The sequence below is a fragment of the Bacillus sp. FSL M7-0791 genome (genome assembly GCF_038627085.1).
GTDB classification, from domain to species: domain Bacteria; phylum Bacillota; class Bacilli; order Bacillales; family Bacillaceae; genus Bacillus; species Bacillus safensis.
In genome coordinates, this window is record NZ_CP152022.1 from 978,538 (window position 1) to 1,209,223 (window position 230,686).

The following is a 230,686-nucleotide window of genomic DNA, read 5'->3' on the forward strand; positions in this document are numbered from 1 at the left end:
GCGTACATAGGAAACGCCACGCCTAACACAAAGTAAACCGGTGAGATGACACAAAACGGGCTGAGAAGTGAAAAAAGCATCACTTTCTTAGGCACGCGCTGCCAGCAATTTCGTTTCATCAATAGCGTCATTTTTTTCTTATTTTTCATCACTGGGATCAAGTGAACCACACGGTGGACAAGCAATGTCACAAGTAAGAGCACGGCAAAAAGCGGTGCGTTATGGCTGCTTAGCCTCGTTTCAGGATGAGTCAGTTGAAAACATAAAAATGCCATAATGAAAAAAAGGATAGCAAGACTTATGGCAGAAATCATCATTCTCGTATAACCATAATCCTTTTCAAGATTAATGGTCTTCCAACAATTCATTTTTCATCCTTCCAATCTAAAAATCGAATTGAATATCTCAAGATAATTTACTCTTCCTGAGGATAAAAATCAATGGTTTTGATGAAAAAAAATAAAATGGTGCCTTCATATGGAATAAAGAGAGGAAACTTTGGATTTTTCAAGAAAAAAGAACTGAAGGGGGAGGTTCGTCTCTTTCGTCAATGAGTAATTTCGGCTAAAATAGAAGGACTAAGAGAAAGAGGGAACGTACATGAGTATTGAGGAACGAATGAGCCAGCTTGAATATTATATGGAACTTTTATTGACGGCAACCGATATGAGCCGTTATCCATATTATGCGTTATTGATCAGGCAGCGTGTATCGAAAGAAGAGGCAGAGGAAATTGAGCGTATTTGTGCTGAGCTTTCAGAGGAAATGGATAAGCAAAAAGCACAAGGCTACGTCATGTTTGACGATCTCCTTGCGCTCTTTGCGGGACAGTTAATTGAAAAGCTGGATGTTCATGAGACGATATTTGCTTTGCATGATCAAGGGCTCTTTCAGCCGCTAATGAATGAATTTATAAAGATCATTAAACAATTTGATTTGTTTTAGACGCTTTTTCTGCTGCCTCAGCTGAGTTTTCGAGTTCCTCAGTCTTTTTTGTGACTTTTCCTTGCTCATTCAAAAAGTCCTTCTCAATGTTTGAAAACGATTTCTCAAAAATCTCCATGAAATCCTCACCATAAATGTTTCGGATGATACACATCATTTCTAAAATCTCAGGGAACTTTCCGTAAATGTCATGAAGCGGCTGTGCGCCTTTGACAATACCAGTTCGGGCCGGGTCATAATCTTCGAGTAGTTTATGGAATGTCTCTTCGCCTTTTGGCGTTAGCTCAATATACGTATTGCGCTTATCGTTTAACTTTTTAGAAAATTTTAAAAATCCTCGTTCCTCCAGTTTCTTGGAGAAGTTAAACGCCGTTGATACATGCATGACGCCAAACTTTGCAATTTCTGATATTGAAGCTCCTTTTAATTGATACGCAATCCACAAAATATGATGTTCATTGATATTTAGGTTATACGGTTTGATCCACTGCTGCCAGTCCTTTTCAATGGATTTCCAAAGAGCTTTGCTCAATTGGGCCATTCTTTGACTGAATAAAAGTGCTTCTTTTACATCGAAAGGCTGTTCCGAATGATTCATCCATTTCACCTACTTCTCTTTTTCTTGTAATTCTATTATGCCAATAAAATAAAGATTAATAAAGCTGAAAATTCAAGAATTTTTAAAAGTCATGAAAAACATTGTCAAAATAACCTTTTTTCAACAAAAAAAGTGCGGGATACGCACCCCGCACACTTTTGTAAACGAATATTTTTTTGTGAGTATATTAGTTTTGTAAGGTTTTCTCCAGTTGTTTGAGCTTTTCCTCAATTTCCTGAATTTCCTTTTGTAAGTCCTGCTGATGAGGTTTGATTTCTTCGCGCCATTGCTGAATCGATGTTTGCAATTCAGACCCGACTTCTTTAATCACCTCTGCGCTTTCTTTTGCTGTTTCCACAATTTGCTCTTTTAAAGCTTGTCCATCTCTTTTTAATTTTGTCAGCGTATCTTCGAATTTGTCATAGCCGTCTTTCACTTTTCCGCGCACATCTCTGCCAGAAGAGGGAGTCGTCAGGAGCACTGCCGCACCTCCGAGGAGACCGCCTACAAATAATCCTGTTAATAAAGAACGTCCACTAGCCATTCAAATCACCTCTAGTCAAATTTTACACATTCGCATGTTCTCTCTGAGCTGACGATCAGCTTCATTGAACTTCCATACATAGCTTGCTTTATTTTAGCATACTTTTGAAGAAAAGGGAGGGGAGAAGGTTGTCTGTCTTTCTGTTCGTTTTTATGTGTATCGTCATCGTTTTTACAGGTGGTTCTATTCATTATGCAAGACAGCTTGGGTATGCAGGGTCTTATCCGCCAAAACATGTTTTAAAGCAAAAAGCACTTGTGTGTGCGGCTGGTGCAGGAATTTCGCTCCTCATTTTGCTGCTGACCCTTTTTCTTTTATAAAAGCATGAAAAAAACCTCTTCATCTATCATGAAGAGGTTCGGTTATTCGTTAAGCAACTTCTATCATTCTTGCACGTCTCAGAATGGACTGAGCAATTGGGAAGACAAATACCATAGCAATGGTATTAATCACGGCTGCTGGCAGGACAACACCCACAAGAAGTGCCGGTAATGCAGCTGGCAGTCCAGTGATCAATAAAGCGGCAGATAAGAAAATCACGCCGGATACGATGGTTCCAATCGCAGTTAACACAGCGGTCAGCACCACTTTGTTCTTTATCTTCAAGCAAGATAAGAAAAGGGCTAAGAAGATAAAGGCTGTCACTGGCTTATCAATCATATTCGGAATTTGTCCGCCTGGGAATCCCGTTGTTAATGCAGAAATCACGCCAGTCACTAGCGCAATTACGACAACATGCTGTACCTTTGGGAAAAGGATGATGCTTAAAAACATCATGACCAGCATCATGTCAGGTTTCATTCCAAAAAAGATGGGCGGGAAAATCGTATGCAAGACAGCTCCCATTGCTGCAAGCAATGACATAATCACTAATTCTTTTGTTTTCATTTCTATGCTCTCCTCTGCTAAGCTCTTATAGGACTCTCCAATAATATGGCTCATCATTTATTGCAAGAGTCATGACTTTATATTTCTCGTTATTATAACAAATTTATTTCCCTATAGAAAAGCCTTTTTACTCATTTTCTTGCTGGAACTTTTTCATAAAGTCCGCAAGCTTTTGGCAGTCTTCAATTGAGACCGCATTGTAAATAGATGCTCTGCATCCACCGACAGAACGGTGGCCGGCAAGTCCAACCATTTGCTCTTGCTTTGCTTTTTCCACAAAGGAAGAAGTAAGTGCATCATCGCGAAGAGTAAAGGTGACATTCATATGCGAACGGCTGTCAGCGCGCGCATGTCCTTGATAAAAACCGCCGCTTTGATCAATGGTATCATAGAGAATACCTGCTTTTTGTTCATTGCGTTTTTCCGCTGCTTCTACACCGCCAGCTTGTTTGACATGCTCAAGGACAAGTGACAGCATATAAATCGCAAAAGTCGGTGGTGTATGATAAAGAGAATTGGCTTTTGCGTGTGTTGAATATTTTAATATTTTCGGCGTGCTGCTTTTCTCTTTCTCTAATAAACGTTTGCGCGCAATCACAATCGTGATACCTGAAGGTCCTAGGTTTTTTTGTGCCCCAGCATAGATGAGATCAAATGAAGAAACGTCTATTTTTTTGCTGAGAATATCACTGGACATATCCGCAATGAGCGGGAGTGACGTGTTCGGGAACGTTTTCCACTGGGTACCGAAGATCGTATTGTTCGATGTGATGTGTAAGTAAGCACCATCTGTTAAACCGGAAGCATCTACTTCTGGAATATACGAGTAGTTGTCATCTTCACTTGAAGCAAGCACAGATGTCTGACCAAACCCTTTTGCTTCTGACAATGCTTTTTCTGACCAAGCGCCTGTTTGAATGAAATGAGCTGTTTCGCCTTTATGTAAGAAGTTCATAGGAATCATCGCAAATTGAAGACTAGCTCCGCCTTGTAAAAAGAGGACTTCATAATCTTCTGGAATGTCCATCAACTCCATCAAAAGCGCTTTTGCTTTATTGTGGACTTCTTCATATTCACCGCTGCGATGAGAAAGCTCCATCACAGACATCCCAGTTTGTTTAAAATCAACAAGTTCTTCCTGTGCTTTTTGAAGCACTTCTAGCGGCAATGCCGCCGGACCAGCATTAAAATTCGTTGTTCGCTTCATCACAATCTCTCCCTATTTCTCGCGTTAATGGATCAAAAGATAAAACCATCCTATCACAAATTTGAAGCATTTGGACAAAAAATTTGAATCGTTCAAAATATCTTACTATTAAGAGAAGGAAGCGATGAAAAGGGGTAAAAATAAGAAAAACCTCATCTGTTAAGATGAGGTAAGCCGCGTGTGGATGGCAGAGGAAATGTCTTTTAAATCCTCTGACGTGTATTGATCTTGATGTGATTTCCATACGGCACCAAAGCCATCGCCTTTTCCGTAGCGCGGAATGATGTGCATATGGTAATGGAACACCGATTGACCGGCTTTTTCACCGTTGTTGTTCAGGAGGTTTAACCCGATTGGTTCAAATTCCTGTTTGATCGCCCTTGCAATTTTCGGAATCGCTTGGAAGTAGTGGTTAGACACTTCTGGTGTCATCTCATAGATGTTTTCTTTATGTATTTTCGGAATTACAAGGGTATGTCCTTTTGTTACTTGGCTGATATCAAGAAAAGCCAATACATGCTCGTCTTCATATACTTTTGCACATGGAATGTCTCCATCAATGATCTTGCAAAAAATGCAGTCGCTCACGCCATGTCACTCCTCATTATTTTTCCTTTATCGTATCACAAAAAGAAGCAAAAAAGAAAACAGGACAAGCGAACTCCTTTGGTCGCTCATCCTGCTCCTGCAGAAGAAATGCTGATGCTTTCATTCGAATGCCTTTTGAATTCTCTATTTATTGAAATAAAGAATTCACGTGCCTGCTATTTCTGCCGTAAACACCTCATTTGACGTTTTGGTTTGTCGTATACATATTGTATAGGACACAAAAATCAAGAATCAGTGAAGCAAAACAGAAGCTAAGGTTTTTAGATGAAAAACCAACTTGTCATGCGGTTCTTTGCCTTTAACAAACACCTCATTTACTTATTGGTCATCAAGTTCATTTCTTCTACATACATTATGATGACCAAGGCGCCTATTTTTTATTCATGACTCGTCTATAGGTAAACATTTCAAATTATCATTCGTTTTTGTTACTATAAAGGAAAAAAGAAAGAAAGGAACGAATTCATGTCCCTTCTCACTGTAAAAGATGTAACGGGCGGATATACGAAGAATCCCGTTCTAAAAAATATTTCATTTGAATTAGAAAGAAATCAAATCGTCGGTCTCATTGGCTTAAACGGGGCGGGGAAAAGTACAACCATCCGACATATTATCGGGCTCATGAAACCGCATAAAGGTGTCATTGAATTAAATGGACGAACCCTTCAAGACGACCAAGAGGCGTATCGTTCACAATTTACGTTTATTCCTGAAACACCTGTTTTATATGAAGAATTAACGTTAAAAGAGCATTTAGAGCTGACAGCGATGGCTTACGGTCTATCAAAGGAACAATTAGACGAACGCCTGCCATCGTTGCTGAAAGAATTTCGAATGGAGAAAAGGCTGAAATGGTTCCCTGCTCATTTTTCAAAAGGAATGAAGCAGAAAGTCATGATTATGTGTGCATTCCTTGTGGAACCAGAGCTGTATATCATCGATGAACCGTTTTTAGGGCTTGATCCTCTTGCAATCAATGCACTGCTTGAACGGATGAATGCTGCGAAGAAAAGCGGCGCTAGTGTCCTGATGTCAACGCATATTTTAGCGACAGCTGAGCGCTATTGTGATTCCTTCATTATTTTGCACGAAGGGGAAATCAGAGCGAAAGGAACACTGGCAGAGCTGAGAGAACAGTTCGATATGAGAGATGCGACACTCGATGATCTTTATTTGGAATTAACAAAGGAAGAAAGCTATGAGTAAAACAACGCTTACTATCTGGAAATCAAGATTAGAGGAACACATACAAGAAACAAGAAAATACTTAAAATACATGTTCAACGATCATCTTGTCATTGTGCTCATTTTTTTCCTTGCAGGCGGAGCAAGCTGGTACAGCAACTGGCTCAAACATATTCCGGCTCACTTCCCATCCTACTGGGTGATGGCAGTTGTTTTCTCATTGGTACTTACAAGCTCATACGTACGTACGTTGATTAAAGAAGCCGATCTCGTGTTTTTGCTTCCTTTGGAAGGGAAGATGGAGCCTTACTTAAAACAGGCGTTTAACTTTAGCTTCATTTCTCAGCTGTTTCCTCTCATTGCTGTATCCATTGTCGCACTTCCGCTTTATTCGGCGGTGTCTTCAGGAGGCATCACGGAGTATGTGCTGATATTGGCGCAAATGATCTTAATAAAGGGCCTGAATACAGCCATTCAATGGAGAATGACTTATTTTCAAGGAAAACACGTGAGATGGCTCGATGCAGCCCTTCGTTTTCTATTAAATATGATGTTGATTTACACCGTTTTACAGGCAGCCTATGCGATTGCAATCGTTTTTTATCTTATCTATGGTGTCTATCTCGTCTACTTAACAAATGCAGTGAAAAAACAGCCCTTTCAATGGGAAATGCATATTTCTGATGAATTAAAACGGAAGCAGCGCTTTTATCGTTTGGCAAACTTATTTACAGATGTGCCTCACTTAAAGAAACAGGTGAAAAGAAGAGCATACATGGACTGGATTTTGAAGTTTGTTCCTTACGATCAGCGTAAAACTTTTTCTTATATGTATGTGAGGGCGTTTGTACGCTCAAATGACTATTTTGGTCTCGTGTTTAGATTAACGGCTGTGTTTGTCCTGATTATTTTGTATACAGGTGCAGCAGGCTGGGTGGGTGCGTTACTAGTCTTGTTCACAGTATTTATCACAGGTGTACAGCTTGTGCCGTTAACGAAGCACTTTGCTCATCTTTCATTACAGGCACTCTATCCAGTTTCTCAAAAAGAAAAGGATCGAAGCTTTTTTGTTCTCGTCCGTAATGTGCTCATCATCCAATCGATATTGCTGAGCTGTGCGCTACTTCCAGCAGGAGGCTGGCAGGGAAGCGGACTTGCCTTTCTCATTTCTTTAGCATTTGTGCTTGTCCTCTTTAAGCCTTACGTGCAAAGCAGGTTAAAAAAGATGAGATAAGTGGAGATTACAGCGAGCGTATGATGACATCAAGGAGGGGACCGGATGAATGCAGCTGAACGGGAGTTGTATGAAGAAGCCATTCTTTTTCAAACACGTTTTTTAAGAAAACCTTCAAAGATCGAACGGTTTTCAAAAGGAGTTCAGCAGCAGGTGAACCGCCGAATTCCTGCCAGGTTTCATCAAGTCATCACAAGTGCAGTCAAAACAATGGTTGAATCCACCGTATCAGGATCACACTTTACTTCATTTTCAGTGATTGATGAACAATTATCTATTGTAGAACGAAATGAACTGGCAAAGGATAAAGTGAAGTATTACCAAAAGGCGGCTGCTATCGAAGGGGTTGGAACAGGTGCAGGCGGTTTATTCCTCGGAATGGCAGACTTTCCGCTGCTGCTGAGCATAAAGATGAAATGCCTTTATGAGCTGGCGTGTATTTATGGCTTTGATTTATCTCAAAAGGAGGAAAGACTCTTTTTGCTCTGCATATTTCAACTCGCCTTTTCCAGCAGTGCCCATCGTCAAAAAATGATGAAGATCATAGATGATTGGGAAACGAGCCGCAAGGAAATGGATTGGTACAGCTTTCAGCAGGAGTATCGAGATTACATTGATCTTGTAAAGCTGTTTCAATTAATGCCGATCGTCGGAGCCGCTGTTGGCGGGGTGGCAAATCATCAGCTGACAGGACAGCTCGGAGAGGTTGCACGCCATGTGTTTCACTTGCGAATATTGAAAGAAATGAAATAGAAAAGCCGCTGATGACAGCCTTATTTTTTCCTTAAAGTTTCCATTCCCCCATTTTATAATAGAGAAAAGCATACTGAAGGAAGGTGTTTTTTCTCATGTTTCACACTAGAAATTCTTCTCAGCACGAAGCCGAATTTGTATTGCTAGATCAACTGGTCGAAGAGGATCATCTGCTTCGTAAAATTGATCGGTACATTGATTTTTCATTTATCGTAGATAAAGTAAAACCGTATTATAGCGAGAATAAAGGTCGTCCTTCTCTTGATCCACTTATTTTGTTCAAAATGATGTTTATCGGATACCTGTATGGTATCCGTTCTGAAAGACAACTTGAAAAAGAAATTTACTATAACATGGCGTATAGATGGTTTTTAGGTTTGAACATCAATGATCCCGTTCCTCATCACTCGACCATTAGCTGGAATCGTCGGACTCGATTCAAAGATACAACGATTTTTCAAGATATCTTTGATGAAATTGTGCTTCAAGCCATCAATCATGATATGGTAGGAGGTCGCGTTCTTTTTACTGATTCAACTCATCTTAAAGCCAATGCCAATAAACATAAATATACGAGAAAAACGATTGAACAAGATACCCAGAACTATATAAATGATTTAGAAGAAGCGATCCAAGAAGATCGGGTGGCACACGGAAAAAAGCCCTTAAAGGTAAAAGAGGAGGTGAAAACGGAAAAAGACATACGCCAAAGTACGACTGATCCTGAAAGTGGCTATCTTTATCGTGAAAACAAACCGGAAGGCTTTTTCTACCTAGACCACCGTACAACGGATATGAAGTACAATATCATCACGGATGCTCATGTCACGCCAGGCAATATCCATGATTCTGTTCCGTATCTCGATCGATTGGATCACCAAATCGCCCGATTTGGTTTTCAAGTAGAAGCTGTTGCCCTTGATTCTGGTTATTTGACTACTCCTATCTGTAAAGGTTTATCGGATCGCCGTATCTTTGGTGTTATCTCTCATAGACGCTTTCATCCAACAAGAGGATTATTTGAGAAGTGGAAATTTCATTATGATTCTGAACATGATCATTACATATGCCCAAATGGTGAGAAGCTATTATATACAACAACTGATCGAAAAGGTTATAGATTCTACAAATCAGACCCTAAAAAATGCGTATCGTGTCCTTTCCTTGAGAACTGTACAAGATCGAAAAAACATCAAAAAGTGATCTCAAGACATGTATGGGAGGAACACAAAGAAAAGATCAGAGAAAATCGTCTGTCTGCTTCTGGAAAAGAGCTATATAAAAAAAGAAAAGAAAAAATAGAGCGAAGCTTTGCAGATTCAAAACAACTGCACGGGCTTCGCTACTGCCGGTTGAGGGGAAAACAAAACGTGAGTGAGCAAGTTCTTCTTACAGCTGCCTGTCAGAACATGAAGAAGATTGCCACACACCTAGCGAAGCTAGGCTAGGTGTGTGGGAGGCTTTTTTCTATTAAATTATTTCATCATATTTACACCTAAAATAAAAAAGATTGTAGAAAAACATAAGTTTCTCTACAATCTGAGCCGCTGATGACAGCGGCTTTTTTTTTATTCATTGTAGGAAAGAACGGCGTTAGCGAGTACCTTTGCTGCGATAGGCATTGCTTTTTCGTTGATATCAAACTTTGGATGATGATGTGGATACACGTCTTGGCTGTTTTCGGGCATGGCGCCTGTGTAGAAGAAGGTACCAGGGACATGCTGAAGGTAGTAAGCAAAGTCTTCTCCGCCCATTTGGGTTTCCGCTTCTTTTACTTCTGTGACACCTTCTGTCTGGTTTGCGATGCCAGCAATATATTCAGTCGGCTTTGGATGGTTTTTGACAGCAGGGTATCCTCTGACGTATTCATATGTGTAGGCAGCATCATGCATCTGGCATACCCCTTTTACCACCTGTTCAATTTCTCGTTCGATGATATGCCGTGCATTTTCTTCAAAGGATCGTGCAGTACCAGTTAAAACAGCTGAGTCTGCAATAACGTTAAAGGCATTCTCCGCTACAAAACCTCCAACAGAAACAACAGCAGAATCAATTGGATTGACTTTACGTGCAACGACTTGCTGCAGGTTTGCGACGATTTGTGAACCGATGAGTACGGCATCTTTTGTTAAATGAGGCTGGGCGCCGTGTCCGCCTTTCCCTTGGACTTGAATGGAGAAACGATCCGCCGCTGCCATAAAGTTCCCGCTTTTATAAAGAATCGTGCCACAAGGCTCTGAAGACCAAAGGTGCGTACCGAATATCACATCGACACCGTCTAAACAGCCGTCTTCAATCATTGGTTTTGCACCGCCGGGAGCATATTCCTCGGCATGCTGATGAATGAGGACGATCTTCCCTTTTAATTGATCACGATGCGTATGCAAAATTTTAGCTAATACAAGAAGTGTCGCAGTATGCCCATCGTGACCGCACGCATGCATCACACCAGGCTTTGTTGATTTGTAAGGTACATCTTTTTCATCGTGGATGGGAAGTGCATCAAAATCAGCTCTGAGGGCAATGGTTGGTCCCGGAGAAGCTCCTTCAATAAAAGCGAGTACGCCATGACCGCCCACCTTGGTGCGCGTAGGTATTTGTAATGTATCATAGTAGCTGGCGATGAAAGCGGCTGTTTCTTCTTCCTGAAAAGAAAGTTCAGGATTCATATGGAGATGGCGTCTAATTTCAACCATTTCCTCATAATGTTCATCAAGACGTTCATTGATGCTTTTTTGTAAAGTGGATATTGTCATTGAATCGAAAACCTCCTTCATGCTCTTTTACTGATTGTATGGTAATTGTTAGAATCTTTCAACAGAAGAGGATTTCGTGGTCAGTATCAAAAGGTCATTTTACATAAAAGTCGAAGTGGATATGAAGCAGGGAAAGGGAGGAGTAGCGTTGGGAAGCTGTCCAAATTGTTCAAAAACATTTTCTTTCGTCGAAAAATTTCATTTATCACATACGAAAATGATGATGTGTCCAAGCTGCCGGCATCAAATCAAAGAAACATTTGTCTCAAAAATGAGTTTTTTCATGATCTGCTTGATTCCACTATTGGTGCTGCTGATTCAATTGAAAGGTGCTTCACCTATGTTGAAGTGGCCGATCTTATTAGGTTGGATATTGCTAAATTTCTATGTGCTTCAGCCGATCATTCATAGGTACGAGCTGAAATCAAGCTCATAAAATGAAGAGCCCAGCGACTGGGCTTTTTTTGATGAAAAAAAGAAGTGCTAGAGCAGCACTTCCTTAATTGTCTGTGACGGCATGGTAGGATGTGAGGTAAGCTGGACGAGAGAAAATGGAGCCTGTATCCTCGTGTGGCTGAAAGAATGCTTCTGATTCTTGAAAGTCTTGAAATAAGTCCTCTGATTCCCAAAGTGTCAAAATCAAATAAACTTCTTCATCTTTTTTAGGTCTTAACACGCGAATAGCCTGGAAGCCGCGCTGATGTTCTGAGATGTTCGTCTTTTTCTGAAAGGTGGATTCAAACAGTGCTCTGCTTTCAAGCTTAACAGGGATATGATTCAAGGTGACGAAACCAGATTGGACAAGCTCGCCTTTCGCATAAATCACATCATAGGCATGAGGGGCTTTAAATACAGTCTCACCCTCCGTTTCATGAAAAAGAGCTGCTTGTTCTTTTCCGACCATATAAAGCAGATTTTCCAGATGGTGTTTTTTTGCGATTTTATGCAAAAAATCTGCTGTTCCATATGTAATATAGAAATTCATCTAAACCGCCTCCTGCTTGATAGTATAACAAAAGAATGATATATAATTCTTTGGCAGTCAATCCATAAAACATATTATGAAGCAATACATCCCATACTATCCGTATAAAGGAATGAGGTGACCTAATTTGAAGAAAAAGAAGATAATCATTCCATTAGTCATTGCAGGAAGTACAATTGTACTCTCATTTATTGGCTATCTGACGATTTTATTTTTAGGACATTATGTCATAGATGAAAAGAAGCTTGTTTTTCATGCTTCCTCCAAAATCATTGATCAGAATGGAAAAGAACTCACAAGCATGTATTCAGAAAATCGGGACCCTGTTTCATTAAAAGAGGTGCCCGATAAAGTAGCAAAAGCTTTTGTGGCTGTCGAGGACAAGCGTTTTTATGAGCATCACGGAATTGATGCACAGTCTATTTCAAGGGCGGTTTATCGAGATATATTAGCAGGAGGGAAGGTAGAGGGCGGCAGTACAATTACCCAGCAGCTCGCAAAAAATATTTTTCTCACAAATGACAAAACCTTTCTTCGAAAAACGAAAGAAGTCATTATTGCCATTAATTTAGAGAGAGATTATTCAAAGGATAAGCTGCTAGAGATGTATTTGAATCAGCTTTACTTTGGCCATGGTGTTTATGGTATTCAGGCAGCAGCCAATTATTATTTTAGTAAGGATGTCAAAGATTTAACGGTCAGCGAAGGTGCCACACTCGCTGCGATGCCAAAGGCACCATCTTCTTACTCGCCTGTTTTACACCCTGATAAAAATAAACAGAGGCGGGACACCATCCTGAATTTAATGAACGAACAAGGATATTTGTCTTCAACAGAAACAGTAGAAGCAAAAGGGAGAACACTAGGCATTCATTTGAAAAAGAAATCAGAAACGCCTTGGGTGGACAGTTATGTTGATCTCATCATTAAAGAAGCAGAGTCAGAGTATGCCATTTCACATGAACAATTGCTTCAAGGCGGCTATACCATTACGGTTCCGATTGATATGAATCTGCAAAAAACCGCTTATGATGCGATGAAGAACAACCGTTATTTCCCGGGAAAAAGCGGTTCTCCGGAAGGCAGCGCCGTATTCATTGATAACGAGTCTGGTGGAGTGAAAGCAGCCATCGGTGGACGAGAATATCAGGCAAGAGGTTACAACAGGGTGACAGCTGTTAGGCAACCGGGATCTGTTTTTAAGCCGATCGCAGTCTACGGTCCGGCAATGCAGGAGAAAAAATTCAGACCTTATTCACTGCTTGAAGACAAAGAAAAAAGCTATGACGGCTATTCACCTAAGAATTACGATGGGCAGTATGAAGGCAGGGTCACAATGGTGGAAGCCCTCATGAAAAGTAAAAATACCGCTGCTGTGTGGACATTAAGCCAGCTGGGCATTGATATGTCGAAATCATATCTCGAGAAAATGGGGATAGATATCTCGGATAAAGGCTTAGCTATTGCGCTTGGCGGTTTAGAAAAAGGAGTTTCTCCATTACAGATCGCTGGAGCCTTTCATACATTTGCAAATGAAGGCGTATATAAAAAGCCTTTCTTCATTCAGAAAATCACCAATGATGAAGGAGAAACTGTAGAAAAGAATCGTAATCAGCAAGAACGAGTATTTAGTGTGCAGAATGCTTGGAATATGACAAGAATGCTCCAGCAAGTCGTCAAGGGCGGAACAGCCCAGAGCGGTTCATACGCTGGAGATTTAGCAGGTAAGACAGGTACGACCACATATTCAGGTGTGAAAGGTGCAACAAAGGATGCTTGGTTTGCCGGCTATACGCCTAGTACAACGGGTGCAATTTGGATGGGGTATGACAAAACCGATAACAGCCACTATTTAACTGGAGGCAGTCAATACCCTGTGCAGCTGTTTAAAGATATTTTAACAGCAGCTCAAATCACCAATGAAACGTTTGAAAAACCAGAGGGGATTAAAGAGCTCGAGTCGCCCATCCATTTAGAGGGATTATCAGGATTTGAAGCCCGCTATGCGTTTAAAATCAAAGGCTTGTTTACATTAGAGCTGTCTTGGGACAATCAGGAGGATAAACGCATTGAATACCGCATCTATGAAAAGAGAAATGGAAGCGAGACGCTGATCGACACAGTGACAGGCGTGGACAGCTATACAATGCCGTATGCCAATGTATTTTCAAATGCAGAGTATAAGGTTGTTCCATATAATACCCAAACGCAAGAAGAAGGAGAAGGCAGTCCATATGTCAAGCCAGAGGCTTTTGGACGTTAATATTCGGCGATTTTTTGAACATTGAGCCGCTTTAGTATACCGTGCCTTGAAAAAACGGTATAGTAAAAGCAGGTTTGAGCCTTGTACAAAAAGAGAGTATAAGGCGAAAGGTGGAATGAAAGGTAATGGGAAAAACGAAGGTTTTTAATGACACGTTCTTAAAGGCGTGTAAAGGGGAAAAAACAGACCATGTACCAGTTTGGTATATGAGACAGGCAGGACGCTCACAGCCTGAATATCGTGCCCTTAAAGAAAAATACGGGCTATTTGAAATTACGCATCAGCCAGAGTTATGTGCTTATGTAACAAGACTTCCTGTAGAACAATATGGTGTAGATGCCGCTATTTTATATAAAGATATTATGACCCCGCTTCCGGCTATTGGAGTGGACGTAGAAATTAAAAATGGAATTGGACCTGTGATTGATGCACCGATTCGATCTAAAGCAGATATTGAACGTCTTGGGGAACTTCATCCTGAAGAAGACCTGCCATATGTGCTTGATACCATTCAGCTTTTAACGAAGGAGCAGCTGAATGTTCCGCTTATCGGTTTTGCTGGCGCACCATTTACGATGGCAAGCTATATGATTGAAGGCGGTCCATCTAAAAATTATCATAAAACAAAGGCGCTGATGTACAGTGATCCTGAGGCGTGGATGCTGCTCATGAACAAGTTAGCTGATATGACGATCACGTACATACGTGCGCAGGTAAAGGCCGGGATCAGTGCATTTCAAATTTTCGACTCATGGGTTGGCGCTTTAAATGCAGCAGATTACCGGACATTCATTAAGCCTGTCATGCAGCGAATTTTCACAGAGCTGAAGTCTGAAAACGTCCCAATGATCATGTATGGAGTTGGTGCAAGCCATTTAGCGAAAGATTGGCATGACCTGCCGCTTGATGTGGTTGGACTGGATTGGCGTATGAGTGTAGACGAAGCAAGAAAAGAAGGGCTCACAAAAACGTTACAGGGGAACCTCGATCCAACCATCTTACTTGCTCCTTGGGAAGTCATTGAAAAGAGAGCAAAAGATATTTTAGATCAAGGAATGAAATCAGATCACTTTATCTTTAACTTAGGTCATGGGGTATTTCCTGATGTTTCACCAGATACGTTAAAGAAGCTGACAGATTTTATTCACGATTATTCAGCGAAACATAAAGAATCATCCATCTAAACTATTTCAAATGATCTGAAGGAGTGTTGGTTGTGGAGAAAAAGAAAATGGGACTTCTTGTCATGGCATATGGCACCCCATATAAAGAAGAAGATATTGAGCGTTATTATACACATATCCGCAGAGGCAGAAAGCCGGAGCCAGAGATGCTGCAAGATTTGAAGGATCGCTACAAGGCAATCGGCGGTATTTCTCCTTTATCAAAAATTACCGAACAGCAGGCAAATGGTTTGTGTGATCATTTGAACGACATCCAAGACGACATTGAATTTCATGTCTACATTGGCTTAAAGCATATTGAGCCGTTCATTGAGGATGCAGTTGCAGAGATGCACAAGGACGGCATCACAGAAGCAGTGAGTATTGTTCTTGCGCCGCATTTTTCAACCTTTAGCGTGAAATCGTATAACAAGCGTGCACAAGATGAGGCAGACAAGCTTGGTAATCTGAAGATTACGTCTGTGGAAAGCTGGTACGATGAGCCGAAGTTTGTGGACTATTGGGTGAAACAAGTGAAGGATACGTATGCATCGATGAGTGAAGAGGAAAGAGAATCAGCCGTACTCATTGTGTCTGCACACAGCCTTCCTGAAAAAATTATTGCAGCAGGAGATCCATATCCTGATCAGCTCGCACAATCTGCCAAAATGATTGCAGAAGGTGCAGGAATTGAACATTATGAAATTGGCTGGCAAAGCGAAGGCAACACGCCTGATCCATGGCTTGGACCAGACGTTCAAGACTTAACACGGGATCTATTCGAACAAAAAGGCTATAAAACGTTCGTATATGTGCCTGTGGGGTTTGTCGCTGACCATCTTGAAGTGTTATACGACAACGATTATGAATGTAAAGTCGTGACAGATGAAATCGGTGCAGCCTACTATCGTCCAGAAATGCCAAATGCGAAACCAGCATTTATTGATGCTCTCGCAACTGTCGTATTAAAGAAGCTTGACGAAAGCAAGTAATTATATAAAAGAAGGCGATCCTATGCATGACAATCAAAAACACCTTGTCATCATTGGCGGTGGCATCACTGGTTTAGCCGCCGCCTTCTATTTGGAAAAGGAAGTCGAAGAAAAAGGTCTTCCCATTCAAATATCTCTTATTGAAGCGAGCCCTAGGCTAGGTGGAAAAATCCAAACATTATATAAAGACGGCTACATCATTGAACGTGGACCTGATTCATTTTTAGAAAGAAAGGTCAGTGGACCGCAGCTGGCGAAGGATGTGGGGCTCGCAGATCAGCTCGTCAATAATGAAACAGGGCAGGCATATGTACTAGTTAATGAAACCCTTCACCCGATGCCAAAAGGCGCTGTCATGGGTATTCCAACTCAAATCAGCCCATTCATCACAACCGGTCTTTTTTCAGTTGCAGGAAAAGCGAGAGCCGCAATGGATTTCGTCTTGCCAAAAAGCAAACAAACAGAAGATCAGTCGCTCGGTGAATTTTTTAGAAGACGTGTCGGTGATGAAGTAGTTGAGAATTTAATCGAACCTCTTCTATCAGGCATTTATGCAGGTGACATTGACCGTCTCAGCTTAATGTCCACCTTCCCGCAGTTTTATCAAACAGAACAAAAGCATCGCAGTTTGATTCTTGGGATGAAAAAATCACAGCAGCATGCGAAAGCGCAGCAAGTGACAGCGAAAAAACAAGGGCAGTTCCAAACGATCAATCAAGGACTGCAAGCGCTTGTTGAAGCAGTAGAAGGCAAGCTCAAGCTGACAACGATTTATAAAGGGACAAAAGTGAAGCAGATTGAAAAAACAGATGGGGGCTACGGTGTGCAGTTAGACAGCGGTCAAACGCTTTTTGCTGATTCAGCCATTGTGACAACTCCGCATCAATCGATCTATTCCATGTTTCCAAAAGAAGCGGGGCTTGAGTACTTGCATGATATGACATCTACTTCTGTTGCAACGGTTGCACTCGGTTTTAAAGAAGAGGATGTTCATAATGAATATGACGGCACTGGTTTTGTCATCTCAAGAAACAGTGATTTCTCTATTACAGCCTGTACGTGGACGAACAAAAAATGGCCGCATACAGCTCCTAAAGGAAAAACGCTATTGCGTGCTTATGTAGGGAAGGCTGGCGACGAATCAATTGTCGAACAGTCAGACCATCAAATCGTCAGCATTGTGCTGGAGGACTTGAAGAAAATTATGGATATTAAAGCAGATCCAGAACTGACGACAGTGACTCGCTGGAAGACGAGCATGCCGCAATATCACGTCGGTCATCAAAAGGCCATTTCGAACATGCGAGAAACGTTTAAGCAATCATATCCTGGTGTTTATATCACAGGTGCTGCTTTTGAAGGTGTCGGAATCCCTGATTGTATTGATCAAGGAAAAGCTGCCATTTCAGAGGCTGTATCTTATCTATTTTCATAAAACAAACTCCCTTTTCTATTAAGGAAAGGGAGTTTTTCATGTTCGAATCATTCAAAAAGAGTTGTGAATCATAAAAGTGAACAAAGTTGTTGCATCCGGAGAAAAGGATGTGGTATATTACTTTCTGTACTTAATGACCAAAACGTTCAAATAGTCATTTTGGGAGTGAGATCATGAGTGTTGATAGGAGACAAATGATTTTAGACGGGGCTACGAAGGCATTTACTCAATTCGGGTATAAAGCCACCACAATGGACCTTGTGGCGAAGCTTGCCAACGTCGGAAAAGGAACCATTTATACCTTTTTCAAAAACAAAGAAGAGCTGTTTGATGAAATTTTCACATCCCTTTTAATGGAGATGAGGAAAATTGCGGATGAAGCAATGGATGAGGAGAAAAGTTTCTCTGAAAATCTTCACTTAGCACTCTTTGCAATATTGGAATTTCGAAAAAACCACCAGCTCACAATCAAAATCTTTCAGGAAAGTGCGGAGCTTGGCACGTCAGCGGTCAAGGAAATGATTGAGAAGATGGAGCAAATGATCATTCGCTATATTAAAACGAAAGTAAAAGAAGCGATTGATAAAGGCGATATTAAGCCTTGTGATCCTGAATTGACTGCATTTGTGATGGTGAAACTATATATTGCACTTATTTTTGATTGGGAAAAGCGATACGAGCCTTTAACAAAAGAAGAGGTGGCCGAGTCGCTGGAGCTTTATGTACTCAAAGGACTTTTAGCAGCAACATAATTTTTTTTAAGTTCAAATGACCAAATTCTAAATTTAGTCATTCATCTATGGGAGGAAAACAGCAATGAATTTAATTCGGAATCAATGGAAAGACATTGTGACGAGCAAAAAACTACTGATCCCGATTTTCGCTGTCTTATTTATTCCGCTGATTTACAGCGGCGTATTTTTAAAAGCGTACTGGGATCCATATGGTACAGTTGATCAATTGCCTGTAGCGGTGGTCAACTTGGACGAAGGCAGTCATTATGACGGAAAAACACTGCATGTCGGCGATGATTTAGTGAAGGAATTAAAGAAAAATGATAATTTCAAATGGAACTTTGTCGATAGTGAAGAAAAAGCCTTGAAGGGATTAAATAACGAGGATTATTATCTCGTCGTGGAAATACCAAAGAATTTCTCGAAAAATGCAAGTACAGTCCTTGATAAACATCCGAAAAAATCGAATCTGAAATATTATACGAATCCAGGTGCCAACTATGCGGCGTCACAAATTGCGAATAATGCCATTATCAAATTAAAAGATTCGGTTTCAAAGGAAGTCACAAAAAATTACGCAGAGGTCATTTTTGATAACTTCAAAACGATTGCAAAAGGCTTAGATCAAGCAAGCGATGGTGCGAAGAAAATTGATGACGGAACAAAAAGTGCAAAAGATGGCAGTAACAAGTTAAAGGATAATTTAGCAAAATTGGCTGAAGGAACATTAACCTATAGCGAAGGTGTTCATCAGTTTGCTGGTAAAATGGGTGAATTGAACACAGGGATACAATCTCTTGACAGCGGTCTTGGCCAGCTCTTAACAGGTTATCAAACCATCGATCAGAAATTTGGGGAGCTTGGTACAGGGATTGATACATTGACTGAAGGGCTAAACACAAGCCGCGAAGGTCATCAGCAGCTCGCTTCTAAAATGCCGCAATTTACAGCGGGTATTGAGCAGCTAAACAACAAAGCACAATCTTTTTCAGAAAAAATTGAAGCAGTAGAAAAAGTCTTGTCGTCACCAGAATTAGCGAATCTTGAAAAGATGGCGCCTAAACTTGATCAGGTGAAAAAAGACGCAAAAACGTTTAGTACAAAACTGGCTTCATTAAAAGAAGCGTTATCGAATCGAGATGCTAAAGTAAAAAGCATCATCCAAAACAGCTCAATGACAGATGAAGAGAAAAAGGCGGCAATGGATCAGCTTGACAGTCTGCCTAAAATCGAACTGCCTGATCTGTCTGGACTTGAACAAAGCTTAGCGGCCTTGCAGGAACTGCCTGATGCTAGTGAGGTTCAATCTGCGGTTGCTTCTGCAAAAGCTCAGCTGCAGCAAGTCAAACAGCTGCCAAAGAAAACGGAACAGCTGTACACGTCTACAGTCGCGATACAAAATGCGATTGATCAAATGACATCTGGTACGAATAAATTGTATCAAGGTGCACTGAAGCTCCAAACAGGTCAAGGCCAATTACAAGATGGTCTGCAAACAGCAAATGGAAAGCTTGATACAGCGAAAAGCGGTGCGGATAAGCTTGCCAATGGTTCAAGCCAGCTGAGTGCAGCGTTAAATAAGCTGGAAAGTGGTTCAACGAATATCCAAAGCAACACATCTAAGCTTGCTGAAGGCTCAAAATCACTCGATAAAGGATTGGGAGATTTAAAGAGCGGTACAGGTAAGCTGTCCGATAAATTAAAAAGCGCCGCTGATGAAACAGGAGAAATTGATGCGGGTCAAGACAATTACAATATGATTGCGAGTCCCGTGAAAACAGAAAATGATACAGCGAAAAAGATCGATAATTATGGTACAGGGCTCACACCTTATATTTTATCGATGGGACTCTTTGTAGGGGCTCTCATGCTCACAGTTGTATTCCCAATGAAAGACCCTGCTGGACGCCCTAGAAATGCGTTTGAATGGTTTTTCAGCAAATATAGTGTGCTCCTCTTTGTCGGTATCCTGCAAGCAGTCATTGCAAGCTCCATGCTCATCTTTGGGCTTGGTCTTGAGGTGGAAAGCCTCTGGCGCTTCTATCTCTTTGCGATTATCGTCAGTCTGACATTCTTAGCGATCATTCAGCTGCTGGCGACAACGATGGGGAACCCAGGACGCTTCATTGCCGTTATTATCTTGGTTCTTCAGCTCGCAGCAAGTGCTGGTACATTCCCGCTTGAGCTTGTGCCGAAATTCTTCCAAGTCATTCATAGTCTGCTTCCAATGACGTATACCATCAACGGATTTAGAACGATCATTGCAAGCGGTGATGACAGCTATTTATGGCACCAAGCAGCAATCCTTGGAACAGTTGCGATCATCATGATGGCGGCAACAACAGCATACTTTGCTTGGAACGTAAGAAAAATGAAACAGGACGAAGCTTAATCTATGAATCCTTTCTCTTTATAGAGGAAGGATTTTTCATTTGAAATTAGACATCTCGAACCTGAAGCGATATATTTTAAGAAGAGATGCTGAAAAAGGCATACATGGAAGGAATTGCTTTCAGACAAAGGAGGAAATGCCGAATGACAACTGAAGTAAACGAAACCGTTCAGCTGATTCAAAAGCTCGTATCAATCCCAAGTCCCTCAGGCAATACAGAAAAAGTGATCGGCTTTGTTGAACGTTTTTTACAAGATTTGAATATTGAGACAAAACGAAATCGAAAAGGCGGATTAATTGCCACCATCAAAGGGACAAATGACAAAGAACACCGCATGCTGACAGCGCATGTTGATACGCTCGGTGCGATGGTTAAGGAAATTAAATCAAATGGACGGCTTCGTCTTGCACTCATTGGAGGCTTTCAATATAACTCAATTGAAGGCGAATATTGTGAAATTGAAACAGCATCAGGCCATACATACACAGGGACCATCCTTATGCATCAAACTTCTGTTCATGTTTATGCGGATGCTGGAAAAGCGAAACGAGACCAAGAAAATATGGAGATTCGTCTCGATGAAAAGGTGAAAAATGCAGACGATATCAAAGCACTTGGCATTCAAGTAGGGGACTTTATTTCATTTGATCCGAGAGTGGAAGTGACGTCTTCAGGGTTTATTAAATCAAGACATCTTGATGATAAGGCAAGTGTTGCGCTGCTTTTGAGGCTCATCCACCGGATTCAAAAGGAAAAGATCACATTGCCGCATACGACGCATTTCTTAATTTCCAATAATGAAGAGATTGGCTACGGTGGCAACTCGAATATTCCAGAAGAAACAGTGGAATACCTAGCTGTAGATATGGGTGCGATCGGTGACGGTCAATCAACAGATGAATACAGTGTATCGATTTGTGTAAAGGATTCGAGCGGCCCTTATCACTATGGATTACGCAAGCATTTAGCTGCATTAGCAGAAGAGAACAACATTGATTACCGCCTTGATATTTACCCTTATTATGGCTCTGATGCATCAGCAGCCATTAGAGCAGGGCATGATATCATTCATGGACTGATTGGTCCTGGTATAGACTCCTCGCATGCTTTTGAAAGAACACATGAAGATTCACTTATCCATACAGCGGATCTCCTTTACTACTATGTTCAATCACCATTAATCACAGCATAAAAAAAGAACCCCGAAAGTTGGGGTTCTTTTTCATTAACTTGAAAGCTGTGTTGGCTCAGGTGCCTCTTGTCCAGTCATCACACGATGTCCTTTTTCAGGGTCATACTGCCCTTCCCATTTAGACATGACAACAGCTGCAAGTGCATTTCCTGTTAAGTTTACAACTGTCCGCGCCATATCCATGATACGGTCCACACCTGCAATAAATGCAAGACCTTCAGCAGGTACACCGATCGTTCCTAATGTCGCGAGTAATACAACAAATGAAGTACCAGGAACGGCAGCCATTCCTTTAGATGTAACCATCAGCACAAGAACTAGTGTAAGCTGCTGGACAATCGTAAGGTCAATGCCATATACCTGTGCAAGGAAAAGCGCAGCAATGGCTTGATACAAGACGGAACCGTCCAGATTAAACGTATAACCGATTGGGATAACGAACGAAACAATTCCTTTTGGACATCCGATGCGCTCCATTTTATCCATGACTCTTGGTAAAACTGTTTCAGAGCTGGATGTACTAAAGGCAAGAAGCATTTCGTCTTTCATGTAAGCAAGAAATCTGAAAATATTGACGCCAATCATCTTTCCGATAATTCCGAATACAACGATAAGGAAGAGAGCGAGCGCAAAATAAACAAGACCTACAAGCTTACCTAATGAAATAAGAGATTCAAGACCAAATTTTGATACGGTCACACCAATGAGTGCAAATACACCAAATGGTGCAGCTTTCATCACAACATTGACGACATGGAACATGGCATGTGATACACCCTCGAAGAAGGCGAGCACTGGTTTACCGCGTTCCCCAATCGCTGAAACGCCAAGTGCAAATAGCACAGTGAAGAAAATAATCGCAAGCAAATCACCTTCCGCCAATGATTGGAAGAAGTTCGTTGGAACGATATGAAGGAACGTATCAGCAACTGATTTGCTGCTTTGCTCTTTTTCCGTTTCAACATACTGGCTAATATCTTGTTTTTCTGCATGTCCAAAGTCAACGCCTGCACCAGGTTGTACAAAGTTTGCAAGGACAAGACCAAGGACAATCGCAAATGTTGTGATAATTTCAAAATAAAGAATGGTTCTAAAACCTAGTTTCCCTACTTTTTTACCATCACCCGCACCTGCAACACCTAAAATTAAGCTGGATACGACAATTGGTATGACAATCATCTTGATGAGTCTTAAGAAGAAGTCTCCAATTGGTTTTAAGTATGTCTCGACACCTGGGTTACCGAAAAAGATTGCCCCAACAACGACACCGAGAATAAGACCGATTAGGATTTGAGTAGCCAATCCAAATTTTAATTTTTTCATAGATTTCCTCCCTAACATATTCATTAAAGGAATATTCCCATCATATTAAGTTTTAATATATGAATTAAAGTATAACTAAAATTAAAGAGGTTCGTCCACGATAAAATTATATTAAGAAAATACAAAATTGTTAGAAAAAATAGACATTTAGAACCCCCTTCATTGCTTCGAGTCAATAAAAAGTGTCTTCAGAACTAAAACTCATCATATGAAAATACTAAAAAACCCTTTTGTGACAGGGGTTTTACCTTTTTACCTATTTTTCAGAAAAAATAAAAAGCACTTTTGACTCCAACTGACGAAGGAGGAAAAAAGTGCTTTTTTATTCAATTTATTTCCTTATTTAAGATAACTTACTTGTGAGCATTCCTCACATTCATTACCATAACACTCGTGCTGTTCCATTAAATCATTTCCACATTTTGTGCATTTTTTTGAGGGCAAATTTCTAAAAAACTCTGTGATTTTTCCTAGCATTTGTCATCCTCCTATACGTTTTGTTGCTATTATTGTATTATAACAGATTAATAATTGTCAATCTGTTTTGTAACAATAGGCAGGAAGAATGCTTTTTTCATGAAAAATGGGTATATTGTAAGAAGGGGATTTTTAGAAAAGGAGGGAAAAATGACGATGAAATTAACCGTAATTGGATGCTATGGAGGGTTTCCGGCAGCTGGTGAAGCGACATCAGGCTACCTTTTTGAATCAAATGGCTTTCGTCTTCTTGTAGACTGCGGAAGCGGTGTTATTTCAAAGCTTCAGCAATACATTGATATAGAAGAACTAGATGCTGTTCTCCTTTCTCATTATCACCACGATCATATTGCAGATATCGGACCACTCCAATATGCGAAGCTAGTGGGATATCATTTAGGAAAAAGCAGCGGCCCGCTTCCGATCTATGGACATACTGGTGATCAAGAAGCATTTGGACGGCTTTCTGATGATGTACATACAAAGGCAAAGCCTTATCAGCCGGAAGAAGGGATTCAACTCGGACCCTTTCAAATTGATTTTTTGAAAACGGTTCATCCAGCAGAATGCTATGCGATGAGAATTCAGGCAGAAGATGCTGTGGTCGTGTATACAGCAGACTCAAGCTATCAGGAGGCATTTATTCCATTTAGCAAGGGGGCAGATCTGCTCATTGCCGAAAGCAATTTTTACGCCGGACAAGATGGATCAGGTGCTGGACATATGAACAGTACGGAAGTAGGAAAGATTGCAACGGAAGCAAATGTTGGGGAACTCATCATCACCCATCTGCCCCATTTTGGTCGTCATAAAGACCTAGTCAATGAAGCACAGGCGTTATATACTGGCAGTATACAGCTTGCCCATTCAGGGCTTAGATGGAACAAGGAAGGAAGATAGAGATGCTGTTTATCGATAACGAACAACATTATGATCCAATGATTAATTTGGCAATTGAAGAATATTGCTTAAAATATTTAGATCCAGAAGAAACGTATTTGCTGTTTTACATTAATCAGCCGTCGATCATTATCGGAAAGAACCAAAATACAATAGAAGAAATCAACACAAAGTATGTGGAAGACAACGGAATCAAAGTCGTGCGCCGCTTATCCGGCGGTGGTGCAGTTTACCATGACAAAGGGAACTTAAACTTCAGCTTTATCACAAAAGATGATGGAGACAGCTTCCATAACTTTAAAAAGTTCACAGAGCCAGTCATCAAAGCGCTTGAAAAGCTGGGCGTTAAAGCTGAATTGAGCGGCAGAAATGACATCATGGCAGATGGACGTAAAATTTCTGGAAATGCCCAGTTCGCAACAAGAGGACGTATTTTCAGCCATGGCACACTTCTATTTGATTCAGAAATTGAACATGTCGTTTCGGCTTTAAATGTGAAAAAAGAAAAAATTGAATCAAAAGGCATCAAATCGATTAGAAGCAGGGTTGCCAATATTAGTGAACTGATGGATCAAAAAATGACAACAGAAGAATTTAGAAAAATTCTTTTAAGCTACATTTTTGATACAAATGGGGACGTGCCTCAATATCGCCTGACTGAAAAGGATTGGGAAAAGATTCACGAAATTTCTAGAGATCGCTATCAAAAATGGGAATGGAACTACGGCCGTTCACCGAAATTTAATTTGCAGCATTCTAAGAGATTCCCTGCAGGCTCCATTGATTTGCGATTAGAAGTGAAAAAAGGGATGATCCAGGATTGCAAAATCTTTGGTGATTTCTTTGGTGTAGGGGATATTGCCGATATTGAGAAGCGGCTCATCGGACAGCAATATGATCGTAAAACGATCAGTGATGTCTTAGAAGATATGGATATGCGCCACTATTTCGGCAACGTATCAAAAGAGGATTTTCTTGATTTGATTTATTAATTGCGGGAAAGCACGGCTAGAGATAGCAGTGCTTTTTTGATTGAAGGAAATGAAAGCGATTTACATTTGATCTTGTGGATTTTTTCGATTGTCTATTATAATAGAAAGGAGGAATGTTCGGCCATAAAATGAATGGTCATTCATTCATTGATGACATGTAAGGGGTGGGAGAATGGATTTGATCAAAAATCTTCAGCAGACGGCGATGACGAAGGGAGAAAATATCGCACTGATCTTTGAAGGAAAGAAGTGGACCTATCGAGAGCTGATGACAAGTATTGAGCGTTTTGCAGATGGATTAGTCAACGAAGGGTTTCAAGCTGGGGATCATATCGCGCTTATTTTAGGAAATTCACCGCATTTTGTCATTTCTTTTTTTGGCGCATTAAAGGCAGGGCTTGTCGTTGTACCTATTAACCCAACGTATACACCTAGTGAAATTGGATATATGCTCATCACAGGCGATGTGAAAGGGATTGTGGCGCCTGAACAGCTTCTGCCAGTTTACGAGCAGGTGTATGAGCAGCTTCCGTCGATTGAAAGAGTCATTATTTGTGCAGAAAATGAATCGGTGTGCAGATCAAGCTTCAAGGAAGTATCTGATCGACTTGTTTTCTTTGGAAAACTTGTGTCAGGTGCTGCGAATGAAGACGTACATCCTTCCATTCAGCCAGATGATACCGCTGTTATTTTATTTACATCTGGCACGACAGGAAAACCAAAAGGTGCCATGCTGACTCATTTCAACCTTTATTCAAATGCCAGAGATGTCGCTGAGTATTTATCAATTGATAAAGAGGACAAGGTTATTGCCGCTTTGCCAATGTTCCATGTATTTTGTTTAACAGTCTGTATGAATGCGCCGTTGATTCATGGTGCGACGATTTATGTCTTGCCGCATTTCAGCCCGTCAGAGCTTTTGCGCATGATGGAAAAAGAGAAGCCAACGCTATTTGTTGGAGTGCCCACCATGTATAACTATTTGTACCGCCAGGAGGGGCATGAGGAAGCGATGTCATCCGTGAGGATCTGTATATCAGGTGGTGCCTCAATGCCTGTTGCCTTACTCCATGGCTTTGAGAAAAAATTCGGTGTTACGGTCCTTGAGGGCTATGGGCTATCAGAGGCATCTCCAGTGACTGCATTCAATCCCCTTGACGGAAAAAGAAAACCAGGTTCTGTCGGGACTGACATTATGAATGTGAAGAATAAAATTGTGAATGAACTAGGAGAAGAAGTCGGTCCAAATGAAGTCGGAGAGCTGATAGCAAAAGGGCCAAACATCATGAAAGGCTATTATCAAATGCCAGAAGATACAGAAGCTGCACTAAGAGACGGCTGGCTGTATACTGGCGATTTGGCGAGAAGAGATGAAGAAGGATATATTTATATTGTCGATCGGAAAAAGGATATGATTCTTGTTGGCGGTTATAATGTTTATCCAAGAGAAGTAGAAGAAGTACTCTATCAACATGAAGCTGTAGCAGAAGCCGTTGTCATCGGTGTGCCAGATCCGAACACGGGAGAGGCAGTCGTCTGTTACATTTCCCCTAAGAAACATGCTCACATCAATCAAGAAGACATCATCACACATTGTTCACGCTATTTAGCAAAATATAAGCAGCCCCAAACGATCCATTTCATAGATGATATTCCTAAAAACACAACAGGTAAAATTTTAAGAAGAGCGCTAAGAGAAAAGTATCAAGCAGAAGAAAGTAAATAAAAAAAGGGAGTCTCTGATGAGGAGACTCCCTTAGCATGTAGACAAATCCTCGCAATTCAAAGTTTTCTCTCAAAGATCATTTTAGCTCTTTTGAATGGCTTCTTTTAACTGTCTCTGAAAAGAATTCGACTGTTTTTGATTCAGTTCATAAAACGTTCCATCAACTAAAAAAACGACCTGTGATCGGTTGGTCCAAAGCTGGAAGGTGGTGCCGTTTGTTCGTCCGAACATCACCTTGGCGATATAATCGGGCTTTTTTAAATTTTTCTTGAGATGGTTGCTTGTTTGTTTGCCTTTATTTAATTCTTCAATTAAATCTTCTACTGTGTCCTTATCATCTATTTCATAAGAGATGGATTCATTCGCAGGTGAGAGCAGCAATTTTTCAGCTCGATTCTCATCAAAGATTTCGCTCGTCCGGCTGAACACATAAAAGAAGGTGATTAATAAAAGTCCAAAAATCACAATTCCTGCAAGGATTTTCTTCATTTTGATCCTCCAACTTACTGTTTTACATGTAGCTTCTCCGATTTTTGAGTCGCATAATCATTTTTTTCGCGAAAGCTTTTTCTGATGGGGCATGCTATGATGGAGCCACATGAGACAGGTTCTAAACGAAAAAATGCATGACTAGAATAGAGAGAGGGATGGAAAGGAGGCTGACCTGTGCGAGTACGTAAATGGATGGCTCTTGCAACGATAGCATACATATTGTACGGTCTTTTTATTTATTCGTATCTGTTTCTAATGGGGGATTCATCGGTACCTGAAAGTGTAAAAGGGACAAGTGCAGATCCGCATACCTTTATGACAAGTCATGAGCTTGTGATCAGCGAGAATTTCTCGAATATACGGAATCTGCTGTATTTCATAACCATCCCATTAGATTGGTATGTCTTTTTCCTTTTGCTCATTTCAGGGTTTTCACGGAAAATAGCAGATTGGAGCATGGCAGCAGCTCGTTTCAAGTTTTTAAGCAAACTTGTGTATGTGTTTGTGCTGTCACTTCTAACAATGATCATTTCATTGCCAATTAAGTGGATTGGCTATCAGCTGTCTTTGCACTACGGAGTATCTGCACAAAGTACGGCAAGCTGGTTGAAAGATCAAACACTGGATTTTTGGATTCAATATCCGCTCCTTGCCCTTTGTGCTATTGTGTTCTTTTGGCTGATTCAAAAGAGAAGAAAACACTGGTGGCTGTATGCGTGGTGTTTGACAGTCCCAGTTACGCTGTTTCTCTTCTTTATACAACCGGTCGTCATTGATCCGTTATATAACAATTTTTATCCACTAAAGGATCAAGCTCTAGAGAAGAAAATATTAACGCTGGCAGACAAAGCGCATATTCCGGCAGATCATGTATATGAGGTCAATATGTCTGAGAAAACGAATACGATGAATGCTTATGTCACAGGAATTGGTGAAAATAAGCGTATTGTCTTATGGGACACAACACTGCAAAAGCTGAAAGACCAAGAAATTTTATTTATCATGGCGCATGAAATGGGACATTACGTCATGAAACACGTCTATATTGGATTAGCAGGATATTTAGTGCTGTCATTGGCCGGATTATTTGCAATCGACCGTCTTTATTTTTATCTTTATCAAAAAGGAGCAGCCACATTTCGTCTCAAGGTGTCACACGACATTGCTGCTCTTCCGCTTCTTTTAATCATCGTATCGATGCTGTCATTTGCAGCTTCACCTTTTACAAATGCAATGTCAAGGCATCAAGAACGGGCAGCCGACGAATATGCGGTGAACATGACAAATGATGGGGAGGCAGGCGTAACGTCTTTTCAAAAGCTTGCAAAATCAGGGCTGTCCCAGGTAAATCCACCGTTTTTAGTGAAGATCTTCCGCTATGGACACCCAACCATGATGGAGAGAATCATGGATATGGAAAAAGCGGCGGAAAAAGAGAAAACGCCGAAAAAGCAGTAATAAATAAAATCCGGCTGGATCAGCCGGATTTAGATTGTTGACAAAGGGCTAAAATGATCTTGATTTTAGCTCTTTGTCTTCTTTTCAGCGTGATAGAAAACCTTTGAAGTCTAGGAAGGACGAGTACCGGAGCGGAGCGAATTGAGTATTCGTGAGCACCGGCACGCAGGACTGACACCGAATGCGAGGGTTTGTCTACGCGCTGAATCCGGCTGGATCAGCCGGATTTTATTATCACACTTGGTTAGTTAGAAGCAGCTTGAACGTTGATTAACCCTTTTCCATAATAGAATGAGTCACCAAGCGGTGTCGCTGTATTTTCTAAGCGCTGGCGAACCTGTGAATTTGTTAGGTTCGGGTTTTTAGAAAGAATAAGCGCTGCTGCTCCTGCTACATGAGGAGATGCCATAGATGTTCCAGTATAAGAAGTGTATCCACTGCTTGGCACTGTACTTAAAATAGAAGTACCAGGTGCAGAAACATCTAATTCAGGACCTGCGCTAGAAGATGAGTTTCTGACATTGTTACTGTTTACATTGGCAACAGCAATTGTAGACTCGTATTTGGCTGGATAGCCAACTGTACTTCTAGAGCCACTAGAGCCTGAATTACCTGCGGCGGCAACAACAACGACTCCGCGGCTGTTTGCTGTATCAACGGCATTTTTAAGTGCTGTTGAACCGCTTGCTCCGCCTAAACTCATATTGATGACATCCATGTTATTGGCTACAGCCCATTCAATACCGCTAATAATCCAGCTGTATTGTCCGTCGCCATTGCGGTCTAATACTTTCACAGCATATAGGGAAGCGCTTGGAGCGACCCCAAGAACACCAATTGTGTTATCAAGGGCAGCAATGGTTCCAGCTACGTGAGTTCCATGTGATTGAAAGTCTTGGGTGGCATTTGGCTCTGAAGGGACGAAGCTCGCACCGCCTGCAACATTTAAGTCAGGGTGTGCAGCGTGGATTCCAGTATCAAGGACAGCTACTTTGACATTGGCACCTTTATAACCTTGAGCGTGTACAGCTGGAGCTTTGATTTGAGGGATTCCATAAGGGACGGTTTGTGCATATGCTTCTGCTTTATGGTCTTCTTCTACGTAAGCAATGCTAGGGTCATGTTTAAGTTTTTTGGCGGCTTGTTCGGACATTTTCACTTGTGCAGCATTAATGAGGCGGTATTGTTTTTCTAGTTTTCCACCATTTTGAATGACAGCTTGTTTCTTAGAGCTGTTTGTGGTGGCAGAGGCTTTAAAACCAACAATATAGCTTTTTTCACTATCTGTTTTGGAGACCGTCTCGGCATTTGCCATGGAGCCTCCAAACCCTGCTGAAAACAGAAGAGGGACAGCCAATAAAACACTTGTCATCACATTTTTCTTTTTCACGCACATTCCACATCCCTTTTTCTTATTTCAGAATAATCATCCGTAGTCTATAAGAATGATCCGTTTGATTATTCTGTATATTCAGTTTAATGGAAGTAGGCAAATAAGAGTAGACCCGAATTTTTGTGAAAGTCCTAGCGAAAATTGGGGAATTAAGTCACTTGGAACTGGTGGTAAAATATGTTTATTCTATCATTTCAGCGATGATCTATTAAAAAGGGAGTGTGCTTTTTTTCTCATGATCCATTTCCGGTTAAATATTCGATACCCGAAAAGCCATAAAATAGGTAGAATCGTCTAGCATCTATTTCGAATTTCGATATAAAAAAATATTATTTTATCATTGTTTTTGCCATAAAAAAGAACCTGCTAAGATAAACAGGCTCTTTAAGAAGGGGCGGATTGAGTTAAATGGCTGACCACGTTGTAATCACGGACCTTCCATTTACCATCTGACCATTCCACATAATTTAAGCAAGCATTAACAAGTCTCGTGTTCTGTAAACCCATATGTTCATCAGCCAAAGTGGTGAGTAAAGCATGGATAGCAGCTCCGTGAGCCACGATCAGGACATGTTGATCTGGATAGGCGGCTCTGACTTTCTCAATACCTTCCAGCATTCGGTTTTGAATCGTCTCAATTGGTTCCATATTTGGATATTGTTTATCTGGAAACAGCTTTTGACGCTCCTCAAACGACATGCCTTCAGCGTCACCATAATCTCGTTCTATAAAATCATCCATGATGACAAGTGGGGCATGGACATGATTTAAAATCAAGTGTGCCGTTTCTTTTGCCCTTGTTAGTGGACTGGAAATGACAACATCCCAATGGACATCCTTTAAGTAAAGTCCAGTTTGTTCAGCCTGCCATTTCCCTGTGTCGTTTAAAGGGATATCTGTTCGTCCTTGAATTCGTTTCGCTGCATTCCAATCTGTTTCCCCGTGTCTGACTAGGCAAATTGTTGTCAATCAAATCCCGCCTTTTCTATCTTTTCTTCTATTATACTAAAGCAGAAGAAAAAAGACTGTATTAGCGATTTGTCAGGCTTGTTAAGGATTCGACAGAGCTTGCGACTTGAGACACCGTTTGTTTGACTTCCTTCAATTCGTTAAGGAAGGTCTGAAGGTCAATTTCAATTTTTCCGTTTTGGTTTTTGCTTAAGTTCATGCTGCTGACGATATCATCAAAGAGTGAATTGATTTGTGTCATTTTTTCTTTACTGTCTGTTACAAGTAAATTCACGTCCGCAATGTGCTGAGAAACAATGGCGATTTGTGAATTAGTATTGTTGACAAGTTCAGATACAGTTGAAACCGTTTTCTTGGTGTCCTCTGATAATTTGCGTACCTCGTTTGCAACGACAGCAAAGCCTTTTCCGTGTTCACCTGCTCGTGCAGATTCGATTGAGGCATTTAAAGATAACAAGTTCGTCTGCTCTGCAATGCCTGTGACAATCCCAAAGATTTGTTCAATTTGTTTGGCGATTTCTTCAAGGCGTTTAATTTCTGTTTCAATTTTTGTCATGCTGCCATCAATTTGGTTCATTTGTGTTTGCTGAATTTCTAATTCTTTTTTACCGCCGATTGATTTTTCTTCGACCTGTGCTGAAATTTGTGTTCCAGCTTGTGACATGTCCGCCATCTCATCCGATTTTGAGACAAGCTTGTCGACTGCACTTGTTGTGTTTGAGAAGAGCGAAGCAAGCGAATTTGAAGTCTCTGTGATTTTTGTATGAAGCTCCTGCTGCTGCTCTTCTGCTTCATCACGAATTTTAGAATATTCATTTTGGAATGTATCTAGGACAAGCTGCTGCTCTAAATTTAAAATTTTCGTTGTCGCTTTGACCGCTGTCTGATATTCTTTGAAATCTTGGATATGGTTAGCGAATAAATCCATAATGGATAGCAGAAGGTCTTGGAATGCTGCCATGTACCATTTAGGCTGGAGTCCAATCCGTAAATGAACTTGCGCGATTTTAATGCGTTTTGCCACATAGGCTTCGTCAATCACACCTGCAAACATTTCGCTAATATGAATGCGGAGTGTTTTTTTCAAACGATCGACAGAACTATTGTCTTGAATGATATGCATCAAGGAAGACTCGACTTCTAAATTTTTATAAAACTTATCAACAATATGTGCAATATCATCCTGAACAATTGGATTGAGCTGTTTTAATATCAATAGGTCATGCTGCGTCAGGTCAATCATTTTGATTTGTTTGGCGATGTCCGTATTGTTCGAGAAGTTGATTCGTTTTATCCCATCATCCTGCTGTGTGAAAAAAGCAGTGTTTTTTCTTTTCGGTTCTTTTTTAAATAACAATGTGTTTGTCCCCCCATAATCATCAAAAATATCAGACTTTATGTTTTTTATCGGATAATATTGGATTTTTTAAAGGGGGACGAGTGAAATTTCACTGTTCTTTATATGACCTTTTTAGTGGTTTTTTAGCAGGGCCTTCTACTACTTCTCCAGTAATGGAAAAACGTGAACCGTGACACGGGCAATCCCAAGTGCGGTCACTATTATTCCAAGCCACTTCACAGCCTAGGTGAGTACACGTTGTATCGACTAGAAAGACATTCCCATCCTCTGATTTATAGGCGCCGCACTTTTTATGTTCATACGAGATAATGCCGCCCTCGCCTGGTTTTAAATCATCGATTGTTTGATCAGTTCGTTTGAATTTACCACTGATCAGCTTGGCAGCGACATTGGCATTTTCTTTAACGAAATCTTTGACGAAAGAGTCAGTAACAGGTCTTGATGGCGTAAAGATTGATTCATATGGATTCGATTTTCCTTCAATTAAATCACCGATAAGAGTGGCTGCGACGTGGCTTGTGGTCATGCCCCATTTTCTAAAGCCGGTTGCTACAAAGATATTCTGGTGGTATTTGGTCAGGCGGCCAATGTAAGGGATTTGATCCATTGTGACCATATCGTGTGTCGACCAGCGATACAGCACTTCTTCTATTCCAAGGGTGGCATCTCCAAACGTTTCTAGTCCTTCATAGTGAGCGGATTCATCTCCGCCTTGTCCTGTTTTATGGCCTTCTCCTCCGATGAGGACTACTTCTTCACCGTGCCATTCTGCCGTTCTTAAAGAGTGAGCAGGCTGGTCAATTCCTAGGTACATTCCGTCTGGGAGTGGTTTGGTTGTTCTAGCTGCTACGACATAGGATTGCTCTGGATGAATTCGGGTGAAATAAAGTCCTTTTCCATCATAAAAAGGAAAGTGTGAGCATGAAATGACATAGCGCCCTGTCAGATGATGTCCGCTTTTTGTGACGACAGCAGGCCGGTTCCCTTCTTTTACATCAACAGCGGTTGTTTGTTCAAAGATACGTACACCTCGCTCTAGGAGCTTGTCGATTAGCGCATTGAGATAATGAAGGGGATGAAACTGTGCCTGATTGGTCATCGCAAGGGCTGCTTTGATGTCAGCGTCAAAAGGAAGCTTTGTTTTCCATTCCCGGTCAATACCAAGCTGTTTGTAGGCATCTAATTCCTTCTTTAACTTTTTTACACCGCTTTCTTCTTTTGTATAAAGGTAAGCATCTTTTATCTCTAGCTGACAATCAATGTCGTGCTCTTTGATACGAGCTTGAATGAGGTCTTTTGCTTTCTCATTTGCTTCTACATACAAACGTGCTTTTGGCATTCCAATTTGTTGAATCAGCTCATAATAGTACACATCATGCTGTGAGGTGATTTTAGCCGTTGTGTGTCCGGTCGCGCCTTGCAGCAATTGTTCGGCATCAATGATGATCACATCTAGTCCTCGCTCTGTCATTTCAAACGCCGCAGCGATACCGGTAATACCGCCGCCGACAATGATCACATCTGCTGTGAGATCTTCACTGACAGCAGGGAAAGAATATTTCTGACTGCCGGCCAGCCATAACGATTTTGCCTGTTCCATTCCTTTATGTTCTTGTTCCATGTTGTCGCCTCCACTTGACTTGTTGTGTATAATTTTTCCACAATGCTGAAAATCATACATATGAAAGGAAACAGGGGCGTCATACATAAAAAAGCCGCCAGCACATAAAAATAAACAAGATAAAAGGAAGGAGTGGACTAACGTGTCAACAAAGCAGCCGAAGAAAACATTGCCGCCTCAGCACCAAAATGAACGTCCGGGTCTTGAATATAAAATGAATCCTAGACCTGTCTTTGATCGTGAGGTGCAGGATAAAAAGTTAGCAGGAAAAACAGCCATTGTGACAGGTGGAGACAGCGGGATTGGAAGAGCAGTTTCTGTTTTATTTGCGAAAGAAGGTGCCAATGTTGCCATTGTTTACTTAAGTGAACATCGAGACGCCGAGGAGACGAAGGACTATATTGAGAAAGCGGGAGGCCGTGTCATCTTAATTGCAGGTGATTTAGGGGATGAGGCTTTTTCAAATGAGGTCGTCAAAAAAACAAAAGATGCCTTCGGTTCCATTGATATTTTGGTGAATAACGCCGGGGAACAGCATCCGCAAAAAAGCATTGAGCAAATTACCTCGCATCAGCTTCTTCGGACGTTTCAAACGAATATTTTTGCCATGTTTTATTTAACAAAGGCTGTTCTTCCTCATTTAAAAAAAGGAAGCAGTATCATTAATACAGCCTCTGTCACCGCCTATAAAGGGCATGAAACATTGATCGATTATTCATCCACAAAAGGGGCGGTCGTAACCTTTACGAGATCATTATCCTTATCGCTCATTAAACAAGGGATTAGAGTGAATGGAGTAGCTCCCGGTCCTATTTGGACACCGCTGATTCCCTCAACCTTTACGGAAAAAGAAGTCTCTGAATTTGGCGGAGATGTCCCAATGGAACGTCCTGGTGAGCCAGTAGAGCTTGCGCCAAGTTATTTATTTTTAGCGAGCGAAGACTCATCTTATATGAATGGACAAATGCTGCATGTGAATGGCGGGACCATTTTAAATGGGTAAACAAAAAACTTGCGGTAAAGAGACGAGTTGCTGTCTCTCTGCCGCAAGTAAAATCATCATGATTGATGTAAGCAGTGTTCTGCATATTGAGCTGACAGGTCATTGAATCGCTTTTCATCACGCTGATCCAGTGCCTTATCAATCTCTTCTCTTAGGAAGGTTAAGCGCTGTTTATAAAGCGCCTCATCTAAAACCATTTGAATATAGATGTCTAAAATGGTGACGCCGTTTTCTTCGGTTTTTTGGGTGTTGCGGGACTTCATGAGCTCAGCATACGTTTTTTTCTCTTTCATAAAGAATCCCCCCGATGCCTTTTTTATAGTATATGGATTGGCGGAGAAAAAATCAACAAGAATTTATAATTTTTAGACAATTTATTTTTGAGCAGAATCGACACCTCTTGTCCAATCGACAGGATGTGATATATCTTTAAAAATGGCTTTTCGATAGATCGAATGGACTAAAAAATATGATAAAAAGATGATTTTTAATAAATTTTGAAAAAATCCTGTCGTTTCTTATATGTTGGTGATAGATTAATAGTATCTTAAATAACCAAATATTAACACAGGAGGAAATGAAGTGTCAGGAATTAGTGAAGCACCTTTAGATTCATACGTCATTAATCAAACAACAATGGCGGTCCTTCCAGTTGAAGAAGGAAAAAGAGTATATTCAAAAGTCATAGAAAGAGAGACAAGCTTTTACGTTGAATTAAAGCCCTTGCAAATTATTGAACGCAGCTGCAGATTCTTCGGCTCAAGCTATGCAGGCAGAAAGGCGGGAACATACGAAGTAACAGGAATTTCTCACAAACCCCCAATTGTGATTGACTCATCCAATCATCTGTATTTCTTCCCAACTTATTCATCCAACCGTCCTCAGTGCGGCTGGATCTCCCACAAATACATTCATACCTTCCAAGAATCATCCCTCGGAGACACGGTGGTCACCTTTACAAATGAGCAAACCGTCAAACTTGATGTCTCATATAAATCATTTGAGAGTCAGGTGCACCGGACAGCATATCTCCGAACGAAATTTCAAGATCGTCTTGATGGCGGTCTTCCGAAGAAACAAGAATTTATGCTGTATCCAAAGGAACAGCAGCTCAATCTCGTATACGATTTTATATTAAGGGAGCTTCGTAACAAATATTAGTCAAAAGCCAGCGGCAGAGCAGCCGCTGGATCTCTTATCAAGCATGAATGCAATGTAAAAAGACGCTGCTACATCATAAAGATGAATTCATTGAAACCAAATACGTATGTCTCGTCGTCTATTGGTTGTATTGGGAAATGACAGGGAAATGTGGATCCTTTGACGTATTTTCATCTATTTACTCATAAATCACAGAAGTGATACGAGCTTGTCTGTTACAATAAAAGAAATCTTATGTGGTAAAGGATGCTTATATTTGACCGATATGAACGAATGGGATGAAGAAATGGAGGCTCTGTATGAAAAAACAATCACATTTGGTGCTGCTATTTATCCTAACTTTGACATTACTAGCAGCCTGTCAGCAAGCAGGTCAGCCGCCTTCAAAGCAAGACACAAAAGAAGCTGCTTATGAACAATGGGTGCAGTCTTATATGGATGAGTTAAATAAAGCATATGAAAATATGACCGATCAGTTTATCTCAGATGGACATGGAAAGATCCAAACAAATAAAAAATTGACAGAAGCGACGAAAGCATTTGATCGTGTGATTCAAAAAGGGCTGGATCATCAAGAAGTTCCAGCCGCTTATCAAAAGGCCGATCAACAATTAAAGACAGGACTTGCTTCCTTTGAAAAAGGGATCAGTAAGGTGGAAAAGCTCTTGAAGCATCCCGATCAAGAAAAGCTGTTTATTTCCGCTACCCATCATTTTCAGGATGGCTTGCAGCAAACAGCCGCATTTATTGAAGAAGTAGGTCAAATTCAGCAATCATCCTAAAAAAGCTTGGAAGTAAACCTTCCAGGCTTTTTTAAATGTGAAGGATTTTCTTTAAACGGCGAACGCCCTCTTGAATCATGCTTTCGTCCGTACAGGCGAATCCTAGCAGTAATCCCTTCGATTGCTTTCAAGCCAACACCAGCTGCTTTTGCTGCCTGTCTCATTCTATTAATCTCAGGTGCCGGGCAGAAACAAAAGTAAGATGTCCATCTTTCTCTTTCTCCTCCAATTCGTTTAAAATATAGAGAGGAGAGGGGAAGATGAACATGAAAAAAGTGCAGCTTGACGGTGCAGCGTGCAGGTCGCAAGAAGAGCTTCATGAGCAGCTGAAAACAGTTTTACACCTTCCTGACTATTACGGAAAAAATCTTGATGCCCTTTGGGACTGTTTGACAGGAGAGGTGACTCTTCCAGTAGAGCTGACATGGGTGAATTTTCAAACGAGCAAAGACGCTCTTGGTGATTATGCTGAGAGCTTGCGTCAGTTATTTCAAGAAGCAGAAGAGGAATTGAAGGGACAATTTCAATTGAATATTCAATCATGATGAAAAAAGCAGCCGCTGCCGCAGGCTGTTTTTTTGAGTTTGCGTCTTTTTCATACCGCTATTGAATATTTCACTAGATGTGATAATATATGAACTGTCGCTTAATTGATAATGATAATCATTTGTGGCGGATAGAGCTTGATAGAAAGTGAGAAATCTGTATGAAATTGTATCAATTAAGTTTGTTATTTGTATGTTTGGCATGTATATCTCTGTTTGTCGGTGTACAGGATCTGTCCATTTTACAGCTGTTTCATTTAACAGATGAACAAGTGCACACGTTAGTTTCAAGCCGCCTCCCGCGTCTCGTGAGTATTGTGCTTGCTGGTATGAGCCTTAGTTTATGCGGCTTTATTATGCAAAGCATGACGAGGAATAAATTTGTTTCACCAACCACTGCAGGAACGATGGATTGGGCGAAGCTTGGTATTTTAGTAGCAATGCTTGTTTTTACACATGTGAATCCGCTTATGAAAATGGGGATTGCGTTTCTATTTACTTTAGCTGGGAATCTTCTTTTCTTAAAAATCCTGCGGCATATTAAGGTGAACGATACGATTTATGTACCATTAGTCGGCTTAATGTTTGGGGGGATTGTCAGTTCAATATCTACGTTTATAGCCTATAAATATGATTTGATCCAAAACGTATCCGCATGGCTTCAAGGAGATTTTTCTCTTATTGTCCAAGGGCGTTATGAACTGCTCTATGTGAGCGTTCCACTATTGATCATTGCGTATTTATATGCTGACCGCTTTACAGTGGCAGGCATGGGCGAGAGCTTTGCCGTTAACTTAGGTTTAACGTATAAACGTGTGATGGCGGTTGGTTTGGTGATTGTTTCAATGATTACGTCTGTCACCATTTTAACTGTCGGAATGCTGCCATTCCTTGGATTAATCATTCCGAATATTGTATCGATCTACCGCGGCGATCACTTGAAAAAAAGTCTCCCGCATACAGCTTTACTAGGAGCTATTTTTGTTCTGATTTGTGATGTGCTCGGAAGGGTGATCATTTATCCATATGAAATATCAGTTGGACTCATGGTTGGCATCATCGGAAGTGCGATCTTCCTGTATATGTTATTAAGGAGGAAACGCTATGCATAAGAAACGTATATTATGCCTGATTGCAGCCATTGCAGCCGTGTTGATCGTAATTTTTATTACCTTTCAAATGGGGTACTGGCCGTACACAGTCCCAAGTCGTTTAAAGAAAGTGCTTGCGATGACATTAACGGGAGGCGCGATTGCCTTTTCATCTGTTGTTTTCCAAACTTTGACCAACAATCGAATCTTAACGCCGAGCATATTGGGTTTAGACGCACTGTACTTGTTTTTGCAAACAGCGATTATTTATGTGTTTGGGTCGACTCATTTAATGATCGTCAATAAGAATTTTAATTTTTTCCTTTGCGTTGGGCTGATGATTCTATTTTCTGTGCTGCTGTATACAGTCATGTTCAAACGCAAAAATAAACATATTTTCTTGCTTCTGCTTGTTGGAATTGTGTTTGGGACATTGTTCAAAAGTCTTTCTTCGTTTATGGAAATGCTGATCGATCCGAATGAATATCAAGTCGTACAGGATAAATCCTTTGCAAGCTTTAATCACATGAACACGGACATCTTACTGATTGCTTCTGTTTTATTTGCGGCGCTGTGTGTTTACATTTGGACATTCCGCTCCAAATTAGATGTCATGTCTCTTGGTAAGGAGCATGCGGTGAATCTAGGCATTGACTACGACAGTGTCACAAAAAAGATGCTGATCGTAATAGCTGTCCTTGTGTCTATCGCAACGGCACTTGTCGGACCGATTACGTTCCTCGGCTTACTCGTCGTAAACGTCGCACGAGAGCTTTTTCGGACATACCGGCATACATACTTGCTATTAGGCTCTTTTTTTATTAGTGTGATTGCCCTTGTAGGCGGGGAATTTCTTGTAGAAAAGGTATTTACTTTTCAAACGCCGCTTAGTGTGTTGATTGATTTAGTCGGCGGACTGTATTTTATTTATTTACTGTTAAAGGAGAGTCGTTCATGGTCTTGATGAAGGGCGTCAGTAAGACGTATAACGGAAAAACAGTGCTTCACGACACAACAATCAGTGTGAAAAAGGGACAGCTGACCTCTCTCATTGGTCCGAATGGTGCGGGGAAAAGCACGCTTTTATCCATTATGAGCCGGCTGATTCAGCCAGACTCAGGTGCAGCTTATTTAGAAGACAACCCATATAGCGCATACCCTCCGCAGGAACTTGCGAAGAAGATGAGTATTTTAAAGCAGGCCAATCATATGAATGTGCGGGTGACCGTTCGGGAGCTTGTCAGTTTTGGCCGTTTCCCTTACTCACAGGGCCGTCTGACTAAAGAGGATGAGAAGATGATCGATGTGTCCCTCCAATACATGAAGCTTGCTGATATCCAGCATCAATATGTAGATGAACTGAGCGGTGGACAAAGACAAAGAGCCTTTATTGCAATGGTGCTGGCGCAGGATACAGATTATATTTTTTTAGATGAGCCTTTAAACAATTTGGATATGAATCATTCTGTCGAGATGATGAAGCTCTTTCAGCAGCTCGTCAAAGATCTTGGGAAAACAATTGTTGTCGTTCTTCATGATATTAATTTTGCTTCTGTGTATTCCGATCATATCGTCGCCTTAAAAGATGGACAGGTTATTAAAGAAGGTGGAGTGGACGAAGTGATTCAAACAGATGCACTTGAACAAATTTATGACATGCGCATACCGATTGAAGTTATTCGCGGTGAGCGTATTTGCTTATATTTTTCTTAAAAAATAAAGAGGTGATCACGTATGAAAAAATGGATATGGATGATGACTGTATTAACAGCGATCGTGGTACTCGCTGCCTGCGGAAATCAAGGAAAAACAGAAGGAATTAAAGAAGAAACTGTGACGGTAAAAGACATGCTGAATAAAGATGGTGTAAAGATCAAGAAAAACCCGAAAAAAGTGGTCGTGTTTGATATGGGAAGCCTTGATACGCTAGACAAACTAGGTGTGAATGTAACAGCTTTACCGAAACAAGTGGTGCCTAAATATTTATCTAAATATGAAGGAGACAAATATGAAAATGTCGGCGGATTAAAAGAGCCGAACTTTGAAAAAATTGCAGAAATCAAGCCGGATTTAATCATTATCCAGCACCGTCAAGCAGATGCATTCGATGAATTTTCTGAAATTGCCCCTACGATTTATATGGATGTAGACAATGCCAATTATATGGAATCATTTAAAAAGAATGCCACAACTTTAGGCAAGATTTTTGATAAAGAAGACAAAGTCAAAGAAGAACTTGCTGCCATTGATCAAAAAGTGGATGCTTTAAAGAAAGAAGCAAAAGAGTTAAAGAAAAATGGACTGGTAATCATGGCGAACGACAGCAAAATGACAGCCTTTGGTCCTAAGTCAAGATACGGTCTCATCCACGATGTGTTTGGTATCACACCGGCAGATCAAAAGCTTGAGCCATCTGATAAACACGGGCAAAGCATTTCGTATGAATACATGGTCAAAACGAACCCAGATTATCTATTTGTCGTTGACCGAGGCGCAGCGATCGGAGAAGAAACGTCTGCGAAACAGCTTGTTGAAAATGATTATGTGAAATCAGTGAAAGCAGTCAAAAACAACCATGTGGTGTATTTGAACTCTGACATGTGGTATTTATCTGGCGGCGGTCTTGAATCATTCACTGCCATGATTGATGAAGTAAAACAAGGAATTAGCCAAAAATAATGGACGAAAGCTGCTCATCTTGAGCGGCTTTTTATTGTGGATTCATAAAAATATGTTGCATGCAGGAAACTTTCATCAAAATATGTTATAGTGGAACCTACATTGATAGACTAAGATAGAGTGAGGGTTCGGAAAGGATGAAGGAAAAAAGATCAAAAAGAAGACTAAGGCCTTGGGTAAAAGCCGTGCTGTTTATCATGGCATTTGTCATGGTGATGGCGGTGTCCGTGACTGGATACGCATACTATAAAATTTCAAAAGCGTCGAATAAGGCGCAAGTATCATTAGAAAGAGGAGACACCTCGCAAAAGCGTGTGAAAGCTTTTGATCCAGGAAAGGACAGCTTTTCGGTGCTGCTGCTTGGAATTGACAGCCGTCCAGGTGAAACGGTAGACGAAGCAAGAAGTGATGCGGTCTTACTGGCGGCGGTGAATCGAACAGACAAAACCATTAAGCTTCTCAGTATTCCTCGTGATGCTTATGTGGATATACCAGGGAGAGGATATGATAAAATTGCTCACGCCCATGCGTTTGGGAGTGCAGATTTGTCAGTCAAAACGGTCGAAAACTTGTTGAACATTCCTGTAGACTATGTGATTTCAGGGAACTTTAAGGCGTTTCAAGACATTGTGGATGAGCTAAATGGAATTGACGTAACGATTAAAGATGAAGGCATCGCAAAACAAATGGAAAAGGATTCAAAAGGGAAAGTTCATGTGCAAACAGGAACACATACGTTAAATGGTGAAGAAGCTTTAGCCTTTGTGAGAACGAGAAAAGCAGATAGTGACCTCATGCGCGGAAAACGCCAAATGGAGGCACTTCAAGCCATCTTCGAAAAATCTAAATCGATTTCTTCGATCCCGTCATATGACAACATCATTGATACGCTTGGTGATAATGTCTCAACCAATCTTTCCATGAAGCAGTTCATCGGTCTTTTTCCATTACTGAGCTCATTGAAATCAGTGGATACGATTCAGCTAAAGGGCCATGATTATCAGCCTGGGAATGTGTATTACTTTGAGTTAGATGGACCAGGATTAGAAGAAGTTAGAACAGAGCTGAGAAAACAGCTTGAATTATCATAAATAAGAAGGAGCCTGCCGCCGCGGCAGGCTTTTTTCTTTGAATGGGTACCACGCCGCATTTCAGCAAGAAGTTAATTTGCTTGATGCAGAAAATATCCAGTCAGCAGTTCTTCTACCCGGTGACGTATACGCGGATTAAAGTATTTATGCTTTTCTTCATAGCCATTTATGATAAATAGATACGTTGTAAATCCTTCATCGTGTTCAATTTGCTGTACCTTCATGTTTTCTTTACGTAAATGCTGCTTCAGTTCGTAAAGTGCTTTCTGTGCTTCCTTTAACACGGAGGTCACAAGCTGAATGTATGGTTCATTTAATTTAAATGTTTGATGTTGTTTTAAGTGTGTCAGATCACGATTGAGGATGGAGATGACCATTGGGAGAAAGATGGCCTGTTCCATCATCTGAAGCTGTATTCTTGATAGTCTCGTCATGTCCAAGCCTGCTTTCTTTAAAAATAGAACAAATGTTCCTGTTTATTATATCGAATGAGTCAAACAATCTCAAGGGGGCGAGTGGTATTCATTTGTATATTTTTATGTTTTCCATGTAAAATGAAATGTAGACAAACCTTGAAGGAGTCAAACAAGTTGACATCATTTCTTTCTCTATTTACTCATGAAAATATCACATCATTTTTTGAAAGCTACAAGGCCTTTGGACCAATTGTCGCTATATTGCTTCCTCTGATTGAAGCATTTCTTCCGTTTTTACCACTCGTGGCGTTTGCGGTGGCAAATGCGAATGCATTCGGCCTTTGGGAAGGCTTTTTATTAACCTGGATCGGTGCAAGTGCAGGTTCTATTCTTGTCTTTTTACTGATCAGAAAATTTGGACAGATGAGAATGCTGAACTTTATCAGCAGACACCCTTCCATTAAGAAATTAATGCTTTGGGTAGAGAAGCGGGGATTTGGTCCGTTATTTATTTTACTCTGCTTTCCTTTTACACCTTCTGCGGCTGTCAATGTTGTCGCAGGCTTATCAAGAATTAGCATGTGGCAATTTTCATTAGCTGCTTTAGCTGGTAAGTGTGTCATGCTCTTTATCATTAGTTTTATCGGTTATGATCTTTCTGCTTTAGTAAAGAATCCGTTAAGAAGTGTTTTTGCGGTTCTAGTTATCGTTTTATTATGGTATGTTGGAAAGAGAGTAGAAAATAGGTTGAACATTCGAATGAGCAAGCGTGAGGACAAAGGAGGCTCTTAATGAAAAAGAAGCCATTGCTATGGTTGATGATTATTACATGCATCGTCTTATTGTTCCAGGTAAAGAATTTCATGTTTGTGAAGTATAAAGTAGAAGGGGTTAGTATGGACCCCACATTTACAGATGGAACAGAATTATTAATCAACAAGTTCTCGCCAAAACTCACGAAAATTAGCCGGTTTGATTATGTGTTATTTCACGGCCCTAAAAATCAAATTTTGATCAAAAGGGTCATTGGGCTCCCAGGAGAATCGATCAAGTATGTAGATGATCAGTTATTTATTAATGGGGAAAAATGGAAAGAACCGTATTTAAAAGAGCAGAAAAAACATAAAATGGGGAATGTCCTGACAGGAGATTTTCAGCTGAAAGCCATCACAGGACAAGATAAAATCAAAAAAAACCATTACTTCGTAATCGGAGATAACCGAATACATAGCTTCGACAGCCGGCATTTTGGAACGATTTCAAAGGATCAAGTAGTTGGTGTCAAAAGAAATCAGGATGAATAAAAGAAGAGACGCTCTGCACATGCAAAGCGTCTCTTCTTTTATTTTGCGGCTTTATATTCAGGATGTCTTTTTGCCCAGACATGATGTAAGAATCGAAAAAACGGTGGCAGCATCGCAATGACAAGAATGATTCTAACGACTTGTACAGCTACTACAAAGGTTGAGTCCTCATGGAGTGTGACTGCTGTTGTTGCCATTTCTGCAATACCGCCAGGCGAAAAGGCAAGAATGGCTGTAATGACAGAAATGCCTGTGACCTCTGCAATGGCAATTGAACTGAGAACCGTTGCAGCAATCAATCCTGCTGAGCTGACGACGGCTACAATTAACGTGTTTTTTAGCCCGACAAACATCTGTTTATTCATTTTTGAACCGATGGTTGCACCGAGAAATACCTGTGATGCGATATTCGCTTGTGCTGGCCAATAAGGAATCAAATCATGACCTATGAGCGTACCTGCACCTACTTGAAGAGCTGCAACTCCTAACATGCTGCCAATCAGCCAAGGGGCAGGGAAATGAAGCCGAACCGCGAGGCGTGACATAAGCCAGGCACCTAAAATAAGTGCAGCAGTCCACGAGATATTTGACAGGGTGAAAACGCCGGATGAAAAGGCGCTCCCTTGCACGCCTGCAGCTGCATCCGCTGGATTTTTTGTATTTAAATAGAACACCGTAAATGGGATGGTGAGTACCACCATTAATACACGTGTTGTTTGTACGAGACTGACAACGGCTGTATTTGCTCCAACCTCTTGGGCAATCCCTGGCATAGCAGATAAACCGCCTGGGGCTGTTCCGACAAAGCTGGTCAGCATATCTGTTTTACTCAGCTTCCATAAGGCAAAGCCAGAGAGCATCGCCAGTAGAATAGAAAAAACGAGCATGAAACTCACAGGGAGCCAATGTTCAGCGAAAATATGAAGAACTTTCATGTTCATTTTCTGTCCGAGTTCGATTCCGAGAATGAATTGACCAAGGAGTAGCCATCTGCTGTGAATACGCAAGGTGTTGTTTCCTTTACGCTGAAACAGGGTGGGACGTCGCATGGCAATAAATGCAGCTGTGATTAATGTACCGACCATCCAGCCAATAGACATTCCTGTTAAAGACAAAAGAAATCCACCTAAACCGCTTATCGCGATCAAAATGAGATCGGTTCGAAGGCTGTTTCCTTGTTTCATCACATGTAAACCTTCTTCCTATAAATTTGTTCAGTAAGTGAAATGTTGTTATCTTTACTATAATACAAAAGTCTTTATAAATAAAATACGAATTTTTTTACCTTTTTCATAAGATTATCTTATCAAGAGCAAGATAGCCTCTTGATAAAAGTAAAGATATAATTTTTACCAAAAACAAAAACAATATACAACGATTTTCCCCTATTTTAGTTATCAGTTGACTATCATTTTCAATTACACTACAATCCTTAGTGTGAGGTGATTACATGAAAATTCCTTCTTTTAAATATAATGAAAAGGGATTGAATCGTTTTTTCGGTCCTTTAGAGGGAAGAATTATGGAAATCCTTTATCAAGGTGAGGATATGCCGATTAAAGAAGTGCAGCAGAAGCTGTCAGATGAAAAGCCGATTAATTTCAACACAGTGATGACTGTGCTGAACCGCTTAACCGAAAAGGGAATTGTCGAGAAGAAAACAAAAGGGCGTTCATCTATTTATAATCCCATTTTAACAAAAGAAGAATTTCTAAATGAGCAGACAAAATGGATTACGCAAGGGCTGATGGACGATTTTGGTCCACTGGCAGTGAATCATATGGTGGATGCAATTGAAAGTGCTGACCCTGAATTACTCAAAGTGCTTGAAGCAAGGCTGGCATCCAAAAAAGAGGAGCAGCAAAATGAATAAAATGAAATCGAGCCTGCTATTTTTAAGCGGTATATTGATTGGTTTAACGATTTTTTATCAGATGGGGTATTACGTGCTTTCAAGCTTTTTTGGCTGGAATCAAACATATAATCTCATTCATGTATGCCAGTCTGTTCTCGAATTCTATGGATTCACTCCTTTGAAATATTTTCTAGATGCTTTAGTCCTCTATACACTGGGATTTGCAATTTTTTATATGACGAAGCAAATCAAAACGTACATTCAATTCAAGCAAAATCTGATGCTTGCAGTCGATTACCAGTCTACCGAATCTTTATCTGAAAAATATGCAAACGACATCATTGTGTTTCATTGTCATGAACCGCTTGCTTTTGCCATGGGGATGCTTCATCCAAAGGTCTACTTATCAACATCTCTCATGGACATGCTGGATGAAGAGGAAATTGATGCTGTTGTTCATCATGAATTGCACCACAAATACAGCTACGATCCTTTAAAGGCTTTCACATTCTCAATGCTTACAAAAGTGATTTGGTACATTCCAGTGTTAAAGCATATGAGACAAAGCTATTCCGTTTTTCGTGAAGTGATCGCAGATGACTACGCGATTCGGCAGACAGGCACTGAGCTTGGAGTAGGGCAAGCCCTTTTGAAACTGATTAAAAAGAGAACGCAGTTTCAAAAACAAACGAAGTTTGCGGTATCCTTTGGAGATCGGGCATTGAATTTAAGAATACAGAAGATCTTAAACCCAACATACAATATTCCTTTCAATGTACCCATCATTCCCATTGTCACATCAACGATTCTCATGGTGGCCTTAATCATTATGCTTAATCTAAATTACTAATTTTTTTTACTTATTAACATTACATTATGTAGTGTAAAAACAGGAGGAAATCACTATATGAAAACAAATCAAGAAATAGGAACACTTTTTGTACGTGTTATTTTAGGTATCATCTTCTTTCTACACGGACTTCAGGCATATCAAGGAGGTCTGGGAGGAACAGCCGCATTCTTTGGACAAATCGGTATACCGGAATTTATGGCCTATATTGTGAAGACAATTGAACTGGTCGGTGGTATCGCCTTGATTTTAGGTCTAGGAACACGTATTTTCGCAGCCTTATTTGTACCCATTATGGCTGTGGCGATTATAACGGTTGGTTTTTCTAAAGGATTTGTTGGCGGTTATGAATTTGAACTATCGCTGCTTGTTATGGCGCTTTATTTAACACTTAGCGGCAGTAAGATGCTGTCCATTGATGGGATGCTAAAACATCAGCAGCAAAGCATGAAGCAAAATTTCATTAAGCGATCATGAAAAAACTCCTTCTGCTATTTGTGGCAGAGGAGTTTTTTTATTTATCAAATTGTCGTTTTCACGTTTGAAAAAGTGAAAGAGATGAGAGGTTTGCTGAGAATCGTCCTTTATTTTATAGATTGAATGACTAAAAAGACAATTTCATTTTTTGACGGAACATACGATCTCCTATTAAAATAGGACTATCTAAGACACATGGTGCGTTAAAAGATATAAAAACCATACAGCATGCTGCTGTTCATCTTGAGCGATACGTTTCATCAGCTCTTTTGTTCCTTGATCCCGGACATAATCTGATATCGTTAAGTAAAAATCGACCGTTCTTTGTTCATCTTTAAATGCGAAAAGAAGCCCTTCTCTAAATTGATCTGGACAAGGTTCTGTTATGCTTGGTTTGTGGTTTTTACCTGTTAAAGAATAATATAGCTTTGAAAATAGTTGATAGTGTCTGACTTCATCCTGGCGTATTTCTTGAATGATTTTTTTTGCCTCAGGAGTTTTTGCTCTTTGGGCAAGTTTTTCGTAGCATTGGATCGCAGAATATTCACCATTGATTGCTTTTTCAAGATCTGAAATGATTCTTGTGTTTTGGCGCATGTCATATGGCGAGTAGTCATAATAACCGTAATACATGATATTGCCAGCCTCCTTTGAGTTCATGATGGTTTATGATATGAGAAGAGTAAGGAAAGGTGCCTATATCTTTTTAGGAAGGAGAAGGGGAAAATAGCTATTTACTTTTATTTTCGCTAGAATATGAGTACATAAGAAAGGTGTTGTGGAGCGTGGAGATTCAGTTTTTAGCAGGCAGATCGGGGAGTGGAAAAACGACTGCAATCTTAGAGGAAATCAAAGAACAGCTTCGGCTTGATCCGTTGGGTCCGCCAATCATTTTTTTAGTCCCGGATCAAATGACATTCTTAATGGAATACGAGCTTGCAAAAACGTCTGAAGCTGGCGGGATGATCAGGGCCAAAGTATTTAGTTTCACACGTCTTGCTTGGTCTATTTTACAGCAGACTGGCGGAGCGAACCGGCAATTTGTGACAAGCACAGGAATTCAAATGCTTTTAAGAAAAGTGATTGAAGAGGAGAAAGAAAAGTTTAAGGTATTCAAAAAAGCGAGTGATAAGCCGGGGTTTGTGGAGCAAATCGAAAAGACGATGGCTGAGTTCAAGAGATACTGCATGCTGCCGGAGGATATTGAAAAAATTTCATTAACGAGCATGCATTCAGAGTATACAGAAGAAAGACGGGCAGCCGAGAAATTGCATGATCTGCATGTTCTTTATCAGCAGATGGAGCAGCATTTACAAGATGAATATGTGCACTCAGAAGACTATTTGACACTTCTCACGCAGCAAATTCCTTTATCTGAAGAAATAAAAGGAGCACACATTTATATAGATGGTTTTTATCAATTTACACCGCAGCAGCTTCTCGTCATTGAACAGCTTCTGCTGCATGCTGAGAAAATAACGGCTGCTTTCACAGTGGATCGTTCCTATCATGATAAGCAGCCAAATGAACTTGATTTATTTCGTATGACAGGTAAAACGTATTTCCAGCTCTATCAGCTTGCCAAAGAGTGCGGAGCGGCCATTTCTGAGCACATTTTGGAGAGAAATAACCGTCATCTTCATACGCCGGATCTTGCTTATTTAGAACGGCAATATGATCAGAGACCGGTGCAGCCATATCAGGAAGTCACTCCTCATCTCACAGTATCTAAAAGTGCGAGTAAACGAGCTGAAATTGAGGGAGTAGCGAGAGAAATTCTTCATTTAGTGAGAGAAGAAGGACTTAGACTGCGAGATATTTCGATTGTAGCGCGGCATGTAGACGACTATAAAGATACGTTAAAAGAGGTTTTTCGAGATTACGATATTCCTTTTTTTATTGATGGAAATGAATCGATGCAGTATCATCCGCTCATTGAATTGATTCGTTCGAGCTTGGATGTCATAAAAGGAAACTGGCGGTATGAGGCCGTGTTTCGATGCGTGAAGACAGAGTTCTTATTTCCGCTCGAACTTGCCAAAAACAAAGCGAGAGAACAGGCAGATCAGCTTGAAAACTACTGTATTGCTTATGGTGTAAAAGGAGAACGCTGGACAAACGGTTCCCGTTTCCATTACAGGCGGTTCCAATCCTTAGATGAGGATTTTGGACAAACAGATCAAGAAATTGAAATGGAACAGATGCTGAATGATGTAAAGGAATGGATCGCACCTCCGCTTTTCCAATTGCAAAAAAGGCTGAAAAAAGCGCAAAAGGTAAAAGACATGGTAGAGGCAGTCTATGTCTTTTTAGAGGAAATACAAGTGCCGGATAAACTTGAAAAGGCTAGGCTGGAAGCTGAAGAAGCAGGTAGATTAGCTGAAGCCATGCAGCATGGACAAGTATGGGAAGCTGTTATTCAATTAATGGACGAATTTGTGGAAATGCTCGGTGAGGAGGAGCTCTCATTTCCTTTATTCCAACAGATGATGGATACAGGATTGGCCTCTTTAAAATTCGCTTTAATTCCGCCTTCACTCGACCAAGTATTTATCGGAAGTATGGATTTATCCAGAATGTATCAAGTGAAGTGTATGTTTATCATTGGGGTAAATGATGGCGTTATTCCCGCACGCCCTTCTGACGAAAGTGTATTGTCTGAGGATGACAGGGAATGGTTAAAGCGAGCAGGAGCAGAGCTGGCAGAGACAGGAAAGGAACGGCTGCTAGATGAGCAATTTTTAATTTACCAGGCGCTGTCGAGTCCATCTCATCATTTGTATCTGTCTTATTCAGTGTCAGATGAAGAGGGGCGCTCTCTATTGCCTTCGACTCTTATCAAGTATTGTCAGGAGCTTATGCCAAATCATGAGCATGCTTTGTATGTGTTAGACCCGGAACAGCTGGATGACAAGGAGCAATTAAAATTTGTAGCGAATGAGCATGTCTCGTTATCGTATACTGTCTCGCAGCTGCAGCAATGGCTCAACCAATATCCCATTAGTGGTGTATGGTGGAGTGTCTATAATTATTTGATGACGTCATCTCATCGGGATGTATCAAAAAACATCTTGTCGAGTTTGTTTTTTACAAATCGAGCGAAGCGCTTAAAACCAAACGTCACAAAAGAACTTTATGGTGATCACATTCAAGGCAGTGTTTCAAGAATGGAGAAATTCAATGCGTGTGCATTTTCTCACTTTGCTTCCCACGGGTTAAAACTAAAGGACCGGCAATTTTATAAATTGGAAGCACCCGATATCGGCCAGCTGTTTCACTCGGCCTTAAAGCATATTTCAGATACGCTTGTTGAACAAAAAAAGGATTGGAAAAACCTAACGAAGGATGACTGTGTCAACTATTCAAGACATGCAATCGAACAGCTTGCACCGCGTCTTCAAAAGGAAATCCTATTAAGCTCTAACCGGCATGCTTATATTAAAGAAAAGCTCCAGAAAATCTTGATTCGAGTCTCTTCTATATTAAGTGAGCATGCAAGAGTGAGTGGATTTTCTCCCGTTGGGCTTGAGTTAGGCTTTGGCGGCCAAGGACCACTTCCACCGTTTACTTTTCAATTGAAAAATGGCTGTACGATGGAGCTTGTCGGAAGAATTGACCGGGTGGATAAAGCAGAAGGTTCAAAAGGGCTGCTGTTGAGAATCGTCGACTACAAATCGAGTGAGAAAGGTCTTGATCTAGCAGAAGTATACTATGGACTGGCCTTGCAAATGCTCACTTACTTAGACCTGACCATTACGTATTCGAAGGAGTGGCTCGGCGTAGAAGCAACACCAGCTGGCATTTTATATTTCCATATTCATGATCCGCTCATTCAAGCACCGATTCCGCTTGCAGAGGATGAAATTGAACAGGAAATATTCAAGAAATTTAAAATGAAAGGTCTATTGCTTGAAGATGTAGAAGCGGTAAAACTAATGGATCAAACGCTTGAATCAGGAAGATCACAAGTCATTCAAGCCGGCTTGAAAAAAGATGGGTCCTTCCGTTCTGACTCTGCTGTTTTAAGTGAAGATCATTTCCATATACTCACACAGCATGTTCGGCGCACGTTTGAAGAGGCAGGCGAAAGAATTACAAATGGCGAAGTAGCCATTAATCCATATAAATTGAAGGATCAAACACCATGCCGCTTTTGTTCATTTAAGTCTATTTGCCAATTTGATGAATCGATAGAGGATAATGAATTTAGAGTGCTTTCATCTGAAAAGGATGATGTTGTGATAGACCGGATCAAAAAAGAAGGGGATCAGTATGCAAATACCAAAACCGAATAACAGTACTTGGACGGATGACCAGTGGGAAGCCATCGTTTCAGAAGGACAAGATATTCTTGTTGCGGCGGCGGCAGGGTCAGGTAAAACAGCTGTTTTGGTTGAACGGCTGATTCGAAAAATGACCCGTCCTGAAGATCCAGTTGATGTGGATCGTCTGCTCGTTGTGACTTTCACAAATGCATCTGCGGCAGAGATGAAGCATCGGATCACAGAAGCACTTGAAAAGGAGTTAGCCAAAAACCCCGGGTCCCTTCATATGAGAAGACAGCTGTCGCTCATGAATCGTGCCAATATCTCCACCCTGCACTCCTTTTGCTTGCAGGTTTTGCGCACCTTTTACTATGAGATTGACCTAGATCCAGGCTTTCGTTTGGCTGATCAAACAGAAGGAGAATTATTAGGAGATGAAGTGTTAGATGAACTGTTTGAGGACGAATATAAGGCTGGAAAGCCAGCGTTCTTTGAACTGGTTGACCGTTACACTTCTGATCGTCATGATTTAGACTTGCAATGGCTTGTAAAGAGAATTTATGAGTTTTCCAGATCTCACCCTTCACCTGAGCAATGGATGAGGGCATTCCTTTCTCTTTATGATGTAGATGCTCAAACAAAAGTAGAACAATTACCGTTTTACCCATATATCAAAGAGGACCTTTCTCTCGTTTTTCGAAGCTGTCTGGAACTGCTCGAACGAGCTCTCGCCCTATCAAAAGAACCGGGCGGGCCGGCACCGAGAGCAAAAAATTTTATTGATGATTTAGAGCAAGTCAATGAATTAATCAGGCACCAAGATGATTTTGAGAAGCTTTACGAGCTTTTGCCAAACATCAATTTTAAAAGGCTCAAAACATGTAAAGGGGACGAATATGACCCTGTGCTGTTAGAAAAAGCCACAGATGCACGCAATCAAGCAAAAAAACAATTAGAAAAGCTTAAAGATGAATACTTTATGCGCAGTCCGGCCCAGCATTTGAAAAGCTTAGCAGAAATGAAGCCGGTGGTCGAGACACTTGTGGAGCTTGTCATCCAATTTGGACAGCGTTTCGAAAGAGCGAAGCAAGAAAAATCAATCGTGGATTTTTCGGATTTAGAGCATTATTGCTTACGCATTTTAGCAGAGCAGGACGCGGAAGGAAATTTGATCGAAACAGAAGCGGCCAAGTACTATCAACAGCAGTTTGAAGAAGTACTCGTTGATGAATATCAAGATACAAACCTTGTGCAAGAAACGATTTTAAAGCTTGTATCTAAAGGGGAACATGCTGCAGAGGGCAACCTGTTTATGGTTGGTGATGTAAAGCAGTCCATTTATCGTTTTAGACTGGCTGAGCCCATGCTCTTTTTAAACAAATATAAACAATTTACACCAGACGGCAAAGAAACAGGGAAGAGAATTGATTTAAATAAAAACTTCCGCAGCCGTTCAGATGTGTTAGACAGTACGAACTTTTTGTTCAAACAGTTGATGGGGGAAACAGTTGGAGAAATTGAATATGATGAACAAGCTGAATTAAAGCTTGGAGCGAGTTATCCAGAAAGCGAAGATACAACGACAGAAATGCTTCTTGTACATTTAGATCAACAGGAAGCAGAAACTGACGAAGAGCGAGAAGAGCTAGAAACCGTACAGCTTGAAGCGAGAGTCATTGCTAAAAAAATAAGACAATTGGTGGAGCAGCCATTTCAAGTGTACGATTCAAAACAGCAAATGACCCGTAACTTGCAGTATCGGGACATTGTAATATTGCTTCGCTCCATGCCGTGGGCACCGCAAATGATGGAGGAATTGAAGAAGCAGGGAATCCCTGTGTATGCGAATCTTTCCTCTGGTTATTTTGAAGCAACAGAGGTGTCTGTGATTCTTTCTTTGTTAAAAGTCATTGATAATCCATATCAAGATATCCCGCTTGCAGCTGTATTAAGATCACCAATTGTTCACTTAGACGAAAATGAAATGGCACTGATCCGTACGAGTGATAAAAAAGGCACCTATTATGATGCTGTGAAAGCATTTATGAGTGTGACTCATTCAGATCACCCTACATGCAAAAAACTAGAACGATTTTTCAGGTTGCTGCGTAAGTGGCGTGATTTCTCTATGAATCATTCAGTAGCGGAATTGATTTGGGAAGTATACCGCGATACGCAGTATCTAGATTACGTCGGCGGGATGCCTGGAGGCAAACAGAGACAGGCGAATCTCCGTGCTCTTTATGATCGAGCGAAGCAGTATGAAAAAGCTGCTTTTAGAGGGCTGTTCCGTTTTCTTCGCTTTATCGAAAGAATGCAGGAGCGTGGAGATGATCTTGGGGCGGCAAAAACGTTCAGTGAAACAGAGGACGTTGTTCGCATGATGACGATCCACAGCAGTAAAGGATTAGAATTTCCAGTCGTCTTTACCGCAGGACTCGGCAGAAACTTTAATATGATGGACTTAAACCAGTCCTACTTACTTGATAAAGAATTAGGCTTTGGAAGCAAATATATTCATCCAGAGCTGAGAATTAGTTATGCAACATTACCGCTTGTTGCGATGAAAAAAAAGATGAGGAAAGAGCTATTATCTGAAGAGCTGAGAGTTCTATATGTAGCGCTCACAAGGGCTAAGGAAAAATTATTTCTTGTCGGCTCTGTCAAAAATCAGGTGAAGGCATTAAGCAAATGGCAAAATGCTGCAACCGGAGAGGACTGGCTCCTCCCTGATTTTGAACGTTATCAATCGAAAACATACTTAGATTTTATTGGTCCTGCTCTCATCCGTCACCAAGCAATGTCATCTATTTTAGAAGAAACAGGTGATGTTGTTCTTTCGCACCCATCAGCATTCACAATCTCATTTACTCAAGCTTCCGATCTTCTAAAAGAAGATATGTCACTTGAAAAGAAGCAGCAAGATGAGGTGGTACAAGCATTGATGGACGGCTTACCTGTTGAAGGATATGGTGATGCTGATGAGAAAGTAGCAGAGAGACTTTCATGGAGATACCCGTATCTAGCGGCCTCACAAGTCGGGACAAAGCAGTCTGTTTCAGAGATAAAGAGAATGAAAGAAATACAGGATGAGTACAGTGTTCCTTCTTCTCTTAGAAGAGCTCATGCAACGTTGTATGACCGGCCGGCTTTCATGAAGAAAAAAGCACTCACTGCCGCAGAGCAAGGCACCGCAATGCATACAGTCATGCAGCATATTCCGCTTTCTTCTGACGAGCCCCTCGATGAAATCCATATACATCAGCTGCTCGATTCCTTACAGCAGCGAGACTTGCTAACAAATGAGCAAGTTCAGTCAATTGATCAAGAAGGAATTTCCGCTTTTTTCTCTACTTCTATTGGTCAAAAGCTGCTGAAAGCGGACTGGGTGAAACGAGAAGTGTCATTTAGTATGGTGTTACCTGTTAAAGAGGTATACAGCCATATTGATGCAGAGGGGGAGCCTGTCCTAATTCAAGGGATGATTGACTGTTTATTTGAAACGGATGGAAAACTATATTTACTAGATTATAAAACAGATAGAGTGCAAGGCAGATATACAGGCGGTCTTGAAGCAGCTGTACCTATTTTGAAAAAGCGCTATGAAACTCAAATAGCGTTATATGCAAAAGCAGTAGAACGTTTAACAAACAGAACATTAGAGGAGAAAATTCTTTATTTCTTTGATGGGAATTTAGAAATTTCATTATAAATGTATCGGAATGAGAGGTGAATCAAATGAGGATTCTGCATACGGCAGATTGGCATTTAGGAAAAACCCTTGAAGGCCGGAGCCGGCTTGATGAGCAAGCACAGTTTTTAGATGAGCTGTATCAAATCGTAAAAGACGAACACATTGATGTCATTGTCATGGCTGGAGACGCCTTTGATACAGTGAATCCGCCTGCTAGAGCAGAACAGCTTTTTTATGAAAGTCTATCTGCCTTATCTGATAAAGGAAAACGTCAGGTCGTGGTCATCTCAGGCAACCATGATAATCCGGATCGACTATCTGCCGCATCGCCTTTAACAAATGATCAGGGGATTCATTTAATTGGATATCCGACAAATGACATCATCCGCGTCGATGTTCCTTCTTCGAGTGAACGTTTATCCATTGCAGCACTCGCTTATCCGTCTGAAGCGAGACTTAACGAGGTGCTGGCTGAAACATTTGAAGAGAAATTGCTTCGTGATCATTACAATTTAAAAATAAAGCAAGCGTTCCAACATTTAAGCGCTCAATTTCAAGCCGATACGGTCAATATCGCAACAAGCCATATTTATGTGGCAGGAGGAAGTCAAACAGATTCAGAAAGACCGATTGAAGTAGGCGGTGCATATACCGTTGCGGCTGAAAGTCTGCCAGAAGCAGCCTGCTATGTGGCCCTTGGTCATTTGCACCGCCCGCAAACCATCAAAAGTGCCAAAACGACTGCTCGCTATTCCGGGTCCCCTCTTGCTTACAGCTTTTCTGAATCAGGATATGCCAAATCAGTCACGATTGTAGAGGCAAAACCTAATGAAAAAGCAAGCTGGAAAGAAGTGTTGTTATCAAGCGGAAAACCACTTGTTAAATGGAAGGCAACTGAAGGATTGAGCCAAGTACACGAGTGGCTGGATGAAAAACGGGATCTTCAGGCATGGATTGATTTAGAGATTCATTTAACAGATCAGCTCTCCATAGAAGAGATTCATCAGCTCCGAAAGCAGCATAGCGGGTTTGTCCATATTAGACCGAAATTTAAAGAACTTCAGCAAATGGAAGAACAAAAGCAAGCCGAAAAGCTCTCAATCGAAGAGCGGTTCGTGAAATTTTATGAGCGCCAGACAGGCGGCGGTCTTCCTGATGAAAAAACAGTCAAGCTGTTTTTGGAGCTCGCCAATGAAATGCAAGAGGAGGAAGCGACTTGAAGCCGATTACGCTAACCATTAAAGGACTTCATAGCTTCAGAGAAGAACAAACAATTGACTTTAGCTCATTATGTGATGCAGGTGTGTTTGGCATTTTTGGACCGACAGGAAGCGGAAAGTCGTCCATATTAGACGCCATGACCCTGGCGCTTTATGGAAAAGTGGAACGTGCGTTAAATAATACACATGGTATTTTGAACCAAGCGGAAGAGAAGCTGTCAGTTTCCTTTACGTTCGCTTTACAAAAGGAACACCACATTTCTTATAAAGTCGAACGTGCTTTCAAGCGGGCAGATGAAATGAAAGTCAGAACGACACTATGCCGTCTGATTGAAATTGGGGATACGCAGACAGTTCTTGCAGATAAAGCGAGTGAGGTCAATCGTAAAATAGAAGAATTACTCGGGTTAACCATTGATGATTTTACGCGTGCGGTTGTCTTGCCCCAAGGGAAGTTTGCAGAATTCCTTTCTTTAAAAGGAGCCGATAGACGACAAATGCTTCAGCGTTTGTTTAACCTAGAGAAGTATGGGGATCAGCTCGTTAAACGTTTGCGCGCAAAGGCGCAGAATCAGTATGGACAAAAAAATGAACTGCTTGCTGAGCTGAATGGCTTAGGAGAAGCTGGCCCAGAGGCGCTCGCAAAGGCAAAGGAAGCGGCTGAGCAGGCAAAGGCTATTTTTCATGAGAAAAAACAAGCGCGGGATGAAGCGTTCACTGCTTTTACAAAGGCGCAAACAATTTGGCAGTATCAAAAGGAACGAGAAGCTTATGAGACGGAACTAAACCATCTGAATCAACTGGCACCATCAATGGAAGAGAAAAAGGCCAAGCTTCATATTGCTGAGCAGGCAGAGGCATTAAAGCCTTATGCGGATGCATTAACAAAGGCTGAAAATCAGCTTTCTCAAGCATTAAAAGAGAAGCAGGAAGCAGAAAATCAGCTGCTGCATCAACGAACGATCTATGATCAAATGACACAGAACTATGAGCAAGCAAGGCAAAAGAAAATAGAAACTGAGCCAGAACTTCTTCAAAAGAAAGAGCAGCTGCTTCAGCTAAAGGAAATTGAACGAAAAAAAGAGGCGGCTCTTCAGGAAAAGACGGCAATCGAACAGCGAAAAAACGATACAGCGCAGCAATTATTACAAAAGAAAGAAGAAGCAGACAATCTCCAATCTTTGTTAGAACGTGCACTGGCAAAACAAACACAGCTGAAGCGTGAGCTGGAGCAATTACAAGTCTCTGTAAAAGAACGGAAAAGTGTACAGGATGCTTTGCGTTTAAGCGAAAATATTCAAAGAATACACCAAAGCATACACAAGGAAGAACAAAAGATGGAGGAGCTCAAAAAGCGATCAACACAGACCGCAGCAGCATATGAAAAGCTTCAAAAACAGCAAAAAGACCATCATGAAAAAATAGACCAATCGTTTCAAGCGATTGAACAGCTCTATTTCTATGTATGTGAATTCGAACGGGCTTTTACAGAATGGAGTAAAAGAGAACAAAGTCAGAAGCTCGAAAAATTAAAACAGCGTGATGCTGTTAGGGCGGCAGAATTAAGAAAAGAATTAGCGGCAGAGCTCGTAGATGGTGAGCCATGTCCTGTTTGTGGATCGATTCATCATGACCCAAAGGCACTGGAAAACACTGATCATGAAGAAACAGTGGCACAAATCGATGAAGTGATTCAACGGATGGACACAGCGCTAAAGCAGGCAGAGGAATATACAAGAGACATGTATGCCGTCAAGCAGTTATTGGAAACGCACGCCAATCAATTAGTAAAGCAGTTTGCCTTTTTATCTCAGAAAGCTCCAGGTGCGGAAGTTGCAGCAGCAGTAGAAGCAGTGCAAAAGCCGGAGTCCTTGCAGAATCTCATGCAAGAATGGAAAGGCTTGAAACAAGATATTCAAGAAGTTGAACGTAAACGAGCTCGTTTAATGGATGAAACATATGATCAAGCAGCAGAGATAAGCAAGACGAAAGATCAAATGACATTTGATCAGCAGCGTATCGAAGAATTAGACGGGCTGATCAAGGAGCTTCAATCTGAGCTTGCAGAGCAAACGTCTCAATTTGAACAGACCTTCCCGCACTTTACATTGCATCAAGTACAAGAGATGCAAAAGCAGATCGACGAAAAGGACCAGCAAGCGGAAGGCTATAAAGAGCGTATTGAGAAAAGTATTTCATTTTTGGAAGAAAAACAGCAGGCAAAAGAACAGCTGCAAACAGCCATATACGATGTAGAGAAGGAACTTGATAAACTAGCGCATCAGCTAGAAAGCCAGCAGCAGCTCATTCATCAATATGAAACAGATTTAGGGAGATATCCATTGAAAGCTGTCTCCATTTCTGATGAATTGATCGAGGTGGAACACACGCTTGCTCGTCTCAATGAAATGGAACAGCAATCGTATAAGCAATTACAGCAAGCGCAGGAGCTTTTTAGTGAAGCACAAAGTCATTTTTCAAGCTGTGAGCGTCAGCTTCAAGAGGCTGACCGGAGAAAACAAGAAGCAAGTGAAGCATGGACTAAAGAATCGGAGTCTTCTCCTTTTGATAAGCCTCAAGAGATTGAATCTGCTTTCATGAATCAATCAGTACGTCAAACTGTTAAACAGGAAATTGACGAATTTGAGGATAAAAGAAAGCAATGTGCCGCAAACTTAAAGCGAATTTCTGAACTGCTGAAAGATGAGTCACTAGATGAAAAGCAATGGACTGACATTAAACTGAGGAAAGAAGCGGCAGAAAAGGCATTGGAAGAAGCAACAGTGATGAGCGGCTCTGCATATGAACATCTGCGTGTAATGGAAGAAAATCACCAGCGATTTGCAAGTATTCATGAACGTTTGGCGGAGCTGCAGCAAGAAATTGATCGGCTCGATAAGCTGCAAACCGTGTTTAAAGGAAATACATTTGTTGAGTTTTTAGCAGAAGAACAGCTGGAAAGTGTCAGTCGTGATGCATCTGCCCGTCTTGGTATTTTGACAAGACAAAGGTATGCGATTGAGGTTGATTCAGAAGGCGGTTTTGTCATGCGTGATGATGCGAATGGCGGTGTCAGACGTCCAGTGTCCAGCTTGTCCGGCGGGGAAACCTTCCTGACGTCGCTTGCGCTTGCGCTAGCTCTTTCAGCGCAGATTCAGCTGAGAGGCGAGTTCCCGCTGCAATTCTTTTTCCTTGATGAAGGCTTTGGTACCCTTGATCAAGACTTGCTTGATACAGTGATTACTGCATTAGAGAAATTACAGTCTCAAAACTTAGCTGTTGGTGTCATCAGCCATGTGGAAGAATTGAAAATGCGGCTGCCGAAAAAACTAATTGTCCATCCGGCAGATCCAAGCGGGAAAGGGACAACAGTCTCAATGGAATTAATGTAAATATTGAGGTGATGACAAGGGTGGCAAAGCAAACAATTGGATTATGTGAGATGTGCGGAAGACAAGATGTCCTGCTTACAGAACATCACTTAACCCCAAGAGAAGAAGGCGGGGCTTTTTTACCGACTGCCTACCTATGCATCCCTTGTCATAAACAAGTACATGCCCTCTATACAAACCAGGAGCTTGCCGCACGTTTGAACACAATTGATGCGCTGAGGCAGGATGAAAAGCTTGCTTCGTACATCAAATGGATTCGGAAACAGCCGGCAAGCAAGCTGGTCAAAACAAAAAAATCGAGACAGCGCAGAAAGAAATAAGCATAAAAAAGCGCTCCTCTATTTGAAATGGATGGAGAGGAGCTGCTTTATGCATTGCCTACCATATTCTGATCATTTAAGTCAGGATCCACATAGTTGGTGGCGCTAATGCCATTATTTAATATCAAGAAATCTCCGGTATTCCCCGCTCCAGAGCCTAAAGCAGATTTTGACGAACTTTTAGGCGACAGGTAGAATGAGTCACCGACGTTTACGACGCCTCCAGAAATAGAGTTAATGTAAATGGGTCCGACAATTGCTGGCATAATCGACATCCTTTATTCGAAGTCATATCACCATCATATGCGCAGGTAGGTCCATTTGTGAGTTTTGCGGACTTTCATCATTGCTAAACAGCTCTCTAATATGCTTCACTCGCGCAACGCCATTCATTCTACAAGTAGAGCCGATTTGATAGACAGAGGACGATGATACCCCTTCTACATGGATTGAAGACACTTTAATCACAGGCTTTTCATGGTAAAATGCTGTTCTCACTGATCGCTCTGGCAGCATCAAAGGAATGGGCTCATAATACACTTCAAATTCTTTCGCATCTAAATTTTCTGCTTCATAGCCATAAAACAAACTAATGGTTCGTTGAACAGCTAATACCTTGACTTTCGGGCATAGCTCCTGAGTATCACCAATTTGAACCACACTCGAAATCCCGACAGAATTCACCTTTGAGAACTTCACTTGAGATGTGCGCTTGATCATTATCGAGGCGCCAGAGGAACAAACGGGCCAATAATCAGTGATTCTGGCGGAGTATCGAAAATCGAGGATAATTGTACATGGTCTGTGTCCCCGATGATAAATAGGGAAGAAGACGATACCCCGACTACTTTAATGCTTCCAGTCTCGATGTTGCGGTTGATAACTGTGAAATTCATCCGTTTTCCTCTCCTTTCGTTTCACTTGGAATATGGGCTAAAAAGTGCTCAATCGCTCGCTTTACATCATGCTTCACATATTCAGCAATTTGCTCTGAACGCTGCAGCGGTGTCATATCTTCCCGGTGTGGCAGCTGTCCCGCATAGTATTTGATCCTGCTGTCAATTTGCTTGCGAATATCCTCAATGATATGGTGTTTGTTGCTTTCATCGAGGGACCCTTCGTATCGCTGTTCTAGTTCTTCAAGAAGTTCTGGTGCTTCTTCATTTAAAAATGCATCGACAAGCTGCCGTGTTTGATTGAAAAATTGACCAGCCATTTCTTGCTGCATCATTCCAATTCCCGGGGTTGTTGTTTGGCCCACTTCAAAGTTTTGAACACTGTTTGGATCAGATGGATTGAGGCCGATATTCAGCGTTCCTTCCAGCCGTTCGATTTTCAGTTGATCAAATTGATAATCAATCCGTTCAATATTCGTTGTCGGTTTATCTTTGATTATTTGTATTTCCTGCTGAAGCTCGTTAAGCCTTTTTTCCAGCATCATGATTTGTTGCGAGTGTTTTTGAATGATGCCATATACTTGTGAAGCGTTGCTCTGATAATCATACATTTACATACACCTCCGGGGATTGCAGATGGCTTAAGTTGTTGGTGACTGAAGCGGTACAAAAGGTGCTGTGCTTGCGCCTTGAGATTCTTCAATTCCTTGTGTACCTGCTGCGGCAGGCGCTGCTTCTACATAGCTTCCCGTGTTATACAGGTTGGAAAGGGCCTTGATGGATCCAGCACTCCCAATTTGCAGAACAGAGGAGTTACTCACAGACTCTACACGTAAATAATTAATTTGTATCGCTTGATTAATATAGAAGTTCAACGGATCCTCACTCCTTACAAGTTACCAACAAGCGGTTGATCAATGACATCACTGTCGTACGTATTTGTCACACTTTTGTAGTTGCTAATTTGTAATTGATCACCTGTATTAAAACTGCCTGCGCCAGCAAACGTTTTAACCTGACTATTTGGAGAAATGGTGATGCAGTCTCCAACATGAACGACTCCGCTCGTTCCGACGGCATTTACTTTAAAGGCTCCCACAATAGCCGGCATAGCGGTGCACATCCTTTATAAAATTAGGGCACTTGTTTTGGGCGTTTCACCATAGCTTATGATGGGTCTTTTAATGTGTGATTGTCTTTTTGAAAGCTTTTGATGAGAGGAATTAGATGTATGGCTTACCCTTTTTTTGAGCAATCTTTAGAGGTGGATTTGATGCCTTTATTTAAGAGTGTGTCAAGCTCTTGACTGCACCTGATCGTTTCTTCGGCATTCATCCCGAATTTTTTCGCAGTCTCAATTAAATGTAATCTTTTTTGTTCAATTTCATAATTGATCATAACGGACGCCAACTCTCACATTTTTTATCAAATAGAAGGATATGGTTAGTATACCCTATTTTTCTATAAAAAAAGCTGTTTCGTCAATATGAGTAATAAAGTGACAAAATTCGAAAGTGTTTTTACGTACCAAATATCTCTTTTTTGATCTCAGTCTGTAAATAGCGTCGTCTTTTGTTGATATACTGCCGAATTAAGTCTCTTTCAGACTGCAAGATGTCTTTTCGATCTTTCGTATATGGATCATCTCCAATTCGATCCTCAATCGATTCATGCCATTTCTCGATGATTGGGCAGAGCCGGTCTTCTACAAAATGTGTATCGAGTACATGCTGGAAAAGTGTGTAATAGGCTCTTTTAAACGAAGGGATATCTAGTAATCTAGCAGTTAATGTATTAAAGCCGTTTACTGGGATATAATCAAACGGCATTTCTTCTCCATGAATGTCACGACCCCATGTTGCATCATAATCCCAAGGAAGTACTTGAAACCTCCCTTGTTCATTTACATAAAGAGCGTAGTTATGGACAAAACCATCAAAGTTTTGTGTGCATACCACACCGATGAGCCAGCGGAAATATTGTGTCACATCTAGGTATTGTTCAATTTTTTCTGCAAAAGTGTCATCTTTCGCTGTGTTGAGAAAGTAAATAAATTCACTCAGCTGATGATCATGTTGAGAAGTTCCCGTTTTTTTCTCGTATCCGAGAAGAAGGTGCTTTTTTGGTTTTTTATCAAAAGAACTCAAAAGGGAGAAGTTCGCGTCATCATCAACCGCATAATAAATGCCGCCTCCTGAAAGCTGCCGTTTTTGAAGAAAGAACTCATCGACGGATTCTATTTTCAAATAAATCCCTTCTTTTCTTCCATTTATGGTGAGAAACACATGAGAAGCAGCGGGGCTATGCACCCCCATCTGCTCAAAGAAATAAAAGGACAGCCTGTTTCGGATAAACGAAGGATCATTGTACTCTGCATTTAAATGAAAGATCGATTCGCCCTGTCTTTGTTTCGGCTTTCGATATTCAATTTGATAGGACTTTTTCTTAAGCTTTCTAATGTGTGATCCGCGGTATGAAGCATAAATATGTGATTTGGTTTGGCCTGTTTTTAGAATAGCTTCAACAGGTTCATCGTTCCAAATGTCTTTTTTTAATTCAATCAGGTCCTTTGGATGAATCCACATATCAAGTTGTTTTAAAGGTTCTGTGTTCATACGTTCATCAGCCTCCTATATGCTCTTCTTTACAATATGAAAGTGAAGGAATGTCCTGTACCGGCTGGTAGGTATTCATGGAGTTTTCAAGGAAAGAGGCATTCGTCACGAACACTTGTCTACCGAGTCTCGTAACATAAAGCAGAGAAGATAAACAGCTTTGTCTGTTTGTTTTGTCGAAGCATAGACTGGGAGGGGAATTGTTCGTGAGTACATTTGATCATTCACACATTGAACATGCAGTGGCTTCACTTCGAAGTGAGGGACGTGATCATCACTTAGATCGTGAACCAGAATCGAGACGTTCGCACAAGTCAGCTCGTTCTCGTCATTCGAGTCGCGGTCATTGGTTCTTTGGCGGTGGTGGACACCGTAAATCACGCCGCAGTAAAAAAAGCTACAGAAGCTATCGTTCAAAGAAAAGTTATCGCTCTAAGAAAAGCTATCGTTCGAAGAAAAGCATGAAGAGCAAAAAGTCATGTAAAAGCAAAAAATCTTACAGAAGCAAAAAGAGTGAACCGAAAAAGTCACACCGCAGCAAATGCAGATCCCATCATAAGAAAAGCTGCCGCAAATCACACCGCAGCAAATGCAGATCTCATCATAAGAAGAGCTGCCGCAAGTCACATCGCAGCAAATACAGATCCCACAATAAGAAGAGCCGCAAATCTCGCCGCAGCCATCGATCTAAACGTTCTCATCACCATAAACGCAGCCGCTCTTGCCGAAGATGTGGAAAGAAAACGCATCGATCCCGAAATAGAGGAAATGTTGAGCGTAAATGGGATCAAGGAAACATGTGGGAGTACCGCCGTTTTCGCTAAGCGTTAGATCATCATTTTTGAAACCCTTTTTAAAAGAGAGTATGATAAAAAAGGGTTTTTTTTGTTTCATAGAGAAATAAAATGAGACATCATAACTTAGCGAAATGAAGATTGTGAGGGGAAGACATGAAGTTTTTTACAGGTGAAATACATAGCAGCATGTTTATTGGGGTAGTCATTGATGATGAATGGGTGATGGACGTCAAAAAGGCAGAAGCCAAATTATTTGAGCTTGAGACACTGCCAAACTCTTTATCTGAGTGTATTAAAATGGGGGACAAGTTTGTTGAACATGTCGGGCAGCTTCTTGATTGGGCTGAGAAAAAAGAAGAAGACCGCGGTTCTTATGTATATCCGCTTTCGGACGTGAAACTCCATGCCCCGATTCCAAAGCCGTCTAAAAACATCATGTGTGTCGGAAAGAATTATCAAGATCATGTGATGGAGATGGGAAGTGCGGCGGATATTCCTGAAGACGTGATGATTTTTACAAAGGCACCTACTTCTGTCATTGGACACGAAGCGGACATTCTCCTTCATAAAGATGTGACAAGTGAGTTGGATTATGAAGGAGAGCTTGCCATCGTGATGGGCAAATCAGGGAAGAACATTGCTCCTGAAGAGGTCCAAGATTATCTATTCGGTTACACCATTTTAAATGATGTGACGGCAAGAGATTTGCAGAAAAAACATAAACAATTTTTCATTGGCAAAAGCTTAGATACAACCTGCCCGATAGGACCTTATATCGTTCATAAGTCAATGATCGAGGATCATGGTGCGCTCCATGTGGAAACAAAGGTAAACGGAGAGGTTCGTCAGTCTGCCAGTACGGAATTAATGATCTTCACAGTTGAGGACATTGTCTCCACTCTTTCAAAAGGGATGACATTAGAAGCGGGTGACATCATTGCAACAGGTACACCTTCTGGGGTAGGGAAGGGCTTTGAACCGCCTAAGTTTTTAGCTTCTGGAGATCGAATTGACATCACGATTGAACCGATTGGAACGCTGACAAATCACGTCAAATAAAGCGCGTGATGACACAGGATTGTCGCTTTGTGTTCGACTTATTTCGTGGTACGATGAGAAGGTACTTGTTCTGATAAAGGGGGAAATTATAAATGGGAACACATTTACATATCACAGCATGGGTGCTGGGGATTATTTTATTCTTCGTAGCCTTTGCTCTAGCAGGTAAAAATGACAAAGGCGCTAAAATTGTGCATATGATCGTTCGTTTATTCTACTTGATCATCATTGCAACAGGCGTAGAGCTGTATGTTCGCACAGGAATGAAAATTCCAGGTTACGGGGGCGAGTATATTGGAAAAATGATTCTTGGTATCCTCGTGATCGGTTTCATGGAAATGGTCCTAGTGCGCAAGAAAAAAGGAAAATCGGTGACTGGTGTGTTGATTGGTTTTATCGTATTTGCGATTGTGACCATTCTTCTCGGTTTACGTCTGCCGATCGGTTTCCATATCTTTTAATATAAAAAGGACATTGCTTATACGAAGCAGTGTCCTTTTTATGTGGCATCAAATTGTGAAACGATCCGTTGTCCGTCTGAAGTGGTCCATTCAAAACGAATGTGACTGGCGGCTGGCTCATGGTGACATTGAAGTGCAAGTGATTGCGTATCTGCCGAAAACTGAAAGAAAGAGACGCGCTGCAATGAATGAAAGGAAGAGAAAACACAATCATAGACGGAAAAACCAAGCTGCTCTATCTGGTCAAGGATGTGATCAAAAACGTTTTCCGGTACGAACATGAGAAGATCAAGCCAGCCTTTGGCAAGAGACGCCGTATATTGAATGTTTTCTCCTCCCTGTACTTCTATTAGCTGCCCGTTTTCATGAAGAATCATAGAACCGAGCAATTCTCCTTTTGTCCATCGGTCATTTTCCTTCAAACAGATCATCGTGCTTTGAAGACTTTCTGGCAGCATGATCTCTCCTTCTTCATCTTCAATCAGGCAATGCCCGTTTTCAATGAGCAAATACCCATTACACCATCTTCTGCTGCAGCGTTCAAGCTGCTTCATTCGATTCTCCATTTGCAAAAGCTCCTTTCCTCTTTCTTTTCTTACCAAATCAAGCTTGTCCTATACGCCGGGAAAAAAGGACAAATCAACTATCAAGGAGACGATGCATAAACTAAGAAAGGCTGAATGAGAACACTTGAGGAAAAACGGATGGGAGCTGATGATGATGTGTGGAATTACAGGCTGGGCAGACTTTAAAAAGCAGCTCATCCAACAGGATCATGTAATCAATCAAATGACAGATACATTATCTAAAAGAGGGCCAGATGATACAAATACATGGAAAAGTGAGCACGTTCTTTTCGGGCATAAAAGGTTAGCGGTGGTAGATGTAGAAGGCGGAAAGCAGCCGATGACATATACACATCAAAACCATGCTTATACGATTGTATACAATGGAGAGCTCTATAACACGGAGGATATAAGAAAAGAATTGTTAAAAAGGGGGCACCGCTTTCTTGGGCATTCTGATACAGAAGTTCTTCTTCATGCCTATACAGAATGGAAGGAAGAGTGTGTCTCTCATTTTAATGGCATTTTTGCATTTGTGATCTGGGATAGTGAGCGTGAATTGTTATTTGCAGGGAGAGACCGGCTAGGCGTCAAGCCATTTTTCTATACAGAACGTCATCATTCCTTCTTATTTGGTTCAGAGATCAAAGCACTTCTTGCTCACCCTGATATCAAAGCAAAAGTCGATCATGAAGGACTGTCGGAGATCTTTGGCTTAGGACCGTCAAGAACACCAGGTCAAGGCGTGTTTAAAGGGATAAAAGAGCTGAGACCTGCACATGCCTTGACCTTTTCAAAAGACGGTCTGCGTGTATGGAGATACTGGAATGTTAAAAGCAAGAAACATACTGATTCACTTGATGACACCGCACAGCACATTAAGCATCTCTTTACAGATGCCGTGACAAGACAGCTCGTCTCTGATGTGCCTGTATGTACATTTTTATCTGGGGGCGTCGATTCTAGTGCCATTACTGCCATTGCCGCTAAGCACTTTGAGAAAATAGGGAAAGCACCGCTTCATACGTATTCCATTGACTACGAAGGAAACGATCAATTCTTTGAGGCAAATCAATTCCAGCCGAATGCTGACGGTCCTTGGATTGATCAAATGACCAAAGCGTTTCAAACGAATCATCACAGCTGTATCATTGGACAAAAAGAGCTCGCTTCCTATCTGAAGGAAGCCGTTGAGGTTCGAGACTTACCGGGTATGGCAGATATTGATTCTTCCTTGCTTTGGTTTTGCCGAGAAATTAAAAAGGACTTCGTTGTTGGCTTATCAGGTGAATGTGCGGATGAAATCTTTGGCGGCTATCCGTGGTTCCATATGGAAAATGAAACGAATGGTTTTCCGTGGATGAGATCGACTGAAGCTAGAACACAGCTCCTGCAAGACTCATGGCAAAAAAAGCTGTCACTTAAGGAATACGCGCAAAGCAAATATGAAGAAACGGTGGCAGAAACGCCTCTTTTAGATGGAGAAACCGGCGTCAATAAAGCCCGGAGAGAACTTTTTTACTTAAATATGATCTGGTTTATGACAACACTGCTTGACCGAAAAGATCGAATGAGTATGGGGGCTAGTCTTGAGGTACGGGTGCCATTTGCAGATCATCGCCTTGTCGAATATGTGTGGAATATTCCTTGGGAAATGAAAATGCATGGAAATCGTGAAAAAGGGGTTTTACGAAAAGCATTAGAGGGAATTTTACCGAATGAAGTGCTTTATCGAAAGAAGAGTCCTTACCCGAAAACACATCATCCAGCCTATACTCAGGCTGTGAAAGAGATGCTCACAGACTGCCTCGCGCAAAAAGACTCTGTACTTCACGAATTTTTAGATCCACATCAATTAAAGCAGCTGATTGAAACGGAAGGGGCTTCCTTTCATGTGCCATGGTATGGTCAGCTCATGAAGGGCCCGCAGTTGATTGCCCATCTAGCACAGATTCATCATTGGTTTGAAACGTATCGAATTGATATAGAAGCGTAATAAAGAGTCGGCTTTCTTGCACATGTTGAAAGGAAGCCGGCTTTTTTGATACATAACATGAGACTTTTTGAGCACATCAAAAGTTGATGTAATCTTTTCAATTTGTATAATTAACTTAAAGTGAATTAATTTGGAGGAAAAAGGATAATGAAAATCATTGTGATTGGAGCGGGACCAGGGGGCCTTGCAGCAGCTATGATGCTTCAAAGCAAAGGACATGACGTTCATGTATACGAAAAGCAGCCCTTTGTCGGCGGGCGTAACGCTAAGTTTCAGCTTGGTGATTTCACGTTTGATACAGGTCCTACCTTTCTCAGCATGATTCATATTGCAGAGGAGCTGTTCACCTTTGCTGGTAAAAATCTTTATGACTATATTGATGTGATTGAATTAAAAGAGATGTATAGATTAATATTTCAAGACAATCAGCTGGACATGATCCGGGATCGCGATGAAATGTACAAACGATTAGAAGCCTTTGCATCTGGTGAGGGCGAAGGGTATTTACGATTTATGAATGATACAAAGCGCAAAATGGATCGTCTGACACCAATTTTACAAAGTAAAATGGACCGCTTTCATCATTACCTTCGCCTGAAGGTGATCAAAGCACTTCCACAGCTTTCACTAAATAAAAGTTTGTATGATGTGCTGTCAGACTATTTTTCGAATGAATCAGTGAAATATGCTTTTACATTTCAATCAAAGTACTTAGGAATGTCGCCGTGGGAATGCCCTGGTGCGTTCTCGATCCTTTCGTTTATGGAACATGACACAGGTGTATTTCATCCGAAGGGCGGTGTCAATCAGCTGTCAGAAGCGATGGCAAAGGCGGCGCTTGAAGCTGGGGCAGAGATTCATCTGTCAGCAGGCGTTGAAAAGCTGCTCACGGAGGGAAGGAAAGTAAAAGGCATTCGTTTAGAATCTGGGGAAGAAATACAAGCAGATGAGGTTGTCGTCAATGGAGACTTTGCACATGTGATGACAAAGCTTGTCGAGCCAGGACTTTTAAAGAAATACAGCGAGAAAAAATTAAAAAAGAAAAAATTCTCATGCTCTACCTTTATGCTTTATTTAGGACTGGATACCATGTATGATGAGCCGCATCATACCATCGTTTTTTCCGATGATTATGCTAGATTTGTCAAAGGCATTACGAAAACATATGAGCTGCCAGACGATCCGTCTATTTATATTCAAAATGCAAGTGTAACCGATGACTCTCTTGCTCCAAAAGGTAAATCAGCTCTTTATGTGCTGGCTCCAGTTGCCAATAACCAAAGCGGTATTGACTGGGAAGCGCATCAAGATGAATTTAGAGAGCTTGTGCTGGATACATTGGAGCGGAAAACCGGCTTTCAAGATGTGAGACAGCATATAGAAGTCGAGCGGATGATCACACCGAAGCAATGGGAGGAAGACCTTTACGTATATGACGGAGCTACATTTAACCTCGGCCACCAGCTGACGCAGATGATGGTCCTAAGGCCGCACAATGAATTTGATGAATTAAAGAACTGCTGGCTTGTTGGAGGAGGAACACATCCAGGAAGTGGACTGCCAACCATTTTAGAATCAGCACGTATCACGACAAATGCCATTCTTAAAAAAGAGAAACATTCACACAAAACAATGCCGCATCAAGAAAAGGGGAGCGCCTCATGAAACAACATATATTGATTGCAGGAGGCGGTATTGGCGGAATGATCTCAGCGCTTTATTTAAAAAAAGCGGGACATGATGTCACCCTTGTCGAAAAAAATGAACGGCTTGGCGGGAGACTTGCTTTTGTACGTGAGAAAGGATATAAAGTAGATGAAGGTCCGACCATTGTCCTACTTCCTGACATGTTAAAAGGCATTTTACATGAGGTAGGAATTGACGAATCATCTCTTGATCTTGTGCAGCTTGATCCGCTGTATACCATTCAATATCAAGATGGAACCTCCTATACGAAATACTCTGATGCACGTCTTCAGCTAGATGAAATCAGACGTGTATTTCCAAAGGAAGATCAAGGGTTCCAGAGGTTTATGGAAGAAATGACGGATCGGTTTCAAGAAGGGCAGAAAGCTTTTCTAGAAAAATCATTTCACGAAAAACGTACATTTTTTACAAAAGCCAATATGAAGATTTTAATGAAATTAAAGGCGTATCGAACGGTGCAAAGCGCTCTAAAAAAATATTTCTCAGACGAACGCCTGCGAGACGCATACGCACTTCAAACTCTCTATGTTGGGGGAAACCCGTATGAAGCATCGGCCATTTATTCGCTTGTTTCATATAGTGAGCACGCACATGGTATTTACTATTTAAAAGGCGGTTATGCAAGTTTAGTAGATATATTGGAAGGGCAGCTCATCAACATGGGTGTGCATGTAAGAAAAAATGAAGAAGTCACGCAATTGATGTTTGAGGGAAAACGGGCAGTCAAAGCAAAGGTGAATGATGAACATGTAGCCGCTGATGCATTTGTGATCAATGGAGATTATCCAGCTGCGTTAAAACAGTTTGGTTTAGACGAACAAGATCGCCGGAAATACGTGCCGTCCTCTGGCTGTGTGATGGTGTATCTCGGGTTAAACAAGATGTATCATGAAGCACCTGTTCATCAATTTTTTATGGGAGAACACTTTGATCAGCATATGAAAGAGGTTTTTCAAACGAAAACGATTCCTCAAGACCCGTCATTTTATACATTTAATCCATCGATCATTGATCCATCTCTTGCCCCAGATGGCTGTAGTGTTTTATACATGCTCGTTCCTGTTCCTTCAGGTGATCATATCAACTGGGAAGAGGAGACAGATTTTGTCGAGAAGATGGTGGATGTCCTTGAGAAAAGAGGCTTTCCGAGATTGCGAGAGTCGATTGTCTGGAAAAAGGTCAGAACACCAAATGATTCCTTGCGAGAAGGATTGTTTGAAGGCGGCAGCTTTGGACTTGCCCCTAATTTGTTTCAATCAGGTGTCTTCCGCCCGCAAGTGAAGGTCAGTGAGACAGATAATCTTTATGCGGCAGGTGCTTCCATCCATCCGGGCGGCGGGGTGCCAATCGTGATGCAAAGTGCGAAGCTCATGGCCTCTGTACTACTAAAAGATTTGAATGATAGAAAGGAAGTGAAGCTAAGTGGTTGATGTACAAACAGCATTAAAAGTGTGTGAGGACACCATTCAAACCCATTCTAAAACGTTTTACCGGGCCTTTTCCATGCTGCCTAAAAAGAAAAGACAGGCCGTCTGGGCCGTATATTCCTTTTGCCGTAGAGCAGATGACATTGTAGATGAGTCCCCTTCGCCAAAAGAGGACCTTGCATCCTTTCGAGAGACGTTTGATCGATTTTTACAAGGTGAGGTAGACCGGAATGATCCAATATGGGTGGCGCTAGAGCATACATTTCAAGAGTTTCGGATGGATGAAGCCCCGTTCCGTGACCTGCTCCAAGGACAAGAGATGGATATAGAGCAGCAGCGATACGAAACATTAGATGAACTGCTCATCTATTCCTATCATGTTGCTAGTACCGTTGGACTCATGCTCCTTCCCATTATTGCACCGCGTAAAAAAGAGCAGCTAAAAGAAGCAGCCATTTCGTTAGGGATTGCTATGCAGCTCACCAACATCCTTCGAGATATTGGGGAAGATCAGGCTGAAAGAGACCGCATTTATTTGCCAAAGCAGGTGATGGAACAATTCGGGTACACAGAGCAAGAATTGCAGGAAGGGATTGTGAATCAAGCCTTCCAGCACGTCTGGGAGTACATTGCCTTTGAGGCAGAGGCATACTACGAGGAGTTTTTTGACCATCTTCATGAATTCCCGCTGTATTCACGAATACCGGTGAAAGCAGCAGCTCACTTTTATAAAGCCATTTTAGATAAAACAAGAGAAAACGAATACCGCGTCTTTACAGAGCGGGCATTTATTTCAAAACAGGAAAAAGCACTTATTTTAGAAGATATTACGTAAAAAAGGACTGCACCCAGTCCTTTTTTATGTGGAAGAAAAGCGATACTCCGTCCATACTCTGGAACGCCAGCGCCTATACATGAAGATGCCTCTGACCCATTCATCCACGATAAAAGAAATCCAAACCCCAATGAGACCCATTTCAAGCTGAATGCCTAACAAGTAAGCGATCGGAAGCCCGATTCCCCACATTGATATCATCGCCATATACACTGGAAACTTCGCGTCACCAGCCGCCCGCAATGAATTAATAATGACCATATTAAAAGAGCGTCCCGGCTCTAATATGATCGTCAATAGGAGAAGTGTGGCGGCGATTTGAATGATTTCATGATTGCTAGTGAAAAAGGTAAGCAAATGCGTCGATGATAAAGATAAAGCAGTGGAAGAAAGAAGAGCGATCCCAATGGCCCAGTATAAGCTTTTCATACATCTGCGGTAGGCAGCATCAAATTCTTTCGCTCCAATATGGCGTCCGATTAAAATCTGTGTCCCTTGGCTAATCGCTGCACCAAACAACATAATGAACATCATCAAATTTTGAGTGTAGACCTTTGTGGCTAAAGCCTGCGTTCCCATAAATGTAATAAACAGTGTAATGATCATTTGGGAGCCGTTATAAGAAAGCTGCTCTCCAGCAGAAGGAATGCCAATTTTCAGCAGCTTTTTTAAATGCGTCCGCTGAATGTGAAACATACTCTTCAGCGAAAAACGCAATCCAATGCGGCGGCGGACAATGAGGATCATCGCCATCAATCCGATCAATCGAGCCAGCGAGGTTGAAAAGGCAACACCCATGACACCTAATACCGGAAAGCCAAACGGACCAAAAATGACCAAATAATTCCCGGCAACGTTGAGCAAATTCATTCCGATGGTGACATACATCGTGTCTCTTGTATATCCGTAGCTTTTTAAAATAGCACTATACGTCATAATGAGTGCTTGAATAAAAGAAAGCAGGCCGACAATTTGTAAAAAGACCGCCGCATCCGGCATGAGTTCACTTGATAAGCCCATCATGTGCAGGATTGGAACAGCTAACACAAACATAAGGAGACTAATGACAAAGCTGATCAAGAAGTTGGTTCCTAGTGAGACATAGGCGACTTGAGTCGCTTCCTGCTTGCGGTCAGCTCCTAAAAGCTGCGCAATCACAATGGTCGTTCCTGTTGTAATGAAGCTGAACATGACAATTAATAAATTCAGGAGCTGGTTGCTTACACCTACTGCGGCCACACTGTTATCGGAGTATTGGCTGAGCATAAGTGTATCAGCGCTCCCCATGAGCATATATAAAGAGATTTCGATAAAAATAGGCCAAGTTAATGCAAATAATGAAGGGTGTGTTTTCTCATCTTTTGCTTGAACCTTTTCATATGACAGGGTTTGAGATTTCATCACATAGCCCCCTTTCGTATAAATCCGATTTATAGTGTACCGTGCATCGACTATAATAAGAAGAGACGAAACCGAAACTTATTGGAGAAATCCGACTTCATAAGGGGATGAATATGGATCGATTTATTACATTTACTGTACCGCCGTTTCCTATTTATATTGCATCAGGTAAAGGGGTATTTCATCAAGGAGAAAGACATATCTCAAGAACCTTCACTGTATTTGATCTGCTCTATGTCACAAAAGGTGAACTATGGATGACAGAGGGCGAGGAGGCTTTTCATGTAAAAGAAGGTGAATATATGATTCTCTCACCGGGCCTGTCTCACGGTGGACATCTGCCATGTGAAGAGGAAACCCACTATGAGTGGCTGCATTTCTCAATTGACCGATTTGAGCTGACGAACCGGCTGAGAGAACACTGGATTGATATGAAACAAAATCAAGCTACCTTTGAAAAGCCGGCAACCTATGAATTTAGTCTGCCCCGTTTAGGAAAAGTGAAAGGACGAAGTGTGTTAGAAAAACACCTTTCAGCGATGAGAGCACTAAATCATGGTGCATCTGAACTTCCGCTGAAAAAACAGCTTCTATTTGAGGAACTGCTCATTCACCTGCAAAAGGAAGCATTCCATATTCCAAGTGCAAAGGAGACCGTCGCATCAGAAGTGGTTCATTATCTTGAGCATCATTTTATGGAGAAATTACACATGGAGCAGCTTGCAGAGAAACTGCACTATCATCCTGACTACATGACAAGATGTATGCAGACGGTATATGGATTGACGCCAAACCAGTACAGCCATCGTCTCAAAATCGAAAAAGCCAAAAGCATGCTGGCCTCAACGAATGAAAAAATCGCTGCTATTGCAGATCATGTAGGGATTGACGACCCTACTTATTTTTCTAAGCTGTTTCGGCAAAATGAAGGCATGACGCCGATCGAGTACCGTCATTTAGCAAAAAGAACGACAAAGTAAAGGAACGTGAACAGATGAAAAGTGAAAAGGAAGAGCTTGTGAACATACGTCCATTAACCGAAACGGACTTAGAGACGGTGTGGCATTTAAAATTTAAAGCATCAGACCAGTCCTATCGAAAATGGAATGCCCCTTATTTTTATGAACACGAAATCCCGCTTGCTGCATTTAAGAAACGTTACTTACAGGAAGAATCCATTCCTCAAAAGCTATATGGCATTGAAATAGATGGTGATATCAAAGGCACCGTATCATATTATTGGGAGAATGAACGCACGAGGTGGCTTGAATGCGGCATTATCATTTATGACTCACGTTTTTGGAGCGGGGGTATTGGGACAAAGGCATTAAATCTATGGATTGATGTGTTATTTACGCATATTGATATTCCTCGAATTGGTTTAACAACTTGGTCAGGGAATGAACGGATGATGCGGTGCGCAGAGAAATGCGGATTTGTCCTTGAGGGGAGACTGAGAAAGGTCCGTTATTATCAAGGGGTTTATTATGATTCAATGCGCTACGGAATGTTGAGAGAAGAATGGCGAAGCCTTCCACGCAATATCCTCTGAATCATTATTTTTTCAGGACAAAAGTATCATATAATGGAATAAACTGAAGAAGAAGGGTGGCAGATGAATGTGGGCTGGATAACTGGATGGTTTGTTTCTATTTTAGTCGCAATCTATCTATTGATAGATGCACCAAAACATGGGAAAAATAAATGGTTATGGTCTATTTTAGGTCTTTTATTCGGGCTCTTTGCATTTGGGATATACCTCATCAAAACAGGAAGAAAAGGATTGGGCTGGACAGTTCTGATCGTGTCCATCATCATCTATTCTATTGTTATACTAGTCTTTGTCTTTTACTTCCTGTTGCTGATCTTCGGATACTCAAACGCATCATAGAGAGCGCGTATACATAAGGGGGAGTTTAATCTTGAGAATAACGGGTCTATTCGTTTCACTTGCAGTTGCCATCTATTTATGGTTTGATGCGCCAAAGCATAACAAAGACAAATGGCTGTGGGCCATTTTAGGCGTGCTATTTAGTACCATCGTACTCGGTATTTATTTGATCAAGACAGAGAGGAAGGGGCTGGGCTGGACTGGACGATCTTGATTTTAACCATCTTGTTTTATCTCATGCTGCTCATCTCTGTTTTGATCGGTGTTATTCTTTTTTATCAGGCGCCTTCATGAAGAAGGGCCTTTTTCTTTTACCTTTTGAGCCGGTACACCAGCAATGACGATCTGCTGTTCATGAAAGGAACGATTCACCACGGCATTTGCTCCGATTGAAATATGATTTGCAATATAAATGTCTCCAAACAGCTTAGCACCAGGGCCAATCCATACGTGATCTCCAATGGTTGGGACATCCTTTTCGGAATGGTTTTGGCCAATATTCACCCCTTGATGAATATCACAAAATGCCCCAATTTTTGCGTGCTTATTCACAATTAAGAGACCACTATGATTGATTCTAAGGCCTGGGCCAAAGACGCCAATCGGAATATCAAAGCCAAGCTGCATGCCTTTCTTTTTATGTAAATAGCGATAAAACCATTTGCGCAGTAGAGCGCCGCTATTAGAATAGTATTCATATTTTCGTAAATACCTTTGATATTTCCATATATCGTCCCCAAACCACTTTGGTCTTCTGCGCGTAACCGCTAATGCTTTCTTATCCTGCGTTAAGTAATGGTGAAGATCGTGCTTTGTAAAAATCATCAAATTCCCCTCCATTCCTTTATGTTTCAGAGAAATTATACCATCCAAACCATTTATATCAAGAAAAAATGATGTTACTTCTTCAATTTTCTACCTTCATTTCATCCAAATTTCTTCATAAAATGAGCGCTTTAAGTTGAATAGAACAAAAGAACCAGGAAGAATGATTTGTAATTTTTTTCAATATCAAACCGTCTCATGCGTTCCATCTCCTTATGGCAGTAAGGTTTGTAAAAATTACTCGAAAATACTCATTAAAAAGAGAATATTGCATTCATATGCTTTTTGAATCATCTTTTTGAATACAATTGACTTTCCTATCTCACATCCTCTAGGCTAATAAATGAAAATGATAATCTTTATCAATTGGAGGAGTGTTTTATTATGTCCATCAAAACCGTTTCTAAAAATCAGCAATTTTTAGAGCAGCAAAGTCAAAGAGAATCTAATGCAAGGTCTTACCCGAGACGGTTCCCATTAGCCATGCAAAAAGCCGAGGGTATGATCGTGACAGATGCAGATGGCAGAGAGTTTTATGACTGTCTGGCAGGCGCAGGAACACTTGCACTTGGTCACAATCATCCGGTTGTTATAGAAGCTATTGAACGTATGCTTCATGAAAAAAGACCATTGCATACGTTGGACATAACCTCAGAAATTAAAGAAGAGTTTGTGAATGAAATTTTTTCTCACCTGCCAGAAGAGTTTGCAAAGAGAGCGAAAATTCAATTTTGTGGACCAACTGGCGGTGATGCCATAGAAGCTGCGATTAAATTAGTCAAGACAGCGACAGGTAATCGTTCCATTCTTTCTTTCCACGGTGCTTATCACGGTGCGACACATGGCACGATGTCATTAAGCGGAAATTTGTCTCCAAAGGAAAGAGTGCAAGGGTTAATTCCAGATGTGCATTTCATGCCTTATCCATATGAATATCGCTGCCCATTTGGTATTGGCGGGAAAGATTCACACCGTATTTCCAGTTCTTATATTGAGCGTGTATTAAATGATCCTGAAAGTGGTATTCTTCCGCCAGCAGGTATGATCTTTGAAGCTGTGCAAGGTGAGGGAGGCTCAATTCCAGCATCTATTGAATGGATAAAAGAAATGAGAAGAATCACAAAAGAAAAAGGCATTCCGCTCATTATCGATGAGGTTCAATCAGGCATTGGCCGAACAGGTAAGATGTTTGCCTTTGAACATGCAGGAATTGTGCCAGACGTTATTGTATTATCTAAAGCCATTGGTGGAAGCCTGCCGCTTTCAGTTGTGATTTATGATCAAGATTTGGATCAATGGAATCCAGGTGCACACATTGGCACATTTAGAGGAAATCAAATGGCGATGGCTGCAGGAACTGCTACGCTTAAATTTATAAAAGAAACCAATCTGCTGGATCATGTAGACCAGTTAGGGAATCGCATGCAGGCTTATTTAAAAGACATTCAAAAAAATGTACCTGCTATCGGTGATGTTCGAGGAAGAGGATTAATGATTGGTGCTGAAATTGTCAATCCAAATGAAAAGCAGGATGTGGATGGAAGTTATCCAGCAAATCCTGAGCTAGCAAGTCTCATTCAAAAGAATTGCTTCGACAAAGGCTTAATTGTAGAGACAGGAGGCCGTTTCGGTAGCGTCATTCGATTCTTACCGCCATTGATCATGACAGAAGAACAGCTTGAACAAGTCATCGCCATTTTCAAAGAGGCCGTTTACGATGCAATCAACTAAAGCTTCTGTGGATTCATTATTTATCAATCAAAGCCAGCTTGGAAGAGAGTCCTTCCGAGCGGCTATTCATACATCTATCGACAGCTTACTGGATCAGTGGCAAAAAGACCAAGGACCATACAGCGGAATATTGCCTGGGAAATTAGCGGCTAGTGTCGAATCCTTATTTCAGTTTCAACCGTCTGGCGAATCAATGGAATCTGTCTTTCAAGATATAAAGCAGCATCTTTTGCCGCATCTCGTTGATGTATCGCATCCTAAATGCTTGGCACATTTGCATTGCCCGCCGCTCATACCTGCTCTTGCCGCAGAGGTGATGGTAAGCTCCTTTAACCAATCAATGGATTCCTTCGATCAAAGCGGTATTGCATCTTTGGTTGAGGAGGAAATTTTAAAGTGGCTATGTGCGAAGTTTTCTTATGGAAATCTAGCAGATGGAACATTTACGAGCGGTGGCACCCAATCTAACTACATGGGACTGCTTCTTGCAAGAGATGCATTTTGTGAAAACACATGGCAATGGAATGTTCAGCAGAAAGGCTTGCCGAGTGAGGCTCACCGCCTGAGAATTCTTTGCTCTAAGAATGCTCACTTCACTGTGAAAAAATCTGCATCACAGCTAGGCTTAGGGGAGCAGGCAGTTGTTCTAGTAGAGACAGATGAGCATCACCGCATGGACCTCAACGATTTGAAGAAGAAACTTGTTGAGTTAAAGGAACAGGATCTCCTGCCTTTTGCGGTAGTGGCGACTTGCGGGACAACTGATTTTGGCAGTATTGACCCGGTTCGAGATGTGTATGACATCGTCAAGCCATATGGTCTGTGGATTCATGCAGATGCTGCCTATGGTGGAGCGCTTGTATTAAGTGAAAACTACCGAGATAAATTAGACGGTGTTGAGCTTGCTGATTCCATCACGATTGACTTTCATAAACAATTTTATCAGCCGATCTCTTGCGGGGCATTTTTGCTGAAGGATAAGAGACATTTCGGCTTGATCAATTATCATGCAGATTATCTTAATCCAAAAGAAGATGAACTGGATGGAATACTACATCTTGTCCATAAATCTGTCCAAACGACGCGCCGGTTCGACGCACTGAAATTGCTTCTTTCTCTTCGTCTGATTGGGGAGGAAGGGTTTGGTGACATTATTGACCATACCATTGATTTTGCGAAGGATGTGGCTGCGCTTATCGAGAGAAATGATCACCTTGAAGTGATCAATCCTGAACCAGAAATCAATGCAGTTGTGTTTCGATTTAAGGGGGCGGATGACATCAATAAAATCATCCATCGAACGTTATTCAAATCAGGAACTGCTGTCATTGCGAAAACAGTGGTGGATGGTCAAACGTGCTTAAAATTCACTTTGTTAAATCCGAGAACGACAATCACACATATTGAGGAAATCCTTTCTGACATCGTTGATATCGGGATCGCTCATATTCAATCCGGGAGGGTACTACGTTGAGTCAATATAAACAAATGGCTGAAAATGCAACTATGCAAAGCTTTTTAAACTGTTTTTTACGTGAAACAGGAATCGATCGATCTGCAAAAAAAGAGACGAAAGCAGATGGTTCGCTTGTATTCGTGGCAAAACTAGCAAAGCAAGACCTTGAGCTTGTGATTCCGATCCGATATTTTTCATCTGTAGGCCGCCATCTCTTTGATTTTCCGATTCGCTTTCGTCCAAGTGGCAGCGAAAAAGAGGGAACGGTCGTCGATTACACGACACTTGTTGCATTATGTTCAAAGGAGCTTCTCATTGCATATGGCCGCACAGATGCAGAGGATGAATTCATGCTTCGCATCATTTTAAGCTGCCGAAATATTGAACGATTTTTACGGGAGAGAGAAAGTGATCAAGCTGCTTTATCTCAAGCTGATTTTGAGTACATCGAGGCTGAGCAGTCACTTTTCCTTGGACATTTAACACATCCTACACCAAAAAGCAGACAAGGGATGACAGAAGAGGAGGAAGCCGTCTATTCTCCTGAGCTGAAAGGAGCTTTCCAGCTTCATTACTTTAAAGCGCACCATTCGATTGTGCTACAGGATTCGTCTATTTCACAATCTGCGGCAAGCCTCATGTTAGAAGAGCTTTCGCGTCAGGTGCCAGAAGAAACAGAGAGGCTGAATAGGTTAACAGAAAACGGAGAATATGTGCTCATTCCGATTCATCCGCTGCAAGTCAAAGTGGTCATGGAGAAGACATTCGTGAAGCGTTATATAGAGGAGGGGAAACTGACTTATTTAGGACCGCTCGGGTCTGAATACACAGCGACCTCATCTTTTAGAACGGTCTATCAAAAGGATTCTGCTTACATGCTCAAATTCTCTGTTCCTGTGAAAATTACAAACTCGTTACGCATCAATAAACAAAAGGAACTGGATCGAGGAGTAGAGATGTCCCGCATCTTAAAAACAGAATTAGGCGTTTCTTTATATGAAAAATTCTCTGGATTCCGGGTCATTGAAGATCCTGCATATCTCTCTATTCGAGGAGATGAAGCGGAATCTGGCTTTGAAGTGGTCATTCGTCAAAATCCATTCTTGCATCGTGAAAAAGGCGCAAGCTTAATTGCTGGGCTGTGTCAGGATCATGCGTACGGAGGAAAATCGAGATTAGCAGGAATTATTCATAAACTTGCAGGCGCAGAAGGCAGGTCAACAGAAGCGGTCAGCCAAGATTGGTTTAAACAATATTTGACTATTTCGTTAAAGCCGATGCTCTGGCTGTTTGAAACGTATGGTCTTGCACTAGAGGCCCATCAGCAAAATGCTGTTGTGCAAATGAAGGATGGTTATCCAGAGACCTTCTATTACCGTGACAACCAAGGCTACTATTATAGTGAATCGAAAAAGGATAAGCTCGCGAATCTAGTTCAAAACTTGAGCGTAAGAAGTGAAACCATTTGTGCGGATGAAGTAGCCGTTGAGAGACTTCGTTATTATTTCTTCTTTAATCATTTATTTGGTCTCATTAATGGCTTTGGCACAGAAGGCCTTGCAAAGGAAGAAGATTTGCTGGCACTTGTGAGAGATACATTACTCGCTCATGAGGAGACATACGGAGCATCTGATCTGACTAACAGCCTTCTCCGCTCAAAAGAACTTCCTTCAAAAGCGAATTTGCTGACACGATTTGAAGATATGGATGAGCTGACCGGATCTCTGGAAACACAATCTCGTTACACGGCTGTCTTGAATCCGCTCTTTTTACATAAGGAGGCGCTGATTGGATGAGGCATCGTATTAGGTTTATTCGTGCTGAATATGAAAGAGATGTCCAGCTTGTCCATAAGTGGATGCAAGAAGAGTACGTTCACCCATTTTGGCATTTGAATATTCCGTTTCCTGCTTTTGAAAAGCATTTTTATCAGGCGATACATGATCCGCATCAAACCCTTTATTTAGGCACGATTGATGGGACACCAATGAGTTATTTTGAGGCTTATAACGTCAAAGGGGATATCATTGAATCCTACTATGAGCCTTCTCCGCATGATCAAGGCATCCACCTGTTAATAGGGGAGCCGGATTATGTGGGGAAAGGATTTGCTGCGCCGCTCCTTCAGGCAATGACAGCATTTCAATTTGAGCAGAACAAACGAACAGAAAAAATCGTTGCTGAGCCGGATATTCGCAATGAAAAAATGATTCATGTATTTGAAAAATGCGGCTTCGAACGTGTAAAACCAGTTACTTTACCCGACAAAACAGGTCTTTTGATGTTTTGTGATCGAGAACGATTCGAAAGGAAGTATAACCATGACGCGGTTCAACAAGCAAAATAATATAGTGGATGTAATTGGGATCGGCATTGGCCCGTTTAACCTGGGGCTTGCCGCATTATCTGAAGAGGTAAATGAAATCAACGCTTTGTTTTTTGAAAGAAGTGAAGCCTTTCACTGGCACCCAGGGATGCTCATTGAAGGGACAACACTGCAAGTCCCATTTTTAGCGGACCTTGTCAGCATGGCAGATGTGAAAAGCAAATATAGCTTTCTCAACTATTTGCAGGAACAAAACCGTTTGTATTCATTTTACTTTCTAGAGGACTTCCATATCCCGCGCAAGGAATACAGTCATTATTGCCGCTGGGTCGCTGACCAGTTAGATTCCTGCCGATTTGGCATGAACGTCGAATCTGTCTCACTGATTGAAAAGGCAGGGGAAAAGCGCTATGAAGTGCATGTCCGTCATGTAAAGAACCAAACTGTAGAGGTGTTTGAAAGCAAACATCTCGTCTTAGGAATTGGCACGCAGCCGGCGATACCCGCATCGCTCCAGCCAGCTTTAGGAGAGAAGGTTTTTCACTCAGCTGACTATTTAAAACGAAAGAAAGAAGGCTGTTTCAAAGGGAAATCTGTAACAGTTATCGGCTCTGGGCAAAGTGCGGCAGAAGTGTTTTATGACATTTTATCAGATGATGAGGCAAAGGATATTCACTGGTTTACACGATCAAAAGGATTTTTCCCAATGGAATATTCAAACCTTGGACTTGAGTATTTCTCCCCTGACTATATTGATTTCTTTTATGAGCTTCCGCAAGCCAAAAAGGATGCGTTATTAAAACAGCAAGACTTGCTGTATAAAGGCATCAGTTCGGCGATGATTCGTGATATTTATCATTTGCTTTATGAACGTTCTGCCTGCGGAAACCAGCTGAACACAGTGCTTCAAGCCATGACAGAGGTCAACTTGATTGAGGAAACAGCGGGCGGGTTATCACTTTCATGCACGCAATGGGTCAAGGAAGAATCCTTTACACATGAGACGGATATTGTCGTATTGGCGACTGGCTACCAATCCGTTCTGCCGCCATTTATCAACCCTATTTCTCATCACATTCAATGGGATGATCAAGGGAGATTCCAAGTTGAACGTGAATATCGTTTGAAAACAAATATGATGGGTGAAAATGATATTTTTGTACAAAATGCAGAGCTTCATACACATGGGGTCGGCGCACCAGATTTGGGGCTGGGGGCTTATCGAAACAGTGTGATCATCAATGAACTTGCTCGTCAAACTGTGTATCCACTTTATCAAAAGCACGTCTTCCAGACATTTGGTACACACAAGAACGCACACACATTTGAAGAAATGAAAGGATAAGGAGGATGAAGCGATGAGTGTACAAGATGAATTGAAAAAAGCGGTGAATCCTGCTGCTTGGAAAAAGGCAAACCAGCGAATGGTGGCAAAAATGCTGTCTGAATATATGTATGAGGACATGCTTCATCCTGTTGAGCTGGATTGTAAGGATGGCATCGCGCAGTATGAATTAATCATTCACGAACATAAGAAATATCGTTATCTGGCAAAACCTCGGTTGTTTGATAGTTTTGATACAATCGCTGAATCAATTGAGTACTGTCAAGATGGAAAATGGTCAAAGGATGTCAGTGCCATTGTGTTTTTACTAGACATTCAGCCGATCATTCCAATGTCTTCTGACACAACAGGCCATCTTATCAAAGAGCTTCACCATACTTTGTTAGCCGATGTCCATTTGCTGTCGAAAAAAGCACTTCGTGCGGATGAACTGACAGATACGGATTATGCATGGATTGAAGGAGAAATGACAGGCCATCCTTGGATTGTGTATAACAAAGGACGTATAGGATTCAGCTACGATGATTACTTAGCCTATGCACCAGAACGGCAGGAATGTGTGCGGCTGTCTTGGATTGCTGTACATAGAGAGCTTGCGACATTCCATGCAGTCGATCATGAAAACTATGAGCAGGTGATCGCTAAAGAATTAGATGAAGTCACGATTCGTCAATTTCAGCGTGTGTTAAAGGATGAAGGACTGAATGCAGCTGACTATTATATGATGCCTGTCCATCAGTGGCAGTGGACGCATATGATTATTCAGCATTTCCCTGAAGATTTGGCCTTGCGCCGGATTGTGTATTTGGGAGAGGGGCTGGATCAATATATCCCGCAGCAGTCGATCAGAACCTTTACAAATATCTCAAATAAAGACAAGCATCATATTAAACTGCCAATGAGTATTTTAAATACGCTCGTGTACCGTGGACTCCCATCAGAACGTACGGTCATTGCCCCGCGCATTACAGCGCATATTAAAGGGATTGCCGATCAAGACTCATTTTTATCTGATGTGTGCCGCGTCATTTTACCAGGTGAGAATGCAAGTATCAATGTCGATCATCCATACTACAGCAAACTGCCTGGTGCGCCATATCAATATCTTGAGATGCTCGGTGTCATTTTTAGAGAAAGCATTTATACGTACTTAGAAGAGGGGGAGAGCCCTGTTACACTTGCGGCACTTACTTACGAGGATCATGAAGGTGAGCCGTATATCAAGCAGCTGATTGAAAAATCAGGTCTCTCAGCAAAAGAATGGATGGCGAAGTTCTTCCATGTCGTGATGCCGCCGCTGCTGCACTTTATGTATCAATACGGCACAGTCTTTTCACCGCATGGGCAAAATACAATTCTTGTGTTAAAAAATCATCAGCCGCATCGTTTGGCGATCAAAGATTTCGTTGATGATGTGAATATAAGTGACCAGCCGCTGCCTGAATTAGCTTCATTAGAAGAAGATTTAAAAGAAGTGCTGCGCAGTGAGCCGCCAGAAGGTCTAGTACAATTTATCTTTACAGGATTATTTATTTGCAATCTGCGTTATGTATCCAACGTATTAGACAATCACAATCTGTTAGATGAAACGACTCTTTGGCGTTTGCTTGCGGAAGAAATTCAGCAGTATCAAAAGCAATTTCCGCAGCTAAAAGACCGTTTTGAATTATTTGATCTATTCCAGCCGAAGCTGACAAAGCTTTGCTTAAATCGTAATCGAATGATTGATTATGGCTATGGAGATGGTGATGACCGCCCGCATGCATCAGAGCATGGGAAGGTCACAAATGCACTCGCTCATGTTCTTTCGTCAGTTGGGGAGAAGTAATAGAAAAGCTGTAGACATTAAGTGTCTACAGCTTGTTTGTTTTTTAAGAAAATGCTTGAGAGGCAAGAAAATAGAAAAGGGCGGGATCATTCAGTTTTTCTTTCCCGCGAATCATCATAAAATGGGCTACGTTTGTTTTCGTAAATCCTGCTTCAACAAGTGTTTCATGCAGGCGTTCAGCAGTTTCTTCCTGCATATCTAAACGAATTGCCCCTGAATAAGACGAGATGAGTGATTGGATGAGCGAGAGAGCGGTTTGTTCATCGTTTGCTGTAAGCGGTCCAATCATTAGATTAGCAGGGGTTTCGATGCCAAATGCAAAGCCAGTTGTTTCATGATGCTCATTCTTTGCGATCAGCCGGAACGATGCTCGTTCCATTCGCTTTCTTATAAAGCTTGATCGATTGGTGCCTGCACCTTTTTCGTCAAGTGCTTCAATAGATGGAAGGTCCGCTTCATCCGCAGGAGAAAGGTGAATCCCGCCTGACACACGAAAAGCCGATGGATTCGTGGTCTGTGCTTTGTATGTATGAATATAGCCGGCCGTTTGAAATCCGATTTTTTCGTAAACGGGCTGTCCTTGTACAGTAGCAGTTAAAACGACAGGAACACTTTGATCGCTCCGGCGAAGCAGGGTGTCAATCATTTTCCGCGCAAGGCCTAAGCCGCGATGCGTCTCAGATACAATAACGGCACCAATTGATGCTGCTTTATCATATTGGAAAAGTCCCGCACATGAGATCACTTGTCCATCTGTTGTTGAAAAACCTGTAAAATATCCGTTTGTTAAAAGAGATGTAAGCTCATCCTCATTGTAATCAGGCCAGTCGACCTCTTTTGACAATGCGATAAGATCGGGTATGTCATCAAGTGTTAAAGTTCGTTGTACAACGTTTTCCAATACACGCAACTCCTTCTTAGCTGATTTCATCTATATGTATCGTACCATATGAAGGCATAAGAAAAAGGAAAAGGAAGATCCTTTTCCTCTCAGCGTGTATCAAAAAAGAACCCCCAATGACGGAGGTTCTAGTCTTAATGAACATTAAAATATCGAGCTTCAGGGTGGGAAACGACGATCGCAGAAACAGATGCTTCAGGTTCCATCATGAATCCTTCTGTCAGATGGATGCCGATTTTTTCGGGCTGAAGCAGCTTGAACAGCTTTTCCTGGTCCTCAAGATTTGGACACGCTGGATAACCAAAGGAATAGCGCTGCCCTTGATATTTCGCTTGGAATCGCTTTTCCATTGTAAAATCGACTGGGTCAGGGAATCCCCATTTGTCACGAATCACTTGGTGGGTTCTTTCAGCTAATCCTTCTGCAAGTTCAAGTGCCAGAGCTTGGACAGCATGCATTTTTAAATAATCTCCTTCCTGCTTAAATTGCTGCGCGACTTCACGTATACGCGCGCCGGCTGTGACGGCGAATAAGGCAATATAATCTTTCTTGTTTTCATCACTTTTCCGTACATAATCAGAAATAGAGCGGTACGGGAGCTTCTCCTGCCTTGGAAATTGGAACGTTTCAATGATGCGGTCAGGTTCTTCGGGATCATAAATATGCAAATCATTCCCGTCTGAACTGGCAGGGAAGAATTGATACACAAATGCTGGCGCAAACCAGTTTTTCTCTCTGCCTTCGTTTAGAAGATCTGTGACAAGCTGTTTTAATTCCAATGCTTTTGGGTGCTGTTCAGATAATAAGGTTTTGACCTTTCCCTTTAAACCGAGATGATGACCAATGAGCATTTGTTCATTCACATATGGCATAATATGATGCAAATCGATGTCCCTCACATAATGGCGTGTGGTATTTTCTGGTGTAAATACCGGTGCCTGCGGGAGAGATGCGCGTTTTTCTAGTAATTCAATGACAGCTTTCGGCTGCTTTCCTTCTTTCTCCTTGATAGGTGCCGCTGGCTCTTCTGGCGGCTTTGTTTGAAATTGCAGTGGATTTGCTTTTAACTCATTGGCTAATGACAGTCCGTCCATAGCATCTTTTGCGTAAAGAACAGGCCCATCATAATGAGGCGAAATTTTCATTTTTGTAAATTTACGAGAAAGGGCAGCACCGCCGACCAAAATAGGAACAGAAATGTTTGCTTTTTGTAAATCCTGAGCGGTTAGTACCATTTGCTGTGCGGACTTTACAAGTAAGCCTGATAATCCAATCATATCTGGTTTTTCCTTTTGCACAGCTTCAATCAATGTTTGAGGTGTCACCTTGATACCGAGGTCGACCACTTGAAAGCCATTATTGCTCAAAATGATGTCGACAAGGTTTTTCCCGATATCATGGACATCTCCTTTTACAGTCGCAAGAAGAATCTTTCCTTTCCCGCTTGCATGTTGCTTTTCCATATATTGCTCAAGAAACGAAACAGATGCTTTCATGACCTCTGCCGATTGGAGCACTTCGGCTACGATCAGTTCGTTTTGATTAAAAAGACGACCAACTTCAGCCATGCCCTGCATTAACGGGCCATTGATGATATGAAGCGGCGATTCATAATGCTCCAAAGCAAGGGCTAGATCATCGATGAGACCTTCTTTCGTTCCCTCGACGACGTAGAGCGCCAGCCTTTCATCAAGTGATAAGGAGACCTTTGGTTTTTTCTCCGTTTTCTTTTTGCCGCGGTAAAATTGGGTGAATTCAGCTAGTGTTTGATCATTTGTTTCATAAAGCAAGGTTTCAGCTAGTTTGATTTCTTCCTTTGGAATGGAAGCGAAGCGTTCAAGCTTTTCTGTATTGACAATGGCATAGTCAAGCCCTGCTTGCACGCAGTGATACAAATAGACGGCATTTAAGATTTCTCTGCCAACAGGCGGAAGTCCGAAAGATACGTTGCTAATGCCTAAAATGGTGAGGCACTCGGGCAGGGTTTCCTTGATCATTTTAATGCCTTTGATCGTTTCTTCAGCGGCGCCAATATATTGCTCGTCTCCAGTGCCTACGGGAAAGACAAGCGGATCAAAAATGATATCACTTGCGGGAATTCCATATTTCTTCGTTAGCAAATCGTGAGAACGTACAGCAATTTCAAGCTTTCGTTCTGCTGTCACGGCCATTCCTATTTCATCAATCGTGCCAACAACAAGTGCACCGCCATATAGCTTCACAAGAGGAAGAATCTCTTCAAAGCGTTCCTCGCCATCCTCAAGGTTGATGGAATTGATGATGGCTTTCCCTTGAGAATAGGTGAGTGCCTTTTCAATCACGTGTTTATCCGTTGAATCAATGACAAAAGGAGCTTTCACCTTTTTCATGGCTTCTTGTAAAAAGTCTTCCATGTCTGCTGCCTCATCACGGTCTGGATCAGCCAGACACACATCAACGACGTGAGCGCCATTTTTCACCTGAGCACGAGCAATTTCTGCTGCTTCTTCAAACTTTTGTTCCGCAATGAGCCGTTTGAATTTGCGAGAACCAATGACATTGGTCCGTTCGCCTACAAAAAGAGGACGCATTGAATCCTCATAAATAAGGGGCTCAATTCCTGATACGGTATGCTGCGGTGATTCTCGAGTGATATGACGCGGCTGAATCGTGCGTACTTCATCTGACAATGCTTGAATATGCGCAGGTGTAGTCCCACAGCAGCCGCCGACGATATTTAACCAGCCTTCCTTAGCAAAGGCGGCGATTTTCTTCGCAAGAGAAGCAGGGGATTCATGATATTGGCCTTCTTCATCTGGGAGACCAGCATTCGGATAGCAGCTCACCGCTGACTTTGCGATGGAGGAGAGCGTGCGGATGTGGTCTGTCATAAATTCTGGACCAGTCGCACAGTTCAGGCCCACACTGATGGGTTTCATATGCTCAAGAGAGATATAAAAGGCTTCGATATCCTGACCAGCAAGGGTGGTGCCCATCGGTTCAATCGTACCTGATACCATGAGTGGTAATTGAATGCCGGTCTGCTGAAAGGCTTCCTGAATCCCTTTGAATCCAGCTTTTACATTCAGCATATCTTGGCTTGTTTCTAAAAGAAGGGCATCACACTTACCGTCAATCAGAGCGCGGGCCTGCTCTTCATAGTTTCTGACGAGCTCACTAAAGGTTGTGCCGCCTGTCACAGATAATGTTTTCGTTGTCGGGCCCATTGCGCCTACAACAAAACGAGGCTGCTCCGGTGTAGAGAAACGGTCTGCTTCAGCCTTAGCAAGCTGCGCAGCTCGAAAATTGAGTTCATAGGCAAGATGGCCAAGCCCATATTCATCAAGGACGAGCTCTGTCGCGCCGAACGTATTTGTTTCAATGAGGTCAGCATTTGCTTCGAGGTACTCCCTATGGATCTTAGAGATGATGTGAGGGGCTGTCACATTCAAATACTCGTTACAGCCTTCATACTCTTCTCCGCCAAAGTCCTCTGCTGTCAGGTTGGCGTTTTGAATCATTGTGCCCATTGCCCCATCAAGCACGAGGATGCGTTTTTTGAGCTGTTCAGTGATAGTTGACATGGACGTTAGACTCCTTTTCTTTCTGATGGATGTAGGTGGTCAGTTCTGCTGTTAAATCTGATCGAAGGAAAGGAGTAATTAAATAAATGCCATTAAACAATTCGCAGGCTGTATCTAATAAAGAGCGGGCAATCGCTAAGCCTTCTGCTCGCTGCTTTTCTTTATCCTCGCCAGCTTTGGCCATAATGTCACGAATAGAATCAGATAATTTGATGCCTGGAATTTCGTGATGAATAAATTCTGCATTTCGGCTGCTTGTTAATGGCATAATGCCGATGTAAATCGGTTTATCCAAGTGGCGGCTTTCCTCATGAATTTTCACAAGCTGTTCCTCAGAATAAACAGGCTGAGAAATAAAATAATCAGCACCGTATTCGATTTTTTTCTCAAGACGTTTGACTGCTTTATCAATATGGCGCACATTTGGGTTAAACGCGCCAGCCACTGAAAAATTGGTCTTTTTGCCAAGGGGCTTTCCTGAGAAAGAAAGGCCTTCATTAAATTGTTTGATGAGACGAATCAAATCAAAGGAGGTTAAATCATATACAGATGTTGCGCCTGGGAAGTCCCCAATTTTAGATGGATCGCCTGTGATCGCTAAAATATCGGTTAATCCAAGGGTGTCGAGCCCCATTAAATGAGATTGAAGGCCAATCAAATTACGGTCGCGGCATGTGATATGAACAAGAGAACGCATATCGAGCTGCTGCTTTAATAATGCGCCGCAAGCGACATTGCTAATGCGCGGAGTCGCAAGAGAATTATCGGCTAACGTCAATGCATCAATGCCAGCATCCTTTAATTCATTTGCAGCAACGAGAAATTTTTCGAAGTTCAGCTTCTTCGGCGGATCAAGCTCTACGATAATCGAACGTTTTTTCACAGCCAGCTCATCAAGACCTGGTTCAGTGCGCTGATCTTGGATGGAAATGATTTCTTCTTTTAACACCTTCACTTCTTTTTCAGTGATCGGTGCTAAATCTTTGACCGCTTCAGCCATTGCGCTAATATGCTGAGGTGTTGTTCCGCAGCAGCCTCCGATAATACGTGCGCCCTGATTTCTAAATTCAAGTGCACTTTTTCGGAAATAATCGTTATCGGTATCATAGACGAGTCTGCCTGCTTCAAGAGAGGGGAGACTGCTGTTAGGATAGACAGATAAATGCGAATTTTCCAAAAGTGGAACGCCCTCTAGTGCCTGAATCATGTGATAAGGGCCCAGCCGGCAGTTGATGCCGACAACATCTGCACCAAGAGATGATAACTCAGATAAACCATCCTTCAGCGGCGTACCATCCTGCAAAACGCCTTGTTCATGCATAGAGACGTTCATGACAATCGGAAGAGTCGTTTCTTTGCGGGCAATTTGGAGAACAGCCTTTGCTTCTTCTATGTCATAATACGTTTCAAGCAACAATCCGTCAGGTTCTTCATTTAATAGGATGTACAGCTGCTCTCTAAAGCTTCGTTTGATTTCTTCTATAGAGTAGGCATTTTTGTTAAACGTCCGAATGCCGCCAATTGTTCCGAGTACATAAGCAGAGCCTGCGGCTGCTTTTGCAATTTGTACCGCTTTTGTATTGATGCGTTTTGTTTCTTCCTCTAAGCCGTAGCGGGATAGTTTAATATAATTCGCACCGTATGTGTTCGTTTGGATGATGTCAGCGCCAGCCTGCACATATGCCTCGTGAACGCGTTTCACTTCATCCTCTTTCGATAAATTTAATTCTTCAAAGCAGCGGTCAATGCCGTAAGAGTATAAAAGTGTTCCTATCGCTCCGTCAGCTATCAGTACGCGGTTTTGTAAGTCTTGTAATAGGCCCATTGTATTCCTCCTTATTTCTATGTAACAAAAAAAGCCTTCTGATAAGAAGAAGACTTTTTGGCTGTATCGTAATTCTTCTCCTTATCTTCCAAGCAGTTGCTTGCTGGATTTAGCACCTTGGTCATAGAAAATAGACTTCTACTACACCGGTTGCTGAGGCTTCACAGGGCCAGTCCCTCTGCCTCTCTTGATAAGAAAGCAATATGAACATGTCAATGAATTGAACTTCCATCAACTGTAACGAAAAATGCAGAAATAATCAATGGAAAATTTGAAATTTATCGAAAATTTATAAATTGGACATCAATCGGCAAATCAGCCTTGCGCATAAGAGAAATCACCTCTTGTAAATCATCTTTATTTTTCCCTGTCACACGCACTTGGTCATCTTGAAATTGTGATTTCACTTTGATGCCAGACTGCTTGATAAGCGCGTTAATCTTTTTGGCGTTGTCTTGATCAATCCCGCTGATGAGCTTCGCACGCTGGCGCACTGTACCGCCTAGGGCATGCTCAGTTTTTCCATAATCGATATTTTTAGTTGGAACATTTCGTTTGATCAGCTTTGTCACAAGCACATCTTTTAGCTGCTCAAGTTTGAAGTCATCATCAGAGATGAGAACGAGCTCTTCTTTTTCGAGAGAAATATCACTTTTACTTCCTTTAAAATCATAACGGTTTTTAATTTCTTTCAGTGCTGCTTGAACAGCGTTTTGCACTTCAGGCAGTTCAACCTTCGATACAATGTCAAATGAGCTTTCTTTTGCCATCACACATGACCTCCAAGTTTAGATATTGCGTCTATTTTATCATGCAAATGGCAGAAGAAGAAAACTTTATCAAAGAGTACAGCCGCCAGCCGTATAAATCGTGTCCAGTTTGTCCACTTTAGCTAACAGAACTAGAGATGTTCATGCGGGGAGAAGTATAGTAGAATAGAGTGAATCAAAAGATGAACGAACGCTCTTTTATGGGCAGATAGGAAGGAAGAGAACATGAGACCAGGTGAGCAACTGACCTTGCAAATAGAGAATGAAATGGAATACGGCTACTTTTTGACAGACGGTGAAGATTCGGTCCTCTTACACCGCAGTGAAATGACAGAAGATATTGGTGACCGAGATGAAGTAGAGGTCTACTTATATGTAGATCATGAAGAAAGACTCGCTGCCACGATGAAAATACCTACAATTAACGCACATACATACGGCTGGGTAGAAGTCGTGGACGTGGTAGAAGACATGGGCGCATTTGTCGATGTTGGGCTGTCAAAGGATGCACTTGTTGCAACAGAACATCTCCCGCCTTTTGAGGAAGCATGGCCGAAAAAAGGAGACAAACTCTACTGTATGCTGAAAGTCACGAGCTACGGCAGAATGTTCGCAAAACCAGCCACAGAAGACGTGATCAGTGAATTGTTCACTGAGGCACCAGAAACCTTAATGAACAAAGAAATCACTGGAACCATTTATCGTTTAATTGCGACAGGTTCCTTTATGCTGACAGATACAGGCGTGAGAGGGTTTATTCACCGCACGGAACGAAAGGAAGAGCCAAGATTAGGATCGACCGTTACAGGACGCGTCATTGCAGTGAAAGAGGATGGAACCGTAAACGTTTCTCTGCTTCCTAGAAAACAGGATGCATTATCTGTCGATGCAGAAGAAATTTTAACCTATATGAGAACAAGAAACGGCGCCATGCCTTATGGAGACAAAAGTGATCCAGAAGATATCCGCGAAAGATTTCAAATGAGCAAGGCAGCCTTTAAACGAGCACTAGGTCATCTCATGAAAAATGATCTAGTTTACCAAAAAGAAGGCTGGACATACGAGAAAAAGTGAGCATTTGCTCACTTTCAGCGTGTAGACAAACCCTCGCATTCGTTGTCAGGTATGCGCTCCTGTGCTCGTCCTTCCTAGACTGCAAAGGTTTTCTATTACGCTGAAAAGAAGACAAAAGGCTAAAATCAAGATCATTTTAGCCCTTTGTCAACAATCTAAAAGTGAGCATTTGCTCACTTTTTTATTTTTGTCTTAAATAATGGATTTTTTCTATGAAAAAAGTCATGAAAAACCTTCACTATATCATTGAAACAACGCCCCTCAAATCCGATAAAAAAGGAGTAAGGATGATAAAAGGAGTGTGTTTTTGGATGAAAGTGAAAATATCATTACTTCTGATGGCAGCCATGCTTATGGTGCTCGCCGCATGCGGTAATCAACAGGAAGGGGCGCCAAAATCAACTGCGAAGCATATTGGCGTTATGCTCACAGATGATGGTCTTGGTGATCAATCATTTAACGATTCATCATTTAAAGGATTAGAAAAAGCACGTGATGAGCTTGGCATTGAATTTGATTATAGAGAAATTGCAGAAACTGATACATATGAAAAAGGGCTGACAGAGCTAGTGAAAGATGGAAATGATCTCATCATTGGTGTAGGTTTCAGTATGCAAGAAGACCTAGAAAAAGTCGCGAAGAAATATCCGAAGAAGCAGTTCCTGCTTATTGATGCCGTATCTGAGCTGAAAAATGTGACCTCTGTGACGTTTAAAGAAGAGCAAGGCAGCTATTTAGCGGGAGCACTTGCTGCAATGACAACGAAAAGCGATGTCATTGGATTTGTTGGCGGTGTTGACGCAGATGTCATCCATCGTTTTGAAAAAGGATTTCAAAAAGGCGCCAAATCAGTCAATCCGAAAATCAAGATCTTATCTACCTATGCCGGTACATTTAGTGATGCAGGCAAGGGGAGTAAAATAGCCAAAGACATGATCAAAAAGAAAGCAGACGTTTTATATGCCGCAGCCGGCTACTCAGGTGTCGGTGTATTAAAAGAAGCGCAGTCACAGGGGAAATATGCTATTGGTGTAGACAGCGATCAGTACTATACTGCTGAAAAAGCGGTCATTTCGTCTATGGTGAAAAAAGTCGATGAAGTGGTCTATCAATTCAGCGAACAGCTCGTTAAGAACAATCAAATGAAAAGTGGGCATGTTGTCTATGACTTAAGCAATGATGGAATCGATATGGCAAAAATCCGGATACTGAAAAATGCTGAGACACTGACCAAAAAATTAAATGGTCTGAAGCAGACGCTTCTAAAAGAAGAGGGGGACGCATCATGAGCTTACGCGTCAAAATTTTACTCAACTCACTTACCTCACTTCTTTTAGCAGTTGGCGTTATCGCCTTTATCATTGTCAGCATGACAAAAATCCAATCATCAAATGAGACAGATGTCCAAACCTTATTAAATGTACAAAAAACGAAGGCAAGCTTTGAAAGTGTCGAGCAAGCCATGACCAATTATTCGATGACACTCTCAGATGAACAGCTAGAGATCGTTCAAAACGATATTTCTACAGCAAAAAAACAGCTGCAAACGTTAAACAAACATGCAGGAAATATGAACAAAGAGGCATTAACAAGGTTAAATTCAAAATATGACACGTGGACCAAGGAAGCCAACAACGCCATTGGTGAAAAAAACGCATCGGATGCAAGACGTGTGGCAGCAAGAATTGATGGCGTTTTAAACGATGTGCATACGATGAATAAAAGGGCAGAAGAAGCGTATAAACAAAATCTAGAGGCTGCAGCAGACAATGTCCAATGGATTATCACAAGTGCACTCGTCTCAGCCCTCACACTGATTGTCATTGCCGTCTTTTTGAATATTGGATTAACGCGATCCATCGTGACACCCATTAAATCACTATCCTACAGAGCAAAGCAGATAGCAGAAGGCAATCTTGCTGTGGAACGGATGGATATTCAGCGCAAGGATGAAATCGGCGGCTTGAATGAATCTTTTAATCAAATGACAGATCAGCTGATTAGTCTGATTAAAGAAATCAGCAATGTCTCAAGCCGAGTAGAGACATTCTCGATCCATCTAGATGATGAAAATAAAAAGATGATGGAGTCTGCGAATCAAGTATCTGTTTCAACAGATGAAATGGCAAATGGGTCACAAGCAATTTCAGAAGACCTCCAGCACGGCGTCAGCTTGATTGAGAAAATGGACCAGCATGGACGTAAAAATTCCGAACGCTCACAAACGGTCATACGCAGTACAGAGGATGCCATCGAAGCCGTAGAAAGCGGAAAGCACACGTTAACAGAAACAAAAAAAGCGATTGAAAAAAATACACATGCGACGAGACAAATCGAAGAATCAGCAGGAGAATTCACGCAATACGCCAGCGGAATCTCAGCCATGGCCAAAACGGTTTCTGACATTGCGGACCAAACAAACCTGCTTTCCTTAAACGCAGCCATTGAAGCGGCAAGAGCAGGTGAAGCTGGAAAAGGCTTTGCCGTTGTAGCAGATGAAATTCGCAAGCTTGCTGATGAATCGTCTAATGCAACAAGACAAATCTTTGACATGGTCAGTCATATTGAAAGAGGCATTCAATCCATTAGTCAAACTGTTCAAGAAGGGGTCAAGCTTTCACTTCAGCAGCAGGATGCGATGGACAAAACCTCACACTCCTTTGAAGATATAGAAACAAAAGCGCAGCATATTAAACAAGAAATGGCGGTCTTAAATGACCAAATTATGCAATCAACAGAACTTGGCGGACAAGTACTGCACTCGATTGAAAATATTAGTGCAGTGGTAGAAGAAACAGCAGCTGGCAGCGAAGAAATTTCTGCTTCAGCCAATGAACAGCTGCAATCGTTCCATCAAATGAACAAACAGGTCGAAGAATTGATGAGTATGACGGCAAGGTTAAATGAAACCGTGCAGCGATTTAAACTTTCATAAGAAAAGCACCCTTCCCGTGTTGTGTCAGGGAAGGGTGCTTTTTATGTCATTTACCTGTAAAAAAGATCGCAAGCGTGCTAGGTCCTGAATGGGACCCAACAGCGGCGCCGATGATCTGAATATCAATTTCCTTTGGATGAAATTCGGCTTCGATCAGCTGTTTCATATCTTCCGCCAGTGCAGGATCATCACCATGACTAATACCAACCGTTTGGTTCGACCAATCCGTTCCGCGTTCTTTCATTAGTTCAATAATGCGTTTCAGCAGCTTTTTACGTCCGCGGATTTTTTCAAGCGGGATGAGTTTTCCATCTTCGACATGTAAAATGGGCTTAATGCTTAACAAACCGCCAACAAATGCGGACGCTTTACTGATTCTTCCGCCTCTTGCTAAATACGATAAATCGTCTACAGTAAAAATATGTTGTAAAGATTCACAAAAATGCTTTACAGACGTTTCAATTTCTTGTATTGTATTTCCGTCAATGGCAAGTGATTGAGCGTGTTTGACAGCAAGCCCATAGCCGAGTGAAGCGCATTTAGAATCAATGATTCGTAAATCAAAATCAGGGTATTCTTCCTTCACTTCGTTTGCCATCATCACAGCTGTTTGGTATGTACCTGAAAGCTCTGATGAAAAAGCGACATAGATGGCAGATGTATGAGTTTGAGCGGCAGAAACAAACGTTTCCTTGATTCGGTTTGGTGAAGCCTGTGATGTTTTTGGACTGGCTCCTTGTCTCATCGCATCAAATACTTGTTTTGGTTCAATGGTGATCAAATCCTCAAATTCCTGCTCGCCAAGCAATACGCGAAGCGGAATGAGCGTTATGTTATGTTCATCATAATAAGAAAGAGGCAGATCAGCAGCACTGTCTGCTATGATATGAACAGTCATATAAATCCCTTCTTTCTAAAAAAATAAGCCATATTTTACATCTTTTTAGCCTAACTATATCATAGATATCATCTTTTCGTGTTCAAATTCTAAATTTTAGGGAAAACCATAGAGAGAATGGTAAGTGGAGGAATGACAACATGTTCATTGGAGAAGCAAAAAAACTCATTGTCGTCGTTATTGGTGCATTACTCAATGCGATCGGACTAAATTTATTCTTAATCCCAGCTGACGTATATGCGAGCGGTTTTACAGGGGTAGCCCAGCTGTTATCTAGCTTAATCGATCAATATGCGCCATTTTATGTATCAACAGGGATTCTATTATTTATTTTAAACATTCCAGTCGGCATTTTAGGCTGGATGAAAGTTGGCCGTTCCTTTACTTTGTACAGCATCATCAGTGTTGCGCTGACGACCATTTTCCTTGGTATTTTACCAGAAACGAGCGTTTCCCACGATATTTTATTAAATGCTGTGTTTGGCGGTGTCATATCCGCAGTAGGGATTGGGATCACGCTCAAATACGGGGCATCAACAGGCGGACTCGACATTGTTGCTATGGTTTTAGCGAAATGGAAGGATAAACCAGTTGGTACGTATTTCTTCATTTTAAATGGAATCATCATTTTTACAGCAGGATTATTACAAGGTTGGGAGAAAGCATTATATACCCTTGTCACATTATATGTGACCACACGGGTCATTGATGCCATCCATACAAGACATGAGAAGCTGACAGCGATGATTGTCACGAAGAAAGCAGATGAAATCAAAGAGGCCATTTATGGAAAAATGGTCAGAGGCATTACAACTGTACCTGCAAAAGGCGCATTCACCAACGAGCCAAAGGAAATGATGGTGATCGTTATTACAAGGTATGAGTTGTATGAACTTGAACAAATTATTAAAGAAGTCGATCCAAAAGCCTTTACAAATATTGTGCAGACAACCAATATTCTTGGATTTTTCAGACGAGACTAAAAGGTGGGTAGCAGATGAAAAAAGGGTTGGTGCTTCTTCTCATTCTATTGGTTTTAGCCGCTTGTGGACAACAAAAAAAGGATGAACCAGACAAGGAGGTATCCGGTCAAATGGGAGAAAAAACGGTTGAGCTCACAGTAGACCCCGTCCAGAAAGGTTCTTCAGTTCAATTTAACATGTCACTGAAAAATGAATCAGATCGAGATATTGAATTTACTTTTAACACAAGCCAAAAATTCGAACTTAGTGTGTATGACGAAAACGGAAATGAACAATACCGCTATTCGAAAGACCGTATGTTCACACAGGCCATCCAATCTTTTGTACTGAAAAAAGGCGAGGCCTATGATTTTCAAGATACGTGGTCAAACGGTGTAAAGCCCGGAACGTACGAAGCAGTCGTTACGTTTAAAGGAAAAGCAGAAGGACTGAAACAAATCACGGAGAAGAAAACGTTCCAAGTCAAATAAGTGCAGGAATCAGAAAAAGCTGTCCATCTATATGTGGACAGCTTTTTTATGTTAGAGATCATCAAGCAAGTCTTGGAAGGTATGCAGCTGGTTTCTTTCTGCATCTGTCGAATTGGCAAATGCAGAGGATACGGCATTTTTCGCTCGCTTGACTGCCTGTTGACGCTCTAACCCAGATGAAAATGAAGAAGTAAGAGCTTCTTCAGTAAACGATTTGGCTTGATCAAAAAGTTCGTTTCTCACAATGAACCTCCAGAAGCATCAGTCTTCATATTCCCTCTGTCTGACGCTTCTTCAAGTGTCGAACGATAAGGAAAGCGTGCGTCATGAAGACTGACTGAATCTTTACCTTGTTGTATAAAGCGTTTCGATTTGCTTCTTTTACCCATTCGGAATCCGCCCCTTTACACAAGCTGACAGGACAACCTGTCTAACGCTAGTATGCCCGCTTCCATCTGCTATGTATGAATGGAAAATTTAAAGCGAGAAGTAATTCGTTAGAAACTTCGCAATCCCGTCTTGTTCATTTGTATCAGTGACTTCATTTGAGACACGTTTCACGGCATCAATGCCGTTGCCCATTGCTACACCGCAACCAGCAAATTCAAGCATTTCTAAATCATTGTCTTCATCTCCGAATGCCACAATCCGCTCCTTAGGAACACCGTAATAATCACTGATCTTTTGCAGTCCAACGGCTTTGTTCATGCCTGTTTTAATGATTTCAATCACGTGCCACGGGGCAGCCCAGCGCCTGTGATCAATCACTTCTGCATGGACATCTGATAAATAGCTTCGAATAGCTCCAACGTCCTCTTCTTTTGCATGGATTAACACGCTCGTCACATTCTCTCCAAGGTTGTCCCTAAGGTCTCCAACAGTAACTTTGTTTGCATTCATATTAAAGATATCAATGAGTTTTTCATCATGATAATGGAAATACAAATCGTCTAACACTTCAGCCAACACATTGTGCACTTTATACTCTTCACTAATGTCTACAAGCTGTTTGACCACTTGAAGATCAAGTGACGTATGAAATCTGCCCCATTTTTCATCAAGAGGATGATGGACAAACGCTCCGTTAAAATTCACAATGGGTGAATCAAGCTGTAATTGCTGATAATAAGGAGAGCTGGATCGAAATGGCCGGCCTGTTGATATACAGACATGATGCCCGCTGTCTCTCACTTTTCGAATGACGTCAAGTGTATGCGCAGAAATGGTTTTATCATCTTTTAATAATGTGCCATCCAGGTCAAGTGCGATTAGATAAGGTTTAGTCTCCATAAAATCTCCTTTGATCTGTAAGTGATAGGAGGCAATTCATGTTAACGCCTCTATCTATAGTGTATCTTTATCACATCTTTGTTGTCTACATGTTAAAATAAACAAAGACGGGAATGATAAAGGAGGATTCATAGGCTGTGATCACCATTGATGAGCAAATTACGCGCGATATTCCATTTTTACATATCGTAAAAGCTGAAAATAAAGACAAACCGCTGCCGCTTGTATTTTTTATTCATGGATTTACAAGTGCACGCGAGCATAATTTACACTTCGCCTTCCATTTGGCGGAAAAAGGCATGAGAGTCATTTTGCCTGACTGTGCTTATCATGGTGTAAGGTCAGAAAACCTCAGCTTAGAGGAACTGGCATCAAAGTTCTGGGAAATTGTGCTGAACGAAATTCGTGAAATCGATATACTTAAAACATACTTTCAAGAAAAACAATTGATTGAAGCCGATCTGATAGGCGTTGCGGGTACATCCATGGGCGGCATCACCACCTTTGGTGCACTTGCCAAGCATGATTGGATCAAAGCCGCTGTCAGCTTGATGGGAAGTCCAAACTATACGACGTTTCTAAAAGCACAAATCATGGACATGCGTCACAAAGGGTTAATGAAAGACATTACAGACGAAGAGGTTCATCTGCAATTAGACGCCCTGCGCCCATATGATTTAACGCTGCAAACGGATCGATTAAATAAAAGACCGCTCTTATTCTGGCATGCAGAAAATGATCCTGTCGTCCCTTACCGGCACGCAAAATCCCTATATGATGAGTTAGCGGCCACACAATATAAGCAGGATCCGCATCTGATTCGCTTTATTACTGATGGACAAGCAGGCCATAAAGTCTCAAGACAAGCGATGTTTGAAACGATTGACTGGTTTGTGACACATCTGAAAAGCACAAACGTTTAGTCAGAAGAAAAAGTACGTTATACTAATGGAAAAAGGAGTGGATATCATGGATGAAGCATTGAAAGAAAATATTTTAGGCGCCCTAGAACAGGTGATTGACCCTGAGCTGAATGTCGACATTGTCAACCTTGGACTTGTCTATGATGTCGATCTTGATGAGAATGGAAAAGCGGATATCACCATGACCTTAACATCAATGGGTTGTCCTCTTGCACCAATTATCGTGGATGAAGTCAAAAAAGCATTAAGTGATCTTCCAGAAGTAAAAGAAACAGAAGTTCACATCGTATGGAATCCGCCTTGGACACGAGACAAAATGTCAAGATACGCAAAAATTGCGCTCGGTATTCAATAAGCAAAATGAAAAATGCCTGGTATGAGTTGAACTCATGCCAGGTTTTTTTATGAAAAATTAAGATGGAGGAAGAGTGTAGCTTGATATAATGGATGTAATTTTATAGAACGGAGTACCTATCATGAAACGAAAATGGCTATGGATCGTTCTTTTGATCGTATATGCTGCTGCATTTTGTGCATCAATCACCATACGAGAAGGCAAGGCACACAAAAAACAGGACCTTGAGGCTTTTACAGATGTCAGTCATCTCATGCCTGTCAAAATCAAAAAAGTTGTTCAAGGAAAAGAAATAGACACGTTAAAAGAAGTATTAAAAGAAGCAAAAGCAAAAAACTTGCCAATTTCAATTGCCGGAAAACAGCATAGCATGGGCGGCCACACTTATTATGAAAACGGCATCGTGCTCGATATGACGGAATACCGCCAGATTTTAGCGTTTGATCCAAAGAAGAAAACGATTCGGGTTCAAAGCGGCGCTACATGGGATGATATACAAAAATATGTGAATCCATACGGTCTTGCTGTGAAGGTAATGCAATCGCAAAATATCTTTACAATTGGCGGATCTTTAAGTGCAAACGCACATGGACGTGACATTCGCTACGGGTCACTCATTGATACAGTACGTTCCTTTAGGCTGTTAAAAGCAGACGGAGAGATTATCACGGTGAAACCAGGCGATGATTTATTTACTGCTGTCATTGGGGGATACGGGTTGTTCGGTGTCATTTTAGATGCTGAGCTATCTTTAACAAAAGATGAACTATATAAAATGGAGACAACCTCTCTGGGTTACGATGAGTATACGGAATATTTTCAAAAGCATGTCAACCACAATAAAGAAGTACGCATGCATCTTGCCAGAATCTCCACAGCAAAAACAAACTTTTTGAAAGAGATGTATGTGACGAATTATTCTCTCACTTCAGATCAAGAAATCGAATCATATCAAGAGCTTAAGGAAGATCAACTCGTCATGCCATTAAAATTTATGCTCGGCCTTTCAAGAAGATTTGATATGGGGAAAGATCTGCTCTGGAATTTGCAAAAGAAGTATTTCCTAAGTCAAAATGATCAGCTGATCACAAGAAACAATGTGATGCGGTCTGATTCAGCCTTTTTAGAATATGAAAATGAGTCAGACACGGATGTGCTGCAGGAATATTTCGTCCCAGTTGACCGTTTTCGTGCGTACATCGATGACATGAGAGCCTTTTTACAACAGGAAGATTTGAATCTAATGAATATCACAATACGCTATGTTCAAAAAAATGAAAAAGCGGATCTCTCATATGCGAAACAAGATATGTTTGCCCTCGTGCTTTTAGTGAATTACGGGTTTGAAAAAGGAGAGAAAGCGGAAGCAGAGCGGATCATTCGAAAAATGACAGATATCACGCTGCGGCACGATGGAAGCTATTACTTACCGTACATGCCTTATCAAACGAAGGCGCAAATGAAGAGGGCTTACCCTAAAACTGATGTATTTTTCCAAAAGAAAAAACAAGCAGATCCAGATGGTACGTTTACCAACTACTTTTATGAGAGGTACAATACACAATGAATGCAAAAGCAATGAAATGGTTTGTCTACTCACAAAGTCTGCTGTTTTTCGCCAGCAGTTTGATATTTCCTTTTTACATTCTTTTTATTAAAAATGTTGGATCAAGCTATTCACAGTTTGGACTCGCCTATGGTCTGTTTGGTTTAAGCGGTGCGTTTATTCATTTACTATTAGGGAAACTACCAGAAACCACCGACAGGAGGATCTTTTTAATCATTCATTCGTTTGGTATGGCGTTTCTTTTACTGCTTTTTCCGCATATAACAGAAGTGGGGCAAGTGTATATAATCCAGCTTGCACTTGGTGCACTTGGCGGCTTTCAAAAACACGGGGAGAAATTGCTTGTTACTGATCTCACAACAGAGAACAAACGAATGAAAGAAGTCGGTCACTATCATTTTTGTACAGCCCTATTTTCATCCATTGCCATTATGCTTGGCGGCCTGTTTGCTGATTTCTTTACCGTTTACTTCATTTTTTATGCAAGCTCCATATTATATTTATGCAGTGCACTCATGGTCCTCTATATCAAAAACGAAAGATAAATCCGCATGTCTCATGAAGATATGCGGTTTTTTTGTTGAAAAAAAATGAAAACAAATATTAAATATACAATTGAATTAATTTTTATACATGTTATAATGTTAAATAATTTCACAAAGATCAAGAGGGTGTATTGACGTTGAAAATAGGTATTATAGGTGCTACAGGGTACGGTGGTGCGGAATTGGTTCGTATCTTCAAGCATCACCCGCATGTGGAGGAATGTATATTGTATTCATCAAGTGGTGATGGGCAATCATACAGTCAATCTTATCCGCATCTGACAACGATTACTGACCAAACATTAAAAGCCATTGACCCGGCTGCCATTGTGCGAGAGACAGATGCTGTGTTTTTAGCGACACCAGCAGGCGTATCAAGTGAACTGACGCCAAAGCTTATGAATCAAGGAGTGCCGATCATTGATTTATCAGGTGATTTGCGCATTCAAGATGGAGCAACCTATGAAGCATGGTATAAACGAAGGGCAGCGGATACAGCATCTGTTCAACAAGCGGTGTACGGTTTATCCGAACTGAATCGTGACAAAATTCAACAGGCTGAAGTGATTGCCAACCCGGGCTGCTTTCCTACCGCAGTTCTTCTCGGTTTAGCACCGCTCATCAAACAGAATGTCATCGATGAATCCATGATTATAATAGATGCAAAAACAGGGGTGTCCGGTGCCGGACGATCTGCCTCACTTGGCACGCATTTTTCAGAACTAAACGATAACTTTAAAATTTATAAGGTGAATGAGCATCAGCATACGCCAGAAATAGAGCAAATATTAAGAGAATGGAATCCACAGACGGCGAACGTCACATTTTCTACGCACCTTGTCCCGATGACAAGAGGGATTATGGCGACGATGTATACACAATTAAAAACAGATGTCACAAAAGAAGAATTGATGAAGCGAATGAAAGACTTTTATGAAGATTCCTATTTTGTCAGAGTGAGAGATCACGGCGTTTATCCACAAACGAAAGAAGTATACGGCAGTAACTTCTGTGATATTGGCTTTCATTTAGATGAGCGAACAGGGAGACTGACAATCGTGTCGGTCATAGACAATCTCATGAAAGGTGCGGCCGGTCAAGCGGTTCAAAACTTCAACATCATCAAAGGCTTACATGAAGAGGCGGGCCTCACAATGACACCTCTTTATCCATAAGAGAACAGGGGAGACAACAAACATGATCGAATTGAATGAAAAAAGCATTGTCAAAATAGACGGTGACGTATCATCACCAAAAGGCTTTGAAGCAAAGGGGATTCACATTGGCTTGCGCTATTCAAAAAAAGACCTTGGCCTCATCGTCAGCGAAGTACCAGCAGTAAGTGCAGCGGTCTACACACAAAGTCACTTTCAAGCTGCGCCTCTCAAAGTCACACAACAAAGCTTAAAAAAGACAGGACAATTAAAAGGTGTCATTGTCAATAGTGCCATCGCCAATGCATGTACTGGTGAGCAGGGATTAAAAGACGCATACGACATGCAGGCAGCCTGTGCAGATATGTTAGGTGTAGCACCTGATTATATTGCTGTTTCTTCTACAGGTGTCATTGGGGAATGTCTTGAGATGGATAAAATCAAAAAGGGCATCGTCGAGTTAAAAGAAGCAAAAGCCGAAAAAGGCCATTTTGAAGAAGCGATCTTAACGACAGATACTGTCATTAAAAATACAGCATACACCCTTACGATAGACGGAAAAGAGATCATCATTTCAGGCGCAGCAAAAGGCTCTGGCATGATTCACCCGAACATGGCGACAATGCTTGGCTTTGTCACAACAGATGCAAATGTCGAACAGGAAGCCTTACAGCAAGCGCTTCGTGACATTACGGATGTGACCTTTAATCAAATTACCGTCGATGGAGAAACATCGACAAACGATATGGTGCTTGTGATGGCAAATGGAATGGCACAAAACGATGCACTCAATGAAGAGCATCCAGAGTGGCCATTGTTTAAAGAAGGATTAAAACTAGCTTGCGAGGATTTAGCCAAAGAGATTGCAAGAGATGGAGAAGGCGCAACCAAATTAATTGAAGCAAAAGTCGCTGGTGCTAAAAATAACTTGGAAGCCGGCATCATTGCAAAAAAAATCGTTGGTTCAAGTCTTGTTAAAACCGCCGTATATGGTACGGATGCCAACTGGGGACGAATTGTCGGAGCCATTGGTCATAGCGCAGCTTCCGTCACACCGGAAGAGGTAGAAGTCTATTTAGGCGGACAATGTTTGTTCAAACACAATGAACCGCAGCCATTCTCAGAAGAGAAAGCAAAAACATATCTAGAGCAGAATGAGATTACGATTTTCATTCAAATGAGTGAGGGGAATGGTGAAGCTGCAGCATGGGGCTGTGATCTTACCTATGATTATGTGAAAATTAACGCGAGCTATCGCACATAAAGAAGGAGATAGACATGAATAAAACGATCGTGTTCAAGTGTGGAGGCAGTGTCATTCGAGAACTTTCAGATACCTTTTATGAAAATGTCCGCTCACTTCAAGCTGCTGGATTTAAGCTGGCTATCGTGCATGGCGGAGGACCTGAAATCACCGACATGCTGCAAAAATTAGAAGTGAAAACAGAATTTGTTGACGGTCAGCGTAAAACAACGAAGCCTGTGTTAGAGGTAGCCGAAATGGTTCTCTCGGGAACAGTCAATAAATACTTTGTGTCAGAGCTCGCAAAGCATGATATATCATCTGTCGGCGTATCCGGTAAAGATGGGCAGATGCTTGTCGCCGATTTCCTTGATCAAGACGTTTACGGGTACGTTGGTGAAATCAAAGAAGTTCATCCAGAAATGGCAGAAGCACTCATGGAGAAACAATTCATTCCTGTGATTGCGCCGCTGTCTATGACGGAAGAATGCCAAACCTTAAATGTGAATGCTGATTTAGCTGCATCAGCTGTCGCAGGAGCGATGAAAGCTGATAAGCTCATGTTTGTCACAGATGTTGAAGGTATTTTAAAAAATGGTGAACTATTAGATGTCGTCACAGAACAAGAAGCCCTTTCACTCATTGATGAAGGCATTATTTCCGGGGGAATGATTCCAAAAGTACAATCCGCTTTGAGTGCTTTATCAGGTGATGTAGATGAAGTGATGATCGTAAATGGCAAAGGCAGTATCTTTACAGGAGAAACCTTTAAAGGAACAAGAATCGTGAAACAAAAGGAGGCGGTCCTGTGAGTCATCTTTTTCAAAACTATGGACGGTGGAATGTTGAAATTAAAGAGGCAGCAGGTTCTTGGGCAATCGATACAAATGGAAAAAAATATTTAGACTTTATACAAGGCATTGCTGTTACAAATTTAGGCCACAATCACCCAAAGGTCAATGAGGCCATTAAGGAGCAGCTTGACCACGTCTGGCATGTATCGAATCTATTTGAAAATGGACTGCAAGAAAAAGCAGCAGAAAAGCTGGCAGCAAACAGTTCAGGGGATCTCGTGTTTTTCTGTAATAGCGGGGCAGAGGCAAATGAAGGTGCCATTAAATTAGCACGTAAAGCGACAGGGAAAACAAATATCGTCACATTTTTGCACTCTTTCCATGGGCGCACGTATGCTGGTATGGCTGCCACAGGCCAAGATAAAATCAAAACTGGCTTTGGCCCTATGCTAGAAGGCTTTCACTACGTACCGTTTAATGATCCAGACGCTATGTCAGCCTGTGCAGTCGATGATGTGGCAGCGGTGATGCTGGAGGTTGTGCAAGGTGAAGGTGGAGTGAATCCAGCGACACCAGCATTCCTTGAAGCCGTTCAAGCATTTTGCAAAAAGCATGAAGCACTGCTGATTGTAGATGAAATTCAAACGGGCATCGGTCGTACAGGAACAGCATTTGCGTACGAAGAGACGTGTCTTGACCCTGATATTATCTCAGCAGCAAAAGGGTTAGGAAACGGCTTTCCAGTTGGTGCAGTCATAGGGAAAAAAGCTCTAGGAGATGCATTCTCTCCAGGTTCACATGGTACAACATTTGGTGGGAATATGCTCGCCATGGCCGCTGTGAATGCGACACTCGATGTCATTTTCAAAGAAGAGTTTCTTTCAGAAGTGAAAGAAAAGGGTGATTACCTGTTAGAAAAGCTGCAAAAAGTCAAACAGCTGAATATTGTAAAAGAAGTGCGGGGAAAAGGATTGATGGCAGGTATTGAATGTGATCAGCCAGTCGCCGGCTATATCACAGCTCTTAGAGAACAAGGTTTGCTTGTGCTTCCAGCTGGTCCGAATGTCATTCGTTTATTACCTCCGCTGAATGTGAAGAAAACAGAGCTGGATCAGGCGATCGAAGCAATTGTTCAAGTATTAGCCAATAAAACAGTTTCGGTGTAAATTTTTTTACAAACGAACGTATAAAAATACATTTGTATCATTAATTATTCAATTTTGGGGTGACATAAGCATGAAAGGTTATTTAAATTTAGAAGATGGAGCCTCTTTTGAAGGAGATCTGACAGGAGAAGCTGGCATCACAGGTGAAGTGGTCTTTTTTACAGGTATGACAGGTTATCAAGAGGTGCTCACAGATCCTTCCTATAAAGGTCAGATCATTGTTTTCACATATCCGCTGATCGGAAATTACGGCATTAACCATGAAGACTTTGAGAGCAAGAAGCCTCAAGTAAAAGCGGTGGTTGTGTACGAGGCAGCAGAGCATTTTTCACATCATCTTGCAGCGGTCAGCTTAAAAGATTATTTACAAAAGTGGAATATCCCGCTTCTGACACATACAGATACGCGCGCAGTCGTGCAAAACATCCGGGCAAATGGAACGATGAACGCTGTGCTCAGTGTAGACGAAAACGAAACACCGCCTGCAATGAAACAAGACAATGTCGTCGCACAGGTGACAGATAGTGAGATTTACACACAAGGCAGCGGTGAGGAACATGTGGCGCTCATTGATTTTGGCTTTAAAAAATCAATTGCAGATTCGCTTGCAGCACGCGGCTGTAAAGTAACCGTCATTCCATATAAACAAATGGAAAAGGTATTTGAGATCAAGCCGGATGCGATCCTCTTGTCAAACGGACCTGGAGACCCGAAAACCATGACACCGTATTTAAAAACAATTCATGACATCATGATGTCATTTCCGACACTTGGGATCTGCCTAGGTCACCAATTAATCGCTCTTGCACTTGGCGGAGATACGTATAAGCTGCCATTTGGCCACAGAGGAGCGAATCATCCTGTCCAGGATACAGAATCCAAACGTGTCTTTATGACAAGTCAGAACCACAGCTATGTTGTGAATGAAAAAAGCATGAATGACAAAGAAGTGGATGTGAAATTCCTTCATGTCAATGATGGATCTGTAGAAGGATTCATTCATAAAGAAAAGCTGATTATGTCAGTTCAATTTCATCCAGAAGCACACCCAGGGCCTGCTGAAAGTGAATGGGTATTCGATGATTTTATTGAGAAAGTGAAACAAGCAAGGAGAGAAGTCGCACATGCCTAAAGATCAAAGCATACAAACCATTCTAGTCATCGGGTCTGGTCCAATCATCATTGGTCAGGCAGCAGAATTTGATTACTCAGGAACACAAGGATGTATGGCCTTAAAAGAAGAAGGCTACAAAGTCATCTTAGTGAATAATAACCCAGCAACCATTATGACAGACGAGTCATTTGCTGATGAAATCTATTTTGAACCGCTTTCAGTTGATTCAGTGACAAGAATCATTGAAAAGGAAAAACCAGATGGTCTTTTAGCCAACCTTGGCGGACAGACGGCTTTAAACCTTGCTGTCGAGCTGGAAAAAGCCGGTGTGCTGAAAAAGCATGGGGTGACCCTGCTCGGAACGTCAGTTGAAACCATTGAAAACGGTGAAGATCGAGAGAAATTCCGTGCTCTCATGAAGCATTTGAACGAACCTGTGCCAGATAGTGAAATTGTGGATAATGCGGAAGATGCTCTTCAATTTGCAAAAGAAGTCGGATTCCCAGTTATCCTAAGACCAGCATACACACTTGGCGGTAAAGGCGGCGGAATCGCTCTAACAGAAGAGGCGTTTAAGCCGCTCATTGAAGGAGCTCTTTTAGCGAGTCCAATTCACCAGTGTTTAGTTGAAAAAAGCATAGCTGGCTTTAAAGAAGTCGAATATGAGGTCATGAGAGACCGTCAAAATACGTGTATCACGGTATGCAACATGGAAAATATCGATCCAGTTGGTGTGCATACAGGAGACTCGATTGTCGTTGCACCTTCCCAAACATTAACAGATCAGGATTACCAAATGCTCCGTTCTGCAAGCCTGAAAATCATTTCAGCGCTGGATGTAGTCGGCGGCTGCAACATTCAATTTGCCCTTGATCCACTCAGTAAAGAATACTTTGTCATTGAGGTGAATCCTCGGGTCAGCCGTTCTTCCGCTCTTGCATCAAAAGCAACAGGCTATCCGATTGCGAAAATGGCAGCTAAGCTTGCGGTGGGTTATACGCTAGACGAATTGAAAAACCCGCTCACAGGCACAACCTATGCTAGTTTTGAGCCGGCACTCGATTATGTTGTCGTGAAATTCCCGCGCTGGCCGTTTGATAAATTTAAACAGGCAGACCGTCAATTAGGCACAAAAATGAAGGCCACTGGCGAAGTCATGGCGATTGATCGTAATTTAGAGTCAGCCATTCAAAAAGCAGTTGCATCACTTGAAATTAAAACGAAGGGCTTCCACCTGCCAGAACTAAAAGAGCAATCGACAGAACAATTATTTGAACTCATCAAAACACCAGACGATCGCCGGTTTTTCGCTGTTATGGAGCTTCTTTCAAGACAAGAAACGGTTGAAACGATTCATCAAACGACGAAAATTGATCGATTCTTCTTACATGTGTTCCAGAATATGATTACGCTCGAACAAGAATTGAAAGATCATAAGGGGACGCTATCAAAAGATACCTTGAAAAAGGTAAAGGAAAAGGGTTTCCTTGATGAAACGATTGCTCTTCTTACGGGTCACACGGAAGAGTCAATCAGGCAGCTTCGTCAAGAATACGGCATTGCTGCTTCATTTAAAATTGTCGACACATGTGCGGCGGAATTTGATGCAAAAACGAATTACTTCTATTCCACCTACTTCGGCAAAAGCGATGGTGAACATCAAGAAAAAACAAAGCAGCGTGTACTCATCATTGGTTCTGGTCCGATTCGAATCGGGCAGGGGGTCGAGTTTGATTACAGTGCCGTTCATGGCGTTCTGACCTTGCAAAAGCTTGGATTTGAAACCATCATGATGAACAACAATCCAGAAACAGTCAGTACTGATTATGAGATTGCAGATCGTTTATATTTTGAGCCGATTACATTAGAGCACATCCTAAACGTTGTGGAAGCAGAACAGATTGATTTTGTCATTGTCCAATTTGGTGGACAGACTGCGATTAACGTCGCAGAAGGCTTGGAAAAAGCCGGTGTCACGTTGTTAGGTACGTCCTTTGATACGCTGGATGCACTTGAAGACCGTGATTTATTCTATCAGCTTCTTGATGAACTGAATCTTCCTCACGCAAAAGGAGATACGGCTCATTCAAAAGAAGAAGCACTCGTACATGCGAAAAGCATCGGTTACCCTGTATTAATTCGCCCATCGTATGTCATTGGCGGAATGGGAATGATCGTTGTTCAGTCAGAAGCACATTTGGCGTCACTGCTTGATCAGCCAGATCATTTGCCATACCCAATCTTAATTGATGAGTACGTCACTGGAAAAGAAATTGAAGTCGATCTTATTTCTGACGGAAAAAAGGCGTTCATTCCAACCATCGTAGAACATATTGAGAAAGCGGGCGTGCACTCAGGTGACAGCTTTGCCATTTTACCAAGTATTTCAATCAGTGAAGACATCAAACAGCAGGTGCATACCGCGTCTGAACAAATAGCGAAGAAATTAGCGTTCAAGGGCATTATGAATATCCAATTTGTCATCAAAGGGGATCAGGCGCTTGTATTAGAAGTGAATCCGCGGGCAAGCCGGACTGTACCAGTCGTCAGTAAGGTAATGGGCATTGATATGATCCCAATGGCCACTCAATTATTAGCTGGTGCATCGCTTGAAGAACTAAACCCTGCAACGAAAAACAAAGGGGGGACAGCGGTCAAATTCCCAGTGTTCTCATCACATGCCATTCAAGATATCGACCTCAAGCTGACACCTGAAATGAAAGCGACAGGAGAAGGAATGTGTGTAGGCAAGAACGCCGAAAGCGCCTTGAAAAAAGTGTTTGCGCCGATCTGGAAGCAAAAAGGAAGCCTTTTTATACAAGGCAGCGAGCAATTGATAGATGAAGCGAAGCATGCAGGCTTTGACGTCTGGACTGGCAGCTTTGAATCTTGGCTGCAGAATGAAGACAAATCCCTTCATATTCATTTAGGAGAAGATGAAGAGGCAAAAGAGCAGCGTGTAAAAGCACTCACACACGGCGTTCAAGTCCTAACCGAATATGAAACAGTTCAAGCATTCCTGCAAGGAAAAAATGGAGATGTATCACCAGTATCGCTCCATGAATTATATAAAAAGGAAGTGACGGTATGAGTCAAGTCGACGTGCAACCGGCATTATACGGAAAAGACTTTTTATCATTAAAAGATTTCTCAATCCATGAGATTGCTTATTTAATTGAAAAAGCGGAAGAAATGAAACAAAACCCATATCAAGATTTATTCAAAGGAAAAACGTTAGCGATGATCTTTGAAAAATCTTCAACTAGAACCCGTGTCTCGTTTGAAGCGGGGATGACGCAGCTAGGAGGACATGCGCTCTTCCTCAGCTCAAATGATTTGCAAATTGGCAGAGGAGAAACCATCAGTGATACAGCGCAGGTGCTCTCTGGTTATGTCGACGGTATTATGATTCGAACCTTTGAACATGAGAAGGTTGAAGAGCTTGCACAATACGCGTCAATTCCAGTCATTAATGGATTAACTGACTACTCACATCCATGTCAGGCGCTTGCTGATTTATTAACCATTAAAGAAACAAAAGGTACTTTAAAAGGAATCAAAGTGGCCTATATCGGTGACGGAAATAACGTGGCGCACTCCTTAATGGTCGGCTGTGCGCAGCTAGGCTGTGACATTGCGGTTGCATCACCAAAAGGCTATGAACCGCTTCAAGAAGTAACAGACACTGCCCGTGAGTTTGCAAAACAATCAGGCGCAGAAGTGACTGTGACAACAGATCCTGTTGCAGCTGTAAAAGATGCAAATGTTATTTATTCAGATGTGTTTACAAGCATGGGGCAGGAAGCAGAAACAGAGAAACGTCTTGCTGAATTTAAAGAATATCAAGTCAATGACGAACTGATGAGTCATGCAGCAAAGGACTATATTTTCCTTCATTGTCTCCCGGCACATCGCGGGGAAGAAGTGACGGCAGATATTATTGACGGGCCACACTCAAAAGTATTTCAACAGGCAGAAAACCGCCTGCATGTGCAAAAAGCGTTAATGAAAGAACTTATGTATCAACCATCCAAATAAATCCAAGTGTCCCTGACTCGTATGAGCAGGGACTTTTTGCATAAAGGATTGGAGAGGCAAGGGACGGGACATAATAACATCAATCGAGAAAGGAGGATGAAAATGGGTCAGCAGCATCAGTTTAAATCAGGGAATAAAGCACCGAATAATGGTGTGTATATCGAGATCGGCGAAACTGGAAGTATGGTGAAAGATCCTTTAAAGATTAAGCTTAAAGCAGGCGATGTCTTTCCTAATAACTCGAACCATAATCGCGTTTGGACCTACCAAAGAAAGCCGTAAGCAATTGACTAAGAGTCAGCAGGAATAAGACTTTAGAGGCATGTGTCATGCCTCTTTTTTCTTTATAATAAAAAACAATTAAGTTCAAATTTTCAAATAAATAGTATGAAAAAAAGAGAACCTAAGGTAAAATATGTAATATATTGTTGAAAGGATTTGTGTGATGGAAAAGATGAATCTCAGTGAAAGTGTTTGGAATAAACGCTTCACCTCATTATTCATATCAAGACTCATTAAAAACACAGGGGAAAGTTTTGCTTTTACATCCGTCCTTTGGCTATTGATTTTAAGAGGGGATGGAGCGCTCGGTACAGGACTTCTTCTAGCAGTAACTGTTCTCCCTTCATCTTTGTTAGCCCCAATATTAGGACCTCTTATGAAAAAGCACCATTTGTCTAAATGGATGTTCGCTTCAGATGTTGTTCGAGCAACAATTGTACTCATTATTCCACTTCTGCACTTTTCGCATCTATTGCCTCTATGGTTATTGATTTCATTAATGGTTATTCAATCGGCAACAGGTGCAGCTTATAATCCAGCTTCGGTGGCGATCTTACCGCAGATTGTTCCAAAGCATCTCATTCAAAAAGCAAATGCTATCCTGCAATCTTCTTTTGAGATTGTTGCACTTGCAGCAGTCATGGTGGCAGGTCTTTTGGTTAAATTAATTGGACCTGCAGATACTCTGCTGATTACCACTGCTTTATTTGTGATTTCTGGTCTGTTTATTATCGGGGTCAAACTAAAGAAAACCGATGAAGAAAAAGCAGCGGGCATTAAACAAGCGAAGAATACATATTTGTATAACTTAAAAAGAGGTTTTCTCGTTGTCAAAAACCATCACATTTTATTTGCGCTCACGCTGTATTGTATCTTAATGAATGTCGCAGCAGCTCCGTGGCAGGCACTGTCAGCGGTATACGTAGCAGAAGCGCTGCAAAGCGACTCCATGGTGTATTCCATTTTAAGAGGTGTTGCCGCAGTTGGCGCGTTTATGATGGGCTTTGCTCTGGCAAAAGTGAAAATTAAGAGATTTGGTTTGTTCTTTATTGTCGCTGGCATGATTGAAGGGGCTGCATTCTTTATGACAGGGATGAGTACATGGCTGCCGGTTGTTCTGCTTGCTTCCTTTATTTTCGGAGCTGCTGTCAGTGCGATCAATGTGCCGGAAATGGTCATTATTCAAACATCTGTTGACCAAGAGGATCAGCCGCAAGTATATGCTGTGATCAATGCCTCATCAAATGTCTTTCTCCCGCTTGCAGCTGTCGTATCAGGCGTCCTGGCAGAAAGATTTGGAGCGGGACCTGTCATTGCTGGCGGAGGAATCCTTGAAATTTTATCAGGTATCGCGATCTTCCTGTTTACAGGGCTTGCGAAAAGCCATTTGACAGCGGACAAACAGAAGTCCGAAACCGTCGAGGTATAAACAATAAAAACCCCCTGTATGTTTAAGGCAGGGGGTTTTAGCGTGCCGCAATCACTCTGCAAAAAGAAAAAAGAGCTAAACATCAATTTAGCTCTTTTTCACAAGTCATATTAAGAATGTTTTGTTGAACTTTCCGTTTCTTTCATTGGACTTACTTCAGCAAAGATGAATAAAATAACCGTAAACACAACTGCAAGAATGGAAGTGAGCGTAAAATCATAAGCAGCTCCATTCATAGAGGCAACGATGTAACCAGCCATATGTGTCAGCAGAAAAGTCCAAATGAGGGTGATAATATAATGCATAATCCCACCGTCCTTTATGTAACAATCTATTGATTATCATACCATAGATGCAAGTGAAGGGAAAAGACTGTTTTCCGCCTTTATGTGACCATTTTGAGACCTTCTGCTATAAAAATAAAAAGAATTCTTCTGTCTTTAGGGGATTTCCTTATTCCTACAAGAGTTGTTGTTCATATCATAGAAAGCAGAATCACTGAAAGGAGGCTGGCCATATGGGTGTAAGCGAACGTTTTTTCCAGCTTGGTTCCCAGTGGAACATCATTCACCTTCCTCAAAAACCAAATGGCTTTGGCATTCTAATCCTCGGTGACCGAAATCACTTTGTGCAGGAAAATACATCATTCTGGCTTCAGCATTATGGAAGAAACCAGCTTTTAACTGCCTTAAAGGATGAAGGATATACATTGTTTAATAGTCATCTTCATGGGAATCACTGGGGATGCGAAGATGCTGTTTTTAGCGCCAAGCAGCTCGTGCATCACACACTAAAACAAGAAATATTAAACTGGGAAATTCATGTGCTCGCAGAGGGAATGGGGGCACTTGTTGCCATGAGCCTTGCTGAGGAGATGCCTGAAGTACTAAGGTCCATTGCGATGGTGAATCCATGTCTGAATCTGGATGCACAACGAGAAAGAGAAAAGGAACACAAATTCTTTTATAAGCAGCTGCTCAAAGAGTTAGCAGAGAGCTATGGCTGTTCTGAAAAGGAAGCTGAAACGTATCCACTGCCTTCTTGTCCTGTTCATTCTGCTCATGTGCCGATTCATATATGGCAAAGGCTAAACGGCGCACCTTATGCATATGAACTTCACGCAAAGCCTTTTATTGATCAGCATATGAAAAATCCAGAACATTGTCAGGTCGATCTCACGCTGCATATGTTTGATCATCCGAGAAGAATCTTTCAATCCATTCACAAGTTTTATAAATCGCATGAAAGAGAATTGTGATGAATAGGATGATAACAGCCCTTCATAGAAAGGGCTCTTCTTTTTATTCGATATTAAAAAAGGGGACGTGAACATGGAAACAGGACTGATCATAGGGGCAGATGAGTTTTTTGGCCTGACACTTTGTGAATATATGATGAAAGAGGGCATTCAAGTGGATATCACGCGTCCTCATGATCTTAAAGAAGAACAAAAGGCTCTGTTAGAAGAGCGGATGATGTGGCTGGGCAGAAATGATCTCGTTCGTGTCATTGACCTTCAGGATAGCAAGGACACGTATGACCTCATTTTTATTCAATCAGAGGAACCGCATAACAGGCAGAAAGACATCAAAGCAGAGCATGGCATGTACCAGGTTCTTTATGAAAAACCTGAAAACGAATCAGCGAAACAGAATGTGCCGGCAGTTATTCTTCCTCGCATGTTCGGACCATGGACACTCAATGAAGATCAAACAAAGCGTGCAGATTTACTTTTTGTAGAAGATGTGGCAAAGGAATTGTTACAATGGGCATCGGACACAGGTCAAAGACAGGACATGACGTATGAATTGAAGGTAGAAAGCCAAACAGATGACAAACAAGCAGAAGACATGATTGCAGAATGGAAAAGACAAAACTCAACATTTTTCGACAAAAAGCAAGAATGATCTTCCATCTTATCTTTTTTCAGTATAAAATAAACCTATATTTAACATACAGGTTCATCACTGCATGTTGTAAAAGGGAGTTGAACATGGCATGAAGTACCAGCGGCTTGTCATGATCTTTTCGTTCCTTCTTCTATTATCTGCCTGCTCGCAGGCGCCTTTAAAAGGAAAAATTGAGAAGGTGGGTTTACTCGTCCCCGATACGATCAATGATCAAGTTTGGGGAACGAAAGGTTATAAAGGCTTATTAAGTATCCAATCAACATTTGGTGTAGATGTTTATTATAAGGAAGGAATGGTCGACAAGGAGAAAATCGTTGATGCCATTGAAGAATTCCATAAAAAAGGAGTCAATTTGATTATTGGCCATGGCAATGAATACAGTGAAATTTTTAACTTGATCAGTGAAGATTATCCAAACATACAATTTATTACGGTCAATGGAAACAAGCCTCAGGCGGGCAATGTCACAAACGTGACGTTTAAAGGTGAAGCGATGGGCTTTTTCGGAGGCATGACAGCTGCACATATGTCAAAAACAAAAAAGATTGGTATTCTTGCTACATATGATTGGCAAAGTGAAGTAGACGGCTTTATCAAAGGAGCAAAATATCAAGATGAACATGTACAAGTATTAGCAGAGTTTGTCGAAAACTGGGATGATGCTGACAAAGCGGTGGAGCTCTATCAAAAATTAAAAAAGCAGGGCGTTGATGTTGTGTATCCAGCAGGTGATGGTTATAATATCCCTGTCATTGAACAAATCAAAGCCGATAATTTATCAGCGATCGGGTACGTCACCGATCAATCCAACCTCGGCAGCCATACAGTTTTAACGAGCACTGTACAGCATGTTGATAAAGCGTATAGTATCATTGCAAAGAAGTTTAATGAAGGCAAGCTAAATGAACAAGATGAGTACTCCTTTGATTTTAAAGAAGGAGTGGTCGAGATGGGGAAATTTAGTTCCACCATTGACGACGCTTTTGTGAAAGACATTGAAAGTGATATTGTGTCATACAAAAAAACAGGTAAACTGCCAAATGAAAAGTGAGGAGACGACGACATGCAGCATGAAAAATCGATGGAATTTTTACAAATTGCCATGAAGTATTTTCCGCAGGCGAAGGAAGAGTTAGATAAAGCAGGGATTCAGCTTGAGCCTGAAGCACTTCAGCCGCTTCTAACATTATTTACATCTGTCATGCAAGAAGCATATGAGCTTGGAAAAGCAGATGCAGAATCAGAAAAAGCCACAGAATAGTGGCTTTTTTTTATGATAATTTTTTCTTGAAGGCACTAATCATAGGACCAACATCTTTAAACACAGGCTTCAGCTCATCGATGGAGTTCATAATGTTCCCAATTTGATTCATGACATGCATGTAGTCAATTGAGTCCTCACTTGAAGATGTCTCCGCACGTTCCTCCTTTGCCTCTGTCTTGCTTTTCTCCTTTTCAAGCGGCTGTCCAAACATCATTGCTGAGAAAATATCTTTTTGCGCCATATCACATGTTCCTTTCTACTATTGGTATATATCATTAATCTATGAAAAAAGTGAGAGGAAAGGTTAGACGTTTGTATTGCCAAGAAGAAAAAAATAAGGTAAAATTAGTACCAGATACTAATATAAGATCACAATATCACATGCTCGTATGAGTAAAAGGAGTCTTATTCAATGAATGCTGGAATTATTGGCCTTGGCCGCTATATACCTGAAAAAGTATTAACAAATCATGATTTAGAAAAAATGGTTGAAACTTCTGACGAGTGGATTCGTACTAGAACAGGTATAGAAGAAAGAAGAATTGCATCTGATGATGTCAATACATCTCATATGGCGCTTGCTGCTGCAAAAAAAGCATTAGCTGACGCAGATGTGGCTGCAGAAGATATCGATATGATTCTTGTGGCGACAGTCACGCCAGATCAAGCATTTCCGACAGTTGCTTGTATGATTCAAGAGCAGCTCGGTGCACATAAAGCATGTGCAATGGATATTAGCGCTGCGTGTGCTGGCTTTATGTATGGGCTTGTTACTGGAAAACAATTTATCGAATCAGGAACTTACAAACACGTGCTTGTCGTCGGTGTTGAAAAGCTTTCTCGCATTACCGACTGGGATGACCGCAATACAGCTGTTTTGTTTGGAGATGGAGCTGGAGCTGCTGTGCTGGGAGAAGTCAGCGAAGGTAAAGGAATTCTATCATTTGAACTTGGAGCAGATGGAAGCGGCGGGAAGCACTTGTACTTAGATGAAAAAGATCATACAATCATGAATGGACGAGAAGTATTTAAATTTGCTGTAAGACAAATGGGCGAGTCAAGTGTAAATGTCATTGAAAAAGCTGGACTATCAAAAGAAGACGTTGATTTCTTGATCCCGCATCAAGCAAATATTCGCATTATGGAAGCAGCACGCGAACGCTTAGAGCTTCCAGTTGAAAAAATGTCGAAGACTGTCCATAAATATGGAAACACATCAGCAGCATCCATTCCAATTTCACTATGTGAAGAAATCGAAGCCGGAAAAATTCATGACGGCGATGTGATTGTAATGGTTGGTTTTGGTGGCGGATTAACTTGGGGCGCAATCGCTATGCGATGGGGCCGATAAAAGAGTGGGGTGCACAAATTAATGGATAAAAAACGAGTAGTTGTTACAGGATTAGGTGCTTTGACACCACTTGGCAACGATGTAGAGTCAACATGGAAAAATGCTTTAGCGGGTGTATCAGGGGTTGGACCGATTACACGTGTCGATTCAAGTGAATATACCGCAAAAGTAGCGGCAGAACTAAAAGATTTTAACATTGAAGATTACATGGAGAAAAAAGAAGCGCGAAAAATGGCACGCTTCACGCAATATGCAGTCGTTGCTGCTCAAAAAGCGCTGGAAGATTCACGTCTTGAAATCACAGATGAAATCGCACCGCGTGTTGGTGTATGGGTTGGGTCTGGTATTGGCGGACTTGAAACATTTGAAGAGCAGTTCGAAGTGTATTCAAATAAAGGGGCAAGACGCGTCAGTCCATTCTTCGTCCCAATGATGATTCCTGATATGGCGACAGGCCAAATCTCTATTGCACTTGGCGCAAAAGGGGTTAACTCTTGTACAGTGACAGCATGTGCAACAGGAACAAACTCAATTGGTGATGCATTTAAAGTTATTCAGCGCGGCGATGCAGATGCGATGATCACAGGCGGAACAGAAGCGCCATTAACAAAAATGTCGTTTGCAGGTTTCTGTGCGAACAAAGCCCTTTCGACAAATCCTGATCCAAAGACAGCAAGCCGTCCATTCGACAAAAACCGTGACGGATTTGTCATGGGTGAGGGTGCAGGGATTATTGTTCTTGAAGAACTTGAGCATGCCTTAAAACGTGGTGCGACCATTTATGCAGAAATCGTTGGTTATGGTTCAACTGGAGATGCCTACCATATAACAGCACCAGCTCCAAATGGAGAAGGCGGCGTCCGTGCAATGAAAGAAGCGATTCGAGATGCAGGTTTGTCTGTGGAAGACATTGATTATATCAATGCCCACGGTACAAGCACACCTTACAATGATAAATTTGAAACAATGGCGATTAAAGAAGTGTTCGGAGAGCATGCGAACAAGCTTGCGATCAGTTCGACAAAATCAATGACAGGTCACTTACTTGGCGCAGCAGGCGGAGTAGAAGCCATTTTCTCTGTTCTTGCGATTAAAGACAGCGTCCTTCCTCCAACCATTAATCTTGAAACACCGGATGAAGAATGTGATCTTGATTATGTAGCAAATGAAGCACGTTCAAAAGAAGTACAAGTGGCTTTAAGTAACTCACTTGGTTTTGGCGGGCATAATGCGACAATTATTTTCAAAAAATACGAAGCATAATACTTTCTGAGAAAGCGGCGGTCGATAAACAGATCGCCGCTTTTTTGCATATGATGAAAATGGAGGTGTTCAGCGGTATGGGTCTGATCAATACACAATATCTCATTCATCAATCATCATCATTTCAGGAGCTTGCAGCGCGCTTTGTTCCTTATTTTAAAGGGGCCGAGGAAAAAGAATGGTCGTCTATCCTCGCTCACCTGCAGCATCACGGGATGGTTCGGTCTTGGAGCTCGTGCAAAAACATGATCGACAAGCTCAAGGAAAAAGGGTACTTCAAGCTTGTCATGAAAGAATATCAAACGCTTCAAAAGCAGTGGGAAGGTCCAGACATTCCTGTGTTTATTTTACCTGTCAATGAGAGCAGCAGAGAAATCAGAGAGCAATTTTATTATCAATCCGGCATGGCATTTGATGACAAGGTCTTTCTTTTTTTGTCTCCAAATACCCCGAAGGAGCGTATCGGTACATTGCTGACTCATGAATATCACCATGTATGCAGGCTGCATTTTCTCTCAAAAGAAGAAAAAGACTTTACATTCCTCGATACAATCATGATGGAGGGGCTCGCTGAATATGCTGTGTATCATAGATATGGAGAAAACTATACAGCGAAATGGACCACCTTCTATAGCGAAGAACAGCTTCAGCGTATGTACAAGAAATGGGTATCCAGTCATCTTGATCAAAGAGTCCAGGACGACGAAAGGCTGATACAGAATCTTCTTTATGGAAAAGGGAACTACCCTAAAATGCTTGGTTACGCTACCGGGTTTTATATCGTGAAAAAATATTTCAATGAGCACCGAATCAGCGAGGAATCTATGATTGCAGAGCCAGCAGAAACCTTTTTAAAGGCAATAGAATCACAAAGTGAATAATTCACATAAAAAGCGACATATTACAAATTTACTAAATACTTCTTGATTTCGTCATAACGATGTAATAATATACAAATAATTCTTTTTATTTTTAAAATACAGAATATTCAGGTTCTATTCTATTGATCTAAGGAGAAAGGGGCGAATGAATGAGCACGCTGCTTGAAGTGCAAAACTTAAAAACATATTTTTTTCGAAAAAAGGAACCGATACCTGCTGTGGATGGCGTTGATTTCAGCATCAACAGAGGAGAAACTGTCGCATTAGTCGGTGAGTCTGGGTCTGGCAAAAGCATTACGTCCTTATCCATTATGGGTCTGATTCATGGCACGGGCGGGAAAATTATGGACGGTTCCATCAAACTTGATGGAAAGGACCTTGTTACATATAGTGAAAAGGAATTATGCAGTATCCGTGGTAATGATGTATCTATGATCTTTCAGGAACCCATGACCTCACTTAATCCCGTCTTAACCATCGGAGAACAAATAACAGAAATCCTCATCTATCACAAAAAACTTTCAAAAAAAGAAGCGGTCAAAAAAGCGGTTGATCTGCTGAAGCTTGTTGGTTTTTCCCGCCCGGAGCAAATCATGAAAGATTATCCGCATCGTTTATCAGGCGGCATGCGGCAAAGAGTGATGATTGCCATAGCGCTAAGCTGTGATCCGAAGCTTCTCATTGCAGATGAACCGACAACTGCTCTGGATGTGACCATTCAAGCACAGGTACTCACTTTAATGAAAGATTTATGCTCTACCTTTGGTACATCTATTCTTCTTATCACACATGATTTAGGTGTCGTGTCTGAAGTGGCAGATCGAGTGATTGTCATGTACTGCGGACAGGTTGTTGAAAATGGGACTGTCGAAGAGTTGTTTGAACAGCCGCTTCATCCTTACACAGAAGGGCTGCTTGAATCGATTCCTGTCATTGACGGAGACATACAGCCGTTAACAGCCATCAAAGGAAATGTTCCTGCGCCAGATCAGCTTCCAGCCGGCTGTCGCTTTGCTCCTAGATGTCCGCAAGTGAAGGAACGCTGCCTTGGAGAACTGCCTAAGCTGAGAACATTTGAAGATGGCAGAAGCGTCAGATGTTTCTTATATGAGGAGGCAGACCACACATGACACTTGCTCAAAATCAAACACAAATAACAGACTTACCAGAGAAAGAAACGATCCTTGAACTGAAACAGATTCGAAAACATTTTCCGATTAAAGCGGGCGTCTTTCAGAAGAAAGTCGGTGCAGTGAAAGCTGTTGACGGCATAGACTTGAAGATTTATAAAGGTGAAACGTTAGGTATTGTCGGGGAGTCAGGATGCGGGAAATCCACACTAGGCCGGACAATGATTCGCCTATACGAACCAACCGACGGTCAAATCTTTTTTAAAGGGCAAGACATCACGCGCGTATCAGAATCAAAGCTAAGACAATCTACACGAAAAAACATCCAAATGGTTTTTCAAGATCCCTTTGCATCACTCAACCCTAGAAAAACACTTCGAAGCATCATCAAAGAACCCTACAAAACACATCACTTATATTCCTTAAAAGAAAGAAATGAAAAAGTAGAACAGCTTTTATCAAAGGTAGGTCTTCATCCAAGCTTTGCGAACCGCTATCCCCATGAATTTTCAGGCGGGCAGAGGCAGCGGATCGGCATCGCTCGTGCGCTTGCCATGAATCCCGACATGATCATCGCAGATGAGCCTGTATCAGCACTTGATGTATCTATTCAGGCGCAGGTTATTAATCTGATGGAGGAGCTTCAGGAGGAATTTGACCTTACCTATCTATTTATCTCTCACGATTTAAGTGTGGTCAGACATATTAGCGATAGAGTCGGCGTCATGTATCTCGGCAAAATGATGGAGCTTGCCGATAAGCACAGTCTGTACGATGAACCGCTCCATCCGTATACACAGGCTCTGCTTTCTTCCGTTCCTGTCACCCGTAAAAAAGGGCAGGTGAAAAGAGAACGCATTATGCTGCAAGGCGATCTGCCGAGTCCTGCAAATCCGCCAAAAGGCTGCGTATTTCACACAAGATGCCCGCATGCGAAAGAAATCTGTAAAGAAAAAGTACCAGCATTTCAAGAATTAAAAACGAACCACTTTGTTGCCTGCCACCTCTACAACGCTTGATCAAGCTTGTATGATCTCATCTTTGAGAGGGGGGATGAAACAGGATTCGGTCATTATTTTAAAAAAAGAATAGGGGGAATTGTCTATGAAAGGTAGAAATAGAAAGTCCATTCTGGTCAGTTTACTGCTGATTTTTACATTAATCCTTGCTGCTTGTTCTGGTGGAAATAAAACGTCTGGAGACAGTGAAAAGAAATCCACAGGTAAACCGGTACAAGGCGGCGATCTTGTCATCGGTTCAATTGCAGAGCCAACATTATTTAACTCGCTGTATTCTACAGATGTGGCAAGCTCTGATATTGAAGAGAGAATCTACAGCTTCTTACTTCAAACAGACGGAAAGCTCAACCCTCAGCTATCGCTGGCAGAGGATATTAAAGAATCTGATGACGGCAAGCAGTTTGATGTCACCATTAAAAAAGGTGTGAAGTTTCATGATGGTGAAGAACTGACTGCTGATGATGTTGTGTTTACATACAGCATACCAATCAATAAGGACTACAACGGGGAGCGCGGATCAGGCTTTGAAGTTTTAGAGTCTGTTAAAAAGACAGGGGACTACTCGATCGAATTCAAGCTCAATAAAAAAGATCCTTATTTTTATAATGTCACACTAGGAAGCTACGGTATTTTACCTAAGCATATTTTAGGTGATGTGCCTATAAAAGATCTCGGTGAAAACGAATTTAACCGAAAAAAACCAATCGGTTCAGGTCCATTTAAATTCGCAGAATGGAAAGAAGGAGACTACGTCAAACTAGAAGCCTTTGACGATTATTGGGATGGACGTCCTTACCTTGATACTGTCACAATTAAAACCATTCCTGATCAGAATGCAGCGATTGCCCAGCTGTCAGCAGGAGATATTGATTTCTTTGCTGTACCAGGATCCGAGCTGCAAACAGCTGAAAAAGTGAGCAACATTAAAATCGAATCTGATCTAGGACTCAATTATTCATACATTGGCTGGAACCAGAAAAATGAACTCTTTAAAAGTAAAAAGGTCCGCCAAGCGCTGACACATGCCATTGATCGTCAAACGATTGTTGACCAAGTGCTAGATGGAGACGGCAAAGTAGCCAATATTCCAGAAAGTCCGCTGTCCTGGAACTATCCAAAGGATGAAAATGTTCCAGTGTTTGAGTTTGATCAAGAAAAAGCGAAAAAGATGCTGAAAGAAGAGGGCTGGGAGGATACAGATGGAGACGGCTATCTTGATAAGGATGGCAAGAAATTCTCCTTTGTCATAAAGACCAACCAAGGAAATAAAGTTCGTGAAGATATCGCTGTCGTTGTCCAGCAGCAGCTCAAAGAAATCGGTGTGGAAGCGAAGCCGCAAATTGTGGAATTCAGTGCACTCATTGAGCAGACGACACCGCCTAAGTGGGATTATGATGCGCTGCTGCTCGGCTGGAGCCTTGCGACATTCCCTGATCAATTCAGCATATTCCACTCAAGCCAGTCAGAAAAAGGTTTAAATAACATCTGGTATAAAAATAAAGAGGTCGATAAGCTGTTAGTTGATGCTAAAAACTTAAGCGATCGAAAAGATTATTCAAAGGCATATGAAAAAATTTATAAACTGATTGCAGAGGATCAGCCGTACACGTTCCTTTACTATGCTAACTCACATCGTGCTATGCCATCTAATCTCCAAGGCTACTCTTACCACCCGAAAGATGAATATTACAAAATCGAAAAATGGTGGCTTGAACAGTAGGCTGATAGTGAAGAAGGGGGGGATTCTCCCCTTTCACCGTGAGAACAATCTCTTGCATTCGGTGTCAGTTCTCTGCGTGGGTGCTAAAAGATCACTTCGTTCGCTCCGCATCAGCACGAGAATTCAAGGGTTTTCATATCACGCTGAAAAGAAGACAAAGGGCTAAAATACCATCATTTTGGCCTTTTTTTTACAGATTGGCGATCCGATGAAAAAGGAGTTGTGCATATGGTTACATATATCATTAGAAGGACATTACTCTCCATTCCCATTTTATTAGGGATTACCATCTTGTCCTTTGCCATTATGAAAGCAGCACCAGGCGATCCGATGTCACTCATGATGGACCCTACCATTAGTGCGGCAGACCGGGAAGCCTTTATTGACAAGTACGGCTTGAACGATCCTGAATATGTGCAATATATGAAATGGCTTGGCAATATGCTTCAAGGTGACTTTGGCACATCCATTGTCAAAAAGGGAACACCCGTGGCTGATTTGATTTTTGCCCGGCTGCCAAATACCCTCATCCTCATGATCTTTTCTACATTAGTTGCCCTGCTGATCGCCATTCCATTTGGTGTCCTTTCAGCAAAACGTCCATATACAAAGCTTGACTATGGCATTACGGTTACATCTTTTATCGGACTGGCTATTCCAAACTTTTGGTTTGGTCTCATCCTCATTATGGTTTTATCGGTGAACCTGGGTTGGTTTCCAACTGGCGGAGTATCTACCTTGAATGCCGATTTTAATGTGTTAGACCGGCTCCATCATATCATTTTACCTGCCTTTGTTTTAGCAACTGCTGATATGGCAGGGCTGACCCGGTACACAAGGTCGAGTATGCTTGATGTGATGAGGCAGGATTACATTCGCACAGCAAGAGCGAAAGGCTTTAGAGAAAACAAAGTCATTTTTAAGCATGGTTTAAGAAACGGTCTTATGCCTGTCATAACGATTTTCGGATTAATGATACCATCTTTTATTGGCGGCGCAGTCGTGGTGGAACAAATCTTCACCTGGCCTGGACTTGGAAAGCTGTTCATTGATTCTGCCTTTTCGAGAGATTATCCGGTCATTATGGCGATGACCGTTATTTCCGCAGTGCTTGTGGTGGTTGGAAATTTAATAGCGGATATTTTATATGCGATCGTTGATCCGCGTATTGAATATTAGAAGGGAGCTGAAGCACAATTGGCACAGCCTAATATGGGAACACCTCCTGTTGATATCAAATTAAAGGAGGGCCTTCAACCAAAGCCTGAGACGATGCTGCGTTTGTTTTGCGAGAAATTTTTCAAAAATAAATTGGCGGTTGCCGGCTCCGTGATCTTATTGGTCATTATTTTTTCTGCCATTTTCGCTCCAGTGATCGCTCCATATGCACCAGAGCATCAAGATTTATTGAAGCGGCTCCAGCCGCCAAGTGCTGAGCATTTTATGGGCACAGACAAGTTTGGCCGTGATATTTTCTCAAGGGTGCTATATGGCGCGCGCGTTTCTTTATTGGTTGGTTTCGTCTCAGTGGTCGGTGCAATCACCATTGGCACTGTCGTTGGCGCGGTCGCGGGGTATTTCAAAGGGGTTGTTGATTCCTTGTTAATGAGATTTGTGGATGTCGTCTTGTCGATTCCAGACATTTTTCTATTGATCACGCTCGTCACCATTTTCAAACCGGGAATTGATAAATTGATCCTAATCTTTGCTTTGACAGGCTGGACAACAACCGCCAGGCTCATACGCAGTGAATTCTTATCACTTCGAACAAGAGAATTCGTCCTCGCGGCGAGAACCATTGGAACGAAAAATCATGTCATCATCTTTTCGCATATTTTACCGAACTGTATCGGTCCTATTATTGTATCAGCTACATTAAAAGTAGGCTCCGTCATTTTAGCTGAATCAACGCTCAGCTACCTTGGCTTTGGTATTCAGCCGCCAACGGCAAGCTGGGGCAACATGCTGCAAGATGCACAAAATTTCTCGATTATGGTGCAAGCGTGGTGGTACCCGCTTTTCCCAGGTTTACTCATTTTGCTGACTGTTTTATGCTTTAATTTTTTAGGAGATGGGCTGAGAGATGCGCTTGATCCTAAAAAGCTGAAGTGAATATCAATACTTAAGTATTGAAAATATGTATTTTTATAACAAAAAAGGTTGATAAAGGTATTTTAATATGATACCATAGATTTACAATAAATAAAGAGATTGAGAGGAGAGCTCCTAATTGTCTGCTAAAGTGGAAACACCAATTTCAGATGAAGGCACTGATTTCTTTGGTGCTCAGTATAAAGAGATTTACTCACATCTTTTATCTCGTAATGTCGATGTAGAAATTGATTTCATCCGAAGAAAAATCCTTCAAACTTATGATCATCCGCACATATTAGATTTTTGTTGCGGGCATGGAAGACATCTCCTTAAACTTTGGCAAGAAGGATATCAGGTAGATGGACTAGATCTCAATCAGGATTTTTTGGGGCATATTGAAGAAGTTTCAAATCACAGAGTGACAACTTTTTTAGCAGATGGAAGAGACTTTCAACCTCCTAGAACGTATGATGTTGTGCTTAATATGGAAACGTCCATTGTCTATATGTCAGATGAGGAAAACATGAAAATGCTTAAAACCATGTATGCATGTTTAAAAGAAGGAGGAACTTTTCTTCTCCATCTTGCAAACAGAGAATTTATAGTAAAATATTTCCATCCACTTATTTGGTTTGGTGACGAAGAGACAGGCTATGCTTTAGAAAGAAGACAGTTAGACATTGTAAACAGCACCATTAAGATAGACCAAACAAGAATAGTGAATGACAAAACAACTAAACATGTTATTAAGATGAGGTTATACAGTGTCTCAGAAATCACAAATATGTTAAAAGATATTGGTTTTATCGTCCAACAAATTTATGGAGATTTTGAAGGAAATCCTTATACCGTAGAAGCTCACAACACGATACTTTTATGCACTAAATAAAGCATTAAAGGGGGTGAGTCATATGAAAACAAACGTCATCATCATCGTACCAAGATAACTGTCTATAGAAAACAAATCATTTATATTTATTTTGTAAAGTGCGTGTGAAAGAACACGCACTTTCTTACGTAAATAATTCAATAGAAGAGAATATAGAGAGGTTGATTTTATTGATCGCTATCCTGAAACAGCCGCGATTTTTAACCTTTTGTTTAGCGCAACTGATTTCCCGTTTTGGGGACGGTCTGACCACTATTGTCATCCTTTACATTGTTGGAACCACTTCTGATGACCCTTTATTAATTGGATTCGTCTTGTTTTGTCAATATTCACCTATGTTTTTTTTCGGATTAATAGGTGGTGTTGCGGCAGACCATTTTAAAAAACATCATATCATGATAGCTGCCGATTTATTTCGAGCTCTCATATTAATAGGAATGATCTTTAGTATAAACCAACCAGTTTATGTCATTATGCTTGTTTTTTTATCAGGTATAGGAAGTGCTTTCTTTTATCCAGCGCGTTCCTCTTATATCCCGGTTGTAGTAGGGGAGAAAAATATTACAGAGGCAATGGGCGTTTCACAAAGTATTTATTCTGTTATGCAAATTGCCGGACCTGGTATAGCAGGGCTGTTGCTTCTTTTTTTCTCTCCAACTATACTGCTTATGATCGATATTCTTTCTTATAGTCTATCCGCATGTTTGATTTTGTTAACGGCTGTACTTGTGAAAAAGAAAAATAAAAAAGAAGAAGAGATTTCCTCATCATCTTCTAAAGAAAAACAATGGACGGCGATCAAACTAGGATTAAAGGTTGTATTTCAATCAGCTCCGCTTGCCTTTTTAATCATTTTATTAACACAAGTCATGTTTATCGCTGGTATTTTTAACACAACATCAAACTCCATTTTGCTGCACGAATTTCAAGTCACAGGATTTCATTTCGGAATGATTGAAGCATTTTCAGGGATCGGTGCTGTTATTGGTTCCATTTTAGGTCCATATTTGTTAGGTAAATTAAAACCAGGCTATATCTTAATCACCACGACGATCTTTATGGGGCTTTGGATGACGGCCATCATCCCGATCGAGTTTTTTGAAACATTATTTGGATTATTCCCAGTCTATCTTTGGATGTTCGGTATAGGATTAATGAACGCTTTTTTGAATGTACCGATTAGCAGTTTATTTCTTGGGCTGACCCCAAATGCCTATAGAGGACGTGCGATGTCCATTTTACAAATGTTCTCCAATTTTGGTGTCATTCTCGGGTTAATCATCGCCGGTATTTTTTCTAAATATATTGGTGTTATATGGATTACTGCCATTTCCGGCGGAGTATTGCTTGCTATCAGTTTATTGTCAATGAGGATGAATGGTTTTGCGGCCTTATTAAATGTAACGAAAAAAAATAAAGACACTTCAACTGCAACACAGCTTGAAGTTTAATAAAGTTGGAATAATTTCTCTATCCCTTGCCCATACTGTGGACAACAGTTTTTATAAAGTGAGGGATTGGTTATGTTATTTCTTCATGACGTATGGGTGAATTGGTTTGAAGGGGAAGAAAATGGCTACAATGTGTGTCATTTTCATGAGTGGCGTAAGGAGGACAGCGTTGAACTGTTAGATCAAGTGCCTTTACTTAAGGTGCAGAGCCCTTTGTTTGATTACATAGAGAATGATCTTTCAGAGCTGCCGAAGACACTGCTAGAGTCTGTATTTGAGAAATCCTATATTCGAAAAAATCATGAACGCCGTAAATTAGAGTATTGCTTTGTGGTCACAGACGGCATTCGAATTATTGCTGTAGATACGATTGGGTATTCCATACCTGTGAGAAAGAGCCGCTTGATCCCAAGGCAGGAGCAATTGGTCTATGAAATGGTGAAAGATGTGAAGGCAGAGGAATATGAATTTTCTAAAGACAGCCTTGAATCGACGAAAGAGTATCACATTCTATCACTGCCGCCGCAGCATATCAGCGGATTAACGAGAAAAGAAAGACAGCTGAAACAGCTGATGTTTATGGCGCTCGATCAATTAAAAGGGCTCAAAAACAGGGCGGAGATTGCGTATTGGTATACGGAATGGAACCCGCGCATGTACAACCAAATCAAACGAATGTCTTTCGAAGAGATTTGGAACATGCTTTACAATGAAACGATTGATGGGTGGTCAGAGAATCATTTAGCCTTCTGTGAAAAAATGATTAAAGGACAGCCTTTTTTCGAAAAGCTTTGGGAAATGGAAAACGAATCAAAAGTAAATTAGAAAAAGCTTGCAGCGAGTCGTGCTGCAAGCTTTTTTTATTTGCGTTTTCTGCCAAGACCCATCGCATTCTCCATTTTTTTCAGCATTTTGTTTGCTGCGCGGTTTGCTTTTTCAGCACCTTCGTCTAGAATACGGTCAAGCTCGTCTGATTCAATGAGTTCATAGTATCGATCTTGAATTGGTTTTAAAGCATCAACGACAACGTTCGCAAGATCTCCTTTAAACTCACCATATCCTTTGCCTTCGTACTTTTGCTCCAGCTCTGCAATGGATATGTTGCCTAATACAGAGTAAATCGTCAGCAAGTTGGCAATACCAGGCTTGTTCTCTTTGTCATACTTGACGATGCCTTCTGAATCCGTCACAGCACTTTTAATTTTCTTTTCAAGCTGCTTTGGTTCATCTAATAAGGTAATGAAAGATTTTTGGTTCGGATCGGATTTGCTCATTTTTTTCGTTGGATCTGTTAAAGACATAATCCGCGCGCCTTCTTTTGGAATTTTCACTTCAGGCACAGTGAAGATGTCATTGTACTTTCGGTTAAAGCGTTCAGCGAGCGTTCTAGTCAATTCAAGATGCTGCTTTTGGTCTTCTCCAACAGGGACTAAATCAGTACCATATAATAAGATATCGCCAGCCATTAATGGGGGATACGTTAATAGGCCTGAAACAACTGCTTCTTTACCAGCGGATTTGTCCTTAAATTGGGTCATTCTTTCTAATTCCCCAATATAAGCAACACATTGAAGCATCCATCCTGCCTGGGCGTGAGCAGGTACCTCTGATTGGATAAACAATGTCGCTTTCTCTGGATCAAGACCAACAGCTAAATAAAGAGCTGCTAAGCTTCTAATATTTTGACGGAGAGCTAATCGGTCCTGACTCACTGTAATCGCATGTTGATCGACAACACAAAAATAGCCATTATAGTCATGCTGCAAATCGACAAATTGCTTCATTGCTCCAATATAGTTCCCTAATGTGACAGAACCGCTCGGCTGAATGCCTGAAAAAATTGTCTTCTTTGTCATACTAAAACCTCTTTTCTTCAATATAAAAAGGCCCACCCATCACTTTTCAACAGAAAAGGGACGAATGAACCGTGGTACCACCCTTGTTATTTCACATAGAAATCACTCAAGACGTTGATAACGGAGACTGCTCCGTCTAAGCCTACTCACTTTTTTAGAAGTGTTCGGTTAGCTGCTCCAAAGCCCATTCCATACATGCCATTATCTGCTCACACCGGCCGCAGACTCTCTGTAAATGGTGAATATATGTACTCTTCTTTTTCATCGCAACAATATAATTTAATCCATTATAAATAAGCAAAAATCAAATGTCAAAGCCTATAATAAATGAAGAGCAGAATAAACATTTCAATTAGTAAGCTAAGACCTAATATTTTCATGGAGGAAAAATTGCTTTGGAATGATGATGATAAATGTTTGTTTACATCATCGTCAATAGTGCCCTTTTGCTTATTTAATGAATCAAATACTTTTCGAAAGCTGTAAGCTGTTTGATCAAAAAATCCACTTTTTAAAGTGATTAACGATAACCATACTAGCAAAGTTGCCGATGCTAAATAAAAAGTGATGTTAATCATGCTTAACAGAGAGATGTGCCCATAAAAAATGAAACTTAAAATGAATACAAGGCAATTAGAACTAATTAAAAGAATAAAAAATTTGATAACAATCACTCCTGTGCATTAAAACTTTACTGTACTAAAATAGCAATAAAAATGTTTAATTCAAGACTTTCACTATATAAGAAAAACGAAACAAGGAATTAAGCAGTTGTTTTAACAAAATTCTTGATATTAGTTTACAATGAATCATGAAGATTGCCAATTGTATAGACAGGATTACTTCTGATTAGGTATTTAAGATCACAAAACGAAAGGAAAATACCCAATTTGTTTCAATTTTTTAATAAATTTATTAAAAAATAATCGAAATATGAAAATTTTCTTAAAAAAATGAATGCACAATTACTTATTTGCTAGTATAATAGTTCCTGTAGTTCATTTATGAAGGGGAGGTCAACAACTAGATGAAAAAGTCTAAATTTTCACTGCTTTTAGTTTTTTTATTGGTGCTGACTATTTTTGTATCTGCATGTTCAGGTAAACAAAGTAGCGACAAGGGCACTGCATCCAAAGATTCAAAACAAGAGGCTACAATTTTAGAATCACAGGAAATGCCTGCAATGGATACAATCCAAGCAAGTGATACAATTAGTTTCACAACGATGAATAACGTTTTTGAAGGTTTGTATCGATTCAACGATAAAGAAGAATTAGTACCTGGTATGGCGGATGGCGAACCAGTTGCTAACAAAGATAAAACAGTTTATAACATTAAACTGAAAGATGCAAAATGGTCTAATGGTGATCCAGTTAAAGCACAAGATTTCGTTTATGCTTGGCAACGTGCTTTAGATCCAGAACAAAAGTCTGAGTATGGCCCATATATGATGGTTGGTAAAATCAAAAATGCTGATAAGGTCTACAACAAAAAAGCAAAGCCTGACGAACTAGGAATTAAAGCTGTAAGTGATAAAGAATTGCAAATTACACTTGAAAAACCAATTCCTTACTTCCAATCTCTGCTTTCATTCCCAACTTTCTATCCAGTGAATGAAAAGTTCGTTAAAGAACAAGGCGATAAATATGCGAAGACTGCAAAAAATCTTGTATACAATGGCCCTTATGAACTTTCTTCTTGGGATGGACCACAAGCAACTACTTGGGAATACAAAAAGAATGAAAAATATTGGGACAAAAAGAACGTCTCTATGACAAAACTTACTTTTAAAGTATCTAAAGATCCACAGGCAGCTGTTAACGCATTCGAAGCTGGAGAAGCTGATATTACACCTAAATTATCAACACCTGCTATCATCTCTCAATACGAAGGTGATAAGCGAATGAAAAGATTACTAGAGCCTACTGTGTTCTGGTTGAAAATGAACCAAGGGAATAAATCTCTAAAGAATGAAAACATTCGTCGTGCAATTGCAACAGCAATTGACAAAGAAGCGTTTGTAAAAGATGTATTGCAGAATGGTTCTGTTGCTGCTTACTATCAAATTCCAAAAGACTTTGTACATGATGAAAACGGAAAAGACTTCCGCGATGGAATGCCTAAATACTTAGAAACAAATAAAGACGAAGCTAAGAAACTTTTTGAAAAAGGTCTAAAAGAATTAGGAACGTCTAAAGTAACGCTTAATTACTTAGGTGATGATTCTGAGACAGCTAAAACAATCGGAGCTTTCATTAAAGATCAGCTTGAGAAAACTTTACCTGGCTTAGATATCAATATTCAAAGTGTTCCTTTCGCTACTCGTATTGATCGAGATAAGAAAGAGGATTACGATCTACAGATGGCTGGATGGGGTCCTGATTATCTTGATCCAATCACATTCTCTGACTTGTTTATCACTGGTGGCGGAAACAACCACATGGGATACTCAGATAAGAAATATGATCAGCTGTTAAAAGATGCATCTGGCAAATTAGCTGCTAAGCCTGAAGAACGCTGGAAAGCTTTACAAGAAGCTGAAAAAGTATTACTACAAGATGACGCAGCACTTTCACCAATTTATCAGAGAGCAACTAACTATTTGATTAATGATAAAGTTAAAGGGTTTGTCATTCACAAGGTTGGACCAGAATTCAGCTACAAATGGATGAAAATTGAAGGATAATTAACAATCTTATAGAAAAGAGAGTGTATTCTCTGAATATACTCTCTTTTTCACTGAAAGAAATATGTCGAAATATACAGAAAAGTCAGTTTTATCAGGAGGTGCAAGTATGCTGAAATACTTAATTAGACGGGTTGGCTTCATGGTCGTTACCCTCTTCATCATTGTTTCAATCACTTTTTTCTTAATGAAACTCATTCCGGGTTCTCCTTTTGTTAATGCACAAAAGTTGTCAGAAGCCCAACAAGCTGTACTTAATGCAAAATATGGGCTAGATCAGCCTATCCCAGTTCAATACTTTCATTACTTGATTAATACATTCACAGGGGATTTAGGTGTTTCATTCCAATTCAACAATACCTCCGTAACAGAACTTCTTTCATACCGAGTAGGACCATCTGCTGTCCTAGGCCTTCAAGCGATTATTATAGGAACGATTGTTGGTATCTTCTTGGGAGTAGTTGGAGCTTTAAGGCAGAACACATGGGTGGATTACTCTGCTACTTTCTTGGCAGTTATCGGTAAATCAATACCGAGTTTTGTATTCGCGGGATTACTTCAATACTATATTGCGGTGAAATTGGGTTTATTACCAACTCAATTCTGGAATGGATTTGAGTATACAATTTTGCCTACAATCGCATTAGCAATGTTTCCTATTTCCATTTGTGCTCGTTTTATGCGAACAGAAATGGTTGAAGTTCTTGAGACTGACTATATTTTGCTGGCAAAGGCAAAAGGGGCAGGCTATTTTGAAATAGCATTTAAGCATGCAATGAGAAATGCTTTGATCCCTGTTGTGACAGTTCTTGGTCCACTTACTGTTAGTTTAATGACGGGATCTCTCGTAATCGAAAAAATCTTCTCGATTCCTGGAATTGGTGAGCAATTTGTTAAAGCAATTACTGTAAATGACTATCCAGTTATTATGGGAACAACAATTTTATTCGCCGTTCTTTTTGTTGTGGTTGTATTTATTGTCGATATTTTATATGGAATTATCGATCCGAGAATTCGTGTAGCAGGGGGTAACAAATGATGAAACAGCAAGAAGAAAATATTGATAAAAGTCTATTTGAGCCCGCTGGTGTTGATACATTTTCTGCTGAAAAAATTGAGAAACCTAGTCTAAATTATTGGCAAGATGCATGGCTTAGAATCAAAAAGAATAAAGCCGCAGTTGTAAGTTTGGTGATTTTATTTTTAATTGTATTGATGGCTATAGTCGGACCTTTAATTAGTGGTAAAGATTTTAGTACTCAGACAACGTCTGAAGCGAACCTGCCACCTCGAATCCAAGGATTAGAGCATGTTAGCTTCCTTCCATTTACTGGGGAAAGAACGCTGAAAAATGGTGACGTGGTTAATCCTTATGAACAAAAAGGAATTGATCATTATTACTGGTTCGGTACAGATAATCTTGGAAGAGATCTATTTACACGTGTGTGGAAAGGAACTCAAATCTCACTGCTTATTGCTGTTGTTGCAGCTGTGATCGATTTAATCATTGGTGTTGCTTATGGTGCTATTTCTGGTTATTTTGGCGGGAAAATTGATAATGCGATGCAACGTGTTTTAGAGGTTCTAATGGGTATTCCCAACTTGATCGTTGTCATATTAATGATTCTCGTCTTAAAGCCAGGGATTATTCCAATTATTATTGCTCTAAGTATTACCGGTTGGATCAGTATGGCCAGGGTTGTACGAGCCCAAGTCATGAAGCTGAAAGAACAGGAATATGTACTAGCCGCTAGAACTCTGGGGTTAAGCAACTTTAAAATTATCTTTAAACACATGTTACCTAACTTAACAGGTGTGATGATTATTAATACAATGTTCACCATCCCTAGTGCAATTTTCTTCGAAGCTTTCTTAAGCTTTATTGGTTTAGGTCTCCAAGAGCCACAAGCTTCACTAGGGACGTTAATTGAAGATGGATTTAAATCAATGATCGCTTTCCCATATCAGATGGTTTATCCAGCAATTATCATTAGTGTTATCATGATCGTCTTTAACCTTGTTGCCGACGGTGTGAGAGATGCACTTGATCCAAAAATGAAAGATTAGTACGGGACGGTGATGATGATGAATAAACAAGAAACCATTCTAACAGTAAATGACTTAAATATCTCATTTCACACGTTCGCTGGTGAAGTCAAGGCGATAAGAGGTGTGAATTTTGATCTGAAAAAAGGTGAGACACTTGCCATTGTAGGAGAATCAGGTTCAGGAAAATCAGTTACTTCAAAATCAATCATGGGGCTGCTTCCTAAATCTAACTCTGAAGTGAAAAAAGGCGAGATTTTGTTTCAAGATAAAGATTTAACAAAACTTACTGATAAGCAAATGCAAAAAATACGTGGAAAAGATATTGCAATGGTCTTTCAAGATCCTATGACATCGTTGAATCCTACAATGACAATCGGCAAACAAATTATAGAACCGATCTTAAAACATCAAAATGCTAGTAAAGAAGAGGCTAAAAAAAGGGCCCTTGAATTGCTGAGTCTTGTAGGCATCCCAAATCCTGAACAAAGATTTAAACAATATCCTCATCAATTTTCTGGAGGGATGAGACAAAGGGTTGTGGTGGCAATTGCACTTGCTTGTAATCCGAAAATATTAATTGCTGATGAGCCAACTACAGCGTTAGACGTAACAATTCAGGCTCAAATTTTAGAACTGATGAAGGACCTTCAAAAGAAAATTGAAACATCAATTATCTTTATTACGCATGATTTAGGTGTCGTTGCGAATGTGGCAGATCGTGTAGCGGTAATGTATGGTGGTCAAATTGTTGAAATTGGGACAGTAGATGAGATTTTCTATAACCCGAAACATCCTTATACGTGGGGGTTATTAAGTTCGATGCCAAGCCTGGACACAAAAGAGGAGAAATTATTCGCAATTCCTGGAACGCCTCCGGATTTGCTAAACCCTCCAAAAGGCGATCCATTTGCCGCTAGAAATCAATATGCAATGAAAATCGATTTCGAACAACAACCGCCTTTATATCAAGTGTCAGAAACGCATTATGCAGCGACATGGCTTTTACATCCCAACGCACCTAAAGTAGAACCTCCTGAATCAATTAAGCAAAGGATGCGACAATTTAAAGCGCAAAAAGGGGGGAATCACATTGAGTGAAAAAGATGTTATTTTACAAGTGAAAAATCTTAAACAATATTTTAATGTGGGTAAACCAAATGAAGTAAAAGCTGTTGATGATGTTAGCTTTGACATATATAGAGGAGAAACATTGGGGCTAGTAGGTGAGTCTGGCTGTGGAAAGTCAACTACGGGCAGAACCATTATTCGATTATATAATGCAACAGGTGGAGAGGTTATTTTTAATGGACAGAATGTTCATGATAAAAAATCGACCACTGATCTTAAGCAATTTAATCGTAAGATGCAAATGATCTTTCAGGATCCATATGCTTCCCTCAACCCAAGAATGAAAGTTGAGGACATCATTGCAGAGGGCATCGACATTCATGGCCTTGCAAAAACAAAACAGGCGCGTAAAGAGCGTGTGTACCAATTACTTGAAACTGTTGGCTTGAACAAAGAGCATGCGAACAGATACCCGCATGAATTCTCAGGCGGTCAAAGACAGCGTATCGGAATTGCACGTGCATTAGCAGTAGAGCCGGATTTCATCATCGCCGATGAACCAATCTCTGCATTAGACGTGTCGATCCAAGCGCAGGTCGTCAATTTATTGAAAGAGCTTCAAGAGGAAAAAGGTTTAACGTACTTATTCATTGCCCATGACTTGTCCATGGTAAAATACATCAGCGATCGTATCGGCGTGATGTATTTCGGAAAATTGGTTGAACTGGCACCAGCGAATGAATTATACGAAAACCCGCTTCATCCATATACAAAATCATTGCTGTCTGCGATTCCGCTTCCAGATCCTGATTATGAGCGTAACCGCAAACGAATCAAGTATGATCCATCTGTTCACAAAGGAACAAACACCGAGTTCCGTGAAGTGAAGCCAGGTCACTTTGTGAGCTGCACAGAGGAAGAATTCAAAGAGCTACAGGCGAAACAATCATAAGAAGGAAGAAGCACTGCTAAGTCAGTGCTTCTTTTTTTATTTTACAAAAAAACAAGATGATGGTAATTTTTAGTTAAGTACAAGCAGATACCGGAGGAAATCAAATGTTAAATTGGAAAACCTTTCGTTATTCATTGCTCCATGTTCTCATTGTATTTATGCTTTTTTCAACGTCTTTTTTCAGGAAACCAAACGGAGGAAAGTGGATGCTCGCGTTTATGGTGCTCATTGGGATTGTGTCTTTTTCAGTGGAATATATGCTTAACCGAAAGACAAGCGGTCAGAAGCAAGAAGCACGGCGTGTAAAATATCTTTATTTCATCATGCTTCAAATTGCGATGACACTTATCCTGTTTGTCTGCATTTAACTCGTCATGAATCGTTCGTTATAAAACTTTTTTTGCGTTAATTGAAAAAAAGTGAAACTACTTTAGACTTTGCTGCGTCTTACTAGTACAGGCGTTTAAATAGCAGGAAATCGGGAATATCTAAGGAAGTGGTTCTTAACTATAGCATAAGGAGCAGATCCATGAATTGGTATGAAAAGCTCAGTGAATATTTCCCGATAGAAGAAATGAAGTCAAAAGAGCATATGGAAGCTTTATTAAAGGAAAGAAGTGATATTTATCATAAGGAGGAAGGACCTCATCATGTGATGATGTACGCCGAATTTGATTCTTTCATCTTTATTGATTATTTATTTGTTTCCAAAGATGCAAGAGGTGAAGGCCTCGGGTCAAAGCTTATTCATAAGCTGAAGGAAAAAAAGAAACCGATCTTGCTTGAGGTCGAGCCTGTAGATGAAGATGATGCAGATACTGCAAAACGCCTAAAGTTTTATCAAAGAGAGCACTTCAAGCATGCAGAATCAATCGGTTATAAACGCAGGTCACTTGCAACAAATGAAGTGAACCGCATGGAAATTCTTTATTGGTCTCCTCTTACAAATCATGAGGAAGAGATCATGGAAGCCATGAGGAAGACCTATGAACGAATCCATACGTATAAAGATGAAGAATGGTATGGACAATCGTATGAGGATGTTGATGATGTATTGAAGATCATTGAAAATAGAAAGCAAAAAAATATTTTCGATCATCTCGACTAAATGAGAATGTTCTGACATCCAGTAGCATCACAAAATGAATGAAATTGTCTAGTTTTTGTCACAAAAATTGCAAGAAAATCTGTTCACACTTACTTTTTTATAGTATAATCACTATAAAGATTACTTATTTAGAACAATTTTAATTTAAGAATACAGATCAATATTCATTCTACAAATTGAGGAGTGAAGATTTATGGTAACATTATACACATCACCAAGCTGTACATCATGTAGAAAAGCAAGAGCGTGGTTAGAAGAGCACAATATCCCATATCAAGAGAGAAACATTTTTTCTGAGCCTCTTTCAATCGATGAAATCAAAGAAATTCTTCGAATGACAGAAGACGGTACAGACGAAATTATCTCAACACGTTCAAAAGTATTCCAAAAGCTAAATGTCAATGTTGAGACAATGCCGCTTCAACAATTGTATAAACTAATCAATGAGCATCCAGGTCTTTTGCGTCGTCCAATTATCTTGGATGAAAAAAGATTACAAGTTGGGTACAATGAAGATGAAATTAGACGTTTCTTACCAAGAACGGTTCGTACATTCCAACTAAGAGAAGCTCAGCGACTTGCTAACTAATAAAAATACGAAAAGCTGCCGATCATTTGGCAGCTTTTTTTATTTGTTTTCAGCCGTTTGTTCGTAAAAGAGGCTTGCTAATATGACTGTAATGACGGTTAAAAACGGTAGCATCAATTCAAGCGTGGCATGCTGTGACATAAATTCAGTCAATTTCACATCACGCACAATCATTTCTCCGCCAGTAAAGGCCAAAAGCGCACTTCCTCCGTATAAAAGAAACGGAAATTTAGTTAAAGCTGCATGAATCAGCTTGCTTCCCCAAATAATAATCGGTACAGAAATCATGAGGCCAAAAGCGGTCAGAATCATGTTGCCTTTTGCCGCACCTGCAACTGCGATGACATTATCAAGTGACATAAAGAGGTCTGCAATCACAATGGTTTGAACCGCACGCCAAAGGGAGCCGCTGCTCTTAATCCGAATCGATTCCTTTTTTTGTTCAATTAACAGATTGTATCCTATATAAAGGAGAAAAAGACCGCCAATAAACTGCAAATAAGGGATAGTCAATAAATAAACTGCGGCACCAGTCATTGTAATTCTCATCAGAACGGCCAAAAGAGTGCCGATCCAAATGGCTTTATTGCGTTTGTCATGTGATAAACTTCGACTGGCCATCGCAATGATGAGCGCATTATCTCCGCCTAAAATCAGGTCTATGCCAATAATCATCAGTAAGGATACGATCCACTCTGTTTCCATCCATTTCACCTCTTGTCCTAATAGAGCTCGTACAACCAATATATGAAGACAATTCAAATATATGTTTCTGCAAGTTTTCTCTGCAAAAAATGCGTTTTTATTTCTTTTATTCATGTTTTATCATAAAATAGACAGTACGAAGCAATACCTCAATTCTTTAAACGGTTAACATGTAGACGGAACGGGTAAAGTGTAGTAAAGTACTATTAATTGGGAGCTTGTATGTCCCTTCAACATCTTATATAGAAGGGAAGGTTGGCAAAATGGAAATCGAAAGAATAAATGAACATACAGTAAAATTTTATATTTCCTACGGTGATATTGAAGATCGCGGATTTGACCGTGAAGAAATTTGGTATAATCGTGAGCGCAGTGAAGAGCTGTTTTGGGAAGTAATGGACGAAGTGCACGAAGAAGAAGAATTTGCAGTAGAGGGGCCGCTTTGGATTCAAGTACAGGCACTTGATAAAGGTCTTGAAATTGTCGTGACAAAAGCCCAACTTTCTAAAGATGGACAAAAGCTCGAATTGCCGATTCCAGAAGATAAAAAAGATCAAACAGATGAAGAAAGCTTAGACGCACTGCTTGATGATTTTCATAAAGAAGAGCAAGATCAAGAAGACCATAATGAGAAGGACAAAAAACTTCAACTTCAATTCGTGTTGAAAATGGATGACTTTGAAGATTTGATTGCACTTTCTCAATTAAATATGCAGGATTTTACCACAAGTTTATATTCGTTTGAAAACCGTTATTATCTATATGTTGACTTCCACGAGGATTTGTCAGATGAGCAAGTGGAGAATAAGCTCAGCATTTTGCTTGAATATGCTCATGAATCAGTGGTCAGCATCTACAGACTGAAAGAATACGGTCAGCTGATTATCGAAGGGAATGCCCTTGAAACGATTCAACAGCACTTCTCGTAACTCACAAAAAGTCGATTTCTATAGAGGAATCGGCTTTTTTATCTGAGTGAATAGGTAAATAAAGAGATCGGCAAGGAGAAAAATGAAATGAGAAATGTAGTCAAAGTTCTATTTTTTCTAATCATTACGATAGGTGCTTATTTAATCATCCAATTGATTGTCGGTGATTTAGCGGTAAGTGTATTAAGTTCTGTCAGTGTTCTATTTACTTTATCGATTATTTTCATCGGATTTGTTATTTTCTTGGAGAACCGGAATCCGTCTCAAACGATTACATGGCTTGTCCTGCTTGGCAGCTTTCCGTTATTCGGCTTTTTGTTCTACATTTTCTTTGGACGCAATATTAAAAAGCGCCGGCTGTTTGAAAAGAAGGCGGTATTGGACGAGAAGTTAATCCAGGAAGATGAAAGTATCCATAGAGAAGCAATTGAAAAAATGACGCATATGGGTGATCATCAGCAGCTCTTATTTAAGCTGGCCCACAGACTTGGACATACTCCTATTACATATCGCACGTCCTCTAAAGTCTTAACCAATGGTGAAGAAACATTCTCTCATATTTTTGAAGAGATTAAAAAAGCAACACATCACATTCATTTAGAATATTACATTCTCCGCCACGATGACCTTGGCCAAGAATTAAAGGACATTCTCATTGAAAAAGCGAAAAATGGCGTGATTGTCCGCTTTTTATATGACGATGTAGGAAGCTTAAATCTCTCCCGTCAATATATTGCTGACCTAGAAAAGGCTGGCGTTCAGATCGTTCCGTTTTTACCAGTAAGGCTCCCCCTTTTAAATAATAAAATCAACTTCCGAAATCATAGAAAAATTGTCGTAATTGATGGGGAAGTGGGATTTGTCGGCGGGCTCAACATTGGAGACGAATACATGGGCAGAAGCAGACAATATGGATTCTGGCGTGATACTCATTTGATGATTAAGGGCGAAGCTGTTCGTGACCTCCAGCAGATTTTCATGCAGGATTGGTATTATATGACGAATGAAAGATGCTCAGGTGTGGACTATTTCAAAGATTTCAGCCACCTTGAGAGTACAACAGAAGGCGTACAAATGATTGCTGGCGGGCCTGACAAGCAGTGGGAGGTCATTAAAAATCTCTTTTTCTCCATGATCATCTCCGCCAAAAAGTCCATCTGGATCGCTTCACCGTATTTTGTGCCGGATGATGATATTTTGTCCGCATTGAAAATTGCTGCATTGAGCGGAGTAGATGTACGGATTATTGCTCCAAAGAATCCAGATAAACGGATTGTTTTCCATGCGTCTCGTTCATACTTCCCGGAGCTTCTTGACGCAGGGGCAAAGGTGTACGAGTATGATCAAGGCTTTATGCATAGTAAATTTATTATTGTGGACAGCGAACTGGCTTCGATAGGAACGGCAAACATGGATATGAGAAGCTTTCATTTGAACTTTGAAGTGAATGCCTTCCTCTATAAAACAAAAAGCACCGAGAAGCTCGTCAACGATTTCTTAGGTGATTTAGAGCAGTCACATGAAATTGTTCCAGAAGAGTTTGCAAAGAGACCTTTGGGGGTCAGACTGTTTGAATCAACAGCAAGATTATTATCACCACTTTTATAAAGATTGTATTTTCCCCCTTTTCTATAAGGGGGATTTTTAATTTTCCTGAAGAGATGATCATTAAAATCATCTTTTGACACGGTAAAAATTCATTTTGCCTTTTCGCTTCCTTATAGACGAACAAGCTATAATACGGTCATCAAAGAGCGAGGGGCGAACTGAATGAATACAGCAATGATGGATAACGGTAAGCTTATCCGAATGACACATCATTTATCGAAAAGCCGTCTGGAGCATGTAAGAAAGACGTGCAAATTTTATTGTCCTGAGTGCAGGGAGGAGGTGCAATTAAAGCTAGGGGAGCATCGTGTCTATCATTTTGCGCATAAACAGCTGACAGCATGTCCGTTAGCCTCAGGCGAAACGGCTTATCATCAGGCAGGAAAGGAAGCTATTATGAATTGGCTGAAGGAGCTTGGACATAAACCAGCGCTTGAAAAGTATATGTCAAAAATTCATCAGCGTCCTGATGTGACCGTCTCTATAGGAAATGAAACCTATGCAATCGAATTTCAATGTGCAAATATTTCCCGGCAAGAGCTTCGCAGAAGAACAGCAGGTCTCCGCGAGGCAGGGCTCTTTCCCATATGGATGATAGGGGCAAATCGTTTAAACCGAAAATCTGCCCAGCTTTTTTCTTTCTCCTCCATTCATTGGGGAATTTTAAGGGAATCAGAGGAAAGGCGGTTGATTTTTTTCTGCCCGATCCAGAATAGGTTCATCCATCTTGATCAATTCCTTGTGTTTCAATCAACGAAAATATGTGCAGCAATGACTGTCAGACCACCTTCAGCATACCGCGAAATTCCGGCATTTCTATCTCCGCCTTCAAGCAAGCGTCAAGTAAACCAACAATGGATTAAATGTATACAGCAATTTAGGCAGCGTCCTCCTCGCATTTTATCAAATGAAAGCAAACGTTTGAGAAATATTTTTTATGAGCATCATCAAACAGCATTCCCTTTTTTGCCAACTGAATTATTTATTCCAGTGCAAGAAGCGTATATTTTTACAAGTCCCGTGTATGTTTGGCAGGGGTGTCTCTATGATTGGATGATGAGGAAAAAAGGAAGCAGAAGAGTGACAATTCAGCAGCTAATGATGGAAATCAATCGATGTGTGCAAATGAAAGAAGTGAAACTCCGATATGGCGATGTTTCAAGAGAAGAAATAAAAGAGGTGGTCACTGCATATGTAAATGCGCTTGTAAGACAAGGGTTTTTACATATGACGAAAGAGGGTAATTATGAAGTATCGTCGAATCAAATGCCTATACGAACACTAGATGAAGTGTTAAAACGAGATGCTTTCTTATTTCATTAGCATGTTTCATCACCACTTTGATCATGATAAGAAAAAGGTGGTGCTGCTATTGAATCAAAAGAAACGCTTTTTTCTCATTTTTTTAGTCTGTTTGGTATTTATTTCTGCATATGATTTGACAAATATAGTTCAAAACAAAGAAGATAAATACAACACCAATTTCTTTCACTTTCCGAAAGGTTGGTTCAACACAACTCAAGCAAGGGGGATTCATATGACTTCACAAAACAAAAACAATCATCTACCAGACAGAAGCGAAGTAAAAGAAGAAAACAAATGGCGTCTTGAAGATATTTTTGAAAGCGTCGATGCATGGAACAAGGAATTCGAAGCGGTCAAAAAAGAAATTCCGAAGCTGGCTCAGTTTAAAGGCAAGCTGGCCCATTCTGCTGATGTCCTGTATGAAGCCCTAACCTTTCAGGATCAACTTTCTGAAAAGCTTGGCAAGCTTTATACATACGCGCACATGAAATACGATGAAGATACAACGAACTCATCCTTTCAGGCGTTAAATGATAAAGCCTCGAATCTATTTACACAGCTGTCTAGTACATCTGCTTATATTGTTCCAGAGATTTTATCAATTCAAGAAGATAAATTGCAGCAATTTATTCTGGAAAAAGAAGAATTAAAACTGTACTCACATGCTCTCGAAGAAATTAATAAAGAGCGTCCACATATTTTAAGTGAGGAGCAAGAAGCTTTATTAGCGGAGGCCTCTGAACCACTTTCATCTTCATCTACTACTTTTAGTATGTTTAACAACGCCGACATTTCTTTTCCTTCTGTAAAGGATGAGAATGGGGAGGAAAAGAAGATTACCCACGGCAACTTCATCACATTTTTAAATAGTGATGATCGTGAAGTGAGAAAGAATGCCTTTAAAGCTGTGTATAAAACGTATGATCAGTATAAGAATACACTTGCTTCTACACTGAGCGGTTCAATTAAGAAGGATAATTTTTATGCAAAAGTACGAAATTACAAATCGGCAAGAGAAGCAGCATTATCACGAAACAGCATCCCGGAAGAAGTGTATGACAATCTAATTGATACAGTTCATCAATATTTACCGTTATTACACCGTTATATTGAATTACGCAAAAAGGTATTAAAGCTTGATGAAGTGCACAATTACGACTTGTACACACCACTTGTGAAAGATGCTGGCATGAAGCTCACCTACGATGAAGCAAAGGATTATATGCTGAAAGGGTTAGCCCCATTAGGAGAAGAATATGTGTCCGTGTTAAAAGAAGGACTCGAAAATCGCTGGGTAGACGTTTATGAGAATAAAGGGAAACGAAGCGGTGCTTATTCATCTGGGAGCTATGGTACAAATCCATATATCCTCATGAACTGGCAAAATAACATTGATAATTTGTTTACACTGGCTCATGAATTTGGGCATTCTGTACACAGCTACTATACAAGAAAGCACCAGCCATATCCGTATGGAAACTATAGTATCTTTGTAGCTGAAGTGGCTTCCACTACAAATGAAGCGTTACTAGGCGAATACCTGCTTAATCATTTAGACGATAAAAAGCAGCGTTTGTATGTATTAAACCACTTGTTAGAAGGATTTAGAGGAACGGTATTTAGACAAACGATGTTTGCTGAGTTTGAGCATCTTATTCATGTGAAAGCACAAGAAGGAGAGGCTTTAACGCCAGAATTTATGACGAACCTTTATTATGACCTGAACAAGAAGTATTTTGGTGACGGTATGGTGGTTGATAAGGAAATCGGATTAGAGTGGACGAGAATCCCTCATTTCTATTACAACTATTATGTGTATCAATACGCGACAGGCTATAGCGCGGCGCAGGCATTAAGCAAGCAAATATTACAAGAAGGAAAACCAGCGGTAGAGCGCTACACCGATTTCCTTAAAGCAGGAAGCTCTGATTATCCAATCAATGTGCTGAAAAAAGCAGGGGTTGATATGGCTTCTAAAGAACCAATCGAAGCAGCATGTCAATTGTTCGAAGAAAAACTAAAAGAAATGGAAGAGCTCATCTCCAAAACAGGTGAGTAATGAAAAGACTTCTGTCAGACGTGTGAGTGCTATCTCATCTTTTGACAGGAGTTTTTTTCTCATAAAAAAGACCTCTTCAGATGTCGAGGCCGTTCCATGTCAATCATCAACCTTTAAAACCTCTAAAGGTCTTACGGTGATTCATTCGATAAAGCGTAAAAAGAATCGAAGCAAATAAGAGTGGAGACGTCAAATAAAGAGGAAGCATCTTCATTAAGCCTAATATATTTAAAAAGAAACATAAGCCAATGGCAACAAGTCCAATAGTTGTGCTGCGCATGCAGATCCCCCCATTTTTTTGTTACTTTTACTATATGAAAGTGACAACCCTCTTATGTTTTGTGACAAAAATATGAACATATAGTATATCTGTTGTCATAAGTCGACAAAATTTGATATACTACAGATGTGAAATTAATCACATACAAACATTACCCCTTTGTTTGACCGTGAAAAATTTCTCCCATCCCCTTTGTTGTCGTTAAGACATAGTGAAACCGCGCTTATCCCGGCGCGGTTTCTTCGTATTTATAAACAGAACGAATGTTCCTGGTGGAGGTAAAGAAAAACATGGGTCAGCACCCATGTTCATTTTCACAGCGATAGACATCAAGATCTGTATGGTGGTCATTCTCTTTATAGCGCCAAAACATTTCTTGCTGCACTTGGACACGTTCTACCTTTTGAGCGAAAGCCAGCTTCTTCATTTCTCGTTCAACTTCTTCAAGCGTCAGGTCATAGACAACGGCTATCTCTTTTGCTGAAGCAAATTGAAAGTAAGCAATAAACCATTCAATTGGAGGCCGTTCTGATGGTGTTGGTTTTTCACCAATCATTTCAAAAAGGATTTCTTCGTAAATATCATAAGAGTAGGCACCTGAAATTTTTAATCCTTCGTCTCCATTTACGGTATTAAAAAAGGCGAAGGTCGGAAGCTCAGATACGTCCATTTCAGCTGCAATTTTCATATCACATTGCAGTGCTTTCACAGCACTTTGAGAATGAATGTCGCGCTGGAATTCCTCGATGTCCAGTCCAGCACTTTTTGCATTTTCTATCAGCACCTGCTCACTTGTGACATCTTGCTGATGGCAAAAAAGAGATTCTTGAATGAGACGCAAAAACTTCATTCCGCATTTTCTGCCTTGAAGTTCCGCTGCTTTTAGTGCGAGTGAGGCGAGGTAGGGTGATGTCACAATTTGTTCAGACAGCATTTGTTCTTTTTTGGTCTGCGTTTTAGTGGCAAATTTCCCCCATGCTTCAGTCAGTAAATGTTTCTTTCTTTTCCGATTCAAAGCATTAATACTAGAACTTGTTACCGTTCGTAAAGTGAAAAAACGGCCATATTTCATTTTCAACTTTTTAATGGACGGCTCTAATAACCAGCAGTCAGGGCTTAGAGGATCAATGAATACATAGATTTCAATCGGCTTTTGAGGATGTCCGTGACAGTGTGAGAAATATTGATCGTGCGTATTGCAGCTCAAGATCGTCCATCCTTTTCAGGTGTTTGGTTGACCATATGACGAGCCGTCAGAGAAAGTCGTTCAAATAAAAAGTCACGAATATCGCCGGTTAATCCTACTTGATCCATTGCATCCTCCATGCATTCAAGCCATGCGTCAGCCCGCTCCTCAGTAATCGGAAAAGGGAGATGTCTCGCCCGCAGCATTGGGTGGCCATGCTCTTCTGTATAAAGCGGCGGTCCGCCTAAATATTGCGTTAAAAACTGTTTTTGTTTTCTTGCTGTTTCTTTTAAGTCATCCGGGAAAATAGGATGAAGCAAAGGATGACACTTTACATTTTCATAAAAAGTATCAACAAGTTGCGATAGAAGTTCCTCTCCAACCGCTTCGTAAGGTGCGTTAAACGATTGTACCATGTTGACTACTCCTTTTACTCGTAGTTAATAGGATGACTCACCCTATTGCGTATTTCATTTATTTCAAAAGTGATATTCAGTTTGTTCTATTTTATTGTTTCTATTCTTGTACTTATTTTAACAACCTCATCTCAATTCCACAAACAAACCGCTTTGGTCTGCTCGAAATAAAGAGAGAATCGGATTCTGTGATCAATTGACCATATCATAACACATTCAGTCAAAAAAGGGGGAAAAGCGACATACAAAAAACCGAAGAGGTTATTCTCTTCGGTTTAAGCGAAATATTGAGCTGTGATTTTCTTTACATAATTTTGTGTTTCTTTAAATGGAGGAATGCCTCCGTATTTATCTACATTTCCTGAGCCTGCATTATAGGCAGCTAAGGCGAGTGAGATATTTCCGTTATATTTATTGAGCATTTGTTTTAAATACTTCGTTCCGCCTTCAATGTTTTGGGACGCATCAAAAGCATTGTTGACGCCAAGTGATTTAGCAGTAGATGGCATGAGCTGCATGAGTCCAAGCGCACCTGCATGGCTGACAGCATTTGTGCGGTAGCCGGATTCCTGCTTGATGACCGCGTGAATCAGCTTTTCGGGAACGCCATGCTTTTGAGCCATTTGTGACACGATTTGATTAATCTCTTTTGATGATGAGCCGCTTGAGACTGCCTCTTGAAGCGGCGGTGTGTAGCTGTTGTTTAAGACATTTCCAATGCCATTCGCTGTATTTAATTGATTGTCATTTGCATACAAAGATTGGGCCTGAAGCTGCTCACTGCCGGAAGTGGCAGATAAATATGGGTTTGTACGAGCATATTGCGTGTTCGGAGCCGTTGATGGGTCCGTGCCCATAAAAGCTGAGATGGAAAGCGGGAGACGTGATAATTCTGATCCGCCTAAAAAATCTTGCAGCAGCGACTGAAATGAAGCTTGGGCATTTGATTCTTGACCTGCAGACATTTGCGTTTGTGCTGGATCTGTCTGTAACGTTTTAAGCGCTTGAAGCTGCATAAAGGATTGAAGTTGATTGACGTTCATCATGTTCCTCCTTCAAGGAATTCATCTATTCTGTGTTTTCATTTTTTCTTCATAAAAACGAACGACTTTGTTTTTCGTGCTTCGTACTGGAATATGAAATTTGCGGAGCAATGCGGAGAAAGCGGCTTGTCCGATTTCCAGGTCGCTCACTTCAAATTCAAGTTCATAGTCCTCTACTGTTAAATATCGGCTGTGATCCAAAACAATTAAGCCTTCTTGAATCATTTTTTCTGCTCTTGACGTTTCAAGTGAACCAAAGTACACAATTTGATCCTTTTGAATGTTGAGGTGGTCTAATCTGTCCGCAACTTCACCATCTGGCAGCTCAAAATCGTCAAGTTGAGATGGGGGAGCGATCGTTTGGTGGGTTTCGAGCAAGCCTATTTCGTGAGGTTCCTTTAATGTGAGCACCCATTGACCGTTTTTTTCTCTCATTCTTAATGCAGCCAATTGAGATTTTATATCAAATTGAGGTGTATCAAAATAATAGTTGGTTTGCGTGTGGAAATCCGCATCCTTCAATTGAAAATGCTGTTTCAGCTGTTCAAATTCTTCTTTCATTAATAATTGCTTTAGTTCGATTTCAATTTCCTGTGCCATTTTGACATCAACCTTTCATTAGAGGAAATATGATTATTGTACATGAAGTGTGTTCACCATGTAAAAGACTGTTTTTTTCACTCTATTTTCAATTTAGGTATGGACCAAAATGAATGAAGAATCTTGGGAAAGGATCATTTAAAAGAGAAAAACAGGATTTTCTCAAAAAGTTCGGTTTATCAATATTGAACTTGATATGATAAAATAAAGCTGTACTTTGTTGTAAAGGAGATCATGATGCAAAACAGAATTGAAATCACAGAAGCAACTTTAAAAGAAGACAGGCTGATTTTGACAATCCAGTCAGAAGAGCAAATCCAAAAAGCAAAAGCATCAGGACAAATGCTTGTTGATTCTGATCACTTTGCGTTCGTTTACATACTTGAAACCGAGGAGTCCTTTTCGTATCTTATTTTAGGGGAACATACATGGGCTCCATTAAAAGAAGCAATGAATCGTGACATCCCTGTCTATTTGGCATCGGATGAATATTCGCTGGAACTCATTCAGCTTCAACAGGAATTACATTATTTAATCGACAATATTAAAGACAATGCCAATTACGGAGATATGGAAGAGAAAGTGAAAAGCACATTCCTCTGAAATAATTAGGTATATGGAATTGGGGGAAGTTTCATGGACAAAAAACAATGGGATCAATTCCTCGCACCGTATAAACAAGCAGTCGAAGAATTAAAAGTGAAACTAAAAGGCATTCGAAAGCTGTATGAATTCGAGGATGACCATTCACCAGTAGAATTTGTCACAGGCCGAGTGAAACCCGTTGCCAGCATATTAGAAAAGGCAAAGCGTAAAAACATCCCGATGCATGAGATTGAAACGATGCAGGATATTGCTGGGCTTCGCATTATGTGCCAGTTTGTAGAAGATATACAAGTCGTGAAAAAAATGCTCCAGTCACGTAAAGATTTTGTGGTTGTAGATAAACGCGACTATATTGCAGAACATAAAGAAAGCGGATACCGCTCTTACCACCTTGTTGTGTTATATCCGCTGCAAACCGTAAGTGGAGAGAAACAGCTCCTTGTCGAAATCCAAATTCGTACGCTTGCGATGAACTTTTGGGCGACCATTGAGCATTCTCTGAATTATAAATATAGCGGGAATATCCCGGAGAAGGTCAAGCTGCGCCTTCAAAGAGCATCTGAGGCAGCATCTCGTCTCGATGAAGAAATGTCCGAAATCAGAGGGGAAATTCAAGAAGCACAAGTGGCATTTTCCAGGAAAAAGAAAAACGACAGCTGAGCCAGTTTGATCAAATATGATGCTGCCCTCTCATAGCAGCAAGGTGAAAAAGGAGAAGAATTCATGAAATTTGCAGTTTCTTCAAAAGGGAATTCTGTATCTGACACGCTCAAAAGTAAAATTCAGACCTACTTATTGGATTTTGGTATGGAACTAAATGAAGAGGAACCGGATCTTGTCATTACGGTTGGTGGAGACGGCACCCTTCTTTATGCGTTTCACCGTTATAGCGACCGTCTAAATGAAACAGCTTTTGTCGGTGTTCATACAGGTCATCTTGGCTTCTATGCTGACTGGGTGCCGAGTGAAATTGAAAAACTCGTCTTAGCCATTGCGAAAACGCCTTATCATATTGTGGAATATCCGATCTTAGAAGTCATTGTCAGATACAACGACGGCGGCAGAGAAGAGAAATATTTAGCAATGAATGAATGTACGATTAAAAGCATGGAAGGGACACTTGTAGCAGATGTTGAAATTAGAGGCCAGCTGTTTGAAACATTCAGAGGTGACGGCCTTTGTCTGTCTACACCATCTGGCAGTACGGCCTATAATAAGGCACTGGGTGGCGCCATTATTCATCCTTCTATTAGAGCCATTCAGCTGGCAGAAATGGCTTCAATCAACAACCGAGTGTTTCGGACGGTCGGTTCACCGCTTATTTTGCCTGACCATCATACTTGTGTGATTAAACCGAGGAATGATGTCGATTTTCAGGTGACCATTGATCATTTGACACTGCTTCATAAAGACGTCAAATCCATTCAATGCCGGGTGGCAGACGAGAATGTCCGTTTTGCAAGATTTAGACCGTTTCCGTTTTGGAAAAGGGTGCAAGATTCCTTTATCGGAAAAGGAGAATAAGAAAGAGGTTGTTCCCGCTGGAATACTTTACGTTAAACAAAACCATAACAGCCAAAGAAGAAGGGCTGCTTTTAAAGGAATATTTAATTGATCTTGGCATTTCGAAAAGAATGCTGACGGATATTAAGTTTGATGGCGGTGACCTCCTCATTAATGGAGAGCATGTTACCGTAAAGTGCGAGCTGCATGAAGGGGACAGACTCACCATTTTATTTCCCGAGGAAAAAGTGAGTGAAGGGCTGAAGCCTGCACCGATTCCACTTGATATTATATTTGAGGACGAGCATGTCCTTGTGCTGAATAAAAGGCCGTATATTCCTTCGATCCCTTCTCGGGAGCACCCTGAGCACAGTATTGCGAATGGATTACTGCATCATTATGCCAAGCAGTCTGTTCGGCATACGGTTCATTTGGTGAACCGTCTTGATCGTGATACATCTGGTGTCATGCTTGTGGCGAAGCATCGCTTTGCCCATAGCCTTTTATCAAAGGCGCAAAAAAGTGGAGCGGTTAAACGAACATACAGAGCCTTTACACATGGCATGATCACAGAAAAACATGGAACGATCGCTGCAAAAATTGCCCGAAAAGGGGATAGTATTATCGAGCGGATGGTTGATGATGCTGGGCAGGAGGCAGTAACGCATTATTCCGTGCGAGCGGTAATCGCTGAGTTGAACATGTCGGATGTGTCTCTCTCACTTGAAACCGGGAGAACACATCAAATTCGTGTTCATATGCAATTTCTTGGGCATCCGCTCATCGGAGATACGCTGTATGGCGGAACGACCGAGCGGATAGACCGGCAGGCACTGCATAGTGAAACCCTTGTGTTTCCTCATCCGATGACAGGTGAGCAAATGACTTTTTCAGCCCCGCTTCCTGATGATATGAAATCATTGCTTTTTTAAATAGAGAAACCCGGTCACCTGGAGCGCAGGACCGGGTTTTTTTATGATGTGAAATGCTGAAATCTAGAATCGTCATAAGGCATGGATGAAGGAACGGAGACCGTGTTAAGCTCAGGGTATGTGAGGGCAGACAGCTTGTTGCCAAATACGCAGCCTGTATCAATATTGACCGTTCTGCCAACGAATCGAGGTTCTTTTACTGGTGTATGGCCGTACACAATCCATGATTTTCCGTGATACTCTTTTGCCCAGTCCTTGCGAACAGGCCGTCCATCTGGCCATGTTTCTCCTGTGACGGCACCAAATAATAAATAGGACCGCATTTGTTTATTCGGCTTTTTTCCAATATCCTTTTCCTTCATCGCTGCGTGTGCAATGATCAGCTCATCAGGAATGAGTACATCATAAAGCGGAGCCTTCTCGAATAACTGCTTAAATTCATGTGACAATTTGTTTTGTTCATGGATTGGCAGTTTTTTTATTTCGTTCACTGTTGTTTCGATGCCGTGAAGCAGTTTGACGGGATTTCCTTTTAAGTAGCGATAAAGTTTAAAGCAATGGTTGCCAGGTACATAGCGGATTGCGCCGTGTGAATAGGCATGAATGACAAATCGCATGACGTCTACTGACCGAGGTCCACGATCTGTTAGATCACCAACAAGGGCCAGCGTTCTCTTATCAGGATGGACGGGTAATCCATGTTTGAGTTCGTATCCTAGTTTGTGTATGAGGGTAAGCAGCTCTTCGTAGCAGCCGTGGATATCGCCAATAATATCGAATTTCATAAGGTTTCCTCCTGATTTTTTCATCCATTCATCGGATATAAAGAAGTTTGAATTTTAGAAAATATAACGAATGGCTTTCATTTCATTTGGGCAATTGTTAGAATCAATGCTTTAACGTAAGACTTAAAAAATTAAACATGAATGTTAGGAGGCTTTAGCCAATGGAGCATACATCTGTTTCATCACTCGTTGTCGTTATTATTGTCGCCTTTTTCACCCCTATTTTATTGCACCGATTTAAGCTGACCATTCCGGTCGTTGTAGCTGAAATCATCATGGGGCTCATCATTGGGAAAAGCGGCCTTCAACTGGTTGTCGAACATGATGCGTGGTTAGATACATTATCCATGCTCGGTTTTATTTTTCTGATGTTTTTAAGTGGACTTGAAATAGATTTTTCTTCTTTTGAGTCAAAGAAGAAAGCACGAGAACTTCCAAATGGTTTAAAAGAACCAAATACATTTAAAGCAGCCACCATTATTTTTCTTGGGGTATTTTGTATTTCTTTTATCCTGTCCTATGCGTTTGTACTCGCAGGGTTTATCCAAAATGCCTTTTTAATGACGCTCATTATCTCTACCATTTCATTAGGCGTAGTGGTGCCAACCTTAAAAGAGGAAAAGTTGATGCAGACGAATATCGGTCAAATCATTCTGCTTGTAGCTGTCATTGCCGATTTGGTTACGATGATTTTGCTTGCTGTGTTTTCCTCCATTTATGGAGATGGAACAGGGAACATGTGGCTCCTGCTCTTATTATTTGCTGCAGGCATTCTTCTTTATTTATTTGGCCGCGTATTTAAGACAAAGTCAATTTTTCAGTCGATGTCAAAAGGAACCGTGCAAATTGGGACAAGGGCAATCTTTACTCTCATTATAGTCTTAGTTGCCTTATCTGAATCACTCGGGGCTGAAAATATTCTAGGGGCGTTTTTAGCTGGTGTGCTTGTGTCCCTTCTTTCGCCAAATAAAGAACTCGTTCAGCAGCTGGACTCATTTGGCTACGGATTTTTAATCCCGATCTTTTTTGTGATGGTCGGAGTGGATCTGAATATATGGGCACTGTTTAAGGACCCCACAATTATGATCATGATTCCGCTTCTGTTTATTGCGCTGCTTATAAGTAAGCTCGTCCCGATTCTTTATTTGAAAAAATGGTATGACATGAAAAAGGTCATTGGCTCCGGATTTTTATTAACTTCAACTTTATCTCTCGTCATTGCAGCTGCGACGATTGGTGAGCGGCTCGGTGTCATTGATCATAAAATGTCAGGAGCGCTGATTTTAGTTGCTGTGCTAACGAGCATTTTAACACCTGTTTGGTTTAAAGCGCTGTTTAAAAAAGAACAAGCGGCAAGCCATAAGAAGCGTGTGACCTTTATTGGTGCAAATCAGCTGACTTTACCTGTCACACTTGATTTACATCAAGATGAATATGACATTCGGATTTTGCATGTGTTTCAAGAAAATAAGGAAGCACTGCTGGCAGACTCTATCTTTGAAGTCGAATCAATTGAACAATACGACGATGAGACGCTGAGAAAGGCAGGCGTCGGCCAAGAGGATGTCCTTGTCGTCGCAACAGGCAGTGAGACGAAAAATAAGGAAATTGCTTTATTTGCAAAAGAAGAAGGTTCAAAACAAGTCATTGCAAGTGTCAACAAAGCAGAGGCAGAGCTGACATTGAAGGAAGCGGGAATTGATACGTTTTCTACTTTCCTTTCATCTAAAACGGTGCTAAGAGCTTTGATTGAAGCACCTGATGCGATTCGATTGCTAACAAATGAGGATTCTTCTTTGTATCAAATTCAAATGAACAATCATCGTTATCATAATGTCATGCTGAGAGAATTTCCTTTCACCGGTGATTTGGTATTTGTCCGCATTTTTAGAGGGGTAGACAGCTTAGTACCGCATGGAGATACGACACTCAGAAGCGGCGACCGTGTGCTTGTATCGGGCTCCCGGGAGTATGTGGCAGGACTAAGAGCCCAATTAGAATGACAATGAACCCTTGACCAATGAACAATTCCTGATTAAGATAGAGGTACAACATCATATATTTGATCCACTAGGGGAGTCCTTTAAAAGGGCTGAGATAAAAGTGTTCACTTTTAGACCCTCATTACCTGAACAGGTTCATACCTGCGTAGGGAAGTGGTGCGGTTTTTGACTATGCTTTTTACAAATTCCAAGCCACTTTCCACGCGGAAAGTGGCTTTTTTATATGGAAAAACAGGAGGAGAGGAACATGACGTTTTCAACAGAATGTAAAGAGGCTGCAGCAACATGGTGGAATGGAAGCTTTACACATCCTTTTGTCAAAGGGATTGGAGATGGCACACTTTCACTCGATCGTTTCACCTATTACGTGATGCAGGATTCTTATTATTTAACTCATTTTGCAAAGGTGCAGGCATATGGAGCGGCGATCAGTGAGGACTTACATACGACGGGCAGAATGGCGTATCATGCCCAGGGAACGTATGAAGCAGAGCTGTCGCTGCATCGGAAATTTACAGAGCTTCTGCAAATTTCTGATGAAGCCATTGAGAACTTTAAGCCTTCTCCCACTGCTTATGCGTATACCTCTCATATGTACCGATCTGTAAAAAGCGGACGGTTTGAAGAGATTTTAGCCGCGCTATTACCGTGTTACTGGCTCTATTATGAGGTAGGTGAAAAGCTGAAACAAACAACACCTGACCATCCAATTTACGAAGAATGGATTTTGACATACGGAGGCGATTGGTTTAAGGAACTCGTCTTCGAACAAGTGAACCGCTTTGATGAACTAGCAGAAAAAGCACCAGACCATGTACGGGCCAATATGAAAGAAAATTTCGTGATTTCAAGCTATTATGAATATCACTTTTGGGAGATGGCGTATCAAAAAGAAATGTGGCAAACAGCATGCTTAGATGGGGTTGGTGCAAATGGAACTCCACGCAGTGACAAATGATTCCCTTCCTGCGGGTGAACTGATCAAACAAATAAAAGCCATTGCGTTTGAAGTGGATTTTATCCATATTCGGGAACGGTCTAAAACAGCAGGTGAGCTTGTTGATCTCGTGAAGAATCTCCTTTTAGAAGGTGTACCGAAGGAAAAGCTCGTGATCAATGACAGAGTAGATGTTGCGCTGCTTACCAATATTCACAGGGTGCATCTCCCGGGCCACAGCTTTTCGCCAAAAGAACTGCGAAAAAAATTTCCTCACCTTCATGCGGGAGTATCTGTCCATTCGATAGAAGAAGCGAAAGCAGCAGAGAAAAATGGAGCAGAGTATGTCATGTTTGGGCACATATATGCTACCTCTTGTAAACCAGGACTTCAGGCAAGAGGTGTACATCTTGTGAAGAAACTGACTTCTGCACTAACGATTCCAGTGGTGGCCATCGGCGGGGTGACCCCAGAACGAGTTCCAGAATTGAAACAAGCAAATGTGAAAGGAATTGCTGTCATGTCTGGGATTTTTGCTCATCATCAGCCGCGTATGATGGCACAAGCATTTTCTGAAAAGGTAAAGGAGAATCCTTATGAAAAAGCATTATGACGTTGCAATCATTGGTGGTGGAATCATAGGGGTCTCCATCGCCTATCACCTTGCAAAAGCAGGAAAACAGGTGGTCTTATTTGAAGCGAATGAGATAGGGAAGCAAACGACAAGTGCGGCTGCCGGGATGCTCGGTGCACATGCTGAAGGAGAGGGTCATGAGGATGTTTTCTTTCAGGCAGGCAGAGCAAGCCAGGCATTGTACGAAAAATTAAAAGTCGATCTTCTGCATGAATCAGGCATTGATATTCGAACTTCAGCGGGCGGTATCATGAAGGTCGCCTTTACAGAAGAAGAGAAACAAGCCCTTTGCCGGATGCAGCATTTGTCTACATTTAAATGGCTTGACGCAAGCAGCGTAAAAAAATGCATGCCTCAAGTTACAGATCACATGCTGGGAGCAGGTTTGATTGAAGAGGATGTGCATGTGGAACCTTACGCTGTATGCAGGGCTTTATGGCAGGCGGCTGTCCGGTACGGGGCAGATGTGAAAGAGTGTACACCTGTGATCGAAGTGAAGCGGGACAAAGAAGCGTTAACTGTCAGAACAACGAAGGGCACATTCACATGTGATGACCTGACAGTCGCAAGTGGTGTATGGTCTGGCCGTTTTTTTGAAGAACTCGGATTATCTCATTCTCTTTATCCAGTAAAAGGGGAATGTGTGTCTGTATGGAATAATGGTCCGCCGCTCGCACACACCATTTATCATGATCATTGTTATATCGTTCAGCGAGATAGCGGAAAGCTTGTTATCGGCGCAACAATGAAGGCAAACGAGTGGCAGGCTGTTCCAACGCTTGGCGGCATGGAAGCTGTGATTCAAAAGGCGTCTCAGCTTATGCCTTCTATTAAGGAGATGCCGATTGAAGAGTGCTGGGCAGGCCTTCGTCCGGCGACAAACGACCGGCATCCTTATATCGGAAGACATCCAGAAGATAAGCGTATTCTTTTTGCTGCAGGGCATTACAGGAATGGCATTTTACTTGCGCCGATTACTGGAGAAATCATTCGTGACCTGATATTAGGCGAACCGGTCAAAGAGGAATGGCTTCACGCGTTTCGTATTGGACGAAAGGAGGCACTATTCGTATGAAGATTCAATTGAATGGCAGAATCGTTGATTTCGATCAAGAGAATGGAACGATCTATGATCTGCTAACAGCCTATCAGCTTGAAAACCGTGTGGTGATCGTTGAAAAGAACCATGAAATCATTGATAAAGAAGCGTTTCAACAAGTAGAAATTCAACCAAATGACACGATTGAAATCGTTCATTTCGTAGGAGGAGGATGACCCAATGCTGCACATTGGCGGAAAAACATTCACATCAAGACTATTACTCGGAACAGGAAAGTACCCATCATTTGAGGTTCAAAAAGAAGCGGTGAACGTATCGGAAGCCGAAATTTTAACCTTTGCCGTCAGAAGAATGAACATATTCGAAGCATCTCAGCCTAATTTTTTGGAGCAGCTTGATTTATCAAAATATACGCTGCTTCCGAATACAGCTGGAGCAAGTACAGCAGAAGAGGCAGTGCGTATTGCCCGTTTAGCAAAGGCTTCTGGGCTTTGTGACATGATTAAGGTAGAAGTCATTGGTTGTTCAAGGTCTCTTCTGCCAGATCCAGTTGAAACATTAAAAGCATCTGAAATGCTGCTCGAAGAAGGATTTATCGTGCTGCCATATACATCTGATGATGTGGTGCTGGCAAGAAAATTAGAAGAACTCGGTGTCCATGCTATCATGCCTGGTGCTTCACCGATTGGTTCAGGCCAAGGCTTACTAAATCCTTTGAATCTCTCATTTATTATTGAGCAGGCGAAGGTGCCGGTCATTATTGATGCTGGCGTAGGTTCTCCGAAGGATGCAGCTTATGCGATGGAGCTTGGAGCAGACGCTGTATTACTAAATACCGCTGTCTCTGGTGCAAAGGATCCTGTAAAAATGGCAAAAGCAATGAAACTCGCGATTGAATCAGGAAGACTAGGCTATGAGGCAGGACGTATTCCGCTAAAAAACTATGGGACAGCGAGCAGTCCACAGGAAGGAATGCCGTCATTTTGAGCACTCGTTATTCACGCCAAGAGCTTTTTCAGCCAATTGGAACAGAGGGACAAAAGCGGCTAAATGACTCAAAGGCGGTCATTATTGGAGCGGGGGCACTTGGAACCGCAAGTGCTGAAATGCTCGTTCGTGCCGGCGTTGGTTCTGTCACCATTTTGGACCGAGATTATATTGAATGGAGCAACCTTCAGCGTCAGCAGCTTTACACGGAGCAAGACGTGAAGGATCGGCTGCCAAAAGCTGTGGCGGCTGAAAAAAGACTCAAGCAAGTAAACAGTGACGTGCACATCAAAGGAATCGTGATCGATGTGACTGCTCACAATATTGACGAACTTGTCAGTGGGGCTTCAATCATTGTCGATGCAGCGGATAATTTTGAGGTAAGAATGATCGCCAATGATGCCGCTGTCAAACATCAAATTCCGTTCCTTTATGGGGCCTGTGTCGCCAGTTATGGCATTCAATTCACAGTGATCCCTGGTGAGACGCCGTGTTTACACTGTCTGCTTGAACATTTGCCTGCACAAGGCATGACATGTGATACAGCAGGTATCATTAGTCCAGTTGTGCAGCAGGTAGCCGCATATCAAGTGGCAGATGCACTTAAATATTTAACAGGACATCAAGTGACGCCAATTTTAAAATCCTTCGATTTATGGAAAAATGAACGCTCTGACATTCGGTCGGCCGCGTCTTTAAAGAAGAAGCAATGTCCAAGCTGTGGACTGAAGACCTATCCATTTCTTTCATATGACAAGAGAGCGAAGGCAGATGTACTATGCGGCCGCAATACGGTACAAATCCGCAGTGCAGCAGAAACACCGCCGCCTTTACATGAAGTAGCTCTTCGGTTAAAGAAAGCAGGAATGGATGTGCTTGAAAATCCATATTTGCTTTCGTGTCAAAAGGATGAGTTTAAGCTTGTCTTATTTAAAGATGGCAGAGCGCTTGTACATGGTACGAATGATATTGCCAAAGCAAGAACCATTTATCATCAATGGATTGGCTAATGAGAGGTGTGAAGAAATGACGATCAAAAAAGCATTCACAATCGCGGGTTCTGATTCTGGCGGCGGAGCAGGTATTCAGGCAGATTTGAAAACTTTTCAGGAGCTCGGTGTGTACGGAATGTCTGCGATCACAGCGATTACTGCGCAAAACACACTAGGTGTTCACGGGATATACCCGCTTTCAATTGAGGCGTTAGAGCGTCAAATAGATGCAGTGGCAGAAGACTTACCGCCAGATGCCGTCAAAACAGGGATGCTGTGGAGTGCAGACATGATCAAGATTGTAGCTGAAAAAACGGTTCAATATGATATGAAGCTGATTGTAGATCCAGTCATGATCGCAAAAGGAGGGGCCTCTTTATTAAATGAAGATGCGGTCGCTGCGATGAAAACACACTTGCTGCCTGTCAGCTATGCTGTAACGCCGAATCTTCCTGAGGCAGAAGTACTGACAGGGATACAAATTCAGACGAAAAAGGACCGCTATGTGGCGGCGGAGCGCCTTTATGAGCTAGGTACGAAACATGTCGTGATTAAAGGCGGCCATGGTCCATCTGATGGGATGATTACAGACCTGCTGTATGATGGAAAAGGCTTTATTGAAGTCACAAATGAACATATTGATACACCGCATACACATGGCACAGGCTGCACGTTTGCAGCAGCATTAACAGCTGAAATTGCGAAAGGATATTCGATGAAGGAAGCCTTTGAAACAGCAGAAACCTTTGTTCATGAAGCCATTAAATTCCCTTTACGTATTGGATCTGGACACGGACCTACGAACCATTTTGCTTATCAGCAAAACAGAATCAAATGATAAAGGAATCGAACCGTCTTCACTTATGAAGACGGTTTTTTGCGAAAATGAAACTTTCTTTCAGCGGAAATTGTCATTCTCTTATGATCTGTGATAATATTATGATCAGGTACTAATACTATGTCTTGAAAAAATAGGAGGCTTTATTACATATGAACTTTTCTTTAGAAGGCCGTAATATCGTGGTTATGGGTGTTGCCAATAAACGAAGCATCGCTTGGGGAATTGCCCGCTCACTTCATGAAGCTGGAGCTCGTTTGATTTTTACTTATGTTGGAGATCGTCTTGCTGAATCAGTAAAAGAGCTGGCAAGCACACTTGAGCGTGATGATTCAATTATTCTTCCATGTGACGTGACAAGTGACGAAGAAATCGAAAAATGTTTCGCTGCAATTAAAGAAAAAGTACAAGTCATTCATGGCGTTGCGCATGCCATTGCATTTGCAAACAAGGAAGAGCTTGTTGGCGAATACTTGAACACGAACCGTGAAGGTTTCCTTTTGGCGCACAACATTAGTGCATACTCATTAACTGCTGTAGCAAAAGCAGCACGTCCATTGATGACAGAGGGTGGAAGCATTGTGACGCTTACATACCTAGGCGGAGAGCGTGTTGTATCAAACTACAACGTAATGGGTGTAGCGAAAGCATCACTTGAAGCAAGTGTGAAATATTTAGCAGCTGATTTAGGCGCAGAAGGCATCCGAGTGAACAGTATTTCTGCTGGTCCTATTCGTACGTTATCTGCAAAGGGCATCAGCGGCTTTAATACCATTCTGAAGGATATTGAAGAGCGTGCACCGCTCCGCCGTACAACAACTCCTGAAGAAGTTGGCGATACAGCTCTATTCTTATTCAGTGATCTATCTCGCGGCATGACAGGTGAGAATCTGCATGTTGATTCCGGCTTCCATATCATTGCCCGCTAAACGAATACATGACTTGCAGCATACCGATGAAGGGTATGCTGTTTTTTTATTTTTCTTCTGATTTGAGGCCTCCGTTCATATATATAAGGAATGAATCATTCGGGAGGGATTAGTATGTCAAATAAAGGTGATGAGAATCAAAAGCCGCTGATGTATATTGTTCAGCCGAGCTATCAAGAATCAAAGCCGGCCATGCAAAATATTGTGAGAAAGCGAAAGAAATCAGAAAAACAGCCAGAAAGTGAGACCAATGCAAAAGATGTGATCAAAGAAAGCACGCAGGAGGAACCTGCAGCTCAAGAAATAGAGCATAAAAAAGAAGCCGAGCCGCCTAAACTTCAACAAGAACGAGATATGACACACGAATCTGAGTTTACAGAAGAACAAGAGATCACACAAGAAGCAGAGGCTACACAGGAACAAGAGGATACACAAGAAGCCGAACGTACACAGGAACAAGAAATCACACAAGAACCAGAGCTCATACAAAAGCGAGAGCCTCAAGAAGAAGAGGGAAATCAGCCAGAAGGTGTCTTCCATGAAACAAAAGAAGAACCAAGAAGAAAACGAGTGAAAAAGCCTTTAAGTCAGATGAGTATTGATGAAAAAGTCGATTTTCTCACAAGACTGCCTCATAATATGCCAAGAGCTCTTTGTCTGATTGAAGCTGATGGTAAAACATATAGAGGAATCATCATGGATCGAAAAGATGATACTGTGAGCATTCGTACAGCAGGCGGGGGAAATCCAGTCGAATTAGCGATTGCTGAGATTACTTCCATCCATCCGCTAGGTTTTTAACTAATAAAAAAAGTCCCTTATAGGGACTTTTTTTGTTAGCAGTTACGATTGATGAGTCGTGGGTTTAGGCACTCGATTGCGCAGAAGCAGTCAAGGTCTACTTCAATGCAATATTTCGATTTTTCTAATCGGAACACATCACATAAGGAATCTTTATCTGTAAAATCTAAAATATGACGGTCTTTGTCAAATGCGATAAGCAAGCTGAGTGTTGCACAGTGATCACAGATATGTTCGACTCTGAAAAATGCAGTGCTGAAGCAAGGGCCTGGATCTACTTCTCCGACGTTTCCGAATGCGACGAATGGTTTTGATTTGGATGTAAAGAGAACAAACGGGACAGTGTCACCTAATGAATGTGATGGAGAAAGGAGATTGCTGTAACAGCTGGTCGGGCACTCTTCTTTGACAGCATTTTGCAAGTCGCTAATGTTTTCAACAGCCTCTGTTACACAGCTCCATGAATGGTTGCGGCTCATATTCAACCCTCCTATACTAGGAAATTTGTTTGAGTGTTTGAGCACTGTCATCATCTACAAGCTATCTTTGCCGGCTCGTGCATCTACTTTTAACCAATGCGGAAGCGGCCGCTTCTTATGCTGACTGCTCCGCATGATTGGCTGTCATTCGTGAGGAAGGGGATGCTTTGACTTATGACAAGTTAGATCAGTGGCCTGTTGATTTAGCCGTGGTGATGATGCTTTTTATCTTTCGATGGCATGACTCTGTCGACAAGCTCTGGGTTTAAGCATTGGATTGCGCAGAAGCAGTTTAAATCAACCTCAATACAAAAGTCCGTTTTTTCTAGACCAAAGAAGTCAGGGTCACAAGGGTGACACACGCTTAGCGTATGTCCGTGTACATCAACAGGTCTTAATACAGATAACGTAGCACAGCAGTCGTGTAATTTTTCAACCCGGAAGAAAATAGATTCGAAGCATTGGCAATCGTCAACGAATCCTCCAATGTTTCCGAAAGTAGAGAACAACCCGCCCTTTTTATCAAAAAGTAAAAACGGAATCGTATCTTTTCCAGAAACTGTTGGGCTTAATAAATTACTGTAGCAGCTCGTAGGACATTTATCTTCTACAGCTTCCTGCTCTGCTAAAATCTTATCAACCGCATCGCATACACAGTTTTCATCATGTCGGCCATGGTGTTTTCCGCAGCTCATGGATTTCAGCTCCTTTAACAAGGTATTTGACTTTAGTCCTTAACAACATATGTATGCGCCCTCTAGTTGGTGTGGGTAAATGACCATTTATATTTGCTGTATTTTTATAAAAGGAAAAGCAGAGCTTTTCGCTCTGCTTTTGGACATTAGAGGATGCCGATTGCAACGATTGTCGCAACAAGTGTTTGTGTAAGTGTTTGGATTGCGATAGAGATGTCCGCATCGATTGTAGAGACTGTAACGTTTCTTGAATTTTCGATGACAAGTTTTTGGCGGTTTGTTTGTTTGTGAGTAGCTGCTTGTAAGAGATCCTGCGTGACGCGGTCTGCCAAATCACCGTCTGCGATTGAGATATTTGTAATGGTGATGATCGCTGTTTGAATCGCTACTTGGATAGATGCTGCAACCTGTGCATCGACAGAAGATACGTTAATGTCACAAGAGTCTCTGACGATAATGACTTCCTCAGATGTCTGCTTTGTGAAGCTTACTTGATCCAAGTCTTGTAAGACATCTTCATCATCATAATAGTCGTCACAAAGTGCTTTTCTTTCATAATTGCAATCGTCGTGGTGTCTGTGGTGTCCGTGGTGTGTACAGTTACGATCTAGAGCGACCCAAGAATATGGTTTAGAATCCATTTCTATTCCTCCTTCCGTTTACTTTATTAAATGCTGGAATGCGTGGTTTTGTCTCGGGCATTTACCCTAGCAGGCAACCCATTTTTATTTAATCGTTATTACGCTGCGCATTACGACGCTGCTGAATACGATTTCGAAGTGAGTTTCGATTTGGACGTACTTTTGGTTCAGGCACTACTTCTTCCGGCTGTTTTGCTGCCTCAGCCTGCCTTTTTTTCTCCTGCTGCTGTTCTACGAAATCATTTGCTTTCTTTTGTAAGTCCTCGACTAATTTCAAAATCATTCTTCTTTGATCGTCTGAAATTTTTGCTTTCTGATCATCAGTGATATTGTTTTTGTTTAACACATCACTGACAAGAAGACTTGTTAATGGATCAATATCAGTATTGATTTGAAACTCCTTTTTTTCGTTCTCTTCAGCCACGATGATTTCACCTCTTTCATACGTCATTAGAAAAAGAAAGGGTCAAAGAATGCCGGCTTCAACTAAGAGCACATTCAATGTTTGAGTGAGAATTTGGACGGAGTTCATAATGGATGCATCTGATAATGTAATCGTAATGTTATAGCAGTTGATGATTTGAATCACAGTTTTCTTTTGGACTTCCACTTGTTGTGTGGATAAAAGCTGGTCTGTGATGTCAGCAGCCAATTCATCGTCTGGTACAAGAATTTGGATTAAAAGAGTAATGATTGTCGTTACGGTCGCTTGAAGGGAGAGTGCGGCTGTTACATCTGTTTTATGAATTGTGACATTTTCGGAATCTTTGATCTCAATGAAATCATCATAATTGCTGATTAATTCGTTTAACAGTTGTGTATATAATGTTTCAGCACTTTCTTCAATAGACAATACTTTCACTCCTTTCTTATCTATACATTATTTAATGCAACAAGGACGCAAGGTGGAATCGGAAAGTGTGAAAAAGTACAACCCAATTTTATTTCCGCTCGATTCATCATGACGGTCTTTTTTCTTGCATATATAAAGAAAGGACGGAAAAAGAAGAAAGAAGGAGGTGGAGGCTCCCTGAGCGGTGCTTTGTCATTTGTCGTGTTTGCCCTCGCATCCTTTAGACTGACGAGACTGATTGTGTTTGATACCATTACTGCGCCATTCCGCCGTCTATTTCATGAAGAACAGGAAGAGGTAAACGAACAAGGTGAGGTCGAAACATATATCATCATTAAAGGGGAAGGACTGCGGTCTTGGGTTGGAGAACTGTTAAGCTGTTATTGGTGTACTGGCATATGGTGCACTGCTGCCTTGCTTCTGATATACATACTTTTTCCTGTCATCAGCATGTGGCTTAATTTACTATTAGCGATTGCCGCAGCAGCAGGCATCATTGAAGCGGTCGTCTCGAAGCTTGTGAAATAAACAGGCATTCTGATCAGACACGCTTTCAATAAATGCATATACTATCATGGAATAGGAAAGGAAGGGTTGCGATGAAACCAACTGAAACGCCGTCACATATGCTTCAAGGTTATCCAGCGCAGTCAAATCAACAATCTGTATATACGAAGAAAATCAAAAAAAATGGCTGCGGCTGTGGAAACAAAAAGAAACCTCAATAATAGAAGAGAAAAACAAAAGCCGGATTTATCCGGTTTTTTTGTTGCCTTTTTTTGAGTGGTGCATATGTAAGAGAGAAGGGGTGACCAGAATGGATGCATTCGAACAATTAATCGGTTCCTTGTTCACTAAACCCCATGATGGGAAAGAACAAGCGCACGAAAAGGCTGAAATGGATCTAACGGATAAAGCGAATGATCTTGAGGAGTACTTAAAAGCATTTGGCGTGAAGATGGAGGCTTTTGCGAAAGAAACAGAAGCATTCATGGTGCGTCATAGAGAGGCAGATTACATCTTTAAACAGCAGAAATAAAAATTCCGCACTTTTTTATGTGATCGTCCAAACCATTTCTTGCATTTTTCATACTTTGTAAGGGAGAAGAGGAGGTGCTTAAATATGAGTTACGGTTACGGTGGCGGTTCTTGCGGCGGCTACGGCGGTGGCTACGGCGGCGGATATGGATCAACATTTGTACTTGTCGTTGTGCTTTTCATCCTTCTAATCATCGTTGGTGCTTCTTTCTTTAACTACTAAACAGTAAGAAGGTGAGGGAAGCAAGGGGGAAGCCTTTTGCTTTCCTTTCTCTTTGGTCAAACAAGGCTTTAGGATAGGCACATATCCCGCCTATTTTCATATAGTAAGGTGATTACTCCACAAAGAGGAGGCAAATGAATGGATAATAAATTTTTTAAAAGCGTAGAAAACAAAACCGGTGTGAATATGAATGATGTGTTTAAACTTGCAGGTTCTTTGCAAAATGCCAACTTTAAAGATGAGAATACCGTTCGAGGTGTCATTAAAAAAGTAGCGCAGCTTGCGAACAAACGTGTACCTAAAGAAATGGAAGACAAAATCGTTCAATCGATTACAAGTGGAAAAGAAAAGCTTGATTTCAATACAATAGCTAAAATGATGAACAACAAAAAATAAACAACAGGCTCTCCGTTTAAAGGGGGGCCTGTTGTTTTTGCGTAAATAATTCACGGTTTTTCTTTAGAAGAGGATACAAAAAGCGAGAACGATGAGCCGTTTTTCCTCGTCTAAATGATGGAACTGACAGATAAAGAGATTGTTCTGCTCTTGTCATGGCAACGTATAATAAACGGCGCTCTTCTTCTAGCGCTTCTTCATCACCGTTTCTCAGTTCATCCAATGAGAAATCATGAGGCAGTGCCCCATCGACCACACAAGTGATGTATACTGTCTGGAACTCTAGTCCCTTTGCGCGGTGGATCGTCATGAGCTGAACACCGGGTTCATCTGTTTTTTCCTTTTCGGCAGACTTCATATGTTCGGCATGTGCGAGAAAGGCTTCAATCGTTTCAAAGCGTTTGGTGGCTGTTTTCACATCACGTACATCATCCGCTCCTTTTTCAAGTACATTCGTATCGTTCACCCGTTTTTTTAAATAATCCCCGAGTCCCATCTTTTGTTCAATAAATGTCACCGCGTCCGATGGCTTTAATGTACGTAACGTTCGGAACAAAGGAACGATTGATTGCAGCTTTTTCTGTTGAAACGGCTGTATATCTGTCAGCTTTCCGAGCGCTTCTACCATTGAGCAATCTTCTGTGATGGTCAGTGCCTTTAGTGTATTCAGGGTTTGCTGCTTTAAAAAGAAAACCGGCAGCAGCTGTTTCATGGCGGCCACATCGTCTGCATCCTGACTTAAGGAAAGAAAGGCGAGAAGAACCCGAACCATTCGTCTGCTGTAGAAGGCTTTGACACCAGCATCCGTCTCATATGGAATCGCCGATTGATGCAGCCGTTCATAAATCGCACGGCCGCCTGTATTCGTTCGAAACAGCACGCAGAAGTCATTCGGCTTTGCACCATTTTTAATTTTCTCCTGAATATCAGCGACAATCATGGTCGCTTCCTCTTCTTCGTCATATGGATAGAAGAGAGTCGGAGGAATTTTCTCCGCGCGCACGGCTTTTAACGTCTTCTCATAACGATGCTGATTTTTCTTAATAATCGCATCAGCACTTGCGACAATCGTATGGTGAGACCGGTAATTCGCATGTAAATGGACGATCTGAGCCGAAGGATAGTCCTGTTTGAATTCAAGAATGAAAGCAGGATTGCTCCCTCTAAAGGCGTAAATGGCTTGATCATCATCCCCTACACAAAATAACTGCTCTGATTCTCCGGCTAAAAGCTGAATTAATTGATATTGCACTGGATTAATATCCTGAAATTCATCCACTAAAATATACTGGAATCGTTCTTGATACCGTTTTAGCAGTTCTGGCTGTTCTTTCAGCATATGTAAGCAGGCAATCGCCATATCATCAAAGTCAAATTGCTGATGATCTCGTTTTTGCTGTTCATATGATTGATAGATCGTCCACATGTGTTTTTCCTTTTCATCTTTCAAATCAGGAAGTTCACCTGGTAAAAAGGCATTTTTCCAATAGCCGATCGATTGCAGTACTTGATCGGTAGGATAGTCTTTCTCATCAAGTCCTTCATTCATAATGGCTTTTCGAATGTATTGCTCCTTTTGCCAGTCAAACTTGATCAGATGCTGGCCGTTCCATTTGTTTGCGTCATCGTGAAGCAGCATTTTATAAAAAAGACTGTGGAAGGTGCCTGTCACTACTTGGCTGGCTTGTGAAGGATGAAGCTGGTATTGCTTGCGCAGTCTTTCTTTCATCTCATTGCTCGCTTTTGTGGTGAAAGTTACGAGTAAAATATGGTGAGCAGGAATATGATGATGGGACATGAGATAAGCCGCTCTAGCCGTCAGGACTCTTGTTTTCCCGCTGCCGGCACCAGCCAGCACAAGCATTGGACCATCTAAATGTGTGACAGCTTGAAGCTGCGGTGTGCTAAAGGTGATATGCGGGAAGAGGTCGATCGTATGAACTTCTTCATTCTCTTCTAAATGTAAGGCGTCGCTAAATTGAATCGACCTTGGTTCCTGCCAGTCATATGATTCGCTCGTTTGCGAGATGATCTGTTTGCCGGTTGGAAAACGGAAGCCGCCAAGTTCTTTATAGGAAGCCTTTTCCTCTTGTTCAGCCGTTTGATGATGATCTGCTTGTTCTTCAGCTTTTTCACAAATCTCTTGCTGAGATATGTGCTTATGAATAAAGGCAGGTTCATCATGTATATTTAATCTAAAAAAGACCGGTTGTCCGCAATATGGGCAGAATAATTGTCCTTTTTTTCCCTCGTCATGGAGGAATTGATAGTGTTCTCTCGAATACGTATGTAATGAGATCGTTCGATCATGTCGTCGTGCGCATTTCAAAGCTAGTCCTCCAATAGTCAATCAATCTTAAAACGAAACACATCTAATCATATCAAATGAGGCGTGTTTCAAACAGTCATAATTAGGGAATAGTAGAATAAGAGAGAAGCAAAGGAGGCGTTCTTGATGGGATATATAGCCCCGATTCAGCCGGATCTGTATTTTCAGTATATCAATCGTCCAGCTCCTCAGGATAAAGAAGACTACGCGAAAGTAACAAAGGTTACCCGCACCTTTCATGACAAGATTTACAGAGAGCTGGAGAAAAAAGAGGACTTAGTGACAGAAGCGGAAACGAAAGTACAGCAAAAAAAGCGGGAACGCTTTGTACGAGATATGTTTATGGAGGAAGGCAAGGGCGTTCATATCAATACGTATATATAAATGATTACGCTTTCTTCCATTGGCGAACGATAATGAAAAAGAAAAAGCCAGGGCATCTTGAATGCTCTGGCTTTTCTTTTGGTCAAACAGACAGTGTTTTTGTCATTTTGACATGTTTGATTCCTGCTTCTTCAAACGGTTCAGAAACCGCTTTGTAGCCTTTCTTTTCGTAGAAAGGAAGAGCTTGGATTTGGGCATGCATAACCGCTTCTTTTGCTCCATTAGCAATCGCTTCTGTTTCTAGCGCCTCTAATAGCTTGTGGCCAAGGCCGAAGGAGCGCGCCTCTTTTAACACACAAATCCGTTCAAGCTTTGCCTTTGAACCCTCAATGATCCGAAGTCTAGCGGCTGCCTGAGGCTTTTTGTCATCATTGTAAATGACAAAATGGGTGGCTTTGTCCTCTAGTTCATCAATTTCGATCTCTACTGGAACTTCTTGTTCTTTTACGAATACTTCTTTTCGTACATAATATGCATCTTCTCGTTGTGTTTGTTCTGTTACGATGACTGTTTTCAAATGTCTTTAACCCTCTTCTCCTAAAATAAATGTTTCATAGACGGTCCAAGAACCGTTCTCTAATTGATATAAAAGGTGGAAGCGATCCACTGTTTCTTCATGGTCGATCTTTCTCAGCTTTAATGTGCCAAGTACGTCTGAATGCTCATCATCTGATAGTTTTTGAGCGACTGTCACATGAGGAACAAAGGCATATTCAGGTGTACCAGCAAGTGGATCTGCGTACAATCTTTCATTGAGCGCCATGATGTCCTCGTTCGGTTCTACTTTCATATAAATGACGTTGTTTACAGGAGCGAATGAACTGAATTTTTTAATACGTAACGTAATAGGAGAAGCATTTTTTGCATAATCTCTTAACGTTGAGACGACCTCAGCCGCTTCTAGATCCGTTAATTCAAAAGGTGTTCTTAATGTTAAATGAGGCGGTATGAGTGCATAGTTCGGATCATAACGCTTCCGGTAAGAGTTCGCAATATCTTGCAATTTTTTTGATGGAAATATAACAACTCCGTATTTCATCATGTTCCCTCCTGAATAAGAAAGTATTTATTATTGTTTATTATAACAAAATTCAGTTGATTAACGAATATGGGAGCATTCTTTTTAACGAAGGCGCAATGAGCGGCTGCCAAAACGTCCATTTATGATCCCCTTCGAATGTCTCAAATAAGTAATCCGCACCAGATTGTTCAAGAAGGGTCTTTAAATCTTCGTTCGGCTGAACAAAATCAAGCACCTGGCCATCTGTTGTTTTCACAGCCGTTTCCTCAAGCCCAATTTGATGGATAATGGCATAATGAGAAAGGGCTGTCGACTGTTTGACGGCTTCTAGAACCGACTCGTCAACGTAAGGGGACTGCAAAATCAGCCCGCCAAATAAAGAAGGATAATCAATGGCTGTCATGAGAGAAATCGTCGCACCCAGTGAATCACCAATAAACGTTCGTCCTGATCCAATTTGATAGGTTGGATAGTGTTTATCAATATAAGGGACCAGTTCATTTGCTAAAAAGCGTTTATACGCTTCAAACTTTGTACCATCTGGATGATACGTGTTTCGTCTTTCCGTGACATTTTCATAAGGAACACCAATGATAATCGAGCGTTCCATTTCTTTGTTTTGCATCAATTCTTCTGCCTGTCTGCCTATTTTGCCTAGGCGGAAATAATCATGACCATCCTGGGCAATGATGACATGATATGTATAAAGGGGGGAGTAATTGACTGGCAAATAGATCAAAATGGTCATGTCCGCCCCAAGTTCTTTTGACTGTAAGGTTTCTTCTTGAATGATTCCTGTTTTCTTCACCATAATCCATTCCTCCAGCTAACCAAATTCATCATAAAGTGAAACGTTTCCATTCATTGTAACATGAAAAACAGCGTTGTTCCTATATGCTAACATGCAATCAAACCGTATAACATCGATTCTGTTATAAAATACAGAAAATTTTAATTAATCATGACATTTCCCCTTGAAAAATGAGATTTAATGGGTTACAGTATTAAGAATTAGAACAGACAGACAACACATTCTTATCGTGAGAGGTGGAGGGACTGGCCCTTTGAAACCTCAGCAACCGGTATGCATCACTTCATGTGATGTACCAAGGTGCTAAATCCAGCAAGCAGCTTTTTTGCTTGGAAGATAAGAGGAAGCGATTAAACCCCTTCTTCTTATGAAGAAGGGGTTTTCTGTTTTGAAATCAGATTTTTACTTAGGATGGTGTCAAATGACAGAACATGTGGAAACGAAATTAGCGCAGATTGGAAACCGTAGCGAAGAGGTGACTGGCACTGTCAGTCCTCCCGTTTATCTTTCGACAGCATACAGACATAGAGGGATAGGTGAATCTACAGGATTTGATTACATTCGAACGAAAAACCCAACAAGACAGCTCGTAGAGGATGCAATTGCTTCACTCGAAGAAGGGACGGCCGGTTTTGCCTTCAGTTCGGGAATGGCGGCGATTCAAACGATCATGGCTCTATTTGAAAGCGGAGATGAACTCATCGTCTCTTCAGACCTATATGGCGGTACATACCGTTTGTTTGAAAACGAATGGAAAAAGTACGGCTTACGTTTTCTTTATGATGATTTTTCAGATGAAGACTGTTTACGCTCTAAAATCACGCCAAACACAAAAGCGGTCTTTATTGAAACACCGACAAATCCACTGATGCAGGAAGCAGATATTCAAAAAATAGCGAAGATTGCAAAAGAGCATGGCGCTTTGGTAATTGTCGATAACACCTTTTACACACCAGTCTTGCAAAAGCCGATTACGCTTGGAGCGGACATTGTCATTCATAGCGCAACCAAATATTTAGGCGGACATAATGACGTTCTTGCCGGGCTTGTGGTGACAAAAGGAGAGCAGCTGTCTGAAGACATGTTCCAGCATCAAAACGCGATTGGAGCGGTTCTATCACCATTTGACTCATGGCTTTTAATGAGAGGAATGAAAACACTGGCTCTTAGAATGCGCCAGCACGAGGCAAATGCGAAGGAGCTGGCACAGTTTTTAGAGAAGCAGCCAGAAATTCAAGATGTGCTTTACCCAGGAAAGGGAGGCATGCTGTCATTCCGAGTAGCCAAAGAGGAATGGGTCAATCCATTTTTGAAGCAGCTGAAAACGATTTGTTTTGCTGAAAGCCTTGGCGGAGTCGAAAGCTTCATTACGTATCCTGCGACACAAACGCATATGGATATTCCAGAAGAGATTCGCATTGCAAACGGTGTATGTAACAAGCTGCTCCGTTTCTCTGTTGGCATCGAGCATGTAGATGATCTGAAAGCAGACCTGAAACAGGCACTCTCACAAGTAAAAGAGGAGGTACACGCCAAATGACCACACACGATTGGACACTTGAAACACAACTCGTTCATAATGCGTTTAAAACAGACCGTTCAACAGGTGCAGTCAGTGTACCCATTCAGCATGCATCCACATTTCATCAAAGCAGCTTCGATGAATTTGGCCAATATGACTACTCCAGATCGGGAACTCCGACACGTCAAGCATTAGAGGATACGATTGCAGCGCTGGAAGGAGGAACGAGAGGGCTTGCCTTTGCATCAGGCATGGCTGCTATTTCAACCGCTTTTCTTCTATTATCAAAGGGAGATCACGTCCTTGTCACAAGAGATGTGTACGGCGGGACTTTCCGAATGATCACCCAAGTTCTTTCAAGATTTGGAATTGAGCATACCTTCGTGGACATGACCGATTTGAATGAAGTTAAAAGAGGCATTCAATCAAATACAAAGGTCATTTACATGGAAACACCGTCAAATCCAACACTAGGGATTACAGATATTGAAGGTGTTGTCCAGCTTGCGAAAGAGCATGGCTGTCTGACTTTCTTAGATAATACGTTTTTAACGCCTGCGCTTCAGCGTCCGCTCGACCTTGGTGTTGACGTTGTTTTGCACAGCGCAACGAAATTTTTAAGCGGCCATAGTGATGTGCTGTCAGGCTTAGCTGTGGTGAAAGATGAGAAGCTGGGAGACGAACTCTATTCGCTGCAAAACTCCTTCGGTGCGGTCCTTGGCGTGCAGGATTGCTGGCTTGTGTTAAGAGGGTTAAAAACCCTTCAGGTGAGATTAGAAAAAGCAAGCCAAACGGCCTTCGAACTAGCTTCCTTTCTCAAAGAACATCCTGCGGTGAAAAAAGTATACTACCCAGGCTTAGACGATCATCCAGGCGCAGATATTCAGCGAAAGCAAGCAAGCGGAGCAGGAGCGGTTCTCTCATTTGAACTAGAAAATCAAGCGGCAGTCAAAGAATTGGTGGACGCTGTCACATTACCTGTATTCGCCGTCAGCCTAGGTGCCGTCGAATCCATTTTGTCGTACCCAGCCAAAATGTCACATGCGGCTATGCCAAAAGAAGAAAGAGAAAAAAGAGGGATTACAGATGGACTGCTTCGTTTAAGTGTCGGAGTTGAAAACGGAGAAGACCTCAAACGCGACTTCAAACAAGCACTTGATCAATTAAAGCCAGTTCTTGTGAATCAATCATAAAGAAGGAGAGAAAAAAGCCGGCACGGCCGCCGGCTTTTTGACCTTTTTTAAACAAAACCATTGACGCTTTATTATTATGGTTATATAATAGAGACTGTCAGTAACAGAAAGCCCAGAACTGATACATAACCCGATTCCGTAGCTCAGCTGGGAGAGCGCTACCTTGACAGGGTAGAGGTCGCTGGTTCGAGCCCAGTCGGAATCATCGTTTAAACCCTTGCCTAGCAAGGGTTTTTTGTTTTTCTGACAATGAATATTTGTTCTATTTATTTTAATTGGGGACGAATTGGGGGGCGAACTTTATCCGCCAGATTGTTTCCAGTTGGCAGGAGGTTTTCGATTGCTTGCCTAACAGTCTTCTCGTCTTTACCTGTTTTTCTTTTCAGATCATCAATTGTTGGATTCTTACGGAAGCGGCTCATATTATCAATAATTCGATAAATCTTTCTCTCGAGATCAGACAGACAATCACCACCAAAAATAGTTTGTCAGAATATAAGTTCGTGTTGAAGTTTAGTTAAATGAAATTAGGAGGAAATAAACTTTGAAATCTTTTTGGGAAATAGACGAGGAAAAAAGTTACTATACGTTAAAAAAGATCAGCGAAGCAGAAATATCTAAAGCTGAAAAGAAACTAGGAATCACTTTGCCAGATACATATAAAAAGCTCATATTAGAACAGAATGGCGGTTATATAGTTCATAATGCTTTTCCAACCACTCACTCTAATTCATGGGCTGAGGATCATATCCAATTTAATCATCTTTTAGGAATTGCAGAAGGTGAAGGAATTATGGATAGTGCCTATTTAATGAAAGAGTGGGAGCTGCCAGAAGGGCTTGTTTTGATTAACGGGGATGGCCATACTTGGGTAGCGATGGATTATCGAAAAACGAAAGAGAATCCTGCAATTCATTATTTTGATGTTGAGATGGAAGAAGACTTTAAGTTAGCAGATTCCTTTGATGAATTCATTCAGGGGCTTTATACAGCTGAGTACACTGATGAGGAAGCAGCAGAGGGTGAATATGAACTTTCTGAAGTTCATTTAAGTAAAGAAGAACTTGAAGCCATATTTGAATTGGACGTCCTTGATGAAGAGAATCTTTATAAAATTCAATACTACCCGATGGTTGATTTGAACGAAATTGAATGGTTTTTTAAAAAGATGCAATATCATATTGAAAAAACAAAAGATGAAGATGATCTTTATGAAGTAGCTACTACGATTAACAACGTTCTCTTATTGAATCCCAATATGCCAATCAACGATAAAATTAATGGAAATCTAAATCAAATTGCTAAATTTTTAGAAAAAAATAAAGATCCACTTATAGTAAATCTCGGAGAACATATTGCTATGAAAACAAGTTTCCTTTAGTAAGCTTGGGCACAAAAAACAGGCCATACTAGTGGAAGATTTATTTGGAGTATCATCAAATAATAAAAGGCATACCAGAGAGGCGAATTCGTCTCTCTTTTTTGCGGTTTCTTTTCGGTGTGGAATATTCAAACGGATGATAATATATGTAATTATAGGGAAAATAAAGGAATGGATAGGGGGAGGTTTGTTTGGGAGAAAAAGTAGCAAGCCCATTTGTGGCTAAAATGATCGGTGATTGGTACGGATATATAAAGAAACAGGACATTCTAAAGGCTGAAAATAAGAGAAAAGAGATCGTAATAGCCTTTGAAAATATGGAAGAAGATCAAAATGTCTTATTATACTTTAACTTGATTGATTCCAGATACAAAATGTTGGCGCAGGAGTTTGAGGGATCAAAAGATATATTGAAGCAAATAGACATTGAAGAGAAGCAGAAAACGGATGACATGATTCAGTATTATTATTTCTTCTTCAATGGCATGTATGAGTTTTATAAAAAGCGCTTTTCAGACGCTATCAACTATTATCATATTGCAGAGACCCGACTTCGAAACGTTCCTGACGATTTAGAACGTGCTGAATTTAATTATCAGCTTTCGATTGCATACTACGAAATCGCACAAAATCATTTCTCCATTAACCACGCCAAAAAAGCTTTAGAAAGCTTTAAATCAGCAGATTTACAAGAGAGTCGGGTTGCTACTACTCTAATGGTAATCGCATCAAATAAGATGGATTTAAACCAATTTGTACAAGCTGAATCCACCTATAAGGATGCTATCAATTTAGCAGCAGAATCTAAAATTGATTTTCCACAAGCGCTAGGGTATTTCAATCTTGGGATATGTTATGAGCGTCAAGGAAAGCTTCAGCAAGCTTTAGAATGTTTACAAAATGTCTTTTCGGTTGAATTAAAAAAGCCACACAAACCACTGTATATGAGAACAAATTACATGTTAGCGCGTGTACTCTTCCAGTTAGATAAAAAAGCTCAAGGGCTGGATGCACACAACGAGTCACTCATGTTAGCGAATGAATTAGCTGACAATGCGTATATTGCTAAGTTAAATATCATACATTCAATATATGTAACAGATGATGAAATTCAGCTCAACGCAGCTCTTGATGTACTGAAAAATCAAAAACTTTGGACAGATGCTGCAGAATTGTCAATTATGGCAGCAAGATTTTATAAAAAGCAGGATAATTACAAACTGGCATCAAAATACTTTGATGAAGGTTTGGAATCACAGGCCAAAAAATTGACATGGATGGAGGAGGAAGCTGAATGAAGCACCTGAAAGTTATGATATTAAGCCTTACCTTATTAATGGGGATCACAACCACTGTACATATAAATTCCTCAAATGATTTTCAAACCGCAGAAAACGGCTACTTTGGTTAAGCATGAAGTCTATTAATAAAAAGGCCCTTTTTGGGGCTTTTTTTATTTGAACATTATCTGCTATTTTCATTGCTGTTTCAATTGATCAAAACACAACTTCAAAACGTATAGGCAAAATAAAAACAGACCCTGCAGGGTCTGTTTTTATGGGGACGGATGGGGCCTAATCATTACTATCTTTTTCATTAAGATTAGAAGTTCCCTATACGCTCCATTGCTTTATCAAAAGCTGCTTTTCTTTTGTCTCTTCATAGTCAATACTTGAATTATCTATACAAAAAGAATTTAATTACTTCGATTTTTCTCTCCCCAATCACATAACTGTTCTAAAATTGGTAAAAGTGTTTCTGCCTTATCTGTAAGACTGTATTCCACTTTAGGGGGGACTTGTGGATATTCCTTTCGTATAATCATCCCATCTGCCTCCAAATCTTTAAGTTGTGCACTCAATGTTTTAAAGGTAATCGTTCCAAGTCTCCTTTTCATATCATTAAAACGAACGGGTTGATTTTCCGAAAGGAGATACAGAATTAGCATTTTCCATTTGCCTCCTATAACTGATAATGTATATCCAAAAGGTGTCTCTTGGATATTACCCGTTTTTCTATAATCAGCCATACTCATATTGACACTATCCTTTCTGATAGTAGCTATCTAAATAGTGCGTACTATTTTTTTATTTATATTCATTTTATACTTACTTTACTTTGAAATAAAGGAGAGAAAACGATGACTAATATTAAAACCTACAATCACAATCTATGGGATCACGGTATTACCCAAGGATATAGCGTTAAAGGAACAATCTACATTTCAGGTCAATTTTCATACGATAAAAATGGTATGTTCGTTGGTAAGGAGAATATTGAAGTTCAGACTCTACAAACATTTGAGAACCTTGATCGGGTATTGGTGGAATTGGGAGCTACGAAATCCAACATTGCATATGTTGAAATTTTTCTAACAAATCCACAAGAACACTCCGAAACAGTCATAGATCTATTCAAGGAATACTTAGGTCAACACAGACCAGCTGGCAGTCTCATTGGTGTGACATATCTGGCTTTCCCAGAGCAATTGATTGAAATCAAGGCTATCGCACACACTGATTAAATACGTTATCAGATTAATTTGACCAATTCTCTATACAAGGGAAAGGGTAGAATCTAGAATTGCTCAACGTGTAACCAATAAAAGGGCAGAGGATAGACAGCACTATTTAAAGCATATGTGGGAAAAACTGAAATACAAAGTTATGTGCAGATGAAGGCTTCTCATTAGATATGAATTAAATTAAAACAGACCTTTAAGGGTCTGTTTTTTTATGGGGACGGATTGGGGACGAACCCTTTCAGTTTTCTTCAGAAATGCACATTTTTTATCAGAAAGGCTCATCATAGAACCTTATTAAATCAGTCTTTTTCAGGGAAGGTCTGTTTGCTCAGGATAAGGTCATTCACCTTAACTGGGTGAGGTGACGGTTCGATCCAACAGAATTAGAGACCATCGTAAAGAACTCTTCTCTGTTAAAGATTAAAGAAGCAATCGGTAAAAAAATATGAAACTATTTTATTTCCTCATCCATTACTTTCTTATATTTTTCAAACTCAGAATCCTTCATTTCTCCGTTCATTTGAAGCAGGAAGTTCCCTTTTGAATATGTGTGAGAGAAGAACATAGATCCAGCATTTCCTAACTCATCATAATAAGATTTGGCTTGGTTAAGGTCAGTTTCATTTCCAAATTTAAAAATCCTTCCACCAGCATTTTCACCTAAAGAAGGAATGAGAATCCTTTTTCCTTCTTCTCTTATATTTCCAAACTCTTTTTGTTCAAGATCAGTTGGTTTTTCTGCTTCAAGCCCAGCACTTTTGAAAGCTTCAATCACGTTGTCTGTGGTGAGCTGTTTTTTAGTAGATGCTGCATTGCTACAAGCTGTTAACAATAATAAACATGTAAAACATAATACAAAATATTTCTTCATAGTAGATCCTCCTGATTGATAGATGCATAAGGATCTTACACTAAGTAATTCCTGTTTACTATCATTTCGACAAAAATAGACAAATATGAAAAATAAAGAAGGGTAAAATGATAACGTTCAGGTAAATAGATATTTGATAAACCATTTATCGAGGGGGAGGAAGATATGAAGTCATTTTTACTAATTGGACAATCAAATATGGCGGGGCGCGGCTTCAAACATGAAGTGCCTCCGATTTATAATGAAAGAATCATGATGCTGCGAAATGGTAGATGGCAAATGATGACTGAGCCCATTCATTTTGATAGGCCGGTAGCTGGCGTAGGACTAGCGGCTTCCTTTGCGGAGTCTTGGTGTAAGGATCATGAAGGAGAGAAGATTGGCCTGATTCCTTGTGCAGAGGGAGGCAGTTCCATTGATGAGTGGCCGCCGGATGGAGCATTATTTCGTCATGCTATAAGTGAAGCTAAATTTGCAAAGGAAAATAGCGAATTGGTAGGAATATTATGGCATCAAGGAGAAAGTGACAGCCAAGATGGGAAATACAAAGAATACGATGAAAAAATACTAAGATTATTTCATGAACTAAGAACTGAGTTATCTGTACCTAACATTCCACTTGTGATAGGAGGTTTGGGTGATTTCTTGGGAAAGTCAGCATTTGGCGCAGGGTGTGTGGAATATCAACTGATGAATGAGAAACTACAAAAATATGCACATCATCATGAAAATTGTTATTATGTTACTGCGAAAGGCCTTATACCTAATCCGGACGGAATTCACATCAATGCGATGTCTCAGAGAATATTTGGTATAAGATATTATGAAGCATTTCGAAAAAAAGAACATATACATGAACCATTACCAAATGAACATGAGTTAGTGAATGAATGTCATAATAGAATGAATACCACAGCGGAGAAAACATATATAGCACTAGAAAAATTCACGTTAGGCAAGATGACTTACGAAGAGTTGCTGCAGGCTTTATCGTAGGTAAAACTCATGGTAGACTTTGAATGGACAGAAACACATATCTCTTGAAAGGATGATTGTGGTGGTGAAAACAGATAAAGTCTCCTCCTGAATACATGAAATCACATTCAGGAGGAGATAAAAATGTTTAAACAAATAGATAAAAATTATCCGAGAAAAGAGCACTTTCATCATTATATGAAGGTAACCCGATGCTCATATAGCCTGGTGATCGATCTAGACATCACGAAATTACATTCAATATTAAAAGAAAAAAAGCTAAAAGTATATCCTGTGCAAATTTATTTGTTAGCAAGGGCTGTGCAAAAAATACCGGAGTTTCGGATGGATCTAGTGAACGATGAACTTGGTCACTGGGATCTTCTCCATCCTAGTTATACGATTCTAAATAAAGAAACAAAGACATTTTCAAGTATTTGGACGCCTTATGACGAAAATTTTGCTCGGTTTTATAAAAGCTGTGTAGCGGACATTGAAACATTTAGCAAAAGCAGCAACCTATTTCCGAAACCTCATATGCCAGAAAATATGTTCAATATTTCAAGCCTGCCTTGGATTGATTTTACTTCTTTTAACCTTAATGTATCTACAGATGAAACTTATTTACTGCCGATATTTACGTTAGGCAAATTTAAGCTGGAAGAAGAGAAAATTATCTTGCCAGTCGCCATTCAAGTCCATCATGCTGTTTGTGACGGTTTTCATGTCGGTCAATATGTGGAATATTTGAGGTGGCTGATAGAACATTGTGACGAGTGGTTAAATGATTCAATGCAAATTACCTGAAGACAAAAGGTGTTATCATGGAAATCTAGAAGATGAAGGCAGACTGAAATGAGTCTGCCTTTTTGTTTTGTGATGAGAATGAAAATGTTTCAAAGGTTTACTGAGGCTATATTTGTTCTTTTTGCGGTTTCTTTTCGGTGCCTTGAAAACTTAAACATGTGATAATAAATGTAATATAAGGGAAATTAGTGGAAGGGGAAAAGGGATGGAGAAAGTTCTTTCTTCACATGTAGGTGTGAAAATAAATGAATGGTATAAAATGATTCGGCAATTCAGTGTACCTGATGCAGAGATTTTGAAAGCTGAGGTAGAACGAGAAATTGAGCGAATGGAAGAGGATCAAGACCTGCTCATTTACTATCAATTGATGTGTTTTCGACATCAGCTTATGCTCGATTATATTAAACCTTCAGAAAAACGATCGCCTTCTGTTTCTGATTTGGTTGATAAAATCGAAAATTCAAATCATCAACTTTCTGGTATGCTGCAATACTATAATGCTTTTTTTAGAGGAATGCATGAGTTTAGTAAGAAAGAATACATACAGGCTATCCAATATTATAAGATCGCTGAAAGGCAGCTCGCATTGGTGGTCGATGATATTGAGCAAGCGGAGTTTCACTTCAAGGTGGCTGAAGCCTACTATATTATGAAACAAACTCATGTTTCTATGCATCATATTATAAAAGCCTTAGACATCTATAAGCAGCATGAACAATATAAAGTTCGCCAAATACAAAGCTTGATTGTTATTGCAGGAAATTATGATGATTTCAAGCGATATGACAAGTCATTAAAGCATCTAAATACAGCTTTTTCTATAGCAGAAGAGCTCGCCGATAATATGTTAATTGCTAAAATTCTATTGAACATAGCGAATACATATGATCGACAACAAAAGTACACTGAAGCAATTATACGCTACAGAGAAGTTTTAGACATTATTACACCACGAAGTATTGAAATAAAACCAATCACCCTATTTAGTTTAAGCTGGTCGTTGTATAAGTCTAGTCAACATGATGAAGCCGCTCCACTCGTAGAAGATGGTCTTAAGTGCTCCTTAGAGATAAATGATTCGTTATGTTTGATGTTATTTAAAGCTTTAAAAGCGATTTATATAGATGCTAATGAGAAAGCAATTCAAGAAGTGCTAGATTATTTTGAGGAAAAGCAACTATATGTCTATGTCGAGGCATTTGCTCAAAGTATAGGATTATCTTCTGAAAAAAAGGGGGACTTTGAAAAAGCTGTCGAATATTATAAAAAGGCTCTTAAAGCTCAAAATGATATTCAAAAAGGGGAGTGTCTGTATGATTATTAAAAAATTACTAGTCATTGTTTCCATTGTATTGTTAAGTGTTTCAACAGCAGAAACTTTGAAACTCATTGAAACAAAATCAATTCGGAATACAACTATGGAGGAACATCAAAAATCAAATCGAAACACGACTATGATTGATCGAAATACAACCTCTGAAAACGTATAGACAAGATTAAAACAGACTTTAATAGTCTGTTTTTTTATGAAGTAGAATGAGTAAATGAACAGTTGGTCAATGTTATACTTATCTCAATAGATATAGGGAGGCATCCACTTTGAAACCATTTTGGGAGAAAGAAGAAGAGAGTCCTTTCACGTTAGAAAAGTTAGATGAGAAAAAAATTCGTGAAGCAGAGGGAAGACTTGGTGTCACTTTACCTGATACATATAAAAAGCTCATTTTAGAATGGAACGGTGGTTTTACAGTTCGTAATGCTTTCCCAACTGAACAGCCGAATTCATGGGCTGAGGATCATGTTCAATTTGACCATTTAAGAGGAATCGCCAAAGATGATGGCATCATGAATAGTTTCCAGCTAAGTGATGAATTGGAACTGCCGGAGGGACTTGTGATCATCAGCGGAGAGGAAGATACATGGATCGCAATGGATTATCGAAAAACGAAGGAACACCCGCCTATCCACTATTTTGATTTAGAAATGGGAGTCGATTTTAAGCTGGCGGATACTTTCGATGATTTTATTGAGCAGTTATATACAGCTGAAGATGTGATGGTCGAGGTAGTAGAGATTGATGAGGAATCCTCGGATTTGTATGTCAGTAAAGAGGAGCTTGAACAAATTTTTGAAAGACAAGACCTTCGTCAGCAGAATCTCTTTAAAATGGCACATTATCCGATGGAAGAAATTGAAGAGATTGAATGGTTTTTCGATCGTATGAAACAATGCATCAAACAGATAAAAGATCAACATGTTTTATATGAAGCAGCGACAACGATTCACTCCATCCTTCTGTTAAACCCGGATATGCAAAGAAATGACCTCATCAATCAAGAGCTGAAAGAAATAGCGGAGTTCCTAGAAAATAGTGGTGAGCCTAATACCTCTTTTTTGGGAGAAGACATTCATCCAGTGAAAAAAAGATAGTGAAAGAATAAAAGCCCCTGAAAAGGGCTTCTTTTTGTAATCTTATTGAAAGTCATATTTAAATAAAGTATAGTAACTTTATATGATAAAGAGGAGGATGGTTAAAGATGATGCATGCAGGAAGATTACGCCAGCAAACTTTGAACAATCAGTAATTTCATATGTTCAAAGGCTCTGTTTTCATCAAACGGAGTAAACGGGGTAGTCTGCACATTTTTAATGATCTTCAGCGGGAAAGTATGCAATTTCACTAGAAGACAGGCAGATAATTGTTCTGTCTTTTTTGTATGTTTTTTAATACAAAGAATGGCATAAGTCCAGCTTTGTTTACTCTGACCACATAAAGTAGCCTTTTGTGGTTTTTTGTGATGATATTCTTGATGCCTATTGATCATGACTAAATGAGCAATTGGAGGAATGAATATGAATAGATTAGAATTAAAGCAGTTAGCCAATCATCACGGATTAGACATTTCAGAGAATACCATTAAAATAAATGAATCAGGTGTTGATTTTCGTGTCGCGCATGTCGAAGATTTACATGGTGATCAATGGATATTAAGAGTGCCTCGCAGACCTGAATCAATGAAACATACCTTACAAGAAAAAAAGACATTAGATCATATGAGTAAGCAGGTTCACTTTCAGGTCCCTCAGTGGTCTATCTTTTCAGAAAGTCTGATTGCTTATAAACAATTAGAGGGGGTACCGGCGGCTAGTATTGATGTGGAGAAGGAATCGTATGTGTGGAGTTTTGACCAAACGAAAGTACCGCAAGCTTATTATGAATCATTAGGAAGAGTTTTAGCGAATGTACATTCCTTAGATCAACAGCCATTTAAAACGATCGGTGTGGAGATGCTCAGTGCTCATGAATTAAGAGGATCAATGAAACAGCGAATGGAACGTGTCAAATCGCAATACACCATTAACAGCGGTTTATGGGAGCGCTGGCAAGAATGGCTAGCTAAAGATTCTTTATGGCCGCCTTTCGTGGGAGTGAAGCATGGAGATTTGCATCCTGGCCACATTCTGATTGATGAAAATCAATGTGTGACGGGTGTGATTGATTGGTCTGAAGTGGGGGTTGGTGATGTATCTGCAGATTTTTTGTCGCATCAACTTCTCTTTGGGAAAGAAGGATTAACAAAACTTATCCATGCGTATGAAAAAGCAGGCGGGAGAACTTGGCCAGGAATGGATGAACATATAATAGAACTTCTGACGACAAGTGCGATCACTGTGGCCGAGTACGCACAGAGATCAGGATTGAAAGATATGCATGAAACTGCAGCATACATGTTGGCAAACGAAAGCTAATCAATCAGAACGAATCCAAAAAAAGCCCTGAAAAGGGCTTTTTTTAATCTAATTCATGAAAAACTGTTTGAGTTGATCAATGAAAACGGATTTGGATTTTCCTTTTTTATAAATGAACTCGATATTGATGTTGAACAAATGATTCAGCATCTTCGTATGTGTAGTTTTCCCAGGATTGAAATATTGCAATTGTGGGATTTGCTCGGTATTGATAAAACGCTTCAATATCCTGTCTATCGAATTGGCGAATAACAACTCGGTTTGTTCTTGTAAATATGCTATCTGCATTCTTCATGTGTTAACCTCACTTTTTAATTTGTTCTTGATTTGAAAAAGTCTATCAGCCATTCAGATAGCTGCTGCTGTGCTTTGCTGACAAATCGATCTGCATAATAAATTAATTCCAAGTGCCGGACAGGTGCTGGCTCAGCAATAGGGATCGAAACAATATTAGGCCACGTCGAATGTTGTTTTAGTAATCCTCTTGGCTGAATGGTTGCACCGATCCCGGCTTCAACCAGCTGCAATAGCGAAAACGCGGACCCAACCTCCATGGCAGTGTCCAGTTCAACACCCTGTTCTTTACATACGTCATCTACTAAATCCCTTCCTAGATATCCCTTCGGATACATGACCAACGCATGGTGAGTCAGCTCTTTTAATGACACTTCGCTCTTTTGAGCCAAATCACTTTCTGAATGAACAAATAATTCGTAAGGCTCACTTCCAAGTGGAATTTGAACGAGACGCTTATCCGCAGGCCCTCGCAGTCCGATGCCGAGATCCACTTTATGCGAAAGAACTTCTTCACGAACAAAGATATTTGAATATGCCTTCAGATTGGTTTCGGGATAAAGTGTTTTAAATTCTACAAAAAGTGGCACCAGCTGAAAATCAAGATCGGAGGGGAGTACTGCGAGACGAACGGTTCCTCGTTTTTCTGATAATAGTTCTTTCATCGCATTTTTTGCATCTCTTTCAGCTTGAAGCATTTTCATGCCATATTGATAAAGCAGCGAACCGGCTTCGGTAGCAACGACCTTTTTGCCGATTCGATCAAAGAGCGGCATCCCAACTTCTGCTTCAAGCAGTCGAATTTGCTGGCTAAGTGTAGGCTGTGATATGCCTAGCTGCTCAGCGGCTTTTGTAAAATGCAAATGGTTGAATACAGCCATAAAATAGGTAATATGCCGGGTATCCATATGTCCACCTTTCATAAATGATAGTCTTTTCCTATCATCATAATACGATTTATTGTATTGATCAATGAATGCGGCAGATTTATACTCAAAGTAACCTTAACAAGATGAGAGAGAAAGAAGGGTATTGATGAAAAAAATATATTATTTAGCCGCTTTATTTTTAGCCGCTTTAAACTTACGTCCGATCATTACGTCCGTGGCTTCCATGATGAGCATGATCCAATCAGAGCTTGGCGTAAACGCACTGACAGCAAGTCTTTTGACCACTTTGCCTGTCCTTTGTATGGGAATATTTGCTCCCGTTGCAACGATACTCAGCCGGCGTTTTGGTTTAGAGAGAACGCTGTTTTTCTCGATTCTTCTGATCACGATTGCCACTGCACTGCGTGGTACTAGCCAATCGGTTGCTATCCTGCTCATGACTGCGTTTGCTGGAGGGGTAGGGATTAGCTTCGCAGGTCCTTTATTGTCTAGTTTTATTAAAAAATATTTCCCGAGAAATCCTGGTATCGTCAGTGTGTATTCAATTTCGATGACGATTGGTGCAGCGCTCGCTTCCGGCTTCACCATTCCAATTTATCTGCGCAGTCAGCATCACCTTCCATTTGCATTGTCCTGCTGGGCTATTCTAGGGGTGATTGCCCTTATTCTATGGATAGGTTTAGTTCGCAAAAATGAGCAGAGTGATCATGTAACGTTGCCGTTAAAATTGCCGTTGAGAAACAAAAAGGCCATTCAATTCACCTTGTTCTTTGGCTTTATGTCCAGTATGTTTTATTCTTTGACGGCATGGATTTCACCGATTGCTCTTAGCTTTGGCAACAGTCCGCAATATGCTGCAATGCTCTTGACCATATTTACACTCATTCAGATACCGGTGGCACTACTCGTTCCAGCGGTCGTTACTCGATTAGGAAAACCGAAATTATTTCTCATCTTATGCAGTCTGTCTGAACTCATTGGCCTTATCTTTCTTCTTCTGCCAATGCCGATCTTGCCAGCCGTCATTTTCCTAGGTATGGGTGCAGGTGGATTATTCCCTTTAGCGCTTATGCTCCCGATTATGGAGACGAGTACTCCGGAGGAAGCCGGAACCTGGTCTGCGATGTCGCAGATGGGCGGGTACATTGTGGGTGGATTCGGTCCGTTTTTCATTGGCTTGGTTTTCGATCTAAGCGGACATTTTGATGCTTCCATTGTGGCAATGCTTGTCATCGTCTCGTTAATGATTGGCGTTCAGTTATCTATGAAACTTGGTAGAAAAGAAGGAGAAGTGTCGAGTTAAATAATGCTGCTTCACATTTCAATAAAAACGGGGGAATTCTATTGCTCATTCGAGAAGCAAAAACGATCGATTATCCACAATTAAGACAAATCTATTTAGAATCACGGTGCCATAGCTTTCACTGGCTCAATACAGAAGAACTCAATCTGCAAGATTTTGATCAAGATACGCAGGAAGAGCAAATTTTCTTAGCTGAGGAGAACAATAAAATCCTTGGATTCATTTCTCTATATGTACCAGATCGTTTTATTCATCTCTTGTTTGTACATCCAGAAGCTGCTGGTCAAGGGGCTGGCGATCTGCTGCTCAAACAAGCGATAAAAGTTTTGGGAACACCGGTCACCCTCAAATGTGTCTCCGAAAATCACAAAGCTTTATCTTTTTATCAAAAAAGAGGCTGGAAGGCTGTTGTAGAAGAAGGAGAACCTGGGGCGGAATACTGGGTGCTTATTTATGAATAGAAGTCTTTTTATCTTATCATTCACGGGCCCTTTATAGGGCTTTTTTGCGGTTTCTTTTCGGTGTCGAATGGTTCATGAAATGATAATATATGTCATTATAGGGAAAATAGAGGAAGGGGTAAGGGCTGATGGAGAAAGTGCTTTCTTCTCACGTCGGTTTGAAAATCAATGAATGGTAATATCATATTCAAAGATTTAACGTACCGGACGCCGAAGCATATAAAGAGGAAATCAAATCAATGCTTGATCATATGGAAGAAAATCAAGATTTATTATTGTATTTCTCACTCATGGAGTTCAGACATAAATTAATGCTTGATTACTTGAATCCTTTAGAAAATGGGAAAGAGCGGGCCAACTTCAAGGAGCTCGCAATGAAGATCAAAAGGGACCAAGAGAAATTAACAGGATTGCTCGAGTATTACTTCAATTTTTTCTACGGCATGTATGAATTTGAAAACTATGAATACCTAAATGCGATTACCTTCTATAAACGGGCAGAAAAAAAGCTGTCTCTTGTCAGCGACGATATTGAACGGGCCGAGTTCAATTACAAGATGGCTGAAATCTATTACCACATGAAACAAACCCACATGTCCATGCACCATATCGCACAGGCGATACAATGTTATCGAGAAAAAGATACATACACTGTAAGAGAAATACAATGTTCTTTTGTGATCGGGTTAAACTATATAGATATGGGCTGCCCCGAAAAGCAATACCCCATTTTCAACACGCACTAGAAAAAGCCGCCGACAACTCAACAAAACGATTAAAAGGATCAGCACTCTATAATTTAGGGTTGAGTTATTTTCATAATAAAGAAATAGCACAAGCAATTATTCATTTTAATGACTCAATTCGAGCATTTAGAGAACAGGGATACGAGCATTTAAATAGAATCTTAGACCCGCTCATTATGTTGTCAAAAGCCTACTTCAAAAAGAAAGAACAGGATTTAGGTATATATGCTTTAAATAACGGTATAGAACTATCTGAAAAACTGAAAGACCATGTGCTGTTATTGATATTCAAATTTTTAAGATCACTATACGTTGAGAACAATTTTGAGCAGTTGGAAAAAATAATGGAATTGCTAGAAATAAAGTCAATGTATCCTGATCTTGAAGATTTAGCAAAAGATGCTGCAAAATATTATAATGAAATGGGAGATAAAGACAATGCGATGCTTTTTTATGAGAAAATTCTTTATTTCCAAACTCAAGTGAAGCGGGGGGACTGTCAGTATGAAATTTAAAACGTTAACAGTCGTATGCGTGATGATTAGTATGATCAGTATTGTTGGTTATTTTACATCTGAAGTGACAGCAAGTCATGATGAAGCTAGGAGAGGTCATACTGCAAGTATCGGTTATACTGCTTAAATAAAAAGCCCCTTAAGGGCTTTTTATTTTAAGACGGAATATATGCTACCAATAAAGAATTTTTTTCCATAGAAAAGATATTGAGGAGGAAGTAAAGTGACAATGTTAAAATCAACATTATTTCGAAGGATTTTCATTATATCCTTTGCTTTAACCTTTATGATTAGCCTGTTCAATATGGCTGTGTTTCCAGGGACGCCAGCGTCTTATTATGTTGGCCTGGTTTGTAAGATGTTGTTTATCAGTTTGTTAAATGGTTTGTTTTTCGGAACAATCATCTATTTAATTGGCGTCTTTCTTGGTGCTAAATCTTCAAAGGAAAATCAATAACAAGTGAGCGGCTATAGTCCGTTCTTTTTTATTTAAAAAATTTGATATCTAATGGAGAAAATGAGATTACTTCATGTATGATATAGATCGCAAATCCTCCATATGTATTTTCCATCATACATTCAATTATTTTTAATATCCTACTGCATTCTATTTTAAAGGATGTTACCGTTGTTTGTAAGGAATGATTGGCCAGTCTTCCAATACGAGTTGGAGGGAAATCATGAATGACAACATTGAAATGTTAACGAATATGAAAATGGTGTATATGAGAAATATCGGATCATATGGCAGCAAAGAGAATTTTGAGATGATGAAGAGATTTAAGAAATGGATCAAGCAACATCAATTAAATGATGAATTAAAGGAATATGGTATATATGGTGTTCCTCAAGATGATCCTGGAAAAATTCCATCAGAAAAATGCAGATACGACCTCATGCTTATGACAAATAGAGATTTCACAAAAGATCAAATGGTTCAGACTGGTCATTTTGAAGGAGGAACGTATGCTGTGTTTACAGTGACACATACAACCGAAAAAGTGAATTTGTTCTGGAGACAATTGCCTCAAATGATCCAAAACAATCGATTAAACATGCGTCAGGCACCTATAATGGAGAGATATAGAGAAGAAGAAGGCGAAGATAAGGTGTGTGAATTCTTACTGCCTATCTTTTAAACACTTTATCAAACTGCAATGAAAACAGACCTCATATGGTCTGTTTTCATGAGTATTATATGTTTAAATATTTTAGGACTCGTTCTTTTAAATATCGATACTGATCCTCATTCGTATCTTCAAATGCTTCTTCTCGATTTGAAGGTACATCCATATAAACGATTTCCTCAGAGAATTGTGAAGAAGTAAAGTCGATTCTTGTTCCATTCACTACGTTGTAAAAGTGCCATCCGTTGGGTAATGCGGTTTTGTTTATTTTTCCGCCTAACAGATCATGGACGACTAAAGAAGTGACACCGCATTGTCCATTGGCCGGGTTGTCTTTACTCCATTTTGAACTAGATTGAGAGGACCAGGCTTTAAAAAGAGCATCAATGATTTCGTCTGTCGTGTAGAGGTTCATCATAAAAATCCTTTCTATTTAAAAGCGAAATGAATATAGTATCTGTTTAGTCTATAGTAGATTTTTTTTCGATCAAAATCCAGATGCTATACTTGATTAAACCAATATAACAATGAGGGTCATGACAGGAGGAGCATGGAGTGATATTCATCATAGGCATTGTAATCGCTTTTATTGTTGCTATTTTAGGCTTTACTATTTTCGTAGATGTAGGTAATGGGCTGGGAACGGTTTTTAGCATCATCGGTGCAATGGTCATTTTATGGATAGCGGGTAGGCTGCAAAGACAAAAAGAAAAGAATGATCCAAACATATTATTAGATAAAATGATGATGCTTTTTCAAGAAGACGGTTTTCAGGCTTCCACATACCTTTTTTCACAAAATGTTGATAAAGGCTTTGCGATTGATGATGAGCGAAAGGTAATGCGCTTTATTACACACCAACCTGGCGGCTCATCTCGAAAATTCAAGTTTGAAGTCACTGAGCTTTCCTTGAAAGAGTTGAAACAAGTTGACATGTTAGAAGATGGTGTGCCGATTGAACAATCTGTTGAGATTGATAATAATGAAGAGATCTCGACACTTGAATTGAGATTAACTATGAATGATCAGGAATCATCAACGATCACGCTCACCTTTCTAACATATGATGTGCCTGTTCGTAAGAGCGACGCCGATTATTTGACTGAACGAGAAAATCTGGAGGAGATTTATCATGAAATTAATTCAATGATGAAATCTGTGGATTAATAAATGGCTGTTCATAAAGAAGAAATCACCATTTGAGGTGGTTTCTTTTTTTATGTCCTTCAAGACAAAGCTGGTTCAATCATTGCGGTTGAATGTTTTTCTCAAAAATGAATAAAGATAGACTAGACACGAAAACGAACATTGATATCGAAATGACTCATGTGATGAGGAGGAAACATACATGCAAAAGCTTTGCAGGGAAGTCTGGATCGAGGTCAATCTTGACGCGATAAAAAGAAATATCGAAGCCATTCAAGCGCATATTCCAAGGAAAAGCAAGATCATGGCTGTCGTGAAGGCGAATGCATATGGACACGGTTCAGTTGAAGTAGCGCGGCAGGCACTAGAAAGCGGTGCGACAGAGCTTGCGGTTGCCAGCTTGGAAGAAGGCATTGTATTGCGGAGAGCAAAAATTGAAGCACCGATACTGGTCCTTGGATTTACCCCGCTCGACTGTGTGAAAAGGGCTGCAGCCTGGAGAATTGACCTATCCGGCCTTCGAGAAGACTGGATTGTTCAAGCAAATGAGATTTTAGCGGAAGAAGAAAGTCAGCATCGCCTTGGGATTCATGTCAATGTTGACACAGGGATGGGACGATTAGGTGTACGGACAAAGGAAGAGCTGTTAGAGGTGGTGGAGGCGCTTGAAAAGAGTGAAAACCTGAGGTGGGATGGAATATTTACGCATTTCTCCACTGCGGATGAGCCTGACCCTGATTTCACACTGCTGCAGCACAGCATTTTTATTGATTTTCTTCGTTTCTTAAAAAAACAAGGCATTACACTGCCCACAGTACATATGAACAATACAGCGGCTGCTATCGCGTTTCCTGAATTTAGCGCAGATATGATTCGGCTCGGCATCGGGCTATATGGACTGTACCCTTCGCAATACATTGAGAGTTTAGATGCTGTTAAGCTAGAGCCCGCTCTCAGTTTAAAAGCAAGGATTGCGTTCGTGAAGGAAATGGTGACAAAGCCAAGAACCGTCAGCTATGGGGCAACCTATGTAGCAAAACCTGATGAAGTGATAGCAACCATACCAATCGGTTATGCAGATGGGTACTCACGTGCTTTATCCAATCGAGGATTCATGCTTTTCCGAGGAAAACGAATGCCGATTGCTGGCCGCGTCACAATGGATATGACCATGATCAGTTTAGGAGAAATGAAAGCAAAGCAAGGCGAAGAAGTCGTCATATATGGTCGTCAAAAGGGCGGAGAAATTTCTGTCGATGAAATCGCCGAAATGCTCAATACGATCAACTACGAAGTCATCGCCACCTTAAGCCGCCGCGTCCCAAGGTTTTATCGTCGCGGCGGGAAGATTATTAAAATATCGACACCGGTGATGTATGTGTGATCTCAATTTAAGCAGACTGCAAAATTCGATTAGCCCCCTTTACATGGCAAGGGGGCTAACTTTCACGACTTAAGCACGATACTCTTTATCTAAAATAAGAATTGGTTTAATCGTAGATCCATTTTTAGAATCTTCAAAGGCTTGTTCAATATCTTCTAATTCGTAGAATTTTGCTAGTTTCTCAACTGGGAATCGTCCATTTTTAAAGAACTTCACTAGTTTAGGAATAAGTAGTTGTGGAACGGCATCCCCTTCTATCACACCTTTTAATGTGAGAGCATTGATCATTAGGTCATTTGTTACATTAAATGTTAAATCGCGCTTTCCTACTGCTACTGTTGCACAAGTCCCTTTGACACGCAGGCAATGAAGGGCAGCTAGAGTGACTTCTGGTACACCAGTTGTTTCAAATGAGTAATGTGCACCTTTGCCTTCTGTTATCTCCTTAATTTTTTCAGCTGGATTCTCATGCTTACTGTTGATGATATGTGTTGCACCTAATTCTTTTGCTAACTCAAGGCGGCTATCATGAATATCAACGGCAATAATCGGATCACAGCCAGCGATTTTAGCTGCCATTAACCCACTTAAACCAACAGCACCTGTACCGAACACTACAAAGCTTGTACCTGGTGCTGGAGCAAGTGAATTTAAGACAGTACCGCTCCCGGTCATTAAGCCGCATCCGAATGGGCCTAAATAACGCAAATCGGTTTCTTTGTCTACTTTCACCACATTTTTCTCATCAACGGTGGCATATGTACCAAATGACGATTGACCAAAAAATTGCGATACATCTTGGTGATCATGTGTATGAAGTGGTGTTTCATTATGCTTATTACGACCAGAGAAATTCAAAGGCATCATGTTCTCACATCCACCTGCGTTCCCATCTAGACAATTATGACAATGACCACAATAAGCGAAGCCTAGTACAACGTGGTCTCCTTCTTGAACGGTTGTGACATTAGAACCTGCTTTGACTACAATGCCAGAGCCTTCATGTCCTAATACAGCAGGCCGTGGGACAGGAAGCGTTCCATCTAATACTGTCGCATCAGTATGACAGACGCCAGATGCAACAATTTTGACAAGCACTTCATCTGCTTTTGGGTCATCTAGTAATAACGTTTGTTTCTCGAAATCTTTTTCATTTGTTGTGACCATCGCTTGAATTTCCATATCATGTGCCCTCACTTTGTATAGTATAATATTTAATAAAGTTAGATCAAATGTCACAAAAAATTCATTTCTTTATGACTAATTTGATTGTAGGACGAAAGATTTTTCGTTTCAATCAGCAAAAAAACTTTTTTGTATAGGTTTTCAACACACAGGAATTTATGTATCTCTAATCAACATTTTTTAAAAAGTGTCTAAAGGAGGGGCCAATGATCAAAAAAGAGGATCGCCGTGTTGAGCGAACAAAAGAAACACTTCGGCAAACATTCAAAATACTAGTAAAAGAAAAAGGATATTCGCACGTAAAAGTAAAGGATATTGTGGAAAATGCAAACTATAATCGGACGACGTTTTATGTGCATTATGAAAGTAAAGATGAACTAGCAGCAGATTTTATTTATCGGGAAATGGAAGATTTCGAATATGAATTTTGTAAGCCGACTCGTGAAAATCCCCTGTTAGACTTAACTCGCATGAAACCAGAGGGCACCTATGTATTTCAATATATCGTCGAAAATCGCGACTATTATGATTTATTAGTTATGGAAGATCGCATCCCGCAAATACAAGAACAATTGCTTAAGAAAATACAATACATCTTCCAAAATAGAATGTCGTTTGTGAGTGATCAGTATGCAGAAATCAACGACAGTTATTTTATCCAATATCGTTCATACGGCATCTTTGGTTTTATCATTGAATGGATTAGAAATGACTACAATGCGTCCCCCTCTGAAATGGCACGCCGCATTATCAATTTATTATATAATCAATCCTCGCTCATGATTGAGCTGAATGGCGATGAACCGATTATTAAACGTGATGCTTAGAACATATCTTCACCACACAATATATTTTAATGATTGAATGAATGACTTATTGATTTATTGAATGACTTATTGATTTATTGAATGAGAATGAAGCCTTTAAAGTTCCATTGAAGAAGATGTAAAATTATATTTTTTGCATTTGAGGTACTCATGTGCTTTATCAAATTAAGAATTTAAGCTTTTTGTTCAAAAAAGATAAAGTAAGCCGGAGAGGTCTTCATTTGCGTTCATTGAAAGATATGTTCAGAGAGAAAAATACAGATAAATTTGATATATGTAGAAAGATATTAATAGAAATGTGTGCATCCTGAATTTATTATGGGACACAATTGTAAAATTTAAATGTTATTACAAATATGTCGATAAAAGGAGGGATATTTAAATATGGAGGAAAGAAACGATGAAAAAAGGTTTATTCTTAGTGCTTTTGACCATTTTTATGATGGTCACAATTCATCCGTTAAAAGCTCATGCTGCTGAAACAAATGGGTGGACGAAGCGAGCGGACTTACCGGAAGAGCGTATCGGAGCAAGTGTAGGAGTAGTTGAGGGGAAAATATATGTATTCGGTGGGGCAAGTCAGCAGTCTAAATTCAACAATTCGACATATATGTATGATCCTAAAACTGATTTGTGGTCAGAAAAAGCAAGTATGCCTAGATTAAGAACAGGAGCTGCCTACGCAACAGTAGGTAAAAAAATCTATGTTATTGGCGGTCTTACTGATACAACTAAAACAGTTCACAAAACCATCGATGTTTATGATACGGAACTAGATCAATGGACAGAAGAACCGATTCAGATGCCTGAGAAATTTATATATACATCCTATATAAATGGTTCCTTAAGAGCAGTTACAGTTGGAGAAAAAATTTATATAGTGGCATCTTTATCAAGCTCTCAAGTAAATTTTTACTCCTATGATACGGTAAGTGGAGAGTGGGAAAGCTTAGATAATTCTCAATTAACTTCTCGTCAAGGGAGAAGTATTGCAGAGATAAATGGAAAGTTATACATTGCTGGTGGTGAGGCTAATGTTAGCCGAACGAATGATAAAAATATTTTAGAATATGATATGACGCTAGAGAAGTGGCAACGCTTAAAGGATATTCAATTAAATTCTTTTGCTTATGAAGCTGCATATGCGACATACAATCATAAATTATTTATGATTGGTGGTCAGAGAATTGGAGATAGATCGAGTAAATTATTAAAACAAGTCCAGATATTTGATCCAAAAACTAGTCAAGTCCAAGATTCTTTATATGAAATCCCTGAAGGAAGAGTTGGATCTATGGCAGCTATTGCTGATGATCAATTATATGTTATTGGTGGAAGAGATTATGCTGAATCAATTGGTAGTTATTCTGTCAAAAACAATTTTAAATCTGTTATCTCTATTCCATTAAAAAATCTGCAAAAAGTGTCAAAGGATCAGGATGAAACAAAACCAGATGATGGCACAAGCGAAGAACCGAAAGATCAAGACGGAACAAAACCAGATGATGGCACAAGCGAAGAACCGAAAGATCAAGACGGAACAAAACCAGGTGATGGCACAAGCGAAGAACCAAAAGATCAGGATGGGACAAAGCCAGGTGATGGCACAAGCGAAGAACCGAAAGATCAGGACGGGACAAAGCCAGGTGATGGTTCAACTGAAGAACCAAAGGATCAAGACGGAACAAAACCTGGTGAAGAAGCAGCAAAAGGCATACTTTCAATTACGATGATAAACGGGCTGCAAAAGGATTATTTGCTTTCAATGAAAGAAATCAACGATTTTCTTAACTGGTATAAAGAAAGAAGCTTTGGAATTGGTATGAACTTCTATGAAATCAATGATGAACACAATAAAGGTCCTTTCACAAGTAAGAAGGATTATGTGGTGTACCAAAATATCTTAATGTTTGATATCAAGCAATACTGAAATTCATAAATGTTAAGCTGCTGATAAGAGATCAGCAGCTTTTTATTTTGATAAAATTGTTAAAATTAGGATTAACGTCATGAAAAAATAAGATATTTTTTTAAAAATCTGCTAAACATCCTATAAACACATCCGATAATAGAATTGTCAGGGTTGATAAGCCCTAGAATAAAGGACTTTTTTCAGACAAGGACGTCTGTCAGGTCCCACATACATGGAGGTAATAGGAAATGAGAATTAACCACAATATCGCAGCACTTAACACATTAAACCGTTTGTCTGCAAACAACGGTGCGAGCCAAAAGAACATGGAGAAACTTTCTTCTGGTCTTAAAATCAACCGTGCAGGAGATGACGCAGCAGGTCTAGCAATCTCTGAAAAAATGCGTGGACAAATCCGCGGATTAGAAATGGCTTCTAAAAACGCACAAGACGGTATCTCTCTTATCCAAACAGCTGAAGGTGCATTGACTGAAACTCACTCAATCCTTCAACGTGTTCGTGAACTAGTTGTTCAAGCTGGAAACACAGGTACACAGGATAAAACTACTGATCTTCAATCTATTCAAGATGAGATTAAAGCTCTACAAGAAGAAGTAGATGGTATCTCAAATCGTACAGAGTTTAACGGTAAGAAATTGTTAGATGGTACATTTAAAGCTCCTGCTGATCCTGCAGCACCAGCTGCTGGTGAGCAATCTTTAGTTTTCCAAATCGGTGCTAATGCAACTCAACAAATTTCAGTGAACATCGAAAAAATGAGCACTGATGCACTAGGAGTTAAAGATCCAGCTGATACAACTGGAAGAACAATCTTAGCTAATCAATCTGTAAAAGATATTGATGTAACTAAATTTGCTGATAATGCAGCAGATGCAACAGATGTTGGTTTTGATACTCAATTGAAAATCGTTGATGCTGCTATCAACCAAGTATCTGCTCAACGTGGTAAACTTGGTGCAGTACAAAACCGTCTAGAGCACACAATCAACAACCTTAGTGCTTCTTCTGAAAACTTAACAGCTGCTGAGTCTCGTATTCGTGACGTTGACATGGCGAAAGAAATGAGTGAGTTCACTAAGAACAACATTCTTTCTCAAGCGTCTCAAGCTATGCTTGCACAAGCGAACCAACAGCCACAAAACGTACTTCAATTACTACGTTAATGACAGGCCCCTATATGGGGCTTTTTTTTATGCTTCTTTTCTTCACATTTTCTTCAGTCTTATGATTCTTAAATCCCTCTGTTAAATCATGATAAATGACCTTTAATTTTGGCATACTCTAGCGAAACGATCATAGTTAATGAGACTTTATCCTTATTTATTCCTTTTTTGTTAAACATATTCCAGTTAAGTTCGATAAATGGATTGTAAGGCTTACAAAAAAATTCTAATTTAGAACTTTTGGATAAGGACGTCCAATTGGTTCAAACACACGGAGGTCATTTAACATGAGAATTAACCACAATATCGCAGCACTTAACACATTGAACCGTTTGTCTGCCAACAATGGAGCAGGGCAAAAGAACATGGAAAAGCTTTCTTCTGGTCTTCGAATCAACCGTGCAGGAGATGACGCAGCAGGTCTTGCCATCTCTGAGAAAATGCGTGGACAAATCCGCGGATTAGAAATGGCGTCTAAAAACGCACAAGATGGTATTTCTCTTATTCAAACAGCCGAAGGTGCATTAACTGAAACTCATGCGATTCTTCAACGTATGCGTGAATTGACAGTTCAAGCGGGTAACGTGGGTACTCAACAAACAGAAGATTTAACAGCTATTCAAGAAGAACTCGATGCTTTGGTTGAGGAAATTGATGGTATTTCTCAGCGTACAGCATTTAACGGAAAGCAACTGTTGGATGGTACTGTTGAGGATGGATTCCAATTTCAAATTGGAGCGAACATTGAGCAAAATATCAATGTAAAGATTGGTAAAATGGACGCTGAAACACTGACTGTCAAAGATATTAAAGTAAATGAAGAAGGCTTTAACTTTGACACTGAAGTAGCAAAAATCGACGTAGCAATCGGCGCTGTATCTAAACAGCGTTCAGCTCTTGGTGCAGTCCAAAACCGTCTAGAGCACACAATCAATAACCTTGGTGCTTCTGCTGAAAACTTAACAGCTGCTGAGTCTCGTATTCGTGACGTTGACATGGCGAAAGAAATGAGTGAGTTCACAAAGAACAACATTCTTTCTCAAGCATCTCAAGCAATGTTAGCGCAAGCAAACCAGCAGCCGCAAAACGTACTTCAATTATTACGTTAATGAAAAAGCCCCCTTTAAAGGGGCTTTTTTTTGTTTCAATCGAATGACAGCAAGTGCTCTAGACGAAAATCAGGAACCGCTTCATGGAAAAAAGCTCGGTTGCCTTCATCGTTCTTTTGATCCCATTGCTTCCACCATTCAGCGGTTTCTCCTGAGGTGTCAGCTTGAATCATGTCGTTCAGCTGTTCTAAGTTGATGATTTCTCTCGGTTCTGTTAAGAAAGAATGCATCCGGTGATACGCTTCAAGTCGTTTGGGCTGTTTTGTGACAATGGCGTATTGTACGTAGCGATTTAAAAATTCCTGTACGAACGTCAAATGGGGGATGGGGGTTTCCCCTTTTAACTCGACACCGTCCCACGCCATATCAGCAATTGCACAAAGCCACCAGCCAAGTTCACTCGTTTGCTGCATTTGTTGTAATGTGTCCTTTTCAAAAGACAGCCACTCATTTTTTTGTGCGTGTTTGAGCGTACGGTGAAGTGTTTGTGCTTCGAGGGCTGCCTTTGTCATGCCCTGCCCATGAATGGGATCTAACGTACACAAGGCATCGCCCATCACCAATAATCCACTTGGCCAATCCTGCATGTGTTCATAGTGATGTCTCACGCAAGAAGGAACTCTAAATCCTTTTGGTTTTGTAAAGGGCGTTAAATGGGTGATGGCTTCTGCTATCGCTGGATGGGTCAGTGCAGCGGTTTCTGAATCAAATTGATCTGCATCCGTTGTTGCATAATGTGAACCGCCAGCTGCAGAAAGAAGCACAGCTACTAAATCATGATCTACCCGTTCAAACAGCCCTGTTGGAATTTGCTTGTCTGGCTGGCCAACTACAACCATTGATTGCAGGGGTGGCGCACCTGATGGTATTTGATAATATCTTGTGCTGTATCCTAGAAACACACTTAACTCATCAGTCTGTGGCAAGGTTAATCCAGCGTCTTTCAACCATTTTGGCAACTTAGACATTCTTCCAGACGTATTGATCACTAAGTCTGCTTTCATTTCATGAAGGCTGCCAGGTTTTACTTGCCGGTTCTTCACGATGAGCCCCATGACCTGATTTGTTCCCTCTTTAAACTGAAGGGAGATGGCTTCATGTTTTTCTAAAAACTGCACACGTTCCTCTTTTACCATTCTTTGCATCAATACCCACTCTAGCATTGCGCGTCTTGTGACGGCAGTTTCTTCTGTATCAGTGAGCGTTAACTCGCCATCTTTTGTGATAAATCGAGAGGTTTGATGCATGGTATTAAATCCGCCCATTACCAGTAACTCTTTTGTATAACCAGGAAATAGACGTTCAACGATTTGCTTGCCAAGTGGCAGCATTCTATGTGGATGAAAGGCTTGAGGAGTGCCGAGACGATTCTCAGGAGAGTCTGGCAGTTCATCCTTTTCAATAATCAAAACTTGATGATAAAACGTTGATAAAACTTTTGCAGCGAGCATCCCGGTGATACCTCCGCCAATGACGATTGCCCGCTCATATTTCATGGGTTGTGTCACAACATGCGCCTCCAATGAATATACAAAATGGTTACATGACCATTTCATCATATGTTGATTCATTAATTATAGCAAATATACGTTTGAATATAGAAAGGAAAGTACTTCTTTTTACTCGTAAATATGAAGAATTTCTTCTAATCATCATTATTATTTTAAAAAGTAACTATTAATTTAAGAAGAACGACCGATAAACTATATAAGGGGGTAGAGAAATTGGATATACTACAGAGTATTGTGACAGCAGCACCTTATATGATGCAGATTTTAAAAAACGAAGTGACGATGGGTGTCATTGATCGAGAGAAATTCTTGCTGTATTTGCCATCGAAAGATGTGGATTTTCAAATTCATGCTGGAGAACTCATTAAACCAGATGATTTAAATATGAAAAAAGCGCTCAGAGGTGAAACATCAAGTACGTTTGTACCTGAATCGGTCTATGGAATACCGTTAAATGCAATGGGTTTGCCAATTTTTGATGAAAATCAACAAGTGATTGGTGCACTCGCTTTAGGTTTTCCGCTTAAAAATCAATTAGAGCTTGAAGCGTATATGGAGTCATTAAATGACATCATTCATAGTATTCAAGAAAAGGTGCATGTGGTGGCGGCGCATTCGGAGGAGCTTTCTGCGACAAGTGAGGAAATGACCTTACAAACGCAGCAAACACTTGAAAGCTCGAAAAAAACATCTGATATTACAAAAATGATTAAGGGCATTTCGAAACAAACGAGTTTGCTGGGATTGAATGCGTCAATCGAAGCAGCCAGGGCAGGAAAAGAGGGGGCTGGATTTAGTGTTGTAGCCAGTGAGGTTCAAAAGCTTTCAAGTGAAACTTCACGTGCAACAGAAAATATTGAAAGTTCACTGCAAGGAATTTCCTCTAATATACATACATTACTTGAGAGTATGGACCATATGAAAGGTTCATCATCAGAGCAGGCTTTACTTGTGACAGAGTTTAGTGAAATTGTGGAACGACTGACGAGCGTAAGTAAAGAAATGAAAGAATTCATGCAGCATGTGATGTCAACGTAAAAAACGAATCCAAAAGGGATTCGTTTTTTTGATACGCTATCTTCTTTTGTTACGGTCAAAGCGATAATCGTATGTTTCTCCTTTTACCACATTTAAAAATTCATGCCCAATTTGAACAAGCTGTCCATTTTTCCATTTGATGAGAGGGTCTTTGTCAGGGTATTTCCAGTAAATCGTTTTCTTTCGGTGGGTGAGTTTGTTTTCAATCTCTGCTCTAACTGCGTTCTCCTTTAGTTTCCCTCCGCTATGTCGATAGGTGTTGATGATATATGTTCCGTCAGGTGATGTCATCGAGCGGATAAAGGTTCCGTGAGATACGCCTTGAAGAGAAAAACATTTCCAGTAAATGATGCCAGCGAAGCTAAGGATTAAGATGACAAAGGTGATGGTGGTTTTCTTTTTTAACATGAATTCCTCCAGATGTAGATCACAATATTTCTAATTTATGAGAGAGAATGCAAAAAGATTCATATAGTCCAAAAGTTCTATTCATTTCAATTATCGGTCATTTTTTCTCAAAATTCAACAGATAGCCGAAAAGATAAGGAAAATTTAAGGATGTATTAAGTCGATAGGTCATGCGAAATCCCTTTACAAAAGAATTTAAGATCAGTAGACTTATGCTCATATAGAGAAATGGGGAAGATGGAATGACGCAAATCATTGATACATATCAAAGTTATGAAGAGCTTTCCGCTCATGAAAGAGAGGGAATCGACTATCAAATTCTTCACGAGCGGAAAGGAGATCAGCTTTTGGTTTTGTCCCCTCATGCTGGGGGAATTGAATCTGGCGTGAGTGAGCTCATTCATGAAATCGCAAGTGATGATTCTATGTATTTATTTGAAGGCCTTAAAGTGAAAGGCAATCATGTGCTTCATATTACAAGCACACGTTTCAATGAGCCGGTCTGCCTTTCTCTAGTGCATGCCCATCATTACACGTTTGCGCTCCATGGCTACGGGGAAACGGAGGTGCTTCAAACATTAGTGGGCGGGACAGACAGAGAAAAAGCGGCAGAAACAGTGAAACGTTTAACGCTTAATGGATTTCCCGCAGTGCTGCTATCTGAATCTGATCGCTATTCTGGAACACACCCTCACAATATTAATAATCAATGTCTGACCGGAAAAAGTGTACAACTTGAAATCAGTCAGGCTCAAAGAAGAGCATTCTTTCAAGACTTCAGACGGCGCTATCGCCGTGAAACGCAAAATGAGCAATTTTATCGGTACACAAATGTACTCAAGCAAGTATTAAATCTTTATGGATAAACCCTGTCGCCCTATGCAGAAGAGGCTTACGTTTGATAAACAGCTTCTTTTTCCGCGACCTTCTCGGCTTTCATTAAATAAGATGTAAACTCTTGTTGGAAGCGAATGCCTGCTTTCCGCTGTTCGAACAAGGCGAGCCGCTTTTCAGCGAAAGCCCAGGTGACATGAAATGTTTGCGCAATGTGCAAAATGGCTTGCTGCCGAAGGTTTGGAAGCTTCATTTGCATCAGCATAAAGGTCGGCACACAAAAGTGATACATGAATTGTTTAGCCTGAAACTCTTGCAGTTCTCGAAAGAGTTTGTGCATCTTGAAATGGTTGCCTGCATGCTTCAGCACATGACAAAGCTCGTGGGCAAAATCCTGCCATTGTTCCTCTGACGAAAGAGATCTGTTTAATATAATACTGTAAAGACCTTGATGTTTGATCATCATGCTGCCAGTATCCTCATAGTGGACCCATACATGAAATTCAGAAGCGATCCTTTGCATGTCTCTATAAGCAGGACCGCTTATTTGTAATTTGGCATATAACCGCTTAATCTCTTCTTCTAAATGGGTTAAAAAACCAGTCATTTAAAAACCTCCAAGCAAACATATGTTCTGTTTTTGGCGTAAAAGAAAAGTCCATATAGGACTAAATAGCTAATGAAGCTATTACTTACTTTTAATATCGGCTTATTTTTAACAATTTTAACATAAAATCAAGGAAAAATGGAATTAATTCCTGTTTTTTTCTTCATTTTTGCGTTTTCCATTACTAAAAAGAGTGGATTGAATTCAAATTTTACCATAGTCTTATCACTAAAACAAACACAAGTTGTCTTACGAACGCCACCAATTGATGAGAAAGATCAATTCAATTTAGCAAAAGGGAGTGCAGAACATGGTAGAAATTTATCAAGATTTTATTCCAGTTGGAAACGGGAACCGCCCAGGATACGCCATGACACCGATGTATGTGACGGTGCATAACACAGCAAACACGTCAAAGGGAGCGGATGCAAAAAGTCATGCGGCATATGTGAAACGCCCAACGACAGCGGAAAGCTGGCACTTTACAGTGGATGATCATGAAATCTTTCAGCATCTGCCGTTAAATGAAAATGGCTGGCATGCAGGGGACGGAAATGGAAATGGGAACAGAAAATCGATCGGGATTGAAATTTGTGAAAATGAAGATGGGAATTTCCAACAAGCGGTCAAACATGCGCAATGGCTCATTCAAAAGCTGCTGAAAGAGCATAATATTCCACTAGCGAATGTGGTCACACATCAGCACTGGTCTGGAAAAGCATGTCCGCGTCTGCTTCTCGCTACATGGGATGAATTTAAAAAAGGAATTGAAACGGCAGGAGACCCTGAAACGGTCATCACGTATGTCGTCAAAAGCGGGGATACGTTAACGAGTATTGCCAAAGCTCATGACGTCACAGTTCAAGATCTTCAGAAGTGGAATAACATTAGCGACCCGAACAAGATTCAAATTGGACAGGTTCTCAAAATTTATCGAAATGATGGAAAAATGATGTATGAGCTGCCAGATGGGATTTTAAAGGTGACTTCGCCTCTAACGAAGGGAGAGCACGTACGCCTCGTCCAAAAAGCGCTTGCTGCTGTTTATTTTTACCCTGATAAATCGGCTGCAGATAAAGGCATCGATGGTGTTTACGGAGAAAAAACGGCGAATGCCGTAGCGCGCTTTCAGCTGGTGAACGGTCTGACAAGTGATGGGGTATACGGTCCTAAAACGAAGGAGAAGCTGCTTAAACTGTTAAATCAGTGAGTGTTTCTGTTTGTATGATTGGATGGCTGTTTCACTCTTTTCAATTAATCGCTTAGTATATGGGGACGGCTGATATTCGGCAAACTGAACATATCTCAGTTGTTTGATTTTCTTTTTCATTTTGGCACCTCAATCGTTGCAGCGTATAGTGTATTGTATGCAAGTCTATGTGAAAATGGAAGCAGGACGCGGATTTCGTTCCGCGTCCTTTAGTGTAATCAAGCCTTTTTATTTTTATACTCATCCAGAAGCTGTTCATTCTTTTTAAAAATTCGCTCAGTATGGGGGCTTACCTTATAATCGGCCATACTGATATGGCGTTTTTTCTTTAAAATCTTAAAAGGGTTTTTCTTAGGATTGTTGTTATCCCCTTGAAGTGCGTGGTCCATCTTCATCACCTTCCTCTTCGTCAGGCAAGATTAGGTCATAAATTGTTGTAAGTGATGTCATTAATAAATAGTCGAACTCCGTGACAATCTCATCGGAGGTGAGCTTAATGACAAAATGAGCATCTGCTACAGAAAATGGGATGAGCACCAAATGACCGAAATCATCGTAATATACTTCCTGCCTGTCAAGCTTCGCCTGAATAAGAGCCCGCTGGTCAAGTGTCCGAAGCAGGTCGTCTTTTTGTTCCTGCATATCGTATGGACAAAGCACCGCTTGAATATTCATCTTGTCGGCAAAAGAATAAATCAGCCGCTCAATTCCCTCTATATATGCCTCTACACTTCCATAATATACATGGATCGGTTCATTTTTCAATAGGTATTGGTACGTTTTTAGTTTATTGAGGTAAGAATGAAGCAGATCGTTATTTTGTTCAAGGAGTTGATGGGTGTCGGTTTCCAGCTCATGATTTCCGAGTTTCTTAATATAGGAGCTAAGAAAGATGAAGGCATCAGTTAATGCGAAAAATACGGCAATGATCAAGTAGTTTATTTCTATGGATATGATTGGAAACCCTGCTTCATGAAAAAATGTCCTGCAGGAAAAGGGTTTTTAAGTGTGCGGGCAAATAAAAAAAGACCTGTTAGACAGGTCTTTGATATTAGAGAATCGCATTTAACACAAAGTATATAAGAGCTCCTAGAGTTCCTGAAATCGGTAATGTAATCACCCAAGTGACAAGCATACGTTTTGCCGTACCCCAGTTAACCCCTTTGACTCTGTGTGCAGAACCTACACCTAGAATAGAAGATGAGATAACGTGAGTCGTACTAACAGGTAAGTGAATAAACGTCGCACCGAAGATAATAGCTGCACCCGTTAAGTCGGCAGATACTCCGTTTACTGGACGAATTTTCATAATTTTACCGCCGACTGTTTTGATAATCTTCCAGCCGCCGATAGAAGTACCGAGTCCCATTGCAAGCGCACAAGAGAATTGTACCCAGAAAGGAATGTCGTCTGTTGTATGCAAATTACCTGCAATTAAAGCCATCGTAATAATTCCCATCGCTTTTTGCGCATCGTTTGTCCCATGGGTATACGATTGCAGTGCAGCCGTTAAAATTTGAACACGTCGGAATTGTTTATTTGTTTTTGCGAGATTGTTGTTTCTAAATATAATTTTGATAATGGTATACACGATATATCCCAATACGAAAGCTAGGATAGGTGAAAGCAAAAGTGCTTGAATGATTTTAATGAATCCCGAATAGTTTAAAGCGCCAAAACCGGCAGAGGCAATAACCGCTCCTGCAATTGATCCGATTAATGCATGTGAAGAACTACTCGGAATCCCGTAATACCAAGTAAGCAAGTTCCATGTGATGGCCGCAATTAAAGCAGCCAAAATCACAACAGAGCCGTTTTGAAGTGTAAATGGATCTGCGATATCTTTTGTAATGGATTTTGCCACACCTGTAAATGTCATTGCTCCTAAGAAGTTCATGAACGCTGCCATGATGATCGCATGTCTAGGCTTTAATGCCTTCGTTGAAACTGAAGTCGCAATGGCATTTGCTGTATCGTGGAACCCGTTAATGAAATCAAAAGCAAGTGCACAAATGACAATAAGTATGGTAAGGATGAGTAATGTGTCCATGTTTAACTAACCCCGTTACGCATTCTTCATAATGATTGTTTCTAGATTGTTGGCAACACTTTGACAGGAATCAGCGATTTCTTCAAGTGTTTCGTAAATTTCTTTGTATTGAATCACTTTAATTGGATCTGTTTCTTTTCCAAACAAGTTCTTTAATGATTTACGATGAAGATTGTCACAATTATGTTCAATCTCTTTGATCTTGATTGCGTGCGGATGAATATCTTTCAAGCGATTTTCAGCTAGTAGATCAATTGTGATTAAAATTTCTTTCGCACACTCTCTGATGTAGTGGCTGAATTTGTCGATATGTTCGTCAGAGCTTGTAATTGAGTAAATTTCTAATGTTGCGGAAAAATGCTCAATTCCATCTAAAACATCATCGAGGCTATTCGTCAATTGAAGAATGTCTTCACGTTCAATCGGTGTAATAAAGGCTTTGTTCAGCTCTTTAATCATGGTATGAACATGATTATCACCTTTTGTCTCATATTCCTTCAATGTGTCAGAAAATTCTTTCAGAGTGGTTTGATTTGTTACTTTATAGCTAACAAAATACTCAGCAGTTTCATCTAAATTTTTAGCAATTTCCGTTAACAAGACGGAAAACTTGTCTTTTTTCCTTTTTAACATGTAAAAACCCTCCATTGTATAAATGAGACAATGCACACATCAAATAATTATATATTCTTTTGTCGAAAAAAAACAGGTGTAGTCGAAAATTTCTTCACTTTTTCTATTTGATCTTATTCTGACCTAAAGATGTGATCTCAACACACCTTTTTCTAAAAGGGGAAAAGCAACGAAAAAAGCGGGCCATATTTGGCGCCGCTTAAAGGCTAAGAAGCTGAATGAATCAGCTTAAACCGTTCACAAACAAGAAGCATATCCTCTTTGAATTCTAAACTGTATGATTGGAGTGCTTCTGTGAAAAATTCTTTATGTTCTCTGTACCAATAGTCATAAGATAAGTCGCCTTCACCCTCTGCTTGTGCAAATGATACGGGGACTTCATTCATTGGCATAACATCAACATGTGTAATTTCAATGATGGCTTTTGGTTCTTCTTGGCTGTCCAAAATGACCGCATATTGTCCGGGTTGTGGAAGCGGCTCCTGTTCCTTTTCATAAAAAAGGTGTCCAGAACAAGTGGCTGTTTTTTTTCCTTGCTTTACAAGATCAAGCAAATGATCAGGATCTGAGCCGAATGCCCACGCCGAAACAAACGCGTCATCAGGTGCTTTTTCTGATTTCTCTTTCCAATAGTCTTCCCAAAATAATCTGCATTTGTTGTTCAATGTTTTTCCCCCTCTTTGTTGTGTTTATTATACCTTGAAGCTGAATCGTTGGAAATGGTGTGTCTTTATTCCTAATAAGTGAGTGCGTCATATGTTTTGAAAAACAATGTTTGATTTGGGAAATGTAGGATGATAGGATGAAAATTTTTGAAATTTTAGAATAATCTATTGTATTCTGGTCAAGAAGTCGGTAAGGTCAAAGTAAGAATATGGAAGGGGTGTTGTTCATGAAACGCATTTCTCTAACTGTTTTGTCCATATGTCTGTTTGTTTTCTCGTTTTTTCTGCCTGTCAGCCAAGTCAATGCGAACGAATCTCATGGGAGTAAAGTAGCTGTTGGTAAAGATGGCATGGTGGCTACTGCTCACCCGCTGGCATCAGAAGTAGGTGCTGATGTATTGAAGAAAGGTGGAAACGCAGTGGATGCTGCTGTTGCCATCCAGTACGCACTGAATGTGACAGAGCCAATGATGTCTGGAATTGGCGGCGGTGGTTTTATGATGGTTTATGATGGAAAGACAAAAGAAACATCCATCATCAATAGTAGAGAACGAGCACCACAGGGCGCAACACCTGACATGTTTTTAACGGATGAGGGAAAAGTCATCCCATTTGCTGAGCGATCCACACACGGTAATGCGGTTGGTGTTCCAGGGACAGTAAAAGGTCTCGAAGCAGCATTAGATAAGTGGGGAACCCGTTCGATGAAGGAATTGATTGAGCCTTCCATTCAGCTTGCAGAGGATGGATTTGAAATTGATTCTGTTCTAGCAAAAGCCATTGAAGATCATCAAGAAAAGCTGAAAAAAACGGCCGCAGCGCCAATCTTTCTTCCAGATGATCAGCCGCTCAAAGAAGGCGATCTGCTTGTACAGCCAGGTCTTGCAAAAACATTTAAGCTCATTGCGAAAAAAGGAAGCAAAGCATTTTATGAAGGAAAAGTAGCAAAAGCACTTGCAAAGACAGTCCAAAATTTTGGCGGAACGATGACAACTGATGACCTTGGTCGTTATGAGGTCAAGACTGACAAGCCTATCTGGGGGGACTATAAAGGATACCAGCTTGCAAGTATGCCTCCACCAAGCTCAGGCGGTGTGTTTATGCTGCAAATACTCAAAATACTAGATCACTTCAATCTATCACAATATGACCCCAAATCATTCGAAAAATATCAGCTGCTAGCTGAAACAATGCATCTCTCCTATGCTGACCGTGCTGCATATGCAGGCGACCCCGAATTCGTAGATGTTCCACTAAAAGGACTACTAGACGATGATTACATTTCAAAAAGAGCTTCTCTCATTCAATTAGATCAAATGAACAAAAACCCGAAAGAAGGGGATCCATGGGCGTATGAGGATGAAAAAAATCCATCCCCAATTATCCCGCAGCCAGAAGATAAAACCATTGGCGAGACCACTCATTTTACTGTTGCTGATCAGTGGGGAAATGTCGTGTCATTCACAACAACCATTGAACAGTTATTTGGTACAGGGATTCTTGTTCCGGAATATGGCTTTTTCTTAAACAATGAACTAACAGATTTTGACGCAAGACCAGGCGGAGCAAATGAAGTCCAGCCGAATAAGCGTCCATTATCCAGTATGACCCCGACCATCATATTTAAAGATAACGAGCCGGTCATGACTGTGGGCTCACCTGGAGGAACGACTATTATTGCTTCTGTTTCACAAACCATATTAAACTTGCTTGAATACGACATGGAGCTGCAAGATGCGGTGGAAGAGCCGCGGATTTATACAAACAGTACAACTTCTTACCGTTACGAAGTAGGTGTTCCCCTTGATGTAAGAACGAAGCTAAATGATATGGGTCATCGTTTTGGCAGTTCACCTATTGATATAGGAAATGTGCAAGCCTTACTCATTGATCGGAAAGCAGGGACATTTACAGGAGTAGCTGACTCCTCGAGAAATGGAACCGCTGTTGGTGTCAATTTAAAGCTTTCTGCCGATTAAAACCATTTCCCGGGAAAAGAAGCGCCTCTTCAAGATGGCGTTTCTTTTTTTGTTTAAAAGAAAAACAGAGTTGACACCTGTGAATAGTTTGAATAATATATAGACTAACATCAATCATACATAGCTGATCGGACAACCGAAGGCTCTTGGCAATTTGAAGTACAGGACTGTGATGTATTTCAGGTGGCTAAGGGTCTTTTTTGCGTATGAAACGGCAAGGTTGGTGTCACTATTTTTGATAACGGGGGAGCGGGATAACATGAAAAAGTGGAAATGGGTCTGGGTCGTGACCATTATATTCGTCTTGGCTGTGACGAGTACTGCATGCTCAAACGCAAACGAAGCCTCAAGCCAAAAGGGAAAGGTTGAGCTGTTAAATGTTTCGTATGATCCTACACGTGAATTGTATCAGGAATACAATCAAGCCTTTCAGACGTATTGGAAAGACAAAACAGGTGAGGATGTCACGATCAAGCAGTCTCATGGTGGATCAGGAAAGCAGGGAAGATCGATTATTGATGGACTCGAGGCAGATGTGGCAACACTGGCTTTAGGGTATGACATTGATGCGATTGCAGATCGCGGACTGCTTTCAAAAGATTGGCAAAAAGAATTTCCAAATCAGTCAACACCGTATACATCGACCATTGTGTTTCTTGTGAAGAAAGGGAATCCCAAAAATATTAAAGATTGGGACGACTTGATTCGGCCAGGTGTGTCCATCATTACGCCAAATCCGAAAACGTCCGGCGGTGCGAGATGGAATTACTTAGCTGCATGGGCCTACGCCGATAAAACATTTCATGGGAATGAAGAAAAAACAAAGGATTTTGTCAAAAAGCTATATGAACATGTCGAAGTCCTTGATTCAGGTGCACGCGGAGCCACAACGACCTTTGTTGAACGCGGACTTGGGGATGTGTTAATTGCATGGGAGAATGAAGCCTATTTAACGCAGCACGAACTAGGCAAAGACAAATTTGAAATTGTCACCCCATCAATTAGTATTCTAGCGGAGCCGTCTGTTGCGGTCGTTGATCAAAATGTGAAACGTAAAGGAACAGAGAAAGTGGCGAAGGCTTATTTAGATTATTTATATTCTAAAAAAGGGCAGGAAATTGCGGCGAAAAACTATTATCGCCCTAGAAATCAAGAAGTCTTAAACAAATATAAAGACCAGTTTAAAAAGATTGATATGGTGACGATTGATCAAGCGTTTGGCGGGTGGAGAAAGGCGCAGAAAAGATTTTTTGATGATGGCGGATTATTTGATCAAATATACAGCGGACAAAAATAGGGGGCGATGTGATGAAGAAAGCACATACAGCCACCAATAAAAGAAAACGTATATTGCCTGGATTTGGGCTGAGCCTTGGGGTGACGCTCGTTTATGTGAGTGCGATTGTCGTCATTCCTTTATCCATGGTATTTATTTGGACGGCTTCATTAGGAGCAGAGGGGATTTGGAAGGTGTTTACCGATGCAAGAGTATTGAAGTCTCTTCAGCTGACCGTGACGACTTCCTTTGCAGCTGCTCTCATCAATGCAGGGTTTGGTGTACTGATTGCCTGGGTTCTCGCCAGGTACACATTCCATGGAAAGAAAATCTTAGATGCTCTCATTGATTTGCCTTTTGCTCTCCCAACAGCTGTTGCGGGTATTGCCCTGACCACCCTCTATTCTCCTAATGGATGGATTGGTCAATTTCTGCATATAAAGGTGGCGTACACACCGATTGGGATTATTTTGGCACTGATTTTTATTGGCATTCCATTCGTTATCCGAACCGTTCAGCCTGTGATAGAAGGGCTTCAGCAGGAAGTCGAAGAGGCTGCGGCGATTCTTGGTGCGACAAGGAGACAGACCTTTTTTCACGTACTGCTGCCGGCCCTGTTTCCTGCGGTGATGACTGGATTTTCACTTGCGTTTGCAAGAGCGCTAGGTGAATATGGCTCTGTTGTGTTTATTGCTGGAAATATTCCGTTTAAAACAGAAATTACACCGCTGATGATCATGTCCAAGCTTGAACAGTATGATTATCATGGTGCAGCAGCGATTGCATGCTTGATGCTGCTTCTTTCGTTTTTCATCCTGTTATTGATTCACGGCATTCAGTGGTATGTTGAGCGGAAAAAACAAGTATACGTGAGGTGAAACCATTGGAGAGAGAGCTTAGTCATCAGCACCATGTTCAGTATAAAAGTCCTGTAACCGAATCTAAAGGGGTGAAAATCCTCTTGATTACGGTCGTGTATGCTTTTTTGATTTTATTTTTACTCATACCGCTGATCGCCGTTTTTTCAAAAGCATTTGAGAAAGGGTGGAGTTCATACCTTCTGGCCATCTCACATCCAGATACACTCGCGGCGATCAAATTGACTGTTTTCATTGTCGTCGTCACCTTGCCGCTTCAAATGATCTTTGGGGTAAGTGCTGCATGGCTTATCACAAAATTTAATTTCCGCGGAAAACGTTTGTTAACGACTGTGATTGATCTCCCGTTTGCCGTTTCGCCTGTGATTGCTGGACTTGTATTTGTGCTTTTATTTGGTTCAAACGGGCTTTTAGGACCTTGGCTTATGGCGAATGGATGGAAAGTCATTTATTCTGTACCAGGCATGATCCTAGCCACCATATTCGTTACATTTCCGTTTATTGCCAGAGAATTAATCCCGTTTATGCAGCATGAAGGCATTCATGAGGAGGAAGCATCGCTCACACTTGGTGCAAACGGATGGAAGACTTTTTTCTTTGTGACACTGCCGAATATCAAATGGGCTCTTTTTTACGGTGTCATTTTAGCCGGGGCAAGAGCGATTGGTGAATTTGGTGCCGTGTCGGTTGTATCAGGTCATATTCGAGGCATGACCAATACGATGCCGCTTCATATCGAAATTTTATACAATGAGTACCAATTTCAAGCCGCTTTTGCTGTGGCGTCTCTCATGGCGTTTGTGGCAGTCATTACTTTAATCATTAAGCAAATCATTCAGCAGAGGGATCACCGGCTTGGCAAGCGGTCAACATAAATGGAGGGATCGGCCTTGGGGATTACAGCAAAACAAATATCAAAACAATTTGGTCAGACAAAGGTTTTGCAAAACGTGGATTTATCGATAAGAAATGGTGAATTAATCTCTTTACTAGGACCATCTGGCTCTGGGAAAACGACTTTATTAAGAATCATTGCAGGTCTTGATTATGCCAATAACGGACAGATTTTATTTGGAGATCAGGATTACACACACATTCCAGTACGAAAACGGCAGATCGGTTTTGTATTTCAGCAATATGCGCTTTTTCGAAATATGACGGTTTTTGATAATGTGGCATATGGGCTGAAAATGAAACCTAGAGGAGAAAGACTGCCTAAAAAAGACATCAAAGAGCGGGTACATGAGCTTTTAGAGGTTGTTCAGCTTACGCAGTTTGAGCAGCGGTATCCAGATCAGCTGTCAGGCGGGCAAAAGCAGCGTGTGGCACTGGCGCGCGCACTTGCCGTTCAGCCGAAGGCACTCCTCTTAGATGAACCCTTTGGTGCACTTGATACAAAGGTGAGGAAAGAATTAAGGCATTGGCTGAAAAAAGTTCATCGTGACTTTCAAATGACCACCATTTTTGTGACACATGATCAAGAAGAAGCATTCGATATTGCTGATCGTGTTGTGGTGATGAATGAAGGAAGAATCGAAAAAATTGGCACAAAGGAAGAAATGGCAGTGCAGACAGACAATCTATTTGTATCTGAATTTTTAGATATAGGAAGCCACATTTAACAAGCAGTATAGAAGATTAGAAGGAAGAGACGCGGTGATGACTGCGTCTTTTTTTTATTTAAATTTCCCTAGGGACATTGACTTATAATTTTGAATATTATAATATCTTTACAAAGGTAACAGCATTGAACATTTTTCAGAATTCATAATTGTAAGCGCTTTATAAAAGGTTCTATTCTAAAAATGTTCTTTCTTTTGTTACATGTGTTCATATTTATACCAAATGAAAGGGGTGGTTGTTTGAACAGCTTGTTTGAGTTAGATGAACAACTGATTAAGCTGCAGTTCGAAGCATCTTCGAGAGAGGAGGTGACCACATATTTAGCAGGGCGGTTAGAAGCTGGAGGGTACATTAAATCGAGCTTTTTACCAGCAGTGCTTGAAAGAGAAAAAACATATCCTACAGGCCTTCCACTGGCAGCCTTTGGGGTAGCGATTCCGCATACAGATCCTGAGCATGTGAACAAACCAGCGATTAGTGTAGCTACTTTAAAGGAACCTGTCATTTTTCATAAGATGGGAAGCCCTGATGAAACAGTGCAAGCCAAAATTGTGTTTGTCCTAGCAATCTCTGAGCCTAGCAAACAGCTTGTGATGCTGGAGAAGCTGATGACACTTTTTAGAAAAGAAGAGGTGATGACAAAGCTCTCACACATGACATCTTATGAAGAAGCAGTTGACGTGCTTCGGCAAGAATTAAACCAATAGCCATTCACGAAAATATGTAAGCGCTTTATCTGAAAAATTCAGGAGGTGGATGTATGATCAAGCAAGCCGTCGATTTTATATTAGACCTTGGACCAACTATTATGCTCCCGATTATTATGACGCTTTTCGGTATGATTTTAAGGCAGGGCTTTAAGAAATCCTTCAGGGCCGGTATTACGATCGGAATTGGATTTGTCGGTGTCAATCTTGTCATTAATTTGCTCGTGAGCGGACTTGGGCCAGCAGCAAAAGCCATGGTTAATTCCCTTGGGCTAAAGCTCGATATTTTGGATGTTGGATGGCCGATTGGAGCTGCCATATCCTTTGGTACACCCGTTGCCCCGCTCATGATTCCTCTTGTGCTTTTATTAAATGTCATCTTATTGTCCGTAAACTTTACGAAAACGCTGAATGTGGATATTTGGAACTTCTGGCATTTGATTTTCGCAGCCTCTGTTACTTACTACGCTTATCATAATATGTTCTTGGCTCTTGCTGTTGGCTTGATCGTCTCTGCGATCACGCTAAAATTAGCCGATTGGACGGCGCCGACAATCGAACACCATTTCGGATTAAAAGGCGTATCGATGGCTCATGCTGAAACGGTCAACTTTGCCCCGCTCATGTATGCGTCAAACCGCATCATTGATAAGATCCCTGGTTTAAACAAAATTCATGCTGATCCAGAAACATTGAAGAAACGCTTTGGCATTTTTGGCGAACCGCTTGTGATGGGTCTCATACTTGGTATCATTATTGGTCTTCTTGGCGGCTATGATGCAAAAGGTGTGATGACGCTCGGTATTCAAATGGCAGCAGTTCTTGTCTTAATGCCAAGAATGGTTGCGCTATTAATGGAAGGGCTGATTCCAATCTCTGAGGGCGCTCGTTCTTATATTCAAAAGCGTTTCCCAGGGAAAAATGTCTATATTGGTTTAGATACAGCGATTGTGATTGGTCATCCAGCGAATATGGCGGTAGCCCTTTTAATGGTGCCGATTACGATTTTGCTCGCAGTTGTCCTGCCATACAATGGCATGCTCCCGTTTGCTGACTTATCGGTTCTGCCATTTACAGTTGTCTGGGCAGTAGCAGCCGCTCGTGGAAATATTATTCGCGGTCTTATTAACAGTATTTTTACATTAATGATTGTCTTCTTTATCGCAACGAACCTTGCACCGCTTGCGACAACAATGGGGAAAGCAGTCGGCTTTGATTTCCCAGAAGGGGCAAACATGATTTCAGGTATTGACCTTGGTTCTCACGTTATTCCTTGGATCATGGTGAGACTTCTTGATCCGAGCAACCCTTACTTTATTGCAGCGATTATCTGTGCTTTGGCTTATGCGCTTCTATGGTACTGGGTGCGAAATGATATTAAAAAGCAGTATGCGAAAGAAATGGGCTTAGATCAAAAAGAACAATAAATGAGCTGGAGGGATTCTAATGGCGAAGAAAATATTAGTATCATGCGGAACGGCAGTTGCAACATCAACGGTTGTGGCTAAAAAGGTAGAAGAAACGTTAAAGGAAAAAGGATATGATGTCGTCGTGGAACAGTGTAAGGCATCTGAAGTCCCGCAAAAAGCGGAGGGTGCTGATTTAATTGTGACAACAACGCCTGTGAGTGATACAAAAGGGACACCTGTGATTCAAACATTATCCTTTTTAACTGGATTTGGTATTGAAGATGATATCGAGAAAATCATCGATCATATCAAGTAGAGAGTTATTGCATGGAGGAGCTTTTGCGGCTCCTTCTAGTGATCGAAAGGAGGAAGTCTCATGCAGCATCATGCTTATAGCCGAACGTCTGCAATGTTGTCTATTTTTCTTCCGGCTGTGCTCATCTGTCTGTTTTTTCTCTGGTCTCTTTATACGTTATGGTCAGCAGGACCTGACCCGTTAGCTGTGTTAGGCGTTTATACGCTGCCTATTCTCATGCTCTCTAGTATTACAGGACTGAACCAGCCGACTAACGTCATCATTAGTGAAGATCAACTGAAGATAGGGGCTTTTGGCAGATGGCACACATATGCAGTTTCTGATATTAAAGGAAAGCTTTTTTTAAAGCCTTATCCTCATATCGGGAAAGTCTATGTCAGGGTGGGGCCAGCTCGTATATTCGGAGGGCGCTACTGGATATCCAGTGAGATGAGTGAGTACAAGCAGCTTGTTCAAACACTGCAGGATTTTGCGAAGGGTGATGAAAAGGAGGATGCCGCTACATGAAATCAGCTGTCTTTTATTCTTCAGAGGACATTCGGTATGAGGAGCGGAACCGGCCAGTCATCGGTGATGATGAAGTTTTGTTAAAGCTGCGGGCCTGCGGCTTATGCGGAACGGATATTTACAAAGCAACGCATGAGACAGTACCTCCTGGGACGGTGTTAGGGCATGAAATCGCTGGTGATATTGTCGAGACCGGCAAGCGTGTGACAAATGTCCAGACGGGAGACAGGGTTTATGTGGCGCATCATGTGCCTTGTTTCACCTGTGACTTTTGTCAAAAGGGGTTTTATACGATGTGTCCGCAGTTTACAGCCACAAATGTAGAGCCGGGCGGGTTTTCAGAATATATCCGTGTACCTGCTTTGCATGTCAAGCACACGATGGGCAAGCTTCCAAAAGACGTATCGTATGAGCAAGGGGCGATGGTAGAACCGGTAGCCTGCTGTCTGCATGGGTTTGAACGAGCTCCTGTTCACCCAGGAGATTCCGTATTGATCCTTGGAGCGGGGCAAATTGGCTGTATTCAATTGCAGCTCGCCAAATATTATTTGGCTGGGAAAGTGATGATAACAGATGTGAATGAGAACAGGCTGCTGCAAGCGAGGAGCTTAGGTGCAGATGTGGCTTTCCATCCAGCAGCTGAGCCGGTTGAAAACCGGGTGATGAAAGAAACAGATGGAAAGGGAGCAGACCTCGTTATTATTTCTGTTGGGAGCAGTGCGCTTTTAAAAGAGGCGTTTCAGGCTGTAGCGCGAGGCGGGACGATTTTGGTGTTTGCTCATTTTCCAAAGGGAGATGTGGCCATTCCTGCTGAACGATTTTTCAATGATGAAGTGAAGGTAGTAGGAGCCTATTCCTCGCATCCATATCATTATCGTGAAGCCCTTGAGCTTTTGAAAGCAAAAGTGGTCAACACTGAAAAGATGGTAACGCATCGTTATCCGTTAAGCCAGCTGCTTCAGGCGATAGAATGTGCGAGGCATCCTGAGGGTGAGAGCGTCAAAATCATGATGTATCCAGATGAATGAGTGTATGAGATTAAAAGAGAAAGAGAAGTTCTTTGGAAAAGGGCTTTGCCTTTCTCTTTTTTTCTGACAAAAGATGAAAACGCTTAAAAATGAGAGAGAAATGCTTGACTTCGATGACACTTAAACGTATGATAATTACAAATGTAACACATAAGAACAAATGTAAAGGGGAGAGAAGAAATGCAAAAACAAATCACTTTGCCTGAACAGATTAGTCATGAGAAATTAGCAGATTTATATAAACAAATGTGGTTAGTGAGATATTTTGATGAAAAGGTCGATCAATTCTTTGCAAAAGGACTTATCCATGGCACCACTCATTTATGTGTTGGACAGGAAGCGTCAGCTGTTGGATCGATTGCCGTATTAGAAGATAAAGATAAGATCGTCAGCACACACAGGGGACACGGTCACTGTATTGCAAAAGGGGCCGAGGTTAATAAAATGATGGCTGAATTGTTTGGACGTGAAACCGGCTATTGTAAAGGAAAAGGCGGCTCCATGCATATCGCGGACTTAGAAAAAGGAAATCTTGGGGCAAATGGAATCGTTGGCGGCGGTATCCCGCTGGCAACAGGTGCAGCGCTCACATCTAAAATGAAGCAGGAAGGCTTTGTTGTTCTTTGTTTCTTCGGAGATGGCGCCACAAATGAAGGCAGCTTCCATGAAGCATTAAACCTTGCGTCTATTTGGGATTTACCAGTTGTGTTTATTTGTGAAAACAACCAGTACGGCATGTCTGGCCCTGTGAAAGAAATGATCAACATTGAAGACATTTCAACAAGAGCAGAAAGCTACGGAATGCCAGGGAAAACGGTTGATGGAAATGACATGGTCGAAATTATGAACACAGTTGATGAAGCAGTCAGCCGTGCGAGAGCGGGAGAAGGCCCATCGCTCATTGAAATGAAAACGTACCGCTGGAAGGGTCACTCTAAGAGTGATGCGAAAAAATATCGTACACGTGAAGAAGAGACAGAGTGGAGACAAAAAGACGGAATCAAACGCTTTAAGTCTCTCTTGATTGAACTGAATGTTTTGACAGAAGAGCAGGCAGCAAGCTTACAGGAAGAAGCAAAGCAGGAAATTGAAGCGTCTGTCGAATTCGCCAAAAACAGTAAAGAACCGTCAATTGACACACTATTAGAGGATGTATACGCCTAATTAGGAGGGGAATCACGTGACAAAAACAACAGTAAGAGAGATTTCATATTTAGAAGCCGTTCGAGAGGCTATGAGTCAGGAAATGAGAGAAAACCAAGATGTCTTCATTTTAGGTGAAGATATCGGCGTATATGGAGGTGCTTTTGGTGTCACGCGCGGCATGATTGAAGAATTCGGGCCAGAGCGCGTTCGCAATACACCTATCTCAGAGGCTGCCATCGCAGGTGGGGCAGTCGGAGCGGCTTTAACTGGTATGCGTCCGATTTTAGAACTTCAATTCTCTGACTTTATCACAATCGCAATGGATCAGCTTGTGAACCAAGCAGCCAAAACACGATACATGTTTGGCGGAAAAGGAAAGGTGCCGCTTGTCGTAAGAACACCAGCAGGATCAGGAACGGGTGCAGCGGCGCAGCACTCCCAAAGCTTAGAAGCGTGGATGGCGCATATTCCAGGACTTAAAGTGGTTCAGCCTTCAACAGCCTATGATGCAAAAGGACTTTTAAAAGCGGCGATGGATGATGACAACCCTGTCATTTTCTACGAGCACAAGCTTTTATATAAAACAATCGGTGAAGTGCCTGAAGAGCAATATTCCATTCCTCTAGGGAAAGCAGATGTGAAAAGAAGCGGGAAAGACGTCACGATTGTAGCAACAGCAATTATGGTACACAAAGCGTTAGAAGCGGCGAAGGAACTAGAAGCAGAGGGAATCGATGTTGAAATCATTGACCCAAGAACACTTGTCCCATTAGATGAAGAAACGATTATCGAATCTGTGAAGAAAACAGGTAAATGTATCGTCGTTCATGAAGCGGTAAAACGAGGCGGCTATGGCGGAGAGATTGCAAGTATGATAGCGGAAAGTGAAGCCTTTGACTTCTTAGATGCTCCAATTAAACGACTTGGCGGTCTTGCGGTCCCAATACCATACAACCCGACGCTGGAAAAAGCGGTCATTCCACAAGTGCCAGATATTATTGAAGCAGCAAAAGAGCTTGTGCGCTCTTAAGTAAAGGGGAGAAGATCATGCCAAAAGAGATATTTATGCCGAAGCTGAGCAGTACGATGGAAGTCGGCACCTTGCTTCAATGGTTTAAAGAAGAAGGAGATTCGGTTGAAATCGGTGAGCCTCTTTTTGAAATTATGACAGACAAGATCAATATTGAGGTGGAAGCCTATGATGATGGTATTTTTCTAAAGAAATATTATGAAGCCGATGATCAAATTCCAGTCAATGCTGTCATTGGATACATCGGAGAGGCAAATGAACATGTGCCAAGCGAACCGCCAGCACAATCAGATGAAGATTCAACAGGCAGTAGCGAATCGTCCTCATCAGACGCGGCTTCTTCCAGTTCTGCTGAAGCCCCAAAAACACCTAATGAAAAAGTACGTGCCACACCTGCGGCGAGAAAAACGGCAAAGGATCATCATGTAGCGATTCACGAGGTATCTGGCACAGGACCTAATGGCAGAGTTCAAAAGCGGGACGTCGAGGCGGCCGTCCACTCTAGTGAGAAAGAGCAGCGCGTGTCACCGCTTGCAGAAAAAGTGGCTGCTCGTGAAGGAATCGATTTAGCGAATGTTGCTGGATCTGGTGCACACGGAAAAATTATGAAGAGTGATGTAACGGCAGCAGTTGCACAAACAGCAGAGTCTTCTCCAGCGAAAACACAAAAACTAGCTGGCATGAGAAAAGTGATTGCTGATAGGATGTCACAAAGTGCCTTTACAGCACCGCACGTGACATTAACAAGTGAAATCGATATGACAAAAGCGAAAGAAATACGCAAACAGCTATTGCCAGCGATTGAAAAAGAGACAGGCTACAGACTGTCGTTTACAGAAATTATCATTCATGCGGTCAGCAACGTACTCACGCGCCACCCGCAGATCAATATGACGTTTGAACAAAATGAGCTCCATTTCCATGATGATGTGCACATTGGTCTCGCTGTCGCTGTAAAAGATGGCTTAATGGTTCCAGTCATTTCTCATGCGAACCAAAAAGGGTTAAAACAGCTGACAAAAGAGGCGAAAGAAATCGGCCGAAGCGCACGTGACCAAAAACTGCTGCCAGACCAGCTGAAAGGGTCCACTTTTACCATTAGTAACTTAGGGGTGTATGCCATTGATACCTTTACCCCGATTATTAATCAGCCGGAAGTGGCGATCTTAGGGGTTGGGCGCATTCAAGAAAAAGCTGTTGTAGTAGATGGAGAAATTCAGGTGCGGCCGATGATGGGCGTTAGTTTATCGTTTGATCACCGAGTAGTAGATGGCGCACCAGCGGCTGCCTTTTTAACAGATCTTAAAAAAGTGCTTGAACAACCATTTGAATTGCTAATGTAGGAGATGAATCGGATGACGAAAACGTATGATCTGACAGTCATTGGCGGAGGGCCTGGCGGGTATACTGCCGCCCTTCAAGCAGCTGAGCGTGGACGGAAGGTCGCATTGATTGAAGAGGATTTTCTAGGCGGTACTTGTTTAAATCGGGGCTGTATTCCTTCAAAGACGCTGCTCAAACATGCAGAAGTTATTGAATCAATTGAGAAGGCGAAAAGCTGGGGAATTGAAACAGGTGATTTGGTCCTTTCCTTCGATAAAATGAGAAAGCGCAAAGATGACGTCATTGAAAAGCTCAGAGGCGGAATTGCCTTTTTATTAAAGCAAGGAAAGATTGATGTATATAACGGCAGAGGTACAGCTGTTGCAAAGCACCGGATTGAGATTGAAAAGCAAGATGGGGCAGAATCGATCGAAACGAAAGAACTCATCATTGCTACTGGATCTTCACCTGCCATTCCGCCAATACCGGGCCTTAAAGACATTCAATTTGACACAAGTGATACGATCTTTGACATTCCAGATATTCCGGCTTCTGTCGTCATCATTGGCGGCGGTGTCATTGGACTTGAGCTGGCTTGTATCTTCCAGAGTCTTCAATCAAAAGTCACGATTATCGAAGCGGCTCCGTCTATTATTCCGCAAGAGGATGAGGAAGCATCTAAGCTGCTAGAAAGAGAATTAAAGAAAAAAGGCATCCATATCGCGAAGAAAACCACTGTGACAGAGGTGACGGAAAGCGAAGGAGTCAAAGCGGTTCATGCATCAGACGATAAAGGAGAGACGCATATCTTTACGGCTGAAAGACTGCTTGTTTGTGTAGGAAGAAGACCTAGTGTATCTGCCGTCAGCCAGCTTGACCTTCAGCTGGATGGTCCTTTTATCAAAGTGAATGACAAGATGCAGACAAGTGTGGAAGGTGTCTATGCAGTTGGGGATGTCGCTGGCGGCTATCAGCTGGCTCACGCAGCGATGGCAGAGGCCGCTGTTGCGGTCAGTAATATTTGCGGTGTGTCTGAAAAAATGAATGCTGATATCATGCCTAGATGTATTTATACATTACCAGAGGTAGCAAGTGTTGGTCTGACTGAGAAAGAGGCAAAAGCCAAAGGACTTAACGTGCGGGCAGAACGATTTGATTTAGCGGCAAGCGGTAAAGCACTAGCGGCAGGCGAGCAAACAGGTTTTATTAAATTGGTATACGATACAGCCTATGGTGAAGTGATTGGTGCGACGATGGTTGGCCCGCACGTCACAGAGATGATTTCAGAAGCTTCCTCCTTTATGTATTTAGAAGGAACAGCAGAAGAGATGGCGAAAATGATTCATCCGCATCCGACCATCTCAGAAGGTTTTTATGAAGTAGCACTTGATATCGTGAGTAAGCTGAGAAAATAATGGCCAAACAAGGGATAGGGAGGAGATGCATGTGCACGTCCAGCTTCATCAGAAAGCGGCACTTGTGACAGGTAGCACAGATGGATTTGGAGAAGCCATCTGCCTGGCTTTAGCCCGGGCAGGTGCACATGTTTTTTTACACACGTTTCATGATGAGTCAAAGGCTAAAACCATTCGTGAAGACATTCAAAAAATGGGCGGTCAAGCGAGTATCATTCAGAACCCGTTGGAAACGCCGCGTGATGCCACACGGATGCTGAGGCAAGTGATTGATACATGCGGTAAACTGGATATTTTGGTCAATCAAGCAGAGCAAGGAGCGGACGCGGAACTTGATGACGTGAGCCCTGATGAGTGGGTGGGTGAAGTGGAATCGGCTGTGAATACCGTCTTTCTTTCCAGTCAGGCCGCCGTATGGCATATGGTTGATCAGAGGCAAGGCTGCATCATTAATATATCGTCATCAGGCAGTATCACAGGTGATGGCGGGATCTCGCATGCTACATCAAATTCTATGCTGAATGCCATGACAAAAGGGTTAGCGAGAGAATTTAAAGACAAAGGTATCCGGGTGCTTGCGCTGCTGCCGCCGCCTCTCCATTTGTTTCCTGATACAGAGCAAATCAAGGAGACTGTGGCCCATATGACGGTGTTTCTCAGTACCTCCTATGGTGCATTTACAGATGGCGTGGCGATTATGCTTGATGGGGGTGAGAGTGCTGGCTAATGTTCAAAAACCAGTTCTCATCGTTGGCGGAGCCCAAGGGATCGGAAAAGAAATTACTGAGCGATTTTTAAAAGAAGGGCACCAAGTCGCCGTGTCAGATATAGACGAAAAGGGACTTTCGCTCTTAAAGACACAGTATCCTCAGCTGCTGACTATTCAAGCTGACGTTTCATCGTGGGAAAGTGTTCAGCAAATGATATCAGCAGCTGAAAGGGAGCTGGGCGGTATTGCTCACCTTGTGTATTCAGCAGGAATGACAAAATCACTGCCTTTTTTAGAAGTCGATTTTTCACTTTGGAAAAAGACACTGGCTGTGAACTTATATGGTCTTTACTATTGCATCAAAGCGTTGGCACCCTATATGTGTGAGCGGCAGGAAGGCAGTGTTGTCATTATTGGATCGGGATCTGCAATCACCGGCTCAGGCGGCGGTATTCAATATTATGCATCAAAAGCAGGGGCTTTTGGATTGATGCGTTCGCTCGTAAAGGAACTAGGCTCGCATCAAATACGCATCAATGTGATTGCCCCCCGCGTCATTGAATCTCAAATGCTTGATACGCTCTATCCTACTGTAGAGGAGAAACGGCAGCTGCAATCACTCATTCCCATCGGAAGATTAGGAACACCTGAGGATATCGCAGGGCTCACTTTATTTCTCACACGTCGCGAGGGGAGCTATTTGCACGGACAAATGATCCTGTTAGACGGAGGGAGAACGTATCAGCCAAAATATACTGAGGGAAAAAGAGCGGAGAGTTAATCGCTCTTTTTGTCATTTTCATAACAATTGTTCCAATTGGAAACGAATGTTTGGTATACTGGTAATCATAGTATATTAAAAGGATGATGTCACATGCTGAATTGGGAAGAAAGACGACAGCTCGTCAAAGTTGCTCATCTTTATTATACAGACGGGTGGACGCAGCAGGAAATTGCAAAAAAGCTCAATGTCTCAAGACCAGTCATTTCAAAGCTCTTACAAAAAGCAAAAGATGTGGGAATCGTTGAAGTGTACATTAAAGACGAAAGCATTCATACGGTGGAACTTGAAAAGCAGCTAGAAACAACCTTTCAATTAACAGATGCGGTCGTTGTCCCAAGTGTCGGGACAATGTCTGAGATGGTGAAGCGGGCAGTCGGTCAAGCAGGCGCCTATTATTTGTCTAAAAACATGAAAGATGCGGAGAAAATCGGTATTTCATGGGGCACGACGCTTGCTGAACTTGTCAAAGAATATCCGTTTGAACGAAGAAACGATGTGAAGGTCATTCCTTTAGAGGGCGGAATGGGCAGGCAGGCGGTCGACATTCATGCCAATCAGCTGGCATATGAGCTGGCAAAGAAAATGAACGGCACGTGTTCCTATTTATATGCCCCTGCGATTTTAGAAACAGAAGAATTAAAAGAACGGCTTATGGCGATGCAGGACATAGAAGCTGTGCTTGAAGAAGGCAGAAATGTGGATATTGCCCTCATCGGTATTGGCAACCCGCATAAAGGGTCAACTTTAAAAACAGTCGGTTATTTAAAAGAAGAGGACTTATCTGGTTTAAGGCAATCAGGGGCTGTCGGTGATATTGGCTTTCGTTTCTTTGATGGAGAAGGAAAACCTGTCCAAGATGAACTGAATCAAAAGGTCATTGGCTTATCGCTGGAACAATTAAAGAGCGTCAAAACGGTCATCGCTGTTGTAGAAGGAACCCATAAAGCTGAGAGCATTTTAGGGGCTTTAAATGGCGGCTTCATCCAAGTACTGGTGACAGACGAACTAACGGCGGCAGCCATTTTAAAGGAAGCATCCGTTCAATAAAAGGCTGGCAGCGTTCGAATGGTATAACAAGAGCAACATCAAACGAGAAAGGAGCTGTGTATCTTGAAGAAAACCGAAATGGAAGCAAACCTACACTGTACTCGGTGCCAAGAAGAGACCCTCCACAGCATCGTTTATGTGAATGATCAGATGAAAAGCGTTGAGTGTACAGAGTGTCATCAAAAGATCAGTGTGCAAGTCGACATCATGAAGGAATTTTACAAGGAAGTATACGAGAAAATAGCGACAAAGCCAAAGCGGATCACGCAGGAATATAAGTCGAACCTGAATGGATTTATCTCAAGGCTCCCAATCCGCGTGCTTAGTAAGCCATACCGGCTCATGAGATATTTAAACGAATCATACAAAGTGATCAAACAATATAAAAAATGAAGCAGAGACCTTTTAGCGCTCTGCTTCAGCGTGTAGGCAAACCCTCGCATTTTTTGTCAGTCCTCCGTTCCTGTGCTCACGAATGTCACATTTTCTCCGCTCCGGTACTCGTCTTTCCTAGACTACAAAGGTTTTCTATTACGCTGAGAAGAAGGAAAAAAAGCAGAGCACTGCTTAGTGCTCTGCTTTATTTTGTGTTTTTTTCATATAATAATAAATAGGCAGTCCAGCCATTCCGATCAACATGGAGATCAGGCAGCTTTTCCAATCGGTGATCATGGTGCTGATTAAGACGAATAATGAACCGATAATCGCAATGATTGGTGTCAGTGGGTAAAGTGGTACACTGTACGCACGCTTCATTCCGCTGTTTTGTTTTCTCAGCTTAAAGACGGCGAAAAAGGCCATGACATAAAAGATGTAAATCATGAAAATCGATACTTCAGACAGCTTCTCGGGATTACTGACGATCATAAACACAATGGCGATCAAAATTTGCACAAATACAGCGATCCAAGGTGTTTTAAACGTAGGGTGAATACGGGAAATCGCGTTGGCGAAAGGAATCTGCTTTCGTTCTGCCATCGCAAAAATCACACGAGGGAATGAAAGAACCTTTCCGTTCAAACAGCCAAAGATGCTGATGATGATCCCAATACTAATGATTTTCCCGCCAATTGGTCCAAAGAGCATGGTAGCAGCAGTGCTCGTCGCATTTTCACCTAGCTGGACGATTTGATCAGCTGGCAGCACGTGCAAAAGTGCGACATTTATAAAGAGATAACAAGCCGTCACAATTAAAATTCCGCCTGCCATCGCACGAGGAAGCAGTTTCTCAGGGTTTTTCATTTCTCCTCCAAGCGCAGCAAGTAAAATCCAGCCATCATAAGCAAATAACGTAGCCAAAATCGCTGCACCGAAGTTCATTTGAGCGATACTATCGTTGACAGCCATCAAGATGTTTTCGTTACCCTTCCATATGCCAAACACAATTATAGCGGCAATTGGGACAAGCTTTCCAATAGTGGTCAGCCCCTGAACAAATCCGCCGTATTTTGTTCCCATGATGTTGATGATACATAAAAATAAAACGGTGATAATGCCGATCGTTGTAGACCACAAAGCCGAAAGGGAAAATAAATTGGCTAATAATGAACCAAAATAAAGACCAAGTGCACCAATGATGGCGGGTCCGTAAATAATAATCTGCACCCAGCCGCATAAGTAGCCCCAAAATTCACCATACACTTCTTCAAGATAGGCGTACAAACCGCCGGTTCTCGGGATTTGTGTACCAATTTCAGCGACTGTCAGTCCGCCTGCAAGTGTTAAGATTCCACCTAACAGCCAAGCGAATAAGGCGATGTCTGAGCTCCCTGAATAGGAAAGGACGTTGCCTGGCTTCATAAAGACGCCTGATCCGATAATGGTCCCGATGACAAGAGATAGGGCGAAAAATAAGCCGATGTCTTGTTTTAACGCTGGTTGTTCTTTGTTCATTACACACGACCTCCTGCATCACTTTCGTACGTTACTGTGACATGTATTTTGTTCATTGTAATACGATTTTAGGAAAACAAGAATTAAAAAAATTTTCTGATTTTCGTATTTGTAATTGAAAGTGTTCGTTTATTGGAGATATTAGGGTAAATGTAGTGTTAAAAACGAACAATGAAAGATTATTTTCGATTTAATGTTAATTTAATGACCGGAAACCGAACATCCAGTAAACGTACAGTTAAATGGTTGACTTTTCTTGAAAAATGAACTATTTTATTCATAAGGATATTATCTCGAATTCGAGATAATTTAAAATAGGAGTGAAAATAATGAAAATCAAAGGGATTCACCACGTATCTGCGTTAACAGCCAATGCTCAGAAGAATGTTGATTTCTATCGCCAAATTCTTGGCTTGAAACTTGTAAAGAAAACAGTCAATCAGGATGACCCATCTATGTATCATTTGTTTTATGGAGATGAGGTCGCTTCACCAGGAACAGAGCTTACATTCTTTGAGATTCCAATGCTTGCCCGCCGTTTGGAAGGGACAAATGCGATCACAAGCACAGGCCTTCTCGTTTCTTCTGAAGAGGCACTCACGTTTTGGGAAAAGCGGTTTGAAGATAAAGGCGTACAGCAAGAAACAGCTTCCTTGAGAGGCGGAAGACCTGCCTTACGTTTTAAAGACCCAGAAGGGCAGCAGCTGTTTTTAACAGTAGAACCGAACGCACAAGAAGAAGGATCACCGCCAGTGCATCTCGATATTCCTGCAGAGTATGCAATTAGAGGTTTAGGTCCAGTTGAATTAACCGTTGCAGAAGCTGATAAGACGATCCGTGTCTTAACAGACATCCTTGGTTTCACTGAAAGAGCACGTGAACAATCAAATGATGGTGAGATCGTGACCATTTTTGAGTCAGGAAATGGCGGTGCTGGAACAGAAATTCATGTGATTGAAAAAACAGAAGGGCCTTCTGAACGTTCCGGCAGAGGAAGTGTGCATCATGTCGCATTCCGTGTGAAGGATGCAGAAGAGCTTGAAAAATGGTATGAAAAAATATCAAAAGCAGGCTTTACGAACTCTGGTGTTGTAGAACGTTTTTATTTTAAAGCTCTTTACTTTAGAGAGCCAAATGGTATTTTATTTGAAATTTCAACAGATGGCCCTGGGTTTACAGTGGATGAAGGGGTGGACGAACTTGGTGATCAATTAGCCCTTCCGCCGTTCCTAGAGCATAAACGAGCAGAAATTGAACAAAGATTAACGCCAATTCAGTCGTCATAAAAAAACAGCTCATCAACTGAGCTGTTTTTTCATTAGGAACTGATCTGCTTAGATTCAGATTGTGTTAATGTGACCTGTTTCGTTTCTTGTTTTCCGTTTCGAATGAGGGTGATGCTCACGGTGTCTCCTACTTTTGTATTCGTGTATAGCTCGTGACGTAATTCGCTGCCAGTTTTGATTTGTTTTCCATTGATGGCGGTAATGACATCCTCTGACTTTAAGCCTGCTTTGGCGGCAGGTGAGCCAGCGGCGATTTCTTTGACATACACGCCTTGATCGAGCTGACTGCTTTTAAGTCCGAGTGTTTCTTTCTGATACACATCTGGAACTTGTTCGAGATCCAGCATACTGATACCGATATATGGACGTTCAATTTTTCCTTTTGCGAGAAGCTGATCAGCGATTGGTTTGACATCATTGATTGGCAGCGCGAACCCAATGCCTTCCACACCTGTTTCAGAGATTTTCATACTCGTGATCCCCACAACCTTTCCGTCTGTCGTCAGAAGCGGGCCGCCGCTGTTACCTGGATTAATGGCCGCATCTGTTTGAATGACATTAATGCTGCTTTCGCCTGCTGATGTGTTCATAGAGACTGTTCGGTCGACACCGCTGACAATTCCTTGTGTCACCGTTCTTGAAAGATCTTCACCAAGCGGGTTTCCGATTGCAATGACAGTTTCTCCAGCACGCAGTGAGGAGGAATTGCCTAATGCCGCCACCTTCGTCACATGACTGCTGCTAATTTCCACAACGGCTAGGTCAGTGAGCGGATCAGCTCCAACCAGTTTTCCTTCAATGGTTTTACCATCGTGTAAGGATACGGTGAGTTTGTTTGCCCCTTCAATGACGTGGTTGTTTGTTAAGATATAGGCTTTATTGCCTGATTTTTTGAAAATCACTCCTGAGCCTGTACCGGTTTTTTCCTCTTGACTGCTTTTGTTTTGCTGTGATTCATCGAAAGGGGTACTGAAATCGCCAAAGCTCGTGTCTGTTTGAGTTTGTGCTTGGTAGTTTGTAATGCCGACAATTGCTGGTGATACATTTTCGACCATGCTGGAAATACTGTTTGATGAATTTGATGTTTGGATGGCTGTTGTTTTTGACGAATTCGTGTGATTTGTCGATACTGCTTCTGTTTTCGCTGCTGAATCATTTGCGTTGCTGTCTGATGAATGCTGAGCATATGGCGTAAGAACGTACACGCCTAACGCTAATGTACCGCCCACAACACCGCTGACGAATGGCTTAAACCAGCCATTTGGCTTCTTCTGTTTTTGAGGTTGTTCAATAGTTTGTTTGTCATCTTTGTGAGTCATCCGAATCACTCTCTTTCATTGATTTTTTCATGTATGTGTTCAATGTGTTTTACCTTATGTGGTGGTGACTGATTTTATCGTAAGAAAAAAGTGTGGGATAAAAATGAAAACATTGTGGGAAATTGTTAAAATAAGTAGTGAATCTTAGCAAATAGAGGAGTTTAAACTGTGGAAACAATCGGAATTATTGGATATGGAAGTATGGCTGAGATGATGGTGCAAAAGTGGCTGGAAAATGGGGTACTAGATGCTCATCAAATCATGATCCATACAAGAAGTGAAACGGAACACCTGCATCAGCTTAAAGAAAAGCACAAAGAAATCAGCATTTGTTCATTAGACGAACTTTCTGCGTCATGTGATATATTGTTTGTCTGCGTGCCGCCGCTTGCTGTACTAGATGTTCTAGATCAGCTGCCTTCCGCAGCGAGAGCGTTACATATTGTGT

Annotated in this window: 236 protein-coding genes, 1 tRNA gene, 3 pseudogenes, 3 riboswitches and 1 other annotated feature (2 of these 244 running past the window's edge); of the genes and pseudogenes, 165 read left to right on the forward strand and 75 right to left on the reverse strand. The window is 41.0% G+C overall.

Annotated features, from left to right (window positions below; genetic code table 11):
* A protein-coding gene (locus MHI08_RS04905) for a DUF3267 domain-containing protein (RefSeq protein ID WP_024425450.1) crosses the window boundary here: on the reverse strand, positions 1-368 show its 5' portion. It extends 154 nt beyond the left edge of the window; only the first 368 of its 522 coding nucleotides appear in the window; it begins with the start codon at positions 366-368; the stop codon falls past the left edge of the window.
* Between the two features lie 232 nt (positions 369-600).
* Between MHI08_RS04905 and MHI08_RS04910 the strand changes: the two genes are divergently transcribed.
* On the forward strand, positions 601-945 hold the full coding sequence (locus MHI08_RS04910; RefSeq protein ID WP_041109967.1) for a YhaI family protein: 345 nt from the start codon (positions 601-603) through the stop codon (positions 943-945).
* Here the strand turns inward: MHI08_RS04910 and MHI08_RS04915 are convergent.
* Positions 923-1,543, reverse strand: coding sequence for an HTH-type transcriptional regulator Hpr (locus MHI08_RS04915; RefSeq protein WP_024425452.1), 621 nt, complete (start codon positions 1,541-1,543; stop codon positions 923-925). The two genes, MHI08_RS04910 and MHI08_RS04915, sit on opposite strands and share 23 nt — an antisense overlap.
* A gap of 187 nt (positions 1,544-1,730) precedes the next feature.
* Positions 1,731-2,087: a YtxH domain-containing protein gene (locus tag MHI08_RS04920; protein ID WP_024425453.1), complete on the reverse strand. Its 357-nt coding sequence runs from the start codon at positions 2,085-2,087 to the stop codon at positions 1,731-1,733.
* A gap of 128 nt (positions 2,088-2,215) precedes the next feature.
* Here MHI08_RS04920 and MHI08_RS04925 point away from each other — a divergent pair, with 128 nt between their 5' ends.
* The gene (locus MHI08_RS04925; protein ID WP_024425454.1) at positions 2,216-2,407 is read left to right on the forward strand and encodes a hypothetical protein; all 192 of its coding nucleotides are present in this window, start codon (positions 2,216-2,218) and stop codon (positions 2,405-2,407) included.
* Positions 2,408-2,456: 49 nt separating this feature from the next.
* Here MHI08_RS04925 and MHI08_RS04930 read toward each other — a convergent pair whose 3' ends face one another.
* The 3 genes from MHI08_RS04930 to MHI08_RS04940 form a co-directional block, all read right to left on the reverse strand.
* Complete coding sequence (locus MHI08_RS04930) at positions 2,457-2,975, reverse strand: tryptophan transporter (protein ID WP_024425455.1); 519 nt, start codon at positions 2,973-2,975, stop codon at positions 2,457-2,459.
* A 127-nt stretch (positions 2,976-3,102) separates the two neighbouring features.
* The gene (serC, locus tag MHI08_RS04935) at positions 3,103-4,182 is read right to left on the reverse strand and encodes a 3-phosphoserine/phosphohydroxythreonine transaminase (protein ID WP_076839436.1); all 1,080 of its coding nucleotides are present in this window, start codon (positions 4,180-4,182) and stop codon (positions 3,103-3,105) included.
* Between the two features lie 159 nt (positions 4,183-4,341).
* Entirely contained in the window at positions 4,342-4,770 is a 429-nt protein-coding gene (locus MHI08_RS04940; RefSeq protein WP_024425457.1) for an HIT family protein, read from the reverse strand.
* A 486-nt stretch (positions 4,771-5,256) separates the two neighbouring features.
* On the opposite strand from MHI08_RS04940, the gene MHI08_RS04945 reads away from it, so the two are divergent.
* The 4 genes from MHI08_RS04945 to MHI08_RS04960 all read left to right on the forward strand — a co-directional run bounded on the left by MHI08_RS04945 (position 5,257) and on the right by MHI08_RS04960 (position 9,411).
* Positions 5,257-5,997 (forward strand): ABC transporter ATP-binding protein, encoded by a 741-nt coding sequence (locus MHI08_RS04945; protein WP_024426563.1) that lies wholly within the window; start codon positions 5,257-5,259, stop codon positions 5,995-5,997.
* A complete protein-coding gene (locus tag MHI08_RS04950; RefSeq protein ID WP_326350051.1) occupies positions 5,990-7,210 on the forward strand; it encodes an ABC transporter permease in 1,221 nt (406 codons plus the stop codon). Before MHI08_RS04945 ends, MHI08_RS04950 begins: the two co-directional genes overlap by 8 nt.
* Before the next feature lie 45 nt (positions 7,211-7,255).
* Positions 7,256-7,963 (forward strand): EcsC family protein, encoded by a 708-nt coding sequence (locus MHI08_RS04955; protein ID WP_202739210.1) that lies wholly within the window; start codon positions 7,256-7,258, stop codon positions 7,961-7,963.
* Between the two features lie 95 nt (positions 7,964-8,058).
* On the forward strand, positions 8,059-9,411 hold the full coding sequence (locus tag MHI08_RS04960; RefSeq protein WP_342500048.1) for an IS1182 family transposase: 1,353 nt from the start codon (positions 8,059-8,061) through the stop codon (positions 9,409-9,411).
* A gap of 120 nt (positions 9,412-9,531) precedes the next feature.
* Here MHI08_RS04960 and MHI08_RS04965 read toward each other — a convergent pair whose 3' ends face one another.
* Positions 9,532-10,719 (reverse strand): M20 family metallopeptidase, encoded by a 1,188-nt coding sequence (locus tag MHI08_RS04965; RefSeq protein WP_202739209.1) that lies wholly within the window; start codon positions 10,717-10,719, stop codon positions 9,532-9,534.
* A 148-nt stretch (positions 10,720-10,867) separates the two neighbouring features.
* On the opposite strand from MHI08_RS04965, the gene MHI08_RS04970 reads away from it, so the two are divergent.
* Positions 10,868-11,155, forward strand: coding sequence for a hypothetical protein (locus MHI08_RS04970; RefSeq protein ID WP_226015057.1), 288 nt, complete (start codon positions 10,868-10,870; stop codon positions 11,153-11,155).
* A 63-nt stretch (positions 11,156-11,218) separates the two neighbouring features.
* Here MHI08_RS04970 and MHI08_RS04975 read toward each other — a convergent pair whose 3' ends face one another.
* Complete coding sequence (locus MHI08_RS04975) at positions 11,219-11,704, reverse strand: antibiotic biosynthesis monooxygenase (RefSeq protein ID WP_024426559.1); 486 nt, start codon at positions 11,702-11,704, stop codon at positions 11,219-11,221.
* Positions 11,705-11,831: 127 nt separating this feature from the next.
* Between MHI08_RS04975 and MHI08_RS04980 the strand changes: the two genes are divergently transcribed.
* The 7 genes from MHI08_RS04980 to MHI08_RS05010 all read left to right on the forward strand — a co-directional run bounded on the left by MHI08_RS04980 (position 11,832) and on the right by MHI08_RS05010 (position 21,876).
* Positions 11,832-13,967 (forward strand): PBP1A family penicillin-binding protein, encoded by a 2,136-nt coding sequence (locus MHI08_RS04980; protein WP_202739208.1) that lies wholly within the window; start codon positions 11,832-11,834, stop codon positions 13,965-13,967.
* Between the two features lie 125 nt (positions 13,968-14,092).
* The gene (gene hemE / locus MHI08_RS04985) at positions 14,093-15,151 is read left to right on the forward strand and encodes a uroporphyrinogen decarboxylase (protein ID WP_041109981.1); all 1,059 of its coding nucleotides are present in this window, start codon (positions 14,093-14,095) and stop codon (positions 15,149-15,151) included.
* Positions 15,152-15,183: 32 nt separating this feature from the next.
* Positions 15,184-16,122, forward strand: coding sequence for a ferrochelatase (gene hemH, locus MHI08_RS04990; protein ID WP_024426557.1), 939 nt, complete (start codon positions 15,184-15,186; stop codon positions 16,120-16,122).
* Between the two features lie 22 nt (positions 16,123-16,144).
* Positions 16,145-17,557: a protoporphyrinogen oxidase gene (gene hemY / locus MHI08_RS04995; protein WP_041109984.1), complete on the forward strand. Its 1,413-nt coding sequence runs from the start codon at positions 16,145-16,147 to the stop codon at positions 17,555-17,557.
* A gap of 173 nt (positions 17,558-17,730) precedes the next feature.
* Positions 17,731-18,309: a TetR/AcrR family transcriptional regulator gene (locus MHI08_RS05000; RefSeq protein ID WP_034282193.1), complete on the forward strand. Its 579-nt coding sequence runs from the start codon at positions 17,731-17,733 to the stop codon at positions 18,307-18,309.
* Between the two features lie 64 nt (positions 18,310-18,373).
* Positions 18,374-20,683 (forward strand): YhgE/Pip domain-containing protein, encoded by a 2,310-nt coding sequence (locus MHI08_RS05005; RefSeq protein ID WP_041109986.1) that lies wholly within the window; start codon positions 18,374-18,376, stop codon positions 20,681-20,683.
* 143 nt (positions 20,684-20,826) lie between these two features.
* Positions 20,827-21,876 carry a M42 family metallopeptidase gene (locus tag MHI08_RS05010; protein WP_202739206.1) on the forward strand — a complete coding sequence of 350 codons (1,050 nt, stop codon included), beginning with the start codon at positions 20,827-20,829 and terminating at the stop codon, positions 21,874-21,876.
* A 33-nt stretch (positions 21,877-21,909) separates the two neighbouring features.
* On the opposite strand, the gene MHI08_RS05015 is transcribed toward MHI08_RS05010, so the two are convergent.
* Together MHI08_RS05015 and yhfH are read right to left on the reverse strand one after the other, a co-directional pair.
* Positions 21,910-23,199, reverse strand: coding sequence for a cation:dicarboxylase symporter family transporter (locus MHI08_RS05015; protein ID WP_024425470.1), 1,290 nt, complete (start codon positions 23,197-23,199; stop codon positions 21,910-21,912).
* A gap of 339 nt (positions 23,200-23,538) precedes the next feature.
* A complete protein-coding gene (yhfH, locus tag MHI08_RS05020; RefSeq protein ID WP_008359029.1) occupies positions 23,539-23,676 on the reverse strand; it encodes a protein YhfH in 138 nt (45 codons plus the stop codon).
* 156 nt (positions 23,677-23,832) lie between these two features.
* Between yhfH and MHI08_RS05025 the strand changes: the two genes are divergently transcribed.
* From MHI08_RS05025 to MHI08_RS05035, 3 genes are all read left to right on the forward strand, one after another.
* On the forward strand, positions 23,833-24,576 hold the full coding sequence (locus tag MHI08_RS05025) for an MBL fold metallo-hydrolase (protein WP_248351363.1): 744 nt from the start codon (positions 23,833-23,835) through the stop codon (positions 24,574-24,576).
* A 2-nt stretch (positions 24,577-24,578) separates the two neighbouring features.
* Positions 24,579-25,568 carry a lipoate--protein ligase gene (locus MHI08_RS05030; RefSeq protein WP_024425472.1) on the forward strand — a complete coding sequence of 330 codons (990 nt, stop codon included), beginning with the start codon at positions 24,579-24,581 and terminating at the stop codon, positions 25,566-25,568.
* 172 nt (positions 25,569-25,740) lie between these two features.
* On the forward strand, positions 25,741-27,294 hold the full coding sequence (locus tag MHI08_RS05035) for a fatty acid--CoA ligase family protein (RefSeq protein WP_342500049.1): 1,554 nt from the start codon (positions 25,741-25,743) through the stop codon (positions 27,292-27,294).
* A gap of 81 nt (positions 27,295-27,375) precedes the next feature.
* Here the strand turns inward: MHI08_RS05035 and MHI08_RS05040 are convergent, their stop codons facing one another.
* On the reverse strand, positions 27,376-27,783 hold the full coding sequence (locus MHI08_RS05040; RefSeq protein ID WP_024425474.1) for a hypothetical protein: 408 nt from the start codon (positions 27,781-27,783) through the stop codon (positions 27,376-27,378).
* 177 nt (positions 27,784-27,960) lie between these two features.
* Here MHI08_RS05040 and MHI08_RS05045 point away from each other — a divergent pair, with 177 nt between their 5' ends.
* On the forward strand, positions 27,961-29,244 hold the full coding sequence (locus MHI08_RS05045) for a M48 family metallopeptidase (protein ID WP_342500050.1): 1,284 nt from the start codon (positions 27,961-27,963) through the stop codon (positions 29,242-29,244).
* A 244-nt stretch (positions 29,245-29,488) separates the two neighbouring features.
* Here the strand turns inward: MHI08_RS05045 and MHI08_RS05050 are convergent, their stop codons facing one another.
* From MHI08_RS05050 to MHI08_RS05065, 4 genes are all read right to left on the reverse strand, one after another.
* A complete protein-coding gene (locus tag MHI08_RS05050) occupies positions 29,489-30,634 on the reverse strand; it encodes a S8 family serine peptidase (RefSeq protein ID WP_342500051.1) in 1,146 nt (381 codons plus the stop codon).
* A 387-nt stretch (positions 30,635-31,021) separates the two neighbouring features.
* On the reverse strand, positions 31,022-31,606 hold the full coding sequence (locus MHI08_RS05055; protein WP_024426547.1) for a histidine phosphatase family protein: 585 nt from the start codon (positions 31,604-31,606) through the stop codon (positions 31,022-31,024).
* Between the two features lie 61 nt (positions 31,607-31,667).
* Entirely contained in the window at positions 31,668-32,963 is a 1,296-nt protein-coding gene (locus MHI08_RS05060; RefSeq protein WP_024426546.1) for a globin-coupled sensor protein, read from the reverse strand.
* A gap of 91 nt (positions 32,964-33,054) precedes the next feature.
* Positions 33,055-34,587: an FAD-dependent oxidoreductase gene (locus MHI08_RS05065; RefSeq protein ID WP_285707759.1), complete on the reverse strand. Its 1,533-nt coding sequence runs from the start codon at positions 34,585-34,587 to the stop codon at positions 33,055-33,057.
* Between the two features lie 142 nt (positions 34,588-34,729).
* Here MHI08_RS05065 and MHI08_RS05070 point away from each other — a divergent pair, with 142 nt between their 5' ends.
* The gene (locus tag MHI08_RS05070) at positions 34,730-35,590 is read left to right on the forward strand and encodes an SDR family oxidoreductase (protein WP_024425480.1); all 861 of its coding nucleotides are present in this window, start codon (positions 34,730-34,732) and stop codon (positions 35,588-35,590) included.
* Between the two features lie 56 nt (positions 35,591-35,646).
* Here the strand turns inward: MHI08_RS05070 and MHI08_RS05075 are convergent, their stop codons facing one another.
* The gene (locus tag MHI08_RS05075) at positions 35,647-35,883 is read right to left on the reverse strand and encodes an IDEAL domain-containing protein (protein WP_008348804.1); all 237 of its coding nucleotides are present in this window, start codon (positions 35,881-35,883) and stop codon (positions 35,647-35,649) included.
* 289 nt (positions 35,884-36,172) lie between these two features.
* Here MHI08_RS05075 and MHI08_RS05080 point away from each other — a divergent pair, with 289 nt between their 5' ends.
* The 8 genes from MHI08_RS05080 to MHI08_RS05115 all read left to right on the forward strand — a co-directional run bounded on the left by MHI08_RS05080 (position 36,173) and on the right by MHI08_RS05115 (position 42,939).
* Positions 36,173-36,751 (forward strand): competence protein ComK, encoded by a 579-nt coding sequence (locus MHI08_RS05080; protein WP_208946558.1) that lies wholly within the window; start codon positions 36,173-36,175, stop codon positions 36,749-36,751.
* Between the two features lie 299 nt (positions 36,752-37,050).
* Positions 37,051-37,533 carry a hypothetical protein gene (locus MHI08_RS05085; RefSeq protein WP_024425482.1) on the forward strand — a complete coding sequence of 161 codons (483 nt, stop codon included), beginning with the start codon at positions 37,051-37,053 and terminating at the stop codon, positions 37,531-37,533.
* 266 nt (positions 37,534-37,799) lie between these two features.
* Positions 37,800-38,078 carry a barstar family protein gene (locus MHI08_RS05090; RefSeq protein WP_034621828.1) on the forward strand — a complete coding sequence of 93 codons (279 nt, stop codon included), beginning with the start codon at positions 37,800-37,802 and terminating at the stop codon, positions 38,076-38,078.
* Between the two features lie 161 nt (positions 38,079-38,239).
* On the forward strand, positions 38,240-39,190 hold the full coding sequence (locus MHI08_RS05095) for an ABC transporter permease (RefSeq protein ID WP_024426541.1): 951 nt from the start codon (positions 38,240-38,242) through the stop codon (positions 39,188-39,190).
* Positions 39,183-40,133 (forward strand): iron chelate uptake ABC transporter family permease subunit, encoded by a 951-nt coding sequence (locus MHI08_RS05100; protein WP_024425487.1) that lies wholly within the window; start codon positions 39,183-39,185, stop codon positions 40,131-40,133. Before MHI08_RS05095 ends, MHI08_RS05100 begins: the two co-directional genes overlap by 8 nt.
* On the forward strand, positions 40,124-40,882 hold the full coding sequence (locus MHI08_RS05105; protein WP_342500052.1) for an ATP-binding cassette domain-containing protein: 759 nt from the start codon (positions 40,124-40,126) through the stop codon (positions 40,880-40,882). Before MHI08_RS05100 ends, MHI08_RS05105 begins: the two co-directional genes overlap by 10 nt.
* A 21-nt stretch (positions 40,883-40,903) precedes the next feature.
* Complete coding sequence (locus tag MHI08_RS05110; RefSeq protein WP_025093359.1) at positions 40,904-41,848, forward strand: siderophore ABC transporter substrate-binding protein; 945 nt, start codon at positions 40,904-40,906, stop codon at positions 41,846-41,848.
* Between the two features lie 137 nt (positions 41,849-41,985).
* Entirely contained in the window at positions 41,986-42,939 is a 954-nt protein-coding gene (locus MHI08_RS05115) for an LCP family protein (protein WP_024425490.1), read from the forward strand.
* Between the two features lie 71 nt (positions 42,940-43,010).
* Here MHI08_RS05115 and MHI08_RS05120 read toward each other — a convergent pair whose 3' ends face one another.
* Positions 43,011-43,373 carry a hypothetical protein gene (locus tag MHI08_RS05120; RefSeq protein WP_024425491.1) on the reverse strand — a complete coding sequence of 121 codons (363 nt, stop codon included), beginning with the start codon at positions 43,371-43,373 and terminating at the stop codon, positions 43,011-43,013.
* Positions 43,374-43,529: 156 nt separating this feature from the next.
* Here MHI08_RS05120 and MHI08_RS05125 point away from each other — a divergent pair, with 156 nt between their 5' ends.
* Complete coding sequence (locus MHI08_RS05125) at positions 43,530-44,147, forward strand: TVP38/TMEM64 family protein (RefSeq protein WP_024425492.1); 618 nt, start codon at positions 43,530-43,532, stop codon at positions 44,145-44,147.
* The gene (gene lepB, locus MHI08_RS05130) at positions 44,147-44,659 is read left to right on the forward strand and encodes a signal peptidase I (RefSeq protein ID WP_234107696.1); all 513 of its coding nucleotides are present in this window, start codon (positions 44,147-44,149) and stop codon (positions 44,657-44,659) included. The genes MHI08_RS05125 and lepB overlap by 1 nt, the downstream gene beginning before the upstream one ends.
* Before the next feature lie 38 nt (positions 44,660-44,697).
* On the opposite strand, the gene MHI08_RS05135 is transcribed toward lepB, so the two are convergent.
* On the reverse strand, positions 44,698-45,843 hold the full coding sequence (locus tag MHI08_RS05135; RefSeq protein ID WP_208946661.1) for an AbrB family transcriptional regulator: 1,146 nt from the start codon (positions 45,841-45,843) through the stop codon (positions 44,698-44,700).
* Between the two features lie 266 nt (positions 45,844-46,109).
* Here MHI08_RS05135 and MHI08_RS05140 point away from each other — a divergent pair, with 266 nt between their 5' ends.
* The 3 genes from MHI08_RS05140 to MHI08_RS05150 are packed head-to-tail and all read left to right on the forward strand — an operon-like array spanning position 46,110 to position 47,841.
* Positions 46,110-46,532: a BlaI/MecI/CopY family transcriptional regulator gene (locus MHI08_RS05140; protein ID WP_024425495.1), complete on the forward strand. Its 423-nt coding sequence runs from the start codon at positions 46,110-46,112 to the stop codon at positions 46,530-46,532.
* A complete protein-coding gene (locus MHI08_RS05145) occupies positions 46,525-47,364 on the forward strand; it encodes a M56 family metallopeptidase (protein ID WP_342500053.1) in 840 nt (279 codons plus the stop codon). The genes MHI08_RS05140 and MHI08_RS05145 overlap by 8 nt, the downstream gene beginning before the upstream one ends.
* Before the next feature lie 57 nt (positions 47,365-47,421).
* Positions 47,422-47,841 (forward strand): DoxX family protein, encoded by a 420-nt coding sequence (locus MHI08_RS05150; protein WP_342500054.1) that lies wholly within the window; start codon positions 47,422-47,424, stop codon positions 47,839-47,841.
* A 186-nt stretch (positions 47,842-48,027) separates the two neighbouring features.
* On the opposite strand, the gene MHI08_RS05155 is transcribed toward MHI08_RS05150, so the two are convergent.
* The gene (locus MHI08_RS05155) at positions 48,028-48,474 is read right to left on the reverse strand and encodes a ferritin-like domain-containing protein (RefSeq protein ID WP_044334155.1); all 447 of its coding nucleotides are present in this window, start codon (positions 48,472-48,474) and stop codon (positions 48,028-48,030) included.
* Between the two features lie 152 nt (positions 48,475-48,626).
* Between MHI08_RS05155 and addB the strand changes: the two genes are divergently transcribed.
* From addB to MHI08_RS05180, 5 genes are read left to right on the forward strand one after another with little or no spacing between them, the layout of a single operon-like run.
* Positions 48,627-52,136, forward strand: a complete 3,510-nt coding sequence (gene addB, locus MHI08_RS05160) for a helicase-exonuclease AddAB subunit AddB (protein ID WP_342500055.1) — start codon at positions 48,627-48,629, stop codon at positions 52,134-52,136.
* Entirely contained in the window at positions 52,114-55,818 is a 3,705-nt protein-coding gene (gene addA / locus MHI08_RS05165; RefSeq protein WP_342500056.1) for a helicase-exonuclease AddAB subunit AddA, read from the forward strand. Before addB ends, addA begins: the two co-directional genes overlap by 23 nt.
* 26 nt (positions 55,819-55,844) lie before the next feature.
* Positions 55,845-57,020: an exonuclease subunit SbcD gene (gene sbcD / locus MHI08_RS05170; RefSeq protein ID WP_248351368.1), complete on the forward strand. Its 1,176-nt coding sequence runs from the start codon at positions 55,845-55,847 to the stop codon at positions 57,018-57,020.
* A complete protein-coding gene (locus MHI08_RS05175; protein ID WP_342500057.1) occupies positions 57,017-60,412 on the forward strand; it encodes an SMC family ATPase in 3,396 nt (1,131 codons plus the stop codon). The genes sbcD and MHI08_RS05175 overlap by 4 nt, the downstream gene beginning before the upstream one ends.
* A gap of 20 nt (positions 60,413-60,432) precedes the next feature.
* Complete coding sequence (locus tag MHI08_RS05180) at positions 60,433-60,732, forward strand: hypothetical protein (protein WP_024425503.1); 300 nt, start codon at positions 60,433-60,435, stop codon at positions 60,730-60,732.
* Positions 60,733-60,779: 47 nt separating this feature from the next.
* Here MHI08_RS05180 and MHI08_RS05185 read toward each other — a convergent pair whose 3' ends face one another.
* From MHI08_RS05185 to MHI08_RS05220, 8 genes are all read right to left on the reverse strand, one after another.
* Positions 60,780-60,998, reverse strand: a complete 219-nt coding sequence (locus tag MHI08_RS05185) for a spore germination protein (protein WP_003211468.1) — start codon at positions 60,996-60,998, stop codon at positions 60,780-60,782.
* A gap of 22 nt (positions 60,999-61,020) precedes the next feature.
* Positions 61,021-61,452: a spore germination protein GerPE gene (locus MHI08_RS05190; protein WP_024425504.1), complete on the reverse strand. Its 432-nt coding sequence runs from the start codon at positions 61,450-61,452 to the stop codon at positions 61,021-61,023.
* Positions 61,452-61,628, reverse strand: coding sequence for a spore gernimation protein GerPD (locus tag MHI08_RS05195; protein WP_224426384.1), 177 nt, complete (start codon positions 61,626-61,628; stop codon positions 61,452-61,454). Before MHI08_RS05195 ends, MHI08_RS05190 begins: the two co-directional genes overlap by 1 nt.
* Positions 61,625-62,239, reverse strand: coding sequence for a spore germination protein GerPC (gerPC, locus tag MHI08_RS05200; RefSeq protein ID WP_342500058.1), 615 nt, complete (start codon positions 62,237-62,239; stop codon positions 61,625-61,627). Before gerPC ends, MHI08_RS05195 begins: the two co-directional genes overlap by 4 nt.
* Before the next feature lie 30 nt (positions 62,240-62,269).
* On the reverse strand, positions 62,270-62,503 hold the full coding sequence (locus MHI08_RS05205) for a spore germination protein GerPB (RefSeq protein ID WP_003210877.1): 234 nt from the start codon (positions 62,501-62,503) through the stop codon (positions 62,270-62,272).
* Positions 62,504-62,517: 14 nt separating this feature from the next.
* On the reverse strand, positions 62,518-62,739 hold the full coding sequence (locus tag MHI08_RS05210) for a spore germination protein (protein ID WP_024425506.1): 222 nt from the start codon (positions 62,737-62,739) through the stop codon (positions 62,518-62,520).
* A 125-nt stretch (positions 62,740-62,864) separates the two neighbouring features.
* Positions 62,865-63,026, reverse strand: coding sequence for an aspartyl-phosphate phosphatase Spo0E family protein (locus MHI08_RS05215; RefSeq protein ID WP_029707539.1), 162 nt, complete (start codon positions 63,024-63,026; stop codon positions 62,865-62,867).
* 122 nt (positions 63,027-63,148) lie between these two features.
* Positions 63,149-64,243, reverse strand: coding sequence for a CotH kinase family protein (locus MHI08_RS05220; protein WP_342500059.1), 1,095 nt, complete (start codon positions 64,241-64,243; stop codon positions 63,149-63,151).
* A gap of 513 nt (positions 64,244-64,756) precedes the next feature.
* Between MHI08_RS05220 and MHI08_RS05225 the strand changes: the two genes are divergently transcribed.
* The 3 genes from MHI08_RS05225 (at position 64,757) to MHI08_RS05235 (ending at position 66,560) form a co-directional block, all read left to right on the forward strand.
* On the forward strand, positions 64,757-65,074 hold the full coding sequence (locus MHI08_RS05225) for a hypothetical protein (RefSeq protein WP_342500060.1): 318 nt from the start codon (positions 64,757-64,759) through the stop codon (positions 65,072-65,074).
* 119 nt (positions 65,075-65,193) lie between these two features.
* Positions 65,194-66,099 (forward strand): fumarylacetoacetate hydrolase family protein, encoded by a 906-nt coding sequence (locus MHI08_RS05230; RefSeq protein ID WP_248351371.1) that lies wholly within the window; start codon positions 65,194-65,196, stop codon positions 66,097-66,099.
* A gap of 92 nt (positions 66,100-66,191) precedes the next feature.
* A complete protein-coding gene (locus MHI08_RS05235) occupies positions 66,192-66,560 on the forward strand; it encodes a YisL family protein (protein WP_024426524.1) in 369 nt (122 codons plus the stop codon).
* 38 nt (positions 66,561-66,598) lie between these two features.
* Here the strand turns inward: MHI08_RS05235 and MHI08_RS05240 are convergent, their stop codons facing one another.
* Positions 66,599-67,126: a DUF2777 family protein gene (locus MHI08_RS05240; RefSeq protein WP_248351372.1), complete on the reverse strand. Its 528-nt coding sequence runs from the start codon at positions 67,124-67,126 to the stop codon at positions 66,599-66,601.
* 154 nt (positions 67,127-67,280) lie between these two features.
* Here MHI08_RS05240 and asnB point away from each other — a divergent pair, with 154 nt between their 5' ends.
* The 4 genes from asnB (at position 67,281) to MHI08_RS05260 (ending at position 73,091) form a co-directional block, all read left to right on the forward strand.
* Positions 67,281-69,122: an asparagine synthase (glutamine-hydrolyzing) gene (asnB, locus tag MHI08_RS05245; protein WP_034621806.1), complete on the forward strand. Its 1,842-nt coding sequence runs from the start codon at positions 67,281-67,283 to the stop codon at positions 69,120-69,122.
* 147 nt (positions 69,123-69,269) lie between these two features.
* Positions 69,270-70,787 (forward strand): phytoene desaturase family protein, encoded by a 1,518-nt coding sequence (gene crtI, locus MHI08_RS05250; protein ID WP_342500061.1) that lies wholly within the window; start codon positions 69,270-69,272, stop codon positions 70,785-70,787.
* Positions 70,784-72,259, forward strand: a complete 1,476-nt coding sequence (gene crtI, locus MHI08_RS05255) for a phytoene desaturase family protein (protein ID WP_342500062.1) — start codon at positions 70,784-70,786, stop codon at positions 72,257-72,259. Before crtI (MHI08_RS05250) ends, crtI (MHI08_RS05255) begins: the two co-directional genes overlap by 4 nt.
* Positions 72,252-73,091 carry a phytoene/squalene synthase family protein gene (locus tag MHI08_RS05260; protein WP_208946569.1) on the forward strand — a complete coding sequence of 280 codons (840 nt, stop codon included), beginning with the start codon at positions 72,252-72,254 and terminating at the stop codon, positions 73,089-73,091. The genes crtI (MHI08_RS05255) and MHI08_RS05260 overlap by 8 nt, the downstream gene beginning before the upstream one ends.
* A 24-nt stretch (positions 73,092-73,115) precedes the next feature.
* On the opposite strand, the gene MHI08_RS05265 is transcribed toward MHI08_RS05260, so the two are convergent.
* Positions 73,116-74,492, reverse strand: coding sequence for an MATE family efflux transporter (locus MHI08_RS05265; RefSeq protein ID WP_342500063.1), 1,377 nt, complete (start codon positions 74,490-74,492; stop codon positions 73,116-73,118).
* A gap of 113 nt (positions 74,493-74,605) precedes the next feature.
* On the opposite strand from MHI08_RS05265, the gene MHI08_RS05270 reads away from it, so the two are divergent.
* The 4 genes and pseudogenes from MHI08_RS05270 (at position 74,606) to MHI08_RS05285 (ending at position 76,677) form a co-directional block, all read left to right on the forward strand.
* Positions 74,606-75,472 carry an AraC family transcriptional regulator gene (locus tag MHI08_RS05270; RefSeq protein WP_342500064.1) on the forward strand — a complete coding sequence of 289 codons (867 nt, stop codon included), beginning with the start codon at positions 74,606-74,608 and terminating at the stop codon, positions 75,470-75,472.
* Positions 75,473-75,486: 14 nt separating this feature from the next.
* The gene (locus MHI08_RS05275; RefSeq protein WP_034621799.1) at positions 75,487-76,044 is read left to right on the forward strand and encodes a GNAT family protein; all 558 of its coding nucleotides are present in this window, start codon (positions 75,487-75,489) and stop codon (positions 76,042-76,044) included.
* A 63-nt stretch (positions 76,045-76,107) separates the two neighbouring features.
* On the forward strand, positions 76,108-76,383 hold the full coding sequence (locus MHI08_RS05280) for a hypothetical protein (protein WP_024425087.1): 276 nt from the start codon (positions 76,108-76,110) through the stop codon (positions 76,381-76,383).
* A gap of 31 nt (positions 76,384-76,414) precedes the next feature.
* Positions 76,415-76,677 (forward strand): annotated as a pseudogene (locus MHI08_RS05285) (hypothetical protein).
* Here the strand turns inward: MHI08_RS05285 and MHI08_RS05290 are convergent.
* Positions 76,672-77,208 carry a serine acetyltransferase gene (locus MHI08_RS05290; RefSeq protein ID WP_024426514.1) on the reverse strand — a complete coding sequence of 179 codons (537 nt, stop codon included), beginning with the start codon at positions 77,206-77,208 and terminating at the stop codon, positions 76,672-76,674. The pseudogene MHI08_RS05285 and the gene MHI08_RS05290 sit on opposite strands and share 6 nt — an antisense overlap.
* A 384-nt stretch (positions 77,209-77,592) precedes the next feature.
* On the opposite strand from MHI08_RS05290, the gene MHI08_RS05295 reads away from it, so the two are divergent.
* Genes MHI08_RS05295 through MHI08_RS05320 form a run of 6 tightly spaced genes read left to right on the forward strand, consistent with a single transcriptional unit; the run spans position 77,593 to position 85,894 of the window.
* The gene (locus tag MHI08_RS05295) at positions 77,593-78,939 is read left to right on the forward strand and encodes an aspartate aminotransferase family protein (protein WP_024425084.1); all 1,347 of its coding nucleotides are present in this window, start codon (positions 77,593-77,595) and stop codon (positions 78,937-78,939) included.
* Positions 78,926-80,413: an aspartate aminotransferase family protein gene (locus MHI08_RS05300; protein WP_342500065.1), complete on the forward strand. Its 1,488-nt coding sequence runs from the start codon at positions 78,926-78,928 to the stop codon at positions 80,411-80,413. The genes MHI08_RS05295 and MHI08_RS05300 overlap by 14 nt, the downstream gene beginning before the upstream one ends.
* Entirely contained in the window at positions 80,410-82,191 is a 1,782-nt protein-coding gene (locus MHI08_RS05305; RefSeq protein ID WP_342500066.1) for an IucA/IucC family protein, read from the forward strand. Before MHI08_RS05300 ends, MHI08_RS05305 begins: the two co-directional genes overlap by 4 nt.
* Positions 82,188-82,742 (forward strand): GNAT family N-acetyltransferase, encoded by a 555-nt coding sequence (locus MHI08_RS05310; protein WP_024426511.1) that lies wholly within the window; start codon positions 82,188-82,190, stop codon positions 82,740-82,742. The genes MHI08_RS05305 and MHI08_RS05310 overlap by 4 nt, the downstream gene beginning before the upstream one ends.
* Positions 82,717-84,066: a lysine N(6)-hydroxylase/L-ornithine N(5)-oxygenase family protein gene (locus MHI08_RS05315; protein ID WP_342500067.1), complete on the forward strand. Its 1,350-nt coding sequence runs from the start codon at positions 82,717-82,719 to the stop codon at positions 84,064-84,066. Before MHI08_RS05310 ends, MHI08_RS05315 begins: the two co-directional genes overlap by 26 nt.
* 13 nt (positions 84,067-84,079) lie before the next feature.
* A complete protein-coding gene (locus tag MHI08_RS05320) occupies positions 84,080-85,894 on the forward strand; it encodes an IucA/IucC family siderophore biosynthesis protein (RefSeq protein WP_342500068.1) in 1,815 nt (604 codons plus the stop codon).
* A 43-nt stretch (positions 85,895-85,937) separates the two neighbouring features.
* On the opposite strand, the gene MHI08_RS05325 is transcribed toward MHI08_RS05320, so the two are convergent.
* From MHI08_RS05325 to MHI08_RS05340, 4 genes are all read right to left on the reverse strand, one after another.
* A complete protein-coding gene (locus tag MHI08_RS05325) occupies positions 85,938-86,795 on the reverse strand; it encodes a GNAT family N-acetyltransferase (protein ID WP_070325692.1) in 858 nt (285 codons plus the stop codon).
* A 134-nt stretch (positions 86,796-86,929) separates the two neighbouring features.
* Positions 86,930-90,358, reverse strand: coding sequence for a methionine synthase (metH, locus tag MHI08_RS05330; protein WP_342500069.1), 3,429 nt, complete (start codon positions 90,356-90,358; stop codon positions 86,930-86,932).
* A complete protein-coding gene (locus MHI08_RS05335; protein WP_342500070.1) occupies positions 90,342-92,183 on the reverse strand; it encodes a bifunctional homocysteine S-methyltransferase/methylenetetrahydrofolate reductase in 1,842 nt (613 codons plus the stop codon). Before MHI08_RS05335 ends, metH begins: the two co-directional genes overlap by 17 nt.
* 78 nt (positions 92,184-92,261) lie before the next feature.
* Positions 92,262-92,380: riboswitch (SAM riboswitch) on the reverse strand.
* Between the two features lie 81 nt (positions 92,381-92,461).
* Entirely contained in the window at positions 92,462-92,953 is a 492-nt protein-coding gene (locus MHI08_RS05340) for a YajQ family cyclic di-GMP-binding protein (RefSeq protein ID WP_012009527.1), read from the reverse strand.
* A gap of 225 nt (positions 92,954-93,178) precedes the next feature.
* Between MHI08_RS05340 and MHI08_RS05345 the strand changes: the two genes are divergently transcribed.
* The 3 genes from MHI08_RS05345 (at position 93,179) to MHI08_RS05355 (ending at position 96,962) form a co-directional block, all read left to right on the forward strand.
* A complete protein-coding gene (locus tag MHI08_RS05345) occupies positions 93,179-94,027 on the forward strand; it encodes a S1 RNA-binding domain-containing protein (RefSeq protein WP_025093387.1) in 849 nt (282 codons plus the stop codon).
* 311 nt (positions 94,028-94,338) lie between these two features.
* On the forward strand, positions 94,339-95,316 hold the full coding sequence (locus tag MHI08_RS05350; RefSeq protein WP_024425075.1) for a BMP family ABC transporter substrate-binding protein: 978 nt from the start codon (positions 94,339-94,341) through the stop codon (positions 95,314-95,316).
* Entirely contained in the window at positions 95,313-96,962 is a 1,650-nt protein-coding gene (locus tag MHI08_RS05355) for a methyl-accepting chemotaxis protein (protein WP_034621787.1), read from the forward strand. The genes MHI08_RS05350 and MHI08_RS05355 overlap by 4 nt, the downstream gene beginning before the upstream one ends.
* A gap of 46 nt (positions 96,963-97,008) precedes the next feature.
* Here the strand turns inward: MHI08_RS05355 and MHI08_RS05360 are convergent, their stop codons facing one another.
* A complete protein-coding gene (locus MHI08_RS05360; protein WP_024425073.1) occupies positions 97,009-97,860 on the reverse strand; it encodes a DegV family protein in 852 nt (283 codons plus the stop codon).
* Between the two features lie 140 nt (positions 97,861-98,000).
* Between MHI08_RS05360 and MHI08_RS05365 the strand changes: the two genes are divergently transcribed.
* Together MHI08_RS05365 and MHI08_RS05370 are read left to right on the forward strand one after the other, a co-directional pair.
* On the forward strand, positions 98,001-98,843 hold the full coding sequence (locus MHI08_RS05365) for a YitT family protein (RefSeq protein ID WP_056766136.1): 843 nt from the start codon (positions 98,001-98,003) through the stop codon (positions 98,841-98,843).
* Between the two features lie 14 nt (positions 98,844-98,857).
* On the forward strand, positions 98,858-99,313 hold the full coding sequence (locus MHI08_RS05370; protein WP_048238454.1) for a BsuPI-related putative proteinase inhibitor: 456 nt from the start codon (positions 98,858-98,860) through the stop codon (positions 99,311-99,313).
* Positions 99,314-99,364: 51 nt separating this feature from the next.
* Here the strand turns inward: MHI08_RS05370 and MHI08_RS05375 are convergent, their stop codons facing one another.
* The 3 genes from MHI08_RS05375 to MHI08_RS05385 all read right to left on the reverse strand — a co-directional run bounded on the left by MHI08_RS05375 (position 99,365) and on the right by MHI08_RS05385 (position 100,603).
* Complete coding sequence (locus tag MHI08_RS05375; RefSeq protein WP_024425070.1) at positions 99,365-99,556, reverse strand: DUF3813 domain-containing protein; 192 nt, start codon at positions 99,554-99,556, stop codon at positions 99,365-99,367.
* On the reverse strand, positions 99,553-99,702 hold the full coding sequence (locus MHI08_RS05380) for a hypothetical protein (RefSeq protein ID WP_024425069.1): 150 nt from the start codon (positions 99,700-99,702) through the stop codon (positions 99,553-99,555). Before MHI08_RS05380 ends, MHI08_RS05375 begins: the two co-directional genes overlap by 4 nt.
* Before the next feature lie 88 nt (positions 99,703-99,790).
* Positions 99,791-100,603, reverse strand: coding sequence for a Cof-type HAD-IIB family hydrolase (locus tag MHI08_RS05385; RefSeq protein ID WP_048238455.1), 813 nt, complete (start codon positions 100,601-100,603; stop codon positions 99,791-99,793).
* A 137-nt stretch (positions 100,604-100,740) separates the two neighbouring features.
* On the opposite strand from MHI08_RS05385, the gene MHI08_RS05390 reads away from it, so the two are divergent.
* The 13 genes from MHI08_RS05390 (at position 100,741) to MHI08_RS05450 (ending at position 115,213) form a co-directional block, all read left to right on the forward strand.
* Positions 100,741-101,526 carry an alpha/beta fold hydrolase gene (locus MHI08_RS05390; protein WP_024425067.1) on the forward strand — a complete coding sequence of 262 codons (786 nt, stop codon included), beginning with the start codon at positions 100,741-100,743 and terminating at the stop codon, positions 101,524-101,526.
* A 46-nt stretch (positions 101,527-101,572) separates the two neighbouring features.
* Entirely contained in the window at positions 101,573-101,881 is a 309-nt protein-coding gene (locus MHI08_RS05395; protein ID WP_024425066.1) for a metal-sulfur cluster assembly factor, read from the forward strand.
* Between the two features lie 121 nt (positions 101,882-102,002).
* Positions 102,003-103,448: an FAD-binding oxidoreductase gene (locus MHI08_RS05400; RefSeq protein ID WP_056766137.1), complete on the forward strand. Its 1,446-nt coding sequence runs from the start codon at positions 102,003-102,005 to the stop codon at positions 103,446-103,448.
* On the forward strand, positions 103,445-103,993 hold the full coding sequence (locus tag MHI08_RS05405) for an MFS transporter (protein ID WP_056766139.1): 549 nt from the start codon (positions 103,445-103,447) through the stop codon (positions 103,991-103,993). Before MHI08_RS05400 ends, MHI08_RS05405 begins: the two co-directional genes overlap by 4 nt.
* Before the next feature lie 137 nt (positions 103,994-104,130).
* A complete protein-coding gene (argC, locus tag MHI08_RS05410) occupies positions 104,131-105,168 on the forward strand; it encodes an N-acetyl-gamma-glutamyl-phosphate reductase (protein ID WP_025093394.1) in 1,038 nt (345 codons plus the stop codon).
* Between the two features lie 22 nt (positions 105,169-105,190).
* Positions 105,191-106,411 carry a bifunctional ornithine acetyltransferase/N-acetylglutamate synthase gene (gene argJ, locus MHI08_RS05415; RefSeq protein ID WP_056766141.1) on the forward strand — a complete coding sequence of 407 codons (1,221 nt, stop codon included), beginning with the start codon at positions 105,191-105,193 and terminating at the stop codon, positions 106,409-106,411.
* Positions 106,412-106,425: 14 nt separating this feature from the next.
* On the forward strand, positions 106,426-107,202 hold the full coding sequence (argB, locus tag MHI08_RS05420; RefSeq protein WP_025093396.1) for an acetylglutamate kinase: 777 nt from the start codon (positions 106,426-106,428) through the stop codon (positions 107,200-107,202).
* A complete protein-coding gene (locus tag MHI08_RS05425) occupies positions 107,199-108,350 on the forward strand; it encodes an acetylornithine transaminase (RefSeq protein WP_056766142.1) in 1,152 nt (383 codons plus the stop codon). Before argB ends, MHI08_RS05425 begins: the two co-directional genes overlap by 4 nt.
* 70 nt (positions 108,351-108,420) lie before the next feature.
* Positions 108,421-109,482: a carbamoyl phosphate synthase small subunit gene (locus tag MHI08_RS05430; RefSeq protein WP_024425061.1), complete on the forward strand. Its 1,062-nt coding sequence runs from the start codon at positions 108,421-108,423 to the stop codon at positions 109,480-109,482.
* A complete protein-coding gene (locus MHI08_RS05435; RefSeq protein ID WP_056766143.1) occupies positions 109,475-112,555 on the forward strand; it encodes a carbamoyl phosphate synthase large subunit in 3,081 nt (1,026 codons plus the stop codon). The genes MHI08_RS05430 and MHI08_RS05435 overlap by 8 nt, the downstream gene beginning before the upstream one ends.
* A complete protein-coding gene (argF, locus tag MHI08_RS05440; RefSeq protein WP_056766145.1) occupies positions 112,552-113,502 on the forward strand; it encodes an ornithine carbamoyltransferase in 951 nt (316 codons plus the stop codon). Before MHI08_RS05435 ends, argF begins: the two co-directional genes overlap by 4 nt.
* A 102-nt stretch (positions 113,503-113,604) precedes the next feature.
* Positions 113,605-113,784, forward strand: coding sequence for a YjzC family protein (locus MHI08_RS05445; protein ID WP_056766147.1), 180 nt, complete (start codon positions 113,605-113,607; stop codon positions 113,782-113,784).
* A 163-nt stretch (positions 113,785-113,947) separates the two neighbouring features.
* Complete coding sequence (locus tag MHI08_RS05450) at positions 113,948-115,213, forward strand: MFS transporter (RefSeq protein ID WP_047201781.1); 1,266 nt, start codon at positions 113,948-113,950, stop codon at positions 115,211-115,213.
* Between the two features lie 110 nt (positions 115,214-115,323).
* Here MHI08_RS05450 and MHI08_RS05455 read toward each other — a convergent pair whose 3' ends face one another.
* A complete protein-coding gene (locus MHI08_RS05455) occupies positions 115,324-115,518 on the reverse strand; it encodes a YjzD family protein (protein ID WP_003211779.1) in 195 nt (64 codons plus the stop codon).
* Positions 115,519-115,730: 212 nt separating this feature from the next.
* On the opposite strand from MHI08_RS05455, the gene MHI08_RS05460 reads away from it, so the two are divergent.
* The 4 genes from MHI08_RS05460 to MHI08_RS05475 all read left to right on the forward strand — a co-directional run bounded on the left by MHI08_RS05460 (position 115,731) and on the right by MHI08_RS05475 (position 118,384).
* Positions 115,731-116,471 (forward strand): hypothetical protein, encoded by a 741-nt coding sequence (locus tag MHI08_RS05460; protein ID WP_056766149.1) that lies wholly within the window; start codon positions 115,731-115,733, stop codon positions 116,469-116,471.
* Positions 116,472-116,544: 73 nt separating this feature from the next.
* Positions 116,545-117,120, forward strand: a complete 576-nt coding sequence (locus tag MHI08_RS05465) for a hypothetical protein (RefSeq protein WP_056766151.1) — start codon at positions 116,545-116,547, stop codon at positions 117,118-117,120.
* 91 nt (positions 117,121-117,211) lie between these two features.
* Entirely contained in the window at positions 117,212-118,174 is a 963-nt protein-coding gene (locus MHI08_RS05470) for a BMP family ABC transporter substrate-binding protein (RefSeq protein ID WP_056766152.1), read from the forward strand.
* A gap of 12 nt (positions 118,175-118,186) precedes the next feature.
* Positions 118,187-118,384 (forward strand): ComZ family protein, encoded by a 198-nt coding sequence (locus tag MHI08_RS05475; protein ID WP_024425054.1) that lies wholly within the window; start codon positions 118,187-118,189, stop codon positions 118,382-118,384.
* Between the two features lie 10 nt (positions 118,385-118,394).
* On the opposite strand, the gene MHI08_RS05480 is transcribed toward MHI08_RS05475, so the two are convergent.
* Positions 118,395-118,628, reverse strand: a complete 234-nt coding sequence (locus MHI08_RS05480; protein WP_024426489.1) for a hypothetical protein — start codon at positions 118,626-118,628, stop codon at positions 118,395-118,397.
* Positions 118,629-118,799: 171 nt separating this feature from the next.
* On the opposite strand from MHI08_RS05480, the gene MHI08_RS05485 reads away from it, so the two are divergent.
* From MHI08_RS05485 to MHI08_RS05535, 11 genes are all read left to right on the forward strand, one after another.
* A complete protein-coding gene (locus tag MHI08_RS05485) occupies positions 118,800-119,738 on the forward strand; it encodes a beta-ketoacyl-ACP synthase III (RefSeq protein ID WP_024425052.1) in 939 nt (312 codons plus the stop codon).
* A 21-nt stretch (positions 119,739-119,759) separates the two neighbouring features.
* The gene (gene fabF, locus MHI08_RS05490; protein ID WP_024425051.1) at positions 119,760-121,001 is read left to right on the forward strand and encodes a beta-ketoacyl-ACP synthase II; all 1,242 of its coding nucleotides are present in this window, start codon (positions 119,760-119,762) and stop codon (positions 120,999-121,001) included.
* 77 nt (positions 121,002-121,078) lie between these two features.
* Positions 121,079-121,882 (forward strand): DUF2268 domain-containing protein, encoded by an 804-nt coding sequence (locus MHI08_RS05495; RefSeq protein WP_024425050.1) that lies wholly within the window; start codon positions 121,079-121,081, stop codon positions 121,880-121,882.
* Between the two features lie 149 nt (positions 121,883-122,031).
* Positions 122,032-123,012, forward strand: a complete 981-nt coding sequence (locus tag MHI08_RS05500) for an ABC transporter ATP-binding protein (protein WP_025093401.1) — start codon at positions 122,032-122,034, stop codon at positions 123,010-123,012.
* On the forward strand, positions 123,009-124,031 hold the full coding sequence (locus tag MHI08_RS05505) for a dipeptide ABC transporter ATP-binding protein (protein WP_024426487.1): 1,023 nt from the start codon (positions 123,009-123,011) through the stop codon (positions 124,029-124,031). The genes MHI08_RS05500 and MHI08_RS05505 overlap by 4 nt, the downstream gene beginning before the upstream one ends.
* A gap of 85 nt (positions 124,032-124,116) precedes the next feature.
* Complete coding sequence (locus MHI08_RS05510; RefSeq protein ID WP_024425049.1) at positions 124,117-125,751, forward strand: peptide-binding protein; 1,635 nt, start codon at positions 124,117-124,119, stop codon at positions 125,749-125,751.
* Positions 125,752-125,979: 228 nt separating this feature from the next.
* On the forward strand, positions 125,980-126,930 hold the full coding sequence (locus MHI08_RS05515; protein WP_024426486.1) for an ABC transporter permease: 951 nt from the start codon (positions 125,980-125,982) through the stop codon (positions 126,928-126,930).
* Between the two features lie 33 nt (positions 126,931-126,963).
* Positions 126,964-127,863, forward strand: a complete 900-nt coding sequence (gene opp4C, locus MHI08_RS05520; RefSeq protein ID WP_268415768.1) for an oligopeptide ABC transporter permease — start codon at positions 126,964-126,966, stop codon at positions 127,861-127,863.
* Between the two features lie 118 nt (positions 127,864-127,981).
* Positions 127,982-128,734, forward strand: a complete 753-nt coding sequence (locus tag MHI08_RS05525; protein ID WP_075622805.1) for a class I SAM-dependent methyltransferase — start codon at positions 127,982-127,984, stop codon at positions 128,732-128,734.
* A 161-nt stretch (positions 128,735-128,895) separates the two neighbouring features.
* Entirely contained in the window at positions 128,896-130,185 is a 1,290-nt protein-coding gene (locus MHI08_RS05530) for an MFS transporter (protein ID WP_342500071.1), read from the forward strand.
* 72 nt (positions 130,186-130,257) lie between these two features.
* Complete coding sequence (locus MHI08_RS05535) at positions 130,258-131,010, forward strand: YjbA family protein (protein ID WP_024426484.1); 753 nt, start codon at positions 130,258-130,260, stop codon at positions 131,008-131,010.
* A gap of 35 nt (positions 131,011-131,045) precedes the next feature.
* Here the strand turns inward: MHI08_RS05535 and trpS are convergent, their stop codons facing one another.
* Together trpS and MHI08_RS05545 are read right to left on the reverse strand one after the other, a co-directional pair.
* On the reverse strand, positions 131,046-132,041 hold the full coding sequence (gene trpS, locus MHI08_RS05540; protein ID WP_024425046.1) for a tryptophan--tRNA ligase: 996 nt from the start codon (positions 132,039-132,041) through the stop codon (positions 131,046-131,048).
* A 53-nt stretch (positions 132,042-132,094) separates the two neighbouring features.
* Positions 132,095-132,315: a binding site (T-box leader), on the reverse strand.
* A gap of 37 nt (positions 132,316-132,352) precedes the next feature.
* Positions 132,353-132,619, reverse strand: a complete 267-nt coding sequence (locus MHI08_RS05545; protein WP_247721819.1) for a DUF3899 domain-containing protein — start codon at positions 132,617-132,619, stop codon at positions 132,353-132,355.
* A 449-nt stretch (positions 132,620-133,068) separates the two neighbouring features.
* Between MHI08_RS05545 and MHI08_RS05550 the strand changes: the two genes are divergently transcribed.
* The 8 genes from MHI08_RS05550 to spxA all read left to right on the forward strand — a co-directional run bounded on the left by MHI08_RS05550 (position 133,069) and on the right by spxA (position 140,493).
* The gene (locus MHI08_RS05550) at positions 133,069-134,727 is read left to right on the forward strand and encodes a peptide ABC transporter substrate-binding protein (RefSeq protein ID WP_185854242.1); all 1,659 of its coding nucleotides are present in this window, start codon (positions 133,069-133,071) and stop codon (positions 134,725-134,727) included.
* A 109-nt stretch (positions 134,728-134,836) separates the two neighbouring features.
* On the forward strand, positions 134,837-135,766 hold the full coding sequence (gene opp3b, locus MHI08_RS05555; protein ID WP_039177817.1) for an oligopeptide ABC transporter permease: 930 nt from the start codon (positions 134,837-134,839) through the stop codon (positions 135,764-135,766).
* The gene (opp3C, locus tag MHI08_RS05560) at positions 135,766-136,794 is read left to right on the forward strand and encodes an oligopeptide ABC transporter permease (protein WP_185854243.1); all 1,029 of its coding nucleotides are present in this window, start codon (positions 135,766-135,768) and stop codon (positions 136,792-136,794) included. Before opp3b ends, opp3C begins: the two co-directional genes overlap by 1 nt.
* Positions 136,795-136,812: 18 nt before the next feature.
* Positions 136,813-137,874 (forward strand): ABC transporter ATP-binding protein, encoded by a 1,062-nt coding sequence (locus MHI08_RS05565; RefSeq protein ID WP_185854244.1) that lies wholly within the window; start codon positions 136,813-136,815, stop codon positions 137,872-137,874.
* Positions 137,867-138,796 carry an ATP-binding cassette domain-containing protein gene (locus MHI08_RS05570; RefSeq protein WP_039177819.1) on the forward strand — a complete coding sequence of 310 codons (930 nt, stop codon included), beginning with the start codon at positions 137,867-137,869 and terminating at the stop codon, positions 138,794-138,796. The genes MHI08_RS05565 and MHI08_RS05570 overlap by 8 nt, the downstream gene beginning before the upstream one ends.
* Before the next feature lie 104 nt (positions 138,797-138,900).
* The gene (locus MHI08_RS05575) at positions 138,901-139,164 is read left to right on the forward strand and encodes a hypothetical protein (RefSeq protein WP_342500072.1); all 264 of its coding nucleotides are present in this window, start codon (positions 138,901-138,903) and stop codon (positions 139,162-139,164) included.
* 161 nt (positions 139,165-139,325) lie between these two features.
* The gene (locus MHI08_RS05580; protein ID WP_024425040.1) at positions 139,326-139,904 is read left to right on the forward strand and encodes a GNAT family N-acetyltransferase; all 579 of its coding nucleotides are present in this window, start codon (positions 139,326-139,328) and stop codon (positions 139,902-139,904) included.
* A 193-nt stretch (positions 139,905-140,097) separates the two neighbouring features.
* The gene (gene spxA / locus MHI08_RS05585; RefSeq protein ID WP_003211421.1) at positions 140,098-140,493 is read left to right on the forward strand and encodes a transcriptional regulator SpxA; all 396 of its coding nucleotides are present in this window, start codon (positions 140,098-140,100) and stop codon (positions 140,491-140,493) included.
* Positions 140,494-140,532: 39 nt separating this feature from the next.
* On the opposite strand, the gene MHI08_RS05590 is transcribed toward spxA, so the two are convergent.
* Positions 140,533-141,198 (reverse strand): TerC family protein, encoded by a 666-nt coding sequence (locus MHI08_RS05590; RefSeq protein WP_024426476.1) that lies wholly within the window; start codon positions 141,196-141,198, stop codon positions 140,533-140,535.
* Between the two features lie 263 nt (positions 141,199-141,461).
* On the opposite strand from MHI08_RS05590, the gene mecA reads away from it, so the two are divergent.
* The 4 genes from mecA to pepF all read left to right on the forward strand — a co-directional run bounded on the left by mecA (position 141,462) and on the right by pepF (position 147,099).
* A complete protein-coding gene (gene mecA / locus MHI08_RS05595) occupies positions 141,462-142,127 on the forward strand; it encodes an adaptor protein MecA (protein WP_024425038.1) in 666 nt (221 codons plus the stop codon).
* An 87-nt stretch (positions 142,128-142,214) separates the two neighbouring features.
* Entirely contained in the window at positions 142,215-143,735 is a 1,521-nt protein-coding gene (gene cls / locus MHI08_RS05600) for a cardiolipin synthase (protein WP_024426475.1), read from the forward strand.
* Positions 143,736-143,897: 162 nt separating this feature from the next.
* Positions 143,898-145,058, forward strand: a complete 1,161-nt coding sequence (locus tag MHI08_RS05605; protein WP_342500073.1) for a competence protein CoiA family protein — start codon at positions 143,898-143,900, stop codon at positions 145,056-145,058.
* Positions 145,059-145,272: 214 nt separating this feature from the next.
* Positions 145,273-147,099, forward strand: coding sequence for an oligoendopeptidase F (gene pepF, locus MHI08_RS05610; RefSeq protein ID WP_281733681.1), 1,827 nt, complete (start codon positions 145,273-145,275; stop codon positions 147,097-147,099).
* 106 nt (positions 147,100-147,205) lie between these two features.
* Here the strand turns inward: pepF and MHI08_RS05615 are convergent, their stop codons facing one another.
* The 5 genes from MHI08_RS05615 to MHI08_RS05635 form a co-directional block, all read right to left on the reverse strand.
* On the reverse strand, positions 147,206-147,379 hold the full coding sequence (locus tag MHI08_RS05615; RefSeq protein ID WP_024425034.1) for a hypothetical protein: 174 nt from the start codon (positions 147,377-147,379) through the stop codon (positions 147,206-147,208).
* A gap of 295 nt (positions 147,380-147,674) precedes the next feature.
* Positions 147,675-148,586, reverse strand: coding sequence for a ClpXP adapter SpxH family protein (locus tag MHI08_RS05620; protein ID WP_024425033.1), 912 nt, complete (start codon positions 148,584-148,586; stop codon positions 147,675-147,677).
* Entirely contained in the window at positions 148,583-148,981 is a 399-nt protein-coding gene (locus tag MHI08_RS05625) for a thiol management oxidoreductase (protein ID WP_008355333.1), read from the reverse strand. Before MHI08_RS05625 ends, MHI08_RS05620 begins: the two co-directional genes overlap by 4 nt.
* Positions 148,982-149,256: 275 nt before the next feature.
* Positions 149,257-150,024: a lytic transglycosylase domain-containing protein gene (locus tag MHI08_RS05630; protein WP_342500074.1), complete on the reverse strand. Its 768-nt coding sequence runs from the start codon at positions 150,022-150,024 to the stop codon at positions 149,257-149,259.
* Between the two features lie 21 nt (positions 150,025-150,045).
* Positions 150,046-150,624 carry a CYTH domain-containing protein gene (locus MHI08_RS05635; protein WP_197172775.1) on the reverse strand — a complete coding sequence of 193 codons (579 nt, stop codon included), beginning with the start codon at positions 150,622-150,624 and terminating at the stop codon, positions 150,046-150,048.
* Positions 150,625-150,861: 237 nt separating this feature from the next.
* Here MHI08_RS05635 and MHI08_RS05640 point away from each other — a divergent pair, with 237 nt between their 5' ends.
* The 4 genes from MHI08_RS05640 (at position 150,862) to MHI08_RS05655 (ending at position 153,665) form a co-directional block, all read left to right on the forward strand.
* Positions 150,862-151,227, forward strand: coding sequence for a hypothetical protein (locus MHI08_RS05640; RefSeq protein WP_024425029.1), 366 nt, complete (start codon positions 150,862-150,864; stop codon positions 151,225-151,227).
* A 33-nt stretch (positions 151,228-151,260) separates the two neighbouring features.
* Positions 151,261-151,890 (forward strand): GTP pyrophosphokinase family protein, encoded by a 630-nt coding sequence (locus MHI08_RS05645; RefSeq protein WP_024425028.1) that lies wholly within the window; start codon positions 151,261-151,263, stop codon positions 151,888-151,890.
* A 63-nt stretch (positions 151,891-151,953) separates the two neighbouring features.
* Positions 151,954-152,754 carry an NAD kinase gene (locus MHI08_RS05650; protein WP_003211364.1) on the forward strand — a complete coding sequence of 267 codons (801 nt, stop codon included), beginning with the start codon at positions 151,954-151,956 and terminating at the stop codon, positions 152,752-152,754.
* Positions 152,755-152,762: 8 nt separating this feature from the next.
* Positions 152,763-153,665: an RluA family pseudouridine synthase gene (locus tag MHI08_RS05655; protein ID WP_025093412.1), complete on the forward strand. Its 903-nt coding sequence runs from the start codon at positions 152,763-152,765 to the stop codon at positions 153,663-153,665.
* A 41-nt stretch (positions 153,666-153,706) separates the two neighbouring features.
* Here MHI08_RS05655 and prpE read toward each other — a convergent pair whose 3' ends face one another.
* Positions 153,707-154,450 carry a bis(5'-nucleosyl)-tetraphosphatase PrpE gene (gene prpE, locus MHI08_RS05660; protein WP_268423300.1) on the reverse strand — a complete coding sequence of 248 codons (744 nt, stop codon included), beginning with the start codon at positions 154,448-154,450 and terminating at the stop codon, positions 153,707-153,709.
* Positions 154,451-154,611: 161 nt separating this feature from the next.
* Here prpE and MHI08_RS05665 point away from each other — a divergent pair, with 161 nt between their 5' ends.
* The 10 genes from MHI08_RS05665 to MHI08_RS05710 all read left to right on the forward strand — a co-directional run bounded on the left by MHI08_RS05665 (position 154,612) and on the right by MHI08_RS05710 (position 163,631).
* A complete protein-coding gene (locus tag MHI08_RS05665; protein ID WP_342500075.1) occupies positions 154,612-156,453 on the forward strand; it encodes a monovalent cation:proton antiporter family protein in 1,842 nt (613 codons plus the stop codon).
* Between the two features lie 59 nt (positions 156,454-156,512).
* A riboswitch (TPP riboswitch) is annotated at positions 156,513-156,622 on the forward strand.
* A 78-nt stretch (positions 156,623-156,700) separates the two neighbouring features.
* Complete coding sequence (gene tenA / locus MHI08_RS05670) at positions 156,701-157,411, forward strand: thiaminase II (RefSeq protein WP_342500076.1); 711 nt, start codon at positions 156,701-156,703, stop codon at positions 157,409-157,411.
* Positions 157,386-158,003: a thiazole tautomerase TenI gene (gene tenI / locus MHI08_RS05675; RefSeq protein ID WP_342500077.1), complete on the forward strand. Its 618-nt coding sequence runs from the start codon at positions 157,386-157,388 to the stop codon at positions 158,001-158,003. The genes tenA and tenI overlap by 26 nt, the downstream gene beginning before the upstream one ends.
* The gene (gene thiO, locus MHI08_RS05680) at positions 157,987-159,099 is read left to right on the forward strand and encodes a glycine oxidase ThiO (protein WP_342500078.1); all 1,113 of its coding nucleotides are present in this window, start codon (positions 157,987-157,989) and stop codon (positions 159,097-159,099) included. Before tenI ends, thiO begins: the two co-directional genes overlap by 17 nt.
* A complete protein-coding gene (thiS, locus tag MHI08_RS05685) occupies positions 159,096-159,299 on the forward strand; it encodes a sulfur carrier protein ThiS (protein WP_326483689.1) in 204 nt (67 codons plus the stop codon). Before thiO ends, thiS begins: the two co-directional genes overlap by 4 nt.
* Before the next feature lie 4 nt (positions 159,300-159,303).
* Positions 159,304-160,071 carry a thiazole synthase gene (locus MHI08_RS05690; protein ID WP_025093416.1) on the forward strand — a complete coding sequence of 256 codons (768 nt, stop codon included), beginning with the start codon at positions 159,304-159,306 and terminating at the stop codon, positions 160,069-160,071.
* Positions 160,068-161,081, forward strand: a complete 1,014-nt coding sequence (locus MHI08_RS05695; RefSeq protein ID WP_044334777.1) for a thiazole biosynthesis adenylyltransferase ThiF — start codon at positions 160,068-160,070, stop codon at positions 161,079-161,081. The genes MHI08_RS05690 and MHI08_RS05695 overlap by 4 nt, the downstream gene beginning before the upstream one ends.
* Before the next feature lie 16 nt (positions 161,082-161,097).
* On the forward strand, positions 161,098-161,901 hold the full coding sequence (gene thiD, locus MHI08_RS05700; protein WP_342500079.1) for a bifunctional hydroxymethylpyrimidine kinase/phosphomethylpyrimidine kinase: 804 nt from the start codon (positions 161,098-161,100) through the stop codon (positions 161,899-161,901).
* A gap of 152 nt (positions 161,902-162,053) precedes the next feature.
* Positions 162,054-162,830 (forward strand): enoyl-ACP reductase FabI, encoded by a 777-nt coding sequence (gene fabI / locus MHI08_RS05705; RefSeq protein ID WP_024425017.1) that lies wholly within the window; start codon positions 162,054-162,056, stop codon positions 162,828-162,830.
* Between the two features lie 114 nt (positions 162,831-162,944).
* A complete protein-coding gene (locus MHI08_RS05710; protein WP_342500080.1) occupies positions 162,945-163,631 on the forward strand; it encodes a CotO family spore coat protein in 687 nt (228 codons plus the stop codon).
* A gap of 35 nt (positions 163,632-163,666) precedes the next feature.
* Here MHI08_RS05710 and MHI08_RS05715 read toward each other — a convergent pair whose 3' ends face one another.
* The 5 genes from MHI08_RS05715 to MHI08_RS05735 form a co-directional block, all read right to left on the reverse strand.
* Complete coding sequence (locus MHI08_RS05715; protein WP_024425015.1) at positions 163,667-164,110, reverse strand: CotY/CotZ family spore coat protein; 444 nt, start codon at positions 164,108-164,110, stop codon at positions 163,667-163,669.
* Between the two features lie 203 nt (positions 164,111-164,313).
* Complete coding sequence (locus MHI08_RS05720) at positions 164,314-164,805, reverse strand: CotY/CotZ family spore coat protein (RefSeq protein ID WP_003211658.1); 492 nt, start codon at positions 164,803-164,805, stop codon at positions 164,314-164,316.
* Positions 164,806-164,951: 146 nt separating this feature from the next.
* Complete coding sequence (locus tag MHI08_RS05725; RefSeq protein ID WP_025093420.1) at positions 164,952-165,446, reverse strand: spore coat protein; 495 nt, start codon at positions 165,444-165,446, stop codon at positions 164,952-164,954.
* Positions 165,447-165,534: 88 nt separating this feature from the next.
* Positions 165,535-165,870: a hypothetical protein gene (locus MHI08_RS05730; RefSeq protein WP_024425013.1), complete on the reverse strand. Its 336-nt coding sequence runs from the start codon at positions 165,868-165,870 to the stop codon at positions 165,535-165,537.
* A 42-nt stretch (positions 165,871-165,912) separates the two neighbouring features.
* The gene (locus MHI08_RS05735; protein ID WP_231506869.1) at positions 165,913-166,308 is read right to left on the reverse strand and encodes a spore coat protein; all 396 of its coding nucleotides are present in this window, start codon (positions 166,306-166,308) and stop codon (positions 165,913-165,915) included.
* A gap of 168 nt (positions 166,309-166,476) precedes the next feature.
* Here MHI08_RS05735 and MHI08_RS05740 point away from each other — a divergent pair, with 168 nt between their 5' ends.
* From MHI08_RS05740 to MHI08_RS05760, 5 genes are all read left to right on the forward strand, one after another.
* Positions 166,477-166,827, forward strand: a complete 351-nt coding sequence (locus MHI08_RS05740) for a DUF1360 domain-containing protein (RefSeq protein WP_024426459.1) — start codon at positions 166,477-166,479, stop codon at positions 166,825-166,827.
* 71 nt (positions 166,828-166,898) lie between these two features.
* The gene (locus MHI08_RS05745) at positions 166,899-167,027 is read left to right on the forward strand and encodes a hypothetical protein (protein WP_259279657.1); all 129 of its coding nucleotides are present in this window, start codon (positions 166,899-166,901) and stop codon (positions 167,025-167,027) included.
* Between the two features lie 89 nt (positions 167,028-167,116).
* Positions 167,117-167,338, forward strand: a complete 222-nt coding sequence (locus MHI08_RS05750) for a hypothetical protein (protein WP_248351713.1) — start codon at positions 167,117-167,119, stop codon at positions 167,336-167,338.
* An 84-nt stretch (positions 167,339-167,422) separates the two neighbouring features.
* Positions 167,423-167,560 (forward strand): YjcZ family sporulation protein, encoded by a 138-nt coding sequence (locus MHI08_RS05755; protein WP_024426457.1) that lies wholly within the window; start codon positions 167,423-167,425, stop codon positions 167,558-167,560.
* Positions 167,561-167,698: 138 nt separating this feature from the next.
* Entirely contained in the window at positions 167,699-167,956 is a 258-nt protein-coding gene (locus tag MHI08_RS05760; RefSeq protein WP_008348417.1) for a stage VI sporulation protein F, read from the forward strand.
* Positions 167,957-167,972: 16 nt separating this feature from the next.
* Here MHI08_RS05760 and MHI08_RS05765 read toward each other — a convergent pair whose 3' ends face one another.
* Complete coding sequence (locus MHI08_RS05765) at positions 167,973-170,285, reverse strand: ATP-dependent helicase (RefSeq protein WP_339241175.1); 2,313 nt, start codon at positions 170,283-170,285, stop codon at positions 167,973-167,975.
* A 126-nt stretch (positions 170,286-170,411) separates the two neighbouring features.
* Between MHI08_RS05765 and MHI08_RS05770 the strand changes: the two genes are divergently transcribed.
* Entirely contained in the window at positions 170,412-170,669 is a 258-nt protein-coding gene (locus MHI08_RS05770) for a hypothetical protein (RefSeq protein WP_003210759.1), read from the forward strand.
* 82 nt (positions 170,670-170,751) lie between these two features.
* On the opposite strand, the gene MHI08_RS05775 is transcribed toward MHI08_RS05770, so the two are convergent.
* Genes MHI08_RS05775 through MHI08_RS05785 form a run of 3 tightly spaced genes read right to left on the reverse strand, consistent with a single transcriptional unit; the run spans position 170,752 to position 172,501 of the window.
* Entirely contained in the window at positions 170,752-171,186 is a 435-nt protein-coding gene (locus MHI08_RS05775) for a GNAT family N-acetyltransferase (RefSeq protein WP_163115266.1), read from the reverse strand.
* Positions 171,187-171,192: 6 nt separating this feature from the next.
* On the reverse strand, positions 171,193-171,708 hold the full coding sequence (locus tag MHI08_RS05780) for a YjcG family protein (RefSeq protein ID WP_024426454.1): 516 nt from the start codon (positions 171,706-171,708) through the stop codon (positions 171,193-171,195).
* A 52-nt stretch (positions 171,709-171,760) separates the two neighbouring features.
* Positions 171,761-172,501, reverse strand: a complete 741-nt coding sequence (locus MHI08_RS05785) for an esterase family protein (RefSeq protein ID WP_034282018.1) — start codon at positions 172,499-172,501, stop codon at positions 171,761-171,763.
* A gap of 221 nt (positions 172,502-172,722) precedes the next feature.
* Positions 172,723-172,844: riboswitch (SAM riboswitch) on the forward strand.
* A gap of 78 nt (positions 172,845-172,922) precedes the next feature.
* Here MHI08_RS05785 and MHI08_RS05790 point away from each other — a divergent pair.
* From MHI08_RS05790 to MHI08_RS05800, 3 genes are all read left to right on the forward strand, one after another.
* Entirely contained in the window at positions 172,923-174,041 is a 1,119-nt protein-coding gene (locus MHI08_RS05790) for a methionine biosynthesis PLP-dependent protein (RefSeq protein ID WP_125586482.1), read from the forward strand.
* Positions 174,038-175,216, forward strand: a complete 1,179-nt coding sequence (gene metC / locus MHI08_RS05795; protein ID WP_041110172.1) for a cystathionine beta-lyase — start codon at positions 174,038-174,040, stop codon at positions 175,214-175,216. Before MHI08_RS05790 ends, metC begins: the two co-directional genes overlap by 4 nt.
* Before the next feature lie 132 nt (positions 175,217-175,348).
* Positions 175,349-175,421, forward strand: a tRNA-Val gene (locus MHI08_RS05800).
* 61 nt (positions 175,422-175,482) lie between these two features.
* Here MHI08_RS05800 and MHI08_RS05805 read toward each other — a convergent pair.
* Entirely contained in the window at positions 175,483-175,680 is a 198-nt protein-coding gene (locus MHI08_RS05805) for a hypothetical protein (RefSeq protein WP_076840882.1), read from the reverse strand.
* 80 nt (positions 175,681-175,760) lie between these two features.
* Here MHI08_RS05805 and MHI08_RS05810 point away from each other — a divergent pair, with 80 nt between their 5' ends.
* Positions 175,761-176,597: an SMI1/KNR4 family protein gene (locus tag MHI08_RS05810; protein WP_342500081.1), complete on the forward strand. Its 837-nt coding sequence runs from the start codon at positions 175,761-175,763 to the stop codon at positions 176,595-176,597.
* Positions 176,598-176,788: 191 nt separating this feature from the next.
* Positions 176,789-177,895, forward strand: coding sequence for a Rap family tetratricopeptide repeat protein (locus MHI08_RS05815; RefSeq protein ID WP_342500082.1), 1,107 nt, complete (start codon positions 176,789-176,791; stop codon positions 177,893-177,895).
* A gap of 398 nt (positions 177,896-178,293) precedes the next feature.
* Here the strand turns inward: MHI08_RS05815 and MHI08_RS05820 are convergent, their stop codons facing one another.
* Complete coding sequence (locus MHI08_RS05820) at positions 178,294-178,632, reverse strand: helix-turn-helix domain-containing protein (protein ID WP_024424994.1); 339 nt, start codon at positions 178,630-178,632, stop codon at positions 178,294-178,296.
* A 105-nt stretch (positions 178,633-178,737) separates the two neighbouring features.
* Here MHI08_RS05820 and MHI08_RS05825 point away from each other — a divergent pair, with 105 nt between their 5' ends.
* Positions 178,738-179,121 carry a RidA family protein gene (locus MHI08_RS05825; RefSeq protein ID WP_262089323.1) on the forward strand — a complete coding sequence of 128 codons (384 nt, stop codon included), beginning with the start codon at positions 178,738-178,740 and terminating at the stop codon, positions 179,119-179,121.
* Positions 179,122-179,572: 451 nt separating this feature from the next.
* Here MHI08_RS05825 and MHI08_RS05830 read toward each other — a convergent pair whose 3' ends face one another.
* Positions 179,573-179,992: a stress protein gene (locus tag MHI08_RS05830; protein WP_076840885.1), complete on the reverse strand. Its 420-nt coding sequence runs from the start codon at positions 179,990-179,992 to the stop codon at positions 179,573-179,575.
* A 165-nt stretch (positions 179,993-180,157) separates the two neighbouring features.
* On the opposite strand from MHI08_RS05830, the gene MHI08_RS05835 reads away from it, so the two are divergent.
* The 5 genes from MHI08_RS05835 to MHI08_RS05855 all read left to right on the forward strand — a co-directional run bounded on the left by MHI08_RS05835 (position 180,158) and on the right by MHI08_RS05855 (position 185,524).
* Positions 180,158-180,988 carry a sialate O-acetylesterase gene (locus MHI08_RS05835; RefSeq protein WP_163115263.1) on the forward strand — a complete coding sequence of 277 codons (831 nt, stop codon included), beginning with the start codon at positions 180,158-180,160 and terminating at the stop codon, positions 180,986-180,988.
* A gap of 123 nt (positions 180,989-181,111) precedes the next feature.
* On the forward strand, positions 181,112-181,774 hold the full coding sequence (catA, locus tag MHI08_RS05840; protein ID WP_163115262.1) for a type A chloramphenicol O-acetyltransferase: 663 nt from the start codon (positions 181,112-181,114) through the stop codon (positions 181,772-181,774).
* Between the two features lie 205 nt (positions 181,775-181,979).
* Complete coding sequence (locus MHI08_RS05845; protein ID WP_163115261.1) at positions 181,980-183,098, forward strand: tetratricopeptide repeat protein; 1,119 nt, start codon at positions 181,980-181,982, stop codon at positions 183,096-183,098.
* A 275-nt stretch (positions 183,099-183,373) separates the two neighbouring features.
* Positions 183,374-184,204 carry an SMI1/KNR4 family protein gene (locus MHI08_RS05850; protein ID WP_163115260.1) on the forward strand — a complete coding sequence of 277 codons (831 nt, stop codon included), beginning with the start codon at positions 183,374-183,376 and terminating at the stop codon, positions 184,202-184,204.
* A gap of 423 nt (positions 184,205-184,627) precedes the next feature.
* Positions 184,628-185,524 (forward strand): macrolide 2'-phosphotransferase, encoded by an 897-nt coding sequence (locus tag MHI08_RS05855; RefSeq protein WP_076840891.1) that lies wholly within the window; start codon positions 184,628-184,630, stop codon positions 185,522-185,524.
* A gap of 311 nt (positions 185,525-185,835) precedes the next feature.
* Here MHI08_RS05855 and MHI08_RS05860 read toward each other — a convergent pair whose 3' ends face one another.
* Positions 185,836-186,741: a LysR family transcriptional regulator gene (locus MHI08_RS05860; protein WP_076840892.1), complete on the reverse strand. Its 906-nt coding sequence runs from the start codon at positions 186,739-186,741 to the stop codon at positions 185,836-185,838.
* Positions 186,742-186,853: 112 nt separating this feature from the next.
* Here MHI08_RS05860 and MHI08_RS05865 point away from each other — a divergent pair, with 112 nt between their 5' ends.
* The 6 genes and pseudogenes from MHI08_RS05865 (at position 186,854) to MHI08_RS05890 (ending at position 190,872) form a co-directional block, all read left to right on the forward strand.
* The gene (locus MHI08_RS05865; RefSeq protein ID WP_087975574.1) at positions 186,854-188,011 is read left to right on the forward strand and encodes an MFS transporter; all 1,158 of its coding nucleotides are present in this window, start codon (positions 186,854-186,856) and stop codon (positions 188,009-188,011) included.
* Positions 188,012-188,052: 41 nt separating this feature from the next.
* On the forward strand, positions 188,053-188,472 hold the full coding sequence (locus MHI08_RS05870; protein ID WP_076840894.1) for a GNAT family N-acetyltransferase: 420 nt from the start codon (positions 188,053-188,055) through the stop codon (positions 188,470-188,472).
* A 185-nt stretch (positions 188,473-188,657) separates the two neighbouring features.
* A pseudogene (locus tag MHI08_RS05875) lies at positions 188,658-189,733 on the forward strand (aspartate phosphatase).
* A complete protein-coding gene (locus tag MHI08_RS05880; protein ID WP_139336397.1) occupies positions 189,723-189,860 on the forward strand; it encodes an aspartate phosphatase in 138 nt (45 codons plus the stop codon). Before MHI08_RS05875 ends, MHI08_RS05880 begins: the two are co-directional and overlap by 11 nt.
* A 96-nt stretch (positions 189,861-189,956) precedes the next feature.
* Entirely contained in the window at positions 189,957-190,190 is a 234-nt protein-coding gene (locus MHI08_RS05885) for a hypothetical protein (RefSeq protein ID WP_041105908.1), read from the forward strand.
* A 223-nt stretch (positions 190,191-190,413) separates the two neighbouring features.
* Positions 190,414-190,872 (forward strand): GyrI-like domain-containing protein, encoded by a 459-nt coding sequence (locus MHI08_RS05890; RefSeq protein ID WP_248351389.1) that lies wholly within the window; start codon positions 190,414-190,416, stop codon positions 190,870-190,872.
* Between the two features lie 55 nt (positions 190,873-190,927).
* Here MHI08_RS05890 and MHI08_RS05895 read toward each other — a convergent pair whose 3' ends face one another.
* Entirely contained in the window at positions 190,928-191,275 is a 348-nt protein-coding gene (locus MHI08_RS05895; protein WP_087975684.1) for a hypothetical protein, read from the reverse strand.
* A 140-nt stretch (positions 191,276-191,415) separates the two neighbouring features.
* Here MHI08_RS05895 and MHI08_RS05900 point away from each other — a divergent pair, with 140 nt between their 5' ends.
* Positions 191,416-192,027, forward strand: coding sequence for a GlsB/YeaQ/YmgE family stress response membrane protein (locus MHI08_RS05900; RefSeq protein WP_326349690.1), 612 nt, complete (start codon positions 191,416-191,418; stop codon positions 192,025-192,027).
* Between the two features lie 181 nt (positions 192,028-192,208).
* A complete protein-coding gene (gene alr, locus MHI08_RS05905) occupies positions 192,209-193,390 on the forward strand; it encodes an alanine racemase (protein WP_025093445.1) in 1,182 nt (393 codons plus the stop codon).
* Between the two features lie 69 nt (positions 193,391-193,459).
* On the opposite strand, the gene MHI08_RS05910 is transcribed toward alr, so the two are convergent.
* Positions 193,460-194,572, reverse strand: coding sequence for an NAD(P)-dependent alcohol dehydrogenase (locus tag MHI08_RS05910; protein ID WP_024424971.1), 1,113 nt, complete (start codon positions 194,570-194,572; stop codon positions 193,460-193,462).
* 209 nt (positions 194,573-194,781) lie between these two features.
* Between MHI08_RS05910 and MHI08_RS05915 the strand changes: the two genes are divergently transcribed.
* The 4 genes from MHI08_RS05915 to hag (MHI08_RS05930) all read left to right on the forward strand — a co-directional run bounded on the left by MHI08_RS05915 (position 194,782) and on the right by hag (MHI08_RS05930) (position 199,607).
* Positions 194,782-195,402, forward strand: a complete 621-nt coding sequence (locus tag MHI08_RS05915) for a TetR/AcrR family transcriptional regulator (protein WP_024424970.1) — start codon at positions 194,782-194,784, stop codon at positions 195,400-195,402.
* Between the two features lie 400 nt (positions 195,403-195,802).
* Entirely contained in the window at positions 195,803-197,332 is a 1,530-nt protein-coding gene (locus tag MHI08_RS05920; protein WP_024424969.1) for a kelch repeat-containing protein, read from the forward strand.
* A 230-nt stretch (positions 197,333-197,562) separates the two neighbouring features.
* Complete coding sequence (gene hag / locus MHI08_RS05925) at positions 197,563-198,498, forward strand: flagellin Hag (RefSeq protein WP_024424968.1); 936 nt, start codon at positions 197,563-197,565, stop codon at positions 198,496-198,498.
* Positions 198,499-198,785: 287 nt separating this feature from the next.
* A complete protein-coding gene (gene hag, locus MHI08_RS05930; RefSeq protein ID WP_024424967.1) occupies positions 198,786-199,607 on the forward strand; it encodes a flagellin Hag in 822 nt (273 codons plus the stop codon).
* A gap of 35 nt (positions 199,608-199,642) precedes the next feature.
* On the opposite strand, the gene MHI08_RS05935 is transcribed toward hag (MHI08_RS05930), so the two are convergent.
* The gene (locus MHI08_RS05935) at positions 199,643-201,115 is read right to left on the reverse strand and encodes an FAD-dependent monooxygenase (protein WP_163115249.1); all 1,473 of its coding nucleotides are present in this window, start codon (positions 201,113-201,115) and stop codon (positions 199,643-199,645) included.
* Between the two features lie 216 nt (positions 201,116-201,331).
* On the opposite strand from MHI08_RS05935, the gene MHI08_RS05940 reads away from it, so the two are divergent.
* Complete coding sequence (locus MHI08_RS05940) at positions 201,332-202,156, forward strand: methyl-accepting chemotaxis protein (protein ID WP_149125726.1); 825 nt, start codon at positions 201,332-201,334, stop codon at positions 202,154-202,156.
* A gap of 36 nt (positions 202,157-202,192) precedes the next feature.
* On the opposite strand, the gene MHI08_RS05945 is transcribed toward MHI08_RS05940, so the two are convergent.
* The gene (locus tag MHI08_RS05945) at positions 202,193-202,564 is read right to left on the reverse strand and encodes a DUF5412 domain-containing protein (RefSeq protein ID WP_135031970.1); all 372 of its coding nucleotides are present in this window, start codon (positions 202,562-202,564) and stop codon (positions 202,193-202,195) included.
* A gap of 242 nt (positions 202,565-202,806) precedes the next feature.
* On the opposite strand from MHI08_RS05945, the gene MHI08_RS05950 reads away from it, so the two are divergent.
* Complete coding sequence (locus MHI08_RS05950; protein WP_024424964.1) at positions 202,807-203,430, forward strand: poly-gamma-glutamate hydrolase family protein; 624 nt, start codon at positions 202,807-202,809, stop codon at positions 203,428-203,430.
* Positions 203,431-203,456: 26 nt separating this feature from the next.
* Here the strand turns inward: MHI08_RS05950 and MHI08_RS05955 are convergent, their stop codons facing one another.
* On the reverse strand, positions 203,457-204,005 hold the full coding sequence (locus tag MHI08_RS05955) for an ImmA/IrrE family metallo-endopeptidase (RefSeq protein ID WP_024424963.1): 549 nt from the start codon (positions 204,003-204,005) through the stop codon (positions 203,457-203,459).
* Positions 204,006-204,315: 310 nt separating this feature from the next.
* Between MHI08_RS05955 and MHI08_RS05960 the strand changes: the two genes are divergently transcribed.
* On the forward strand, positions 204,316-205,215 hold the full coding sequence (locus MHI08_RS05960; protein WP_024424962.1) for an N-acetylmuramoyl-L-alanine amidase: 900 nt from the start codon (positions 204,316-204,318) through the stop codon (positions 205,213-205,215).
* Here the strand turns inward: MHI08_RS05960 and MHI08_RS05965 are convergent.
* From MHI08_RS05965 to MHI08_RS05990, 6 genes and pseudogenes are all read right to left on the reverse strand, one after another.
* The gene (locus MHI08_RS05965) at positions 205,204-205,335 is read right to left on the reverse strand and encodes a type II toxin-antitoxin system SpoIISB family antitoxin (protein ID WP_120207232.1); all 132 of its coding nucleotides are present in this window, start codon (positions 205,333-205,335) and stop codon (positions 205,204-205,206) included. The two genes, MHI08_RS05960 and MHI08_RS05965, sit on opposite strands and share 12 nt — an antisense overlap.
* A 98-nt stretch (positions 205,336-205,433) precedes the next feature.
* Positions 205,434-205,610, reverse strand: coding sequence for a type II toxin-antitoxin system SpoIISB family antitoxin (locus MHI08_RS05970; RefSeq protein WP_080652934.1), 177 nt, complete (start codon positions 205,608-205,610; stop codon positions 205,434-205,436).
* Positions 205,579-206,157 (reverse strand): annotated as a pseudogene (locus MHI08_RS05975) (type II toxin-antitoxin system SpoIISA family toxin); the annotation flags it as partial. The pseudogene MHI08_RS05975 and the gene MHI08_RS05970, both read right to left, overlap by 32 nt.
* A 109-nt stretch (positions 206,158-206,266) precedes the next feature.
* The gene (locus MHI08_RS05980; protein ID WP_017359158.1) at positions 206,267-207,265 is read right to left on the reverse strand and encodes an inorganic phosphate transporter; all 999 of its coding nucleotides are present in this window, start codon (positions 207,263-207,265) and stop codon (positions 206,267-206,269) included.
* A gap of 15 nt (positions 207,266-207,280) precedes the next feature.
* Positions 207,281-207,898, reverse strand: a complete 618-nt coding sequence (locus tag MHI08_RS05985; RefSeq protein ID WP_024426775.1) for a DUF47 domain-containing protein — start codon at positions 207,896-207,898, stop codon at positions 207,281-207,283.
* Positions 207,899-208,104: 206 nt separating this feature from the next.
* Positions 208,105-208,563 carry an ASCH domain-containing protein gene (locus tag MHI08_RS05990; RefSeq protein WP_056766225.1) on the reverse strand — a complete coding sequence of 153 codons (459 nt, stop codon included), beginning with the start codon at positions 208,561-208,563 and terminating at the stop codon, positions 208,105-208,107.
* A 227-nt stretch (positions 208,564-208,790) separates the two neighbouring features.
* Between MHI08_RS05990 and ggt the strand changes: the two genes are divergently transcribed.
* The 18 genes from ggt to MHI08_RS06080 all read left to right on the forward strand — a co-directional run bounded on the left by ggt (position 208,791) and on the right by MHI08_RS06080 (position 226,133).
* Positions 208,791-210,542 carry a gamma-glutamyltransferase gene (gene ggt, locus MHI08_RS05995; protein WP_163115247.1) on the forward strand — a complete coding sequence of 584 codons (1,752 nt, stop codon included), beginning with the start codon at positions 208,791-208,793 and terminating at the stop codon, positions 210,540-210,542.
* A 259-nt stretch (positions 210,543-210,801) separates the two neighbouring features.
* Positions 210,802-211,839 carry a sulfate ABC transporter substrate-binding protein gene (locus tag MHI08_RS06000; protein ID WP_342500083.1) on the forward strand — a complete coding sequence of 346 codons (1,038 nt, stop codon included), beginning with the start codon at positions 210,802-210,804 and terminating at the stop codon, positions 211,837-211,839.
* Positions 211,840-211,850: 11 nt separating this feature from the next.
* Positions 211,851-212,696 carry a sulfate ABC transporter permease subunit CysT gene (gene cysT / locus MHI08_RS06005; RefSeq protein WP_342492378.1) on the forward strand — a complete coding sequence of 282 codons (846 nt, stop codon included), beginning with the start codon at positions 211,851-211,853 and terminating at the stop codon, positions 212,694-212,696.
* A gap of 5 nt (positions 212,697-212,701) precedes the next feature.
* Complete coding sequence (gene cysW / locus MHI08_RS06010) at positions 212,702-213,571, forward strand: sulfate ABC transporter permease subunit CysW (protein ID WP_024426779.1); 870 nt, start codon at positions 212,702-212,704, stop codon at positions 213,569-213,571.
* 15 nt (positions 213,572-213,586) lie between these two features.
* The gene (gene cysA, locus MHI08_RS06015) at positions 213,587-214,318 is read left to right on the forward strand and encodes a sulfate ABC transporter ATP-binding protein (RefSeq protein ID WP_024424953.1); all 732 of its coding nucleotides are present in this window, start codon (positions 213,587-213,589) and stop codon (positions 214,316-214,318) included.
* 240 nt (positions 214,319-214,558) lie between these two features.
* The gene (locus MHI08_RS06020) at positions 214,559-215,026 is read left to right on the forward strand and encodes a PTS sugar transporter subunit IIA (RefSeq protein ID WP_056766231.1); all 468 of its coding nucleotides are present in this window, start codon (positions 214,559-214,561) and stop codon (positions 215,024-215,026) included.
* Between the two features lie 53 nt (positions 215,027-215,079).
* Positions 215,080-216,453, forward strand: coding sequence for a PTS transporter subunit IIC (locus tag MHI08_RS06025; RefSeq protein WP_024426780.1), 1,374 nt, complete (start codon positions 215,080-215,082; stop codon positions 216,451-216,453).
* 19 nt (positions 216,454-216,472) lie between these two features.
* The gene (locus MHI08_RS06030; RefSeq protein WP_003212259.1) at positions 216,473-216,751 is read left to right on the forward strand and encodes a PTS sugar transporter subunit IIB; all 279 of its coding nucleotides are present in this window, start codon (positions 216,473-216,475) and stop codon (positions 216,749-216,751) included.
* A gap of 60 nt (positions 216,752-216,811) precedes the next feature.
* Entirely contained in the window at positions 216,812-217,258 is a 447-nt protein-coding gene (locus MHI08_RS06035; RefSeq protein ID WP_024426781.1) for a hypothetical protein, read from the forward strand.
* Positions 217,255-218,286 (forward strand): alcohol dehydrogenase catalytic domain-containing protein, encoded by a 1,032-nt coding sequence (locus MHI08_RS06040; protein WP_311165241.1) that lies wholly within the window; start codon positions 217,255-217,257, stop codon positions 218,284-218,286. The genes MHI08_RS06035 and MHI08_RS06040 overlap by 4 nt, the downstream gene beginning before the upstream one ends.
* Before the next feature lie 180 nt (positions 218,287-218,466).
* Positions 218,467-219,450 (forward strand): pyruvate dehydrogenase (acetyl-transferring) E1 component subunit alpha, encoded by a 984-nt coding sequence (gene pdhA / locus MHI08_RS06045; RefSeq protein WP_024424949.1) that lies wholly within the window; start codon positions 218,467-218,469, stop codon positions 219,448-219,450.
* A 16-nt stretch (positions 219,451-219,466) separates the two neighbouring features.
* Positions 219,467-220,462 (forward strand): alpha-ketoacid dehydrogenase subunit beta, encoded by a 996-nt coding sequence (locus MHI08_RS06050; protein WP_342492379.1) that lies wholly within the window; start codon positions 219,467-219,469, stop codon positions 220,460-220,462.
* A gap of 17 nt (positions 220,463-220,479) precedes the next feature.
* Positions 220,480-221,805, forward strand: coding sequence for a dihydrolipoamide acetyltransferase family protein (locus MHI08_RS06055; RefSeq protein WP_342492380.1), 1,326 nt, complete (start codon positions 220,480-220,482; stop codon positions 221,803-221,805).
* A 12-nt stretch (positions 221,806-221,817) separates the two neighbouring features.
* Positions 221,818-223,200, forward strand: a complete 1,383-nt coding sequence (gene lpdA, locus MHI08_RS06060; protein ID WP_087975561.1) for a dihydrolipoyl dehydrogenase — start codon at positions 221,818-221,820, stop codon at positions 223,198-223,200.
* Between the two features lie 25 nt (positions 223,201-223,225).
* On the forward strand, positions 223,226-223,927 hold the full coding sequence (locus MHI08_RS06065) for an SDR family NAD(P)-dependent oxidoreductase (protein WP_229137058.1): 702 nt from the start codon (positions 223,226-223,228) through the stop codon (positions 223,925-223,927).
* Positions 223,905-224,690, forward strand: a complete 786-nt coding sequence (locus MHI08_RS06070; protein ID WP_087975559.1) for an SDR family oxidoreductase — start codon at positions 223,905-223,907, stop codon at positions 224,688-224,690. The genes MHI08_RS06065 and MHI08_RS06070 overlap by 23 nt, the downstream gene beginning before the upstream one ends.
* A gap of 93 nt (positions 224,691-224,783) precedes the next feature.
* Positions 224,784-225,740, forward strand: a complete 957-nt coding sequence (locus tag MHI08_RS06075; RefSeq protein ID WP_024426787.1) for a sugar-binding transcriptional regulator — start codon at positions 224,784-224,786, stop codon at positions 225,738-225,740.
* 63 nt (positions 225,741-225,803) lie between these two features.
* Complete coding sequence (locus MHI08_RS06080; protein ID WP_024426788.1) at positions 225,804-226,133, forward strand: hypothetical protein; 330 nt, start codon at positions 225,804-225,806, stop codon at positions 226,131-226,133.
* A 174-nt stretch (positions 226,134-226,307) separates the two neighbouring features.
* On the opposite strand, the gene MHI08_RS06085 is transcribed toward MHI08_RS06080, so the two are convergent.
* Positions 226,308-227,633 (reverse strand): amino acid permease, encoded by a 1,326-nt coding sequence (locus MHI08_RS06085; protein ID WP_041085079.1) that lies wholly within the window; start codon positions 227,631-227,633, stop codon positions 226,308-226,310.
* A 329-nt stretch (positions 227,634-227,962) separates the two neighbouring features.
* On the opposite strand from MHI08_RS06085, the gene MHI08_RS06090 reads away from it, so the two are divergent.
* Entirely contained in the window at positions 227,963-228,919 is a 957-nt protein-coding gene (locus MHI08_RS06090) for a ring-cleaving dioxygenase (RefSeq protein WP_342492381.1), read from the forward strand.
* Positions 228,920-228,951: 32 nt separating this feature from the next.
* Here the strand turns inward: MHI08_RS06090 and MHI08_RS06095 are convergent, their stop codons facing one another.
* On the reverse strand, positions 228,952-230,238 hold the full coding sequence (locus MHI08_RS06095; protein WP_342492382.1) for a trypsin-like peptidase domain-containing protein: 1,287 nt from the start codon (positions 230,236-230,238) through the stop codon (positions 228,952-228,954).
* 168 nt (positions 230,239-230,406) lie between these two features.
* Here MHI08_RS06095 and proG point away from each other — a divergent pair, with 168 nt between their 5' ends.
* Positions 230,407-230,686: the start of a pyrroline-5-carboxylate reductase ProG gene (gene proG, locus MHI08_RS06100; protein WP_342492383.1), read on the forward strand. 545 nt of this gene lie beyond the right edge of the window; only the first 280 of its 825 coding nucleotides appear in the window; its start codon is at positions 230,407-230,409; the stop codon falls past the right edge of the window.

Excerpts from the sequence above, each read along its gene's own strand:
- MHI08_RS04910 (WP_041109967.1), top strand. The coding sequence starts at position 601 with ATGAGTATTGAGGAACGAATGAGCCAGCTTGAATATTATATGGAACTT.
- MHI08_RS04915 (WP_024425452.1), bottom strand. The coding sequence starts at position 1,543 with ATGAATCATTCGGAACAGCCTTTCGATGTAAAAGAAGCACTTTTATTC.
- MHI08_RS04920 (WP_024425453.1), bottom strand. The coding sequence starts at position 2,087 with ATGGCTAGTGGACGTTCTTTATTAACAGGATTATTTGTAGGCGGTCTC.
- MHI08_RS04930 (WP_024425455.1), bottom strand. The coding sequence starts at position 2,975 with ATGAAAACAAAAGAATTAGTGATTATGTCATTGCTTGCAGCAATGGGA.
- serC (WP_076839436.1), bottom strand. The coding sequence starts at position 4,182 with ATGAAGCGAACAACGAATTTTAATGCTGGTCCGGCGGCATTGCCGCTA.
- MHI08_RS04945 (WP_024426563.1), top strand. The coding sequence starts at position 5,257 with ATGTCCCTTCTCACTGTAAAAGATGTAACGGGCGGATATACGAAGAAT.
- MHI08_RS04950 (WP_326350051.1), top strand. The coding sequence starts at position 5,990 with ATGAGTAAAACAACGCTTACTATCTGGAAATCAAGATTAGAGGAACAC.
- MHI08_RS04955 (WP_202739210.1), top strand. The coding sequence starts at position 7,256 with ATGAATGCAGCTGAACGGGAGTTGTATGAAGAAGCCATTCTTTTTCAA.
- MHI08_RS04960 (WP_342500048.1), top strand. The coding sequence starts at position 8,059 with ATGTTTCACACTAGAAATTCTTCTCAGCACGAAGCCGAATTTGTATTG.
- MHI08_RS04965 (WP_202739209.1), bottom strand. The coding sequence starts at position 10,719 with ATGACAATATCCACTTTACAAAAAAGCATCAATGAACGTCTTGATGAA.
- MHI08_RS04975 (WP_024426559.1), bottom strand. The coding sequence starts at position 11,704 with ATGAATTTCTATATTACATATGGAACAGCAGATTTTTTGCATAAAATC.
- hemE (WP_041109981.1), top strand. The coding sequence starts at position 14,093 with ATGGGAAAAACGAAGGTTTTTAATGACACGTTCTTAAAGGCGTGTAAA.
- hemY (WP_041109984.1), top strand. The coding sequence starts at position 16,145 with ATGCATGACAATCAAAAACACCTTGTCATCATTGGCGGTGGCATCACT.
- MHI08_RS05000 (WP_034282193.1), top strand. The coding sequence starts at position 17,731 with ATGAGTGTTGATAGGAGACAAATGATTTTAGACGGGGCTACGAAGGCA.
- MHI08_RS05005 (WP_041109986.1), top strand. The coding sequence starts at position 18,374 with ATGAATTTAATTCGGAATCAATGGAAAGACATTGTGACGAGCAAAAAA.
- MHI08_RS05010 (WP_202739206.1), top strand. The coding sequence starts at position 20,827 with ATGACAACTGAAGTAAACGAAACCGTTCAGCTGATTCAAAAGCTCGTA.
- MHI08_RS05015 (WP_024425470.1), bottom strand. The coding sequence starts at position 23,199 with ATGAAAAAATTAAAATTTGGATTGGCTACTCAAATCCTAATCGGTCTT.
- yhfH (WP_008359029.1), bottom strand. The coding sequence starts at position 23,676 with ATGCTAGGAAAAATCACAGAGTTTTTTAGAAATTTGCCCTCAAAAAAA.
- MHI08_RS05025 (WP_248351363.1), top strand. The coding sequence starts at position 23,833 with ATGAAATTAACCGTAATTGGATGCTATGGAGGGTTTCCGGCAGCTGGT.
- MHI08_RS05030 (WP_024425472.1), top strand. The coding sequence starts at position 24,579 with ATGCTGTTTATCGATAACGAACAACATTATGATCCAATGATTAATTTG.
- MHI08_RS05035 (WP_342500049.1), top strand. The coding sequence starts at position 25,741 with ATGGATTTGATCAAAAATCTTCAGCAGACGGCGATGACGAAGGGAGAA.
- MHI08_RS05040 (WP_024425474.1), bottom strand. The coding sequence starts at position 27,783 with ATGAAGAAAATCCTTGCAGGAATTGTGATTTTTGGACTTTTATTAATC.
- MHI08_RS05065 (WP_285707759.1), bottom strand. The coding sequence starts at position 34,587 with ATGGAACAAGAACATAAAGGAATGGAACAGGCAAAATCGTTATGGCTG.
- MHI08_RS05075 (WP_008348804.1), bottom strand. The coding sequence starts at position 35,883 with ATGAAAGAGAAAAAAACGTATGCTGAGCTCATGAAGTCCCGCAACACC.
- MHI08_RS05085 (WP_024425482.1), top strand. The coding sequence starts at position 37,051 with ATGAAAAAACAATCACATTTGGTGCTGCTATTTATCCTAACTTTGACA.
- MHI08_RS05090 (WP_034621828.1), top strand. The coding sequence starts at position 37,800 with ATGAAAAAAGTGCAGCTTGACGGTGCAGCGTGCAGGTCGCAAGAAGAG.
- MHI08_RS05095 (WP_024426541.1), top strand. The coding sequence starts at position 38,240 with ATGAAATTGTATCAATTAAGTTTGTTATTTGTATGTTTGGCATGTATA.
- MHI08_RS05100 (WP_024425487.1), top strand. The coding sequence starts at position 39,183 with ATGCATAAGAAACGTATATTATGCCTGATTGCAGCCATTGCAGCCGTG.
- MHI08_RS05105 (WP_342500052.1), top strand. The coding sequence starts at position 40,124 with ATGGTCTTGATGAAGGGCGTCAGTAAGACGTATAACGGAAAAACAGTG.
- MHI08_RS05110 (WP_025093359.1), top strand. The coding sequence starts at position 40,904 with ATGAAAAAATGGATATGGATGATGACTGTATTAACAGCGATCGTGGTA.
- MHI08_RS05115 (WP_024425490.1), top strand. The coding sequence starts at position 41,986 with ATGAAGGAAAAAAGATCAAAAAGAAGACTAAGGCCTTGGGTAAAAGCC.
- MHI08_RS05120 (WP_024425491.1), bottom strand. The coding sequence starts at position 43,373 with ATGACGAGACTATCAAGAATACAGCTTCAGATGATGGAACAGGCCATC.
- lepB (WP_234107696.1), top strand. The coding sequence starts at position 44,147 with ATGAAAAAGAAGCCATTGCTATGGTTGATGATTATTACATGCATCGTC.
- MHI08_RS05135 (WP_208946661.1), bottom strand. The coding sequence starts at position 45,843 with ATGAAACAAGGAAACAGCCTTCGAACCGATCTCATTTTGATCGCGATA.
- MHI08_RS05140 (WP_024425495.1), top strand. The coding sequence starts at position 46,110 with ATGAAAATTCCTTCTTTTAAATATAATGAAAAGGGATTGAATCGTTTT.
- MHI08_RS05145 (WP_342500053.1), top strand. The coding sequence starts at position 46,525 with ATGAATAAAATGAAATCGAGCCTGCTATTTTTAAGCGGTATATTGATT.
- MHI08_RS05150 (WP_342500054.1), top strand. The coding sequence starts at position 47,422 with ATGAAAACAAATCAAGAAATAGGAACACTTTTTGTACGTGTTATTTTA.
- MHI08_RS05155 (WP_044334155.1), bottom strand. The coding sequence starts at position 48,474 with ATGTATTACGGTTATTATGACTACTCGCCATATGACATGCGCCAAAAC.
- addA (WP_342500056.1), top strand. The coding sequence starts at position 52,114 with ATGCAAATACCAAAACCGAATAACAGTACTTGGACGGATGACCAGTGG.
- sbcD (WP_248351368.1), top strand. The coding sequence starts at position 55,845 with ATGAGGATTCTGCATACGGCAGATTGGCATTTAGGAAAAACCCTTGAA.
- MHI08_RS05185 (WP_003211468.1), bottom strand. The coding sequence starts at position 60,998 with ATGCCAGCAATTGTCGGACCCATTTACATTAACTCTATTTCTGGAGGC.
- MHI08_RS05190 (WP_024425504.1), bottom strand. The coding sequence starts at position 61,452 with ATGATCAAGCGCACATCTCAAGTGAAGTTCTCAAAGGTGAATTCTGTC.
- MHI08_RS05195 (WP_224426384.1), bottom strand. The coding sequence starts at position 61,628 with ATGAATTTCACAGTTATCAACCGCAACATCGAGACTGGAAGCATTAAA.
- gerPC (WP_342500058.1), bottom strand. The coding sequence starts at position 62,239 with ATGTATGATTATCAGAGCAACGCTTCACAAGTATATGGCATCATTCAA.
- MHI08_RS05210 (WP_024425506.1), bottom strand. The coding sequence starts at position 62,739 with ATGCCGGCTATTGTGGGAGCCTTTAAAGTAAATGCCGTCGGAACGAGC.
- MHI08_RS05215 (WP_029707539.1), bottom strand. The coding sequence starts at position 63,026 with ATGATCAATTATGAAATTGAACAAAAAAGATTACATTTAATTGAGACT.
- MHI08_RS05220 (WP_342500059.1), bottom strand. The coding sequence starts at position 64,243 with ATGAACACAGAACCTTTAAAACAACTTGATATGTGGATTCATCCAAAG.
- MHI08_RS05230 (WP_248351371.1), top strand. The coding sequence starts at position 65,194 with ATGAAGTTTTTTACAGGTGAAATACATAGCAGCATGTTTATTGGGGTA.
- MHI08_RS05235 (WP_024426524.1), top strand. The coding sequence starts at position 66,192 with ATGGGAACACATTTACATATCACAGCATGGGTGCTGGGGATTATTTTA.
- MHI08_RS05240 (WP_248351372.1), bottom strand. The coding sequence starts at position 67,126 with ATGGAGAATCGAATGAAGCAGCTTGAACGCTGCAGCAGAAGATGGTGT.
- asnB (WP_034621806.1), top strand. The coding sequence starts at position 67,281 with ATGTGTGGAATTACAGGCTGGGCAGACTTTAAAAAGCAGCTCATCCAA.
- crtI (WP_342500061.1), top strand. The coding sequence starts at position 69,270 with ATGAAAATCATTGTGATTGGAGCGGGACCAGGGGGCCTTGCAGCAGCT.
- crtI (WP_342500062.1), top strand. The coding sequence starts at position 70,784 with ATGAAACAACATATATTGATTGCAGGAGGCGGTATTGGCGGAATGATC.
- MHI08_RS05265 (WP_342500063.1), bottom strand. The coding sequence starts at position 74,492 with ATGAAATCTCAAACCCTGTCATATGAAAAGGTTCAAGCAAAAGATGAG.
- MHI08_RS05270 (WP_342500064.1), top strand. The coding sequence starts at position 74,606 with ATGGATCGATTTATTACATTTACTGTACCGCCGTTTCCTATTTATATT.
- MHI08_RS05275 (WP_034621799.1), top strand. The coding sequence starts at position 75,487 with ATGAAAAGTGAAAAGGAAGAGCTTGTGAACATACGTCCATTAACCGAA.
- MHI08_RS05280 (WP_024425087.1), top strand. The coding sequence starts at position 76,108 with ATGAATGTGGGCTGGATAACTGGATGGTTTGTTTCTATTTTAGTCGCA.
- MHI08_RS05290 (WP_024426514.1), bottom strand. The coding sequence starts at position 77,208 with ATGATTTTTACAAAGCACGATCTTCACCATTACTTAACGCAGGATAAG.
- MHI08_RS05295 (WP_024425084.1), top strand. The coding sequence starts at position 77,593 with ATGTCCATCAAAACCGTTTCTAAAAATCAGCAATTTTTAGAGCAGCAA.
- MHI08_RS05300 (WP_342500065.1), top strand. The coding sequence starts at position 78,926 with ATGCAATCAACTAAAGCTTCTGTGGATTCATTATTTATCAATCAAAGC.
- MHI08_RS05310 (WP_024426511.1), top strand. The coding sequence starts at position 82,188 with ATGAGGCATCGTATTAGGTTTATTCGTGCTGAATATGAAAGAGATGTC.
- MHI08_RS05315 (WP_342500067.1), top strand. The coding sequence starts at position 82,717 with ATGACGCGGTTCAACAAGCAAAATAATATAGTGGATGTAATTGGGATC.
- MHI08_RS05320 (WP_342500068.1), top strand. The coding sequence starts at position 84,080 with ATGAGTGTACAAGATGAATTGAAAAAAGCGGTGAATCCTGCTGCTTGG.
- metH (WP_342500069.1), bottom strand. The coding sequence starts at position 90,358 with ATGTCAACTATCACTGAACAGCTCAAAAAACGCATCCTCGTGCTTGAT.
- MHI08_RS05335 (WP_342500070.1), bottom strand. The coding sequence starts at position 92,183 with ATGGGCCTATTACAAGACTTACAAAACCGCGTACTGATAGCTGACGGA.
- MHI08_RS05340 (WP_012009527.1), bottom strand. The coding sequence starts at position 92,953 with ATGGCAAAAGAAAGCTCATTTGACATTGTATCGAAGGTTGAACTGCCT.
- MHI08_RS05345 (WP_025093387.1), top strand. The coding sequence starts at position 93,179 with ATGAGACCAGGTGAGCAACTGACCTTGCAAATAGAGAATGAAATGGAA.
- MHI08_RS05350 (WP_024425075.1), top strand. The coding sequence starts at position 94,339 with ATGAAAGTGAAAATATCATTACTTCTGATGGCAGCCATGCTTATGGTG.
- MHI08_RS05355 (WP_034621787.1), top strand. The coding sequence starts at position 95,313 with ATGAGCTTACGCGTCAAAATTTTACTCAACTCACTTACCTCACTTCTT.
- MHI08_RS05360 (WP_024425073.1), bottom strand. The coding sequence starts at position 97,860 with ATGACTGTTCATATCATAGCAGACAGTGCTGCTGATCTGCCTCTTTCT.
- MHI08_RS05365 (WP_056766136.1), top strand. The coding sequence starts at position 98,001 with ATGTTCATTGGAGAAGCAAAAAAACTCATTGTCGTCGTTATTGGTGCA.
- MHI08_RS05370 (WP_048238454.1), top strand. The coding sequence starts at position 98,858 with ATGAAAAAAGGGTTGGTGCTTCTTCTCATTCTATTGGTTTTAGCCGCT.
- MHI08_RS05380 (WP_024425069.1), bottom strand. The coding sequence starts at position 99,702 with ATGGGTAAAAGAAGCAAATCGAAACGCTTTATACAACAAGGTAAAGAT.
- MHI08_RS05385 (WP_048238455.1), bottom strand. The coding sequence starts at position 100,603 with ATGGAGACTAAACCTTATCTAATCGCACTTGACCTGGATGGCACATTA.
- MHI08_RS05395 (WP_024425066.1), top strand. The coding sequence starts at position 101,573 with ATGGATGAAGCATTGAAAGAAAATATTTTAGGCGCCCTAGAACAGGTG.
- MHI08_RS05400 (WP_056766137.1), top strand. The coding sequence starts at position 102,003 with ATGAAACGAAAATGGCTATGGATCGTTCTTTTGATCGTATATGCTGCT.
- MHI08_RS05405 (WP_056766139.1), top strand. The coding sequence starts at position 103,445 with ATGAATGCAAAAGCAATGAAATGGTTTGTCTACTCACAAAGTCTGCTG.
- argJ (WP_056766141.1), top strand. The coding sequence starts at position 105,191 with ATGATCGAATTGAATGAAAAAAGCATTGTCAAAATAGACGGTGACGTA.
- argB (WP_025093396.1), top strand. The coding sequence starts at position 106,426 with ATGAATAAAACGATCGTGTTCAAGTGTGGAGGCAGTGTCATTCGAGAA.
- MHI08_RS05430 (WP_024425061.1), top strand. The coding sequence starts at position 108,421 with ATGAAAGGTTATTTAAATTTAGAAGATGGAGCCTCTTTTGAAGGAGAT.
- MHI08_RS05435 (WP_056766143.1), top strand. The coding sequence starts at position 109,475 with ATGCCTAAAGATCAAAGCATACAAACCATTCTAGTCATCGGGTCTGGT.
- argF (WP_056766145.1), top strand. The coding sequence starts at position 112,552 with ATGAGTCAAGTCGACGTGCAACCGGCATTATACGGAAAAGACTTTTTA.
- MHI08_RS05445 (WP_056766147.1), top strand. The coding sequence starts at position 113,605 with ATGGGTCAGCAGCATCAGTTTAAATCAGGGAATAAAGCACCGAATAAT.
- MHI08_RS05450 (WP_047201781.1), top strand. The coding sequence starts at position 113,948 with ATGGAAAAGATGAATCTCAGTGAAAGTGTTTGGAATAAACGCTTCACC.
- MHI08_RS05455 (WP_003211779.1), bottom strand. The coding sequence starts at position 115,518 with ATGCATTATATTATCACCCTCATTTGGACTTTTCTGCTGACACATATG.
- MHI08_RS05460 (WP_056766149.1), top strand. The coding sequence starts at position 115,731 with ATGGGTGTAAGCGAACGTTTTTTCCAGCTTGGTTCCCAGTGGAACATC.
- MHI08_RS05465 (WP_056766151.1), top strand. The coding sequence starts at position 116,545 with ATGGAAACAGGACTGATCATAGGGGCAGATGAGTTTTTTGGCCTGACA.
- MHI08_RS05470 (WP_056766152.1), top strand. The coding sequence starts at position 117,212 with ATGAAGTACCAGCGGCTTGTCATGATCTTTTCGTTCCTTCTTCTATTA.
- MHI08_RS05475 (WP_024425054.1), top strand. The coding sequence starts at position 118,187 with ATGCAGCATGAAAAATCGATGGAATTTTTACAAATTGCCATGAAGTAT.
- MHI08_RS05480 (WP_024426489.1), bottom strand. The coding sequence starts at position 118,628 with ATGGCGCAAAAAGATATTTTCTCAGCAATGATGTTTGGACAGCCGCTT.
- MHI08_RS05485 (WP_024425052.1), top strand. The coding sequence starts at position 118,800 with ATGAATGCTGGAATTATTGGCCTTGGCCGCTATATACCTGAAAAAGTA.
- fabF (WP_024425051.1), top strand. The coding sequence starts at position 119,760 with ATGGATAAAAAACGAGTAGTTGTTACAGGATTAGGTGCTTTGACACCA.
- MHI08_RS05495 (WP_024425050.1), top strand. The coding sequence starts at position 121,079 with ATGGGTCTGATCAATACACAATATCTCATTCATCAATCATCATCATTT.
- MHI08_RS05500 (WP_025093401.1), top strand. The coding sequence starts at position 122,032 with ATGAGCACGCTGCTTGAAGTGCAAAACTTAAAAACATATTTTTTTCGA.
- MHI08_RS05505 (WP_024426487.1), top strand. The coding sequence starts at position 123,009 with ATGACACTTGCTCAAAATCAAACACAAATAACAGACTTACCAGAGAAA.
- MHI08_RS05510 (WP_024425049.1), top strand. The coding sequence starts at position 124,117 with ATGAAAGGTAGAAATAGAAAGTCCATTCTGGTCAGTTTACTGCTGATT.
- MHI08_RS05515 (WP_024426486.1), top strand. The coding sequence starts at position 125,980 with ATGGTTACATATATCATTAGAAGGACATTACTCTCCATTCCCATTTTA.
- opp4C (WP_268415768.1), top strand. The coding sequence starts at position 126,964 with ATGGGAACACCTCCTGTTGATATCAAATTAAAGGAGGGCCTTCAACCA.
- MHI08_RS05535 (WP_024426484.1), top strand. The coding sequence starts at position 130,258 with ATGTTATTTCTTCATGACGTATGGGTGAATTGGTTTGAAGGGGAAGAA.
- trpS (WP_024425046.1), bottom strand. The coding sequence starts at position 132,041 with ATGACAAAGAAGACAATTTTTTCAGGCATTCAGCCGAGCGGTTCTGTC.
- MHI08_RS05545 (WP_247721819.1), bottom strand. The coding sequence starts at position 132,619 with ATGATTAACATCACTTTTTATTTAGCATCGGCAACTTTGCTAGTATGG.
- MHI08_RS05550 (WP_185854242.1), top strand. The coding sequence starts at position 133,069 with ATGAAAAAGTCTAAATTTTCACTGCTTTTAGTTTTTTTATTGGTGCTG.
- opp3b (WP_039177817.1), top strand. The coding sequence starts at position 134,837 with ATGCTGAAATACTTAATTAGACGGGTTGGCTTCATGGTCGTTACCCTC.
- opp3C (WP_185854243.1), top strand. The coding sequence starts at position 135,766 with ATGAAACAGCAAGAAGAAAATATTGATAAAAGTCTATTTGAGCCCGCT.
- MHI08_RS05565 (WP_185854244.1), top strand. The coding sequence starts at position 136,813 with ATGAATAAACAAGAAACCATTCTAACAGTAAATGACTTAAATATCTCA.
- MHI08_RS05575 (WP_342500072.1), top strand. The coding sequence starts at position 138,901 with ATGTTAAATTGGAAAACCTTTCGTTATTCATTGCTCCATGTTCTCATT.
- MHI08_RS05580 (WP_024425040.1), top strand. The coding sequence starts at position 139,326 with ATGAATTGGTATGAAAAGCTCAGTGAATATTTCCCGATAGAAGAAATG.
- spxA (WP_003211421.1), top strand. The coding sequence starts at position 140,098 with ATGGTAACATTATACACATCACCAAGCTGTACATCATGTAGAAAAGCA.
- MHI08_RS05590 (WP_024426476.1), bottom strand. The coding sequence starts at position 141,198 with ATGGAAACAGAGTGGATCGTATCCTTACTGATGATTATTGGCATAGAC.
- mecA (WP_024425038.1), top strand. The coding sequence starts at position 141,462 with ATGGAAATCGAAAGAATAAATGAACATACAGTAAAATTTTATATTTCC.
- cls (WP_024426475.1), top strand. The coding sequence starts at position 142,215 with ATGAGAAATGTAGTCAAAGTTCTATTTTTTCTAATCATTACGATAGGT.
- MHI08_RS05605 (WP_342500073.1), top strand. The coding sequence starts at position 143,898 with ATGAATACAGCAATGATGGATAACGGTAAGCTTATCCGAATGACACAT.
- pepF (WP_281733681.1), top strand. The coding sequence starts at position 145,273 with ATGACTTCACAAAACAAAAACAATCATCTACCAGACAGAAGCGAAGTA.
- MHI08_RS05615 (WP_024425034.1), bottom strand. The coding sequence starts at position 147,379 with ATGCGCAGCACAACTATTGGACTTGTTGCCATTGGCTTATGTTTCTTT.
- MHI08_RS05625 (WP_008355333.1), bottom strand. The coding sequence starts at position 148,981 with ATGGTACAATCGTTTAACGCACCTTACGAAGCGGTTGGAGAGGAACTT.
- MHI08_RS05630 (WP_342500074.1), bottom strand. The coding sequence starts at position 150,024 with ATGAACGTCAATCAACTTCAATCCTTTATGCAGCTTCAAGCGCTTAAA.
- MHI08_RS05635 (WP_197172775.1), bottom strand. The coding sequence starts at position 150,624 with ATGGCACAGGAAATTGAAATCGAACTAAAGCAATTATTAATGAAAGAA.
- MHI08_RS05640 (WP_024425029.1), top strand. The coding sequence starts at position 150,862 with ATGCAAAACAGAATTGAAATCACAGAAGCAACTTTAAAAGAAGACAGG.
- MHI08_RS05645 (WP_024425028.1), top strand. The coding sequence starts at position 151,261 with ATGGACAAAAAACAATGGGATCAATTCCTCGCACCGTATAAACAAGCA.
- MHI08_RS05650 (WP_003211364.1), top strand. The coding sequence starts at position 151,954 with ATGAAATTTGCAGTTTCTTCAAAAGGGAATTCTGTATCTGACACGCTC.
- prpE (WP_268423300.1), bottom strand. The coding sequence starts at position 154,450 with ATGAAATTCGATATTATTGGCGATATCCACGGCTGCTACGAAGAGCTG.
- MHI08_RS05665 (WP_342500075.1), top strand. The coding sequence starts at position 154,612 with ATGGAGCATACATCTGTTTCATCACTCGTTGTCGTTATTATTGTCGCC.
- tenA (WP_342500076.1), top strand. The coding sequence starts at position 156,701 with ATGACGTTTTCAACAGAATGTAAAGAGGCTGCAGCAACATGGTGGAAT.
- tenI (WP_342500077.1), top strand. The coding sequence starts at position 157,386 with ATGGAACTCCACGCAGTGACAAATGATTCCCTTCCTGCGGGTGAACTG.
- thiO (WP_342500078.1), top strand. The coding sequence starts at position 157,987 with ATGAAAAAGCATTATGACGTTGCAATCATTGGTGGTGGAATCATAGGG.
- thiS (WP_326483689.1), top strand. The coding sequence starts at position 159,096 with ATGAAGATTCAATTGAATGGCAGAATCGTTGATTTCGATCAAGAGAAT.
- MHI08_RS05690 (WP_025093416.1), top strand. The coding sequence starts at position 159,304 with ATGCTGCACATTGGCGGAAAAACATTCACATCAAGACTATTACTCGGA.
- thiD (WP_342500079.1), top strand. The coding sequence starts at position 161,098 with ATGACGATCAAAAAAGCATTCACAATCGCGGGTTCTGATTCTGGCGGC.
- fabI (WP_024425017.1), top strand. The coding sequence starts at position 162,054 with ATGAACTTTTCTTTAGAAGGCCGTAATATCGTGGTTATGGGTGTTGCC.
- MHI08_RS05710 (WP_342500080.1), top strand. The coding sequence starts at position 162,945 with ATGTCAAATAAAGGTGATGAGAATCAAAAGCCGCTGATGTATATTGTT.
- MHI08_RS05715 (WP_024425015.1), bottom strand. The coding sequence starts at position 164,110 with ATGAGCCGCAACCATTCATGGAGCTGTGTAACAGAGGCTGTTGAAAAC.
- MHI08_RS05720 (WP_003211658.1), bottom strand. The coding sequence starts at position 164,805 with ATGAGCTGCGGAAAACACCATGGCCGACATGATGAAAACTGTGTATGC.
- MHI08_RS05725 (WP_025093420.1), bottom strand. The coding sequence starts at position 165,446 with ATGGATTCTAAACCATATTCTTGGGTCGCTCTAGATCGTAACTGTACA.
- MHI08_RS05745 (WP_259279657.1), top strand. The coding sequence starts at position 166,899 with ATGAAACCAACTGAAACGCCGTCACATATGCTTCAAGGTTATCCAGCG.
- MHI08_RS05750 (WP_248351713.1), top strand. The coding sequence starts at position 167,117 with ATGGATGCATTCGAACAATTAATCGGTTCCTTGTTCACTAAACCCCAT.
- MHI08_RS05755 (WP_024426457.1), top strand. The coding sequence starts at position 167,423 with ATGAGTTACGGTTACGGTGGCGGTTCTTGCGGCGGCTACGGCGGTGGC.
- MHI08_RS05760 (WP_008348417.1), top strand. The coding sequence starts at position 167,699 with ATGGATAATAAATTTTTTAAAAGCGTAGAAAACAAAACCGGTGTGAAT.
- MHI08_RS05770 (WP_003210759.1), top strand. The coding sequence starts at position 170,412 with ATGGGATATATAGCCCCGATTCAGCCGGATCTGTATTTTCAGTATATC.
- MHI08_RS05780 (WP_024426454.1), bottom strand. The coding sequence starts at position 171,708 with ATGAAATACGGAGTTGTTATATTTCCATCAAAAAAATTGCAAGATATT.
- MHI08_RS05785 (WP_034282018.1), bottom strand. The coding sequence starts at position 172,501 with ATGGTGAAGAAAACAGGAATCATTCAAGAAGAAACCTTACAGTCAAAA.
- MHI08_RS05790 (WP_125586482.1), top strand. The coding sequence starts at position 172,923 with ATGACAGAACATGTGGAAACGAAATTAGCGCAGATTGGAAACCGTAGC.
- metC (WP_041110172.1), top strand. The coding sequence starts at position 174,038 with ATGACCACACACGATTGGACACTTGAAACACAACTCGTTCATAATGCG.
- MHI08_RS05820 (WP_024424994.1), bottom strand. The coding sequence starts at position 178,632 with ATGAGTATGGCTGATTATAGAAAAACGGGTAATATCCAAGAGACACCT.
- MHI08_RS05825 (WP_262089323.1), top strand. The coding sequence starts at position 178,738 with ATGACTAATATTAAAACCTACAATCACAATCTATGGGATCACGGTATT.
- MHI08_RS05830 (WP_076840885.1), bottom strand. The coding sequence starts at position 179,992 with ATGAAGAAATATTTTGTATTATGTTTTACATGTTTATTATTGTTAACA.
- MHI08_RS05835 (WP_163115263.1), top strand. The coding sequence starts at position 180,158 with ATGAAGTCATTTTTACTAATTGGACAATCAAATATGGCGGGGCGCGGC.
- catA (WP_163115262.1), top strand. The coding sequence starts at position 181,112 with ATGTTTAAACAAATAGATAAAAATTATCCGAGAAAAGAGCACTTTCAT.
- MHI08_RS05845 (WP_163115261.1), top strand. The coding sequence starts at position 181,980 with ATGGAGAAAGTTCTTTCTTCACATGTAGGTGTGAAAATAAATGAATGG.
- MHI08_RS05855 (WP_076840891.1), top strand. The coding sequence starts at position 184,628 with ATGAATAGATTAGAATTAAAGCAGTTAGCCAATCATCACGGATTAGAC.
- MHI08_RS05860 (WP_076840892.1), bottom strand. The coding sequence starts at position 186,741 with ATGAAAGGTGGACATATGGATACCCGGCATATTACCTATTTTATGGCT.
- MHI08_RS05865 (WP_087975574.1), top strand. The coding sequence starts at position 186,854 with ATGAAAAAAATATATTATTTAGCCGCTTTATTTTTAGCCGCTTTAAAC.
- MHI08_RS05880 (WP_139336397.1), top strand. The coding sequence starts at position 189,723 with ATGAAATTTAAAACGTTAACAGTCGTATGCGTGATGATTAGTATGATC.
- MHI08_RS05890 (WP_248351389.1), top strand. The coding sequence starts at position 190,414 with ATGAATGACAACATTGAAATGTTAACGAATATGAAAATGGTGTATATG.
- MHI08_RS05895 (WP_087975684.1), bottom strand. The coding sequence starts at position 191,275 with ATGAACCTCTACACGACAGACGAAATCATTGATGCTCTTTTTAAAGCC.
- alr (WP_025093445.1), top strand. The coding sequence starts at position 192,209 with ATGCAAAAGCTTTGCAGGGAAGTCTGGATCGAGGTCAATCTTGACGCG.
- MHI08_RS05910 (WP_024424971.1), bottom strand. The coding sequence starts at position 194,572 with ATGGAAATTCAAGCGATGGTCACAACAAATGAAAAAGATTTCGAGAAA.
- MHI08_RS05915 (WP_024424970.1), top strand. The coding sequence starts at position 194,782 with ATGATCAAAAAAGAGGATCGCCGTGTTGAGCGAACAAAAGAAACACTT.
- MHI08_RS05920 (WP_024424969.1), top strand. The coding sequence starts at position 195,803 with ATGAAAAAAGGTTTATTCTTAGTGCTTTTGACCATTTTTATGATGGTC.
- hag (WP_024424968.1), top strand. The coding sequence starts at position 197,563 with ATGAGAATTAACCACAATATCGCAGCACTTAACACATTAAACCGTTTG.
- hag (WP_024424967.1), top strand. The coding sequence starts at position 198,786 with ATGAGAATTAACCACAATATCGCAGCACTTAACACATTGAACCGTTTG.
- MHI08_RS05945 (WP_135031970.1), bottom strand. The coding sequence starts at position 202,564 with ATGTTAAAAAAGAAAACCACCATCACCTTTGTCATCTTAATCCTTAGC.
- MHI08_RS05950 (WP_024424964.1), top strand. The coding sequence starts at position 202,807 with ATGACGCAAATCATTGATACATATCAAAGTTATGAAGAGCTTTCCGCT.
- MHI08_RS05955 (WP_024424963.1), bottom strand. The coding sequence starts at position 204,005 with ATGACTGGTTTTTTAACCCATTTAGAAGAAGAGATTAAGCGGTTATAT.
- MHI08_RS05960 (WP_024424962.1), top strand. The coding sequence starts at position 204,316 with ATGGTAGAAATTTATCAAGATTTTATTCCAGTTGGAAACGGGAACCGC.
- MHI08_RS05965 (WP_120207232.1), bottom strand. The coding sequence starts at position 205,335 with ATGAAAAAGAAAATCAAACAACTGAGATATGTTCAGTTTGCCGAATAT.
- MHI08_RS05970 (WP_080652934.1), bottom strand. The coding sequence starts at position 205,610 with ATGAAGATGGACCACGCACTTCAAGGGGATAACAACAATCCTAAGAAA.
- MHI08_RS05980 (WP_017359158.1), bottom strand. The coding sequence starts at position 207,265 with ATGGACACATTACTCATCCTTACCATACTTATTGTCATTTGTGCACTT.
- MHI08_RS05985 (WP_024426775.1), bottom strand. The coding sequence starts at position 207,898 with ATGTTAAAAAGGAAAAAAGACAAGTTTTCCGTCTTGTTAACGGAAATT.
- ggt (WP_163115247.1), top strand. The coding sequence starts at position 208,791 with ATGAAACGCATTTCTCTAACTGTTTTGTCCATATGTCTGTTTGTTTTC.
- MHI08_RS06000 (WP_342500083.1), top strand. The coding sequence starts at position 210,802 with ATGAAAAAGTGGAAATGGGTCTGGGTCGTGACCATTATATTCGTCTTG.
- cysT (WP_342492378.1), top strand. The coding sequence starts at position 211,851 with ATGAAGAAAGCACATACAGCCACCAATAAAAGAAAACGTATATTGCCT.
- MHI08_RS06025 (WP_024426780.1), top strand. The coding sequence starts at position 215,080 with ATGATCAAGCAAGCCGTCGATTTTATATTAGACCTTGGACCAACTATT.
- MHI08_RS06030 (WP_003212259.1), top strand. The coding sequence starts at position 216,473 with ATGGCGAAGAAAATATTAGTATCATGCGGAACGGCAGTTGCAACATCA.
- MHI08_RS06035 (WP_024426781.1), top strand. The coding sequence starts at position 216,812 with ATGCAGCATCATGCTTATAGCCGAACGTCTGCAATGTTGTCTATTTTT.
- MHI08_RS06040 (WP_311165241.1), top strand. The coding sequence starts at position 217,255 with ATGAAATCAGCTGTCTTTTATTCTTCAGAGGACATTCGGTATGAGGAG.
- pdhA (WP_024424949.1), top strand. The coding sequence starts at position 218,467 with ATGCAAAAACAAATCACTTTGCCTGAACAGATTAGTCATGAGAAATTA.
- MHI08_RS06055 (WP_342492380.1), top strand. The coding sequence starts at position 220,480 with ATGCCAAAAGAGATATTTATGCCGAAGCTGAGCAGTACGATGGAAGTC.
- lpdA (WP_087975561.1), top strand. The coding sequence starts at position 221,818 with ATGACGAAAACGTATGATCTGACAGTCATTGGCGGAGGGCCTGGCGGG.
- MHI08_RS06065 (WP_229137058.1), top strand. The coding sequence starts at position 223,226 with ATGCATGTGCACGTCCAGCTTCATCAGAAAGCGGCACTTGTGACAGGT.
- MHI08_RS06070 (WP_087975559.1), top strand. The coding sequence starts at position 223,905 with ATGGGGGTGAGAGTGCTGGCTAATGTTCAAAAACCAGTTCTCATCGTT.
- MHI08_RS06075 (WP_024426787.1), top strand. The coding sequence starts at position 224,784 with ATGCTGAATTGGGAAGAAAGACGACAGCTCGTCAAAGTTGCTCATCTT.
- MHI08_RS06085 (WP_041085079.1), bottom strand. The coding sequence starts at position 227,633 with ATGAACAAAGAACAACCAGCGTTAAAACAAGACATCGGCTTATTTTTC.
- MHI08_RS06090 (WP_342492381.1), top strand. The coding sequence starts at position 227,963 with ATGAAAATCAAAGGGATTCACCACGTATCTGCGTTAACAGCCAATGCT.
- MHI08_RS06095 (WP_342492382.1), bottom strand. The coding sequence starts at position 230,238 with ATGACTCACAAAGATGACAAACAAACTATTGAACAACCTCAAAAACAG.